The organism is Streptomyces sp. CNZ301 (assembly GCF_004217425.1).
In genome coordinates, this window is sequence record NZ_SHLG01000001.1 from 4,742,748 (window position 1) to 4,972,209 (window position 229,462).

The 229,462-nt window shown below is 70.3% G+C and carries 196 protein-coding genes, 5 tRNA genes, 3 rRNA genes, 5 pseudogenes and 2 riboswitches (2 of these 211 only partly in view); of the genes and pseudogenes, 106 read left to right on the forward strand and 103 right to left on the reverse strand.

From position 1 onward, the window contains the following. Together EV375_RS20425 and EV375_RS20430 are read left to right on the forward strand one after the other, a co-directional pair. Positions 1-1,251, forward strand: the 3' portion of a protein-coding gene (locus tag EV375_RS20425; protein WP_130300714.1) for a potassium transporter TrkG. Its footprint begins 90 nt before the window's first position; only the last 1,251 of its 1,341 coding nucleotides appear in the window; its start codon lies off the left edge, out of view; the stop codon is at positions 1,249-1,251. Further along, positions 1,244-1,933 carry a potassium channel family protein gene (locus EV375_RS20430; protein ID WP_130300715.1) on the forward strand — a complete coding sequence of 230 codons (690 nt, stop codon included), beginning with the start codon at positions 1,244-1,246 and terminating at the stop codon, positions 1,931-1,933. Before EV375_RS20425 ends, EV375_RS20430 begins: the two co-directional genes overlap by 8 nt. A 109-nt stretch (positions 1,934-2,042) precedes the next feature. Here EV375_RS20430 and EV375_RS20435 read toward each other — a convergent pair. The 4 genes from EV375_RS20435 to EV375_RS20450 form a co-directional block, all read right to left on the reverse strand. Then, positions 2,043-2,116: transfer RNA gene (locus tag EV375_RS20435), tRNA-Phe, on the reverse strand. Positions 2,117-2,177: 61 nt separating this feature from the next. Then, a tRNA-Asp gene (locus tag EV375_RS20440) sits at positions 2,178-2,252 on the reverse strand. A gap of 39 nt (positions 2,253-2,291) precedes the next feature. Beyond that, positions 2,292-2,364, reverse strand: a tRNA-Glu gene (locus EV375_RS20445). 84 nt (positions 2,365-2,448) lie between these two features. After that, the gene (locus tag EV375_RS20450) at positions 2,449-4,227 is read right to left on the reverse strand and encodes a metallophosphoesterase (protein WP_130300716.1); all 1,779 of its coding nucleotides are present in this window, start codon (positions 4,225-4,227) and stop codon (positions 2,449-2,451) included. Between the two features lie 91 nt (positions 4,228-4,318). Between EV375_RS20450 and EV375_RS20455 the strand changes: the two genes are divergently transcribed. The 6 genes from EV375_RS20455 to EV375_RS20480 all read left to right on the forward strand — a co-directional run bounded on the left by EV375_RS20455 (position 4,319) and on the right by EV375_RS20480 (position 8,616). Next, a complete protein-coding gene (locus EV375_RS20455) occupies positions 4,319-4,681 on the forward strand; it encodes a metallopeptidase family protein (protein WP_207228390.1) in 363 nt (120 codons plus the stop codon). Further along, on the forward strand, positions 4,678-5,328 hold the full coding sequence (locus EV375_RS20460; RefSeq protein ID WP_486588603.1) for a FluC/FEX family fluoride channel: 651 nt from the start codon (positions 4,678-4,680) through the stop codon (positions 5,326-5,328). Before EV375_RS20455 ends, EV375_RS20460 begins: the two co-directional genes overlap by 4 nt. A 28-nt stretch (positions 5,329-5,356) precedes the next feature. Then, the gene (crcB, locus tag EV375_RS20465) at positions 5,357-5,731 is read left to right on the forward strand and encodes a fluoride efflux transporter CrcB (RefSeq protein ID WP_130300718.1); all 375 of its coding nucleotides are present in this window, start codon (positions 5,357-5,359) and stop codon (positions 5,729-5,731) included. A 214-nt stretch (positions 5,732-5,945) separates the two neighbouring features. Then, complete coding sequence (locus tag EV375_RS20470; RefSeq protein ID WP_130300719.1) at positions 5,946-6,386, forward strand: hypothetical protein; 441 nt, start codon at positions 5,946-5,948, stop codon at positions 6,384-6,386. A 232-nt stretch (positions 6,387-6,618) separates the two neighbouring features. After that, positions 6,619-8,466, forward strand: a complete 1,848-nt coding sequence (locus EV375_RS20475) for a DEAD/DEAH box helicase (protein WP_130300720.1) — start codon at positions 6,619-6,621, stop codon at positions 8,464-8,466. A gap of 77 nt (positions 8,467-8,543) precedes the next feature. After that, positions 8,544-8,616 (forward strand) — tRNA-Lys (locus tag EV375_RS20480). A 265-nt stretch (positions 8,617-8,881) separates the two neighbouring features. Here the strand turns inward: EV375_RS20480 and EV375_RS29400 are convergent. The 3 genes from EV375_RS29400 to EV375_RS20500 all read right to left on the reverse strand — a co-directional run bounded on the left by EV375_RS29400 (position 8,882) and on the right by EV375_RS20500 (position 13,334). Then, positions 8,882-9,052 (reverse strand): hypothetical protein, encoded by a 171-nt coding sequence (locus tag EV375_RS29400; protein WP_207228199.1) that lies wholly within the window; start codon positions 9,050-9,052, stop codon positions 8,882-8,884. Positions 9,053-9,071: 19 nt separating this feature from the next. Beyond that, the gene (locus tag EV375_RS20490; protein ID WP_207228201.1) at positions 9,072-9,254 is read right to left on the reverse strand and encodes a helix-turn-helix domain-containing protein; all 183 of its coding nucleotides are present in this window, start codon (positions 9,252-9,254) and stop codon (positions 9,072-9,074) included. A 459-nt stretch (positions 9,255-9,713) separates the two neighbouring features. Continuing rightward, positions 9,714-13,334: an amino acid adenylation domain-containing protein gene (locus tag EV375_RS20500; RefSeq protein WP_486588604.1), complete on the reverse strand. Its 3,621-nt coding sequence runs from the start codon at positions 13,332-13,334 to the stop codon at positions 9,714-9,716. A gap of 77 nt (positions 13,335-13,411) precedes the next feature. Between EV375_RS20500 and EV375_RS29820 the strand changes: the two are divergent. Together EV375_RS29820 and EV375_RS20510 are read left to right on the forward strand one after the other, a co-directional pair. Further along, positions 13,412-13,510 (forward strand): annotated as a pseudogene (locus EV375_RS29820) (IS982 family transposase); the annotation flags it as partial. Between the two features lie 547 nt (positions 13,511-14,057). Then, positions 14,058-14,372: a DUF4333 domain-containing protein gene (locus tag EV375_RS20510; protein WP_130300724.1), complete on the forward strand. Its 315-nt coding sequence runs from the start codon at positions 14,058-14,060 to the stop codon at positions 14,370-14,372. Positions 14,373-14,437: 65 nt separating this feature from the next. Here EV375_RS20510 and EV375_RS20515 read toward each other — a convergent pair whose 3' ends face one another. Next, positions 14,438-15,229: a hypothetical protein gene (locus EV375_RS20515; protein ID WP_130300725.1), complete on the reverse strand. Its 792-nt coding sequence runs from the start codon at positions 15,227-15,229 to the stop codon at positions 14,438-14,440. 224 nt (positions 15,230-15,453) lie between these two features. Here EV375_RS20515 and EV375_RS20520 point away from each other — a divergent pair, with 224 nt between their 5' ends. From EV375_RS20520 to EV375_RS20535, 4 genes are all read left to right on the forward strand, one after another. Then, positions 15,454-16,140 (forward strand): hypothetical protein, encoded by a 687-nt coding sequence (locus EV375_RS20520; protein ID WP_130300726.1) that lies wholly within the window; start codon positions 15,454-15,456, stop codon positions 16,138-16,140. Positions 16,141-16,384: 244 nt separating this feature from the next. After that, the gene (locus EV375_RS20525) at positions 16,385-16,699 is read left to right on the forward strand and encodes a WXG100 family type VII secretion target (RefSeq protein ID WP_130300727.1); all 315 of its coding nucleotides are present in this window, start codon (positions 16,385-16,387) and stop codon (positions 16,697-16,699) included. Positions 16,700-16,709: 10 nt separating this feature from the next. After that, positions 16,710-17,966 carry a putative T7SS-secreted protein gene (locus EV375_RS20530; RefSeq protein WP_130300728.1) on the forward strand — a complete coding sequence of 419 codons (1,257 nt, stop codon included), beginning with the start codon at positions 16,710-16,712 and terminating at the stop codon, positions 17,964-17,966. 98 nt (positions 17,967-18,064) lie between these two features. After that, positions 18,065-18,586 (forward strand): hypothetical protein, encoded by a 522-nt coding sequence (locus EV375_RS20535; RefSeq protein WP_130300729.1) that lies wholly within the window; start codon positions 18,065-18,067, stop codon positions 18,584-18,586. Positions 18,587-18,681: 95 nt separating this feature from the next. Here EV375_RS20535 and EV375_RS20540 read toward each other — a convergent pair whose 3' ends face one another. From EV375_RS20540 to EV375_RS20550, 3 genes are all read right to left on the reverse strand, one after another. Further along, positions 18,682-20,373: a glycosyltransferase family A protein gene (locus tag EV375_RS20540; RefSeq protein WP_130300730.1), complete on the reverse strand. Its 1,692-nt coding sequence runs from the start codon at positions 20,371-20,373 to the stop codon at positions 18,682-18,684. Positions 20,374-20,638: 265 nt separating this feature from the next. Beyond that, entirely contained in the window at positions 20,639-21,523 is an 885-nt protein-coding gene (locus EV375_RS20545) for an FkbM family methyltransferase (protein ID WP_130300731.1), read from the reverse strand. Positions 21,524-21,659: 136 nt separating this feature from the next. Continuing rightward, positions 21,660-22,826 carry a citrate synthase/methylcitrate synthase gene (locus tag EV375_RS20550; RefSeq protein ID WP_130300733.1) on the reverse strand — a complete coding sequence of 389 codons (1,167 nt, stop codon included), beginning with the start codon at positions 22,824-22,826 and terminating at the stop codon, positions 21,660-21,662. 113 nt (positions 22,827-22,939) lie between these two features. Between EV375_RS20550 and EV375_RS20555 the strand changes: the two genes are divergently transcribed. The 6 genes from EV375_RS20555 to EV375_RS20585 all read left to right on the forward strand — a co-directional run bounded on the left by EV375_RS20555 (position 22,940) and on the right by EV375_RS20585 (position 31,553). Further along, complete coding sequence (locus EV375_RS20555; protein WP_130300735.1) at positions 22,940-24,235, forward strand: citrate/2-methylcitrate synthase; 1,296 nt, start codon at positions 22,940-22,942, stop codon at positions 24,233-24,235. A 164-nt stretch (positions 24,236-24,399) separates the two neighbouring features. After that, positions 24,400-25,158, forward strand: a complete 759-nt coding sequence (locus tag EV375_RS20560; protein ID WP_130300737.1) for a MerR family transcriptional regulator — start codon at positions 24,400-24,402, stop codon at positions 25,156-25,158. A gap of 416 nt (positions 25,159-25,574) precedes the next feature. Further along, the gene (locus EV375_RS20570; RefSeq protein WP_130300739.1) at positions 25,575-27,041 is read left to right on the forward strand and encodes an aldehyde dehydrogenase family protein; all 1,467 of its coding nucleotides are present in this window, start codon (positions 25,575-25,577) and stop codon (positions 27,039-27,041) included. A 43-nt stretch (positions 27,042-27,084) separates the two neighbouring features. Beyond that, a complete protein-coding gene (locus EV375_RS20575) occupies positions 27,085-28,698 on the forward strand; it encodes a GMC oxidoreductase (RefSeq protein WP_130300741.1) in 1,614 nt (537 codons plus the stop codon). Further along, positions 28,695-30,188, forward strand: a complete 1,494-nt coding sequence (locus EV375_RS20580; RefSeq protein WP_130300743.1) for an amino acid permease — start codon at positions 28,695-28,697, stop codon at positions 30,186-30,188. The genes EV375_RS20575 and EV375_RS20580 overlap by 4 nt, the downstream gene beginning before the upstream one ends. A 453-nt stretch (positions 30,189-30,641) precedes the next feature. Then, positions 30,642-31,553, forward strand: a complete 912-nt coding sequence (locus EV375_RS20585) for a serine hydrolase (protein ID WP_130300745.1) — start codon at positions 30,642-30,644, stop codon at positions 31,551-31,553. A gap of 219 nt (positions 31,554-31,772) precedes the next feature. Here the strand turns inward: EV375_RS20585 and EV375_RS20590 are convergent, their stop codons facing one another. Together EV375_RS20590 and EV375_RS20595 are read right to left on the reverse strand one after the other, a co-directional pair. After that, the gene (locus EV375_RS20590) at positions 31,773-33,074 is read right to left on the reverse strand and encodes a PP2C family protein-serine/threonine phosphatase (RefSeq protein WP_486588605.1); all 1,302 of its coding nucleotides are present in this window, start codon (positions 33,072-33,074) and stop codon (positions 31,773-31,775) included. 164 nt (positions 33,075-33,238) lie between these two features. Beyond that, positions 33,239-34,165, reverse strand: coding sequence for a Rieske (2Fe-2S) protein (locus tag EV375_RS20595; protein WP_130300747.1), 927 nt, complete (start codon positions 34,163-34,165; stop codon positions 33,239-33,241). Between the two features lie 494 nt (positions 34,166-34,659). Then, positions 34,660-34,819: riboswitch (cyclic di-AMP (ydaO/yuaA leader) on the forward strand. Positions 34,820-34,831: 12 nt separating this feature from the next. Between EV375_RS20595 and EV375_RS20600 the strand changes: the two genes are divergently transcribed. Together EV375_RS20600 and EV375_RS20605 are read left to right on the forward strand one after the other, a co-directional pair. Then, positions 34,832-35,572, forward strand: a complete 741-nt coding sequence (locus tag EV375_RS20600; protein WP_130300749.1) for an ATP-binding protein — start codon at positions 34,832-34,834, stop codon at positions 35,570-35,572. 37 nt (positions 35,573-35,609) lie between these two features. Continuing rightward, positions 35,610-36,026: a (deoxy)nucleoside triphosphate pyrophosphohydrolase gene (locus EV375_RS20605; protein WP_165434782.1), complete on the forward strand. Its 417-nt coding sequence runs from the start codon at positions 35,610-35,612 to the stop codon at positions 36,024-36,026. Between the two features lie 46 nt (positions 36,027-36,072). Here EV375_RS20605 and EV375_RS20610 read toward each other — a convergent pair whose 3' ends face one another. Beyond that, positions 36,073-36,792, reverse strand: coding sequence for a DinB family protein (locus EV375_RS20610; RefSeq protein WP_130300751.1), 720 nt, complete (start codon positions 36,790-36,792; stop codon positions 36,073-36,075). A gap of 327 nt (positions 36,793-37,119) precedes the next feature. Here EV375_RS20610 and EV375_RS20615 point away from each other — a divergent pair, with 327 nt between their 5' ends. Further along, positions 37,120-38,052, forward strand: a complete 933-nt coding sequence (locus tag EV375_RS20615) for a YDG/SRA domain-containing protein (RefSeq protein ID WP_130300753.1) — start codon at positions 37,120-37,122, stop codon at positions 38,050-38,052. A 413-nt stretch (positions 38,053-38,465) separates the two neighbouring features. On the opposite strand, the gene EV375_RS20625 is transcribed toward EV375_RS20615, so the two are convergent. Together EV375_RS20625 and EV375_RS20630 are read right to left on the reverse strand one after the other, a co-directional pair. Beyond that, the gene (locus tag EV375_RS20625; protein ID WP_130300757.1) at positions 38,466-38,936 is read right to left on the reverse strand and encodes an SseB family protein; all 471 of its coding nucleotides are present in this window, start codon (positions 38,934-38,936) and stop codon (positions 38,466-38,468) included. Positions 38,937-39,227: 291 nt separating this feature from the next. Further along, positions 39,228-41,129, reverse strand: a complete 1,902-nt coding sequence (locus EV375_RS20630; RefSeq protein WP_486588606.1) for a PrsW family intramembrane metalloprotease — start codon at positions 41,127-41,129, stop codon at positions 39,228-39,230. Positions 41,130-41,345: 216 nt separating this feature from the next. Here EV375_RS20630 and EV375_RS20635 point away from each other — a divergent pair, with 216 nt between their 5' ends. After that, positions 41,346-42,290, forward strand: a complete 945-nt coding sequence (locus EV375_RS20635) for a PRC and DUF2382 domain-containing protein (protein WP_130300759.1) — start codon at positions 41,346-41,348, stop codon at positions 42,288-42,290. Between the two features lie 176 nt (positions 42,291-42,466). On the opposite strand, the gene trmB is transcribed toward EV375_RS20635, so the two are convergent. From trmB to EV375_RS20650, 3 genes are all read right to left on the reverse strand, one after another. Next, the gene (gene trmB / locus EV375_RS20640) at positions 42,467-43,276 is read right to left on the reverse strand and encodes a tRNA (guanosine(46)-N7)-methyltransferase TrmB (RefSeq protein ID WP_130301996.1); all 810 of its coding nucleotides are present in this window, start codon (positions 43,274-43,276) and stop codon (positions 42,467-42,469) included. Between the two features lie 279 nt (positions 43,277-43,555). Next, positions 43,556-44,953, reverse strand: a complete 1,398-nt coding sequence (gene lhgO / locus EV375_RS20645) for an L-2-hydroxyglutarate oxidase (protein ID WP_486588607.1) — start codon at positions 44,951-44,953, stop codon at positions 43,556-43,558. Between the two features lie 135 nt (positions 44,954-45,088). Further along, positions 45,089-46,582 (reverse strand): NsdA family TPR-like regulatory protein, encoded by a 1,494-nt coding sequence (locus EV375_RS20650; protein ID WP_130300761.1) that lies wholly within the window; start codon positions 46,580-46,582, stop codon positions 45,089-45,091. A 1,485-nt stretch (positions 46,583-48,067) separates the two neighbouring features. On the opposite strand from EV375_RS20650, the gene EV375_RS29825 reads away from it, so the two are divergent. Beyond that, a complete protein-coding gene (locus EV375_RS29825; RefSeq protein WP_486588608.1) occupies positions 48,068-50,770 on the forward strand; it encodes an asparagine synthase-related protein in 2,703 nt (900 codons plus the stop codon). Between the two features lie 130 nt (positions 50,771-50,900). Here EV375_RS29825 and EV375_RS20665 read toward each other — a convergent pair whose 3' ends face one another. After that, complete coding sequence (locus tag EV375_RS20665; protein WP_486588609.1) at positions 50,901-51,782, reverse strand: EamA family transporter; 882 nt, start codon at positions 51,780-51,782, stop codon at positions 50,901-50,903. A 246-nt stretch (positions 51,783-52,028) separates the two neighbouring features. Between EV375_RS20665 and EV375_RS20670 the strand changes: the two genes are divergently transcribed. Further along, positions 52,029-52,463 carry an Lrp/AsnC family transcriptional regulator gene (locus EV375_RS20670; RefSeq protein ID WP_130301999.1) on the forward strand — a complete coding sequence of 145 codons (435 nt, stop codon included), beginning with the start codon at positions 52,029-52,031 and terminating at the stop codon, positions 52,461-52,463. A gap of 287 nt (positions 52,464-52,750) precedes the next feature. Here the strand turns inward: EV375_RS20670 and EV375_RS20675 are convergent, their stop codons facing one another. Continuing rightward, entirely contained in the window at positions 52,751-53,644 is an 894-nt protein-coding gene (locus tag EV375_RS20675; RefSeq protein WP_130300763.1) for a helix-turn-helix domain-containing protein, read from the reverse strand. Between the two features lie 355 nt (positions 53,645-53,999). Here EV375_RS20675 and EV375_RS20680 point away from each other — a divergent pair, with 355 nt between their 5' ends. Then, on the forward strand, positions 54,000-55,433 hold the full coding sequence (locus tag EV375_RS20680; protein WP_130300765.1) for an NAD(P)/FAD-dependent oxidoreductase: 1,434 nt from the start codon (positions 54,000-54,002) through the stop codon (positions 55,431-55,433). 215 nt (positions 55,434-55,648) lie between these two features. Next, positions 55,649-57,523 (forward strand): SpoIIE family protein phosphatase, encoded by a 1,875-nt coding sequence (locus EV375_RS20685; protein ID WP_130300767.1) that lies wholly within the window; start codon positions 55,649-55,651, stop codon positions 57,521-57,523. A gap of 113 nt (positions 57,524-57,636) precedes the next feature. Here EV375_RS20685 and EV375_RS20690 read toward each other — a convergent pair whose 3' ends face one another. Beyond that, the gene (locus EV375_RS20690; protein WP_207228392.1) at positions 57,637-58,983 is read right to left on the reverse strand and encodes an MFS transporter; all 1,347 of its coding nucleotides are present in this window, start codon (positions 58,981-58,983) and stop codon (positions 57,637-57,639) included. Positions 58,984-59,117: 134 nt separating this feature from the next. Here EV375_RS20690 and EV375_RS20695 point away from each other — a divergent pair, with 134 nt between their 5' ends. From EV375_RS20695 to EV375_RS20715, 5 genes are all read left to right on the forward strand, one after another. Continuing rightward, positions 59,118-59,663, forward strand: coding sequence for a MarR family transcriptional regulator (locus EV375_RS20695; protein ID WP_165434783.1), 546 nt, complete (start codon positions 59,118-59,120; stop codon positions 59,661-59,663). Between the two features lie 562 nt (positions 59,664-60,225). Next, positions 60,226-61,755, forward strand: a 16S ribosomal RNA gene (locus tag EV375_RS20700). A gap of 383 nt (positions 61,756-62,138) precedes the next feature. Then, positions 62,139-65,266, forward strand: a 23S ribosomal RNA gene (locus EV375_RS20705). Between the two features lie 122 nt (positions 65,267-65,388). Continuing rightward, positions 65,389-65,505 (forward strand): 5S ribosomal RNA (gene rrf, locus EV375_RS20710). Together the 16S, 23S and 5S rRNA genes form the textbook arrangement of a ribosomal RNA operon. Positions 65,506-65,740: 235 nt before the next feature. Beyond that, positions 65,741-66,295, forward strand: coding sequence for a GNAT family N-acetyltransferase (locus tag EV375_RS20715; protein ID WP_130300769.1), 555 nt, complete (start codon positions 65,741-65,743; stop codon positions 66,293-66,295). A gap of 507 nt (positions 66,296-66,802) precedes the next feature. On the opposite strand, the gene EV375_RS20720 is transcribed toward EV375_RS20715, so the two are convergent. From EV375_RS20720 to EV375_RS20740, 5 genes are all read right to left on the reverse strand, one after another. Next, a complete protein-coding gene (locus EV375_RS20720; protein ID WP_486588610.1) occupies positions 66,803-68,224 on the reverse strand; it encodes a site-specific integrase in 1,422 nt (473 codons plus the stop codon). Positions 68,225-68,226: 2 nt separating this feature from the next. Further along, a complete protein-coding gene (locus tag EV375_RS20725; RefSeq protein WP_130300771.1) occupies positions 68,227-69,645 on the reverse strand; it encodes an ATP-binding protein in 1,419 nt (472 codons plus the stop codon). 174 nt (positions 69,646-69,819) lie between these two features. Then, entirely contained in the window at positions 69,820-71,385 is a 1,566-nt protein-coding gene (locus tag EV375_RS20730) for an SCO6880 family protein (RefSeq protein ID WP_130300772.1), read from the reverse strand. Further along, on the reverse strand, positions 71,382-72,701 hold the full coding sequence (locus EV375_RS20735; RefSeq protein WP_130300774.1) for a hypothetical protein: 1,320 nt from the start codon (positions 72,699-72,701) through the stop codon (positions 71,382-71,384). Before EV375_RS20735 ends, EV375_RS20730 begins: the two co-directional genes overlap by 4 nt. Continuing rightward, positions 72,691-73,548, reverse strand: coding sequence for a DUF8175 domain-containg protein (locus tag EV375_RS20740; protein ID WP_130300776.1), 858 nt, complete (start codon positions 73,546-73,548; stop codon positions 72,691-72,693). The genes EV375_RS20735 and EV375_RS20740 overlap by 11 nt, the downstream gene beginning before the upstream one ends. A 304-nt stretch (positions 73,549-73,852) precedes the next feature. On the opposite strand from EV375_RS20740, the gene EV375_RS20745 reads away from it, so the two are divergent. Further along, positions 73,853-74,146, forward strand: coding sequence for a YiaA/YiaB family inner membrane protein (locus tag EV375_RS20745; RefSeq protein WP_055483897.1), 294 nt, complete (start codon positions 73,853-73,855; stop codon positions 74,144-74,146). An 80-nt stretch (positions 74,147-74,226) separates the two neighbouring features. Here EV375_RS20745 and EV375_RS20750 read toward each other — a convergent pair whose 3' ends face one another. The 3 genes from EV375_RS20750 to EV375_RS20760 form a co-directional block, all read right to left on the reverse strand. Next, positions 74,227-74,667 (reverse strand): VOC family protein, encoded by a 441-nt coding sequence (locus EV375_RS20750; protein WP_130300778.1) that lies wholly within the window; start codon positions 74,665-74,667, stop codon positions 74,227-74,229. Positions 74,668-74,887: 220 nt separating this feature from the next. Further along, positions 74,888-75,532, reverse strand: a complete 645-nt coding sequence (locus tag EV375_RS20755; RefSeq protein ID WP_130300780.1) for a class I SAM-dependent methyltransferase — start codon at positions 75,530-75,532, stop codon at positions 74,888-74,890. 389 nt (positions 75,533-75,921) lie between these two features. Then, positions 75,922-76,230: a hypothetical protein gene (locus tag EV375_RS20760; RefSeq protein ID WP_016910415.1), complete on the reverse strand. Its 309-nt coding sequence runs from the start codon at positions 76,228-76,230 to the stop codon at positions 75,922-75,924. A 238-nt stretch (positions 76,231-76,468) separates the two neighbouring features. Between EV375_RS20760 and EV375_RS20765 the strand changes: the two genes are divergently transcribed. Together EV375_RS20765 and EV375_RS20770 are read left to right on the forward strand one after the other, a co-directional pair. After that, positions 76,469-77,386, forward strand: coding sequence for a bifunctional lytic transglycosylase/C40 family peptidase (locus tag EV375_RS20765; RefSeq protein ID WP_130302003.1), 918 nt, complete (start codon positions 76,469-76,471; stop codon positions 77,384-77,386). A gap of 317 nt (positions 77,387-77,703) precedes the next feature. Next, positions 77,704-78,477, forward strand: a complete 774-nt coding sequence (locus EV375_RS20770) for a phosphatase PAP2 family protein (RefSeq protein ID WP_130300782.1) — start codon at positions 77,704-77,706, stop codon at positions 78,475-78,477. Positions 78,478-78,580: 103 nt separating this feature from the next. Here the strand turns inward: EV375_RS20770 and EV375_RS20775 are convergent, their stop codons facing one another. After that, a complete protein-coding gene (locus EV375_RS20775) occupies positions 78,581-78,823 on the reverse strand; it encodes a hypothetical protein (protein ID WP_130300784.1) in 243 nt (80 codons plus the stop codon). Between the two features lie 96 nt (positions 78,824-78,919). Between EV375_RS20775 and EV375_RS20780 the strand changes: the two genes are divergently transcribed. Continuing rightward, the gene (locus tag EV375_RS20780; protein WP_130300786.1) at positions 78,920-79,927 is read left to right on the forward strand and encodes a hypothetical protein; all 1,008 of its coding nucleotides are present in this window, start codon (positions 78,920-78,922) and stop codon (positions 79,925-79,927) included. Positions 79,928-80,098: 171 nt separating this feature from the next. Then, positions 80,099-80,350 (forward strand): hypothetical protein, encoded by a 252-nt coding sequence (locus EV375_RS20785; protein WP_107097533.1) that lies wholly within the window; start codon positions 80,099-80,101, stop codon positions 80,348-80,350. Between the two features lie 310 nt (positions 80,351-80,660). On the opposite strand, the gene EV375_RS20790 is transcribed toward EV375_RS20785, so the two are convergent. Further along, positions 80,661-81,038: a metal-sensitive transcriptional regulator gene (locus tag EV375_RS20790; RefSeq protein ID WP_130300790.1), complete on the reverse strand. Its 378-nt coding sequence runs from the start codon at positions 81,036-81,038 to the stop codon at positions 80,661-80,663. Between the two features lie 274 nt (positions 81,039-81,312). Between EV375_RS20790 and EV375_RS20795 the strand changes: the two genes are divergently transcribed. Together EV375_RS20795 and EV375_RS20800 are read left to right on the forward strand one after the other, a co-directional pair. After that, on the forward strand, positions 81,313-81,933 hold the full coding sequence (locus EV375_RS20795; protein WP_055483904.1) for a DUF47 domain-containing protein: 621 nt from the start codon (positions 81,313-81,315) through the stop codon (positions 81,931-81,933). Positions 81,934-81,939: 6 nt separating this feature from the next. Continuing rightward, positions 81,940-82,935 (forward strand): inorganic phosphate transporter, encoded by a 996-nt coding sequence (locus EV375_RS20800; RefSeq protein WP_130300792.1) that lies wholly within the window; start codon positions 81,940-81,942, stop codon positions 82,933-82,935. 274 nt (positions 82,936-83,209) lie between these two features. Here the strand turns inward: EV375_RS20800 and pstB are convergent, their stop codons facing one another. The 4 genes from pstB to pstS all read right to left on the reverse strand — a co-directional run bounded on the left by pstB (position 83,210) and on the right by pstS (position 87,630). Beyond that, positions 83,210-83,986: a phosphate ABC transporter ATP-binding protein PstB gene (gene pstB, locus EV375_RS20805; protein WP_130302004.1), complete on the reverse strand. Its 777-nt coding sequence runs from the start codon at positions 83,984-83,986 to the stop codon at positions 83,210-83,212. Between the two features lie 105 nt (positions 83,987-84,091). After that, positions 84,092-85,174, reverse strand: coding sequence for a phosphate ABC transporter permease PstA (gene pstA / locus EV375_RS20810; protein ID WP_130300794.1), 1,083 nt, complete (start codon positions 85,172-85,174; stop codon positions 84,092-84,094). A gap of 109 nt (positions 85,175-85,283) precedes the next feature. Beyond that, positions 85,284-86,312 (reverse strand): phosphate ABC transporter permease subunit PstC, encoded by a 1,029-nt coding sequence (gene pstC, locus EV375_RS20815; RefSeq protein WP_130300796.1) that lies wholly within the window; start codon positions 86,310-86,312, stop codon positions 85,284-85,286. A gap of 202 nt (positions 86,313-86,514) precedes the next feature. Beyond that, complete coding sequence (pstS, locus tag EV375_RS20820) at positions 86,515-87,630, reverse strand: phosphate ABC transporter substrate-binding protein PstS (protein WP_130300798.1); 1,116 nt, start codon at positions 87,628-87,630, stop codon at positions 86,515-86,517. A 557-nt stretch (positions 87,631-88,187) separates the two neighbouring features. Here pstS and EV375_RS20825 point away from each other — a divergent pair. After that, positions 88,188-89,237, forward strand: coding sequence for a C40 family peptidase (locus EV375_RS20825; RefSeq protein WP_486588611.1), 1,050 nt, complete (start codon positions 88,188-88,190; stop codon positions 89,235-89,237). A 202-nt stretch (positions 89,238-89,439) separates the two neighbouring features. Continuing rightward, complete coding sequence (locus EV375_RS20830) at positions 89,440-90,930, forward strand: response regulator (protein ID WP_130300800.1); 1,491 nt, start codon at positions 89,440-89,442, stop codon at positions 90,928-90,930. 151 nt (positions 90,931-91,081) lie between these two features. On the opposite strand, the gene EV375_RS20835 is transcribed toward EV375_RS20830, so the two are convergent. The 3 genes from EV375_RS20835 to EV375_RS20845 form a co-directional block, all read right to left on the reverse strand. Then, positions 91,082-91,408 (reverse strand): DUF2516 family protein, encoded by a 327-nt coding sequence (locus EV375_RS20835; protein WP_055484406.1) that lies wholly within the window; start codon positions 91,406-91,408, stop codon positions 91,082-91,084. A 146-nt stretch (positions 91,409-91,554) separates the two neighbouring features. After that, positions 91,555-92,238 (reverse strand): hypothetical protein, encoded by a 684-nt coding sequence (locus EV375_RS20840; protein WP_486588612.1) that lies wholly within the window; start codon positions 92,236-92,238, stop codon positions 91,555-91,557. Between the two features lie 27 nt (positions 92,239-92,265). Then, on the reverse strand, positions 92,266-92,799 hold the full coding sequence (locus EV375_RS20845; RefSeq protein ID WP_130300802.1) for a helix-turn-helix domain-containing protein: 534 nt from the start codon (positions 92,797-92,799) through the stop codon (positions 92,266-92,268). 252 nt (positions 92,800-93,051) lie between these two features. Between EV375_RS20845 and EV375_RS20850 the strand changes: the two genes are divergently transcribed. The 4 genes from EV375_RS20850 to EV375_RS20865 all read left to right on the forward strand — a co-directional run bounded on the left by EV375_RS20850 (position 93,052) and on the right by EV375_RS20865 (position 97,925). Further along, a complete protein-coding gene (locus tag EV375_RS20850) occupies positions 93,052-93,828 on the forward strand; it encodes a TnsA-like heteromeric transposase endonuclease subunit (protein ID WP_130300804.1) in 777 nt (258 codons plus the stop codon). Beyond that, positions 93,794-95,908: a Mu transposase C-terminal domain-containing protein gene (locus EV375_RS20855; protein WP_130300806.1), complete on the forward strand. Its 2,115-nt coding sequence runs from the start codon at positions 93,794-93,796 to the stop codon at positions 95,906-95,908. Before EV375_RS20850 ends, EV375_RS20855 begins: the two co-directional genes overlap by 35 nt. Then, on the forward strand, positions 95,899-96,918 hold the full coding sequence (locus EV375_RS20860; RefSeq protein WP_130300808.1) for an ATP-binding protein: 1,020 nt from the start codon (positions 95,899-95,901) through the stop codon (positions 96,916-96,918). The genes EV375_RS20855 and EV375_RS20860 overlap by 10 nt, the downstream gene beginning before the upstream one ends. A gap of 173 nt (positions 96,919-97,091) precedes the next feature. Next, complete coding sequence (locus tag EV375_RS20865; protein ID WP_130300810.1) at positions 97,092-97,925, forward strand: hypothetical protein; 834 nt, start codon at positions 97,092-97,094, stop codon at positions 97,923-97,925. Between the two features lie 153 nt (positions 97,926-98,078). Here the strand turns inward: EV375_RS20865 and EV375_RS20870 are convergent, their stop codons facing one another. After that, entirely contained in the window at positions 98,079-98,942 is an 864-nt protein-coding gene (locus EV375_RS20870; protein ID WP_130300812.1) for a hypothetical protein, read from the reverse strand. Between the two features lie 137 nt (positions 98,943-99,079). Between EV375_RS20870 and EV375_RS29225 the strand changes: the two genes are divergently transcribed. Further along, entirely contained in the window at positions 99,080-99,253 is a 174-nt protein-coding gene (locus EV375_RS29225) for a hypothetical protein (protein WP_165434784.1), read from the forward strand. Positions 99,254-99,623: 370 nt separating this feature from the next. Here the strand turns inward: EV375_RS29225 and EV375_RS20875 are convergent, their stop codons facing one another. Beyond that, positions 99,624-100,277 carry a hypothetical protein gene (locus EV375_RS20875; RefSeq protein ID WP_130300814.1) on the reverse strand — a complete coding sequence of 218 codons (654 nt, stop codon included), beginning with the start codon at positions 100,275-100,277 and terminating at the stop codon, positions 99,624-99,626. A gap of 780 nt (positions 100,278-101,057) precedes the next feature. Between EV375_RS20875 and EV375_RS20880 the strand changes: the two genes are divergently transcribed. Next, on the forward strand, positions 101,058-101,813 hold the full coding sequence (locus EV375_RS20880) for a class I SAM-dependent methyltransferase (protein ID WP_130300816.1): 756 nt from the start codon (positions 101,058-101,060) through the stop codon (positions 101,811-101,813). 78 nt (positions 101,814-101,891) lie between these two features. Here the strand turns inward: EV375_RS20880 and EV375_RS20885 are convergent, their stop codons facing one another. Further along, a complete protein-coding gene (locus EV375_RS20885) occupies positions 101,892-102,812 on the reverse strand; it encodes a protein kinase family protein (RefSeq protein WP_130300818.1) in 921 nt (306 codons plus the stop codon). A 552-nt stretch (positions 102,813-103,364) separates the two neighbouring features. On the opposite strand from EV375_RS20885, the gene EV375_RS20890 reads away from it, so the two are divergent. After that, positions 103,365-103,787, forward strand: coding sequence for a hypothetical protein (locus EV375_RS20890; RefSeq protein ID WP_130300820.1), 423 nt, complete (start codon positions 103,365-103,367; stop codon positions 103,785-103,787). Positions 103,788-104,234: 447 nt separating this feature from the next. Here EV375_RS20890 and EV375_RS20895 read toward each other — a convergent pair whose 3' ends face one another. Beyond that, positions 104,235-105,149: a hypothetical protein gene (locus EV375_RS20895; RefSeq protein WP_130300822.1), complete on the reverse strand. Its 915-nt coding sequence runs from the start codon at positions 105,147-105,149 to the stop codon at positions 104,235-104,237. 343 nt (positions 105,150-105,492) lie between these two features. Here EV375_RS20895 and EV375_RS29830 point away from each other — a divergent pair, with 343 nt between their 5' ends. Then, entirely contained in the window at positions 105,493-105,858 is a 366-nt protein-coding gene (locus EV375_RS29830) for a hypothetical protein (protein ID WP_486588613.1), read from the forward strand. A gap of 514 nt (positions 105,859-106,372) precedes the next feature. Here the strand turns inward: EV375_RS29830 and EV375_RS20905 are convergent. From EV375_RS20905 to EV375_RS20920, 4 genes are read right to left on the reverse strand one after another with little or no spacing between them, the layout of a single operon-like run. Then, positions 106,373-107,287 carry a cytochrome c biogenesis CcdA family protein gene (locus EV375_RS20905; protein ID WP_130300826.1) on the reverse strand — a complete coding sequence of 305 codons (915 nt, stop codon included), beginning with the start codon at positions 107,285-107,287 and terminating at the stop codon, positions 106,373-106,375. Then, positions 107,284-108,048 carry a thioredoxin domain-containing protein gene (locus EV375_RS20910; RefSeq protein ID WP_130300828.1) on the reverse strand — a complete coding sequence of 255 codons (765 nt, stop codon included), beginning with the start codon at positions 108,046-108,048 and terminating at the stop codon, positions 107,284-107,286. Before EV375_RS20910 ends, EV375_RS20905 begins: the two co-directional genes overlap by 4 nt. Before the next feature lie 41 nt (positions 108,049-108,089). Continuing rightward, positions 108,090-108,602 carry a hypothetical protein gene (locus tag EV375_RS20915; RefSeq protein WP_130300830.1) on the reverse strand — a complete coding sequence of 171 codons (513 nt, stop codon included), beginning with the start codon at positions 108,600-108,602 and terminating at the stop codon, positions 108,090-108,092. A 55-nt stretch (positions 108,603-108,657) separates the two neighbouring features. Continuing rightward, entirely contained in the window at positions 108,658-109,107 is a 450-nt protein-coding gene (locus EV375_RS20920) for a hypothetical protein (protein WP_130300831.1), read from the reverse strand. A 438-nt stretch (positions 109,108-109,545) separates the two neighbouring features. On the opposite strand from EV375_RS20920, the gene EV375_RS20925 reads away from it, so the two are divergent. From EV375_RS20925 to cobM, 3 genes are all read left to right on the forward strand, one after another. Continuing rightward, positions 109,546-110,070 (forward strand): GTPase domain-containing protein, encoded by a 525-nt coding sequence (locus EV375_RS20925; RefSeq protein ID WP_130300833.1) that lies wholly within the window; start codon positions 109,546-109,548, stop codon positions 110,068-110,070. A gap of 180 nt (positions 110,071-110,250) precedes the next feature. Further along, positions 110,251-111,507: a precorrin-6y C5,15-methyltransferase (decarboxylating) subunit CbiE gene (cbiE, locus tag EV375_RS20930; protein WP_130300835.1), complete on the forward strand. Its 1,257-nt coding sequence runs from the start codon at positions 110,251-110,253 to the stop codon at positions 111,505-111,507. Positions 111,508-111,588: 81 nt separating this feature from the next. Further along, a complete protein-coding gene (gene cobM / locus EV375_RS20935; protein WP_130300837.1) occupies positions 111,589-112,338 on the forward strand; it encodes a precorrin-4 C(11)-methyltransferase in 750 nt (249 codons plus the stop codon). 23 nt (positions 112,339-112,361) lie between these two features. Here cobM and EV375_RS20940 read toward each other — a convergent pair whose 3' ends face one another. After that, a complete protein-coding gene (locus EV375_RS20940) occupies positions 112,362-113,477 on the reverse strand; it encodes a cobalt-precorrin-5B (C(1))-methyltransferase (protein ID WP_130300839.1) in 1,116 nt (371 codons plus the stop codon). 17 nt (positions 113,478-113,494) lie between these two features. Here EV375_RS20940 and EV375_RS20945 point away from each other — a divergent pair, with 17 nt between their 5' ends. After that, on the forward strand, positions 113,495-114,259 hold the full coding sequence (locus tag EV375_RS20945) for a cobalt-precorrin-6A reductase (protein ID WP_130300841.1): 765 nt from the start codon (positions 113,495-113,497) through the stop codon (positions 114,257-114,259). A gap of 68 nt (positions 114,260-114,327) precedes the next feature. Beyond that, entirely contained in the window at positions 114,328-114,885 is a 558-nt protein-coding gene (locus EV375_RS20950; RefSeq protein WP_130300843.1) for a GNAT family N-acetyltransferase, read from the forward strand. 100 nt (positions 114,886-114,985) lie between these two features. Here the strand turns inward: EV375_RS20950 and cobJ are convergent, their stop codons facing one another. The 3 genes from cobJ to cobG form a co-directional block, all read right to left on the reverse strand. After that, entirely contained in the window at positions 114,986-116,530 is a 1,545-nt protein-coding gene (gene cobJ / locus EV375_RS20955; protein ID WP_486588763.1) for a precorrin-3B C(17)-methyltransferase, read from the reverse strand. A gap of 65 nt (positions 116,531-116,595) precedes the next feature. Further along, positions 116,596-117,222 carry a precorrin-8X methylmutase gene (locus EV375_RS20960; protein WP_207228396.1) on the reverse strand — a complete coding sequence of 209 codons (627 nt, stop codon included), beginning with the start codon at positions 117,220-117,222 and terminating at the stop codon, positions 116,596-116,598. A 40-nt stretch (positions 117,223-117,262) separates the two neighbouring features. Beyond that, the gene (gene cobG / locus EV375_RS20965) at positions 117,263-118,585 is read right to left on the reverse strand and encodes a precorrin-3B synthase (protein ID WP_486588614.1); all 1,323 of its coding nucleotides are present in this window, start codon (positions 118,583-118,585) and stop codon (positions 117,263-117,265) included. A gap of 115 nt (positions 118,586-118,700) precedes the next feature. Next, positions 118,701-118,776, forward strand: a riboswitch (cobalamin riboswitch). A gap of 54 nt (positions 118,777-118,830) precedes the next feature. Here cobG and cobN point away from each other — a divergent pair. Next, positions 118,831-122,439, forward strand: coding sequence for a cobaltochelatase subunit CobN (cobN, locus tag EV375_RS20970; protein WP_130302007.1), 3,609 nt, complete (start codon positions 118,831-118,833; stop codon positions 122,437-122,439). Between the two features lie 58 nt (positions 122,440-122,497). Here cobN and EV375_RS20975 read toward each other — a convergent pair whose 3' ends face one another. Both EV375_RS20975 and hpnR read right to left on the reverse strand, forming a co-directional pair. Further along, the gene (locus tag EV375_RS20975; protein WP_165434786.1) at positions 122,498-123,271 is read right to left on the reverse strand and encodes an enoyl-CoA hydratase-related protein; all 774 of its coding nucleotides are present in this window, start codon (positions 123,269-123,271) and stop codon (positions 122,498-122,500) included. A gap of 104 nt (positions 123,272-123,375) precedes the next feature. Further along, positions 123,376-124,908 (reverse strand): hopanoid C-3 methylase HpnR, encoded by a 1,533-nt coding sequence (gene hpnR / locus EV375_RS20980; protein ID WP_130300849.1) that lies wholly within the window; start codon positions 124,906-124,908, stop codon positions 123,376-123,378. Between the two features lie 237 nt (positions 124,909-125,145). On the opposite strand from hpnR, the gene EV375_RS20985 reads away from it, so the two are divergent. From EV375_RS20985 to EV375_RS29840, 3 genes and pseudogenes are all read left to right on the forward strand, one after another. Beyond that, the gene (locus EV375_RS20985; RefSeq protein WP_130300851.1) at positions 125,146-126,330 is read left to right on the forward strand and encodes an MFS transporter; all 1,185 of its coding nucleotides are present in this window, start codon (positions 125,146-125,148) and stop codon (positions 126,328-126,330) included. Positions 126,331-126,434: 104 nt separating this feature from the next. Further along, positions 126,435-126,629 (forward strand): annotated as a pseudogene (locus tag EV375_RS29835) (GNAT family N-acetyltransferase); the annotation flags it as partial. A gap of 237 nt (positions 126,630-126,866) precedes the next feature. After that, positions 126,867-127,196: pseudogene (locus EV375_RS29840) on the forward strand (GNAT family N-acetyltransferase); the annotation flags it as partial. Between the two features lie 40 nt (positions 127,197-127,236). Here EV375_RS29840 and EV375_RS20995 read toward each other — a convergent pair. Together EV375_RS20995 and shiA are read right to left on the reverse strand one after the other, a co-directional pair. Further along, complete coding sequence (locus tag EV375_RS20995) at positions 127,237-128,499, reverse strand: saccharopine dehydrogenase NADP-binding domain-containing protein (protein ID WP_130300855.1); 1,263 nt, start codon at positions 128,497-128,499, stop codon at positions 127,237-127,239. Between the two features lie 321 nt (positions 128,500-128,820). Next, a complete protein-coding gene (gene shiA / locus EV375_RS21000; protein WP_130300857.1) occupies positions 128,821-130,179 on the reverse strand; it encodes a shikimate transporter in 1,359 nt (452 codons plus the stop codon). Positions 130,180-130,457: 278 nt separating this feature from the next. On the opposite strand from shiA, the gene EV375_RS21005 reads away from it, so the two are divergent. Beyond that, positions 130,458-131,465, forward strand: a complete 1,008-nt coding sequence (locus EV375_RS21005; RefSeq protein ID WP_130300859.1) for an alcohol dehydrogenase catalytic domain-containing protein — start codon at positions 130,458-130,460, stop codon at positions 131,463-131,465. A gap of 123 nt (positions 131,466-131,588) precedes the next feature. Here EV375_RS21005 and EV375_RS21010 read toward each other — a convergent pair whose 3' ends face one another. Both EV375_RS21010 and EV375_RS21015 read right to left on the reverse strand, forming a co-directional pair. Beyond that, on the reverse strand, positions 131,589-132,389 hold the full coding sequence (locus tag EV375_RS21010) for an IclR family transcriptional regulator (protein WP_486588615.1): 801 nt from the start codon (positions 132,387-132,389) through the stop codon (positions 131,589-131,591). Between the two features lie 294 nt (positions 132,390-132,683). Beyond that, positions 132,684-132,959 (reverse strand): annotated as a pseudogene (locus EV375_RS21015) (transposase); the annotation flags it as partial. A 202-nt stretch (positions 132,960-133,161) separates the two neighbouring features. On the opposite strand from EV375_RS21015, the gene EV375_RS21025 reads away from it, so the two are divergent. Beyond that, positions 133,162-135,165, forward strand: a complete 2,004-nt coding sequence (locus EV375_RS21025; RefSeq protein ID WP_486588616.1) for a TIM barrel protein — start codon at positions 133,162-133,164, stop codon at positions 135,163-135,165. A gap of 77 nt (positions 135,166-135,242) precedes the next feature. After that, positions 135,243-136,349, forward strand: a complete 1,107-nt coding sequence (locus EV375_RS21030) for an aminotransferase class V-fold PLP-dependent enzyme (protein WP_130300863.1) — start codon at positions 135,243-135,245, stop codon at positions 136,347-136,349. A gap of 1 nt (position 136,350) precedes the next feature. Here the strand turns inward: EV375_RS21030 and EV375_RS21035 are convergent, their stop codons facing one another. Further along, positions 136,351-137,085 carry a DUF4097 family beta strand repeat-containing protein gene (locus EV375_RS21035; RefSeq protein WP_130300865.1) on the reverse strand — a complete coding sequence of 245 codons (735 nt, stop codon included), beginning with the start codon at positions 137,083-137,085 and terminating at the stop codon, positions 136,351-136,353. Between the two features lie 219 nt (positions 137,086-137,304). Here EV375_RS21035 and EV375_RS21040 point away from each other — a divergent pair, with 219 nt between their 5' ends. Both EV375_RS21040 and EV375_RS21045 read left to right on the forward strand, forming a co-directional pair. Next, positions 137,305-138,159, forward strand: coding sequence for a methyltransferase domain-containing protein (locus EV375_RS21040; RefSeq protein ID WP_130300867.1), 855 nt, complete (start codon positions 137,305-137,307; stop codon positions 138,157-138,159). 115 nt (positions 138,160-138,274) lie between these two features. Next, positions 138,275-139,468, forward strand: coding sequence for a MerR family transcriptional regulator (locus EV375_RS21045; protein WP_130302010.1), 1,194 nt, complete (start codon positions 138,275-138,277; stop codon positions 139,466-139,468). A 69-nt stretch (positions 139,469-139,537) separates the two neighbouring features. Here the strand turns inward: EV375_RS21045 and EV375_RS21050 are convergent, their stop codons facing one another. The 4 genes from EV375_RS21050 to EV375_RS21065 form a co-directional block, all read right to left on the reverse strand. Beyond that, entirely contained in the window at positions 139,538-139,960 is a 423-nt protein-coding gene (locus EV375_RS21050; protein ID WP_130300869.1) for an ankyrin repeat domain-containing protein, read from the reverse strand. Between the two features lie 169 nt (positions 139,961-140,129). Then, the gene (locus tag EV375_RS21055) at positions 140,130-140,828 is read right to left on the reverse strand and encodes an HAD-IA family hydrolase (RefSeq protein WP_130300871.1); all 699 of its coding nucleotides are present in this window, start codon (positions 140,826-140,828) and stop codon (positions 140,130-140,132) included. 164 nt (positions 140,829-140,992) lie between these two features. Then, on the reverse strand, positions 140,993-142,060 hold the full coding sequence (locus tag EV375_RS21060; RefSeq protein ID WP_130300873.1) for an aminoglycoside phosphotransferase family protein: 1,068 nt from the start codon (positions 142,058-142,060) through the stop codon (positions 140,993-140,995). A gap of 160 nt (positions 142,061-142,220) precedes the next feature. Further along, positions 142,221-143,096 carry a winged helix-turn-helix domain-containing protein gene (locus EV375_RS21065; protein WP_130300875.1) on the reverse strand — a complete coding sequence of 292 codons (876 nt, stop codon included), beginning with the start codon at positions 143,094-143,096 and terminating at the stop codon, positions 142,221-142,223. A gap of 228 nt (positions 143,097-143,324) precedes the next feature. Here EV375_RS21065 and EV375_RS29230 point away from each other — a divergent pair, with 228 nt between their 5' ends. Beyond that, on the forward strand, positions 143,325-143,501 hold the full coding sequence (locus tag EV375_RS29230; RefSeq protein ID WP_165434787.1) for a hypothetical protein: 177 nt from the start codon (positions 143,325-143,327) through the stop codon (positions 143,499-143,501). Positions 143,502-143,622: 121 nt separating this feature from the next. Here the strand turns inward: EV375_RS29230 and EV375_RS21070 are convergent, their stop codons facing one another. The 3 genes from EV375_RS21070 to EV375_RS21080 all read right to left on the reverse strand — a co-directional run bounded on the left by EV375_RS21070 (position 143,623) and on the right by EV375_RS21080 (position 146,866). Beyond that, positions 143,623-144,873 carry a GNAT family N-acetyltransferase gene (locus EV375_RS21070; RefSeq protein WP_130300877.1) on the reverse strand — a complete coding sequence of 417 codons (1,251 nt, stop codon included), beginning with the start codon at positions 144,871-144,873 and terminating at the stop codon, positions 143,623-143,625. Between the two features lie 223 nt (positions 144,874-145,096). Then, positions 145,097-146,059: an asparaginase gene (locus EV375_RS21075; protein WP_130300879.1), complete on the reverse strand. Its 963-nt coding sequence runs from the start codon at positions 146,057-146,059 to the stop codon at positions 145,097-145,099. A gap of 261 nt (positions 146,060-146,320) precedes the next feature. Continuing rightward, entirely contained in the window at positions 146,321-146,866 is a 546-nt protein-coding gene (locus EV375_RS21080) for an RsiG family protein (RefSeq protein WP_130300881.1), read from the reverse strand. Positions 146,867-147,026: 160 nt separating this feature from the next. Between EV375_RS21080 and dtd the strand changes: the two genes are divergently transcribed. Continuing rightward, positions 147,027-147,452 (forward strand): D-aminoacyl-tRNA deacylase, encoded by a 426-nt coding sequence (gene dtd, locus EV375_RS21085; RefSeq protein ID WP_130300883.1) that lies wholly within the window; start codon positions 147,027-147,029, stop codon positions 147,450-147,452. A gap of 62 nt (positions 147,453-147,514) precedes the next feature. Here dtd and ygfZ read toward each other — a convergent pair whose 3' ends face one another. From ygfZ to EV375_RS21145, 11 genes are all read right to left on the reverse strand, one after another. Further along, complete coding sequence (ygfZ, locus tag EV375_RS21090; protein ID WP_130300885.1) at positions 147,515-148,486, reverse strand: CAF17-like 4Fe-4S cluster assembly/insertion protein YgfZ; 972 nt, start codon at positions 148,484-148,486, stop codon at positions 147,515-147,517. 92 nt (positions 148,487-148,578) lie between these two features. Next, positions 148,579-149,115, reverse strand: coding sequence for a Fur family transcriptional regulator (locus tag EV375_RS21095; RefSeq protein WP_130300887.1), 537 nt, complete (start codon positions 149,113-149,115; stop codon positions 148,579-148,581). A 22-nt stretch (positions 149,116-149,137) separates the two neighbouring features. Further along, entirely contained in the window at positions 149,138-149,755 is a 618-nt protein-coding gene (locus EV375_RS21100; protein ID WP_130300889.1) for a heme-binding beta-barrel domain-containing protein, read from the reverse strand. A gap of 566 nt (positions 149,756-150,321) precedes the next feature. Further along, a complete protein-coding gene (locus EV375_RS21110; protein WP_055483943.1) occupies positions 150,322-150,699 on the reverse strand; it encodes a DsrE family protein in 378 nt (125 codons plus the stop codon). Between the two features lie 121 nt (positions 150,700-150,820). Then, the gene (locus EV375_RS21115; RefSeq protein WP_028437798.1) at positions 150,821-151,108 is read right to left on the reverse strand and encodes a DUF1416 domain-containing protein; all 288 of its coding nucleotides are present in this window, start codon (positions 151,106-151,108) and stop codon (positions 150,821-150,823) included. Between the two features lie 78 nt (positions 151,109-151,186). After that, the gene (locus tag EV375_RS21120; RefSeq protein WP_130300891.1) at positions 151,187-152,026 is read right to left on the reverse strand and encodes a sulfurtransferase; all 840 of its coding nucleotides are present in this window, start codon (positions 152,024-152,026) and stop codon (positions 151,187-151,189) included. A 344-nt stretch (positions 152,027-152,370) separates the two neighbouring features. Continuing rightward, positions 152,371-152,454: an Ms5788A family Cys-rich leader peptide gene (locus tag EV375_RS29845; protein WP_486588764.1), complete on the reverse strand. Its 84-nt coding sequence runs from the start codon at positions 152,452-152,454 to the stop codon at positions 152,371-152,373. Between the two features lie 322 nt (positions 152,455-152,776). Continuing rightward, complete coding sequence (locus tag EV375_RS21130) at positions 152,777-153,487, reverse strand: LmeA family phospholipid-binding protein (protein WP_130300893.1); 711 nt, start codon at positions 153,485-153,487, stop codon at positions 152,777-152,779. 162 nt (positions 153,488-153,649) lie between these two features. Continuing rightward, the gene (locus EV375_RS21135) at positions 153,650-154,633 is read right to left on the reverse strand and encodes a hypothetical protein (RefSeq protein WP_130300895.1); all 984 of its coding nucleotides are present in this window, start codon (positions 154,631-154,633) and stop codon (positions 153,650-153,652) included. Continuing rightward, a complete protein-coding gene (locus tag EV375_RS21140) occupies positions 154,630-154,896 on the reverse strand; it encodes a MoaD/ThiS family protein (protein ID WP_130300897.1) in 267 nt (88 codons plus the stop codon). The genes EV375_RS21135 and EV375_RS21140 overlap by 4 nt, the downstream gene beginning before the upstream one ends. A 151-nt stretch (positions 154,897-155,047) precedes the next feature. Continuing rightward, positions 155,048-156,001 (reverse strand): alpha/beta hydrolase, encoded by a 954-nt coding sequence (locus tag EV375_RS21145; RefSeq protein ID WP_486588617.1) that lies wholly within the window; start codon positions 155,999-156,001, stop codon positions 155,048-155,050. A 150-nt stretch (positions 156,002-156,151) separates the two neighbouring features. On the opposite strand from EV375_RS21145, the gene EV375_RS21150 reads away from it, so the two are divergent. From EV375_RS21150 to EV375_RS21195, 10 genes are all read left to right on the forward strand, one after another. Next, positions 156,152-156,928 (forward strand): response regulator transcription factor, encoded by a 777-nt coding sequence (locus EV375_RS21150; RefSeq protein WP_130300901.1) that lies wholly within the window; start codon positions 156,152-156,154, stop codon positions 156,926-156,928. A 300-nt stretch (positions 156,929-157,228) separates the two neighbouring features. Further along, the gene (locus EV375_RS21155; RefSeq protein WP_130300903.1) at positions 157,229-158,266 is read left to right on the forward strand and encodes a LacI family DNA-binding transcriptional regulator; all 1,038 of its coding nucleotides are present in this window, start codon (positions 157,229-157,231) and stop codon (positions 158,264-158,266) included. A 165-nt stretch (positions 158,267-158,431) separates the two neighbouring features. Next, complete coding sequence (locus tag EV375_RS21160) at positions 158,432-159,187, forward strand: response regulator transcription factor (RefSeq protein WP_130300905.1); 756 nt, start codon at positions 158,432-158,434, stop codon at positions 159,185-159,187. A gap of 71 nt (positions 159,188-159,258) precedes the next feature. Further along, a complete protein-coding gene (locus EV375_RS21165) occupies positions 159,259-160,743 on the forward strand; it encodes a sensor histidine kinase (protein WP_130302011.1) in 1,485 nt (494 codons plus the stop codon). Between the two features lie 110 nt (positions 160,744-160,853). After that, positions 160,854-161,585, forward strand: coding sequence for an NAD(P)H-dependent oxidoreductase (locus tag EV375_RS21170; RefSeq protein WP_130300907.1), 732 nt, complete (start codon positions 160,854-160,856; stop codon positions 161,583-161,585). A 119-nt stretch (positions 161,586-161,704) separates the two neighbouring features. Continuing rightward, positions 161,705-162,622: a mycothiol synthase gene (gene mshD, locus EV375_RS21175; protein WP_130300909.1), complete on the forward strand. Its 918-nt coding sequence runs from the start codon at positions 161,705-161,707 to the stop codon at positions 162,620-162,622. A gap of 325 nt (positions 162,623-162,947) precedes the next feature. Then, a complete protein-coding gene (locus EV375_RS21180) occupies positions 162,948-165,260 on the forward strand; it encodes an RNA degradosome polyphosphate kinase (RefSeq protein ID WP_130300911.1) in 2,313 nt (770 codons plus the stop codon). A gap of 45 nt (positions 165,261-165,305) precedes the next feature. After that, positions 165,306-166,514 carry a CHAD domain-containing protein gene (locus EV375_RS21185; protein WP_130300913.1) on the forward strand — a complete coding sequence of 403 codons (1,209 nt, stop codon included), beginning with the start codon at positions 165,306-165,308 and terminating at the stop codon, positions 166,512-166,514. Positions 166,515-166,627: 113 nt separating this feature from the next. Further along, the gene (locus EV375_RS21190; RefSeq protein WP_130302012.1) at positions 166,628-167,053 is read left to right on the forward strand and encodes an Hsp20/alpha crystallin family protein; all 426 of its coding nucleotides are present in this window, start codon (positions 166,628-166,630) and stop codon (positions 167,051-167,053) included. 116 nt (positions 167,054-167,169) lie between these two features. Beyond that, entirely contained in the window at positions 167,170-167,568 is a 399-nt protein-coding gene (locus EV375_RS21195) for a DUF2267 domain-containing protein (protein ID WP_486588618.1), read from the forward strand. Positions 167,569-167,610: 42 nt separating this feature from the next. Here the strand turns inward: EV375_RS21195 and EV375_RS21200 are convergent, their stop codons facing one another. Then, the gene (locus EV375_RS21200) at positions 167,611-168,444 is read right to left on the reverse strand and encodes a class I SAM-dependent methyltransferase (RefSeq protein WP_130300917.1); all 834 of its coding nucleotides are present in this window, start codon (positions 168,442-168,444) and stop codon (positions 167,611-167,613) included. A 390-nt stretch (positions 168,445-168,834) separates the two neighbouring features. On the opposite strand from EV375_RS21200, the gene mshA reads away from it, so the two are divergent. Together mshA and EV375_RS21210 are read left to right on the forward strand one after the other, a co-directional pair. Further along, entirely contained in the window at positions 168,835-170,217 is a 1,383-nt protein-coding gene (gene mshA / locus EV375_RS21205; protein ID WP_130300919.1) for a D-inositol-3-phosphate glycosyltransferase, read from the forward strand. After that, on the forward strand, positions 170,210-170,815 hold the full coding sequence (locus tag EV375_RS21210) for a type III secretion system chaperone family protein (RefSeq protein WP_130300921.1): 606 nt from the start codon (positions 170,210-170,212) through the stop codon (positions 170,813-170,815). Before mshA ends, EV375_RS21210 begins: the two co-directional genes overlap by 8 nt. Before the next feature lie 260 nt (positions 170,816-171,075). Here EV375_RS21210 and EV375_RS21215 read toward each other — a convergent pair whose 3' ends face one another. Continuing rightward, a complete protein-coding gene (locus EV375_RS21215; protein ID WP_130300923.1) occupies positions 171,076-171,351 on the reverse strand; it encodes a hypothetical protein in 276 nt (91 codons plus the stop codon). 281 nt (positions 171,352-171,632) lie between these two features. Next, positions 171,633-172,670: an extracellular catalytic domain type 1 short-chain-length polyhydroxyalkanoate depolymerase gene (locus EV375_RS21220; protein WP_130300925.1), complete on the reverse strand. Its 1,038-nt coding sequence runs from the start codon at positions 172,668-172,670 to the stop codon at positions 171,633-171,635. Between the two features lie 154 nt (positions 172,671-172,824). Between EV375_RS21220 and EV375_RS21225 the strand changes: the two genes are divergently transcribed. Further along, the gene (locus EV375_RS21225) at positions 172,825-173,625 is read left to right on the forward strand and encodes a 3-hydroxybutyrate dehydrogenase (protein WP_130300927.1); all 801 of its coding nucleotides are present in this window, start codon (positions 172,825-172,827) and stop codon (positions 173,623-173,625) included. A gap of 292 nt (positions 173,626-173,917) precedes the next feature. Then, complete coding sequence (locus EV375_RS21230) at positions 173,918-175,825, forward strand: GAF domain-containing protein (RefSeq protein WP_130302013.1); 1,908 nt, start codon at positions 173,918-173,920, stop codon at positions 175,823-175,825. Here the strand turns inward: EV375_RS21230 and EV375_RS21235 are convergent. Beyond that, positions 175,787-177,295 carry an MFS transporter gene (locus EV375_RS21235; protein ID WP_130300929.1) on the reverse strand — a complete coding sequence of 503 codons (1,509 nt, stop codon included), beginning with the start codon at positions 177,293-177,295 and terminating at the stop codon, positions 175,787-175,789. The genes EV375_RS21230 and EV375_RS21235 overlap by 39 nt on opposite strands. A gap of 113 nt (positions 177,296-177,408) precedes the next feature. Here EV375_RS21235 and EV375_RS21240 point away from each other — a divergent pair, with 113 nt between their 5' ends. The 3 genes from EV375_RS21240 to EV375_RS21250 all read left to right on the forward strand — a co-directional run bounded on the left by EV375_RS21240 (position 177,409) and on the right by EV375_RS21250 (position 179,744). Next, positions 177,409-178,167, forward strand: a complete 759-nt coding sequence (locus EV375_RS21240) for a phosphoglyceromutase (RefSeq protein WP_130300931.1) — start codon at positions 177,409-177,411, stop codon at positions 178,165-178,167. Between the two features lie 270 nt (positions 178,168-178,437). Then, positions 178,438-178,932 (forward strand): ATP-binding protein, encoded by a 495-nt coding sequence (locus EV375_RS21245; protein WP_130300933.1) that lies wholly within the window; start codon positions 178,438-178,440, stop codon positions 178,930-178,932. Between the two features lie 197 nt (positions 178,933-179,129). After that, positions 179,130-179,744, forward strand: coding sequence for a dihydrofolate reductase family protein (locus EV375_RS21250; RefSeq protein ID WP_130300935.1), 615 nt, complete (start codon positions 179,130-179,132; stop codon positions 179,742-179,744). A gap of 189 nt (positions 179,745-179,933) precedes the next feature. Here EV375_RS21250 and EV375_RS21255 read toward each other — a convergent pair whose 3' ends face one another. Continuing rightward, the gene (locus EV375_RS21255) at positions 179,934-180,500 is read right to left on the reverse strand and encodes an ABATE domain-containing protein (protein ID WP_130300937.1); all 567 of its coding nucleotides are present in this window, start codon (positions 180,498-180,500) and stop codon (positions 179,934-179,936) included. Between the two features lie 81 nt (positions 180,501-180,581). On the opposite strand from EV375_RS21255, the gene EV375_RS21260 reads away from it, so the two are divergent. Continuing rightward, positions 180,582-181,355: a haloacid dehalogenase type II gene (locus EV375_RS21260; RefSeq protein ID WP_130300939.1), complete on the forward strand. Its 774-nt coding sequence runs from the start codon at positions 180,582-180,584 to the stop codon at positions 181,353-181,355. Positions 181,356-182,187: 832 nt separating this feature from the next. On the opposite strand, the gene phoU is transcribed toward EV375_RS21260, so the two are convergent. Continuing rightward, entirely contained in the window at positions 182,188-182,889 is a 702-nt protein-coding gene (gene phoU, locus EV375_RS21265; RefSeq protein WP_130300941.1) for a phosphate signaling complex protein PhoU, read from the reverse strand. 200 nt (positions 182,890-183,089) lie between these two features. Here phoU and EV375_RS21270 point away from each other — a divergent pair, with 200 nt between their 5' ends. Continuing rightward, positions 183,090-184,838, forward strand: coding sequence for a sensor histidine kinase (locus EV375_RS21270; RefSeq protein WP_486588619.1), 1,749 nt, complete (start codon positions 183,090-183,092; stop codon positions 184,836-184,838). A 30-nt stretch (positions 184,839-184,868) separates the two neighbouring features. Continuing rightward, positions 184,869-185,540, forward strand: a complete 672-nt coding sequence (gene phoP / locus EV375_RS21275; RefSeq protein WP_486588765.1) for a two-component system response regulator PhoP — start codon at positions 184,869-184,871, stop codon at positions 185,538-185,540. Positions 185,541-185,637: 97 nt separating this feature from the next. Here the strand turns inward: phoP and EV375_RS21280 are convergent, their stop codons facing one another. After that, positions 185,638-186,306 (reverse strand): copper chaperone PCu(A)C domain-containing protein, encoded by a 669-nt coding sequence (locus EV375_RS21280; protein ID WP_130300945.1) that lies wholly within the window; start codon positions 186,304-186,306, stop codon positions 185,638-185,640. Positions 186,307-186,841: 535 nt separating this feature from the next. On the opposite strand from EV375_RS21280, the gene EV375_RS21290 reads away from it, so the two are divergent. From EV375_RS21290 to EV375_RS21320, 7 genes are all read left to right on the forward strand, one after another. Beyond that, a complete protein-coding gene (locus EV375_RS21290) occupies positions 186,842-187,324 on the forward strand; it encodes a CarD family transcriptional regulator (protein WP_016472332.1) in 483 nt (160 codons plus the stop codon). A gap of 468 nt (positions 187,325-187,792) precedes the next feature. Next, entirely contained in the window at positions 187,793-188,692 is a 900-nt protein-coding gene (gene ispD, locus EV375_RS21295) for a 2-C-methyl-D-erythritol 4-phosphate cytidylyltransferase (protein ID WP_130300949.1), read from the forward strand. Further along, on the forward strand, positions 188,682-189,206 hold the full coding sequence (gene ispF, locus EV375_RS21300) for a 2-C-methyl-D-erythritol 2,4-cyclodiphosphate synthase (protein WP_130300951.1): 525 nt from the start codon (positions 188,682-188,684) through the stop codon (positions 189,204-189,206). Before ispD ends, ispF begins: the two co-directional genes overlap by 11 nt. Positions 189,207-189,285: 79 nt before the next feature. Continuing rightward, positions 189,286-189,735: a PPOX class F420-dependent oxidoreductase gene (locus EV375_RS21305; protein WP_130302014.1), complete on the forward strand. Its 450-nt coding sequence runs from the start codon at positions 189,286-189,288 to the stop codon at positions 189,733-189,735. A gap of 103 nt (positions 189,736-189,838) precedes the next feature. Further along, positions 189,839-191,254 carry a cysteine--tRNA ligase gene (cysS, locus tag EV375_RS21310; RefSeq protein WP_130300953.1) on the forward strand — a complete coding sequence of 472 codons (1,416 nt, stop codon included), beginning with the start codon at positions 189,839-189,841 and terminating at the stop codon, positions 191,252-191,254. A gap of 224 nt (positions 191,255-191,478) precedes the next feature. Next, positions 191,479-192,426, forward strand: coding sequence for a 23S rRNA (guanosine(2251)-2'-O)-methyltransferase RlmB (gene rlmB, locus EV375_RS21315; protein WP_130300955.1), 948 nt, complete (start codon positions 191,479-191,481; stop codon positions 192,424-192,426). A 150-nt stretch (positions 192,427-192,576) separates the two neighbouring features. After that, entirely contained in the window at positions 192,577-194,424 is a 1,848-nt protein-coding gene (locus tag EV375_RS21320) for a DoxX family membrane protein (RefSeq protein ID WP_130300957.1), read from the forward strand. 103 nt (positions 194,425-194,527) lie between these two features. Here EV375_RS21320 and EV375_RS21325 read toward each other — a convergent pair whose 3' ends face one another. The 3 genes from EV375_RS21325 to EV375_RS21335 form a co-directional block, all read right to left on the reverse strand. Beyond that, positions 194,528-195,280: a nucleotidyltransferase family protein gene (locus EV375_RS21325; protein ID WP_130300959.1), complete on the reverse strand. Its 753-nt coding sequence runs from the start codon at positions 195,278-195,280 to the stop codon at positions 194,528-194,530. Between the two features lie 92 nt (positions 195,281-195,372). Continuing rightward, the gene (locus EV375_RS21330; protein WP_130300961.1) at positions 195,373-195,786 is read right to left on the reverse strand and encodes a hypothetical protein; all 414 of its coding nucleotides are present in this window, start codon (positions 195,784-195,786) and stop codon (positions 195,373-195,375) included. A gap of 191 nt (positions 195,787-195,977) precedes the next feature. Next, a complete protein-coding gene (locus tag EV375_RS21335; RefSeq protein WP_130300963.1) occupies positions 195,978-197,102 on the reverse strand; it encodes a sn-glycerol-3-phosphate ABC transporter ATP-binding protein UgpC in 1,125 nt (374 codons plus the stop codon). Positions 197,103-197,287: 185 nt separating this feature from the next. On the opposite strand from EV375_RS21335, the gene EV375_RS21340 reads away from it, so the two are divergent. Then, a tRNA-Thr gene (locus EV375_RS21340) sits at positions 197,288-197,364 on the forward strand. Between the two features lie 409 nt (positions 197,365-197,773). On the opposite strand, the gene EV375_RS21345 is transcribed toward EV375_RS21340, so the two are convergent. The 5 genes and pseudogenes from EV375_RS21345 to EV375_RS21370 form a co-directional block, all read right to left on the reverse strand. Beyond that, entirely contained in the window at positions 197,774-198,868 is a 1,095-nt protein-coding gene (locus EV375_RS21345) for a hypothetical protein (RefSeq protein WP_130300965.1), read from the reverse strand. 163 nt (positions 198,869-199,031) lie between these two features. Then, on the reverse strand, positions 199,032-200,150 hold the full coding sequence (locus EV375_RS21350; protein WP_130300967.1) for a hypothetical protein: 1,119 nt from the start codon (positions 200,148-200,150) through the stop codon (positions 199,032-199,034). Positions 200,151-200,343: 193 nt separating this feature from the next. After that, the gene (locus EV375_RS21355; RefSeq protein ID WP_130300969.1) at positions 200,344-200,712 is read right to left on the reverse strand and encodes a tyrosine-type recombinase/integrase; all 369 of its coding nucleotides are present in this window, start codon (positions 200,710-200,712) and stop codon (positions 200,344-200,346) included. 109 nt (positions 200,713-200,821) lie between these two features. Then, a pseudogene (locus EV375_RS29850) lies at positions 200,822-201,424 on the reverse strand (tyrosine-type recombinase/integrase); the annotation flags it as partial. A gap of 60 nt (positions 201,425-201,484) precedes the next feature. Beyond that, entirely contained in the window at positions 201,485-202,522 is a 1,038-nt protein-coding gene (locus EV375_RS21370) for a LacI family DNA-binding transcriptional regulator (protein WP_130300973.1), read from the reverse strand. Between the two features lie 212 nt (positions 202,523-202,734). On the opposite strand from EV375_RS21370, the gene EV375_RS21375 reads away from it, so the two are divergent. The 5 genes from EV375_RS21375 to EV375_RS21395 all read left to right on the forward strand — a co-directional run bounded on the left by EV375_RS21375 (position 202,735) and on the right by EV375_RS21395 (position 208,142). Continuing rightward, the gene (locus tag EV375_RS21375; protein ID WP_130300975.1) at positions 202,735-204,099 is read left to right on the forward strand and encodes an extracellular solute-binding protein; all 1,365 of its coding nucleotides are present in this window, start codon (positions 202,735-202,737) and stop codon (positions 204,097-204,099) included. Positions 204,100-204,178: 79 nt separating this feature from the next. Then, positions 204,179-205,120, forward strand: coding sequence for a carbohydrate ABC transporter permease (locus EV375_RS21380; RefSeq protein ID WP_486588620.1), 942 nt, complete (start codon positions 204,179-204,181; stop codon positions 205,118-205,120). Then, the gene (locus EV375_RS21385; protein WP_486588621.1) at positions 205,117-205,941 is read left to right on the forward strand and encodes a carbohydrate ABC transporter permease; all 825 of its coding nucleotides are present in this window, start codon (positions 205,117-205,119) and stop codon (positions 205,939-205,941) included. Before EV375_RS21380 ends, EV375_RS21385 begins: the two co-directional genes overlap by 4 nt. Before the next feature lie 57 nt (positions 205,942-205,998). Continuing rightward, positions 205,999-206,973: a glycoside hydrolase family protein gene (locus EV375_RS21390; protein ID WP_130300977.1), complete on the forward strand. Its 975-nt coding sequence runs from the start codon at positions 205,999-206,001 to the stop codon at positions 206,971-206,973. Then, entirely contained in the window at positions 206,970-208,142 is a 1,173-nt protein-coding gene (locus EV375_RS21395) for a serine hydrolase domain-containing protein (RefSeq protein WP_130300979.1), read from the forward strand. Before EV375_RS21390 ends, EV375_RS21395 begins: the two co-directional genes overlap by 4 nt. A gap of 75 nt (positions 208,143-208,217) precedes the next feature. On the opposite strand, the gene EV375_RS21400 is transcribed toward EV375_RS21395, so the two are convergent. The 7 genes from EV375_RS21400 to EV375_RS21430 form a co-directional block, all read right to left on the reverse strand. Continuing rightward, the gene (locus EV375_RS21400; RefSeq protein ID WP_130300981.1) at positions 208,218-208,745 is read right to left on the reverse strand and encodes a hypothetical protein; all 528 of its coding nucleotides are present in this window, start codon (positions 208,743-208,745) and stop codon (positions 208,218-208,220) included. Next, positions 208,714-208,947, reverse strand: coding sequence for a hypothetical protein (locus tag EV375_RS21405; protein WP_165434788.1), 234 nt, complete (start codon positions 208,945-208,947; stop codon positions 208,714-208,716). Before EV375_RS21405 ends, EV375_RS21400 begins: the two co-directional genes overlap by 32 nt. Next, positions 208,928-210,451, reverse strand: a complete 1,524-nt coding sequence (locus EV375_RS21410; RefSeq protein ID WP_130300983.1) for a hypothetical protein — start codon at positions 210,449-210,451, stop codon at positions 208,928-208,930. Before EV375_RS21410 ends, EV375_RS21405 begins: the two co-directional genes overlap by 20 nt. 5 nt (positions 210,452-210,456) lie before the next feature. After that, entirely contained in the window at positions 210,457-211,173 is a 717-nt protein-coding gene (locus tag EV375_RS21415) for an ABC transporter ATP-binding protein (RefSeq protein ID WP_165434789.1), read from the reverse strand. Between the two features lie 102 nt (positions 211,174-211,275). Further along, positions 211,276-211,605 (reverse strand): hypothetical protein, encoded by a 330-nt coding sequence (locus tag EV375_RS29405; protein ID WP_207228203.1) that lies wholly within the window; start codon positions 211,603-211,605, stop codon positions 211,276-211,278. Positions 211,606-211,668: 63 nt separating this feature from the next. Further along, positions 211,669-211,977: a helix-turn-helix domain-containing protein gene (locus EV375_RS21425; RefSeq protein WP_486588622.1), complete on the reverse strand. Its 309-nt coding sequence runs from the start codon at positions 211,975-211,977 to the stop codon at positions 211,669-211,671. A gap of 493 nt (positions 211,978-212,470) precedes the next feature. Beyond that, entirely contained in the window at positions 212,471-213,421 is a 951-nt protein-coding gene (locus tag EV375_RS21430) for a helix-turn-helix transcriptional regulator (protein ID WP_486588623.1), read from the reverse strand. Positions 213,422-213,477: 56 nt separating this feature from the next. Here EV375_RS21430 and EV375_RS21435 point away from each other — a divergent pair, with 56 nt between their 5' ends. Beyond that, a complete protein-coding gene (locus EV375_RS21435) occupies positions 213,478-215,733 on the forward strand; it encodes an ATP-binding cassette domain-containing protein (RefSeq protein WP_130300987.1) in 2,256 nt (751 codons plus the stop codon). A gap of 216 nt (positions 215,734-215,949) precedes the next feature. On the opposite strand, the gene EV375_RS21440 is transcribed toward EV375_RS21435, so the two are convergent. Both EV375_RS21440 and EV375_RS21445 read right to left on the reverse strand, forming a co-directional pair. Beyond that, positions 215,950-216,285 (reverse strand): YnfA family protein, encoded by a 336-nt coding sequence (locus EV375_RS21440; RefSeq protein ID WP_130300989.1) that lies wholly within the window; start codon positions 216,283-216,285, stop codon positions 215,950-215,952. A 376-nt stretch (positions 216,286-216,661) separates the two neighbouring features. After that, complete coding sequence (locus tag EV375_RS21445; protein ID WP_130300991.1) at positions 216,662-216,973, reverse strand: hypothetical protein; 312 nt, start codon at positions 216,971-216,973, stop codon at positions 216,662-216,664. Positions 216,974-217,257: 284 nt separating this feature from the next. Between EV375_RS21445 and EV375_RS21450 the strand changes: the two genes are divergently transcribed. Together EV375_RS21450 and EV375_RS21455 are read left to right on the forward strand one after the other, a co-directional pair. Continuing rightward, positions 217,258-218,106: an ABC transporter ATP-binding protein gene (locus tag EV375_RS21450; RefSeq protein WP_130300993.1), complete on the forward strand. Its 849-nt coding sequence runs from the start codon at positions 217,258-217,260 to the stop codon at positions 218,104-218,106. After that, complete coding sequence (locus EV375_RS21455) at positions 218,103-219,632, forward strand: transporter (protein WP_130300995.1); 1,530 nt, start codon at positions 218,103-218,105, stop codon at positions 219,630-219,632. The genes EV375_RS21450 and EV375_RS21455 overlap by 4 nt, the downstream gene beginning before the upstream one ends. A 160-nt stretch (positions 219,633-219,792) precedes the next feature. Here EV375_RS21455 and EV375_RS21460 read toward each other — a convergent pair whose 3' ends face one another. After that, positions 219,793-221,313, reverse strand: coding sequence for an FG-GAP-like repeat-containing protein (locus tag EV375_RS21460; RefSeq protein WP_130300997.1), 1,521 nt, complete (start codon positions 221,311-221,313; stop codon positions 219,793-219,795). 230 nt (positions 221,314-221,543) lie between these two features. Here EV375_RS21460 and EV375_RS21465 point away from each other — a divergent pair, with 230 nt between their 5' ends. Continuing rightward, positions 221,544-222,602 (forward strand): LacI family DNA-binding transcriptional regulator, encoded by a 1,059-nt coding sequence (locus EV375_RS21465; protein ID WP_130300999.1) that lies wholly within the window; start codon positions 221,544-221,546, stop codon positions 222,600-222,602. A gap of 70 nt (positions 222,603-222,672) precedes the next feature. Here EV375_RS21465 and EV375_RS21470 read toward each other — a convergent pair whose 3' ends face one another. After that, positions 222,673-225,030 (reverse strand): beta-xylosidase/alpha-l-arabinosidase, encoded by a 2,358-nt coding sequence (locus EV375_RS21470; protein WP_130301001.1) that lies wholly within the window; start codon positions 225,028-225,030, stop codon positions 222,673-222,675. Positions 225,031-225,237: 207 nt separating this feature from the next. Here EV375_RS21470 and EV375_RS21475 point away from each other — a divergent pair, with 207 nt between their 5' ends. Genes EV375_RS21475 through EV375_RS21485 form a run of 3 tightly spaced genes read left to right on the forward strand, consistent with a single transcriptional unit; the run spans position 225,238 to position 228,454 of the window. Next, positions 225,238-226,575: an extracellular solute-binding protein gene (locus EV375_RS21475; protein WP_130301003.1), complete on the forward strand. Its 1,338-nt coding sequence runs from the start codon at positions 225,238-225,240 to the stop codon at positions 226,573-226,575. Next, complete coding sequence (locus EV375_RS21480) at positions 226,572-227,519, forward strand: carbohydrate ABC transporter permease (RefSeq protein WP_130301005.1); 948 nt, start codon at positions 226,572-226,574, stop codon at positions 227,517-227,519. The genes EV375_RS21475 and EV375_RS21480 overlap by 4 nt, the downstream gene beginning before the upstream one ends. Continuing rightward, positions 227,519-228,454 carry a carbohydrate ABC transporter permease gene (locus EV375_RS21485; protein WP_486588624.1) on the forward strand — a complete coding sequence of 312 codons (936 nt, stop codon included), beginning with the start codon at positions 227,519-227,521 and terminating at the stop codon, positions 228,452-228,454. The genes EV375_RS21480 and EV375_RS21485 overlap by 1 nt, the downstream gene beginning before the upstream one ends. A gap of 13 nt (positions 228,455-228,467) precedes the next feature. On the opposite strand, the gene EV375_RS21490 is transcribed toward EV375_RS21485, so the two are convergent. Next, on the reverse strand, positions 228,468-229,462 hold the final stretch of the coding sequence (locus EV375_RS21490) for an excinuclease ABC subunit UvrA (RefSeq protein ID WP_130301007.1). The gene runs 1,429 nt beyond the window's last position; 995 of the gene's 2,424 nt are visible here — the last part of the coding sequence; its start codon lies off the right edge, out of view; its stop codon occupies positions 228,468-228,470.

The window sequence follows — 229,462 nt, forward strand, 5'->3', positions numbered from 1 at the left end:
ATGCTGCCGGTGGCCAAGGCGGGTCCGGGTGGCGCAGGTGCACTGGAGGCGTTGTTCACCTCCACCTCAGCGGTGTGTGTGACCGGCCTGATCACAGTGGACACACCCGGCTACTGGAGCGGATTCGGGCAGGCGGTGATCCTGGCGCTGATCCAGGTGGGCGGTTTCGGCATCATGACCTTCGCCTCCGTGCTGGTTCTGCTGATCTCCAATCGCATCGGACTCAAGGCGCGCCTGACGGCCGCCGCGGAGACCAAAACACTGGGGCTGGGCGATGTCCGCGCGGTGGTGACCGGTGTGGTCAAGGTCAGCCTGCTGCTGGAGGCAGTCACAGCGCTGGTGCTGACGCTGCGGTTCGGGACCGCCTACGACGAGTCCTGGCCGCGGGCGGTGTGGCTGGGCGTCTTCCACGCCGTTTCTGCCTTCAACAACGCCGGCTTCGCCCTGTATTCGGACAGCCTGATCGGGTTCGCCACCGACCCCTGGATCTGCCTGCCCATAGCAGTGGCGGTCATCGCCGGCGGACTGGGTTTCCCCGTTCTGTTCGAGCTTCGCCGTCGGCTCCGCAAGCCGCGCGGCTGGTCCCTGCACACCAAGATCGTGCTGTGGGCCACGGGGGTGTTCCTGGTCGGCGGCAGCGCCTTCATCACCGCGATCGAATGGTCCAACCCCGCCACCCTGGGCAATCTGGACGTGCCCGGGAAACTGCTGGCCGGGTTCTTCCAGGGCGTCATGCCGCGTACCGCGGGATTCAACAGCATCGACACCTCCCAGATGAACCCTGCCAGCTGGCTGGGAACGGACGTGCTGATGTTCATCGGCGGCGCCAGCGCCGGCACCGCCGGCGGAATCAAGGTCACCACCTTCGCCGTGCTGTTCTTCGTCATTTACGCCGAGATCCGTGGTGAGAGCGCCGTCAACATCTTCCACCGCCGCCTGCACGGCGACCTTCAGCGCCAGGCCCTGACCGTGGTCCTGCTGTCGGTGGCCGCCGTCGCAGCATCCACCGTGATCTTCATGGTCTCCACCGACTACAGCCTGGACAAGTCATTGTTCGAAGTGACGTCCGCCTTCGGCACCGTCGGACTGTCCACCGGCATCACCGCAGACCTGCCTTCCGGCTTGCAACTCCTGCTGATCGTCTTGATGTTCATCGGCCGGCTCGGCCCCATCACCTTCGCCTCCGCGCTCGCCCTGCGCCAGCGCGTCCGCCTGTACGAACTCCCTGAGGAGCGACCCGTCATTGGCTAGGAAGACCGTCCCGAAGAAGCAGCGCACGGGCACGGGGGGCTCCGTCGTCGTCCTCGGCCTGGGCCGATTCGGCCGCGCCCTCGCCCTGGAGCTCGTCGACGAGGACACCGAAGTCCTCGGAATCGACGAAGACGCCGAAGTCGTCCAAGCCCTCTCAGGCTCCCTCACCCACACCGTGCGGGCCGACTCCACCAAAGAAGACGCCCTGCGCCAACTGGGTGTCCACGAGTTCGACCGGGCCGTCGTCGCCATCGGTACCGATCTGGAAGCCAGCATTCTCACCGCCTCGCTGCTGATCTCCTTCGGCGTCGAGAACGTCTGGGCCAAGGCCATCAGCGAAGCCCACGGCCGCATCCTCACTCAGCTCGGCGTCCACCACGTCGTCTACCCGGAGCACGACATGGGCCAGCGCGTCGCCCACCTCGTACGTGGCCGCATGCTCGACTACATCGAATTCGAGGACGACTTCGCCATGGTCAAAACCAAACCCCCCGCCGAAATCGTCGGCCTTCCCCTGTCGAACAGCGCCGTCCGCTCCCGCTACGGCATTACCGTCGTCGCCATCAAACGCCCCGGCGAAGGCTTCACCTACGCCACCCCGCAAACCGTCGTGGAAGTCGACGACACGATCATCGTCGCCGGACGCACCCGGGCAACTGAACGGTTCAGCGAACTCTCGTAAGGCTGCTGCTGCCGCCGCTGGCGCTGCCGCTGGCACCGTCGGCGTCATCCGGCACAGCGAAGCCCCCGCCAAGCGATCTTGACGGGGGCTTTTCGCTGTTCAGCGACTGTGGCTGGGGCCGGGGTCGAACCGGCGACCTTCCGCTTTTCAGGCGGACGCTCGTACCAACTGAGCTACCCAGCCCGGTGTCTGAGGCGAAGCCTCAGTCCGGTTGCCCTCAGGAGGTGCAGCATCCTGAGGTAAGCGGTCCTGACGGGATTTGAACCCGCGGCCTCCACCTTGACAGGGTGGCGAGCACTCCAAACTGCTCCACAGGACCAAGCATCGCGCGAGCACCAGTCTCGCACAGGGTGGTGCGTGCCCCCAACGGGATTCGAACCCGTGCTACCGCCTTGAAAGGGCGGCGTCCTGGGCCACTAGACGATGAGGGCTGATGGCCCACCTGCGCGCTTCACTCAGTCAGCGCGTCGGGGACGTGAGAAGCATATGGGATAGCGGAGCGTTCGCCAAAACGGTTACGGGGAGTCCGCCGGGGAGGCCGGGGGCGTGGGCCCGGGGGAGCTGAAGGCCGGCCCCGGGCCGGGCGAACCCGAGGAGGAACCGGAAGCCGGACTCGAACCGGTGCCGGGCGAGCCCGACCCCGGTGATGGCGAGTCCGACCCAGGTGAGGGCGAGGGCGAGCGGGGGGAGGGGGCCTTGTCGTCCGCCAGATGGCGGGTGACCTCGGCGGTGGTCAGGCCCAGCCCGCCCAGTGTGATCTCGTCCCACGCCTGGAGCCTGCCCTCGTCCCGGCCCAGGTAGAGGACCGACGCGGAGACCTTCTGGGGCTCCTCCTTCTCCACCGCGCGCAGACCGCCGCCGCCGGTGGAGCCTTCTATCATCAGCCGGGTCTTCCGCGGCAGCCGCTCGTGGGCGCGCTGGTGGGTGTGGCCGGCGAGGGCGAGCGGCACGAGCCCGTCGGCCTCCTTGACCAGCACGGGGTTGTGGGCGACGGCGATGTCGACCGGTGTGTCCGCGGCCTTCTGGGCGCGCAGCGCGAGGGCCAGGCGCCGGCCTTCCTTGCGTTCCCGCGGGTCGCCCTGGGGCTTGATGGAGCGGTCGGGTGTGAACTGAGGGTCGCCCCAGCCGGCGAGGCGCAGCCCGGCGACGTTGAGCGGGACACCGTCGTCGAGGACGTGGACGCTGCTGCCCTTCTTCTCCGCGAGCTTCTCGAACGCCTTCTGCGTCTCGTCGGAGTCGTGGTTGCCGCGCACCCAGACGTACGGGGCGCCCAGATCGGTCACGGGTTCGAGGAAGCCGTTCTCGGCGGAGGTGCCGTGGTCCATCGTGTCGCCCGTGTCGATGATCGCGTCGATCTCGTACTGCTCGACGAGCGACTTGATGATCTGCCAGGCGGCCGGGTTGAGATGGATGTCCGAGACGTGGAGGAGGCGGGTCGTGGACGGGTCCGGCTGGTACGCGGGGAGGGTGGAGGTCGCCTCGTAGAGCTTGGTCACGTTGGTGACGAGGCGGGCCAACTCCCGCTGGTAGATGTCGAAGTCGGCGACGATGCTGCGCGCGTTGCCGACGACGGAGGGCGCGCTGGCCAGCAGCCCGGAGAACTTCGGTTCGAACACGGATTTCGGGTTCCACGTCGCGTACGCCGCCGTCCCCGAGGCCCCCAGCACCGCGAGTGCGAGACCGCTCGCGACGAGGGCGCGTCCGGGGCGCCGGTACACGGCGAGCCCCAGCACCCCGGCGCCGACGACCACGGCGACGGCGGAGCGGAGCGCGAGGTCGCCCGTGCCCGCCTGCACGTCGGAAGTGATCTCGCTCTCGAGGCCTTCGAGGCGTTCCGGATGGTCGACGAGCGCGGAGGCCCGCTGCTGGTCGAGCTGGTCGACATCGACGTCGAGGCGGAGCGGAGCGGCGTGGCTGCGCAGTTCCAGGGCGCCGAGCGGCGAGACGTTGACCTCGGTGCCGCCCGTGAGGGACGGGCGCAGCGCCATCTTCGTGTCCATGGGGCCCACGGGCGCCTCGATCCCGCCGACGACGAGCAGGCCCAGCCAGGCGCCGACGAGGGTGGTCGCGGCGAGTCCCAGGGCACGTACGTACGGGCGCGGGGCCGGGCCGAGGCCGAGGCCGGGGGCTTCCGGGGTGGCGGCCCCGGGGCCTTGAGCGCTCCGGCCGCCCGGGGTGCCCCGACGGGGCGGAAGGCGGTTGCGCAGGGCGGATGCGAGGTCCGTGACGGACGCTTTGCGTAACCATTGCGGCAGAGCGAGCGGTTTACGGGGCTTCCTGGCATCACGGCCCATGAGGCCCCCTATGCCCGTCCGGCCGGGCACCTATGCGGGGCTCCCGGGACCGGCCGTGCACGGCGGAGCGGCGTTGGCCGACAATGGCGGGGTGCTGGAGATGACGCGTGAGGACTTCGAGGAGCTGGTGGCCGAGGCGCTCGACCGCATTCCGCCCGAGCTGACGCGGCTCATGGACAACGTCGCGGTCTTCGTCGAGGACGAGCCGCCGGCCGAGGACCCGGAGCTGCTCGGTCTCTACGAGGGCACGCCGCTGACCGAGCGGGGCGAGTGGTACGCGGGCGTGCTGCCGGACCGGATCACGGTCTACAGGGGACCGACGCTGCGCATGGTGGACGGCGAGGACGGCGGCCGCGCGGGCGTCGTCTCCGAGGTCGAGGTGACCGTCGTCCACGAGATCGCGCACCACTTCGGCATCGACGACGAGCGGCTGCACGAGCTGGGGTACGGGTGAACGCGGACAGCGGGTCGGGCGGGGAACCGGACGGGGAACCGGGCGGCGAATCGGACGGCGGACCGGACCGGAACCCGGGGGGAAGGCCGTTCGGCCCCGACGGGACCGGCCGGCACCTCGCCGGCGGACCGGGCAGCCCGGCCGGTCCCGGCGGCCGGCCGTCGTGGCAGGAGGCCGTCGACCCCGACGTCGACCTGCACGTTCCTGCTCAGCGGACCGAGACGGCCGGCCGGCACGGGCTGGTGGTGCTCGCCGTCATCGGCGCGGGCGGTGCGCTGGGCTCGCTCGCCCGTCATGCGCTGTCGCTGTGGCTCCCCGCCCGCGGCGCCGCGGGGTTCCCGTGGGGGATATTCGTCGTCAACGTCTCGGGCTGCGTGCTGATCGGTGTGCTGATGGCGCTGGTCGCCGAGAGCGGCCGCGACGCCCGTGCGCCCGCCCTGCTGAGGCCGTTCCTGGGGGTGGGCGTGCTGGGGGGCTTCACCACATTCTCGACGTACGCGGTCGACGCCGCGCATCTCTTCCGTGCGGGGCCGGAGGCGGCGCCGACCGCGGTCGCGTACGTCGCCGGGACGCTGCTGGGCGCGCTGGCCGCGGTGGGCGCCGGTGCGGCGGCCACGCGTGCGCTGCTGGAGGTGCGTCGACGGTGACGTGGGTGCTGCTGGAGGTGCTTGGACTGTGACGTGGGTGCTGGTGGCCGTGGGCGGCATGGTGGGTGCCCCGCTGCGGTATCTGACGGACCGCGCCGTGCAGGCACGGCACGAATCCGTCTTTCCCTGGGGGACGTTCACGGTCAACGTCGTCGGCTGTCTGCTGCTGGGCCTGCTGACGGGGGCGGCCACTTCGGGAGCGGCGGGTTCGCGGCTCGTGGCGCTGCTGGGCACGGGGCTGTGCGGGGCGCTGTCGACGTACTCGACGTTCTCGTACGAGACGCTCAGGCTGGCAGAACGGGGCCGTTGGGGGCCGGCGTCGGCGAACGCGGTGCTTTCCGTGCTGGTCGGACTGGGTGCCGCGTTCGCCGGACTCGCCCTGGCCCGCGGCGTGTTGGCCTGACATCGGCGTGACCTGTTGCGCGGGGCGGCAGTTGAGCAGAGGGCTTGCCGTTCCCGCTTCCGGTGCCTGGAGGTTCCCCGTGGGCTCGTCGCGTTCCTCGTTCCGCTCCCGGGCCGTCCCTCCCGGCCCGTCTCCCGTGCGTCCCCGGAGCGTTGGCAGGTGGGCCGTCCGTGCGGCCGCCGGTGCGGTGCTGCTCGCACTGCTCCAGGGATGCATGAGCGTTCAGGGTGATCCGAGCGGCGACGGTGCCGGGCGGGGAGACGGGTCGTCCTCCACCGGTGCGGCGGACGAGGTGCCGGACGGCGGCTTCAAGGGCGGCGTGCGGCGACACGGAGAGGACGCCCGCAACGGCGACGGAGCCGGGAGCGAGGGCGGCTCCCGCCGGGCGCGCCACGGCCGCGACGCCGGGGCGAAGGACGGCGCCCGGAAGCGCCGGACGGACGGCGGCGAGAAGCGGCAGCGCAAGCAGAGGACTGCCAACTCCTCCGCAGAACAGGACAGTTCGCGGAACGCCCCGAAGGTTCCGGACTCCTCCGTGCCGCCCCGGCCTCCGCGTCCCGAGCCGCCCGCACCGCCGAGGCCGAGTGTGCCGAAGCCCACTCCCAGCCGGCCGAAGCCCCCGTCGGAGGCCCCGACGTCGCCCACCAGGGGATAGTCCCCCGCGGGGCGTCCTCCGGGGCCTGTGCGCACCCTCCGGAGCTCATTTGCGCGGTGCCCCGCGGGGTGCGTATGCTGGGTGATCGTTTGATCCCATTTGCCCGGCGCCCTTGCAGAGCGCGCCGCGTGGCGCGTTTCTCTCAGCCGTGGCTGACCGCATTGAGGCGGTCTTTTGCGAATTCACGGAGTCTGAGCGCGTGCTGCTGAACTCCGGAAGGTTCGCATTTCGCATGTCTGTTGCCTCGATCGACGCTGTCCTCCCGCAGGACGAGGACACCGTCACCTTCGCCGATCTCGGGCTCCCCGAGCCCGTCGTGCGCAAGCTCGCGCAGAACGGCGTGACCATCCCCTTCCCCATCCAGGCCGCGACCATCCCGGACGCGCTGCGGGGGAAGGACATCCTCGGCCGTGGCCGCACCGGCTCCGGCAAGACGCTCTCCTTCGGGCTGCCGCTGCTGCACGGTCTGGCCGGCGGCCGCACGGAGCGCAAGCGCCCGCGCGCAGTGATCCTCACGCCCACGCGCGAGCTGGCGATGCAGGTCTCCGACGCGCTCCAGCCCTACGGTGACGTGCTCGGCCTGAAGCTCAAGGTCGTCTGCGGCGGCACGTCCATGGCGAACCAGATCACGGCTCTGGAGCGGGGCGTGGACATCCTCGTCGCCACTCCGGGCCGCCTGCGAGACCTGATCGGACGCGGCTCGTGCTCCCTCGAGGACGTCGAGGTGGCCGTCCTCGACGAGGCCGACCAGATGTCCGACCTGGGCTTCATGCCCGAGGTCACCGAGCTGATGGACCAACTGCCCCAGGGCGGCCAGCGGATGCTCTTCTCCGCCACCATGGAGAAGGAGATCGACACGCTCGTCAAGCGGTACCTGGACGCTCCCGTGGTGCACGAGGTCGACGCGGCACAGGGCGCGGTCACGACCATGAGCCACCACGTGCTCGTGGTGAAGCCGCGTGACAAGGCGCCCGTGACCAGCGCGATCGCCTCCCGCAAGGGCCGCACGATCATCTTCGTGCGGACGCAGCTCGGCGCCGACCGCGTCGCCGAGCAGCTGCGCGAGGTCGGCGTGGGCGCGGACGCGCTGCACGGCGGCATGACGCAGGGCGCGCGGACGCGCACCATGGCGGACTTCAAGGACGGCAAGGTCAACGTGCTGGTCGCCACGGACGTGGCAGCCCGCGGCATCCACGTCGACAACATCGACCTGGTGCTCAACGTCGACCCGGCCGGCGACCACAAGGACTATCTGCACCGGTCCGGACGGACCGCGAGGGCGGGGCTGTCCGGCACCGTCGTCTCGCTGGCGCTGCCGCACCAGCGGCGGCAGATCTTCCGGCTGATGGAGGACGCGGGCGTCGACGCCTCGCGGCACATCATCGGGCGGGGCGACGTCTTCGACGAGGAAGTGACGCGGATCACGGGCGCGCGTTCCCTCACCGAGGTCCAGGCCGACTCGACGGCGAACGCCGCCAAGCAGGCCGAGCGCGAGGTCGCCAAGCTCACCCGGCAGCTGGAGCGTGCGCAGCGGCGTGCGACCGAACTCCGCGAGGAGTCCGAGCGGTTGACGGCGCGCGCGGCGCGCGAGCGCGGGGACGACCCGGAGGCCGCCGTCGCGGAGGCCTCGGCCGCTCTGACCGCGGAGGTCGAGGCAGAGGTGCAGCGCGAGCTGCGCCGGGAGCAGCGCCGTGAGGAGCGCGAGCAGCGCGACCGCGACCGCGACCAGCGGGACCAGCGCGAGCAGCGTGACCAGCGCAAGGACGGGAAGCGCGACGAGCGCGGCGGCGACCGGCGTGACGGCGGGCGTCCGGCGTACAACCGCGACCGGGACCGCCCCCGTGACCGGGACCGCCGCGAGGGACGCCCCGCGTACAACCGTGAGGGCCGCGACGGCGACCGGGGCGGCTTCCGCCGCGACGACCGCCGCCCCTCGTCCTCGTACGGGTCCTCCTCGTACGGGCGGGACGCCCGCGGCCACGACGACAGGCGCCCGTACGGCCGCCGTGACGATCACCGCGGGGGCGGCCGCCAGTTCGACCGCCGTGCAGACAAGCCGCGCTGGAAGCGCAACGGATGACGGTCCTCTGACACCTCCCCAGCACGAAGGCCAATGCCTTCGAAGCCCGGCGGTCCGCCGGGCTATGCTGCGGGGGCGGGCCGTTAGCTCAATTGGCAGAGCAGTGGACTTTTAATCCATTGGTTGAGGGTTCGAGTCCCTCACGGCCTACCGAGACGGGAGGCCAGTACACCTGGCTGAACTGCGAGGGAGTGCCCGGACCAAGGTGATCGGTCCGGGCACTTCGTCGTTCGGAAACCCTCTGCGTGAGCGACGCGTAAGCGGACGGGCCCTGACCGGGTGGCAGGAGAGTGCATGCACGCGGCTTCAGCCAGCTGCTGCACCTTGAGGTCGAACTGGCGCAGCCATTCCGGGTCTTCGTCTCCAACGGTGGCAACCAAGCGTCCGCTCAACAGAAGCATGTACAGAACGAAGGTCATTCCGCCGTTCTCGTCGCCGCCGTAGTGTTCCACCCCTCGTTGAGGGTCACGCCGGGATCGGCGTCGGGGTGACCGATGAGACCTGCTGCATACACGAGATCTTCGTGGGCGATCCCGAGGGAGTCGGAGACCCAGCCGACGGCCTCACACGCCTGGGACTGATGCACGGTTGGTGACAGTCGGTTTTCATGCCGCGAGGGCTGCGGCGGGCTTCATGGTGATCTCGGTGTCCGTGACCGGTTGGCGCAGCCACTTCGACAGCGTCATCTCATGGACGCCGAAGTCCTTCGCGATCTGCGCAAGGGTCACGCCCTTCTCGCGGTTGCGGGCTACGCGGACGCCGTCGTCATGAAACTGCGGATAGGGCAACAGGCACAGCAACATCCTTCCAGGCCGCCCCACGGGCAAGCCAGGTCAAGACGTCACCAGACCCTGCATCAGTCCGCCGTCTCCCGCTCCTCCACCAGACCCATCACCGACGTCGCCGCTCAACTCCACATCGCCGAGAACGAATTCACCGTCCCGGCCTTCCCCCAGCGACGAAGAAACCATGCCTGAACAGCGGAAACCCCCGCGGCTCTCGGACTGCCCGTCGAACGGGTGCGGGCACTGTGCACCCGGGGCACGGCGACGGTCCTCAGCCGTGAGAGGGCACGCGGGTGGCCGCCGCCGGGATGCCGGACGAACTGAACCGTCGGCTCGGGCTCTCCGATGCCGTGGTGATCGGTCTGGGGTCGATGATCGGCGCGGGGATACAACGGCTTCTGAGCCCATTGGCGGCGTGTTTGCACAGCTCGGTCCGGGCTGGGGCAGCTCACACCTCTTTCCTCACGCGCCACTTGTTGAACTCTGCCAGTCACTAAGTCGTCCGATGAGCCAGACGAACGGCTGTGTATGGCCGGCGAGCACGCAGGTGCCCGCGATCACACTCTCCAGCAGGCTTCCCACGTTCCGTGAGCACAGTGCGGCTGTTGCCTCATCGTCGACCAGGCGAAGCGAACAGGCAGGCGTCGCGGCGGTGCTGTCGGGTTCTCGGGTGACCCCGTGTTCGTTGATCCGGACTACAAGATCCTCTTCCCCTCCTGGCAGCACGATCGTGACCACGAGATGTGGCGCCGGAGCGGGAAGCCCGGCCAAGATGGATTCCAGATAGGTGGTGAACGCGTCAGCCCAGTTCGTCACGTCGAATCGTGTGGACTCCTCGTCCCTTTCCTTTCGCAGGTCCATGGCATCGTGCGACGTGGGAAATGTCGCGGCTTCCGTATCTGCGTCGATCAGGGCCTGCAGCGTCTCGTCGACGTCCGCTCGGGTGTGGGACGCCGAGCAGATGAACCTCAGGCGGCCTCGCCCGCGCTCGACAATGGGGTAGGTCACGGCAGCGGCATGGACACCCCGCCGGAAAAGCCCTCGGGCTATCGCATGTAGCTTCTCGCCGTCGGAGAAGAAGGGGGTGATGATAAGCCCCTCCCCGGTGCCGAGTTCGTAGCCGGCGTCCGAGAAGCGCTTCCGCATGTACTGGGCGGTATCCCACAGCCTGGCCCGCAGCGCGTCGCCCGCAGCGACCCTGCGGAGGGCGGCAAGGGCCGCCGCCACGTCGGCAGGTGAGATGTTTGCCTGGAAGACATACGACCTCGCCGACGCCCTCAGCAAGGCGATGTGCTGCTCCCGGGCGGCGACCACTCCGCCGATGCTCCCGAGGGCCTTGCTCAGCGTCGTGAGGACGAAGTCGACGTCCTCGGTGACGCCTTCCGCGGCGCACAGGCCGGCACCTCGCACTCCGTAGAGCCCGAACGAGTGGGCCTCGTCCACGAGGACGAGCGCGCCGGACTCCTTCGCGGCGGACACGATCTCCCGCAGCGGCGCCGCCCCCTCACCCATGCTGTACACGCTCTCGAGTACCACCAGCGTCGTACGGTAGGGCGAGGTCTCCGCTTCAAGGATCGCCCGCAGGTCGGTGGCGTCGTTGTGCCGGAAGGTCCGCACCCTCGCGCCGCTCAGGCGGGCCCCGTCCACCAGGGAGGCGTGGCAGAGCTGGTCCATGACCACGACGTCCTGATCGCCCACGATTCCGGCGACGGCTCCCAGGCTCGCGGTGAACCCGGTGGGGAACAGGCAGGCGGCCGGCTTGCCCACCATGGCGGCGAATTCCTGCTCGAACTCAGTGTGGAGGCCGGTCTGCCCCGAGCCCGCCGCTGATATCCCCATCCCGGTACCGAACCGGCCCAGCGCACTGCGTGCCTCCTCGATGACCTCCTCGTCGCGGTTGAGTCCGAGGTAGAGGTTGGTGGTCCAGATGAGCGCCTCATGCTCCTCGCCCGTACTGGGGTCGGCGACGACGCCTCGCTCGGCGCTTCCGGTGCGGACGACCTTTCCGTACGGGTCCAGCCCCGAGCGCGCCAGGAGACGCCGGAAATGCTGTACGAGCGCGCCCCGGTCGGTCGCAGACCAGGCCGGCGCCTTGGCGGCGAAGGCCGGCGGGTGCCCGGACCGGACCTGCTCCTGGAACACATCGAGCCGATCCGCGGCCCCGACGCCCTGCGGTCGCCCGCGCACCTCGCCGCCGCCGGAAGCACGGCCCAGCACCGCCAGCAGCCCGTCGACGGCCTCCTTGGGAGTCATCTGCTCCACCAGGGTGGATGAAGGCAGGTCAGTGGCCAGCCCTCGCGACAGGCGCACCGTGAGCTCCGCGATGTCCAGCGAATCGAGCCCCAGCGCAGCCAGCGGCTCGTCCGGCCGGACCGCATCGGGGCCGGGAGCGCCGAGGAGCAGCGCCGCCTCTTCCAGCACCCTGGCGAGCAGTACCGAGCGCTGCTGCCCGTGCGGAGAGGGCAGCGCCCCGGGTCCGGTCCGGGAGGCGGCCGGGCCGTCGCCGCCTGCCTTCTCTTGGGGAGCCGCCTCGTCGCCCTGGTGCGCGGGGGTGGGGAGCCGAAGCCGGTCGACCTTGCCGTTGGGCAGTTTCGGTATCTCGGACGGCAGCATGACGTGGTGCGGGATCATGTATTTCGGCAGGCGGTCGGCCAGCCGGGAGCGCACGGTCGATGCAGTCACCGACTCCTGCCGGCTCACCGCGTACGCCGTCAGGAAGCTCTTGCCTTCGCCTGTGGTGGCAACGACTGCAGCCTCGTCCACTCCGGGCATCGAGGCCAGCACGGCCTCGATCTCGTCGAGTTCGATCCGGTGGCCCCGGATCTTGACCTGCCGGTCGGCGCGGCCGAGGAACTCGAGCTCCCCTGTTTCCGTCCACCGGCACAGGTCGCCGGTCCGATAGATCCGCTGCTCCGGGACCGGGCCGTCCGGGGCGGGGGCCGGGAAGCTCTGCCGGGTGCGCTCGTCGTCATGGAGGTACCCCCTGGCCAGCTGGTCACCGGCGAGAGCCAGCTCTCCCGCCTTGCCGGCCGGCACCGGCTGCAGGGACTCGTCCAGCACGTACGCTCGCGTGTTCAGGGCCGGGCTGCCGATGGTGATCGGCCCGCTTCCCACTTCGACGGCGGTGACGAACACGGTGGCCTCGGTCGGGCCGTAGACGTTCACGACCCGCGGCGCACAAGGATCAGCGTGCAACCGCTCCGCCTGAGAACGGGACAAGACCTCACCACCGAGCACCACACACCGCAAACCACCGGGCAGCGGCCCGGTCGCGAGCAGCGCCTTCATCGCGGACGGCACCATGATGGCCGTGCGTACGCGGTGCGCTGCGGGCAGCTCGCGCAGGGCGAGCACGTTCTCGGACAGGACGACCGTGCCGCCGAGGACGAGCGTCCCCAGAATCTCCATCACCGAGGGGTCGAAGCAGACCGAGGCCGCGGCCAGGACGCCCGCAAGGTCCTCGTCGCCCAGCAGCTCACGCATCGAGGCGGTCATCGCGACCACGCTGCGGTGCTCGACCGCCACGCCCTTCGGCTTCCCGGTAGACCCTGAGGTGTAGATGACGTACGCGAGATCACCGGCCGAGCAGGCCGCCGGCGATGCCGCCGGGCGGTCCGGCACAGCGTCGAGGCGCACGCGATCGGGGGCCGCCGAGCACAGCGCCGCTGTACCGGCGTCGACGACCACCGACGCCGCCCGGGAATGCTCGATCATGTAGCGCACCCGTTCGGCCGGGTAGGCGGGGTCCATGGGCACGTAGGCGCAGCCTGCCCGCAGTACGCCCAGCAGGGTTGCGACGAGCTCCCACGTCCGGCCGAGGCACACGCCGACGAGCGCCCCCGGCGCCACGCCCCGGGCTGCCAGCTCCCCGGCGATTGCCTCCGCCCGGGCCCGCAGCCGCTCGTAATCGATGTCGACCGCCCCGTCCACGACGGCGATCCGACTGCCCTGGCGCGACGCCCGGGCCTCGAACAGCCCCCAGACGGTCTCGTCCGGACCACCGCCTGCAGCGGGTGTGCGCGCGTCCCAGCGGTCCGGGGCGCCCGCTCTGCCGTGGGCGGCCTCGTGTTGTGCGTGATGCATCTCCTGCTCCCAAAGACTAGATGTCAATTCCAAGGGATGGGCTGCGCGCATGAGGTGAGGGAGCCCAAAGTCCGGTCGTGACGCCAGACTTGGGCTCCCTCGCGATCGCACTGTACGTGAAGACGGACAATCTGCTGAAGGACTCGCCGCGGCTGGCTCCGTGCCGGCTGGCAGTGGCATCGCCCCGCAGCGCAGTACGAGCCGAGCAGCCGTCCCGAGCACGATCTGTTCGTCCAGCAGAGCGAGTTGAAGAACATGCCCCGCCGCCTCATCGGGGAAGAGCAGCTCCGCCCCGGGAGTTGAGCGCGCCCGGAGCTGATTCGTCCCCGGGAGCCTCAAATGACTGTCACCTGCCGTGCTCACGACCGGGCAGCGGCTTGCTCCCACCTTCTTCGCAGCCCTGGTCGGTGGTCCTCCGCCGACCAGGGCCTTTTTGTGTCTGCTGTTCCTGCGTCGCTGCGTCGCTGCGTCGCTGCGTCGCTGCGGGACTGCGGGACTGCGGGACTGCGGGACTGCGGGGCCGGGGGCGCGTGGTCCGTGACGGTGGCGCAGGGGGCCGGTGCGGGCTGCCCGGGAGAGGGGGCAGGTGAAGATCGTTCGCGGGCGGGGGCGGGAGGCTGTGAAGACCCGGCCGGACGGTCAGCCCGGGCTGATAGATAATCATTCCGACGAGCGTCACCTTCCGACCCTCGTGATCCTCTCGCCCCGAACGGAGCCCGACTCATGCCCAAGCCCCGCTTTTCCGCCGTTACTTGGGGCGTCGCCGCCGCAGCCGCCGGAGCGCTGCTGGTCGGCTGTTCGTCGGAGGAGGCCAAGCTGCCCAAGGACAAGGTGGCGAACACGGTGGCCGAGAAGCTCGCCGCGCAGACGGGCCAGCCGAAGCCGGACGTGACCTGCCCCAAGGACCTCGTCGGAAAGGTCGGCACCACGATGCGCTGCAAGCTCACCGCGAGCGACGGCAGCAGCCTCGGCGTGACAGTCAAGGTCACCTCCGTCGACGGCGACGACATCAAGTACGACATCAAGGCCGACGGGTAATTCCTCCTGGGACAGGCCAGGGCCCCCGATCGCCGGACGTTCCGCCGGTGTTCGGGGGCCGTTGGCTACTGCCAGGCGCGTGCCGGTGCGTGGTCGACCACCCGGGACAGGTAATCGAGCTTGCGCAGCACGTCCTGCGGACGAAGCCGCTCCTCCTGCCAGGTGAGGACCTCGCCGTTCTCGAACCGCAGCGGCCGGTCCTTCAACGCGGGCTCCTGTGCGAGGTGGCGTATGAACCCGGGCGCCGCGAGCCGCTTCGCCGCCGCCGGCTCCTCGGCGATCACCTTGTTGTCGGCGTCGAACTCCGCGTCCCCGGTGGCGACGATCTCCCCGCCGCCGAACACCGAGTCCAGGAAGCCCTCTTCACGGATGACGGTCCGGGGCACCTCCCCGGGCGTCGAGACGGCGAACACCGCGAAGTACTCCGACTGCTCCCTGCCGTTGACCCGCGTGCCCGTTGATTCGTCCTCGTACTCGAAGTAGCGGAACTCCCGCCCCTTGTACCGGCCGTGCGTGTAGTCCGACACCTGCAGCCCGGTGCTCACATCGGGGAACGGCTCCACGCCCTCCAGCCGGTCCACGACCCCCGACCTGCTCGGCTCGTGCGACCAGCCGTGCTCGCGGGCCAGTTCCGCCAGCCCGGCCTCCTCGCCCGCACTGCGCGTGTCCTCCTGCTTCCCCCAGTAGATGAGCCCGAGCACGCCGGCGAAGAACCCGCCCATCACCAGCACCACTCCGCCCATGACGAGCGCCGCGACCCGCCGCGGGTACTCCTTGTTGCCGACGACGAGCGTGAACTTCTTCTTGCTCAGCCCGTGTTCGGCAATGCTCCGGCCGCTCGTCCACTTCCCGCTCACGACATCCCCCTCCGGTGGTGTGACGCCCCCTCGCCTGCCCGCAAGGCCTCGCGCGGGCCGGGGAGTCCGGCTCGGCACAGCGTAGGGAACCCGGAGTGGCTGCGCGATGTGGGAACGGGGCCCGGTGCACCGCGCGTGCAATTGACGTGTGAGGCTGAGGTACAGGTTGTATCGGAGTGCGCGGGGGCTGGGACAACCGGCCCGCAGGGAGGCATGCTGACGGCATGGAAGCCTTGTTGTACGTGTTGTTTTTCGTCGCGCTGGGGACCTTGCTCACTTGGTCCAAGAAGCGCTCTGCTCGGAATGTGCAGGCGGCGACGGCGGGCCGTGCCGAGTTGAGAGCGCTGGCGGAGGGCCGTGGCTGGACCCACCAGTCCAGTGCTCCCGGGCTCATCGACGAGTTCTCCGGCGCCGGGCCGCTGCCGGTCGCGAAGGGGGTGCCGGGCGGCAACGCCGTCACCGGAACGCACCGCGGATTCGCCTTCCGGGCCTTCGAGTACCAGAGCACCCTCGCCATCGGGTCCGGGGTGGACGACCACATGAAGCAGCAGATCCACTACTTTCCCGTGTGGGCCCTGAAGCTGACCGCGCCCGTTCCCGAAATCCGTATTCTGCACCGGCATTGGCACAGCAAGCTCACTTCGGGCACTCCGCTCGCCACGGGGATCCCTCAGGTCGACGAGCAGTTCCACATCGTCGCCGAGGACGAGGAGCATGCCCGGGCGTTGCTGCACGGCGGGCTGGCCCAGTTCCTGATCTCCGACCCGCGCGCCGGCGAGTGGCCGCTCGAGGTGCGCTACGGACACCTGCTCACCTGGCGTCGGGAGGAGAAGCTCTCGACCGAGAACCTCGACGTGATGCTGGACTTCCTCGCGGACGCCGTCGGGAGGCTTCCGGCCCAGACGTCGTAGCGGAGCCGTCCCGGCCACCGTCAGCCGGTGGCCGGGACGCCGTTCTCCCGTTCCTCTCTCGCTCCCGGATGCCGGTCCCGTGGCCGTCGGCGACACAACAGCCGTCGTGTGAATGTCTCTTGCAGAGGCTGTGGTCTTGCCCGCTGCCGGTGTCATCGGCACGGGAGGATGCTTGACTGGGCGTCAACCAACGGGGCAGTGATCGCAGTTCACCCCCGGGCACCGAGTTGAGACGGGGGTTCGCATGGCTGACGTGCGAGTGGAACCGAGCGAACTTCGCTCGGCATCGGGAAAGATCAAGAAGGCAGTGGGCAAGGGCGACGACGCCAAGCTCGGTGAGATCGCAAATGGTGCGGACTTCGGCCACGGCGACGCGGCCAAGGCATTCGCAGAGCTGATGGCCACCTGGGACGTGGCCGTCACCAAGACGCTCAAGGACGACGGGGAGTCCTCCGCGGACAAACTCAACGACAACGCCGCGTCGTACGAGCGCTCCGAGCATCAGTCACAGAACCACTTCACCGGGCCGGCGGCCGGCGTGCCGGGCCCGATCTACTAACGGGGAATCAATGGCGGCACAACTCGGTGAGACCCGCGATCCGCGCCAGCTGATACCGGGCAACTCCGAAGACCTCAACGACCGGGCCGACAAGCTCCGCGCGAGGTCCAAGACGCTCGAAGGCATCGGCGACGACCTGGGTGCCATCCGCATACCCAGCTGGGAGGGCAAGGCCAGCGATGCCTTCTGGAAGGACTTCTCACCCCAGAAGGCGCGCTGGCACCGCGGCTCCGACTCGATGACGGAAGCCGAGAAGGCTCTGCGCGACTACGCCAGAACCCTCAGCTGGGCCCAGTCCCAGGCGGAGCGGGCGATCCGGCAGCACGAGAGCGGGGACGAGGCCGGGGCCGAGACGACGCTCAACAACGCGCGCACCCAACTGGAGACGGCGGGCAACACCGCGGCGAAGAAGTTCGAGGCCCAGGGCGGCAAGGCCGACGGCGCCCCGGACTGGCTGTTCTTCTCGGCGGAGGCGGCCGACAGCGACGTCGGCAAGACGAGCAGGGACATCGGCAAACCCCGCGAGTTCACCGATCGGATGAACCCGCTGACGAACCCCAGGGCTTGGGGCGACTACAAGGACCTGTCGCCTGAGGACCGGGAGGCACTGCGCCAGGGGACCTCAGGGAAGGGTCCCGGCATCGTCGTGGCGGGCCCCTCCGTCTCCGGCGGCGCCAGTGTGTGGGGGGCGGAGGCCCAGGGCCGCAGCGACTTCGCGGGCGGCGAGGTCTCCGGCAAGGCGGGCGTGAACCTTCTCGGCGTCGAGGGCCAGGCAGGCGTCGGTCTGCAGGACGGCAACGCCACCGCCTCTGCCTCTGGAAAGGCATACCTGGCCCAGGCTTCGGCCGAAGGCAAGTACGAGGCCGGCCACTTCGAGACCTCCGGCAAGGCTTCGGCCTTCGCCGGCGCCCAGGCGGAGGCCAAGGGCTCTGTCGGCATGGACGGCGTCCACGGCGAAGCCGGAGCCTTCGCAGGGGCCAAGGCCGAAGCGGAGGGGCACGCCTCGGTGGCGGGTATCGGAGCCGGTGGTACTGCCGAGGGCTGGGCCGGAGTCGGGGCCGAGGCCAAGTTCGACGCCGGCTTCAAGGACGACGGAACGTTCGTCATCGGCGGCGAGGCCGGGGTCGGCCTCGGCCTCGGCGGCAAACTCGGTGCCCAGGTCGAGATCGACCCGGGCAAGGTCACCGACGCCGCCGGCGACGCGGTGGACGCGGTCGGGGACTGGGGCGCGAGTGCCAAGGACACGGTCGGCGGCTGGTTCGACTGATCCGACGCGGAGGAGCCCTTACCGGGGCTCCTCGCCATCGGCCCCTTCCCCTTGCTTCCCGTACCGTCGGAAGCCGTACTTCAAGGAGTTGATCCACCATGGCGGGCACACTTCCGGTGCCGCTCCACGTCGAGCTTCCGCAGGGCTGGGAGTCGGCACCCCCGGACAAGGTCGGCGCCCCGCACGCCGCCTTCGTCGGACTGCACAAGGCCTCCCAGGGCCAGGGCTTCACGCCCAACATCACGGTCACCGGCCGCACCCACGAGGGCTCGGCGAGCCTGCACGGCCTCGCCGAGGAGTCGGTGCAGCGGCTGCGTGAGAACGTCGGCTCCGTCGACATCGCCAAGCGCACCGAGGTGGGCACCTCGACGGCGCCGGGCCTCGTCGACGCCCCGGGAATCGTGCAGAACCTGCGCATCCAGGCCGACGTCAACGGGCAGCCGATGGAGCTCGCGCAGAGCCAGTTCATCCTGCTGATCCAGAACGAGCAGCAGCGCGGTGAACTCGTCGAGATCGAGGTCGCGTTGACGGCGAAGACGAGCCAACTCGACGCTGTGCTGGGGGACTTCCAGGACTTCCTCGCGGCTCTCCGCCCGGCTGATCCCACCCAGGAGGGCTGAAACCGGCCTGACGCCGCGGCACGATCCAACCGCTTGCGTCGTTGCTGTCCCTTGGCAGGGACCGACTGGCAGGGACCGACGGGGCGGCCCCGGCGTCACCCGCGGGCGCCGGACAGCACCGGCCGCCGCCCAGCCGGTCCCTCCCGCCTCGGGCGGGACGCCGGCTCTTCGGGCACCTCGATCGAGTAGCCGCGCAGGGGCCGCGCGAAGCGCCAGCCTCCGCAGCCCAGTTGGAGCTGGAGGTCCCAGGTGCCGGGAGCCAGTGGCTTGCCGTTGTCGGCCGTGGAGGGGTCGACGGTGAACTCGGTCTCGAAGCTCAAGGAGTGGGAGTCCGGGTTCTCCTGCATCCGTTTCTCCTGCGTACGTCCGGCGCCGGGCAGGCGGGAGGTGAGCCGGGCCGGCAGCCTCATCCGGTGCGCGGCCCTGGCCACCGTTTCCGCCGCGGTGCCGCCGTCCCGCGCGGGCACTTCGACGACGCGGTGGTCGAGGGGCACGCTCAGCACCGTCCCGCCTTCGCGGTGGCGGAGCAGTCCGCGCACGTTGCTGCGCTGCACCGCTTTGGTGAAGTCGGCCGCTTCCGAGGCCCCCGCCACGGCGGCGACGCGGGACGGCAGCCGCAGCAGACGGCGACCGCCCGCGCGGGAGAAGACCAGGGGGGCGGTGGAGGTGCCCTTGCCCTTTCTGCGGACCAGCCGCGTTTCGCACTTGACGGTGAGTCGCCCGTCCTTCCGTGCGGCCGAGCGGACGCGGGGCCGGTGGTCCACTCCGGCTTCGAACTCCGCGTATTCCACGAGCGGTTGGAGCTCTCGGTGCCTGGCCAGCGCCGCGACGATACGCAGCCGGGTCGTCAGTGCCGCGTCCGCCTTCGGAGGCATCTCGGCGGCCAGAGCGCCGACGGCGTCGAGCCATTCGGCCCTGCGCGGCCCGGGCTGGTCCAGGAAGCGCTGCCCGCTGAGCCGGGCGAGCGCCTTCTTGCCGTACCAGTTGGCCGCCAGCCGGTAGCGGTGCCTGCCCGGGGCTACGCGGGTGTCGGGGGCGTCCAGGATGGCGAGGACCCTTCGGACGCTGTCCACGTAGGGGCCCGGCTCGATCGTCCCGTAACTGATGTTGTGATCCTCGCCGGGATGGCGCACCCAGTGGTAGCAGGTGTAGTCGTGCACGGTGGCGACCTTGCTGGTGAGCAGGTAGGCGCGCAGGGTGAACATGTGGTCCTCGAGCCGCACTTGCCCTTCCGCGAAGCGCAACTCGTTCTCCCGCAGGAAGGACCTGCGGAAGAGCTTGTGCACGGTCATGGAGGCGAGCAGTTCGGTGCCGGAGCGCAAGTCCGCGGCTTCGACCGGCTTCTCGAACAGTGCGCGTGGCGCTCGCCGTCCGTGTCCGGCCATCCGTCCCACGACGATGTCGGCACCGGTCTCCTGGGCCCGCGCCCAGGTGCGTTCCAGGGCTTGGGGTGCGAGCCAGTCGTCGTCGTCGACGAAGTGGACGAACTCGCCCCGGGCGGCGTCCATGCCGACGTTGCGCGGCTTGCCGGGCCAGCCGGAGTTCGCGATGCGCATCACGCGGACGACCGATTCGGCTCCCTGGGCGGCGACTTCGGCCTCCAGCAGCGCGACCGTGTCGTCGGTGGAGCCGTCGTCGACGTAGAGGACCTCGAAGTCCGTGCGCGGCATGGTCTGGCCGAGGAAGGAGCGCAGCCCGGTCAGGACGGTCGGGCCGGTGTTGTGGGTCGGAACGACGACGCTCACCTTCACCGGTGACGGGCGGACCGTGGGCGAGGTGTTTCGCACTGCTGCCTTTCGAGTGGATTACGGCTTATCTGTATGCCTGCCCGCAACGAATGAAGCGAGGGTGAACGGCAATTCACAGGCAGGCAGGAATGCAGTGACCGCCGCGTCCAGGTCCCTCGGGCAGTGCCGGGTCCCACGGATGCCGTGAAAGATGCCGTGGGGGATCTCACCCGCTGCGCGTCGGCGGGAGCGCCGCCGGACGGGAACGGACCGACGTGCCGTGCGGTCGCCCGCCGCACGGCACGTCGTCCGATTCACCGCGGGTTCACGCCGGTTGGGCCGGAGCTGCCGCCGCTCGGGCCAGCACGCAGTCGAATTCGACGACCCGCCCTGTGGCTCCTTCGCGCGTGACGGGATACATGCCGGTGATCTCGAAGCCCGCGTCCTCGTACGCGGCGATGGCCTCGGACATGTGCGGGCTCCCCTCGTAGAGCTGAAGCGCCGCGACCTCCGACTGCATCCCGACGAACTCGCCTATGCGCTCCCCGGCGCCGGCGAACACCTCCATGTCGAAGCCCTGGGTGTCCATCTTCAGATAGGGCCTCGGGCAGTCGAGTCCGGCGACGGCCTCGTCCATGACCGCGTCGAGCCGCCGCACCGCCACCTCGGTGGTGGTGGCGGTGTCGGCGAACCGCTTGTAGCGCTGCTGTCCGTACGCGCTCGGCTCCAGCAGCGAGTTCATGGTCTTCCACCCCAGGTGCATGTGCTCGACCGACTCGCTGCGCCCCAGCGCGAAGGGGTGGACCTGCCAGTCCGGGTCGCGTTCGGCGGCCTTCCGCAGCTTGGCCAGGGCGTCCGGTACGGGCTCGAAGGAGACGATTCTGCCCCGGTAGCCGAACTCGCGAAGCTGCTTGCCGTACTGGCCCTTGTTGGCTCCGACGTCGAAGACGCAGTTGACGTCGTAGTTGGCCAGCAGGTCGGCGACGTGACGGGCGCACAGGCCGCTCGCGGCCGCCTTGTGCAGGCCCCAGCCGCCGGCGGGCGTGCGGGTGAGCGACCGCTTGCCGCCGACCATCCAGGCGTCGTCGCTCATCTTCGTGGCGGTGTAGCCGCCGCGCCGGGAGACGACTGCGGCGCCCGGCCCGAGGTCGAGCACCTGAACTCCCAGGCGCGGCAGCGCACCGAGCGCCTTTCTGAACACAGTTGTCATCTTGCGAGGCTAGGCGCGGGTCCTCCTGCCGTGTCAAACACGAGGTGAGGCCCTCGGGGAGATCTGCCGGCCCTGCTCGCGGACCGGGGGCACCACTCGGGAACCCTGTTCCGGGCGTGCTCGCGGACGGGCTTTTTCAGGCGGCGTCGGCCGACGGCAGCTTCGGTACCGGCGCCGGCGGCACGGGTCCGGTGTAGCGCGCGGAAGGCCGAATGATCTTCGAATCCCCGGCCTGCTCAAGGATGTTGGCGCCCCAGCCCACCACGCGTGCCGCGCAGAACGTCGGCGTGAACATCGAACGCGGCAGGCCGCACAGCTCCATGACGACACCCGCGTAGAACTCCACGTTGATGTGCAGCTCGCGGCCCGGCTTGAGTTCGGCCAGCACGGCCTCGACGCGTTCCTCGACCTGCGTCGCGAAGTCGACCAGCGGGCCGCCGAATTCCTGGGCGATCCCCTTCAGCATGCGCGAACGCGGATCCTCCGTCCGGTAGACGGGGTGCCCGAAGCCCATGATCCGCTCGCCCGCCCGTACGCGCTCCCGGACCCAGGCGTCGGCGCGGTCCGGAGTGCCGATGGCGTCCAGGGCGTCCAGCGCGCGGCTGGGCGAACCGCCGTGCAGCGGCCCGGACAGGGCGCCGATCGCACCGGTGAGGCAGGCGGCGACGTCGGCCCCGGTCGAGGCGATCACGCGTCCGGTGAAGGTCGAGGCGTTGAAGCCGTGGTCGACGGTGGAGATGAGGTAGCGCTCCACCGCCCGGGCCTCGCGCGGCGCGGGCTCCTCGCCGGTGAGCATGTACAGGTAGTTGGCCGCATGCGGCAGGTCGTCGCGCGGCTCGACGGGTTCCAGCCCATGGCCCAGCCGGTGCAGCGCCGTCAGCAGCGTCGGTACGAGCGCGCACGCGGCGAGGGCGTCGTCGCGGCGCTCGTCCGGTGTGAGGTCGTAGACCGGACGGAACCCCGCCGCCGCCCCGGCCAGCGAGAGCGCGGTGCGCAGCCCGGCCAGGGGCCCGGACGCGGCGGTGGCCCGGGATACGGCGGGCAGTGCCGCGCGTACGGGGGCGGGGAGGTGGCGCAGTGCGGCGGTGCGCTTCGTGAACTCCTCGCGGGTGGCGCGGTCGGGGAGTTCCCCGTGGAACAGCAGATGCCAGACGTCCTCGAACGTGCGGTGCTCGGCCAGCTCCACGGCCGAGTACTGCCGGTAGTGGTAGAAGCCCTCGCGTCCCCGTACGTCGCCGAGTGCGGTGTCCGTGACGACGACTCCGGACAGTCCGCGCGGGACCTCGATGCACTGTTGCTCCATGTCGGATCTCCGTTTCCGTCCCCGTCCCCCTTACTTGATCCGACTGTCCATGCTTTACTCATTTGCGTCAATATTGATTCAATCAATGCACAGGGTCTACGCAGGTCTGGTGGATGAGCGTGAGCGAGCGGAACGGCAGCGACGGCCCCGGGGAGCGGCCCCGGCTCACGACCCGGCAGGCCGCGGAGCGGCTCGGGGTGAAACCCGAGACCGTCTACGCGTACGTCAGCCGGGGCCTGCTGAGCAGCCGCCGCTCGGCGGGCGGCCGCGGCAGCACGTTCGACGCCGCCGAAGTCGACGCACTGGCCGACGCCGCCCGCAGGCCCGCCGCCGCGGCGCGGGAAGCAGCGCCCGGGGCCATGTCCGTACGGACCGGGATCACGCTGATCGAGCCGGACGGATGCTGGTTCCGCGGCGTCGACGCCCGTGAACTGGCCGCCGCGCACACCTTCGAGGAGGCGGCCGACTGGCTGTGGACGGGACGGCTCACACGGGGGGTGCGGTTCGCCGCTCCGCCCCCGCTGCTGGACGCCGCCCGTACGGCAGCCGGCGCGCTGCCCGGCCACTGCGCCGCCACCGACCGGCTCCGCGCCGCCGTCGTCGCGGCGGCCGTAGCCGATCCGCTGCGATTCGACCTCACGGAGGAGGCGGTGATCGCGCGGGCGCGCGGGCTGCTGCCCGTCATGGTGGGTGCGCTGCCGCCGTCGGGGAGCGCTTCGGACGAGGAGGACGCCGCGGACGCCGCGGGGGTTGCGGCAGGCGGGCTCGCCCGCGCGCTGTGGCCGCGGCTGACCGGCCGCCGTCCCACGGAGGCGTTCGTACGCACCCTGGAGCGGGCGATGATCCTGCTCCTCGACCACGACCTCGCGGCGTCGACTCTCGCCGCGCGGGTCGCCGCTTCCGCACGCGCCCACCCGTACGCCGTCGTCTCCGCCGCCCTCGGCGCACTCGACGCCCCGCTGCACGGGGCCGCGGGCGCGGGGGCGCACCGCATGCTGGCCGAGGCCGTGGAACGCGGCAGCGCCACGGCCGTGGTGGCCGGCACCCTCCGGGCCGGGCGTCCGGTTCCGGGCGTCGGGCACCGCATCTATCCCGGTGAGGACCCGCGCGCCCGCGCCCTGTTCACATGGCTGGAAGAGGTTCCGGCCTGCGCCCGTGCCCTCGCGGCGGCCCACGAGATCGCGGCGACGGCCGGGCGCCCGGCCAACATCGACCTCGCCCTGGCGGTGCTCACCCTCGGCGCCGGCATGAGCCCAGAGGCGAGCGAGGCGGTCTTCGCCCTCGCGCGCACGGCCGGCTGGATCGCCCACGCCCTCGAGGAGTACGGCGAACCCCCGCTGCGCCTGCGGCCCAGCGGCCACTACACCGGTCCGCGGCCGCCCCGCCCGCTGCCCCCGCCGGACGAGTAGGCAGCGGGGCCCGGTACGGGAGTGGACGCGGCCGGGGGCGGGGCCCCTCACCCGGCTGCCGTCCCTGACGGCTGCCCGATGCACAGGCGCGGCCGGAGAAATTCCGCTTGCACCTCACGCCGCGTGAGGGCTCATCGTGAGGTGCGTACGAGAGAGGAGCGGAGATGAGCTACTCCGTGGGGAAGGTCGCCGGACTCGCCGGGGTGACCGTGCGCACGTTGCACCACTACGACGAGATCGGCCTGCTGGTGCCGAGCGAACGCAGCCACGCCGGCCACCGCCTCTACGGCGACGCCGACCTGGACCGGCTCCAGCAGATCCTTTTCTACCGGGAGCTCGGCTTTCCGCTCGAAGAGGTGGCGGTCCTGCTCGACGACCCGGACGCCGACCCGCGGGAACACCTGCGGCGACAGCACGAGCTGCTGCGTTCGAGGATCCGGAGACTGCAGAAGATGGCCGCCGCCGTCGAACACGCGATGGAGGCACGGAAGATGGGCATCAACCTCACGCCCGAGGAGAAGTTCGAGGTCTTCGGCGACAACGACCCCGACCAGTACGCGGAGGAGACCGAGCAGCGCTGGGGCAACACGGAGGCCTACCGCGAGTCGCAGCGCAGAACGGCGTCCTACACCAAGGAGGACTGGCTGCGGATCAAGGAGGAGGGCGAGGAGTGGAGCCGGCGCTTCACCGCCCAGATGGACAGCGGTGAAGGCCCGGAGTCCGAGGCGGCGATGGACCTCGCCGAGGAGCACAGGCAGCAGATCGGCCGCAATTTCTACGAGTGTCCGTACGAGCTCCACACCTGCCTCGGCGAGATGTACGTCGCGGACGAGCGCTTCACCGCGTACTACGAGGCGATCAAGCCGGGGATGGCCGGGCACCTGCGGGACGCGATCGTCGCGAACGCCGCGCGCCACGCCTGAACCCCGGGGGAACCGTAACCCTGACCGGGGCCGGTTCCCCGGCCCCGGCCCCGGCCCCGGCCCCGACCCCGACCGCGACCGCGACCGGGATCGGCTCCGGGACCGCGACCCCGGCCCCGGTGCAGTCATCTGATCCGGGAGCCGGCCGTGCGGACGGCCCGCCCGGACCGCCCGGGCGGACGGCCCGCCCGGGCTGCCCGCGCTGAGGTGCGAGGTACGGCCGCGGCAACGCGGCCGTACCGCCGCCAACTCCTGTCCGCCGCTCGCCCGTTCTTAGTCCACGTGGGTCAACATCCCCTCCCCAGGTCCCCCCGTTCGGTGCGCCCCGTAGGAGGCGGCACCGCCCCGCACGATGTTGGAGCGGTCATGCCGAGAACGGGGGCGACGAGCACCACGGGCGAGTGAGGGGCTTCGCGATGGCCGAGCTGTACATCGACGGTGAATGGACCGGAGGAGTCTCGGGCCGATCGCGCGACGTGATCAATCCCTTCGACGCCTCCGTCATCACCACCGTCTCCGAGGGCGACGAGACGGACGTCGACATCGCAGTACGGGCCGCCAAGCGGGCCTTCGAACGCGCCGACTGGGCATGGGCGCCGGCCCGCCGGCGCGCGGACGTCCTCTACCGCGTGCACGAGCTGCTCCTGCGTGACCTGGAGCAACTGGCCCGTATGGAAACCCTGGACACCGGAAAGACGCTGGCCGAGTCGCGTCTCGACATCGAGGACATCGCGAGTGCCTTCCGCTACTACTCCGAGATCGTGGGGAAGGAGGCGGGACGCGTCGTCGACGTCGGGCCGGACGTGCTGAGCAGGGTCGTGTACCAGCCCGTCGGCGTGTGCGCGCTGATCGCGCCGTGGAACTACCCGCTGCTCCAGACCTCGTGGAAGGTCGCACCGGCGCTCGCCGCGGGCAACACGTTCGTTCTCAAGCCGAGCGAGGTCACGCCGCTCACGACGATCGCGCTGATGGGCCTCCTGGAGGAGGCGGGCACGCCGCCGGGCGTCGCCAACCTCGTGCTGGGCGCGGGCGGCACCGTGGGAGCGGCCATGACCTCGCACCCGGAGGTCGACATGGTCTCCTTCACAGGCGGCCTGGCGACCGGACGGAAGATCATGGAGAGCGCCGCGTCCGGCGTGAAGAACATCGCCCTGGAGCTGGGCGGCAAGAACCCCAACATCGTCTTCGACGACTGCGACTTCGAAGCCGCCCTCGACTACGCCCTGGACGCGGCCTTCCTGCACTCCGGCCAGGTCTGCTCGGCCGGCTCGCGCCTCATCGTCCAGTACGGCATCCATGATCGCTTCCTGTCCGAACTCGCCTCCAGGGCGGAGGCGATCCGCCTCGGCAACGGTCTGGAGCCGATGACGGAGAGCGGCCCCCTCGTCTCCGCCGAGCACCGCGCGAAGGTGGAGAGCTATCTGGAGATCGCGCGCATGGACGGCGCCCGGCTCGTCACCGGCGGGCGGCGGCCCGACGATCCCGAACTGGCCCGCGGATTCTTCCTGTTGCCCACCGTGTACGCGGACTGCAAGTCGACGATGCGCATCGTGCAGGAGGAAGTCTTCGGGCCCGTCGTGACGGTGGAGCGCTTCTACACCGAGGAGGAGGCGCTGGAGCTGGCCAACGACACGCGTTACGGGCTGGCCGGCGGCGTGTGGACCAACGACGCGGGACGCGCGCAACGGGTGGCCGACAGGCTTCGTCACGGCACCGTCTGGATCAACGACTTCCATCCGTACCTGCCGCAGGCCGAGTGGGGCGGCTTCGGCAGGTCCGGCATCGGACGGGAGCTCGGGCCGACCGGGCTGCGGGAGTACCAGGAGGCCAAGCACATCTACCACAACCTCTCGCCGGCGCCGTCGGGTTGGTTCAAGGGCTGAGTGCCGGGACGCGGTCGGCCGGAAGGCGGAGGAGAGAGCGCGGATGGCAGACACGCCGGCAGCGAGCGGGTCCGGCAGGGACGAGGCCGTCTACGACTACGTGATCGTCGGCGGCGGCACCGCCGGCTGTGTGCTGGCCTCGCGGCTGAGCGAGGACCCGCTGTCGCGGGTGTGTGTCATCGAGGGCGGCCCCAGCGACGTCGGCGACGAGAACGTGCTGAGGCTGCGGAACTGGATCAATCTCATCGACACCGACTACGACTACCGCTATCCCACCGTCGAACAGCCACGCGGAAACTCGCACATCCTGCACTCGCGGGCACGTGTGCTGGGCGGCTGCTCCTCCCACAACACCCTCATCAGCTTCCTGCCCTTCCCCCACGAACTGGAACAGTGGGTGCGCGACGGCGCGGCCGGCTGGGACGCCGCGACGCTGCTTCCGTACCGGCACCGGCTGCGCAACTCGATCCGCCCCGTGGCCGACAAGGACCGCAACCCCATCGCGCACGACTTCGTCACCGCTGCCGTCGACACCCTCGACGTCCCCGTCGTCGACGACTTCAACGCCCACCCCTTCACCGAGGGCGCCGGGTTCTTCTCCGTCGCCTACGACCCGGCCACCGGGTGCCGCTCGTCCGCGTCCGTCGCCTACCTCCACTCGGTGATGGGCCGCTCCAACCTCACGCTGAAGCTGGAGAGTTGGGCGTACCGCCTGCTGCGGGACGAGGAGGGCCGGCTGACCCGCGTACAGGTGCGGTACGCGGACGGGTCGGAGGGCACCGTGCGCGCCGAGCGTGAAGTGGTGGTGTGCGCGGGGGCGATCGACACCCCGAGGCTGCTGATGCTCTCCGGCATCGGTCCCGCGGACGAGCTGCGCGAGCTGGGCATCGACGTCCTGACGGACCTGCCCGGCGTGGGGGAGAACCTGCTCGACCACCCGGAGTCGGTCATCGTCTGGGAGACGGCGGGTCCGCTGCCCCCGAACTCCGCGATGGATTCCGACGCGGGTCTGTTCGTGCGGCGTGACGCCGGTGAGCCCGGCCCGGACCTGATGCTCCACTTCTACCAGGTGCCGTTCACCCTCAACACCGAACGCCTCGGCCTGCCCACACCCCCTCACGGGGTGAGCATGACGCCGAACGTGCCCAAGTCCCGCTCCCGGGGGAAGATCTGGCTGCGCAGCGCCGACCCCGCGGAGAAACCCGCCCTGGATTTCCGCTACTTCACCGATCCCGAGGGCTACGACGAGCGGACGATCGTCGACGGCCTGCGCGTCGCACGCGAGGTGGCCGCCACCGGGCCGCTGCGCGACTGGCTGGTGCGCGAGACCGCTCCCGGCCCCGGTGCGACCACCGACGCGGAGCTGTCGGAGTACGGGCGGCGGGCCGCGCACACCGTGTACCACCCGGCAGGCACGTGCCGCATGGGCGGAGACGGCGACGCCGGCGCGGTCCTCGATCCGCTGCTGCGGCTGCGCGGCGAAGAAGGTGTGCGGGTGGTCGACGCGTCCGTCTTCCCGAGCCTGCCGCTCGTCAACCCGATGGTCACCGTGCTGCTCGTCGCCGAACGCGCGGTGGACCTGATCACGGGCCGCGCCGGTCCGGCACACGGGCCGGTGCCGGCGAGCGGCAGCGACATGATGGGAGAGCGGCGATGACGGACGCCGGAGGTTCCGCAGCGGCAGGTGGAGCAGGGGGAGGCGGCGGCGCCGGCGAAAGCGCCGAGCACGGCTCCGAGTTCCGCAAGGAGATGGGGCCCTGGGCGAACTTCGCGCTCGGCTTCACCTACCTCTCTCCCGTGGTGAGCACCTACACCCTCTTCGCCACGGCCCTGGCCACCGGCGGCCCGCCGATGATCTGGGCGTTCGTGCTCGCCGGTGCCGGGCAGTTCCTCGTGGCGCTCGTCTTCGGCGAGACCGTCGCGCAGTACCCCATCGCGGGCGGCGTCTACCCGTGGGCGCGCCGCCTGTGGGGCATCCGCTGGGCGTGGATGACCGGTTGGGTCTACATGTGGGCGCTGCTGGTCACCATCACCGCCGTCGCCTACGGGGCCGGCCCGTACATCGCGATCCTCTTCGGCTTCGAACCGTCCGTGCACACCACCGTGTTGTGCACCGTCGCTCTCATCGTCGTCGCCGCGCTCATCAACTACGCGGGAACGAAGGCCCTTTCGAAGGCCGCGGTCATCGGCTTCACCGCGGAGCTGGTCGGCGCCGTCGTCGTCGGGGTCTGGCTGCTGAGCACGCACCGGTTCCACGGGCTCGGCGTCATCTTCGACAACTTCGGTGCGACGGAGGGCGGTTCGTATCTGCCGGCGTTCCTCGCCGCCGCCATCATCGGCTTCTACCAGTACTACGGCTTCGAGGCGTGCGGCGACCTCGCCGAGGAGGTCGCACGCCCGGGCGTGGTCATCCCCAAGGCGATGCGCCGGACGGTCTACGTCGGCGGGGCGGCGGCGACGTTCACGTGCCTGACGCTGCTGCTCGCCGTCTCCGACTACAAGGCGGTGATCGCCGGCGAGGACACCAACCCCGTCGTGCGGGTGCTCTTCGACGCGCTGGGCGAGGTGGGCGCCCGCATGGTCATGGGTGTCGTGCTCATCTCGTTCCTGTCCTGCACGGTCAGCCTCCAGGCCGCCGCGGGGCGTCTCATCTACTCGTACGCGCGGGACAAGATGGTCGTCGGGCACAGGGTCCTGCGCTCCTTCTCCTACGCGCGCGCCGTGCCGCACAACGCGTTGCTGGTGGCCGCCGTCGTCCCGACGGTCATCGCCTTCGGTTCGCTGATCTCGGAGGACGCCCTCACCAAGATCGTCTCGTTCGCGATCCTCGGGATCTACGGCTCGTTCCAGATGGTCGTACTCGCCGCCCTGCGCGCACGGTTGAAGGGGTGGCGGCCCTCGGGGGAGTTCCAGCTCGGGCGCTGGGGTCTGCTCATCAACGCCGGCGCGCTCGCGTACGGCATCTTCGCGATCATCAACATCTCCTGGGCGCGCACTCCCGACCAGCCCTGGTACGAGAACTGGATCGTGCTGCTGTGCGGCGGCGTGGTCGTGGGCGTGGGCCTGCTGTACATGTTCACCACGCACCACTACGGGCGCAGCGACACCCCTGCGGGCGACGCGATTCCGCCGCGCTCCAAGGTGTGAACGGGGCAGCCCGCGCGGGGTCCGCGGGGTCCGCACCCCGGTCCACAGCGGCGACGTCCGTGCCGAGACCGCGCGCGTTCGCCGCGGGCGGCGGTCCCGCGCAGGTCTGCTGCTGCGTGCCCGACTCGTGTACGGTCCCGTTCGTGCAGCAGCAACGTGCCGCCGCCCGCTGAGAGTTCACGGGCGGGGCGGTGGCCCGTGCCCCTTGTGCTGCCGGTGACAGGAACCGTTCTGCCTTGCGGCAGGCGCTGCTTCATCGGCTCCCCTTCCTCCTGGTCGCCGGGCCCCTGGGCCGGTGCACGCACATGAACTGATGTGCGGGGACGGTTCGGTGCAACCAAACCGGGCGCAGCACTGTCCTTGGGACAACGGACCTTTGTTCACGGGCCGCCACCCGCACGCACGCATGTGTGCCGGTGCCGGCCCCGCCACTGACGATGGAGCTTCGAGTTGATGCGTGTATCCAAGAGGGCCCGCCGGGCCGGCGCTGTGGCGGTGGCGGCCGGAGCCCTGCTGGCCGCGGGACCCTTCGTCTTCCCGGCGCAGGCGGCCGGGCCCTCCGGCGTCAAGGCCAAGGGCGCCTTCCTGCTGGACAACTCGTCCGGTGAGGAGCTGTGGGGCAAGGGCTCCGACACCAAGCGCCAGATGGCCAGCACCACGAAGGTCATGACGGCCGCGGTGGTCGTCAGCTCGGGCGTCGACCTGGACCGCCGGGTCACGGTCAAGAAGGCCTACCGCGACTACGTCGCCAAGTGGGGCGGCAGCACCGCGGACCTGAGGACCGGCGACAAGCTGAAGCTGCGGCAGCTCCTGTACGGCCTGCTGCTCCCCTCCGGCTGCGACGCCGCGTACGCGCTGGCCGACGCCGTCGGCAAGGGCGGCTCCACGAGCGCCCGCGTCAGCTCCTTCATCGGGAAGATGAACGCGAAGGCACGCCAACTCGGCATGAAGAACACCGAGTTCGACTCCTTCGACGGCATCTCGAAGAAGGGGCGCAACCACTCCACGGCACGCGACATGGCCAAGCTCGGCAAGTACGCCCTCGGCAGCACGAACATCCGCAAGGTCGCGAAGTCCACGTCGACGAAGCAGAAGGCGACCAACGGCCGCACCTACACCTGGTACAACACCAACCGGCTGCTCGGCTCGTACCAGGGCGTCATCGGCATCAAGACCGGCACCGGCACCAAGGCCGGGCCGTGCCTCGTCTTCGCCGCCGAGCGCAACGGCCGCTCGATCACGGGCGTGCTCCTCAACAGCAGCGCCCGCTACACGGACGCGAAGAAGATGCTCGACTGGTCGCTCCAGCAGAAGACCCCGAAGCTCGACCTGCGCTCGCTCCCGGTGGGCGCGGAGCGCGACTGACACGACCGGAGCGCAGGCCGCTCCCCGCGCGGACGAGAGACCGTGCGGGGAGCGGCCCCGCTCCCGCGCCGGCCCTGCATCCCGTGCGCACCCGCGTCCCGCTCCCGCCGCTCCCGCGCCCGCCGTTCCGCGCGGCCCGCAGTGCCGCAGCGGTCCGCACCGCCCGGGGGTCGTCACCGTACGGCCGCCCCCGGCCCGCGTTCCGGGTTGCCCGCCGGCTCACCGCGCCGAGGCCGCGTGCGTGGTCGTGTGCGTGGCCGCGTCCTGCTGGAGGACGACGATCACCAGATCGTCGTTGATCGACTCGGCCCACCGCGTGACGTCCTTGTGGACGAAGGAGACCACCTCCGACGGGTCGACCCTTTCGGGCCGGCCCCCGCCCCGGTGATGCCCGCCGACTGCGACCCTCCCCGTCCTCGAAAGGCCCGAATAGCGTTCCTCGAGTCGCCGCTCCAGCGGGTAGAACCTGCCGCCGCGGCTCCGCGCCTCAGTGACCCCGTCCGAGCAGGCGATCAGTGCCTCGCCCTCGGCCAGCCGGTACGTCGTCTCCCTCACCGGCCCGCCCGGCGAGAGATCGCCGAATCCCAGCGGCAGCGCGGGCTCGGGAGTCAGCGGTACGACGCCCTCCGGGCCGCCGAGCCGGAACACCGGCGGATGGCCACGGCTGAGAATCCGCACGCACCCCCCTTCCTCGGGGAACTCCAGCAGCACCGCCGTTGCGAACATCTCCTGCGCCCAGCCGCGCGGCGTGCCCATGACGGGGACGGCCAGCGAGCCGCCCACCTCCATGTCCTCCCGGTCCATGGCCATCGCCCCCTCGATGCGCTGGGCCACCTCGGACAACGTCGGGCAGGACATGGCCGCCTCACGGAACGACGACGTGATCGTCGCGACCCCCTCCGTCGCCCCGATGCCCTTGCCGCGTACGTCGCCGATCACCGCTCGCACCCCGTACGGCGTCGGCCGGACGCTGTAGAGGTCGCCGCCGATGAGAGCGGCCTCGTCGGCGGCGCGGTAGACGCCCGCGATGCGGACGTGACGCAGCCGTTCCGGCAGCGGCCGCAGCAGCGCCCGCTGAGTCGCCTCGGCGACCGCCTGCACCTGTACGAGCTGAAGCGTGGTGCGTTCCAGGATCATGGACAGCAGTGTGGAGAAGCCGGTGACCAGGACGAGAGTGATGACCGGACCGGTGACGTTCTCCGGGTACACGTCCGTCAGGGCAACGTGCAGCCCGATCAGCAGTCCGACCGAGAGCAGTCCGATCAGAAGCGTCACCGCGGGCTGCGACAGCAGCGCCGCCAGGACGACGGCGGCGGTGAGGAACGAGGCGAACGAGTAGCGGCTCGGCGTCAGCAGCTCCAGGACGAGCGCCAGCAGCACCAGCGTCGGCGGGAGGGCCTTCACCCATGGCGGCAGCAGGTCCGTGCGCCGTCCCGCCGACGCGTGCCTGGCCAGCACACCGGCCGGAAGCCTCAGGCGTTCCAGCAGGTGCCTGGTGGTGCCCGTGCCTCCCGCGTCCACGTCTGTCGTTCCCTTCTGCGGGTGCGCCGCTGTCGCTGCCGTCCAGCCCCTCGCTCGGTCTTCGCCCGTCTCTGCCACAGGTGCCGATGCGGCTTGGGGCTGTCCGTCGGACAGGCCCAGGCGTCCCGTGCGGGTGATCGACGGGACGGTGACGCACCAGCGGTTCAGGCGAGGCGCGCCTCAACCAGTCCGTCCACGTGCCGCGTCTCGAAGACGGGCTGGGGGGACGTCGCGGGTCCGCTCACGTTCCAGCCGTCCGAGAGCCGGAAGACGCTGCCGTGCCAGGGGCAGCGGACACACCCGTCGACGAGTTCTCCCTGCGAGAGCGGTCCCGCCATGTGGCTGCACCGGTCGGCCAGGACGTGCACCGTGTTGCCGGTCGCCCGCACCACCAGAACCGGCGTCTCTCCGACGATCCGCCGCACCGCCTTCCCGACGGGGAAGTCCGCGACCGCGCCCAGCGCGTGCCAGCCGGGCTCCGTACGCACCGGGATGTCCTCGGCGTGGTTGACGGCCGCCGCCTGCCGGTAGGCCAGGTGACCGCCGAGCGCGCCGCCGACCGCCACGGCCGTGAGCCCGGCGTAACCGAAGGCCCGCCCGCGCACGGTGTGGCCCCGCACGCGCGCACCCAGCGAGTAGGCGTAGAGGATCACCCCGGCGGAATTGGCGACCGCGTGCAGCAGACCGACGCGCATCTGCGGTTTGCGCAGCTCAGCCCAGTCGACCCACCCGGTTACGGCGGCGGGCACGGCGGCGACGAGCCCCGTGGCGATCAGCACCGCCGGCGCGTAATGCCGGCGCTTGCCCGGAATCAGGTCCAGGACGGCGGCCGAGAACCAGGTGCCGAGCGGGACCTGGACGAGCGCCGGATGAAGGGGGTGGCCGAGCCAGTGGCCGTGCAGTACGTCGCGGTCCTCGTCACTGAGGGGGAGTGCGTGCACGGCCCGCTGGAGTCCCTGGACCGGGGGGTCCAGCCGGGTGTCCTGCTCGGTTCTCTCGATGGCGGCGAGTACGCGTCCCTGCCGCTCGGAGTCGGGCAGCACGGCGCGCAGGGCGCTGGCGCAGGCAAGCAGCTTCTGTGAATAGGACATACAGCCCGGTTCCCGTCAGCAAGCCGAACAAACCGTGACATCCAGGGCGTGGCTGGTGGCCGGTCCGTCCGATGGGCCGGTCGGGCGGGCCCCCTCCGCCGGGTCGGCACGCCGCGCTCGCAGAGCGATGCCGTCGGTGCCTCCGTGGCCGTGCGGCGCCTCGCTCTGTCGCTGCCGCTCCTGCTGAGGCGTTCCGTCGGTCGTTCCGCTCGATGCTCTCCCCCCTTGAGGGGGCGGGGGCACTGCCCCGTCACGATTGGTTCACCGGTCACGCACAGCGACCACACGCGCGGTGCAGAGTGAGCAAGTGCCCCAATTAGCCCTTACTGTCCAGGAATCCGCATGTCATGGAGCTACAAATCTCACTGGAACCGCTTGGAATCTCAGCGGCGGCTCTATTAACGTTCCATAACGCAGCGCGGTCGTCACTGCCGTCACGAGAGACGGCTCCGTGCGCCGTCGCCGAATCCTGAAAGTGCACCACCCCGAGCCACAACTCGATATCGCTGCACCAAGGGAACCGGGGAACCACCCCCTGCCACACGGCAGGGACTGGGGTGAATCGGCAAGTTCCGCCCACGGGCGGGCAGTTCGTAGGAGACCTTCCTGCTCCGAACCCGTCAGCTAACCCGGTAGGCGAGAAGGAAGGAAAGGAGAACGGCCCCCGTGGCGTCCAACAGGCATGCCCCCGAGGGCACGTACGACCCGTACCTGGACGACGAAGAGTCCGACAGACACGGCGAATACGGCCCCTACGGCAACGATGGCCCGCACCAACAGCCCGGTAGCTTCGACTTCTTCGAGCAGACCGGCAGCTACGGCCAGTACGACTCGTACGCATCACAGCCGGCTGACACCTACGGCGCGTACGACAGCTACGGCACGTACGGTTACGGGACCGACGGGGCATACGCCACACAGGAGTTCGCGGCGCCCGAGAGCGCACCGAAAGGCTGTGGACCGATGACCGGCGGCGAAGAACGCCCCGCCCTCGCGGAGCTCGAACGGCAGCACCTGACCCGCAGGTGCTGCGTCACCCTGACGATCCCGCTCCTCGCGGAGCCTGAAGCTCTCTCGCCCGTACGCCACCGCATCGGCGCCTACTTCGAGCTGTGGGGCCTTCCCGAACTCGCCGACACAGCCCGACTGTGCGTCAGCGAACTCCTCACCAACGCCATCGTCCACGTCGGCCCGGGCACCCCGGTCACCCTTCACGCCTCCATGGCCGGCCCACGCCCGCGTCTCAGCCTTACGGATCCGGCACCGGGTGCGCCTCCGGTCCTCCAACGGGCTCCGGACGAAGCCGAGTCGGGCCGGGGGCTCGCTCTCCTCGACGCGCTGACGCACGGGTGGGGCGTGGAGCGAAGGGCGGACAGCAAGACGGTGTGGTGTGAGCTGGGCACATGAACTGAAGCTGCTCACCATGAAGCAGTAGGTTCCGAGCATGGACAAGGCAGAAGCACCGCGAGTGGTGGTCGGGGGCGCCGTGTGCGACCAGGGGAAGTTGCTCGGCGCCAGACGAACTGCTCCGCCGTCCCTCGCAGGACGCTGGGAACTGCCAGGTGGCAAGGTCGAGCACGGCGAGACACCGGCTCAGGCACTGGTCCGGGAACTACGCGAGGAATTGGGGATTGAGGTCGAACCTCTGGAGCGCCTGCCCGGAGAATGGCCTCTTCAGCCGGGACTTGTCCTGCACGTCTGGCGTGTGCGCTTGTTGAAGGGCGAACCCCGGCCGCTCCAGGACCATGACGAAGTGCGGTGGCTAACGGCCGCGGCGGCCTTCGAAGTTGACTGGCTGGACCAGGACCGACCGGCAGTTACGGCTGTCGTGCAGTCACTCACTCGCTCCACAAGCCAGTGAGAGCGGCGCCCTGGTCGGAATCATTTACGCGCAGCGTGCCTGGAGCCTAGCCGCCTGTGCTGAACCGGGCCTGCCACAGGTCGCGGAGCAACGCGATCTCGGCCATATGGTGAATGAACTCAAGGTTGGCGCCCGACAGAACACTGATGTATGGCTCGTCGGAGTCGGAGCCGTATGGGTATTGCGAGAAGCCGACCGTGTTGAGCTGTTCGTCGGAGACGGCTGCGACGCTCTCACGCCAGCGGTCGATCAGTGCCCAGAACCGCTCGAGTGCCAAGGACGCGGAGGGGGCGAAGTCGACCAGCAGCTTTGGCTCCTGCTGCCGCTCGCCGAATGTCCACTCCCAACTGCCTGCGAAACAGAAGTGCAAGTGCCCCAGCCGCCACGCGATGGTCGTGACCGGCGCTTCGTCAGGCTCCGGTGTGCCGGTGTGGGCGAGGACCTGCTCGACTCGCTCGACACTCACACTCCAGTCCTCTGCGATCTTGGCGACCGACATGCCGCTGGCGGCCTGTCGGCCCACCTCGGCGTACTCACTTGCCGGGATGTCCGGGGCGCCCAAGTCGAGCACCCACTCTCCAGGCCCGAACGCCCTGGGCGTCGTCGCCTCGCCCCGGGGCCGGATGGACCAGCACTCGGGTACCGGCTCCCACAGGTACTCCTCGTCGCTGAGCCCCCTCAGCCGCACCTGGGCCATTTCCCTGGCGTGGTCGAACTGGTCGAGCAGCAATGCCAAACGATCGGCCTGCACTGACTCAGTCTCCACGTCTGCCCCCTTCGCGGCCGTGCCCCACCTCGCCGTCCTCAGATGGAAGTTAACGCTCACCTCGCGGGCGTGCGACTGATTTCTTCACCCCACCAACCACCCCCAGCCCCCAGTACCTTTCGCCTCACCGCAGTCGTCCAGGCCGTCGACCTCTCCCTTGATGTGGCCTGCGCGAGCTGCGGTTGAGAAGAGGCTCAGTGGCACATGGCGCCTCTGCCTACTCGGCGATAGGTCAACTTGCCTGCACGGCCCATGAGTTGATGTGGCGTTAGCCAAGCGTGATTGTCCTGTGTGCTGCAGTCAATGTGGCATTGACAGCGTTGGTGGATGGTCAACTCTTCCAAGCCTGTTTCGTTCGGTGAGCCCGAAGGTGTTACTGAGGGTGACTGGTTTCCGAGTCATGCAGCGTTGTACGAGCACGGACTGCACAGGAGGCCGGGGCGCGGAATATCCGGTTCGGCAGAAAAAGGAACCGACTCCATAGTGCTTTCGGGTGGCTACGTCGATGACGTCGACGAGGGTGAGGTCATCCTGTACACCGGCGAGGGAAAGCAGGAGGACAATGAACTTGTAGAAGATCAATCCTGGGACTCGCCCGGGAATGCAGGCCTGGTGCTTACAGCTGCCCTGGGGAAGCCGGTGCGAGTGATCGAAGGGCTTGAGATTCGCGGAGGTCGCCGTAAGAGAGTGACTGGCGGCTACGAATACCGTGGTCTCTACCGAGTCGCTGATTTCTGGACCGACATAGGTAGGGCCGGGCTTCAGATTTGCCGGTTTGAGCTTCGTAAGGTCACCCCCGGTGAGCAGATTCCTCGAATCCCGGCATCGCCGAAGGTTGAGGGCGATACTGACCTTGAAGCACAAGCCCGTCGTTACATTACAAGGCAAGGACTTGCCCGGGACTCCGCAGTCGTCCGACAGGTCAAAGACATGTATGAGGGCACGTGTCAGATCTGCTCGGCCCAAATCGTTGTGTCGCCTTCAGGTAAAACGTATAGCGAGGCGGCGCATATCCAGGCCTTGGGTAAGCCGCACGAGGGACCGGATGAACTGGGTAACGTACTTTGCCTATGCCCGACTTGTCACGTTCGCTTTGACCGGGGTGTTTTGCAGATTCAGGACGACTGGTCGGTCCTCGACACGATTCAGGGTGAGGTCGTGGCGGTTCTTCGCCGCGAGGAGGGGCACGCGATTCGGCTGACCTATGTTCGACAGCACCGCTCTCGATGGTCAGATCGCCGCTCGACCGAGCGGGCTTGAAAAGGCCCATGAGCAGTTGGGCGTGGAGGCGGCGTGCTTCAGGGTGACTCCATGCCCACCCTCGTCGCCTTCCATGCCCACTGCGCTACGGCCCCGAGTTGGCGAGCGGGATCTACTGTTCCCCTCGGAAATCACTCACGCGATCGACGTACGGCGGTGTGCCCGCCGGAAACAAGCGGCGCCTGCCCGGCGGCAGGTGCGCACCGCGCGCGGCAGTCAGGTGGAGGGCACGGGCAGGATCGCGCCGGTGATGCGGGCCCTCGTGCGGCTGCCGGCGCCGGGGTTCGAGTTGCTGCTCGGACGCGAGTGGTTCGTCGAGGCGGGTCAGGCGGGGTCAGGGCAGCGAGGTGGCCGTCGCCCCCGTACGGGCCGTAGGCCGAGGCTCTGCGCACCAAGCCCCTGGAAGAAGCCCCTCAACGACGCCTGCCGCGGCCTCCGTTGGCGGCGTACGCCTCCGTCGTCGCGCTGTCCGGGACGACGCCCGCCACTGGCGGCAGCACCTTGCCGTCGCCGGTGCCGGCGTCGAGTGCGACGCCGCATGGCCGGCCGGCCGCGGGTACTACGAAGTCCAGGAGCTTCCAGCCCATGACCTTGCGGTGGTCCCAGGTCTGCTTGCCGTCCGTCTCGGAGGTGCCGGGCTGCCGCATGCCGATGTCGGCGTCGCTTCCGTTCTTCGCGAAGGCGGCCAGGACCTTCTCGTCGGAGAAGGCGAGAAGCCAGCGGATTCCTTCGACGTCGGCGGACCAGATGCCGCCTTGGTCGTCCATCGGTACGAGCAGAGTGCGCAGGCGGATGCCCCGGAGGAAGGCGGCGAACTCGGGCCCTCCGGCGGCGGCTTCCTCACGGACCTGCTTCTGGGCGGCCACCAAGTCGGTCAGTTGCACGACCGCCCCCAACCCTCTGCTGCCACTCCCGTACCAATGGGGGCATGCTGGCAGCGATACGAGGTCCCCGCAAGTATGTGCTAGTCGATGCAACGGGTGTATGAATGGGCGAACTTGGACAACTTGAGCCGGGTTTGTCCGCCGTCCCTTTGCCGGTCCCATGCCGAACTACGCTGTCGGCGCCGTCCGTTCACACGGCCCTCGTTACGGGACCTGCCCTCGGCCCCTCCGTGCAGTTGAAGCCCGAAGGCAGTCGCCGGCCCGGCAAACGAGCCCCGGCACCGACCCCCGTCAACGGGCCGGGAACTGGAGCGGCCCGTGCGGCGCCGTACCGCCGCCCCCGGGCGGGCGGCCAGGCGCACCCGCGGGCGGTCCTCCCCAACCCGGGGGCCGGGGCGGACGGTAGCGGTTGAGGTTGATCGCGGCCGAGGCCGTCGCAGGCCCGGCGACGCCGTGCCGGTGCCAGAGGTGGTGCAGGAGTTCCTGCTCGCGTGCGTGGAAGTCGGGTGCGGGCGTCCCGTGGTGGGCGCGGGCCCGCAGCAGCGCCAGCGACGTCGCGAAGTGCTGGTATTCGGCGACGGTGCGGGCGCCCGTCGGCCCGTGCCTTCGCCGGGCGAGCGTACGGGCCATCGTGCGCGCCCGCATGGAGGCCAGGCCCCACGGTTCCGGTGCCTCGAACCAGCCGGCCGCGGCGTACGCGGGAAGGGTGTCGCGCACGGTGCGCAGCTCCAGCCGCCGCGACCAGATGGCCAGCCATGTGAGCGCCGTGAAGACCGGAATCATGAAGAGGGCGTAGACGAACAGGAACGTGAAGTCGGGCAGGGACGCGGAGCCGTTCCAGATCGCGTGCAGCAGCGACGCGGTCAGCAGCCCGAGGACCGGGATGAGGATGCGCAGTGTCCGTCGGAGGCTCGGCAGCGCTGCGACGATGCCGAAGGCGATGCCGGTCAGAGTGGTGAAGAGCGGGTGCGCGAACGGGGCGACGATGATGCGGATGAAGAACGTCATGGCGGTCACAGACTCGTGCAGCGCGTCGGGGCCCAGGAGTTGGTCCTCGCCGAAGGCGGTGCCCAGGTAGAGCACGTTCTCGGTGAAGGCGAAGCCGGTTGCGGTGATGCCGGCGAGGGCGATGCCGGATATGACGCCGTTGAAGTGCCGTCTGCGGAAGAGGAAGAGCAGCAGGATGGCCGCACCCTTGGCGGTCTCCTCGACGACCGGGGCGATGACGGCGGAACCCAGTACATCCGCACGGGACTGCGCGTCGGCGTCGGCGAAGGACGTGATGAGCCAGTTGGCGGCGAGGCTGTTGGCGAGGAGCGCGACCAGGGTCGCGGCGAACGCTCCCCATGCGAAGGCGAAGAGATGGTTGCGCCAGGGCGTCGGCTCGACGCCGTCGATCCAGCGGAAAGCGGAGACGAGCAGAGGCACCGGCAGGACGGCCAGACCGAGGCCGACGAGGAGCCCGAGCGTGCCTGTCTGCTGCCGAACGATGCCGAGGATGATCAGGCCGCAGAGCGCGAGCAGCGCGACGAGCGCGAGAGCGCGCAGCGTGCGGCGGTGACGGCTCCACCACGAGGGCGTCGCCGGCACGCGGTAGCGCCACTCGGCGGGGGAGGCGGGCATCGCCGGGAACTGGGGCTGCCGGTCCCAGGCCGGGACGGGGTGCGTGTGGGGCTGTGGCTGGAGCTGCGGTTGCGGCTGCTGCGTGGGCGGTTGGGACGGCGGATGCGGCTGGGGCGGGCCGTACGGGTGCGCGTACGGCTGGTGCTGCGGGGCCGCATGCGGGGGCGGGCCGCCGTACGGCTGTGCTTGCGTCTGTGGCTGCGGCGTCGAGGGCGGGGCGGGCTGCGAGGCGGGAGGTTGTGCCTGTGCCGGTGCCTGTGCCTGTGCCTGTGCCTGTGCCTGTGCCTGTGCCGGGGGTTGCTGTGGTGGGACGGGGCCCGGGGTGTACGGGCTGCCTGCCGGGCGGGAGTCCGCCGCGTCCGTCCCCTGTGCCGCTGCCGTTCCGGCTGAGGGTTCCGGCGTCTGCGCGGAGCCCTGCGCCTCTCTCGCGTCGGCCGACCGCGCCGCGTCCTGGCCCGTGGCGCCGCGGTCCTGCGTGGGCGGGTCCGTGCCTGCCGCGTCGTGCCGCTCTGCGGAGGGGGCCTGCGCATGCGGGGGCGCGTCGCGCGCGCCGGAGGGTTCGTCGTCCACCACTCGACAGTAACGAGGCAGGCGACGGCCTGTAGCTGAGTGCCCCGGATTGACGGACAGGGCCTGTGAACAGGGCTGTCGGCAACGGAAGGGAGGCCGCTCGTTCACCCGTTTGGCCTGATTTGCCCCTGGATGTTCTGGTACGGGTGTGCACGCGACTGCGGGCCGAGTTTGGCTGGAAGTGGAGCCATACGCCATTGGGAGTAGGAGGCCTTCATGATCTCCCAGGAGCAGATCCCGGCAGTGGTGGATCACATGATCTACGACCCCGACGGAAAGAAGATCGGCGAAGCACGTCACGTGTTCCTGGACGAACGCACGGGCGAGCCGGAGTGGGCCACGGTCCGTACGGGTCTCTTCGGCACTCAGGAGACGTTCGTACCGATCCATGAGGGCCGCGTCGTCGGGGACAACATCGAGGTGCCCTTCCGCAGGACGAAGGTGAAGGAAGCGCCCCACATGGACGTCTCCAGGGGCCGTCTCACGGAGCAGCAGGAGCGCGAGCTCTACAGCTTCTACGGCCTGGCATGGGACGGGTCGCAGGCGGCACCCGAAGCAGGAGGAGAGGCCCAGGGCACGGCCGCAGGCGCCGGTACCCGGACGGCCGAGGCTCCTGAGGCCGGTGCGGCCGCCGGCGCGGCGGGCGCAGCCGGAGTCGCGGGAGCCACCGGGGCGGCAGGAGAGGCTTCCACCGGTGCGACGCCCTACGCGGGCGAAGCGGCAGGTGCCGGTGCGGCGCCGACGTCCGCCTATGCGACCGAGCAGGATGCCATGACGCGCTCCGAGGAGCATCTGCACGTCGGCACCCAGCGGTACGAGACGGGCCGTGCGCGCCTGCTGAAGTACGTCGTCACGGAGGAGGTGGAGCAGGCCGTTCCGGTGCGCCACGAAGAGGTGCGTCTCGAGCGTGAGCCCATCACGGACGCCAACCGGGAAGCCGCGATGAGCGGGCCCGAGATCTCGGAGGACAGCTACGAGGTCATCCTCCACGACGAGCGTCCCGTCACGGAGGTCGAGGCGGTGCCCGTCGAGCGGATCCGCCTGGTCACCGAGGAGCACGTCCGCCAGGAGACCGTCCGCGGGACGGTCCGCAAGGAGCGCATCGAGGTCGAGGGAATCGACGATTCGACGGCCTACGGCTCCGGCGGGGCGGCCGCCTGACGAGCGACCCCAACGACCTGGCAAGGACCTGATCCGGGCCCGGCAAGGGACCGGCATGGACCCGGCAAGGACCGGAATGGAGCCGGCAAGTCCCGTGCAGGGAACGGCGACAACAGGAACGGAAGGTGCAGGGCAGGGCAGCACGTGCCCTGCCCTGCACCGTGTCCCGGGCTGGTTCAGACGCGCCGGAAGAGCAGGTCGCGCACCTTGTGACCCTTCTCCAGGCCCTGGCCCTCGAAGCGCGTACGGGGGCGGATCGCCGGACGTGGCGCGAAACCGCCGTCGAGCTGGGTGTTCTCGTACGAGGGGTGACCGGAGAAGACGTCGAGCATCTGCTCGGCGTACGGCTCCCAGTCCGTCGCGCAGTGCACGAGCGCGCCCGAACGCAGGGGACCCGCCGCGAGATCGAGGAACTCGTGCTGGATCAGGCGCCGTTTGTGGTGGCGCTTCTTGGGCCACGGGTCGGGGAAGTAGACGCGGAGGCCGGAGAGGCACTCGGGCGCGAGCATCTCGCGGAGCAGGATGATCGCATCGCCGTTCCCGACGCGGATGTTGGTCAGCCCGCGCTCCTCGGCGAGGCGCAGCAGGTTGCCCTGGCCGGGGGTGTGCACGTCCACGGCGAGGAGGTCGGTGTCCGGTTCCGCGGCGGCCATCTCGGCCGTCGCCTCACCCATGCCGAAGCCGATCTCCAGGACGACGGGACGCTCTTCACGCCGCTGCTGACCGGGCAGCTCCGCGGAGGTCTCCGGTGTTCCCGGCCTCGCCGGTGTCTCCGGTGTCTCCGAGCCGGCGGCGTCGGAGAACAGCTCGGCCAGGTCGATGCGGTGCCGACCGTCGATGTCGAAGCCCCACTTCGGCCAGAGCCGGCGCAGCGCCGCTCGCTGCCCCGCCGTGACGCGGCTGCGGCGGGGCTGGAAACTCCGGATGCGGCGCTCGTGATGCGACCCGGCCGGGTCGGCCGAAGGGCCGCTGCCGTCCGGGAACATGGCAGGTTTCTCAGGCTTCTCAGGCACAGTACGTCCACTGTAAGGGCGTGGCGCACGGCCCTGAGCTGGGCTCCCGTTCTTCCCGTCCCGGGCCGCCGTCCCGCAACCCCCGGGCTGCCGCCCTCTGGCCCCGGGCCGTCCCCCGGGCTGCCGTCCTCTGGCCCCCGCCCCCGGCCACCGGGAGCGCGGCACTTCCGCGTCACCCGCTCCCCGCCACAGGGCTCGGGGCTCCGGCTGCTCGCGTCCGCGCGTCCCGCCGTGCCGACCCGGTCGGGGGGCTCAGCGGGCCGCCGCCTCCAGTGCCTTCAGGGCGCTGAGCGCGCGTGCGGCCACCTCGCGGCCGATGGGCAGCGATGCCGTCGCCGCCGGGGAGGGGGCGTTGAGGACGTGCACCGCGTGCGGGCCCTCGGTGATCAGGAAGTCGTCGACGAGGGTCCCGTCGTGCAGCACCGCCTGCGCCCGCACTCCGGCGGGTGCCCGGACCAGGTCGCTCTCGGAAACCTCGGGGAGCAGCCGCTGCACCGCTCTCGTGAATGCGCGCTTGGAGAGGGAGCGGCGCAACTCCCCGGCGCCGTAACGCCAGTGGCGACGCGCCATGTGCCACGTGCCGGGGTGGGTGAGGACGCCGGCGAGCTCGCGTGGGCGGACCGTGCCCCAGTCGTAGCCCTCCAGCGCCAGGGCGGGCACGGCGTTCGGGCCGAGATGGACGCCACCGTGGACGCCGCGCGTGAGGTGGACGCCCAGGAAGGGGAAGGCCGGGTCGGGCACGGGGTACACCAGGCCGCGCACCAAGTCCTCGCGTGCACGCTCCAGTTCGAAGTACTCGCCGCGGAAGGGCACGATGCGCGCCGCCGGTTCGTCACCGGTCAGCTGCGCGACCGCCGCGCAGTGCAGGCCCGCGCAGTTGACCATGGCGCGGGCCCGTACGACGGAGGAGGCCGGTGGGCGCCCCGCGGAGCCGGCGGCGGCGCCTTGGGCTTCCACCCGGAGGGCCACGCCGGCGCCGGGGCGCCGCTGTACGGCCGTGACCTGCGAGCCGTAGCGGATCTCGGCGCCGCCGTCGCGCGCGAGGCGTGCCAGCTGCGCGGCCACCGCGCCGAAGTCGCACACGCCGGTCGTGCCGACGTGGATCGCGGCCAGGCCGCGCACGTGCGGCTCCCGCTCGGTGATCTGCGCGGGGCCCAACTCTCGTACGGGGATGCCGTGTTGTCTGCCGCGCTGGATCAGCGCGTGCAGCCGGGGCAGCTCCTCGCGCTCCGTGGCGACGATGAGCTTGCCCGTCACCTCGTGCGGAATGCCGTACTCGGCGCAGAAGGCGACCATCTCCGCCGCGCCCTCCACGGCGAACCGGGCCTTGAGCGAACCGGGTCTGTAGTAGATCCCGCTGTGGATGACGCCGCTGTTCCGCCCCGTCTGATGCCGGGCCGGTCCGGGCTCCTTCTCCAGGACGACGACGCGCGTGCCCGGCGAGGCGCGGGTGATCGCGTAGGCGGTGGAGAGGCCGACGATGCCGCCGCCGACGATCACGACGTCGCAGTCGTAGCCGGGGCGGGAGCCGCCCCGGCGTGAACGGGCACGGCGGGAGCCGCCGGGCGTCGCGGGCGCCGGCTTCTGCATGGCTCTCCCCGGGGTGGTGCTGGAGACGCTGGACGTGTCGTGCGGGTGCGGTTTGCTCATCGGGGACGTGTGGGCGGGCACGTCATCCATCATGAACCGCACCACTGACAACGTGCTGCGACGCAGGTCACGATGTCATCGCGCCCCGCCGGGCGCCACCCCCGCTCAGGCAGTACCCGCACCCGGGGCCCGTTCTCACGCCGGTGCGGCCAGCAGCGGACGCGCCTGCTCCCTCAGCTCCGCCACGCGTGGCTCGTCCCCGTACGGTTCGAGCCGGTTCAGCAAGTCGCGTACGTACTCGGTGGTGCGCGCCGACGAGATGCGGCCCGCCACCTCGACCGCGCGGGCTCCGGCCGCGCACGCCGCGTCCAGATTGCCCGACTCCAGCTCGGCGACCGCCGATACGACCAGGCGCAGGCCGTGCGACCGTACGAACTCCTCCGTCGGCTTCGAGAGGGCCTTCTCCGTGAAGCGGCGCACCTGACGCGGTGCCTTCAGGTCGCGGTAGCACTCGGCGGCGTCGGCGGCGAGGCGGTCGTAGGAGTAGAAGTCCAGCCAGGAGGGGTCGGCGTCGCCTTCGCGCGCCCGTTCCAGCCAGCTCTCCGCCGCGGACAGGGCGGCACCGCAGGCGTGCGAGTCGTCGGCCTTGGCGTGGGCGCGGGCCTCGACGAGGCGGAAGAAGCTCATGGTGCGTGCGGTGGCAAGGCCGCGGTTGCGTTCCACGGCTGCCTGCGCGAGGTCGACGCCCTCGTCGGCGAAGCCTCGGTAGGTCGCCTGGAGGGACATGGAGGCCAGTACGTAACCGCCGAGGGGGACGTCGGCGGCGGCCCGGGCGAGCCGCAGGGCCTGGATGTAGTACCGCTGTGCCGCCTCCTGCTGCCCGGTGTCGAAGGCCATCCAGCCTGCGAGGCGCGTGAGTTCGGACGTCGCGCCGAAGAGGGAACGGCCGACCTCGTCGGTGTACGCGCCGAGGAGTAATGGTGCCGCGTCCACGCGCAGGCACTCCGGCACCATCGACGAACGCCAGTCGCCGCCGCCGTATTTGGAGTCCCAGCGGCGGGCCTCGTCGGCGGCCTCGCGCAGCTTCGCGACATCGGTGTGCCCGACGCGCAGCGGCGACGCGGGTTCCGAATCACCGGCACTGTCAGGGCCGTTGGCGGCGCCGTCGGCTCCGGCGCCGCCTCCCGTTCCCGACGCGGCGGCGGTCTCCGGGTCGCGGGCGACCGAGCTGTCGGCCGGGGTTATCAGCCAGCGGGACGCGGGCGTCGCGTACGCGCTGACCGCGAAGGACCCCGCGAGCGACTGCCAGATGCCGCCTCCGCCGCGGCGGCCGCCGTGCAGATCCAGACGGTAGAGGTCGGTGGCGGCCTTCACGGCCGCCCGTACGTCGCGCGGGAAGGCGAGACCGACCTCAGGCGCGGGGTCGGCGTCGGCGAGACCGATCTCGTGCAGCGGCACCGGGCGGCCGAGCTTGCTCCCGATCGCCGCGGCGATCAGGTGCGGCGCGGCACCCTGCGGGACCATCCCCTTGGAGACCCAGCGGGCGACGGACGTCTTGTCGTAGCGGAGCGTCAGACCGCGCTGGGCACCCAAGTCGTTGACCCTGCGGGCGAGTCCGGCGTTGCTGATTCCTGCGAGGGCGAGAACGGTGCCGAGTTTCTCATTCGGCCCGCGTGGCTCCCTGGACATGCGCGCACACCCCTGACACACACCGACGGCCGCCCCGCCGGCCGGTGCGAACCGGCGGCAAGACACCTGCTACCCGCGCGAGAGGCGCGGGATGCGTCCCTCGACCGCCGGACCTGACCTGTGCGGCAGGCACGACGCTGGAACGCACTGAAGACTTAGCGTAGTTCGCCGGATCCCTACCGTTAAGAGGCGCCCGGTGGGATGGCGGGATTCGTGTCCGTGCGCAGGGCGGCACGGGGCGGCGTGGACCGGCGCGCGGTTGTGTACTGCCTGTCGCCGGATACGGCGGCGGCAACTGCCGGCGGGCGGGCGGATGTCCGGTCGGCGGCGTTCGGCCCGACGGGGCGTGCAGGGGCCCGTGGACGGCGGACGGGCGGAGCGCGTGCGGCCGCCGAATCCGTGGGAGTGTCTTCGTGCGGCCGGGTGTGTCACCGCTTGTCCCGATGTGCATGCGTGCGCCTGCCGTTGGGCGCGTACGTGCGTGCGGCACGTGCCAGCGTTCTTGCGGCGCGCAGGAGCCGTCCGAAATCCATGTGGAGAAGTCGTCGGACAACGGTGGTTCCGGGGGTTTGCCCGTGCTCCGGGTGTGTGGTCGTGCGCCCGCTCATGCGCCTGTGAGGACGGGCGGGCGGGAGGTTCCATGAGAAATGCGTGGGTCGGCCCGCTGAACTGGACCAGCGGGCTGGGGGAAACCGTCGCCCCATTCCCCGCGGGCGGCGGTCCGGCCCGGGAAGTTGGAGAAGCCTTCCCGGGCCGGCGGACCCCGCCGGAGGCTCTCACCGCGTGCACGGCGCGCGCCCGCAGGCCTGTTGCCCGTGCCTTCCGGGCTTCTCCCGCCGTCCTGCTGCGCTGCCCGTGCCTGCCGTGACCTTCGAGATGTGGCGACTCCGTGTGCGCGTCATCGACGATCTCGGTCGCCTCGCAGGGAAGTCGGCGCGGCCCTCCGGAACGCCGTCGCTCGCGCCGGCGCCTCACTTCCTCTCGACTTGCTCATGGAGACGCTGTGACCGCGTCTGAGAGGGTCTCCCCATCGTCCGCGCCGGTACCGGTTCCGCACGTTCGTACGAGCGCGGTGAACACGGGGCGTAGGAATCCAGGGGCACCCGAACCCGCTCCGGGGCCCCGTCAACGGGCAACCCCGCTCTCATACTTGGCCGAATAACATCGGTCAGCCGTGCGGTGCCGCAAGCCGACGCCAGCGGTATATGCCTGCCCTCCGCCCGTGCCGGGATGCCCGGCCGCCTTCCACCGGAACCGCCCCGCGACCCGGCGCACGAACCTTGCAACCCACTTTCACAGGCGGCGCGTTGAGGGCAGATATGCGCCCCTTTCGCGCCTCTCGTGCACCCTTCTCGTGGCAACATGGCCGCAGGGCAGCAATGGGGCATCCCTGTCGGAGGCAGGGGAAGGGCCCTCCCCGCCGGAGGAGGCAGGGAGGGCGCGCACACCCCGACGGCGTCACTCAGGCAGCGGAGGCGGGCGGCGATGCGGTGGTTGGTGGGATGGAGCAGCGCCGCTCCTGGACGCGGACGGTACGCGCCCGGCTCGCTGGAGCCGGTGGGCGCACAGTTGCTGTGGAGTGACCCCGACCCCCTCTGGGCCGTGGGGGACTGGCGTCCGGACGAGGTCCGCGTCATCGAGGCCGACGCCGCCAACCGCATTGCCGTCTTCGGGTGTTGCGGCGCCAGCGACGAAGAACTGCGCCTGGGCCTGTCCGCCGCACGCGGCGGTGCGTACCGCCATCTGACTGCCTGGCCCGGCAGTTACACAGCCGTCGCCTACGTCGGCCGCCGGCTCACCATCGCCGCCGATCTCGCGGGAGCCCGGCCCGTCTTCCACACTCCGTGGGACGGCGGCACCGCCTACGCCACCGCGGCCCTGCCGCTCGCCGACCTCACCGAGGCACAGCTCGACGTCGGGCACCTCGGCGCGCTGCTCGCCTGCCCCGACGCTCCCGAGGCGCTCGGGGACGGCACCCCCTACGAAGGGGTGCGGCGCGTACCACCGGGACATGCGCTGATCCTGCGCGAGGGCAGCCGCGAGATCACGAGCTACGAACCCGCGTCGTCGCTCGTCGTCTCCGCCCCTCCGCCCGTCGACCCGGAGACCGCCGTGGCGCGGGTGCGCGACGCGCTGGTCGAAGCGGTACGTGCCCGGCTGGCGGCCCCGCGGCACGCGTCGGAGAGCGACATGGGCTACGGCTACGGAGCCGGCGGCGGCGGCACGTACGGGAGTTACGGCACGTACGGCAGCGATGTGATGCCCGGCAGCCGCGGCGCGTACGGCGACGGCGCCGTGTTCGGCGGCGGCGACAGCTACGGGAACAGCGACACGTACGGCAACGGGTACGGGAACGGCGGTGCGTACCCCGGCGGTTCCTACCCGGGGGCTGCCTACGCGGACGAGGGGTACGGCGAACGGGCTTACGCCGAGGGGGCGTTGAGCGACAACGCCCGCCCCGGCGGCGTCCACGGGCACGACGACGAGTACCTGCACGATGCCTACGGAAGCGACACGCATCCCCACCCGCGCCCCCATCCCCATGAACGCGCCGCTTACGGCAACTCCGGTGCCGGGCACGGCGGTTCGTCGCGAGGCGCCTCCGGTACCCGCAACGGCCGGACCGCGAACGGCACGGACGGCCGCGACCCCGGCCCGGTTCCCGGCATGGGCCCGGCCGACAGGCGCGCGGCACGCGGTGGCCCCGCCCCCGGCGTGGGTGCCGACCTGTCCGGCGGACCGGCCTCCGGCACCCTCGCGCTCCTGGCCGCGGGGCTGCCCGGCGTGCCGGGCACCGTCCACGGCACGCTGGACGGCTCGGAAGGAGGCGCGCGGCTGCTCGCGGTGACCTTCAACGACCTTGCCACCAGCACCGGTTCGGACGGCTCGGCCGCCGCCGAGCTCGAGCGTGCGCGCAGCATCGCGGAGAATCCGCGGCTGCACCATGTCGTCGTCGCGGCAGGTGAAGAGGCCCTGCCGTACGCCGACCTGGACGGGCCCCTCACGGACGAGCCCGGACCGTCTCTGGTGGTCGCGGGACGGCACCGTCAGCGGCTGGCCGTCGGCAGTTCTGACCACTTCGTCGGATACGGCGCCCGCCAGGTCATCGACGCCCACCCCGCGCGCCTCGCCGACCTGCTGATGGACCGCCGCCGACGTCATCTCCTGCGGCCCGTCGCGGCGTTGGCACGGGCGGAGGACGTACCGCCGGGGCGGTCGGTGCTGGTGCCGTGGACGGTCTACAGAGCGGCCCGCAAGCTTGCGCGTACCCAGTACCGGGACGGCGTCATCAGCACCGCCGAGCGGCTGCGTGCCGGCGGCTCGTCCCGGAACGGAACCGGGCGCAACAGCGCCGGACGGAACGGCACCGGTCAGGGGCGTGGCGCCGGAAGCGGCTCAGGAGCGGGCTCCGGAAATGACGCGGCCGCGGACACGGGGAAAGGTTTTGCCGATCTCGGCGTCTTCGGCGGCGCCGGCGGCTACGGCAGCGAGGGCGCCGTCGGATCCTCCGTCGCCGCTCTCACGTGGTGCCGTCCAGGTCCGGCCGCCCGATGGCTGACGGGGGAGGCGCTCGCCGAGGTCTCCGCGCGGCTCGAGGCCGCGGCCCGGCTCCGGCCGACCGTCGAGCGCCCCGGCGAGCGCCGCGCCCGCGCCGCCCTCGCGCGCCAGGCCTCGGACCACCGCGTCCTCGAACAGGCCGCCGAGATCCGCAACCAGCGGCTCCACGCGCCCTTCTACGACAACCAGGTCGTCAGGGCCTGCCGGGACCTCCCCGAGGCGCTGCGCGTCAAACCGGGCGCCCGGGCGTCGGTGCTGCGTGCGGTGCTCGCGGGAGCCGGCGTGCACGACGTGCCACCGGGCTGGGGCACCCCGTCCCACGCTTACCAGGCAGCCTCTGTGCGCGCGGGCCTGCGTACCGCCGCTGGCGAACTCATCGACCTCTTCGACTCCCCGCTGCTTGCCGACGCCGGGCTCATCGAGGCCAGAGTCGTACGGAAGGCCATCCGCGCCGCTTCCCAGGGCGAACCCCTGCCGCTCGACGGACTTGCCGACCTCGTCTCGACGGAGCTGTGGCTGCGTCGGCTCATCTCGCGCCGCGGTACATGCTGGACGGGTTCCGCCGCGCCCCGGCAACGTGCCGTGGCCTCGGGCGTGCTCCCCGCCGCCCAGAAGCGGCCCGCGCTGTGACGCCGCCGGCGGCTCGTCCAGCTGAACTGCCGACCTGCTGAGCCCCAGGTGAGGCACCTGTCCCGTTGAGCCGTCCATCGTGTTGAGCCGTCCATGGTGTTGTTCCGCCCACCCGCTGAGGCGCACGGCGTCATGCCTGCGGAGAGGTCTGTGATGCCTCCGGCGCGGAGGGCGTCCGGGGCGGAGGCCGAACGGCGGACGCGCCTGCCGCACGTTCCTGATGCACCGCTACTCCGGCTACGACCAGTGCGACACCGGTCAGTTCGAGCCACGTCGGCACCTGCGTCAGCACGACGAAGCCGATCAGGCACGCCGTCGCCGGCAGCAGCGAGAGCATGAGCGCGAACGTCGCACGGGGCAGACGTGACATGGCGAGCTGATCGCAGACGTAGGGGATTACCGAGGAGCACACGCCCACCCCGAACGCGCTCGCCAGCAGCACCGGCGACGTGATCGCGACCGCCGCCTCACTCACGCCGACGGGAGCTACGACGGCCATCGCCACGAGCATCGCCGCACCGAGACGGTCGATGCCCGAAGCGCCTCCGTCAGCGGCCAGCCGGTGACCGAGCACCACGTAGAGCACGAACAGCGCACAGTTGCCGAACGCGAAGGCCAGGCCGAGTGGTTCGGCCGCGAGATGCACGTCCGTGAGCAGCCAGACACCGCCGACGGCCATCAGCAGCGCACACGCGTTGCGTGCCGAGCGAAGCCCGGACACGGCGAGCACCACCGGCCCGAGGAACTCGATCGCTCCCACCGTCCCCAACGGCAGCCGCTCCAGGGCCAGATAGAACGAGCTGTTCATCAGCCCCAGCACGGTCCCCAGCGCCAGCAGCAGCCGCCGTTGCCGCCACGAGGATGCGACCCACACCCGCCACGGCCTACGCCAGAGGGCGAAGACGACCGCGGCGGAGGCGCAGCGGAGCCAGGCGACTCCCAGCACCTCGATGCGGGCGAACAGCAGCACCGCGAAAGCCGGCCCGAGGTAGTGGAAGACGGCGCTGGTCACGAAGTACGCGGATGGCGGCAGACGGTCGGCCGCCCTTACCGCCGCGGAACGGTTCCCGGACCGAGGCGCACCCTTTCCGGCGGCGGCCCCGGCACTCACCGCAGCTCGACGAAAGCGCGAGACATTGACCATGCCTGACACGATCGCAAGCATGAATGCGCGAATCCATGCCGAAAATGCAAGCCTGGGCCTGAAGCGGTTTCTGATCCGCGCTGAAAATCACCCCTCACTTTGGCGATGATGAAGATGGACGCTGTGGACAGGGCAATCCTGACCGAGCTCGACGCCGACCCACGCCTGCCGACCGCCGAGCTGGCCCGCCGGATCGAGGTCTCGGTGCCGACCGCCCGCGACCGCCTGCGAAGGCTGCAGGAGGACGGCGTGATCCGCGGCTACCGCCTGGACGTGGACCCGGCGGCGCTCGGATACCCGGTCGCAGCCTTCGTGCGCGTACGGCCCGGGCCCGGACAGCTGCCTAAGATCGCCGAACTCGCACAGAGCCTGCCGCAGGTCAGCGAGTGCCACCGCATCACCGGCGAGGACTGCTTTCTGATCAAGGTCCATGCGGCGGACGTCGGCTCTTTCGAGGAAGTCCTCGACCGGTTCCTTCTGCACGGGCAGACCACGACCTCGATCGTCCAGTCCACCCCCGTCCGGCCCCGGACACCCGGACTCGGTTGAGCCGGTGCTGATGCACGGCACCGGACGAAGGAGGCCGGGCCGCCGATTGGGAGATCCGACCGCCCACCGGCAGGCGCGCCTGCCGACCGGTGACTGCGGAGCACACTGGAGCCCGGCGCGCACACACCCGACCAAGCCGCCCTCGAGAACCATGAGGCCCTCGAGACCCGGGCCGCTCGTCGAGAGTCAGCCGGCCGTTAGACCTCTGAACGGACCCTGAACGGACGAAGCCTTCGGCGTGCGCGGCCGGCCTTCCGTCCCCGCGATCGTGCCTACGGCCGTGCGTGTTACGGCCGCGGGCGCAGCCCTTCCAGCAGTATGTCGAGCAACCGCCTCGAGGCCGCCGCCTGCTGCGCCGCATCCGGCAGCGAGGGGGCCGCGGTGGCTATCACCAGCAGCACATCGCCGACCGTCACATCGCCGCGCAACTCCCCGGCATCCCGGGTGCGTTGAACCATCTGGCCGACCACGCTGAGCAACTCCGCACAGCCGGAGTCGTCCTCGAAGCCGTCGAGGCCGTCACCGCCCTGCCCCGCCTGCCCCTGAGGTGCGGGGCCCGCGGATGTGCCGTCCCCGACCAGCCTCAGTCCGGACTGCCCCTCCTGCCCGTACGCCGGCTGCCGCTGCTGCGGCAACCGCGCCGAAGTGCCTTCTGTGACAGCCCCGTCGCCGCCCCAGCCATCCGCGCGCAGTATCTGCGGCGGCAGCAGACGGCCGGCCCCGGAGGCGACCGACGTGCGCAGGAAGCGCGAAAGGGCCGACCACGGTTCGTGCTCCTGGCCCAGAGCCGTGCGCGCCTGCTCGGTGAGCCGGGAGGTCTCCTCCGCTGCGATCCGCCGGACCAGTACCTCCTTGCTCGGGAAGCGTCGATAGACGGTTCCCACGCCGACCCGGGCCCGCCGGGCGACGTCCTCCATGGGTGCGCCGTAGCCCAGCTCACCGAAGACCTCACGGGCTGCCCGCAGCACGTGTTCCAGATTTCTCTGTGCGTCCACCCTCAGCGGAGTGGGGCGCGGGGCGGCCACAGACTGCGGCGCCCCGCCGGCCGTGCTCGCGCTGGTCGTCCCTTCGACCCGGCCGAACCCCTCGCTGCCCTTGCCTGCCCCCTGGCTCCCGTTCTCCGGAGCCGCCGCCATGGCAGCAGCAACGGAAGCAGAGCCGTGAATACCCTGAATACGCATCAATGTTCCCCCGGTCATCAAGTCTCCCCCCGGAGACCCTCACGCTGTCGCGGTCGGTGACGCCGACACCGTGGTCCTCAAGTACCGCGCCTCCGACGACCACGAACATAGTTGAGCTGTGGTCAAGAGAGAAGAGGGCGTTGTCGCGGACGGCCTGGGGTGGCCGGAAGTGCTCCAGCACCCACCCTCTCGCACCCCTCGGCGCCGCCCCTCCTTCCACGTCTGACCTGCTATGACGGCATCGCGAGGAGACCTCCGAGTGAAGCGGACGCGCACTCTCCGTCAGTCACACAATTCTTTGAGCCTGTGGACAAACCCCCGGTCGCGGGTGCGTCATGGACTGGTGACGAAGGCGATGAACGGACCCGCGCGCATTCTCGTGATCGGCGGCGGATATGTGGGCATGTACACGGCCCTGCGACTTCAGCAGAAGCTGAAACACCACCTCGGGCGAACGGCGAACGGCTCCAACGGCTCCTCCGCCCCCGCCACGAGCTCCAAGACCCCCGGATCCGCCGGCGCCGACGGCGTCGAGATCGTCGTGGTCGACCCCGAGCCCTACATGACCTACCAGCCCTTCCTTCCGGAAGCCGCCGCCGGCTCGATCTCGCCCCGTCATGTGGTCGTGCCTCTGCGCAGAGTCCTGCGTGACTGCCGGCTCGTCGTCGGCGAGGCCGTCTCCATCGACCACGAACGGCGCGTCGCCCACGTCAAGACCCTCGCCACCGAGGAAGAGGGCACCGGTGCCGTCGAGATCCCCTACACCGAACTCGTACTGGCGCCCGGCTCCGTCTCGCGCACCCTTCCCGTCCCCGGCCTCGCGGAGCACGGCATCGGTTTCAAGACCGTCGAGGAAGCCATCGGCCTCCGCAACCACGTGCTCGAACAGCTCGACATCGCCTCGTCCACCCGCAACCCCGAAGTCCGCGACGCCGCCCTCACCTTCGTCTTCGTCGGCGGCGGCTACGCCGGCGTCGAGGCCCTGGGCGAACTGGAGGACATGGCCCGCTATGCGTGCCGCTACTACCACAACGTTCGCGCCGAGGAGATGAAGTTCCTGCTCGTCGAGGCCTCCGGAAAGATCCTCCCCGAGGTCGGCGAGGAGATGGGCACATACGCACTGCGCGAACTGCGCTCCCGGAACATCGACGTACGCCTCGACACCCGCCTGGACTCCTGCGAGAACCGGGTCGTCGTACTCAGCGACGGCTCCCGCCACCCCACACGCACCCTCGTGTGGACCGCGGGCGTCAAGCCGAATCCCGTGATCGCCGCTGCCGGCATGCCGCTCAACGGGCGCGGCAGGCTCAAGTGCACCGCTCAGCTGCGCATCGACGGCGTCGACAACGCATGGGCCGCCGGCGACGCGGCCGCCGTCCCCGACCTCCTCGCCGAAGAGAAGGGCGAGAAGGGCGCCCTGTGCGCCCCCAACGCCCAGCACGCCGTACGTCAGGCCAGACGGCTCGCGGACAACATCGCGGCGACCCTGCGCGGCGCGCCCGCCACCGACTACCGTCACGCCTACGCGGGCTCCGTCGCTTCACTCGGGCTGCACAAGGGCGTCGCGCACGTCTACGGACGCAAGCTGAAGGGCTACCCGGCGTGGTTCATGCACCGCGCCTACCACCTCAGCCGCGTTCCAACGATCAACAGAAAGGCACGGGTTCTCGCCGAATGGACCTTGGCGGGACTCTTCAAGCGCGAGATCGTCTCACTCGGTTCACTCGAACATCCCCGCGCCGAGTTCGAACTCGCGGCGGGCGGCACACGTCGCCACGAGGACGACTGAGGGCACGAAAGCGTGCTCTTTCCGGGACGGCTCGGGGTAGCCGACTCCCGGGGGACGCCGGGTGAACCGACGGGCCGCCGGTGCGTGATCCAATGTCTGCGCCGCGCACCCTGCGGAGCGTGTGACCATGAGTGGGCTCGCATCCGCACACAGTGACCAGCACGACGGCCGAGCGGGGAGCCGTCTTTCCGAACGACACGAGGAATCGGACGACCGTGATTTTCACGCGCTGGAGCGCCCGACTGCCCGGCACACAGCGACGCAACTCGGCAGCGCAGGCAGCGAGGGCAACAGCAGCGCAGGCGCCTGAGACGTCGGAGAGCGCCGCGGGAGGTGCCGGGGGTGACAGCGACGATTCCGCCCCAGCCGCCGACGACGCCGTATCGGGGAGCTCCGGCGGCGTCCCGGCGGCGCGGGCCGAACGCCGCGACGCCGCGACCGTCGACGGAGCGGATCCCGCCCGCCCGGCCACCCGGGCGGCCCCGTCCGCTGCGTCCACTTCCTCCACCGGCGCCCGTACGAGCAGCGAAACACCCGGAGCCGGAGCCACAGGGGCCTCCAGCGCACACGTCACCCGCAGCATCGACGCCCTGTCCGTGCACGACCTGCTCGGCCAGGTCCCCGCTCTGGCTGCCGTCGTACACGGCGCCGATCACCGCATCGCATACGTCAACGACGCCTACATCGCCGTCTTCGGCCCCCGGACGCAGGGCGACACAGCCCGCGACGCCCTTCCCGAACTCGTCGAACTCGGTCTCCTCCCTCTGATGGACCAGGTGCTGCGCAGCGGCAAGCCCCGCACCGTCAAGTCGCGCCGCGTTCCCCGCTCGGCCGACGCACGTGACAGCCGGGACGCCTTCTACACCTTCACCTGCACGCCGATCACGGCCGACGGCGAGAACGGTGTGCTGATCTTCGCCGCGGAAGTCACCGACCAGGTCGAGGCCGCCGAGCGGCTGCGCGCCAGCGAACGCCGTCAGCGTGAGGCCGCGGTCACGCTTCAGCGGAGCCTGCTGCCCCAGGAACTGGAACAGCCGGACGATCTGCGGGTCGCCGCCACATACCAGCCGGGCGGTACGGAAGCAGCAGTCGGCGGCGACTGGTACGACGTCATCACCCTCGGTGCCGGCCGCACGGCCCTCGTCATCGGCGATGTCATGGGCCGCGGCGTACGCGCCGCCGCCGTCATGGGCCAACTCCGCACCGCCGTACGCGCATACGCCCGCCTCGATCTGCCACCGCACGAGGTCCTGCAGCTGCTGGACGGGCTGGCCGCCGAGATCGACCCCAGCCAGATCGCCACCTGCGTCTACGCCGTGCACGATCCCAACGAGGGGCTACTGCACTATGCCTCGGCGGGTCATCCACCGATCATCGTGCGCGACGCGGACGGTACGGTTGAGCGCGCTCCCGAGCCGACCGGGCCCCCGCTGGGCACGGGCGGCTGGGTGCACGCCTCCAGCTCACTGCCGCTCCCGCCCGGAGGCTCGGCCGTCCTCTACACCGACGGCCTCGTAGAACGGCGCGACGCCGACATCGACGCCGGAGTCTCCAAGCTGGAACGAGCCTTCGCGGGCGCCACCGGCTCGCCCGACATCGTCTGCGACCGCCTGTTGCGCTCACTCGGCATCACGGCCGAACACGATGACGACGTCGCAGTCCTCGTACTCCATCACCCCGCCCGCACGGGCCACGACGCCGAGCTCTTCCACAACGCTGCCCTCGACCTGCTCGGCGGCACCGAAGCAGCCCCCCGCGCCCGGGCTTTCGCCTCCGGTGTGCTCACCTCGTGGCGCTTCCCCACCGAACTGCACGACCTCGGCGTACTGGCCGCCAGCGAACTCGTCGCCAACTCGCTCCAGCACGGCATTCCGCCGATGCGTCTGCGTCTGCGACGCACGGACCGGCGTCTCATCGTCGAGGTCACCGACGGCGACGAGCACCTGCCCCAAAGGCGTTCTGCCGATGCCGTGGACGAGGCGGGACGCGGCATCTCCATCGTCGCCACCATCGCCTCGGCATGGGGTTCGAGAAGGACCCCCGGAGGAGGCAAGTCGGTGTGGTGCGAGTTCACCCTCCCCACGGCGTGACGCAGCCGTGAAAGCGGGGTGCTGAGAGGCCGGCCTCCCGATCACCTCCTCAGGAGTTGTTCGCGTTCACCTGCTTCGCATGTACTTGCGGAGTGTGCTGCCGGGCATGCCCTTCAGCCCACGCCGATCGAAACCGATGCCGCCCGCTCCACGGTTGTGGACTCTGCGGCAACGTCCTTCCCTGCATCGGACGTGTGCGGCTGGGGGCTGCTGCCCGCCACCACGACGGACCGGTACGGCCGGTCCTCCGCGGCGGACAAGTGCCGGCCCAGCCACAGCGCCAGCACGCTCACCAACAGCGAGCACCCCACCAGCATCACGATGTAGACCCCGTACGCACCCGTGGCGGCCAGCAGCCCGCCAACCGCGGGGCCCACAGCGAGTGCCAGCTGCTTCACCAGCGCGAACGCCGAGTTGTACTGGCCCACGAGCCGCCTCGGCGCCAAGTCGGCCACCAGAGGTGCAACCGTCGGCGAAAGCATCGTCTCGCCGACCCCGAAGAGCGCATACGTCGTGATGAGCAGCGCGGTCGCGGTCGCCTGCGTCGCGTGAACAAGGCCGGAGGCACCGGCGGCCACCCAGGCCACGGCCCATATGAACCCCACCAGAGCGATGACCCGGCTGCGCCGGCGCCGCTCGACCAGCCGCAGCACCACGAACTGTGTCAGGACGATCACCGCGGTGTTCGCCGCGAGGGCGACACCCAGCGTCGCCGTCGATATTCGCGTGACCTCCACCGCGTATGCCGACAACCCCGACTCGAACTGGCCGTAGCAGGCGAAGAACAGCACGAAGCCGAGCACGCACAGAAGCACCATCGACCGGTCGCGCAGCAGTACCGACCATCCGCCACCCGCCGACTCGCTTGCCGCTGCACCGTGGACGCGCGTCTCACCCGTCCGTGGACGCGGGAGCCGGACAGTCGCCAGCACCGTCGCAAGTACGACGAACATGGCGGCCTCTATGACGAACAGCAACGTGAACGTTGCAGGCCGCTGCTCGTCGACCAGCAGCCCTCCGAGAAGTCCGCCGACACCCAGGCCCAGGTTGTTCAGGAAGAACTGAGTGGCGAAGGCACGCGACCGAGTCACGGTCGTCGAACACGAGACGATCATGGTCGCGAGTGCGGGCTGCAGGACGGCCACTCCCGCGCCCATGAGTGCCGACGAGGCCAGTGCGGACGCAGCGCTCTCCGATATGCCGAACCCCAGTGCGCCGACCATGCCGAAGCCGGAGCCAATGAGGGCCACAGGCATCGGGCCCCGTCGGTCGATCACCCGCCCGGTGAACGGCAGCACGACGAGCGCGACGACCGCGAAGACCGCCAGAACAGCACCGGCAGCCCCGTCGCCCAGGCCTCGCACCCGTGACGCGTACACAAACAGGAACGGCGCGGTGAAGCCGTTGCCGAACGCCGCGAGGGCGTTCCCGAACTGGATCCGGCGCAGCACAGCGCCCATCGCCCTGGTCACACTCACCTACCTCTGATCAAGTCCTCTACCAGCGAGGAGACTTCAATGCTAAAGTTCGAAGTTAAAGACTACACAGGGCAAGGCTTCATGTCGAACGACTTCACATGGAATACTCCCGGCCCATGCCCCCAGTGCCGGAGCGACAGCCCACCCTCGACGAACAGATCGCCATCTACCAGCGCGAGTACCGTGACTTGGACCCGCAGGTGGAGAAGGTGGTCAACGCGCTCAGCCGCCTGGACCGGCGGATGAACGTCGCGTACGGGCGCCAACTCGGCACACTCGGCCTCGGCCACGCCGAGTGGGAAGTCCTCAAGGAACTTGTGATGGCGGGCACGCCGTACCAGTTGTCACCCGGCACCATCGCCAAACGCCTGGGCCTGACGCCCGCTGCCATGACGCACCGGATCGACCGCATGCTCGCTCAGGGACTCGTGACCAGGGAGCGGGACCCGGAGAACCGCGTGCGGGTCATCATCGGGATCACCGACGAGGGTCGTGAGAAGTGGATCCAAGTGATGCGCAAGGCCTCGGTGTTCGAGGAGGAGCTGCTCCAGGACCTGACCAAGGTCGAACGGACCCTCCTGGGCGAGTTGCTCACGCGCCTCCTGCGCCGCGTGGAGGACGCGCAGCCGGATGCCGGCGGCCGGCTCACCGACCTGGACTGATGGCCGGTGAGCCGGCAGCGGCAGCAAGTTGACAGAGGTCGCGCCGGTCCGTAGTGTTCTCCGGGTTGCCACGGAGCCCTTCGGCTTCTGAGGCGACGCTCTTGCCTTCCGAAGGCAGTCTCTACTGAAGTGTTCTCCCCGCCCTGCGGGGCTGTTTTTCGTGCGTCTGTGTGCGGAAATCAGTTCGGTGCGGGTTGTATGGCGTCTCGATTTTGAGGTGCTGGGGGAGTTCCTCTAATGTGGCGGCCGCGTCGGAAGACGGCCCCTCCCGGCAGGGGATTCAGGGATGGAAATCCGGTCCGTTCGGATCGGGAATTCGGATCTGATAGTGTCGGGTTTACCGAGAGGGAAGCGCCCGGAGCGGCCTGTGAGGGTCGTGATGGAAGCGTCCGTTCTTTGAGAACTCAACAGCGTGCCAAAAGTCAACGCCAGATATGTTGATACCCTCGTGTCTTCACATTTGTTTGTGGAGGCGTGGGATTTCTTTGATTGACAGCGAGGATGCTGTGCACGCCGGGATTATTCCTCCTGGTTGTGCCGCTCTTTCGTGGTGTCTAGTGCATTCACGGAGAGTTTGATCCTGGCTCAGGACGAACGCTGGCGGCGTGCTTAACACATGCAAGTCGAACGATGAAGCCCTTTCGGGGGTGGATTAGTGGCGAACGGGTGAGTAACACGTGGGCAATCTGCCCTGCACTTCGGGACAAGCCCTGGAAACGGGGTCTAATACCGGATACGACTCGGGGAGGCATCTCTACCGGGTGGAAAGCTTCGGCGGTGCAGGATGAGCCCGCGGCCTATCAGCTTGTTGGTGGGGTGATGGCCTACCAAGGCGACGACGGGTAGCCGGCCTGAGAGGGCGACCGGCCACACTGGGACTGAGACACGGCCCAGACTCCTACGGGAGGCAGCAGTGGGGAATATTGCACAATGGGCGGAAGCCTGATGCAGCGACGCCGCGTGAGGGATGACGGCCTTCGGGTTGTAAACCTCTTTCAGCAGGGAAGAAGCTTTTGTGACGGTACCTGCAGAAGAAGCACCGGCTAACTACGTGCCAGCAGCCGCGGTAATACGTAGGGTGCGAGCGTTGTCCGGAATTATTGGGCGTAAAGAGCTCGTAGGCGGCCTGTCACGTCGGATGTGAAAGCCCGGGGCTTAACCCTGGGTCTGCATTCGATACGGGCAGGCTAGAGTTCGGTAGGGGAGATCGGAATTCCTGGTGTAGCGGTGAAATGCGCAGATATCAGGAGGAACACCGGTGGCGAAGGCGGATCTCTGGGCCGATACTGACGCTGAGGAGCGAAAGCATGGGGAGCGAACAGGATTAGATACCCTGGTAGTCCATGCCGTAAACGTTGGGCACTAGGTGTGGGCGACATTCCACGTTGTCCGTGCCGCAGCTAACGCATTAAGTGCCCCGCCTGGGGAGTACGGCCGCAAGGCTAAAACTCAAAGGAATTGACGGGGGCCCGCACAAGCGGCGGAGCATGTGGCTTAATTCGACGCAACGCGAAGAACCTTACCAAGGCTTGACATACACCAGAAAGCTGTGGAGACACAGCCTCCCTTGTGGCTGGTGTACAGGTGGTGCATGGCTGTCGTCAGCTCGTGTCGTGAGATGTTGGGTTAAGTCCCGCAACGAGCGCAACCCTTGTCTCGTGTTGCCAGCAGGCCCTTGTGGTGCTGGGGACTCACGGGAGACTGCCGGGGTCAACTCGGAGGAAGGTGGGGACGACGTCAAGTCATCATGCCCCTTATGTCTTGGGCTGCACACGTGCTACAATGGCCGGTACAATGAGTTGCGATGCCGTGAGGTGGAGCGAATCTCAAAAAGCCGGTCTCAGTTCGGATTGGGGTCTGCAACTCGACCCCATGAAGTCGGAGTCGCTAGTAATCGCAGATCAGCATTGCTGCGGTGAATACGTTCCCGGGCCTTGTACACACCGCCCGTCACGTCACGAAAGTCGGTAACACCCGAAGCCGGTGGCCCAACCCCCTTGCGGGGAGGGAGCCGTCGAAGGTGGGACTGGCGATTGGGACGAAGTCGTAACAAGGTAGCCGTACCGGAAGGTGCGGCTGGATCACCTCCTTTCTAAGGAGCATCTTCAGTTGTCACTCTCCACCGTTGGTGGTGCGGGAGGGCGGCTGCAGAGGCCAGTACACCGGCGGATGTCCGGTGCTGGTTGCTCATGGGTGGAACGTTGACTATTCAGCCTGCTGTTGTGGGTCTGCTTTCTAGTACTGCCTTGTCTCTCCTCCTTTTTGGAGGTGGGGGCGAGGTGTGGAACGGGCAGGCGAGCAGTGGGGGTTGGGCGCGCTGTTGGGTGTCTGAGAGTGCGGGCGGCTGCTGCTGTTGTGGTGGTGGTTGTGTGTCTCTTGGTTGCCGGCCCTGGTGAACTCTGTCCCGTTGGTGGGGTGGGGGTGGTGGGTGGCTGGTTGTTGTTTGAGAACTGCACAGTGGACGCGAGCATCTGTGGCCAAGTTTTTAAGGGCGCACGGTGGATGCCTTGGCACCAGGAACCGATGAAGGACGTGGGAGGCCGCGATAGGCCCCGGGGAGTTGTCAACCGAGCTGTGATCCGGGGGTGTCCGAATGGGGAAACCCGGCAGTCGTCATGGGCTGTCACCCGCATCTGAATGTATAGGGTGTGTGGAGGGAACGCGGGGAAGTGAAACATCTCAGTACCCGCAGGAAGAGAAAACAACCGTGATTCCGGGAGTAGTGGCGAGCGAAACTGGATGAGGCTAAACCGTATGTGTGTGAGACCCGGCAGGGGTTGCATGTACGGGGTTGTGGGATGGGACTTCAGTCGTCTGCCGGCGGCTGGGTGAGTTAGAAACCATTGCGGTAGGCGAAGGGTATGCGAAAGGCCCGGCGTAGAGGGTAAGACCCCCGTAGCTGAAATTGTGATGGCTCACTTGTCTTTTTCCCGAGTAGCATGGGGCCCGAGAAATCCTGTGTGAATCTGGCGGGACCACCCGTCAAGCCTAAATATTCCCTGGTGACCGATAGCGGATAGTACCGTGAGGGAATGGTGAAAAGTACCGCGGGAGCGGAGTGAAAGAGTACCTGAAACCGTGTGCCTACAAGCCGTGGGAGCGTCGCACGTCAAGCTTGCTTGGCGTGTCGTGACTGCGTGCCTTTTGAAGAATGAGCCTGCGAGTTTGCGGCATGTTGCGAGGTTAACCCGTGTGGGGGAGCCGTAGCGAAAGCGAGTCCGAAGAGGGCGTTTGAGTAGCGTGTTCAAGACCCGAAGCGGAGTGATCTAGCCATGGGCAGGGTGAAGCGGAGGTAAGACTTCGTGGAGGCCCGAACCCACCAGGGTTGAAAACCTGGGGGATGACCTGTGGTTAGGGGTGAAAGGCCAATCAAACTCCGTGATAGCTGGTTCTCCCCGAAATGCATTTAGGTGCAGCGTCGTGTGTTTCTTGCCGGAGGTAGAGCACTGGATAGGCGATGGGCCCTACCGGGTTACTGACCTTAGCCAAACTCCGAATGCCGGTAAGTGAGAGCGCGGCAGTGAGACTGTGGGGGATAAGCTCCATGGTCGAGAGGGAAACAGCCCAGAGCATCGACTAAGGCCCCTAAGCGTGTGCTAAGTGGGAAAGGATGTGGAGTCGCAGAGACAACCAGGAGGTTGGCTTAGAAGCAGCCATCCTTGAAAGAGTGCGTAATAGCTCACTGGTCAAGTGATTCCGCGCCGACAATGTAGCGGGGCTCAAGCACACCGCCGACGTCGTGTCACTCACATATGTGCCTTAACGGGTGTGTGGGTGGGTAGGGGAGCGTCGTGTGCCGGGTGAAGCAGCCGTGGAAACGAGTTGTGGACGGTATGCGAGTGAGAATGCAGGCATGAGTAGCGATACATACGTGAGAAACGTGTGCGCCGATTGACTAAGGGTTCCTGGGTCAAGCTGATCTGCCCAGGGTAAGTCGGGTCCTAAGGCGAGGCCGACAGGCGTAGTCGATGGATAACCGGTTGATATTCCGGTACCCGTGGCAGTGCGCCAGCGCTGAATCAGGTGATGCTAAGCCCGTGAAGCCCCCCGTGGTGTGTCTTCGGATGCCCGTGGGTGTGGTGGAGCCGGCGGTCCGATCCTGTAGTAGGTGAGTGATGGGGTGACGCAGGAAGGTAGTCCAGCCCGGGCGGTGGTTGTCCCGGGGTAAGGGTGTAGCCCGGGGAGTAGGTAAATCCGCTCCCTGTTGAGGGTGAGACCTGATGCCGAGCCGATTGTGGTGAAGTGGATGATCCTATGCTGTCGAGAAAAGCCTCTAGCGAGTGCTGTTGCGGCCCGTACCCTAAACCGACTCAGGTGGTCTGGTAGAGAATACCGAGGCGTTCGGGTGAACTATGGTTAAGGAACTCGGCAAAATGCCCCCGTAACTTCGGGAGAAGGGGGGCCACGGCTGGTGATCCCACGTGCTGGGGGAGCTGGTGGTGGCCGCAGAGACCAGCGAGAAGCGACTGTTTACTAAAAACACAGGTCCGTGCGAAGCCGTAAGGCGATGTATACGGACTGACGCCTGCCCGGTGCTGGAACGTTAAGGGGACCGGTTAGTCACATTTCGGTGTGGCGAAGCTGAGAACTTAAGCGCCAGTAAACGGCGGTGGTAACTATAACCATCCTAAGGTAGCGAAATTCCTTGTCGGGTAAGTTCCGACCTGCACGAATGGCGTAACGACTTCTTGACTGTCTCAACCATAGGCCCGGTGAAATTGCACTACGAGTAAAGATGCTCGTTTCGCGCAGCAGGACGGAAAGACCCCGGGACCTTTACTACAGCTTGATATTGGTGTTCGGTTCGGTTTGTGTAGGATAGGTGGGAGACTGTGATACTCGCACGCCAGTGTGGGTGGAGTCGTTGTTGAAATACCACTCTGATCGTGCTGGATGTCTAACCTGGGTCCGTGATCCGGATCAGGGACAGTGTCTGGTGGGTAGTTTAACTGGGGCGGTTGCCTCCTAAAATGTAACGGAGGCGCCCAAAGGTTCCCTCAGCCTGGTTGGTCATCAGGTGGTGAGTGTAAGTGCACAAGGGAGCTTGACTGTGAGACTGACGGGTCGAGCAGGGACGAAAGTCGGGACTAGTGATCCGGCGGTGGCTTGTGGAAGCGCCGTCGCTCAACGGATAAAAGGTACCCCGGGGATAACAGGCTGATCTTCCCCAAGAGTCCATATCGACGGGATGGTTTGGCACCTCGATGTCGGCTCGTCGCATCCTGGGGCTGGAGTCGGTCCCAAGGGTTGGGCTGTTCGCCCATTAAAGCGGTACGCGAGCTGGGTTTAGAACGTCGTGAGACAGTTCGGTCCCTATCCGCTGCGCGCGTAGGAGTCTTGAGAAGGGCTGTCCCTAGTACGAGAGGACCGGGACGGACGGACCTCTGGTGTGCCAGTTGTCCTGCCAAGGGCATGGCTGGTTGGCTACGTTCGGGAGGGATAACCGCTGAAAGCATCTAAGCGGGAAGCCTGCTTCGAGATGAGGACTCCCACCCCCTGTGTGGGGTTAAGGCTCCCGGGAGATGACCGGGTTGATAGGCCGGATATGGAAGACCCGTGAGGGTTGGAGTTGACCGGTACTAATAAGCCGAGGGCTTGACCACAGATTCTTTTTGCTCGCGTCCACTGTGCGGTATCTGAAACAACAACCATAGTTGTTTGAGAATCCTGAATTGAACAGTGTGTACTGGTACACAGGTTTCCCCCACTGTGGTGGGGGGTGTGTTTCGGTGGTCATAGCGTGAGGGAAACGCCCGGTTACTTTCCGAACCCGGAAGCTAAGCCTTACTGCGCCGATGGTACTGCATGCGGGAGCGTGTGGGAGAGTAGGACACCGCCGAACTCTTTGTAGGGGAAGCCCCGTTGGAGGGTGGCACAGCCACCACACCAACGGGGCTTCTTCATGCCCACATGACGGACGATCAGCGGGGGCGTGCATGTGAGGCCCACGTAGGGGAATGCGAAGAGTCTGGGAGTGCAAAGGCGGGGTCGGCGTGGGGCGCCGGCCCCGCCGCTTCGTACTCCGGGAGCAGCGGTAATCAGTACTGGTGCATGAGTTGCTGCGGCAGTATCGGGGGATGGCGTACAAGATCCGGGCGGTGCTGGCGGAAGACTGGGCGTTGCTGCGTGAGTTGCGGCTCGCCGCACTCGCCGACCCTGTGGCGTCAGTGGCCTTCAACGAAACGTACGAGCTGAGTTCCCTGCGGGGCGACGACTTCTGGCGTCGTCGCGCAGCGCAGGGGACTCAGGGTGCGCTGGCGGAGACCTTCGTCGGAGAGGACGAGGAGGAGGACGGGCGTTGGGTCGGGAGTGCAACTGTGCTGGACGAGGGCGAGAGTGCGCACGTTGTGGGTGTCTACGTGCGACCGGCGCACAGGGGGTCGGGACTGGCGGCGCAGTTGTTCCAGGCGGTGGAGAACTGGGCGTGTGAACGGCCCTGTGTGAAGCGGATGTTGCTGCACGTCCATGAACACAATCCGAGGGCCGAGGGTTTCTACCGGAGGATCTGGTATGTGCGCACGGGCGGGTTCGTGAGTGATCCGAAGGCGCCCGGGCTGAAGGAATTCGAGATGGTGCGGGAGTTGCCGCCTCGCTCCTCCCGGAGAAGTCGCGTGCGGCCGTCTGATGAGTGATCTTCGAATGCTGGGCACAACAACTCAGTGCTGAAAGGCCCATGCCATCGTCCAGGAAGCTTATGGACCATGGCCGGATGGCGAGACTCCATGACATCGCCTTCGGCTGTGCTCACCCTCGGAGGGCAAGAGCGTGAAGAATCGGGCGCAACTGGGCCTGCTCGCTGAAGAGCCGGAGGGGGAGATACAGCGCCCGACCGACCTCGGTGCGATCGTTCAGGTCCGGTACTTCCGGACAAGATTGTGCTCGTGACCCCGAGGGCAACGAGTTCTGCCTGGTGCTGACGGAATGACGGCCACTGGGACCACGGGATCGGCAATGATCCATGGCTGGTGTGATCACGGCGTCAGCTGTCCTGCCCGGCGCAGTTCACCTGGCTGAGTTCGCGGCAGTTGGGCAGGTGGTCACCGCCGGCGCCGCGTGAGTAAGCGAATCGGGTGCGCAAGGGCCAACCGTTGGCCGGCCGCGGGCAACTGCGACGTTGGCGGGCCTTGGGAGTCACAGCACTAGACGGGGAGTTGGAGGACCGTCGTGAGTGGTGGGCCGAGCCGACCGGAGGATGACCGTGCGGCCATGCGCCGGCCGTGCTCGGCCACGCTCTGGGCGAGTGCGTTGAGGATGGGCATCAACTCGGGGTCGTCGCCCACCACATAGAGCGTTCCCGTCTCGTCGATGAACGATTCCAGCGCGATCCGGTCAGCTCTTGAGGCCGTGCACGCGTTGCGGATGTGGAGCTGGGAGAGCGGGGAGAGGGCCCGGCGCACCAGCTCCGTGGCGTGTTTGCGACGTTCGGGGTGGCCGGTGAGGGTGGCTTCGAGTTCGCCGGCGGCCCCGGGCGACGCCTTGGGGTGGGTGCGGAGTGTCCGAACGGGATCGGTCGGCGCAGTCTTGGCGTGGGCCCAGCGGTGTACTTCGCGGAACGGCCGGTCGTCTAGGGCGGCGGCATGGAGCCATGAGCGCAGGAGGGTCTCGGCCGCGGAGTGCATCTCGGCGTCGATGGGACGCGAGGAGCGCAGCGGTGCGAGGAGCGCTGTGGCGCGTGCCGCCGCGGTGGCCCGGTCGGAGCAGCCGTGATGCGGGGACCAGCGCAGGCGGTCAGGGGTGTCGCAGAGCTGGCCCGGGTCGAAGAGGTGGACGGGGCCGAGCTTTGCTCGGGAGTCCTTGGTCGCCCGCCACAGAGCGGTGTCTGCTGTGGCGACGAGGACGGCTCCCGGAGCGTCCTGTACCCGGGTGTGGGTCGCTGTCAGGCCGTCGCGGTCGTCGGAATCGGTGTCACCGGCGTGGTCCTGCATCGACTTGCTGAGCCTTGGGGCGAGCGGTGCGGGAGTGGGGGTGGGCTGCGTGGCCGCTGCCTCCACGGGCGCTGTGAACTCCCCCGGAGGGACCGGTTCCTGGGACGTTCGGGTCCGTACGTCCGTGTCGGGCTCGGCGGTTTCCGGGGGCCGTGCGAAGCGGGGCCGGGCTCGACGGGCGGCGCGTACCGCGCGGGCGCGGGTGACAGTGCCGACGGCGAAGACGGTGAGGACGGCCAGTATCAGCAGCTGCCCGATGAGCAGCCCCCAGAAGAGCCCGTAGCCGGACAGCTGCGACGGGTTCACGTGCGGCCAGGCGCCGGCCAGGTTTTTCGGATCTGCCGCCAGGTCGCGCACGGCCATGGGGGTACGGGTGAAGGAGACGCCCTCGGGCCAGGAGCCGTGGGCGAGGAGGCCCGCGATGCCGGTCGTGGTCCAGGTGAGAACAGTGGTGCCGAGGAGCAGCGCGAGCACACTGAGCAGAAGGCCGTCCGGGATGCCGCCTCCGCTCGCCCCGCCGCGGGACGGGCCGCGGCGAGGGGAGGGCGTGGGGCCGGGCGGATGGCGTGGACCGTCCTCGAACCGTTCGCCGTGCGGGTCCCCGTTGCCGTATCCGCGGTCGTCGTTGTACGGCATGGCTAGGCGACGGTCGAGTTGGAGGACGGCGACTGCTCGATGGCGAGGGCGCGGGCCTCCGCCTCTGCCTCCAGGTCGGCCTCCAGCGACGTGTCGAAGTTCTCAGGGGCGGACGACGCCTCCGTCATGGCACGGTCGGTGAACACCAGCGGCCGTTCCGCTTCCGTCACCAGGTGCTTTACGACCTGCACGTTGCCGTTGACGTCCCACACGGCGATGCCGGGCGAGAGGGTGGGGATGATCTCGACGGCCCATCTCGGCAGGCCGAGGACCTTGCCAGTGGCCCGCGCCTCGTCGGCCTTCTGAGCGTAAATGGTCCGTGTAGAGGCCATCTTGAGGATCGCGGCGGCCTCTCGTGCCGCGGCACCGTCGACCACGTCGGAGAGATGGTGCACCACCGCCACGAAGGACAGCCCCAGTCGGCGGCCGAACTTCAGGAGCCGCTGGAAGAGCTGTGCCACGAACGGGCTGTTGATGATGTGCCAGGCCTCTTCCACCAAGAAGATGCGCTTCTTCCGGTCCGGCCTGATCCAGGTGTGCTCCAGCCAGACGCCGACGATGGCCATCAGGATCGGCATGGCGATCGAGTTGCGGTCGATGTGGGAGAGGTCGAAGACGATCAGCGGAGCGTCGAGGTCGATGCCGACCGTCGTCGGGCCGTCGAACATGCCGCGCAGGTCGCCGTCGACCAGCCGGTCCAGGACGAGGGCGACGTCCAGGCCCCAGGCCCGTACGTCGTCGAGGGCGACGTTCATCGCTTCCGCCGACTCCGGTTTGGGGTGGCGGAGCCGCTCGACGATGTCGGTGAGGACGGGCTGGCGGCCGGCCGTTGTCTCGTTGACGTAACTGTGAGCCACCTTCAACGCGAAGCCCGAGCGCTCGTCCAGGCCGTGGCCCAGGGCGACTTCGATGATCGTACGGAGAAGGGCCAGCTGCCCGGTGGTGGTGATGGACGGGTCGAGCGGGTTGAGACGGATGCCCTGGTTGAGGGCTGCCGTGGGGTCGAGGCGGATGGGGGTGATGCCCATTTCCTCGGCGATGAGGTTCCATTCGCCGACGCCGTCCTCACCCTGCGCGTCGAGCACCACCACCTGGCGGTCGCGGAAGCGGAGCTGACGCAGCACGTACGTCTTCTCCAGCGCCGACTTGCCGTTTCCCGACTCGCCCAGCACCAGCCAGTGCGGGGCGGGGAGTTGCTGGCCGTAGAGCTGGAAGGGGTCGTATATGTATCCCTTCCCGCTGTAGACCTCGCGGCCGATGATGACGCCGGAGTCGCCCAGGCCGGGAGCGGCCGTGGGCAGGTACACGGCCTGGGCCTGGCCCGTGGAGGTGCGCACGGGCAGCCTCGTCGTCTCCGTCTTGCCGAAGAGGAAACTGGTGAAGGCGTCGGTGATTGCTGTGAGCGGATCGAGCGCGGCCATGGGAGATCGTTCAGCCCCTTCCGCGGCGCATGCCGGTCGGAGACGTCGCGGATGCCGCGGTCCGGACGAAGTGCGGTGCACCGGCGGGCCTGCGGCGGTCCGGGACCCACCGTCGCGGCCGTGCCGGACAACTGCCGTGCGGGCAGCGGCCGTTGATCATGTTGCGCGTCCTCCTCAGCGGCGGATACCGGTCGCGAACGGCAGTGTGTTGACGAATGCCCGGTGATGCTCCCTGTCGCACCACTCGAGCTTCAAGTAGCTCTTTCCGGCCGAGGCGCGGATCGTGCGCTTGTCACGGGCCAGCGAATCCGCCGAGCGCGAGGAGACGGTGATGTAACCGACGAGGTTGACGCCCGCAGCGCCCGACGCCAGGTCCTCGCCCCGCTGGTCGACGCGGCCGTGCGCGGCGACGTCGCGAGGGTCGATGGTGCGGTTCATCTTCGCCTGGCGGCTGGCCTCGGCGTCGTCGTTGGTCTTCTCGGTGAGCATCCGCTCGATGGCCAGCTCCGTCGGCTCGAGATCCATCGCCACCGAAACCGTGCGGATCACGTCCGGGGTGTGAACGAGCAGCGGGGCAAGGAAGTTGACGCCGACGGGTGTCATCGGCCACTCCTTCACCCAAGCCGTCGAATGGCACCACGGTGCGCGGGTCGTGGACTCGCGTGTCTTGGCCTGGAGGTACGTCGGCTCCATCGCGTCCAGCTCGGCCGGCCAGGCATTGCGCTTCGACATGGCCTGGAGGTGGTCGATGGGGTGGTCCGGGTCGTACATGGAGTGGATCAGCGACGCCAGACGTGCCTGCCCCAGCGGCTGACGCACGCGGATGTCGGCCTCCGTCAACCGGGCGCAGATGTCGGTCAGTTCGCGGGCCATGATGATCGCCAGGCCCTCGTCCTTCGTCAGCTTCCTGCCGGAACGGCCCACGGAGCGCTGTGCCGCCTTGGCGATCGTGGCTCCCTCCGCAGCGAGTTCACGCCCGTAGTGCATGCACGCCACGAGATAGGCGCGGTGCTGTTCGCTGGAGGTGGAGACCATCGACTGGAGCTGGTCGTAGGAGTCGCGCAGCCAGGGGGCGGAGCGGTCGTCTCCGCGCTGCTCGACGTCCTTGGCGTGTGCGTCCGGATCGGCGGGCAGCGTACGGGCCAGCATCTGCAGGCGCGTGACGAAGCCGTCGCCGTTGGCCACGTGCTTCAGGAGGGTGCCGAAGCGGTCGACGAGGGCCTCCTGGTCCTCGCTGTCGCGGAGCCCCACGCCCGGCCCCTCGATCTCGATGCACGCCGTGACCGTACGGCGGTCGGCGTGCAGCAGCACCGCCAGCTCGTCCGGACCGAAGGGCGCCGTCAGCCAGTTGATGCGCCCGACGCCGGGCGGCGGGCCGACCTCCACTTCGCGCCCGTCCAGGCGCGTGCCCGCCTCGGCCACGTCCGAGCGGTACACGGCGCCGCCGCTGCGCAGCAGCCTGCGGTACGAGCGGTTGATCTCGAACCACTTGTAGAAGGTGCGGCCCTTGAACGGCACGTAGATCGCAGCCAGGGCCAGCATCGGGAAGCCGACGAGCGCGGGGATGCGGAAGGCGAGCACGGGAATGAGCAGGCCGCTCATCATGCCCAGGAACGCGCCCGTGATGATCAGGCCGATCTCGCCGGTCTCCCGGTTCTTGCCGATCACCGCGTTGGGCCGGGCCCGGCCGATCATGTACGTGCGGCGGGGAGCGGCGGCAGTGTGGGATGCCGTCGTCACCTGCGGTCACCTCCGGTGCGGTTGCCGCCGCCGTTTCGGGCCGGGCGGTTCGGTGCGGAACGGTCGTACGTGCGGGGGGCGGGCGGTGCCTGCGGTCGGGGGGCCTCGCCGCTGCTGCCGCCTCCCCCGCCGCGTGTGCTGTGCGCGGCCACCCCGCCGGAGACCTGGCCCGCGGTCTGCTGGTTCGGGCCGCCCGGCCCACCGCCGGACTGGCCGCCTCCACCGCGGGCGCTGTGCGTGTTGATGCCCTGCCGTACGAGCGCGGCCGGCGAGGAGACGACAGCTGCGGCGGAGCGGGACGCCGGATCGCGGGAGGAGTTGCGGTGGTTGACGATCTCGTCGCCGAAGCCGGGGACGAAGCGGTAGATCATGGCGCTGGCGAAGATCGCCAGGACGATGATGGCGAGTCCGGAGACGATCGCCGAGAACGCGTCCGGACCGTCCGACGACGACAGAGCCCCGGCCAGCCCGAGGACGATCACGATCACCGGTTTGACGAGGATGACCGCGATCATGATTCCCGCCCAGCGGCGGACGTGGCCCCACATGTTCTTGTCGACCAGGCCCGCGTAGACGGCCGTACCGAGCAGCGCGCCCACGTACAACAGGGCCGCCCTGACGACCAGTTCGAGATAGAGGACGCCCGCAGCGAGCACGGAGATGAGTGAGACGACGATCAGCATGATCGGACCGCCGCCGATGTCGTCGCCGTTCTTGAGCGCTTCGGAGAACGTTCCGAAGAACTTGTCCGTCTGATCGGACGTGCCGGCCGCGACGACGTCCGTGACCGCGTCCGTCGCCGACACGACCGTGTAGAGGATGAGCGGCGTGAACGCCGACGCGATGACGGTCAGCCAGAGGAAACCGATGGCTTCGGTCATGGCCTCCACGAACGGAACGCCACGGATGGCGCGCTTGGCGACGGCGAGCAGCCAGATCGTGAGCGTGAGGATCGTCGACGCGGCGAAGACGACTGCGTACTGGCGCAGGAACTCGGGATTGGTGAAGTCGACGTTCGTTGTCTTGTTGACGAGTTCGGAGAGCTTGTCGACGGTCCAGGCGGCGGCTTTGGCGCAGCCCTTGGCGAGCGACGACAGCGGGTCGAGCGTGCTGGCGGGGTCGGGGGCGCCGCCCCCGCCTCCCCCTCCGTCGTCGCCTTTTTCGCAGTACTCCTTGGCGGGGCCGACGATGAGGTCACAGTCCTCGTCGGGCTTCGGCTCGGCGGAAACACGGGTCGCCAGCAGCAGAGCGAGCGTCTGTGTCCCGGCCAGCAGCGTGGCGACGCTCGCGGCACGACGGCGGATCTCAGCGACCATAGGTGAAGCCTCCGTACTGGCCGACCGCATCTGCGATCTCCTCCGCACCGGATGCCCTGTTGTCACCCTCCACCGGTGCGGGACCGTCCTTCTGCTTGAACGTCTTGACCTTCCAGTCGCCGTTCACCCACTCCAGTCCCAGTCGCATGGTGAACCAGTCGCTGGTCACCGGATTCTTCGACCCTTGCCCAGCCATGCCGTAGAGACCTGTGCACCAGACGTCCATCTGGGCACTGTTCTCATCAAAGCTCACAGACTTGGTGCCGACCGGAGTGGTGCGCGAAATGTAGGTCATGTCTTCCTCGGGATTGCCCTCCGCGTCGAGCCCAAGCTTTTTCAGGAAGCTCTCCGAGTAGGCCTTGTCCATTTTGGACCGCATCGTTTCCGTCTCGTCCGGCACGAAGATCTGCTCGACGAGCCCGTCGCGCTTGCCCGGCTTGATGATGTCCGAAGAGACAAGCGCCACCGCGTAGTTCGCCGCGGCGCTTTCCGCGCCCTGCTGCGACTGCGGGAAGCCGGACGCGATGCCGCCCTTTCCGCCCTTGACCGGTTTCTGTCCCGTGGGGGCCGTCGCTTGCGCCTCGCCGGGCTTCTTGCCGTCCGAGTCGCCGCCTCCCTCGTCGCCGCCCTGGTTGGCGAAGGCGATCGCCGCGATCAGCAGGACGACGACTCCGACGATCGTGACGATGCTGCGCCCCGGCCGCGTGGGGGGTCTCCCGCCGCCCTCGCCGCCCGGAAGCCGTGTCCGGGTCGTGGTGAGGCCGGCCGGGCCGCGGCCGTATCCTCCGGCCGTGCCCTCGTCGCCCGTACGGTCGCGCTCGCCGTACCCCTCGCCGCCGATGCTCATCCCGGACGTGCCCCCTCGAACCTCATACTCAGTCAACTGTCGTCAGTGCATTGTCTCCTCAAACGAAGGTAGCTGTGTCACTGGCCGTACGGGGCGCCTGTGGACAACCGGTGACGCAGCGTCTTGCCATGCGGTACGCCTGCTGCCCCCGCGTCTCACTGGGCACTTCCCGCCTCGCAGGCGTCACGGCTGCCACAGGGGCGCGCACAGGGGCGTACGGGGGCTCCGGGGTCCCCAAAGACACGCACGGGAACCGAGTAGCTGTACTCAGGTGCGCCGACGCGCCGCCCGGCATGCTTCTGCCATGACTACGCCATCGGTTCAACGGCCCACGACTGCGGTCTTCTTCGCCCAGTCGGCCATTGCCTTCGGTCTGTCCTTGACGGCTGTTCTCGCAGGAATCGCGAAGCTTCCCGTCGGGGCCTGGGAGCGAGCCTTCCTCGGGCTCGGTCTCGTCTTCGTCGTCTCGTCGGCCTTCACGCTCGCCAAGTGCGTCCGCGACAGGCAGGAGGCGGAGGAGATGACGAGCAAGGTCGACAGGGCCCGTGTCGACAGACTGCTCACCGAGCAGGACCCGTTCGACCCGAATCGTGTCTGACGGGCCCGGACCGTGTCCGACCGCCTGACGCCTGACTCCTGACGCCTGACCGTCTGGACGTCCGACCGCCTGAACGTCCGTTACTCCGCGGCGCCGAGGCGGACGCGGCCCGAATCGTCCACGGACCAGCCGGGGTTGTAGCAGATCTCCCAGATCACGCCGTTGGGGTCGGCGACATGGCCGTGGTAGCCGTTGAAGACCGGGACTGGCCGCGGGGACTTGACCAGGCGTGCGCCGGCAGCGACGGCAGCGTTCACCACGCTGTCCACCGCTTCCGGACTGTCGACGTTGTGGGCCAGCGTCACGCCCGAAGTGCTGGTGTCGGGCACCGCGTCGGCGATGTCCTCGCGGAACTTCTCCGCGTCGAAGAACCCGAGCACGAGCCCGGGGCCGGTCTGGAAGAAGATGATCTCCTCCGGCACGTCGGCGAGTGGTTCCCAGCCGAGTCCGTCGCGGTAGAAGCGGCGAGCTGCTTCCAGATCCCGCGTCGCGAGCGTGATGAAGTGGGTGCGCTGGTCCATGCGGTGAGTTTGGCATGGTTGTGCATGTGACCCGACGATATCGTCCCGTCCGTCCTGCGGTGAGGCGTGAACGCGCTGAGCGGTGGGGCTCGAACCGGCCGTGTTTTCCCGCGAGTTCATCGCCTCGGAAAGGACGGGCAAGGGCCGGCAGGGGCGAGCTTCATCCACAGGCTGTGGATACCGCGGCACGGTCACTCACGCGCTTCCGGCCCCGCCCTCGTCACCGCTTCCGCACAAGCGTGACTCCGTCGCGCAGGGGGAGCATCACCGACTGGACGCGGCTGTCGGCCGTGATCGCGTCGTTGACCTGGCGGATGGCCCGGTCGGCGGCGTCCTGCGCCGAGGGGTCGACGACGCGACCGCCGCGCAGCACGTTGTCCAGGACGATCAGACCGCCCCGCCGCATCCGCGGGACCAACTCCTCGTAGTACGCCGGGTATCCGGTCTTGTCGGCGTCGATGAAGGCGAAGTCGACGGCCTGGTCCGTGGGCAGCGTCCGCAGCGTCTGGTCGGCGGGCGCCAGGCGCAGGTCGATGCGGTCCGTCAGCCCGGCGCGCTCCCAGTACCGGCGGGCCACGGATGTCCACTCCTCGGAGACGTCGCACGCCAGCAGGCGCCCGCCCTCGCTGAGGCCGCGGGCGATGCAGATGGATGAGTAGCCGGTGAAGACGCCCACCTCCACCGCGAAGGAAACCCCGGTCAGTTGGGCCAGCATCGTGAGGAACTCGCCCTCGTCGTGCGAGATCTGCATCGTCGTGCCCGGAACCAGCTGGTGCGTCTCCTCGACGAGGTCACGGAGTACGTCGTCGGCGGGGGAGGCGTGGGCGAGCAGGTAGTCCTCGAGGGCGGGATTGACGATGTCCATGCGTCTCCGGAGTGTTCGTGACGTGGTGTGGCGTGCCGTCGGCCCCAGCGAGGCGCTGAAGCGGCACGGAGGATGGGCTGGAACCGGCGGCGGCTGAGGGGATTGACTGAGGTTCGGGCGGGCCAGGACCCCACCAGTACGGACGCCAAGTGGTGCTGCGCCAAGGGGCGCTGCCAGGTGATCGGGTTCTGCTGAATCAAGGCGCGGGAAAGGAAACGGTAGTTGCGGCGGCGCGGAGCTTCCGGGGTGACCGAAATCACCGTCAGTGCGGTCGGCGTGGAGAGGCGGGGCCCGCCGCCCGGCGCCCGCACGGGCGCAGCAGCGGAAGGCATGAACTCAGCGTGCCCCGGCGCCCGTTCGCCGTCAGGAGCCGGCGCAGACCAGTGAGGTCAAACGGCCATTCCGTAGACGATCGTGAAGAGTGTGCCGAGCGACCCGATGATGAAGACGCCCGTCAGGCCCGCGACGATGAGGCCCTTGCCCTGCTCGGCGCTGAAGGTGTCGCGGAGGGCGGTGGCTCCGATGCGCTGCTTCGCCGCGCCCCAGATGGCGATGCCGAGGCACAGCAGGATGGCTATGGCCATCACCACCTCGATCATCACCCGGGCCTCGTTGCCGAGCGATCCGAACGGGCCCCAGTCGGGAGCGATTCCGCCGATGATGGTGGTGATGTCGCCCTTGTCGGCCGCCAGAAACATGGTGAACTCACCGCCCCATGTCGGAGATTGAACCTGCAGTAAGGGAATGAAGGTTGAGTGAGGATACGGCGCGCGTGTTCGCTACGCCCAATCGGATTCTGTCATGAGTCGGACGGGATGGGCAGTGAACCACGCTGGCATGAGGGATGGTTGAGTAGTGCGGGTGCGTGGTGGTGCGGGTCGCAGGAAGGTCTGGCTGCTGGGAGTCGGCGGCGGGTTAGGGCTGTTCGCCGCCTTCATGGCGCTCCTCGTCGTCGGTACGTATGTGGCGGCGGCCCATCTGGGCGGCGCCGGACGGGCAGTGGGGCTGGCCAAGGGCGCTGTTCCGTCGGCGTATCAGGGACTGGTGCAGAAGTGGGGCGGGCTGTGCCCGGCGCTGAACCCGGCGCTGCTGGCCGCGCAGCTCTACCAGGAGAGCGGCTGGCGGGCGAACGCGCAGAGCGGGGCGCAGGCACAGGGCATCGCCCAGTTCATTCCCGGGACTTGGGCCACGCACGGGATCGACGGGGACGGCGACGGCGACCGTGACGTGTGGGACCCGGCGGACGCGATCCCCTCCGCCGCCAGTTACGACTGCAAGCTGGCCTCGTACGTGAAGGACGCGCCCGGCGACCCGACGGAGAACATGCTGGCCGCCTACAACGCCGGCGCGTACGCGGTGATCAAGTACGGGGGTGTGCCGCCGTACCGTGAGACGAAGAACTACGTGTCGACCATCCGGAAGATGGAGCAGAGCTTCGCCTCCACCAAGGGCCGCGTCGATCCGTCCCGGCGCGCGGCGGGAGCCATCTACTACGCGCAGAAGAAGCTGGGCACGCCCTACCTGTGGGGCGGCAACGGGACTCCGGAGCAGGACGGCCGGTTCGACTGCTCGGGCCTGACGCTGGCCGCGTACCGAAGCGTGGGTGTGCAGCTGCCGCGCGTGGCCAACGACCAGTGGAACAGCGGGCCGCACCCGAAGCGCAACGAACTCCTCCCCGGCGACCTGGTCTTCTTCGGCACCGACTTGAACAACTCGCGCTCCATCGACCACGTCGGGATCTACGTCGGCGGGGGCCACATGATCAATGCGCCCTACACCGGGGCGACGATCCGCTTCGATCCGATCGACACCCCGAACTACTTCGGAGCCACGAGGCCGAGCGGCGACGGGTGAACCGACCGGGCTGATGTCACGTCACATCACCGCACAAGTGTGCTGCGGGTGGCTGCCGTTGGAGCCGTGAGGGTGGTGTGCGGAATCGTGTAATCATGACAGGACGCTGCGTGAGGGGTGCTTCCTGAGCAGGGAAGACCGATCACCCTTCGGTAACGTCCGGGTGATCGTTCGGTAGACCCGGAACGAGCAGCGCGCCAACTGGCGTTCCCTTGGCAGCGGAAGACACTTCCAAATCAGGGCCACGGGGGTACGGGGCAACGGGGGTCGACGGCGGCACGAGACCACGAGCACAGCAGAGTGAGGTCAGCATCACGATGGCAGTTTGGGACGACCCGGATGTCGATCTGCTCTACGAGATCAACGGCGTGGCCGAGTCCGCCCCCGCTTGGGCGGACCGTGCGATGGGATTCGTCGGTGAATACGGCGTCATCGCCGGGCTCGTGCTGCTGGGGCTCCTCGCGTGGTGGCGCGTGGCGCGCCGCAGGGAAACGCGCGAGGAGGCAGTGTCCGCATTCGCGGGCCTGATGTGGACGCCGCTCGCCGCCGGAATCGCGCTGTTGGTGAACGTCCCGATCAGGGAGTTCGTGGAGCGGCCCCGTCCGTTCATCGAACACAAGGGCCTCGAAGTGCTCGTGCAGGGCAAGGACGACTACTCGTTCGTCAGCGACCACTCCACGCTGGCCATGGCTCTGGCCGTGGGAATCTTCATGGTCCACCGCCGCTACGGGCTGCTGGGGATCGTGCTGGCCGTGCTGGCCGGCTTCACCCGCGTCTACATGGGGGTTCACTATCCGACCGACGTGGTCGGCGGGCTCGCTCTCGGCGCGGCGGTGACGCTGCTGCTGGCCCCGGCCGCGAACTGGGCGCTGACGCCGCTCGCGCGCTCGCTCGCCGGTTCGCCGCGTACGGGCGCGATCGTGTGGGTGGGGCCGAGGCGTCGCGCCGAGGACGTGACCTCGGTACTGCGGGAGGAGCCGGTGGAGAAGCCGGCTGAAGCCTCCTCAGCGGAGAGGCCGGCCGGCGGTTCCGGTGCCGAGGCGGCGAAGCGCTGCCACGGCGGCCCCGATGACAGCGACTTGGCCGCCTAGCCTTCGAAAACAGCCGCAACCTGCCCCTGCCCCTGCCCCTGCCCCTGGGCCTGCCCCTGGGCCTGCTCCTGGGCCCGTCCGGACCGGGCGGGAGCGCCCCGCGTCAGCGGGGGCCGAGCGTGCCTGCTGCTCCGGCGCCCCCGCTCCCCGTGACGCCCTGGCCCGGGTCGCCTCCGGGTGACCCGCTGTGCGCTTCCGCATCGGCGCGGGAGGTGTCTCTCGCGCGGCGGGCCGGACCGAGCCAGCCGCACGAACAGCGGGCGTGGCAGAAGGCGCCCCGCTCGGCCGTCGAGGTGCGGTGTCCCTCCTGTCCACGGCCCTCGTCCGGCTCGGTTCGCTCTCGCACGTGCCAACCGTATCCGTCCCCCGTGACGGTCGGCCCCGGCCTGTCGTTAACGGATCGAATCCCGCGGACAGGATGCTTGTTGGGGGCCGGCAGACGATGGTTGCGCAGTGGCTGGGGGGCCGCAGGCACGCGTGGGTCACTCTCGTCGCGGCGGTCGCCGCGGGGTCTTCGCTGCTCCTGGCCACCGGGTGCACGGACGACGGCACGGCCGTCGCCAGTGACAGGAACCCGCGGGGTTCGTCCGGTGAACGGGTTCCGTCCGGCCACCCCTCCGGGGCGCGCTCGGTGCACGGGAAGGCCGGGTTGCCCCGCCGTCCCGTCCCGTCCGACCCCCGCGAGGCCGTGCGGGAGGCCGCCGAGGCGCTGTCCGAGCACGGCACCTCACGGACCCGCACATCCATGTCGATGGCGAGCGGCGGCACCCGTATCGCCGTCGAGGGAGAGGGCGGATTCGACTACGGAAAGGGTGCGGGCAGGCTCACGGTGCGGCTGCCGGAGGGCACTTCCGGGGCGCGGCCCGGTGAGCGCCGTACCGTCACGGAAATCGTCGTTCCCGGAGCGCTCTACATGAAGAACCGGGGTGCGGGCGTGCCTGCGGGGAAGTGGGTGCGTGTGGACACGGACTCGCTCGCCGACGGGAACCTGATCACGGCCGGTGCGACCGACCCTGTGAGCGCGGCCGAACTGCTGCGCGGCGCACGGCAGGTGACGTATGACGGAAAGACGCGCACGGCCGGCGGCACGGTGGTGCGGCGCTACCGCGGCACGCTCGACCTGGCAGCCGCCGCGCGGGCGGCGTCCGGTCACAGGCGGGGCCAACTGGAAGCGGCGGCGCACGGATTCCCGGAGAGAGTCGTCCCGTTTGACGCGCAGATCGATGGGCAGGGGCGCCTCCGGAAGGTTCGGCACCTGTTCACCTTCGCGGGCGGTGCGCCGGGCGGCCGGGACGGGACGAAGCCCGGCTCCGGGGCGGATGCCGCAAGCGGCGCCGGCGGTGGAGTCGCGGTCTCGTCGACCACGTGGTTCTACGGCTACGGCGTTCCCGTGAAGGTCGTGATGCCGGAGCCGGACGATATCTATGCGGGAAAGATCGCGCCGTTCTAGGTGTCCTGGACCGGTTCGCACGGCACGCTCAGGCTGCGGTGACGGGTGCGAAATGGTTCGGAATTGCCATGTGCGGAGGGTGCGTCCGTCCCTACTGTGGGGATGCATGAGGAGGTGGTGCGTGTGCCTGGAGGCGTTCCCGGTGTGCCCGGTCGTGGTTCGCGGGGTTCTGTGGTCCAGGATCACGTGGCCCTCGCCGAGATCGAGCTGTGCGGCGAGCTGATGATCGCTGCCTCCGCGGCGGAGGCCGCCGGCGAGGAGCGGCTGAGCCTCGCGCGCATCGACGAGGTGCTCGGCACAGTGCCGGGCGAGGCGGACGACGGTGTGTGGAAGGCGGCATCGCGTCCGGCGCCGCGCTGCTCGGCGCCCTCCAGGTCCGCGCAGCCGGGACGGTCCGCCCAGTCGTCGGGTCAGCGAGGCTGACAGCCGCGTCGGCCGTGCCTGAGCGCGAATTGAGCTCCGCCGCGATTGTTCCCTGTGTGATCCGTCACTGAGAGCCGTGAGCGCGCGTGCCCTTATCGGCCCCGCGACTCGGAATCAGCTTTGTCGCCTTTGCCCCGCCCCGGTGGCCCGGCTGCCTCTCGTCCGGTTCCGTCCTGTGCCCGTGCCTGTGCCTGTGCCTGTGCCTGTGCCCGTACCTGCGCCTGCCCGTACCTGCGCCTGCCCGTACCTGCGCCTGCCCGTACCTGCGCCTGCCCGTGCCTGCGCCCATGCCCGGTGACCGGCGCCGTGCTCAGGTGCGCAGCAGGCGCGCTATGGCGGCAGTGGCTTCTTCCACCTTGGCGTCCATCTCCGTGCCGCCCTCCTTCGCCGCGTGCGCGACGCAGTGGCGCAGGTGCTCCTCGAGCAGCTGAAGGGCGAAGGACTGCAGCGCCTTGGTCGACGCGGAGACCTGGGTGAGGACGTCGATGCAGTAGACGTCCTCGTCGACCATGCGCTGCAGGCCGCGTACTTGGCCCTCGATGCGGCGGAGCCGCTTGAGGTGGGCGTCCTTGTCCTTGCTGTAGCCGTGTTCGCCGGTGGCGGCGTGCGCGGAGCACTGGGTGTCCGGGCCGGTGCCGCCGAGTGCGTCGGCGGCGCCCGGCAGTCCGGAGGCGCCTGATGTGGTCATGGGTCCTCCGATGGTCGTCGGGCGGCCCCGGAAGGGGGTCCGTGAAGGGTGCCGATGGCCGGAAATGTGTGGCCCCTGGGAGTCGGAGCGGGGTGGGGCAACTGCCTCGGTACCCGGGGAAAACATACCCCTCATGGGTATATCGTAGCGGATTCGGGGAGGGCGCTTCAGGGCACAGGCAGCTATGGGCGACACTGTCTGAGGCCGCCTCGCGGTGGCCGGATGATGTGCTTAGCATCAGCCACACCGTTTCCGATGCACCCGAGGACCTCCAGTGCGCTTTCGTCTGACCCCCAGGGAGACGAGCTTCTACGACATGTTCGCGGCGTCCGCGGACAACATCGTCACGGGCTCGAAGCTCCTCATGGAACTGCTCGGGGCGGAGTCCTCCGCTCGCGCAGAGATCGCCGAACGTATGCGGGCGGCGGAACACGCGGGCGACGATGCGACGCACGCGATCTTCCACCAGCTCAACTCATCCTTCATCACGCCGTTCGACCGGGAGGACATCTACAAGCTGGCCTCCTCGCTCGACGACATCATGGATTACATGGAGGAGGCAGTCGATCTTGTCGTGCTCTACGAGATCGAGGATCTGCCCAAGGGCATCGAGCAGCAGATCGAGGTGCTCGCGCGGGCCGCGGAGCTGACCGCCGAAGCGATGCCGCACCTGCGCACGATGGACCACCTGACCGAGTACTGGATCGAGGTCAACCGGCTGGAGAACCAGGCCGACCAGATCCACCGCAAGCTGCTCGCGTACCTCTTCAACGGCAAGTACGACGCGATGGAAGTCATGAAGCTCAAGCAGGTCGTGGACGTGCTCGAGGAGGCGGCGGACGCGTTCGAGCACGTCGCGAACACGGTCGAGACCATCGCGGTCAAGGAGTCCTGACCCCCTGTGGACACGTTCGCTCTGGTCGTGACCATCGGGGTCGCGCTCTTCTTCACGTACACCAACGGTTTCCACGACTCGGCGAACGCCATCGCCACGTCCGTCTCCACCCGTGCTCTGACGCCGCGCGCCGCGCTGGCCATGGCGGCGGTGATGAACCTGGCGGGAGCCTTCCTGGGCAGCGGCGTCGCGGAGACCGTGAGCAAGGGGCTGATCGAGACCCCGCACGGCTCGAACGGGATGGCCATTCTCTTCGCCGGGCTCGCCGGCGCGATCGTATGGAACCTGATCACCTGGTACTTCGGGCTGCCGTCCTCGTCCTCGCACGCCCTGTTCGGCGGGCTGGTCGGTGCGGCTCTGGCGGGTGGTACGGCCGTCATCTGGACGGGCGTGGTCGAGAAGATCGTGCTCCCGATGTTCATCTCGCCGATCGTCGGGATGCTCCTCGGCTACCTGGTGATGGTCGCCATCCTGTGGTTCTTCCGGCGGGCCAACCCGCACCGCGCGAAGCAGGGATTCCGCATAGCGCAGACGGTCTCCGCCGCGGGCATGGCGCTCGGGCACGGTCTGCAGGACGCGCAGAAGACGATGGGTGTCGTGGTTATGGCGCTGACCATCGCCGATGTGCAGGAGGGCAAGGGCATTCCGCTGTGGGTCAAGTTCGCCTGCGCGGGGATGCTTTCGCTCGGTACGTACGCCGGTGGCTGGCGCATCATGCGGACGCTGGGGCGCCGGATCATCGAACTCGACCCGCCGCAGGGCTTCGCCGGTGAGACGACGGCGGCGTCCGTGATGTACACGGCGTCCTTCATCTTCGACGCGCCGATCTCCACGACGCACGTCATCACCTCCGCGATCATGGGCGTCGGGGCGACGAAACGTGTCTCCGCGGTCCGTTGGGGCGTGGCGAAGAACATCGTCATGGGCTGGTTCATCACGATGCCCGCGGCGGCACTCGCCGCGGGCCTCTGTTACGGGCTCATCCTGCTGTTCTTCGGCTGAGGCGGCGCGGCCCGGGAGGCGCCGCCGCGGAGCTGCCGGTTCCGTCCGGGAGCTCCGCCCGGTGCCCGGTCGCTGTCGCCGAACGTGTGCGGGCTCGCCCCCGGTGGTGTCGGGGACGAGCCCGCCGCCTTGCGGTGGCACCGCCATGCAGCACCGCGAGGCCGTATACGCGCCGGACGCGCCGGACGTGCCGGACGCGCCGGACGCACCGGACGGCGCCGGACGGACCGGGCGGGTCCGGCGCGGACCCGCCCGGCCGGTGCCTCCCGGCGGTTCAGCCGAAGCGGCCGGAGATGTAGTCCTCCGTGGCCTGGACCGAGGGGTTGGAGAAGATCCGCTCGGTGTCGTCGATCTCGACGAGCTTGCCCGGTTCACCGACGGCGGCGAGGTTGAAGAAGGCCGTGCGGTCCGAGACGCGCGCCGCCTGCTGCATGTTGTGCGTGACGATGACGATCGTGAACTCGGCCTTCAGATCCGCGATGAGGTCCTCGATCGCCAGCGTCGAGATGGGGTCGAGCGCCGAGCAGGGCTCGTCCATCAGCAGCACCTGCGGCTGCACGGCGATGGCGCGGGCGATGCACAGGCGCTGCTGCTGACCGCCCGAGAGGCCCGAACCGGGCTTGTTGAGGCGGTCCTTGACCTCGTTCCAGAGGTTGGCTCCCTTGAGGGAGCGCTCGACGGTCTCGTCCAGGTCCCGCTTCCTCTTCTGGCCGTTCAGCCGAAGGCCCGCCGCCACGTTGTCGTAGATGGACATCGTCGGGAACGGGTTGGGGCGCTGGAAGACCATGCCGATGGTGCGGCGGACCGCGACGGGGTCGACCTGCGAGCCGTACAGGTCCTCGTCGTCCAGCATCACCTTGCCGTCGACGCGGCCGCCGGGCGTGACCTCGTGCATGCGGTTGAGCGTGCGCAGGAAGGTGGACTTGCCGCAGCCGGAGGGCCCGATGAAGGCGGTGACGGAGCGGGGTTCCACGCTCATGGATATGTCGTCGATGGCCCGGTGCGAGCCGTAGAAGGCTGTCAGGCCGCTGACGTCGATGCGCTTGGCCATGGTGTCAGTCACTTTCTGAGTGCGGGGAGTACGAGAGTCCGGGGCGCTCCGCGCGTACGGGCGCGGGCGCGGGTACGGGCGCGGAGGCGGAAGCGGGAGCGGGCATCAGCGGCCCCCCGCCTTCGGCGCCTTCCAGCGGGCGACGCCGCGGGCCACCAGGTTGAGCAGCATCACGAAGGCGATGAGCGCGAGCGCTCCGGCCCACGCACGGTCGATGCTCGCCGCGTTGCCGAGCTTGTACTGGTTCCAGACGTAGAGCGGCAGGGACTCCTGCGCGCCCGAGAACGGGTTGGGGTTGATCAGCGTGTTGCCGAAGACCAGCAGCATCACGGGCGCCGTTTCGCCGGTGATGCGGGCGACCGCGAGCATCACGCCCGTGGCGATGCCGCCGATCGACGTGGGCAGCACGACCTTGAGGATCGTGCGCCACTTCGGCACGCCCAACGCAAGGGAAGCCTCACGCAGTTCGTTCGGTACGAGCTTGAGCATCTCCTCGGTGGAGCGGACCACGACCGGCATCATCAGGATTGCCAGCGCCATCGAGCCGGCGAACCCGGACGGGCCGAAGCCGAGCCCCAGGTTCCAGAACGCGAGGACGAACAGGCCCGCGACGATGGACGGGATGCCCGTCATGACGTCCACGAAGAAGGTGACCGCGCGGGCGAGCCGGCCGCGCCCGTACTCGACGAGGTAGATCGCGGTGAGAAGGCCCACGGGAGCGGCGATCAGGGTGGCCAGACCGACCTGTTCGAGGGTTCCCAGCAGTGCGTGGTAGACACCGCCGCCCTCCTCGAGGTTGGTCATGCCGCCCATGGAGTGGGAGAGGAAGTAGCCGTCCAGGAGCTTCGCGCCGCGGCTGATCGTCGTCCACGAGAGGGAGACGAGCGGGACGAGGGCGAGGACGAAGCAGACCCAGATAACGCTGGTGGCGACCCGGTCGCGTGCCTGACGGCGGTCCTCGACCACGGTGGTCAGCACGTAGGTGATCAAGACGAACAACAGGGCTGCGATCAGGCCCCACTGGGTGCGGCTCTGCCACCCGGCCAGGTTGCCGAGGCCGACGGCGAGCCCCACCGAGACGAGGGCGACCACGATCGGGGACCACCGCGGCAGACGCCGGCGTGCCAGCGGCGCGGAGGACGGTGGCGGGTCGGTGACCTGCGGCTTCTCGAGAACGGCGTTACTCATGCCCGTCCCCTTTCTCCGCTCGCACAAGTCAGCGGTGCGGGTGTGGTGTTGGCGTGCGGCTGGGTGGTTGTGCGCGCGTCGCTCACGCGGTGCCGGGTGCGTACGTCGCTCATGCGTTGGCCCCCGAGTACTCCTTGCGGCGCGCGATGATCCAGCGGGCCGCGCCGTTGACCAGCAGGGTGATGACGAAGAGGACGAGGCCGGAGGCGATCAGCGCGTCCCGGCCGAAGTCGTCCGCCTCGTTGAACTTCGCGGCGATGTTCTGCGCGAAGGTGCCGCTGCCCGGGTCGAGGACGTGCCAGCTGAAGAGGAAGCCGGGCGAGAGGACCGTGGCAACCGCCATGGTCTCGCCGAGCGCACGCCCCAGGCCGAGCATCGAGGCGGAGATGATGCCCGAGCGGCCGAAGGGGAGGACGGAGGTGCGGATCGTCTCCCAGCGGGTCGCGCCGAGCGCGAGCGCCGCTTCCTCGTACATCTTCGGTGCCTGGAGGAAGACTTCGCGGGAGACGTTGGTGATGATCGGCAGGATCATGATGGCCAGCAGGATGCCGACCGTGAAGATCGAGCGGGCCGGACTGCCGGGGTTCGACATCTCGAACACCGTTGTCCAGCCGAAGAATTGATCGAGCCAGCGGGTCAGCCCGTCGAGGTACGGGACGAGGAAGAGCGCGCCCCAGAGGCCGTAGATGATCGAGGGCACCGCGGCGAGCAGGTCGATCACGTACGCGAGCGGGGCGGCGAGCCGCCGAGGCGCGTAGTGCGAGACGAACAGGGCGATGCCGACGGCGACGGGTACGGCCACGATCATCGCGATGAGCGAGCTGACCAGGGTGCCGAAGGCGAGGATGCCGATGCCGAACGCCGGCGGGTCACCCTGCGGGTTCCACTCGAAGGCGGTCAGGAAGTTGACCGAGTTCTTGGACACGGCGATGGAGGCGCGGTAGGCGAGGAACCCGGCTATCGCGGCCATGATCACGAGCAGTGTGATGCCTGAGCCGCGGGAGAGGCCGAGGAATACCTTGTCGCCCCGGCGTACGGAGGCGCCCTTGATGTGGGCGGCCGAACCGGGGGCGGCGGGGCCGTCGGCCCCGGGGTCGACGGGCGGCGGTGCTTTCTCGGAAGTGCTGGTGGTGTCCATGGTGTCTCCGGTCTGGTCGGGGAGGTGTCCCCTGGCGGCGGTGCACCGGATGGGTTGCTGGTGTCGGTCGGTGGATTCGGAGGGCGGCTCGGAGGCGAGCCGGTGGGGACGTGGCGTGGGGCCGGCCCGGAGGCCGGGCCGGCCGTTCACGCGTCGTGCGGTGCGGCCTTCGGTTCGTCCGAGGCCCCGGCCGGAGCGGCGGTCAGGAGAGCTCCGGGACTGTGCTGCGGACCTTCTCCGCGATCTCGTCCGGCAGAGGCGCGTAGCCGAGCTCGGCCAGTTCGCCCTGCCCGTCCTTGCTGGCCGTGTAGGTCAGGAAGGACTTGGTGGCCTCGAGGGAGCTCTTCTTGTTGCCCTTGTCGCAGGCGATCTCGTACGTGACGAGCATCAGCGGGTAGGCACCCTCGGCCTTGGTGGCGTAGTTCAGGTCGAGCGCGAGGTCCTTGCCCTTGCCGACGACCTCGGCGTCGGCGATGGCCTTGGAGGCGTTCGACGTGGTGGCCTCGACGGGCTTGCTGGCGCCGGTGTCGAGCTTGACGGTGTCGAGGTTGTTCGCGGAGGCGTAGGACAGTTCGAAGTAGCCGATGGCGCCGTCCGTCTGCTTCACCTGCTGTGCGACGCCGGCCGAGCCGGAGGCGGACTGTCCGCCCTTGGCGGGCCAGGACTTCTCGTCCGGGTACTTCCAGTCGTCCTCGGCGGCGGCGCCCAGGTACTTGCCGAGGTTCTGGGTGGTGCCCGACTCGTCGGAGCGGTGGAACGGCTGGATGTCGGTGCTCGGCAGCTTCGCCTTGGGGTTGAGCTTCTTGATCGCCGGGTCGTTCCACTTCTTGATCTTCGAGTCGAAGATCTTGGCGATGGTGGGTGCGTCCAGGACCAGGTCGTCGACACCGGGCACGTTGTACGAGACCGCGACCGGGCCGCCGACCATGGGCAGGTTGATGCCCTGGCCGCCCTTGCAGATCTTCTTGGACTTGGCGACCTCCTCCGGCTTCAGCGCGGAGTCGGAACCGGCGAAGGCGGTGGTGCCCTGCAGCCACTCCTGGATGCCGCCACCGGAGCCGATGTCCTTGTAGTTGATCTGGGTTTCCTTGCAGGCCGTCTGGTAGTTCTTCACCCATGCGTCCACGGCGTTCTTCTGCGCGGTGGAGCCGGACGCGAGCAGCTTGCCCTTGCCGTCGCACTTGATCTTCGCGGCGGCCTTCTGGGCGTCCTTGCTGGTGTTGGTGTCCGAGCCGCAGGCGGTGAGTACCAGGGCGCCGGAGACCGCGACGGCGCCGAGAGCGAGGGCGCGCAGTCGGTTCGTGCGCTGAAGCATCACTTCGTTCGGTTCCTTCCAGGAGCCCGCCGGTGGGGGCGGCGCGCGAGCCGTTTCGGTTCTTGTGGGTTCGGGGAGTGCGTGCGTTCGCGCTCCGTAAGGCTGAAATTAGACAGATCAGGTGAAGCGGCCCACGAAGCTGAATGAACGCACGGTGAACCTCGGCGGTCGGCCCAGTGGCCCGGTGGACGGCCGCGCCGCCGGCTTGCGGAGGCGCTTATCCGCCGGTACGGGCGGGTGTGCGGTCCGCGCGTGACGTGCGGAGACACCGCCCGGAACCACTGGTTCCGGCCCAGGGTGCGGGCGCTGCGGAGCGGCGGCCGCCCTGTCGGATTCCGTGCGTGCGTGGCAACATCCGGCGAGTCGGGGGTGGTTGACCGGAGCCGGCGGTGGAAGAGGTAGGCCAGGGGCCGGTCCTGCCGGGCCGCCGTGGCGCCCCGCCCGAGAGGCGACGGCGCGACGGATGCGACGGCGCGAACGGGACCACGGCCACGAGCACGAGCACGAGCACGACCGGAACGAGGAAGACGCGCAGCGACGTACTACGGCGAGGGGGCCAGGTGGGCGGGACGGGGAAGCGCCGGATGCTGGTGGCGGTCTGCACGCTGGGGCTGCTGGCGGGGCCCGCGGCCGGAAGCGCGTATGCGGCCGCGCCCGGCCCGGACGACGGCGGTGCACGGAGCCTTGAGGAGATCAGCAAGAAGATCGACCGCCTCCACGCGGCGGCCGAGTCGGCCACGGACGCATACAACGGCGCCCAGGAGCGCGTCGAGAAGCAGCAGAAGGCCGTCGACAAGCTCACCGAGAAGATCGACTCGCTCCGTGAGACGCGCGGGAAGTACAAGAAGACGGCCGGAGCGCTGGCCCGTGCCCAGTACCGAAGCGGCGGAATGCCCGACGAGGCTCATCTGATCCTGCGCAGGAGCCCCGAGGAGTTCATGCACGACGCGATGATCCTGCGCAAGGGGCAGCAGGCCGCGAAGGGCGTCCTCAGCACGCTCGCGGACACCGAGTCCCGGCTGGACGAGTACGCCGGGGAGGCCTCGGAGAAGCTTCGGAAGCTGGAGGCCGAGAAGAAGCGCAAGGCGGCCGCGAAGAAGAAGATCGAGAAGGATCTGAAGGCGGCCGAGCAGATCGAATCCCAGCTGGCGGCCGAGGAGTTGGAGCGCCTCATCAAGCTGGAGGACGAGGCGGCGCGGGCGCGTCAGTCGAAATGGCTGGAGTCCGGTGTCCTCGACGAGATATCCGGCAAGGCTTCGAAGGCCGGCAAGAAGGCGATCGCCTACGCCACGAACCAGATCGGCAAGGACTACGAGTGGGGCGCGGAGGGCCCCCGGACCTTCGACTGCTCGGGGCTGACGCTCCGGGCCTGGCAGGCGGCGGGCGAGGAGATCCCGCGGACCTCGCAGGAGCAGTGGAAGCAGCTGAAGCGCGTGCCGATCAGGAAGATGCGCCCCGGCGACTTGATCATCTACAAGCGTGACGCCAGCCACGTCGGCATGTACGTGGGCGGCGGCGAGATGGTCCACGCGCCGCGGACCGGCCGGCAGATCACCGTCGCCGGAGCGGGCTCCCTCGTGATCAAGGGCGTCGTCCGTCCGGACAAATGAGCACGGAGCCACCGAAGGCCGTGGGCATATGACAGTGGTGGATTGCCTCCAGCCATTCCGTACGTGCGCGGGGGAGCGTTAAGGTCCCCTGGACAGTCCGGTCGTGGCAGGCGCGCAGAAGTCGGCGCTGCCGCCGCACCGGGCCTGGTGGTGTGCCGGCTGGCTCACGACCGCGCCCTCGGGGGGAGGGAAGGAACCACGTATGCCCGTAGGCGTGCCACGTGAGGACGCTGTCTCCGCACCCCCTCGCGCGTCGGTACCACAGCAGAGCGACGGATCCCACGAGAGAGCCGGGGGGAGCGCGAAGGCGGCCCTGACGCTCCTCGTCATCGAGGACAGCCGCGCCGGCGGCCGGAGCGTGCTCGAGATCCTCGACGCCGGAGGCGGCTATCTGCCCGGCGACGTGCACTCCGAGGCCTCCGGCCGGCGCATGAGGGTGCGTACGGCCCGCAATCTCACCGAGGCCGAGCGGCTGCTGACCGACGACGTGCAGTGCATCCTGCTCGACCTGGCCCTGACCGGCACCGGCGGTACGCAGGCCGCGGGAGGAACCGGCACGGCCGGTTCCCCGTCGGCTCCTGTCGCAGCCGCGCAGGAACCCGGCGGGCCGGGCGGCACGGCCTCCGGTGCGGGGTCCTCCGGTGCGGGGCCCCAGGGGGCCGGGAGCTCCGGGCACGCGGCGGGCGGCGCGGACCCTTCCGACGGCAGCGGCGCCGCCACCGGCGAGCTGGAGATCCTGCGCCATGTGCTGCGGCTCGCGCCCCGGCACGCGGTGCTCGCGCTCACGGACGGTACGGACGCGGAGCGTGCAGCCGAGGCCGTGCGCGTCGGGGCGCAGGACTACCTCTTCCGCGACGAACTCGACGGACGCCTGCTCAACCGGGCGATCCGGTACGCCGTCGAACGCAAGCGCTCCGACCTCGCCCAGCGGCAGCTCACCGAGTCACGGCTGCGGGCCCAGGAGAACTCCCGTCTGGAGCGCGGGCTGCTCCCGACGCCCCTGCTGTCCGGCAGCGAACTCCGCTTCGCCGCCCGGTACCGCCCGGGCCGCTCCCGAGCCCTGCTCGGCGGCGACTTCTACGACACGGTCCGCACCGCCGACGGCACCGTCCACGCGATGATCGGCGACGTGTGCGGGCACGGCCCGGACGAGGCGGCGCTGGGCGTCGAGCTGCGCATCGCGTGGCGTGCGCTGACCTTCGCGGGCCTCTGCGGCGACGAACTCCTCGGGACGCTGCAGAAGGTCCTCGACAACGAGCGGGCGAACGATGAGATCTTCGCCACACTCTGCACCGTCGACATCGCCCCCGACGGGCGCCGGGCCGGGGTCTGCCTGGCCGGACACCCCTCGCCACTCGTCGCCGGAGCGGGCGGTTCGGCGCCGCGGCTGCTCCCGTACGACTACAGCGGTCCGGCGCTCGGTGTGGTCCCGAATGCGCGCTGGCCCCGCCGTCAGGTCGAACTCGGCCGCTCCTGGAGCCTGTTGATGTACACCGACGGCCTCATCGAGGGCCATGTCGGGGAGGGCCGTCAGCGTCTCGGCCAGGACGGGATGATCGAGATCGTGACCGAGCGCATGGCGCAGGGAGCCCACGGCGAGCGGCTGCTGGACGCCACGATGGAGGACGTGCGGCGGCTCAACGGCGGCGAACTCACCGACGATGTCGCGGTGTTGCTGCTCGACCGCAGATGACCGGGCGCGCCCGGCGGGAGGCGTGCGGACTCGCCCGCTGGGCGCAGCGCGCGTGCTGTTCAGTACGTCTCAAGGGCGCGGTCGGAGTCTCAAGGGCCCGGTCGGACGGGTGCCGTCGCGGGGCCACCGCGGGCCCTGGACGGCCCCGCGTTCAGCGGCCGTTGAACGGCCCGTAGGGACCGTCGCTGCTGCTGCCGCCCCATCGAGGACCGTTGCCCATGACCTGCTTGAGCGCGGGACGGACGTCGACGATGTAGACGATCGTGGCGATCAGACCGGCGATCTGCAGAAAGACGATCGGGTAGATGTTCACGGCGATCGTGAGGCCGAGAATGATCAGCCAGAACGGCTTGGTCTGCTTGCCGGCGGCGGGGTAGGCGTCGGTCCTGCGCATTGCGCCGTCGATGAACGCGAACACCGCCATCGCCAGCAGGACCAGGGAAATCACCCACAGCAGTCCTTGGAACCCCTGCATCATGTCGTCCACATCCCTGCGAGTCCGTAATCCGTGAGCGACCTGGCCGGCGGCCTGCTGTGGCGCCGCTCGTCATGCCACCGTACCCGTTCGCCGGACCGGGAGTCCGGCCCGGCGAACGGCTCGGTCACGAAGGGGCGGGCGCGGGCTCAGGAACCGGACTGCGGGGGCGTCTTCTTGCTCCCGTTGGCGCTCCCGTTGGCCTTCGGCGTCCCCGGCTTCGACGTGGTGCTCTTGCCGGTGGTGGTCTTACCGGCAGCGCCGCTCTTCCCGGCGGCGGAGGCCGCTCCGGTGGAAGCCTTGCCGTTCTTCGTGCCGCCGGTGGTGCCGGCCGTACCGGGCTTGGCGGCGGTGCCGGTCGTGCCGGTCGTGCGCGCCGTGCCGCTCGCCCCGGACTTCGTACCGCCCCGCGGCGTGGCCGGCGGCTCGGCGACCTTGACCGGCTCGCGCTCGACGGTCACCTCGGCCGTGCCGGTCTCCTCGTTCCGCCAGTTCTTCACGGCGCCGCGGCCCCGGTCGGCCAGCTCGTCGTAAGCCTCGCGGGCCTTGACCGCGTACTCCGCGGCGATGCCCACGCTCTGCAGGGCAAAGTGCTGTGCCTGTTCGCGCAGCTTCTTGATGTCCGTGTCGATGCTGCCCAGGGTCTGGCTGACCTTCGCCTGCGTCTCCTTGGCCTGCTTCGAGAAGCGCGCCTGCACTTCCTTGGGGTCGGTCGCACGCACGGCCGCGATGCGCTCCGGAGCCTCCTCGCGGATCTTGTCGATGACTCCGGCGGCGAAGTAGAGGGGCTTGGGGTCGGTGAGGGTGTTGCGGATGTCGTTCGTGCTGGGCATGAGAGGTCTCTCCCTGTGGACTGACTTCTATCGGGCGTCGGCCCCTGTGGCCTCGGCTTCGTCTTCCCCGGCGTTCCCTGCCTTCTCGGCCTGTTCGCCCTCCTCGGCCGTTCCGGTCGTTCCGGCCGTCTCGGCATCCCCGGTGCCCTTGCCGCGGCCGCGGCCGGCGCGCTCGCCGTTATGGGCGTCCCGGCCGGCGCCGTTCTGCTGCGCGGAGAGGTTCTCCTTGCGGAAGGACTCGTAGATCTGCAGCAGCGCCTGCTTCTGGCCCTCGTTGATCGACGGATCCGCGAGGATCGCTGCCGGGACCTGCAGCAGATCGTCCCGTTCCCGCTCGTCGAGGATTCCGGCCTGCACGTACAGCGTCTCGGCCGAGATCCGCAGGGCCTTGGCCAGCTGCTGGAGGATGTCGGCGCTCGGCTTGCGCAGGCCGCGCTCGATCTGGCTCAGGTACGGGTTGGACACCCCGGCGGCGTCGGCGAGCTGCCGCAGCGAGAGCTTGGCGTTGCGCCGCTGCTCGCGCAGGAACTCGCCCACATTGCCGACGTTCAGGGAAGCCATGGCTCCCACCATGCCCGGAGTTGCTAACTTTTGCAAGCACCCTGCTTGCAAGTGTGTCTGTTGCAACATCCGCCGGCCAGCTGGTGTCCCGTCTCTGCGAAGTTGAGGCAGTCCCGGTCTTCGTGAGGCATCCGGTCGCTCGTCTCGCTCAACTTCGGGCATCTGCTGCTGTGTCTCGATCAATCTGAGGTGCGGGCTTCCTCCTGCTTCTACGTTCGTTCCGCCAGGTCAGCACTGAGTTGGGGGTAGCTGGTGGAGGCGGAGGACTTCTGGCTGGAGTACGCGGACGCCCGGGGAGAACTTCGCGGCGGGCCGCTTGAGGTGATGTGGCCAGTTCGTTTCGAGGTGGCCGGACAGGTGCGCTCGTTCACTTCGTACCGGGGACAGCGCAACTTCCCGGGCTGGTACTGGGCTGCGACCTGCGCCGACCTGGTGGGTTACGAGTCGTGGGTCGAGCTCGCCCACTTGATGCGGCTGGATGCCGAGCCGGAGGTGTGCGGGTTGGCCTCGCAGCCGTTCCGGCTCTCGTGGCGGTACACCGGCCGGAGCCGGTGGATCAGGCACTCGCCGGACTTCTTCGTGCGCCGCCGGGACGGCACTGGCGTGGTGTTGGACGTGCGGCCGGATGAGCGGATCGAGCCCGAGGATGCCGCGAAGTTCGCGGTCACGGCCGCAGCCTGCGCCCGGGTGGGCTGGGGCTACGCGCGGGTCGGGGTGCTCGATCCGGTATTCGCTGCGAATCTGCGCTGGCTGTCGGGCTACCGGCACCCGCGAGTGCGGCATGAGGCGGCGGCCGAAGCTCTGCGGGCGGTGTTCACCGAGCCGCACGGCCTGGTGGCCGGGGCTCGATCGGTCGGCGATCCGGTCGCCATCCTGCCGGTGCTCTATCACCTCATCTGGCGCGGCGAGTTGGCCGTGGAACTTGAGGGCGAGCGGTTGTCGGCGGCGACGATGGTGCGGCTGGCGTCCGTGGCCGTGAAGGAGGTGGTCCGCGATGCCGGCGCGTCCGCAGCTGCTGTCGCTGGGTGATCGGGTCCGCTATGACGGGCGTGAGCACACCGTCGCTGCCCTGCACGGCACGTCTGTCCGCCTGGTCGACGACGCCCAGGCCGCAGGCGTCGTGCTCTTGGGGCACCTGCTGGCCTCCGACGGATTTGCAGTGCTCAGCACCGGCCCGGCCCGTCCGCCGCTGCCCGCGGAAGGGGTGCTGGACGGTCTGCCCGAGGAAGCCGCCGAGCGGGCACGGTGGTGGCAGCGGCATCTGACAGAGCTGACGACGGGCCGCCCGGACGCTGATCCGGGCACGCCAGTGAGGCCCGAGTACGACCCCAACGTGCACTCGGTGCGCCAGCGGGAGCTGAACAAGCTCGCCGAACTGCGCTCGGTAGGCGAGGAAGTGGCCTTGAGTACCCTGCAGCGGCTGCGCACCCGGTTCGAGCGGGAAGGGGTTGTGGGGCTGGTGGACCGGCGGCTGATCAAGCCCTCGACCGGCACCAGCCGGGCCGATCCGCGGGTAGTGGCCGCGATCGAGCAGGTCGTCAGCAGTCGGACGGACGAGCCGACGGTGTCCGCCCAGGTATTGCGCCGCCAGGTCGCACGGCTCTTGGCCGCGGAGCACGGCACCGGAGCGGTCCCGATGCCCTCCAGGGCGACGTTCTACCGGCTGCTGGACGCAGTTTCGCGGGGGCAACACCTTCTGGGGTCCGCCCGCACCCGCCGTTCGCTGGGCAAGCAGCCGAAGCGGATGTTCGGACAACTGACGGCGGCCCGTCCGGGCGAGGTGATGGAGATCGATTCCACACCTCTCGACGTGATGGTTGTCCACGACGACGGAACGGTGGACCGCTGCGAGATGACGGGGCTGGTGGACGTGGCCACCAGGACGCTGGCGGCGGTCGTGCTGCGGCCGTCGACGAAGGCGGTGGACGCCGCACTGCTGCTCGCGCGGGCGATGACGCCGGAGCCAATGCGGCCGGGTTGGCCGGACGCGCTGCGCATGTCGCGGTCGGTGCTGCCCTACGTCTCACTGCTGCCTCTCGACGAGCGGGTGGACAAGGCCGCCGCGAAGCCGGTGATCGTCCCGGAGACAGTGGTCAGCGACCACGGCAAGGCATACATCTCGGACAACTTCCGCAACGCTTGTCGCCACTTGGGGATCTCGTTCCAGCCCGCGCACCCGGACACCCCAACCGACAAACCGCACGTCGAGCGGACGTTGAGTTCAGTGGCGACGATGTTCGCCCAGTACGTAGCCGGCTATACCGGCCGCAGCGCGGAGATGCGCGGGAAGGACCCTGCCGCGCAGGCGGCCTGGTCCATCCACGAACTCCAGGAACTACTCCAGGAATGGTGCGTCGCCGTCTGGCAGACCAGGCCGCACGACGGGCTGCGGGACCCGCTGATGCCGAACCGGCCGCTGAGCCCGAACGAGAAGTACGCCGCGCTGGTGGCGGCAGCAGGATACGTGCCCATCGCGCTCAGTCCGGAGGAGTACATCCAGCTCATGCCCCGCGAGCGACGAGTCATCGGCACCAGCGGAGTGCAGATCAACAACCGCACCTACGACACCCGCGAACTGAGCCCCTACCGGCGCCAACCCTCAGGAGCCGGACCGGACGGCAAGCTCTGGGAGGTCCACTACGACCCCTACGACATCTCCTGCATCTGGGTACGCAACCACCGCGGACAGGGATGGATCACCGCGACCTGGCGCCACCTGCGCACCTCGCCCGTTCCGATGGGCGAGCTGGTCTTCGACCGTGCCCACCAAGTGCTGACCGAACGCGCTCAGCGCAAGCCACAGGAGGCCGAAGTCGCCCAGGCTGCCGCCGAACTGCTCGACCGGGCCACGGACGGCCCCGAAGAGCGCCCCACCCGCCGGAACCGAAAACGAGGCCGGACGGACGAGCGCCGCGACCGCAAGGTGGCCGCCCGCACCAAGGCCACCAGCGCACCAGCCTGGCCCCGTCCCGAACCACCGGCAGGAGAAGAAAGACCACCGATCGCACCGGGACCGGAGCCCGAAGCCGCAGACGAGGACGAGGAGGTGGCTGAGGTGGTGCCACTGGGCATCTTCGACGCCCGTGAGGAGGCGAAACGATGGGTGTGAACACCGCCGATGAACCTGTGCCGGACGACGAGCGGGTCGACCCGGCCTCGTCCCTGGGCGGGTGGCGTCGCTTCGTCGAGACGGACCACGTGCCCTTCGATCTCGTCCCGCTTGAGCAACTGGAGGCCATGGGCGACGACGAGCGCGACGTCTACAACGAGGCCCGTATGGACTATCACTCCGAATTCCAGGTCGTGCGCACTTCCACCGTCAAGGAGGTGGCTCACCAGGGCAGGCTGCTGACTTTGCTGAACCGGCGCGAACAGGGTGCTCGACGCGGCTTGATCATCTCCGGCGAGCGCACCACAGGGAAGACCACCGCTCTCAAGCAGCTCGGGCGCCTGCACGAACTGCGCATCCGGCAGCGCTATCCCAACAGCCGACGCATCCCGGTCGTCTACGTCACCGCCCCGCCCAAGGGATCGCCCCGAAAACTCGCCATGGAGTTCGCCCGCTTCCTCGGCCTGCCCTCGATCACTCCGCGCACCAATACCGCGGACGTCACCAACGCCGTCTGCGAAGTCCTCATCGAGGCCCGAACCGACCTTGTCCTCGTCGACGAGATCCACCTGTTGAACCTGGCCACCACCGCCGGGGAGGAGCTGTCAGACCATCTGAAGTACTTCACCGAGCACTTGCCGGCCACGTTCATCTATGCAGGGATCGCAGTCGAGAACTCCGGGTTGTTCACCGGTATCCGGGGTGACCAGATCGCGGGGCGGTGCACGCTCCTGCACACCGGCCCCTTCCCCAAGGGCCCCGAGTGGCAGGGCCTGGTGGCGCAGATGGAGGCCACCTTGCAGCTATACCGCCATAAAGACGGCACTCTGGCTGCGTTGGCAGACTACCTCCACCAGCGCACCAGCGGCATGATCGGCAGCCTCTCCCACCTGATCCGCCTCGCTGCGATCACCGCGATCCTCGACGGCAGCGAACGCATCACCCGCCGCCAGCTGCATGCGATCCACGTTGACCACGCGAGTGAGCGTGTCTACCGGAAGTCGGCATGAACGCCCCCACAGACCTCTTCGGGCAAGCGCGACGGCTTCCACTCACGACGCCGCCGTTCCCGAACGAGACCGTGAAGTCCTACACATCCCGTCTTGCCCTGCTCAACAAGATGGCTCACACATTTCGACCCGGCAGGTACGTACTTCGCCGCTTCTACCGAGCAGAAGCCCCTATGGATGAGCTGAACCTGCTGGCGGCCCGGAGCGGACAAGACACGAGGGCATTGCAGCGAGCGCTGCCCGAACTGGCGACCCCGGGCCTGCAACTCGAGGACGGCTTCACGCGCCTTGTTCGATCCTGGGCCTGCCAGCTCTGCGTTGCCGCCCGAACAGGCCGCATGAACTGGAGGGTGGAAGTCTGGGGCGTTCGCGACCATCAGCACTTGTGCGTCAAGCATCGTCACTGGACCGGCAACAACACCGCCCTCTTCGAGAACAGCTTCGACAGCCCTGCCGGCGGGCAGTACAGCCTCCTCAGAACTCCCGAGGTCGTCCACGCACAACGCGTTCTCAACCGTCTCTGCCGTAAGGGGCGGTATCGCAGGACTCTCCCTGTCTACGCAGAGTGCGCGGAGTTCCATCGCGAATTAGCCAAGCACGGATACTCGGCCGATCGAGTGCAACGTCGCGCCCACCTCATCACCGCCCACAAATCCGAGTGGCATCGCCGATACATGGGCCGGGAGGCTGCCGTCTTCCCGGATGTCGTCGAGGTCACCAGGCTCTTCGCATCCCGCTACTGGCGTTGCCAGGCCCTCGGTGACAAGCGCCAAGCACAACTCTTCCGCGAAGAGTTCGAACGGCGCCTTCCCCCTGAGCGGCCCCTGAGAACCACTGCAATCCCATGGTTCGAAGCTGAGCTTGTCCAATTGGCGCAAAGGATCAACGAGCGCGTCGAGCAACAGATCGTCGCCTTGGCGCGGTACACGGAGGCCCACCCCGAGGAACCTTCCCCCTTGCACGTCGCACGCGAGATCCTTCGGCGCACACCGTCCCACGGGCGATAACAACGACATCCAGTCTGAATCGTCAGGCGGGGTCGGCGCGTGAACTAAGAGCCTGTTCTTGAACCCACGGGGCCATTCAGTGGGGCAGCACTCGTGGGCTTCCTGAACTGCTGCAACCACGAGCGCCCGCATCTACGCTCGGGCCGCGACCGATCAACTGGACCTCTGGCTCGGAGGCTCGTGTGACGGCGCCAAGAGGTCGAAGAGGAGCTGTGCGGCTGCTCGGATCTGGTCGTCTGGATAGTCCTCGGTCATCCGTGTCAGAGTCTCAACAAAGATTTCTGTCCGCATCCCTTGGGCCTCCTCCGACGGTCCGAAAATGGATCGGTGGAGGATTGCGCCGACCGCAGTTGGAACGGCTGATGAGCCATGAGCCCCCGTGAGTCCTTCTCGAAGTACCTTTTCGACGATCCTTTCCTCGATCATGCGGGTCGCTTCCGTTGGATCACGTTTGTTGAAGCGGTCGGTTGAGGGCGAGATGGGGTAGCCGGGTAGGTAGCCGAGATCTCGCGCGCGTACGAGCCAACGGCTGGCTGTAACCTCGCTGACTCCCCACTGATCTGCGATGACCTGCCGTGGTGCTTGATCGCTCAACTCCGCGTCGATGCAGAACCAGGCGACCTGCATGAAGTGCTCGGCCGGCCAAGATCGGCCGTTCTTGATCGACTGGATGCGGGCCTGACGGTTGAGATCGGTGACCTTGTTGCTCCACTTCTCCCTCAAGGCGCTCTTGACTCGTCCGAGGATGGTTCCCGTCGGTGCACGGCGAACGGTGTCGCGCGTGATCGCCTCAGGATTGTCGGCGTCTCGCGGCGCGATGGTCAGGCTGGTGATTGCCGGCCTTCCGTGCACCATCCGCCCCGTGACGTGGTAGGTCCAGGGCCCCGGGACGTCTGAGTAGGTGACGTCAACCAGTTCCTCGCCACTGGCGAAGCCGTATACCCATCCCGAAGTGCCATCTCCGACGAACGATCGGGCAGCAATGGGTTGCTCTTCCGTGGGTTGCTCTTCCGCCAAAGTGATAACCCCCCTCCCATGTTGTCGGCTTCAAAGCCTAGAGTTCGGCGCCTCGAAGCGGAAGGCTGAACAGCAAAGGACGCCTCCCGGGCCAGCTTCGGGAGGCGTCGAGGTCGCCTTTGAGAGTGGGCAACAGCGTGAGCGCAGGTGAGGACGGACCCGAGGGCGAAGGCCTGTCACTTCGTTGGGTCGTCATCCTTCTGGTCAGCGGGAGTGCCGGCGTGTTGGTCGGACAGAAGGAGGGGTTGGGCGCCGGGATAACCGTGGCGATCGCCTTCGCCGGTTTCCTGCACGTCGTCGTCCGTCGGTGACTCTCTTCGGCTTCGGCAGAACCGAGCTGATCAGCCAAGCGATCTCCCCGGTCCGGTACGCGATGGACTTCGCTGAGTAAATGGGATGACGCTCGCGGACTCCCTCTCAAGTCCTGGCTGCTGAAGCCGTAACCCTCAGAGTCGCCGCCTGGTCTGAACCTCGACGACCGTGTTTCTCTCGTGGCGAGGAGGCATATAGCAGTCCTTCGTCCACGTTGCAGTTCCTGCCAACCCGCTCCATCAGCTCGTCTGGCATCTCGGACTCAGCGAGGTTTCTCCAACGAGTTGATGTCCAGGCGTTGTTGTGGATGGGCGCTGCGCGGGTGATGTCGCCAATGCAGCGGGCGCCCGTCGGCGTCGGTGTCCAGCTCTACGGCGCGCAGGTTCTTGAAGGACTCGGAGCAGCGGGAGTGTCGGCGGGCGGCTCGACGAACTTTGGGCCGTGGCCCCTAATCTCCCATCGGAGGCGGAGGGTGTAGGTCTCGAAGATCTGCAGGGCCTGGCCAAGAGTCTCGAGCTCTGCTTCCCAGGCGCCGGGGGAGACGCTCGGCGCTAGGGACTCCATGAGGTTGCTGCACTGCACCTCGGCGTCGATGCAGGCGTCTATCTGCTCTTTGCCGTGCGCAGTCGGCTCGGCGGACATGCGGACCTCGGCGGCTTGAGCGATGGTCTCGTCACGGCGCTTGCGCAGCTCGACAGCGTCGACCCCCGAGATGTTCGGCGCCATCTTGTGCTGCGTGACTGCGGACCGGAATGCGTGGACAGCGGCGACGTACGCGGTGGCTGCCTTGCCGACTTCCTGTTGCCGGTCGTGCGCCCGCTCCTTCTCTTTCTCCGTCCGGTCGAACTTCTCCCGGCGGCGGGCGAGCAGAACGGTAACGAGCGCTGCAACGAGGGCGCCGACGAGGGACGCAACAGCGACCGAAGTGATCCATTCGGAAGACAGGAAACCCGAGGCTTTGGGTGCGGCGGGCCTGGGCGCTTTGGCGAGGGCCGCAACGGCGGTTGCCCAATCGGACGTCATGACACCAGGGTCGACGGAGACCGGGCCAGGCACGGGTGTTTTGAGGAAAGCCAGAGCTGCGGCAGTCGCACCCATCGCGCCTTGCCCGTGGACCGCGACCCCGCGCGCCCTCACGAAAGCCTGGCTACGCCAAGGACTTGGCGTCTTGGTGGAAGCTGTCGCCGAGTGCCTCACCTCGACTGAGACGGCCGAACCTGAGCCGTCTCGCTCAACCTGAGGCACTCCAGGTCAGGGCCTCAGCATGCCTCATCTTTAGCGAGACTGGTCAGCTGGCAGTGGCATCTGTTCCGTCTCGCTGAAGGTGGACCAGTCTCGGTCTACCTGAACCATCTGGCCGTCCGTCTCAGTCAACTTTGGCCATCTGCTGATCGGTCTCGCTCTTTCTGACCCGCCGCTGTGCTCGGCTTCCTACGGTCGTTCCACTCTCTACCCAGAGACCGTTGAGATCACCAAGCTCTTCGCGTCATCGTTCTGGCGTAAGCGTGCCCTTGGCGGCGAGCGCGAGTCCCGGCTCTTTCGCGAGGAGTTCGAAAGACGGCTCCCGGCCGAACGATCCCTGAGAACAACCGCGATCCCATGGTTCAAGGACGAGATCACGCGGCTCGCCCATAGGGTCAGTGAGGCCATTGACCAGGAAATCGTGATGCTGGGGAACCTGGCGGACATTCATCCGCGTGATCGGTTCCCGCCAAAACTGATGCGAGGGATGCTCCGCCGTGCTCCATCCCACGCACGGTAAGTGCTGGGACGTTTGACTTCCCTGCCCGCTACCGTCGGCCCATGGCTGACGAAGGCTTCCGACATCCGCGGCTGGCGGCGCTCTACGATCCGCTCGATCCCGATCGCAGGGATCTGGATGCTTACCTCGACCTCGCGGAAGAATTCGAGGCGGGGCACGTCCTGGACATCGGCTGCGGCACAGGCGTCTTCGCCCTCCTCCTAGCTGATCGCGGGATCAAGGTCGTTGGTGTCGACCCCGCCCAGGCGTCCATCAACGTTGCCCTGTCCAAGCCGGGCAGCGATCGGGTCCAGTGGGTCTGCGGTGACGCCGCCTCACTTCCCCCTCTCCAAGTCGACCTCGCGACGATGACTGCCAACGTCGCCCAAGCGATCGTCGACCCCGAGTCGTGGCAGGCGACCCTGCGCGGCGCTTACGAAGCGCTACGGCCAGGTGGGCGTCTGGTCTTCGAGACACGGGACCCGGCCCAGCGCGCCTGGGAGGGATGGAACCGTGAGGCCACCCACAGGGTGATGAACGTTCCCGGAGCCGGCGCCGTGGAAAGCTGGCTGGACGTGACGGAGGTCGACGGACCTCTCGTGACCTTCCGCGGGACCTATGTCTTCTCCACGGACGGGCAGGTGCTGACGTCGGATTCGACACTGCGGTTCCGTGACCGGCAGGAAGTCGAACGGGACCTGGTCGCGCAAGGGTATGTAGTGGAGGACGTGCGCGACGCCCCCGATCGGCCCGGCAAGGAGTTCGTCTTCCTCGCCTCCCGTCCAGCAGTAGCTCAACCTTCGATTGACGTTGGCTAGATGTTCTATGTCAGGACATTAGCTACGAAGCCCTCATGTCAAAGTTGATGAGGGAAAGCGTCGAATGGTTCAACACAGCTAGGCGTTCGCTCGGCGGAGACGTTCGGCTGCCTGTGCGCGGACGGCGTCACCGGAGACGAAGGGTGCGTCGTGCAGGGCCTCCCAGCGGGCGTTGTGCGCCGCCGGCCACAGGCTGGCCGCCCACGCGATCTCCTGCTCCTCCACGGTGAACCGGCGTCCCCGGAGATTCTGATAAGCCGCCAGGAACGCGGAAGAGCTCTCAATGGAGGCCAGGGTCGGCGGCGAGGCGCTGGCGAACGCTCCGCTTGCCGCACCTACCAGCGCCGCCTCCGGCTGCCACGCCAGGCTGTCCCAGTCGTGTACGGCCCACACGGTCCCGTCGTGCCAGCGAAGGTTCTGTGCTTCGAAGTCTGCGTGGCCCAGCACGCACGGCAGGTCAGCGGTCAACATCCGCTTGCGGGCCCTGGCGGCTGTGTCGACCACGTACGCGGGCACGGCGCTCTGGTCTCGCCCATCGAGGAACTCAATCGTCGGCCACAGCCCGGAATCCCCGTGGTCCCAACGCACCCAGCGCGGGTTTGGCAGCGGCGGGTCAACCGTCACGTCAGCCAATTCGACCATCAGTTGGGCGAACACCTCCGCGTAGCGCACGGCGACGTCCGGCGTATCGCCACCCAGCAGCTCACCGCCGGACCGAGACTCCTCGGCGTGCACAGCCAGCGCACCGACGCCGACCGCGGGCGTGAGCGGTCGGGCACACGGAAATCCTCGCTCCGCCAAACGGGCCTGCGCGGCAACACACGACGCAACACGCCCGTCGTCCTCCCGCGCCTTCACCACGACGTCCCGTCCACCGGCCAGACGCAGCCCGAACACCGCCGAGATCGACCGCAACTCAAACAGCAGGCTGACGGGCTCACTCCCCAACTGGTCCACGCACCAGGCCGGTAGCCAGTCCGGCACATCAGACAACGACATGGAGAGGACTGTGCCATACACAGAGAAATCGATCTGGACAGCCGCAACGAATGCACAAGCCACCGCGAAGGACACAGATCGAATCCGCAGACGACACCGCGCGTCACGGCCATCGGACGCCCGGGAGCAAGACCGCGAGCGCCGCCAGAGCAGCTGCGTGTGCTCGCAGACCGCGCTCATATTGCCCGTGGTGCCGTCAGCTCAGATTGAGTGAGACGCACATGTCTGGTGCGTCTCACTCAATCTGAGCCACCCCAGGTCAGCGCATCGTGGTGTCCCAGCTCTATCGAGACGGGACAGCATCTCACGGAGCTGATGACGGGCCGCCCGGTTGCTGATCCGCCGCCGGAAGCAGGACGGCCGCCCGGATCGGTCCGAAAGATCCTCCGCCGGATGGTGCCCAGGGTGACCGGCCGGTCACCGGGACATCCAGCCTCCGGCGGGGCGCCGGACCGCCCCGGCCTGCGGCGACGCCGCCCGGCTGCGGGGTGCACCCGGGCGGCCTAGCGTCGGGAGGGACGAACCATCCGAGCAGTGAGGGGAGTGGTCCCGATGACTGTCACCTCTACCAAGCACACGGCGTACCTGGCAGTACACAACGACCTCAAGGTGAAAATAGCCAACGTAATACTCGTGCATGTGCGCGGCATCAAGGACGATCCCCCTCCCACAAGGGAGGAGAAGAGCTGGTCGGCGATCGCGGCAGGCACGCACACCGCGGATAGCCTCGAGGCCCACTACATGGAGCCCACCGTGGGTGACCAGTGGGTGATCACGTTCGATGTGCCGGGAGTCGGGAGCTTCCATTCCGACCCCGCACACTGGGACCTGCTCAAGAAGGACGACGGCAGCAAGTCGGACTACGTGCGGATCTACGAGGACAAGGCCGGTGCCAGGGTGATGGCCGTCCACCGGAGTGATCCCGGCGCCCACAACGAGTACGACTCGCCCTCCGTCCCCATCCACAAGAAGTGACCCCCCGGGCGGGCCCCGGCCCGGGGCCCGCCCGGGCCCTGTCCACCGGGGCGGGCGGGCGCCCGGAACCGGTCACGCGGCCCGCAGCGCCTTCAGGTCCGACATCGCGGCCGCGGCCGGCACCGGGCCCGGCGCGCGCCCCGGGCACAAACGCCAGTGCCACCAGCCCAGGTCAGGGCCTCAACATGCCTCATCTCCAGCGAGACTGGTCAGCCTGCCCAGCCGCTTCTGATCCGTGGCCCGCCGCCGAGCCCGGTTCGGTCCTGCCGAACTGTGCGCTGGGCGACCCGAGTCGGGATGAGGGGCGAGTCCGCTGGCTTCCAGGCCGGACAACCGGGGAGGTGAAGTCCGAGGCCGACGAGTGGCCCGGACGGGACTCTGCGGACACGCCCCGGCCGTGACCGGCTCGTGATCGCGGACTGCCCGTGATGTGCGGCAACGGCCTCTTCAGCGCACGGTGATGATGCGGTGCTGGCCGTGGGCGGACAGGGGCCGGGCGTCGCGGATGCTGGTGACCCAGGTGATTGCCGCGTACCGCCCGGTGGTGAGGGGCGGGGTGAGGGCTCTCCCCCGGCCGGGGGAGAGGGGTGGAGTGCCCAGTTGCCGGCCGATGTCGAACGGTGGGGTGCCTCCGGGGTCGTCGAAGAACGCCTGGATGTCCTCTTCGGTGACGGAGTCGTCGGGCACGGGGTAGAGGACCAGTTCGTCGACCTGGTCGCGCATGCGGTTGACGTAGCGCAGCGGCCGACCGGGACGGACCTGGCCGTGCAGGGCGAACCGGGGTCCGCGGCCGGGGATGTCCACGGCGGTGAGCGTGGCGCAGGGCGGAGCGGGCGAGGTGTCGGTGCGCGGTGGGTGGACGGTGAGGGGGCGGAGGTATTCCTGGCCCGGTGCGGGGTTGCGGCCCCGGTCGCCCTCGAAGTCCAGGAACTCCAGCAGCAGATACCGTCCGGCATCGAGCTGTGCGGTGAAGCCGGTGTCCGTGCCGACGTGGGTGAAGCCGCCGCCGTGCAGTTCGGCGGCGGCCATGAGGGCCCTGGCCGCCTCGATGTTCTCCTGCCCCTCGGTGGCGAAGACGCGTCGCAGCCGGGTGCGGAAGTCCGCCTCGCTCACGCCTTCCCGCAGCCGGGCGAGGCCCACGGCGCCGGTCAGCGGGCTGGTGGTGCGTAACCGGAAGGCCACCGCTCCCTCGGGGGCCCTCTCCGGGGCGGAGAAGCCGTCCTCCCCGGTGACCACGCACAGGGGCGGGTCCTGCGGGTGCGGGCTGAGCGGAGATCGCGCGTACGCCGTACCGCCTGCGATCACCGATGCGCCCAGTGCCGCAAGGCCCACGACGGTGCTGCGTCTGTTCGGCCGGTTCATGGGAGTGCCTTCTCTGGCGGAGCCGTTGTCACCGCGGCGACTCATGACCGAGTCGCGCGCCTGGCCGGGGCGGCAGCGGTACGGACCGGAGCCCAGGCGATGCGCGGCGTACGGCCCCGCGCATCAGCGGGGTCGCAGTACGGGCGGTGGTGGCAGTCGCCGCCGCGGCATCGCGCGCATTGCCGTCGGATTCATCAGCCCGGCCGGATCGAAGACGGCCCCGACGACAGTGATGACGCCGCGTGGAGCGAGGGGGTTGACGCCGCAGCCGGGGGCGTCGAGCGTCGAAAGGTGAGTGTGCGCCGGGCGGTGTGGCGGATATCTGCCGTAAGCCATTACGGAGATGGCCGAAAAAGCCGAACGAGATGTGAGCTATTGCGGCCGCCTGGAAACGAAAGTCGCCAGGGTCGCCAATGTGACCAGAGCCCCCATCCCAATGAATGTGACGGGCATGAGCAAGCTCGTCTCCACGATTCGCGCGGACCGTGGGTCGGACTTGAGATACGAGACCTGGACACTGGCGCCCACATCCGGTCGCGCGCTGCGATATTCGGATTCAGCGACCGACACCTTCCGGCCGTTCGGAGTGGTGAAAGTGAAAATCCGCCCGTACGTCACCCCGTCCGAGCTGACATCCCGTTTCACCCCGGTCACCGTGCCGGTCGCGGAAATTCCGTTCTCATACGGCCGGTGCTGCCGGTGTGCGTAAATACCTACTACGATGGACGCGACTCCCACTGTGAATACCAGTAAGAGGCGGAACGCTCCGACCCGCCTGCGGTTCCTCATCGGTTCCATGCTGAATCACCCAGAGATTTTCGCGTGACTGTTCCTGCCGGACAGCGAGCTGTTTTCCCCCGCGCCACCTCGTGCTGCGGTTGTGGGCCTTTCTCGTGTGCGCCCCTCCTTGCGGGTGTGGTATTGCGATGTCCAATTCATGGTGCTGAGGATTTGTTCAGATCTCTTCGTCGAATTGCATCAGCCGTGTCACGGCAGCGCGCTGTCAGTCATTCAGCACTCGGCCGCTCCGCGTCGGAGGTGCGCGGGCTGCGAGCACTCAGCCTGCGAGCGCTGAGAAGGGACCGGCGCGATGTGGACCTCCCCGCGTCCTTGGTACGGCGGAGCGCTGCACGGTCACACCCGGAAGGGACCGGCCCGGCGGGAACGCGTGGCCTCCCGCCGGGACTTCGCTCCGACGTGCACGCCAGACGCAGTGCGCATCCTCATTGCCGGAACGGCTTGGTATGCGTCTGAGGCGTCGCGTCCTCATCCTGTGGTCCCCGCTCCGTCGGAACCTTCTCGGTGTGGCGGGGGCCCCGGCGCCTGGTGCCGCGTACGAGCACGGATGCGGCTGCAACCGAGGCCACGCCGGCTGCGGCCAGGAGCAGTGCGCGGTCGGAGACGGCGGTGCCGAGGCGGGAGAGGCGTTCCTCGATGACGAACTCGGTGTCGGTGCCCAAGGGGGAGGGGAGGGCGGAGGTGCCGTCGAAGAGGAGGAACAGTGCGCCGAGCACGATGAACATGGCTCCTCCGGCGAGTGAGGTGCTGTGAAGTCTCAGCGGCCCGGCGTTGATCGCACGTCCGCGGAGCCAGCCACGGTGGCCCAGGTCGAAGCGGTCCCACAGCAGCGCGAGGACGAACAGGGGCAGGGCCATGCCCATCGCGTAGGTGGCGAGGAGCGTGCTTCCGTACCAGGGACTGCCGCCGAGAGCGGCCACGGTGAGGATGCCGCCGAGGACGGGACCTGCACAGAACCCGGCCAGCCCGTATACGGCACCCAGGGCGAAGACCGAGGCGAGCGAGACCGGCCGCAGCGCGGTGGCGGCCTGCTGCAGGCGGCGGGAGCCGAAGCCCAGGCCGAGGATCTGTGCGGCGCCGAAGGCGATGACGGTCCAGCCGCCGGCGGCGACGAGGATGTCGCGGTGTCCGTAGAAGGCGCGGCTGGCATACGAACCGGCCGCTCCGAGCGGGACGAGAGTCGCGCAGAGACCGGCGTAGAACAGCGCTGTTCGTACGGCGAGGCGCGTGGGCGTGGTGAAGGAGTAGGCGAAGAAGGCCGGCAGGAGGAGGGCGCTGCAGGGGCTGAGCAGGGTGAGCAGACCGCCGAGCAGAGCCGCCAGGTAGCCGATGTCGTTCACCGTGCGGTCTCCTTTCCCGCTTGCCGGGCGGCCTTCTCGACGGCGTCCTCGAAGGTCCGGGTCGACTGGGCTCCGAGGATGGGGGTGTTGTTCACCAGGAAGGCCGGGGTGCTGGTGACGCCCAGGCCGTAGCCTTCCTCCCTGTCCCGGGCCAGTGCCTTGCGGGCGGAGGAACTGTCCATGTCGAGGCGGAACTTCTTCAGGTCCGGGACTCCGGCGCGCCGGGCGAAGCCGACGAGGGCGTCACTGGTGTAGGTGCCGGAGTTCCGCTCACGTGGTTGCGAGTACAGGAGCTTGTGGAAGTCCCAGAACTTCTTCTGCCGGCCGGCAGCCCAGGCCGCGAGGGCGGCCTGTTCCGACTCCTGGCCGAAGACCGGGAAGTTGCGCCACTCGATGCGCAGCGTGCCTTTGCGGACGTATTCGCGGACGAGTTCCGGTTCGGTCTCGCGTGCGAAGCGTCCGCAGAAGGGGCACTGGAAGTCGGCGTACTCGATGAGGACGACCGGCGCGTCACGCCTGCCTTTCGCCATGGAGTCGTGGGCTTCCCGGCGGGCCAGACGACGCAGATCGGGGTCTTGGCCGGCGGGGGCGTCGGGGCCGGTGCTCGGAGTGCTGTGGGCGCGTGGGGGCTGCTTCGCCCCGCTGGTCCGGCTGTCTTGGTCAGTGGTCAGGAGCACGGCGGAGGCGGTGAGTGCGGAGGCGAGTACGGCGGTGGCCAGGATGATGCGCCGACGGCGCACCGGCTCAAGGGTGATGGGCATGAGAGAGCTCCGGAGAAGTGTGGAGTGGTGGGGGCGCAGGCTCAGGCCGGGGACGTCGTGCTGGGGCACGCGTCCATCGCGGCAAGGCGGCGCAGAGCCGCTTCGGCCAGCAGGACGACCGATGCCACCGCGATCAGCGGCTGCAGCGGTGCCCAGTAGGTGAGCGCGCCGGAGGTGCCGAGCAGGAGCAGCACGAGCTTGTTGCAGACCGGGCAGCCCACCGCGAAAAAGGACAGAACGCCCCCGGCCGTCAAGCGGCCGCCGCCGGTGGGCACGCCCCCGGAGGCCGGTTCACGGACGTAGGTGGCCAGCACCACGCCGGCGAGCACAGCGGTCACTGCGAGCGTGGGGTAGTTCCACCACTGCACCGGTACGGACCGGGAGAACAGCGGGTTGGGCAGGACGTCCGTCGGCAGGCCGACCAGCAGCGTGGTGCAGAAGCCGCCGCCGGCGGCGGCTCCCCATCGGGTCGGTGACCAGCCGGCCAGAGCTCTGACAGCCCGGCGAGGGGACCTGGGAGCAGCCCGGCGAGGGGACCTGGGAGAGAAAGGCATGCGGAATGACTCCGTTCGCGAGATGTGTCAGTGCGCGCGGGATGGAGTCCGCGGCCTACACCCGCAGAACGGAAAGGGCCTCAAGTGACGGGACTGACGGCGGTGCGGGGCCGCCCCGCCCGGGGACGGAATCTGCGCCCGGACGGCCCGAGGGGGAGGGAGCGTCCGCAGCGACGGTGACGAGGACGTGGGGTGGTGCTTCCTGCTGAGCCTGCCTGGGCGCCGGGGCCTCGGCGTCGACGGCGTGCTTCTTGCTGCAGCCGCGCTTCCCGGCGGTGGCTCCGTCGGTTGTCCCCGAACCGTCGTCGATCCGCACGGTGGGAACAGATTCACGCCCGGGACCGGCCGCCGAGTCGTTGCCGGCCGCCTCCGCCACGGCGCGTGGGCCGGCATCCGGTGACACGGGGATCCCGGCGCAGCTCAGGCCGACGGTGAGCAGGAGGAGAGCGAGGACGGCACGCAGCACGGGATGTGCGGTGTTCACGCGACGTCCGGAAGCACTCACGGCTGCTCCTCTCCTCTCGTGCGGCAGCCTAGCCGACCGGACGACGCCGCCAGGGAGCCCCGTCCGCCGACCGGCCGTGGCGGGATTCGTACCGGTTCGAATGGTCGGAGCAGAGGGAACGGGGGTTGCGGTGGTGGCCACCCCGCAGCGACGGCCGGGACGGTGTACGCGAACCGCCGACGGACGGTTGCGGCGGGAGGACGGGGCGAGACGGGCCGCTCCCCTCCTGCCGGTCCCCTCCCGTCGGTCTACTCCGGCCGGTCCCCTCCGGCCGCGGACTGTGCACCGGCCCCGGTCCGAGTCCTCGCCGGACTGTGCGTTGGACGTCCCGAGCCGGGGTGCGGGGCCGCCGGAACAGCGCGCTCGAGGGCAGGTGGTCCGCGGCCCGGACCGGCAAGCCCGCCCTCGCGCAGCCGCGCCGCGCTAGCGTGGCCTCTCATGATCGTATGGCTGAACGGCACCCACGGTGCGGGCAAGACGACGACCAGCGCACTCGTGCAGCAACTGATTCCGGATTCGCGGGTGTTCGACGCCGAGAAGGTCGGCCAGACGCTCATGGACATCACGCCTGCGCTGCCCGAGACGGGGAACTTCCAGCACTGGCCGCCGTGGCGGCAGCTCGTGGTGGAGACCGCCCGCCGCGTACTGGACTACACCGGCGGCGCTCTGGTGATGCCCATGACCGTCCTGGTCGAGGAGTACTGGCGAGAGATCAGCACGGGCCTCGCCCGACATGACATCCCGGTACGGCACTTCGTCCTCCACGCCGACCAGGAGATTCTCCTCGGGCGCATCGCGGGCGACACTGTCGTCGGCCCCAACTCCCCGTTCCGTCTCGAGTACCTCGAGCCATACGCCGAGGCGGCCCGCACATGGCTGCACGGCGAGGCCGAGGTCGTCGACACCACGCACATCACACCGGCCCAGGCCGCCAAGCAGATCGCCGAGGCCGTCAAGAGCTGAGGTCGGCCCGCCGCGCGAGAACAGGTTCAGGTGGCGACCACCCCCGGTGCAGGCGGGCAGGGCCGCCGCGTGGCGGAGCCCCGGCGGGGGTGTGGAGCGCGCGCTCAGTAGAGTGCGGCTCGGTCCCCCGCTCAGCGCGCCTCCAGTTCGGAGGCCCCCGTCAGCCCTAGGAATCAGGCAGTGACCAGTGCATCCCCGGCAGCGCCGGCCGTGACCGTCGTCGGGATCGGGGCGGACGGCTGGGACGGGCTTCCCGGCACCTCGCGGGCGGCGCTCGGCGAGGCCGGCGTACTGATCGGCGGCCGGCGCCAGTTGGCGTTGCTGCCGCCCGAGTGCGAGGGGGAGCGGGTGACTTGGCCCTCGCCGCTGCGCCCCGCCGTGCCCGGCCTGATCGCGGCGCACGCCGGCCGCCGAGTCGCCGTCCTGGCCAGCGGCGACCCCTTCTTCTACGGGATCGGGAGGCTGCTGGCCGAGGAGCTCGGCCCCGGGCGGCTGAGAGTGCTGCCGCACCCTTCGTCCGTCTCGTACGCGTGCGCCCGGCTGGGCTGGCCGCTGGAGGACACGGAGGTCGTCACCCTCGTGGGGCGTCCCGCCGCCCGGCTCGCCGCCGTCCTGCACGAGGGACGGCGGCTCCTGGTGCTCAGCGCGGGCACGGAGACTCCCGGCGAGGTGGCCGAGCTGCTGCGGGAGCGCGGGTTCGGGCCGAGCCGCATGCGCGTGCTGGAACAGCTCGGAGGCGGGGGAGAACGCGTCACGCCGTCCGCGGCGGCGGACGAGTGGCCCGGCACGCCCGTCGACGCCCTGAACATCGTCGCCGTCGAGTGCCGCCGCACACCCGGCAAGCCGCGGCTCGGCGCCGCTCCCGGACTCCCGGACGAGGCGTACGAGCACGACGGGCAGCTCACCAAGCGGCACGTGCGCGCCGCCACGCTCTGCGCGCTGGCTCCCGCTCCCGGTGAGCTGCTGTGGGACGTCGGGTCCGGCTCCGGCTCGGTGGCCGTCGAGTGGATGCGCACGCACCCCTCGTGCGAGGCCGTGGCGGTGGAGCGTGACCCCGTACGCGCGGAACGCATCGTGCGCAACGCGGACCGCCTCGGCGTGCCCGGGCTGCGGGTGGTGACGGGCGCCGCACCGGAAGGCCTGGCTGGACTGCCCACCCCCGACGCGGTGTTCATCGGCGGCGGACTGACCGCGCCCGGCCTGCTGGAAGCCTGCTGGGACGGGCTCCGCTCCGGCGGGCGGCTCGTCGCCAACACCGTGACGCTGGAGTCGGAGGCCCTGCTCGTCCAGTGGCACAAGCGGCACGGCGGGGACCTCGTGCGGCTGTCCGTCGCACACGCCGCGCCAGTGGGCGGCTTCACCGGGTGGCGGCAGGCGATGCCGGTCACCCAGTGGGCTGTCGAGAAGCCCCCTGGCATCGCCGCTGACCCGACCTGACCTGATGCGACCCGCCATGACCTGCCCTGACCCGCTCGAAGAGACCACGCACACGCACACGACAGCACCGGGAGCAGACAAGTGACCGTGTACTTCATCGGCGCCGGACCCGGCGCCGCGGACCTGATCACGGTGCGCGGCGCCCGTACGCTCGCTGCCTGCCAGGTCTGCCTGTACGCCGGCAGCCTTGTGCCGCCCGAACTGCTCGCCGAATGCCCGCCGGACGCACACCTGGTGGACACCGCGCAGCTCAACCTGGACGAGATCACCAGCAACCTGGTCGGCGCCCACGAGGACGGACACGACGTGGCGAGGCTGCACTCCGGGGACCCGTCCGTCTTCAGCGCCGTCGCCGAACAGATGCGACGGCTCGACGCGGCGGACGTGCCCTACGAAATCGTTCCGGGAGTGCCGGCCTTCGCCGCGGCCGCCGCCTCCCTGAAGCGGGAGCTCACGGTCCCCACGGTGGGCCAGACCGTCATCCTGACCCGGGTCGCGAACCGTGCCACGGCGATGCCCGAGAAGGAGGACCTGGCAACCCTCGGCCGCAGCGGGGCGCTGATCGTCCTGCACCTGGCGGCCAGGTACGTCGACCGCGTCGTGGACGAGCTGCTGCCGCACTACGGCTCCGGCTGCCCGGCCGCCGTCGTCGCCTACGCCAGCCGCCCCGACGAGGTGGTGCTGCGCGGAACCCTCGGTGACATCGCGGAGAAGGTGCACGCGGAGGAAGTCGTACGCACCGCGGTCATCATGGTCGGACGGACGCTCGGCGCGGAGGAGTTCGGCGACAGCCACCTGTACTCCGCGGAGCGCGAGCGGCACGTCTGCTGAGCGGCCCCGCAGGCCGGCAGACCTCAGACCGGCCTGCTGCGGCCGACGACGGTTCCGGCGCGGTCGACGCAGATCACGTCCACCTCGACGGGCGCTCCGCGCAGCACGGACAGGGCCTGATCGCGGGCGGCACCCGCCACCAGATCCCCGAGCGGCACTCCTGCCGCCGCGCACGACTCCAGCGCCGCCAGTCCGGTGTTGGCGTGCGCGACCTCGCCGCACAGTGCCTCGTCGGCGCCGCCCTCCCGCGCGAGGCGGGCCAGGAAGGCCTTGTCGACCTGGGAGCGTCCCGAGTGCAGGTCCAGATGCCCCGCCGCGAGCTTCGAGAGCTTGGCGAAACCGCCGCAGAGCGTCAGCCGGTCCACCGGGTGGCGCCGCAGGTACTTCAGTACGGCCCCGGCGAAGTCGCCCATGTCGAGCAGGGCGTCCTCCGGCAGCCGGTACTCGGAGACGACGGTCTTCTCCGACGTGGAGCCGGTGCATCCGGCAACGTGGGTGCGCCCGGCAGCGCGTGCCACGTCCACTCCCCGCCGGATCGAGTCGATCCACGCGGAGCAGGAGTACGGCACCACGACGCCGGTCGTGCCGAGTATCGACAGCCCGCCCAGGATGCCCAGCCGCGGGTTCCAGGTGGAGCGGGCGATCTCCTCGCCGTGGTCCACGGACAGGGTCACTTCCACATCGCAGGCGGCTCCGTGCCTGTCCGAGACGAGCGCCAGGTGGTCGCGGATGAGCTGCCGCGGTACGGGGTTGATCGCGGGTTCCCCCACGGGCAGGGGCAGCCCGGGACGGGTGACCGTGCCGACGCCCGGGCCGGCCTTGAAGGTCACGCCCCGGCCGGGCGGCAGCCGCCGCACCGTGGCCCGCACCAGCGCCCCGTGCGTGACATCGGGGTCGTCCCCGGCGTCCTTCACGATCCCCGCCATGGCGTGCGCCCCGGTCAGCTCCTCCGCCGCCAGCGCGAACGACGGTGTGTGCCCCTTGGGCAGCGTGATCGTCACCGGGTCGGGGAAGTCGCCCGTCAGCAGGGCGGTCCAGGCTGCGGTGGCGGCGGCGGTCGCGCAGGCACCGGTCGTCCATCCCGGCCGCAGGCCCGTGTGCTTGAGTTGTGCACCGCGTCCACCCTTCGCCTCACTCATGATTGGACCCGGACTCCGTGCACGTGCTCCTCCTCGGGGGAACGACCGAGGCCCGACGCCTGGCCGAGTTGCTGGACGCCGGGTCGCCGGACCTGCGGGTGACGTCCTCGCTGGCCGGCAGGGTCGCCTCCCCCCGCAGTCTGCCGGGGCAGGTGCGCGTCGGCGGTTTCGGCGGCGTGGACGGGCTCGCACGGTGGCTGCGCCAGCACGACGTGGACGCACTCATCGACGCCACCCATCCCTTCGCCGAGACGATCAGTTTCAACGCGGCGCATGCCGCGGCCCTCACCCATACTCCGCTGCTGGCTCTGCGCCGACCGGGCTGGGTCCCCGTCGAGGGTGACGACTGGCGTCCTGCCGGTTCTCTGGAGGAAGCCGCGGCGCTGCTGCCGACGCTCGGCAGGCGGGTCTTTCTCACCACCGGACGCACCGGACTGGCCGCCTTCGCCGGCCTGGACGAGCTGTGGTTCCTCGTCCGCACGGTCGACCCGCCCGGGGCGCCTCACCCACGCAGCATGGAAGTGCTGCTGGAGCGCGGACCTTTCGAGCTCGCCCGTGAGCGCGAACTGCTGCGCCGCTTCCGCGTCGACGTCGTCGTCACCAAGGACAGCGGCGGAGCGGGCACCGAGCCGAAACTCGTCGCGGCCCGTGAGGCGGGTGTGCCGGTGGTGGTGGTGCGCAGGCCGCCGGTGCCCGAGGGAGTCCCCGTCGCGGCCGAACCCGCGCAGGCCCTCGCCTGGCTGGCCGGACATATCGACGTGCGTGTGCCGGAGGGCAGTTGAAACCCCGCGGTAGCCGCTGACGACCCGGTTCCGTCCGTGGTCCGCCCGGCGCTGCCTAAGCTTCCGCCGTGAACGACATCTCGCACCGCATACGCATCAGACCGGGCGGCCCCGCCGACGTGCCGGCCATCGTGGACATGCTCGACTCCGCGGTGGTCTGGATGAACTCGCGCGGAAACACCGAACAGTGGGGCACCGAACCGTGGTCGCGGAGGCCCGGCGGCGTGGACCGGATCGAGCGGTACACGACCGAGATGGCCCCGTACATCGCGGAGTCGGACGGCGCACCCGCCGGCGTGCTGGTGCTGCACTCCGGGCCCAGCCCGCAGATGCCGATCGCGCAGGCCGAGGAACCCGAGCGGTATGTGCGGCTGCTGGTCTCCCACCGGCGGTACGCCGGGCTGGGGATCGGAGCGGCGCTGCTGGACCGTGCCGCGGAGGAGGCCGGGCGGAGCGGCGTCGGACTGCTGCGGGTCGACTGCTGGGCGGGCGGCGGGGGCGAGTTGGTGGCGTTCTACGAGCGCAACGGCTTCACCCGCACCGACCCTTTCCGGTACGGGAGTTGGCCCGGGCAGGTGCTGGCCAGGCGGGTCACCGCCCGCGCGGAGCCGCCCGCCACTCCGTAGCGGTCACCGTTCGCGTCCGTAGCCGGTCACCGTTCGCGCTGAGCCCTGCCCGGCACTCACCGACCGGATCGCGGCGCGGCCCACACGGTCCGCCCCGCGCTCACCGGCCGGCTTCTCCCGGCGAATACCGGCGCGGGGTCCACACGACTTCCTGACCGTTGCCGCGCCGGACAGTCCGGCTCTGCGACGAGCCGACGAGGAGGATCGTCCGCATGCCGATCTCATCCGGCTCCAGATCGGCGAGCCGCACGGTCCGTACGGTCTCGCCGGGGCCGCCGACGTCCGTGGCCACGACGACGGGGGTGTCCGGCGCCCGGTGTTGCAGCAGCAGCTCCCGGGCCTTGCCCACCTGCCAAGTGCGGCTCTGTGAACCGGGGTTGTAGAGGGCGAGCACCAGGTCGGCGGCAGCGGCGGCGTGCAGGCGCTGGGCGATGACGTCCCACGGCTTGAGCCGGTCGGAGAGCGAGATGGTCGCGTAGTCGTGCCCGAGGGGCGCGCCCGCGCGGGCCGCCGCGGCGTTGGCGGCGGTGACGCCCGGCAGGACGCGCACCGGAATGTGCGTGTACCGGTCCTGCGACGCCGCTTCCAGCACCGCGGTGGCCATCGCGAACACCCCCGGGTCGCCTCCGGAGACGACGGCCACGCGTCGGCCGCGTGCCGCCAACTCCAGTGCGAACTCGGCGCGTTCGGACTCCACGCGGTTGCCCGAGCTGTGGCGGTTCTGACCGGGACGCAGGGGGACGCGGTCGAGGTAGGTCGTGTAGCCGATGAGGTCGTCGGCCGTGGCCAGAGCACCTCGCGTCTCCGGGGTCAGCCACAGTGGGCCTGCCGGGCCGGTGCCCACGACGACGACCTCGCCCGGCTGCCGCTCCGGCGCCCCTTCCCGCTCCCGCTCCCGTTCCTGTTCCCGTTCCTGTGCCCGCTCCCGTTCCTGTGCCCGCTCCCGTTCCTGTGCCCGCTCTCCGTCCGGCGTCTTCGCGCCCGCCCGGCTCGGCAGCACCGCCACCGAGAAGTACGGCACCGAGCCGGCTTCGACGTCGGCCAGCCTCCCGGTGCGCTCCCCGGGCATGGTCGCCCGCTCCACGTACCGTGCCTCGGCCAGACGTCCCGAACTCTCCAGCGCCTGACGGGTCTTGGTGAAGGTACGGCCGAGCTTCATCACGACCGCCGGGTCGGCCGAGGCCATGCGTGCCGTGAGTTCCTCCTCCGGCAGGGTGCCGGGCAGGATCGTCAGCACCTCCTCGCCCTCGGCCAGCGGGGTACCCAGCCGGGCCGACGCGGCGCTGACGGAGGTCACGCCCGGGACGACCTCGGTGGGGTAGCGATCGGCGAGCCGCTTGTGCATGTGCATGTACGAGCCGTAGAAGAGCGGGTCGCCTTCCGCGAGCACCGCGACCGTCCGTCCCGCGTCGAGGTGTGCGGCCAGACGGCCCGACGCCTCGGCGTAGAACTCCTCCAACGCCCCCCGGTAGCCCCCGGGGTGATCGGTTCCCTCGGTGGTCACCGGGTAGACGAGGGCCTCTTCGACGTGGTCGTCCCGGATGTGGCGGGCGGCGATCGACCGGGCGATGGACCTTCCGTGCCGGGCGCTGTGGTAGGCGATCACGTCGGCCTCGGCGATGACTTCGACGGCCCGTACGGTCATCAGCGACGGATCGCCCGGGCCGAGCCCGACACCGTAGAGCCTGCCGGCGGTCTGCGTGGTCTCGGTCACTCTTCTTCGCTCGCAATCGCGTTGAGCGCCGCGGCGGCGATGGCGCTGCCTCCGCGCCGCCCGCGCACGACCAGGTGTTCAAGACGGGACGGGTGGCAGACGAGTGCGTCCTTCGACTCGGCGGCGCCGACGAAGCCGACGGGGACGCCGATGACGGCGGCCGGCCGGGGGGCGCCCTCCTCGATCATCTCCAGGAGCCGGAAGAGTGCCGTGGGCGCGTTGCCGAAGGCCACGACCGCTCCTCCCATGCGGTCGCGCCACAGTTCGAGGGCGGCTGCGGTGCGGGTGGTGCCCGTCTTCGCGGCGAGTCCCGGCACGGACGGGTCGGAGAGGGTGCACACCACCTCGTTGTCCGCGGGGAGCCGTTTGCGGGTGACGCCGCTGGCGACCATGGCGGTGTCGCAGAGGACGGGCGCTCCCGCCCTCAGGGCTTCGCGGCCCCGGGCCACGACCTCGGGGGTGTGGACGATGTCACGTACGAGATCGACCATGCCGCAGGCGTGGATCATTCGGACGGCGACCTGGCTGACGTCCGGCGGCAGTCCTGCGAGGTCCGCCTCGGCCCGGATGGTGGCGAAGGACTGCCGGTAGATGGCGGCGCCGTCCTTCTCGTAGTCGAACACTGTGCTCTCACTCATCACTTGACGGGGTCGGGGCTTCACTTCACGGGGTCCGGTCTTCGGGACTGCTCGTACGCGCTGCCGCGACGTCGGCGGCGACTGCGGCCCGGCTGGTCGTGGTCGCGGAACGGGTGCGGCCGTCGAGGACGACCGACACCCGGTAGCCCTCCGGGACCGCCACCGCCTCCACGCGGTCGCCGCGCGGGTGGCCGCACCGGCGCTCGCAGCCGGACCAGTACACGGGCAGAGGCCCGGGGCCCGTGAGCGTCGCGGCGTCGGAGCGCACGTCGGTCAGCGACTTCGCGCATCCGGGCCGGCCGATGCAGGAGCCCACCCCGGCGCGGGGCGAGGCGGGGTCGGTGATCAGACCGGCGGAGGCGAGGGAGCGCATGTGCTCCCCGGCCTCACCCGCGGGGACGCCGGGCAGGACGAGGCCACGCCAAGGTGTCAGCCGCAGCTCCCGGTACGCGGTGCCCGCGGCGAGGCTGACGAGCGTCCGCCACTGGGCGGCTTCGATGCGGCCCATCGGGGCGAGCACCGACAGCGCCACGTCGCCGTGCGGCCCGTGGACCGCACCGGGCGGTGGGGGGCCGGACGTGCGCGGTCCGGGCGGTTCCGGCGACGTGGTGGCGGCGATGCCGCTCCCGTCGAGACGGCGGAGGACCGCGTCCGTCAACTCGCGGCCGCCGTCAGGTAGTTCGCCGATCCGCCAGGCCCGCCCGGCCCTCGCGGCCGGGGTCTGAAGAAACGCTTCGGCTGCGAGGAGCGCCGCCAGCGGCGCAGCAGACGACGGGACTTGGACGGCGGGCGAGTGCCCGGGACCGGCCCGCAGCCATGCCGCGCCGTTCTCACCGGCGGTCAGCGTGACGTCCGCTTTGAGGTCCGTCATGTCCCCGCGGCCGTCGTCGAGAGCGAAGAGGAACCGTCCGGACAGAGCGTGAGCGGATTCACTCGCGCACAGCATTCCGTCCAAGGCGCGCAGCCACGCCCGTACATCGCCGTGCCCGTGGCCGTCGAGACCGGCCAGCGGCGACGCGACGACGTTGCGCACCCGCTCGTGGAGGTGCGAGGGAAGCAGACCGGCCGCACCGAGGAGCCGGGCCAACTCCCCTCCGCAGCCCGCCTCCAGCGCCCGCAGCTGGACATTGCCGCGGGAGGTGAGATGCAGGTCCCCGTCACCGAACCGCCGCGCGGCGGCCGCAAGCGCCTCGGCCTGCGGGACGGAGAGAATCCCGCCGGGCACGCGCACCCGGGCGAGTGCCCCGTCGTCCGCCTCGTGCAGGCGCAAAGCACCTGGGCAGGCGTCGCCGCGGTCCCGAATCGGCTTCGTGTCCTGGGCAAATGACCGGACCGGGGCGCTGCACATGGCGGCGAGCATACCCACCGCCGTACCGGGCCGTATGTCCCGCATTCCGAGTGTGACCCTTACTATGCCTTGAGGTGGGCCCGCAGGTCCGCCGCCGCCAAAGACGGCGACATGGGAGGAAGCCCGGTGCGAATCCGGCGCGGTCCCGCCACTGTGAGCCCGGCCACCACGGCCGGGTGAGCCAGGAACTCCCGCCGTCCGACACCACCCGGGGCGCGGACACCCCGAGGAAGGCCAGACGCCGCGTGATTCTTCTGCTGTCGACCTCCGACACCGATCTGCTCAGTGCCCGCGCCTCGGACGGGCCCGTGTCCTACCGGTTCGCCAATCCGTCCCGGCTGCCGCTCGACGAACTGCCCGCTCTGCTCGACGGCGTGGACCTCGTCGTCGTACGGCTCCTGGGCGGCATCCGGGCCTGGGAGGACGGACTCGGCCAACTCCTCGGCGACGGGCGCCCGGTTGTCGTTCTCACCGGTGAACAGGCGCCCGACGCACAGCTGATGGCCTCCTCCACCGTCCCCGTGGGCATCGCCGCCGAGGCCCACGCATATCTGGCTCACGGCGGGCCCGCCAACCTCGAACAGCTCGCCCGCTTCCTCTCCGACACCGTGCTCCTGACCGGTCACGGCTTCGAGTCCCCTTCTCCCGCCCCCAGTTGGGGACCGCTCGTCAAGGAGGCGAAGACCGCCGAGGGCACGGACGGCGCGGACGGCCCCACCGTCGCCGTGCTCTACTACCGCGCCCACCACATGAGCGGCAACACCGGCTTCGTGCAGGCCTTCTGCGACGCCGTCGAAGAGGCCGGCGGCCGTCCGCTGCCGCTGTACGTGGCCTCGCTCCGCGCGCCCGAGCCGGAACTGATCGACGAACTCCGCGCCGCGGACGTCATCGTCACCACCGTGCTGGCGGCGGGCGGCACCCGGCCCGCGGAGGCCTCCGCCGGTGAGGACGACGAGTCGTGGGACGCGGGAGCCCTCACCGGCCTGGACGTGCCGATCCTCCAGGCCCTGTGCCTGACGGGCTCACGGGCGGCCTGGGAGGACAACGACGAGGGCGTCTCCCCGATGGACGCCGCGAGCCAGATAGCGGTGCCCGAGTTCGACGGGCGGCTCATCACCGTGCCGTTCTCCTTCAAGGAGGTCGACGAGGACGGGCTGCCCTCCTACGTCGCCGATCCCGAACGCGCCGCCAGGGCCGCGGGAATCGCCGTACGTCACGCGCGCCTGCGCCGAACACCCGCCGCCCGCAAGCGACTTGCGTTGGTGCTGTCCGCCTACCCCACCAAGCACTCCAGGATCGGCAACGCCGTCGGACTGGACACGCCCGCGAGCGCGGTGGCCCTGCTTCGCCGCCTCCGCGACGAGGGCTACGACCTCGGCCCGGACGAGGACATCCCCGGCCTCGTCTCCGGCGACGGCGACGAACTGATCCGGGCCCTCATCGAAGCCGGCGGGCACGACCAGGAGTGGCTCACCGAGGAGCAACTGGCCCGCAACCCCGTGCGCATCCCGGCCGCCGACTACCGGCGCTGGTACGCCACTCTCCCCGAGGAGCTGCGCACGTCCGTCGAGGAGCACTGGGGCCCGCCGCCCGGCGAGATGTTCGTCGACCGCAGCCGCAACCCCGAGGGCGACATCGTCCTCGCCGCGCTGCGACGGGGGAATCTCCTCATCCTCATCCAGCCGCCCCGCGGCTTCGGGGAGAACCCGATCGCGATCTACCACGACCCCGACCTGCCGCCCTCGCACCACTACCTGGCGGCCTACCGCTGGATCGCCGCGTCCGAGGAGGACGGGGGCTTCGGCGCAGACGCGATGATCCACCTCGGCAAGCACGGCAACCTGGAGTGGCTGCCCGGCAAGAACGCCGGGCTGTCCGCGGCCTGCGCACCGGACGCCGCGCTCGGCGACCTGCCCCTGATCTACCCGTTCCTCGTCAACGACCCCGGCGAGGGGACCCAGGCCAAGCGCCGCGTCCACGCCACGCTCGTCGACCATCTCGTACCGCCCATGGCGCGCGCCGACTCCTACGGCGACATCGCACGCCTGGAGCAACTCCTCGACGAATACGCGCAGATCGCTTCGATGGACCCCCCGAAGCTCCCCGCCATCCGCGCACAGATCTGGACCCTCATCCAGGCCGCCCGGCTCGACCACGACCTCGGCCTCGAAGAGCGCCCCGACGACGACGGCTTCGACGACTTCCTCCTCCACGTCGACGGATGGCTGTGCGAGGTCAAGGACGCCCAGATCCGCGACGGCCTGCACGTGCTGGGCCAGGCACCCACCGGAAGCGTCCGCGTCGACCTGGTTCTCGCCATCCTTCGCGCACGCCAGATCTGGGGCGGCTCGGCGACACTGCCCGGTCTGCGGGAGGCGCTCGGCCTCGACGAGTCGGCCGCGACCCGCACCACCGCCGACGAGGCGGAGGAGACCGCGCGGGCGCTGGTCCAGGCGTTGGAGGACGCCGGCTGGGACCCGGCCGCCATACCCTCCGGCCACGGCGAACAGGTCTCGCAGATCCTCTCGTTCGCGGCCCGGGAGGTCGTGCCGCGCCTGGCCGCCACCACCGCCGAACTCGACAACGCCGTCCACGCCCTCGCCGGCGGCTTCGTCCCCGCGGGCCCGTCCGGTTCGCCGCTGCGGGGTCTCGTCAACGTCCTGCCGACAGGCCGCAACTTCTACTCCGTGGACCCCAAGGCGGTTCCGTCGCGTCTGGCATGGGAGACCGGCCAGGCCCTCGCCGACTCGCTGCTGACGCGCTACCGCGACGACAACGGCCGCTGGCCCGCCTCCGTGGGACTCTCCCTGTGGGGCACGAGCGCGATGCGCACCGCCGGTGACGACATCGCCGAGGCGCTGGCCCTGCTGGGCGTCCGTCCCGTCTGGGACGACGCCTCCCGCCGCGTCACCGGCCTGGAACCGGTACCTCTCGACGAGCTGAACCGTCCCCGCATCGACGTCACCCTCCGCATCTCTGGCTTCTTCCGGGACGCCTTCCCGCACGCCGTCGGCCTGCTCGACGACGCGGTGCGCCTGGCCGCCTCGCTCGACGAACCGCACGAGCACAACCACGTACGTGCCCACGCCCAGGAGGAGTTGGCCGTCCACGGCGACGAACGGCGCGCCACCACCCGCATCTTCGGCTCCCGCCCAGGTACGTACGGAGCCGGACTGCTCCAGCTGATCGACTCCCGCGACTGGCGCACCGACGCCGACCTCGCGGAGGTCTACACGGTGTGGGGCGGCTACGCCTACGGGCGGGACCTCGACGGACGTCCCGCCCGCGCGGAGATGGAGACCGCCTACCGGCGCATCGCCGTGGCCGCCAAGAACACCGACACCCGCGAACACGACATCGCCGACTCCGACGACTACTTCCAGTACCACGGCGGAATGGTCGCCACGGTACGGGCGTTGCGCGGCACCGCACCCGAGGCCTACATCGGCGACTCGACCCGTCCCGAGACGGTGCGCACCCGAAGCCTCCTCGAAGAGACCTCGCGCGTCTTCCGCTCCCGCGTGGTCAACCCCAAGTGGATCGAGGCGATGCGACGCCACGGCTACAAGGGGGCCTTCGAACTCGCCGCCACCGTCGACTATCTCTTCGGCTACGACGCCACCACCGACGTCGTAGCCGACTGGATGTACGACAAGCTCACCGAGACCTATGTGCTGGACCCGGTAAACCGCGAATTCCTCGAACAGGCCAACCCCTGGGCGCTGCACGGCATCGCGGAACGCCTGCTGGAAGCCCAGTCACGCGGCATGTGGGCCAAGCCCGACCCCAAGATGCTCCAAGCGCTGCGCGAGGTCTACCTGGAGGCGGAAGGGAACCTGGAGAGCGACGAGTGAGCCTGCCGTGCGGACGGCCGGAGGGCACGCCGCGAGGGCGGTTCAGTGAACGGAGCCGTCAGTCGGGCCACTCCGGGCGGCGCTTCTCCAGGAAGGCCGCCATGCCCTCACGGGCACCGGGGAGCTGCGACGCCGCGGCCATCACCTCGAGTGCCACCTGGTAGGCGTCGGCCTCCGGCCGGTCGAGCTGGGCGTACAGGGTCTGCTTGCCGAGCGCCTTGCCCGCCCGGCTGCCGCGGGTCGCCCGCGCCAGCAACTCCGCGACGGCGTCGTCGAGTTCGGCGTCGGGCACGACCCGGTTCACCAGGCCCCACCGCTCGGCGGTGGCCGCGTCGACGGCGTCGCCCGTCAGGGCCATCTCCATCAGGCGCTTCCTGCCGATGGAGCGCGCCACCGGCACGGCCGGCGTGTGGCAGAACCAGCCGCCCTTCCCTCCGGGCAGCGCGAAACCGGCGGACTCCGCGGCCACCGCCAAGTCGCAGGAGGCGACGAGCTGGCAGCCGGCGGCGGTGGCCAGCCCGTGCACGCGGGCGACGACCACCTGCGGCACCGACTGGATCGTCCTCATCAACTCGGTGCACAGCTGGAGCAGTTCGCGCACGCCCGGCAGGTCCCTGGACGCGACGTCGCCGAAGTCGTGGCCCGCGGAGAAGACCGGGCCGTCCGCGGCCAGCACGATTCCGGTCGCGTCGCTCTCGCCGGTCCCGGCGAACGCGTCCCGCAGCTCGGCGAGGTGTTCCGCCGTCAGTGAGTTCCGGCGCGCCGCGCGGTTCATCGTGATGGTCACGGTGTCGCCGTCGCGCTTGACCAGGATGTGTTCGTAGTCCGCCACGGGCCCACCGTAACCCGCGGTTCCCCCGCAGCGGCCGGTCCGCGACCGGGTTCCGGCGGCCGTGAGCGGCGTTCCTCCCGCGGCGCCCGCCGGAACGCGACGGGTCACTCGGCGGGCGCGGCGTCCCGGCCGGGGGCGGTCCTGCGGCCGGGGGCGGTCTTGCGGTCGTTGCCGGTCTTGCGGTCGTGGATGTAGAGCTGCCGCCGGTCGCCGACGTCGAGGCGCTGCGGCATGGGCAGTTCGTAGTGGACGGGCCTGTAGTGGTCGGTGAGCTGCCGCTCGGGGTTGTAGACGGTGTTGAAGCGCCACAGCATGCGGGCGAAGTTGGTCTGTCCGCGCAGCAGGTTGGCGCCGAGCACCCGCAGCGCGCCGAACGCGGTGCGCAGGCCGAGGTGTTTGCGGTTGATGACGGCCTGTGTGCGGACGAGTTCGCGGTAGAAGACGTCGAGCGGCAGGGTCGTCGGCACGACGGCGTGCTGGATGTCGAACAGCCGGTAGTCGCGCGTGGTCAGCCGCCGCGACTCGGTGTGCCACACCTCGGTGCCGGGGTACGGGGTCATGACCGTGAGGTGCACGATCTCGGGCACCGACATCGCGAACTCCCGGACGACACGGAAGCGTTCCTCGTCCCATGCGGGGTCGACGATCAGATTGATGGCGACGTTGATGCCCATCTTCCTGGCCAGTTCGAGGGCCTTGAAGTTGTCGTCGGGGGTGACGCGCTTGCGGTACAGGTCGAGCCCTTCGGCGTCGATCGCCTCCATCCCGAGGAACATGTACTGCAGCCCCAGCCGCGTCCACCGCTCGAAGATCTCCGGGTGGCGCAGCAGGACGTCGGCGCGGGTCTCCAGGTAGTAGCGCTTGCGGATGCGGCGGCGCTCGATCTCGGCGGCGATGGCGTCACCGTGCTCGGGGCGGATGAAGGCCACGTCGTCGACGATGAAGACGCTGCTCTCACGGATGCTCGCCATCTCCTCGCCGGCCGCCTCGGGGGAGGCCTTGCGGTAGCTGCGTCCGTAGAAGGTCCATGCCGAGCAGAACGAGCAGTCCCAGGGGCATCCCCGCGTGAACTCGATCGACGCGCACGGGTCGAGTTCGCCGATGAAGTAGCGGCGGCGGTGTGCGAGCAGGTCGCGGGCCGGGCGGGGGGTGTCGATGCTGTGCAGCATCTTCGGTCCGGGGCCGCGGCCCTCGGATGTGACGATGCCGGGGACGCCGTCGACGCCGCCCTGTGCCAGCCCTTCAAGGAGCGGAGCGACGGCGGGTTCGCCCTCGCCGCGGATGACCGAGTCGACGGCGCCCTCCGCCTGCTCGAGCACTTCCTCGGCGACGAAGGACACGCTGTGCCCGCCGAAGAAGACGTGGGCGGCGGGCACGATCTGCTTGGCGCGGTGTGCGAGATCGATCGCCTCGGGGACGTTCGCGAGGTAGTTGAGCGAGAAGCCGATCGCCTGGGGTTCGAACTCGGCCATCGCCCGCTCCAGGTCGGAATGCCTGGAGACCTGGAGGTCGATCACGCGTACGTCGTGCCCGGCTTCCCGGGCCGCGCCCGCGACGCGCTCCAGGCCGAGGGGTTCGAGCCGAAGGAAGATCTCCGAGTACATGAGGGCACTGGGATGGACGAGGAGCAGACGCACCGTTGCCTCCGGGAGTCGCGGGCCGCTTCCGTCCACCCGTTGTCCGGGAGGGGCGGCGTCAAACGGTGCACGAACCGGCGTCCCCCGTTCGGCGGGCCGGGCCGGGGGTTCACCATCCGGGCCGCGGGGCCCAGGGGGAGCGGGCCGCCCGGGCCGTACGTACTCGAACCGTCCCCTGTGCAGGTGCGGGCGGGTCCGTCATCATGGGCGGCTGGCCACGATCACCGGGAACCTTTGATGACAACGTGCCAGGAACGCCAGGATCCGCCCGAGACGCACCACCTCACCGGGCCCCCGCGGGCCTTGTCGGTCGCGACGTTCGTGAGCAGCTTCGACCGGTTTGTGATCAGTCCCATGCTGGTGCTGATCGCCCACGGACTGGGGGTGCCGCTCGCGACGGCGGTCGTCACGGCCAGCGGCTACTTCCTGGCGTACGGCCTGTCGCAGCCCGTGTGGGGGCTGCTCTCCGACCGCTTCGGGCGCGTGCGGATCATGCGCGCGACGCTGCTGGCCGCGGCGCTGGCCGGGGTGGTCTCCGCCGTGGCGCCGGGCATGGGCGTACTCGCGGCGGCGCGCATCGCGGCCGGGGCGTTCTTCGGCGCGGTCGTGCCGACGTCCCTCACGTACGTGGGTGACACCGTGAGCACGGCGTGGCGCCAGCGCGCGTTGTCGGACCTGATGGCGGCGATGGCCCTCGGCACCGCGCTGGCCACGGCCTTCGGCGGTGTGCTGGGCCATCTGCTGCACTGGCGCGCGGTGTTCGCGACCTCCGCCGCGTGCGCGCTGCTGTGCTCCCTCGCCCTGCGGAAGCTGCGGGAGCCGTCGCGCGCACCGGTCACCGGGGTGGGCGAGCCGCTGCGTGCGGTGCTGCGCAACGGCTGGGCCCTGCTGGTGTTCGGGCTGGCGTTCGTCGAGGGCGCAGTGCTGCTCGGCACGATGACCCTGCTCGCCGCGGCGCTGCAGGCGAACGGCGTGAGCGCGGCAGTCGCAGGGCCGGCCACGGCGGCGTTCGGCATCGGCGTGCTGGTGTTCTCGCGCCTGGTGAAGGCCCTGTCCGGACGGACACCGGTGTGGGCGCTGATGGCCGTGGGCGGTGCGCAGATATGCCTCGGCTACGGCCTGGTCGCCGCCCGCATCGATCTGCCCTCCGTCGTGATCACGGCCCTGCTGCTCGGTGGCGGATGGTCGTTCATGCACTCGTCGCTGCAGACCTGGGCCACTTCGGTCGTGCCGGAGGCGCGGGGCACGGCCGTCGCCTTCTTCGCGGCGTCGTTGTTCATCGGCAGCTCGGTCGCGGTGACCGCCGCCGGGCCCCTGGCACAGAACGGCCGGTACGCGCTGCTGTTCGGCATCGCCTGCGTGACGGCGGTGCCGTTGACCGTGACGGCAGTGCTGTGCCGCCGCCGGCGGTCGGGGGCCTGACGGCGTTCCGGCGGCGGGTCCTGCCGCCGGTCCTGGCGGAAGGGGGCCGGAGCCGGCTTCGGGTATCGGGCCCGGCCCCGTGGGCGGATGCCCGGCCTGCTTCGATGGGTGACGTGAACACTCAGCACGCGGGCACCACGTTCGTCGTCGAGCCGCTGACGGAGGCACACGCCGAGGAGGTCCTGGCGATCTACCAGGCGGGCATCGACGAGGGGAACGCGACCTTCGAGACGGCCGCGCCCACCTGGAAGGCCTTCGACGCCGCAAAGCTTCCCGGGCACCGGTTCGTGGCCGTGGAGCGGGGCGCCGGTGTCGCACGGACCGGGACCGGCAGCACAGTCGTCGGTGACGACGGGACCGGCACTGGCGGCAGCGCTGCCGGCGACAGTCGCGGCAGCACCGACGTCAGCTCTGCTGACACCGGCCCCCGCACAGGCGCTGACGCCGGCCCCCGCACCAGCGCTGACGCCGGCCCTGACACAGGCGCTGACGCCGGCCCCCGCACCAGCGCTGACGCCGGCCCTGACACTCGCAACGACCGTGGCAGGGTGCTGGGCTGGATCGCGGTCGCTCCCGTCTCGGCCCGTGCCGTCTACGCGGGCGTGGTCGAGCACTCGGTCTACGTGCACCCGCGGGCGCGCGGCCGGGGAGTGGCCCGGGTCCTGCTCGACTCGCTGATCGCCTCGACCGAGGCCGCAGGGATCTGGACCGTCCAGGCGGGGATCTTCCCGGAGAACACGGCGAGCATCGCGCTGCACCTGCGCGCCGGGTTCCGCGTCGTCGGCACCAGCGAACGCCTGGCCCGCCACCACGGCGTCTGGCGCGACGTCCGGCTTCTCGAACGGCGCAGCCCCGTCGTCGACTGATCCCGCTCGGGCGTCCGCGCCCGGGCAGCCGCGGCCGGGGTCAGAGAGCCCGTGCCTCGATGGTCATGCCCGTCGCGCGGAGGCGGCCGACGAGAGCGTCGCCGAGGGCTGTCGCCGGTGTGAGCACCCCGCCGTCGACTTCCGGCAGGGCGTCACGGTCCAGGACGAGCGCGAGCGCGGACTCGCCGAGCATGACTGCGGTGGCCTGGTAGCCGGGGTCGCCCTGTGCCTTGAACCGGGCGGCGTAGCGGGCCCCCGTCGTGGTGACGGCGAAGGTGTCCAGGGTGAAGTGGCCCTTCTCGCGGGTGCTCGCACTCGGCCCCTCGCCCGGGTCGGGCAGGACCTTGTCCAGCAGGCGACGCGTGGGCGGCAGCGTCAGCCCGGCGACGAGGCCGCCCACGACTCCGGTCACCGCCGCCGCGACGAGCGGGGAGAGCAGTGGCGGGCCGAGGCGCATCGCCTCGCGGTAGCGGAAGCGCGAGCCGTAGGCATGACCGCGCAGCGCCGCGCTGCGGCGGACGATCCGGGTGTTGAAGGGCGCCATGAAGAAGGGCGCGAGGACTCCGCGCAGCGGAGTTCCGGCCTTGGACGCGCGGGCCGTGAACAGATCGCTCTGGCGGCCCAGTTCGGGCTCTGAGGCGCGGTCGGGACTGAGGGTGTACGGATCGGCGGCGAGCCGGCGGGCCTTGCGGTCCTTCTTCATGAGGTCGATCTGCCGGCGCACCGAATCGATGGTCCCGCCGCTGACGCCGCCGCTGACCGCGGTGAGGACGGCGGTGGTGTCGGTGAGTTCGCCGCCGCCGTCGGCACCGGCCTTCTGGTGGAGGAGGTGCACGTTGATGTCGGACGGGATCGAGTCGAAGCCGCATGCATGGACGATGCGGGCGCCGGTCGAGGTGGCCGTCCCGTGGTGGGCGTCGATGCTTTCCCGTACGAAGAGCGCCTCACCGCACAGGTCGACGTAGTCGGTGCCGGCCTGTGCGCATACGCCGACCAGGTCGCGGCCGTACTTCGCGTACGGGCCGACGGTGGTGACGACCACATGTGACGCACCGGCCATCTTCTCCAGTGCCGGGCGGTCGGCGGCGTCGGCGACGAACAGGGGCCAGTCGCGGGCGCGTTCGCCCAGCTCCTTCCGTACGGCGGTGAGTTTCTCCTCGCTGCGTCCTGCCAGGGCGATCCGGGTCCCCTCGGGGGCGGCCTCGGCCAGGTGGCGTGCGACGAGCGCGCCGACGAAGCCGGTCGCACCGTAGACGGTGATGTCGACGTCGCGTGCGCCGCGCTGGGGGCTGGTGCCGGTCATGGTCGTGTCCTTCCGTGCCGGGCGGTGGTCGAGCGCCGGTACAGGCTCGAGCGTGCCGTTGCGCAGGTCCGGTGCGCAGTCCGGTGAGCGGCCGGTACCGCCGCTTCCGGGCCGGCCGGTGCGGACGGTGCGCCTGCCGCCAGTCCATCTTCCGCGCGTGCGGAACCGTGGGTACCTCGTCCGTATCCGGGCCCCGCGGTGCGGACTTGCTCGCTTGCCAACGTATCCGGCCCGCGGTCCGGCCGCGTCACCGGCATTGCCCGCCCCGGCGGCCGGAAGGGCCCACGCCGGGACGGGTCATGCGCCCGCGCCCGCCCCGGCTCAGTGCCTGCCGACCGGCCTCTGTGCTGTCGCGCCGTCCGCCGCGGGCGCCGCAACGGCAGGGGAGGAGCTTGTTCCGCGGAGCGTGAGCGCGACGAGGGCGGAGGCGCCGCACCCGGCAGCGAGATAGGCCGCGACCCAGTACCAGTTGCCGCCGCCGAACGCGACGAGCGCCGTCGCGATGAACGGCGTGAAGCCTCCACCCACCGCACTGGCCACCTGATAGCCCACCCCGGCGCCGCTGTAGCGGTACTCGGCGCCGAACAGCTCGGTGAACAGCGGCTGTTGGACGCTGACGATCATGTCGTGGGAGACGTTGACGAGCAGGACGGAGGTGACTGCCAGGAGTACCGCGGACCCGGACTCCATCGACAGGAAGTACGGAACGGCACCCAGCACCCCGATGACGGCGCCGGTCATGAAGACCGGTTTGCGTCCGTACCGGTCGGAGAGCCACGCGAACGCGGGGATCGTCACGATGCCGACGGCGCCGACGAGCAGCCCGATGTTCAGCATCAGGCCCGAGTCGAAGCCGTGCTCGTCGGTGGCGTACGAGAGCGCGAAGGTCGTGACGACGTACATCGTCACCAGTTCACCGAGACGCATGCCGATGATCTGGAAGAAGGCACCCGGGTGCCTGCGCAGCGCCGTCACCACGGGGAGCTTCGTGCGCTTGTGTCCCTGCCGCGCCTCGACCTCCTCCTGGAAGACCTCGCTCTCGGGGACACCTGCCCGTATCCACAGGGCGAGCACGACGAGCAGCGCGCTGATGAGGAACGGGACACGCCAGCCCCATTCCTGGAAGTCCCGCTCCCCGAGGGCGTTCTCCATCAGTGCCACCGCGCCGGTCGCAAGGATCAGGCCCACCGAGTACCCGACCTGCACGCCGGAGCTGTAGAGGGCCTTGAGCCTGGACGGGGCGGACTCGACCGCCATGAGTGCGGCTCCGCCCCACTCGCCCCCGACGGCAAAGCCCTGGAGCGCGCGCAGGATCACCAGGAGCAGCGGCGCCCACCAGCCGATGCTGCCGTAGGTCGGCAGCACTCCGATGAGCGCGGTGGAGACCCCCATCAGCAGGACCGTCCACACCAGCATCCGCTTGCGTCCGAGCTTGTCCCCGAAGTGCCCGAAGACGAGCCCGCCCAGCGGGCGGCACACGAATCCGATGCCGAACGTGGCGAAGGCGGCGAGCGTGCCGGCGAGTGGGCTGACGCCGGGGAAGAAGGCCTTGTTGAAGACGATCGCGGCGACGATGCCGTAGAGGAGGAAGTCGTACCACTCCACGACGGCCCCGATGGAGCTGCCGACCGCGGCACGCGTCTGCTTGCGGGGCGTTGAGTGCTCTGATGTGAATGACATTGCCAACCTCTGTGCGCTCTGTGCACAAGTGTGCGTGACTTGCACGGCATCGTGTACTCGCCGACTTGCCCGGGTCAAGGGTCTGTTCCGGGTGGATGTGCGGCAGGCGAGGTTCCGTGCGGCTTTCCTCTGAGTGAATCCCCTGTCCTCTGCAGTGCTTCCGGCTTCCGGGCCCCGGCTGCACGCCTTCGTGTCGCTGTCACTGTCGATTCCGCTACGCTGTCGCCATGCGTACGTTAGTGCGTATAGCGCACAGACTTTGAGAGGTGTCGACCCACATGAAGGCAGCAGCACTGACCGCGCCCGGCCGCGTCGAGACGGTCGACCTCCCCACTCCCGGCCACGGGCCGTACGACGTACTCGTTCGCATGACGGCCGTCGGCCTGTGCGGCACCGACCTCGCCGTGGTCCGGGGCGCACGCCCGGCGCCGCGACTGCCATGGGTGCTGGGGCACGAGGGCATCGGGGAGATCGCGGCGGTGGGCAGTGCCGTCCGGCACCTCTCCGAGGGCGAGACGGTGGCCATCGAGCCGAACTACTGCTGCGGGCGGTGCGCGCAGTGCGCCGGCGGATTCACCTCGGGGTGCGCGAAGCGGGTGGCCGTCGGGCTGGACACGCCGGGAGTTCTCGCCGAATACGTGAGCGTGCCGGCCGAGTTCGTGCACGCGGCGGGGAACGCCGGCACGCGAGACCTCGTCTGCGCCGAACCGCTCGCCGTGGCACGCACGGCCGTACGCCGTTCGGGAGTGCGCGAGGGTGAGGCATGCCTGGTCGTCGGGGCGGGATCCCAGGGGCTCCTGGTGTGCCTGTGTCTCGCTGCCTCCGGGATCACCCCGTACGTGCACGAGCCGCACCAGGGACGCCGTGCTCTGGCTGCCTCGCTCGGTGCCGTGCCGGTGGAGTCCGCGGGGGACGGAACGGGCGCGGAGGCCGAGCCCGCCGACCACGTCTTCGAGACCGCCGGAGTGCCGGAGGCGGCGGCCTGGGCGCTGCGGCACGCAGCTCCCGGCGGAACGGTGACCTTCATAGGGATGAGCGGCGCACCGCTGGAGTTGACTTCGCACGAACTGGTCCGGCGGCAACTCTCACTGAGGGGATCGCTGATCTACGACCATCCACGGGACTTCGCGGAGACCGTAGCCCTGATCGAGAAGGGCACGCTCGCTCCCCACCGCGTACTGCGGGCCGGGTTCGGCCTGACGGACGCCGCCGCGGCGTTCGACGCCGTGAGTTCGACGCCGGGCAAGTGCTGGATCAGCCTCGACGGCAGGGACCGTGCGGAATGACGGTCGATGCGCCCGGCGAACTGCGTGAGCGCCCCTGAACCGTCCGGCATGCGCGACCGCTCCGGGGGCCCTGGCTCCGACGGTCCTCGGCGGGCGCGTCCGGTGCGTCGGGGCGTTGCGCGGTCAGCGCGTGATCCCGCTGACCAGGTCGGCTTCGATGAGCCGGACGGTGCGCAGGATCGCCGGGACGTAGTCGCGTTCGACCAGTTCCGGCGTCGTACGCCCCGCGTGCACCGAGACGTTCGCGGCGGCGACCACCTGCCCCGCGCGGTCGCGCACGGGTGCGGCCGCGCCCCGCAGTCCTTCCTCCAGCTCCGAGTCGACGAGCGCCCAGCCCTGCTTGCGCACTTTGTCGATCTCCTCGCGCAGGGTCCGCGGACTTCGGATCGTGTGGTCGGTCTTCTTCTCCAGCTTCAGCCGCCCGAAGCGCTCGTCCAGTTCGGCGTCCGGGAGCCCTGCCAGCAGCACCCGGCCCATCGACGTCGTGTAGATGTCGAAGCGCGTGCCGATGCCGATCTTCACCGCCATCAGGCGGGTGCTCTGCACGAGCGCGATGTAGACGATCTCCTCGCCGTCCAGGACCGCGAGGGCCGCCGTCTCGTTGAGCTCGCGGGCCAGCGACTGAAGATGCGGCTGGGCGATCTCGGGCAGCGACATGCTGGAGAGGTAGGCGTAGCCCAACTCAAGGGTGCGCGGGGTGAGTTCGAAGGAGCGTCCGTCGCTGGTGACGTAGCCGAGGTCGGCGAGGGTGAGAAGGAGCCGGCGGGCCGTCGCCCGGTCGAGTCCGGTCTCGCGCGCGACTTCCGTGAGTGTCTGCGAGCGGCGCTCCGCGGTGAACGAGCGCATCACCGACAGGGCCCGTGCGACGGACTGCACGAAGTGGGGACCGTACTCCTCGCGTCCCTTCGTCACCGTTTCCGACAAGCCTCACTACCTCCCGTACGGGGCCGACCTGCTGTGCCGCGCCGCTGTGCGCATTACGCACAGGCTACCGCGCCGGGCCCGCCGGAGGCCAAGCGGACCGGATCCGGCCGGGAGGGGTCCGAAGTCCTGCGCCGCGCCCGCCTTGCTGCCCACCGATTGACGTCCCCGGGGACGCACTCCTACTGTGCGCCATGTGCATTTCAGTGCGGCATACGAACATCCCTGCTCGACCCGGGAGCCGAGCCACACACCGGCACCGCACGCAGCCGGCACCGAGGAGTCTCAATGATTGAGTCAAGCCGCGTGCGTGACCGGCGGGGTGGGGGTGAAGACTCGGTTGTCGCGCAGGAGTGCCCACAGGACGCTGGCGCGTCGGCGGGCCAGGGCGATGACGGCCTGGACGTGTTTGCAGCCCTCGCTGCGTTTCTTGAGGTAGAAGTCCCGGTTCGGCCCTTCGCGCATCATGCTCGACTGCGCGGAGAGGTAGAAGATCCGTCGCAGGCGGCGGTTGTAGCGCTTGGGGCGGTGGAGGTTGCCGGTGCGGCGGCCGGAATCGCGGGGGACGGCCACTCCTTGGCAGCCACTGAAGGCAAGCACACATCAGCCACATCCGGCCCTCCCGGGCCGCCCAACAACTCACGGAGCACGCATGAAGCCGTCCAGGTCCTCTTCGCCCGCCACATCGCCCGTCGCAACCTCCGTCACATCGCCCGTCGCACCGGAGTGGCCGTCACCGTCGCCACGACCTCACGCCCGCAAGGGGATCGCGACCGTGTGCCTCTCCGGCATGCTGGAGGACAAGCTGCGGGCGGCGGCCGCGGCGGGCTTCGAGGGCGTCGAGATCTTCGAGAACGACCTCGTCGTCTCGGCGATGTCACCGGAGAGCGTCGGCGCCCTCTGCGCGGACCTCGGGCTGACCGTCGATCTCTACCAGCCCTTCCGCGACTTCGAGGCCGTGCCGGACGCCCTGCACTCCGCCAACCTCCGCCGCGCTGAACGGAAGTTCGACCTGATGGAGCGGCTGGGCGCGGACACGGTGCTCGTGTGCTCCACGCTCTCGCCGCACGCCACGGACGACGACGGCCTCGCCGCCGCACAACTGCGCGCGCTGGCCGACCGCGCCGCGGCGCGCGGGATGCGCGTCGCCTACGAGGCCCTGGCCTGGGGCCGCTTCGTCAACAGCTGGGAACACTCCTGGCAGATCGTTCGCCGGGCGGACCACCCGAACCTCGGGCTGTGCCTGGACAGCTTCCACGTGCTCTCCCGCGATCCCGCACCGGTGGGCATCGACACCGTCGACGCGGACAAGCTCTTCTTCCTCCAGCTCGCCGACGCCCCGCGTCTCGACATGGATGTACTGCAGTGGAGCAGGCACCACCGCCTCTTCCCCGGCCAGGGCTCCTTCGACCTGCCGGGCTTCGTCGCCCAGGTGCTCGCCGCCGGGTACGAGGGGCCGTTGTCGCTGGAGGTGTTCAACGACGTCTTCCGGCAGACCGACCCCGGGCCCGCCGCCGTCGACGGGATGCGGTCGCTGGTCGCGCTCGAAGAGGCCGTCGCCGGGAGCCGGTACGAGCCCTCGGACGGCCGGACTCGGCGACGGACCGGCCTCGCCGCGCCGCCCTCCGCGCCCGGACTCCTCGGGCACGCCTTCGTCGAACTGGCCGTGGACGACCGGTCCGCTCCGCAGGTCTCCGGCGCGCTGGCCGCGCTGGGCTTCGTCCACACCGGGCGCCACCGCTCCAAGCCCGTCGACCTGTGGCAGCAGGGCGGCAGCAACGTCGTACTCAACAGGCAGGAAAGCGCCGGGGGTCCGGACGGAACGGGAGCGGCCGGGGCCGGGCCCGTTGCCGGTACCGGAGCGGCCGGTACCGGAGCGGCCGGTACCGGAGCGGCCGGGGCAGCCGGAGACCCGCCCGGCAGGGCAGAGCTCGTGGCCCTCGCGGTCGAGAGCCGCGACCCGGAGCAGTCCGCACGCCGGGCCGAGGCCCTCCTCGCCACACCCCTGCCCCGCAGGCGCGGCCCCGAGGAGGCCGAACTCACCGCGGTCGCCGCCCCGGACGGCACCCAGCTGTTCTTCTGCCCCGGCGGGGAGGCGGCCGGCCCGGACTGGCGGGCGGACTTCGCCCCCACCGGCCTCGCCCCGACCGGCCTCGCCCCCACCGACCCGGAGCAGGACCGTCCCGCCGCAGAGGACTTCGCCGGACCCGGAACCCTCGGACGCATCGACCACGTCGCGCTGGCACAGCCGAACGACCAGTTCACCGGTTCGATGACCTTCTACCAGTCCGTACTCGACCTGCGGGAGCGGGACTCCGCCGAGTACGGGGCACCCTTCGGCCTGGTCCGCAGCCGCACCGTCGGCAACGCGTCCGGCGAGGTGCGGATAGCCATGCACGGCGCACTGCTGCGCCGCGGAGGCTGGGCGCCTTCGGTGCCGGACCCGGAACACGTCGCGTTCACGACCGACGACGTCTTCGCCGCCGCACGGAACGCCCGCGACCGGGGCCTGGAGATCCTGCCCGTCACCGGCAACTACTACGACGACCTGGACGCCCGCTACGCGCCGGACCCCGTGCTGCTGCGCGACATGCGGGAGCTGAACATCCTCTACGACCGGGACGAGCACGGGGAGTTCTTCCACTTCTGCACCGGCATCCTCGGCTCGCGCGTCTTCTTCGAAGTGGTGCAGCGGGTGGGTGGCTACCGCGGTGACGGCGCCGCCAACGCGCCCGTACGGATGGCGGCGCACCGGCAGGCACGCAACCCGGCGGAGTGACCGCGCCCCAGGTCCTCCGGTCCGCTTGCAGCAAGGTGGCACTTCCGCACAGGCCGAAGCGGGCGCAGTCTTGAGCAATGCAGAACATCCGGAGCGCCGGCGACCCGGCGGACAGGTCCGAGGGGCGATCCCGTCTCGCACTCGCACAGGCGGAGTTCGACCCCGATGTCGTCTACCTCAACACCGCTTCCATAGGTCTGCCGCCACGGAGCTCCCTGCACGCCTTGCGGGAGGCGGAAGAGGACTGGCGCAAGGGGACCGCCGACCCGGTGGCCTACGACATCCCGGTCGAGGCCGCCCGCGCGGGCTACGCCTCGCTCGTCGGCGTCGAACCCTCATGGGTGTCGGTGGGCAGCCAGGTCAGCGCCTTCGTCGGGCTGATCGCCGCGTCCCTGCCTGAGGGCAGCGAAGTCCTCACCGCCGCCGGGGAGTTCACCAGCGTCGTCTTCCCCTTCCACGCGCAGGCCCCTCGCGGCGTCGACGTACGCGAAGTGCCCCTGGAGTCCATCCCCGGGGAGGTGACGTCCCGCACATCGCTGGTGGCCGTCGCGGCCGTGCAGTCCGCGGACGGCCGTCTCGCGGATCTCGACGCCCTCACCGCGGCCTGCGACGCGGTGGGCGCGCGCGTGCTGCTGGACACGACGCAGGCCGCCGGCTGGCTGCCCGTCGACGCGAGCCGGTTCGCCTACACCGTGGGCGGCGGCTACAAGTGGCTGCTGGCCCCGAGGGGCACCTGCTTCCTCACCGTCCGGCCCGAACACGTCGACGATCTCGTTCCGCACTCCGCCGGATGGTTCGCCGGCGAGGAGCGCTGGGAGAGCCTCTACGGCGCACCCCTGCGGCTCGCGAAGGACGCACGGCGCTTCGACGTCTCCCCGGTGTGGCAGGCCTGGATCGGCCAGGAGAAGAGCCTGGATCTGCTCAACGGCATCGGTACGGACGCACTCCACGAGCACGCCCTCGCGCTCGCGAACCGCTTCCGCGCCGCCGTCGGCCTCCCGCCGGGCGACTCCGCGATCGTCAGCGCGGCCGTCGACTCCGGCACACCCGCCGAGCTGCGGCGTGCGGGAGTCGTCGCCAGTACCCGGGCCGGACGGATGCGGCTCGCCTTCCACCTCTACAACACCGACGCCGACGCCGACCGGGCCGCCGAGGTCGTCGCGGGCCGCCTGGCCGAGGCCTGAGTCAGCCGGCCTTCTTGACGCGGATGGAGCCGTTCGTCGTCGTCAGGTCGAGGGTGTTGCGGCCGGACGGGTCGTCGCGCAGACCGAGCTTCTTGCTGCCGTTGCTCGTCTTCGCCGAAACCTTGTAGCGGTTCTCCGGCGCGGTCACGGAGATCGCGCCGTTGGACGTCTTCGCCCGCACGTCCTGCGGCGTGCTCAGCCTGAGGTCGATCGCGCCGTTGGACGTCTCGGCCCGCACCCCGTCGCCCTTCAGGCCGCGGCCGTTGATGCGTCCGTTGGTGGTGCTCACCGCGACGCGGCCGTCGACGTCGTCGAGGTCGACCGCGCCGGAACGGGTGGTCACATCCACCTTGCCCACGCCGGTGAGGCTGATCCCGCCGGACGAGGTGCTGCCGCTCACCCGGACCCTCGGCGGCAGGTCGACCGTGTAGCTCACCTGGCAGTCGTCGCCACAGCCGCGCAGCACGAGGACGCCGTCCTCGACGTGGAACGTGCGCTTCTTCGGCTCGTCCCCGTCGAACTCGATCGTCCGCTTCACGGTGACCTTCGTGACGGTCTGCTTGCTGCGGAGCCGGATGGCGCCCGAGTCGGTGTCCAGACGTACGGCACCGACTTTCTGCGACAACGTCGCGCTGTCCTCCGACGTCTCCCCGGGGATCAGCCCGCATGCCCCGAGCGTGCTCGCTCCGACTCCGGCCGCCGCGACCGCCCCGAGGAGGCGGATGTGCCTGCGCATGATGTTCTCCCCGTTTCCGTCGAAGGCGGAGGCTGCTGCTGTCAGCCTTTCCCGCTCCCGTCGCCCGCCGACGCTATGGCACCCGCCCGGGCGCGGCGATGAGGCAAACCCCCGCATCGCCCGCAGGGTTGCCCCGAGAGCGCTGACGGAAGAGGCGCCGGGAGTTCAGCCCGCAGCGATTCCCCCGTCGCCGGACGCCCGCCCGGGCAGGGTGTGCGCATGGGACTCGGATTCGGTGGTGACGTGGCGAGGTACTACGCCCAATTCCGGCGCGGTTATCCGCCCGAGGTGTTCGAAGCGCTGGACGAGACCTTCGCGTTGACCCCGCAGGACACCGTCCTCGACCTGGGATGCGGCACGGGGCAGCTCACCCTTCCGCTCTCCCGCCGCGTCCGTGCCGTGATCGGCATGGATCCGGAACCCGACATGCTCCGCATGGCCAGGGAGGCCGCACTGGCCGCCGGCGCCACCGACGTCACCTGGGTACTGGGTGCCGACGCCGACGTCCCCGCACTCGGTGCGCTGCTCGGCGAACGCCGCCTCGCCGCAACGGTGATCGGCCAGGCCCTGCACTGGATGCGGCACGAAGACCTGTTCGCCGCGCTCCTCCCGCTCATCCGTCCGGGCGGAGGAGTCGCCGTCCTGGCCAACGGGACACCGGCATGGCTGCAGGACAGCGACTGGTCGCGCGCCATGCGCGGGTTCCTCGAGGAGTACTTCGGTACGAAACTGAAGGACTCCTGCGGCACCGCGCGCAAGGACCGCGAGCGCTATGCTCCGGCCCTCGAGGCCGCCGGGTTCACCGACGTCCGGCACCGCGTCGTCTCCTACACGGAGGAGGTGACATGCGAAGAACTCGTCGGCGGGATCTACTCCGCCGTCCCCGAACGGCAGCTGCCCGCGCCTGCGGACCGGCCCGCCTTCGCGCAGCGCGTCCGGCAGGCGCTGCCACGCAGGGATACCTTCGCGGAGCGGGTCGATGTCTCCGTGCTGACCGGCAGGAAGACCGGCGAGACGACCGGCAGGAAGACCGGCGGGTTGCCGGGCGGGGCTGCCCCGACCGGCCGTCCTTGACCTTGTCCTTGGGGGAGGCCGCAGCATCGGCGTGCCGGGCGACGGGCCCGGCGTGGGGAGGAGCGGCATGGGTGAGAGCAGGGGCACTCCGTCGGATGCGGGCGCTCAGCGAGGCATGGGTATCGCAGGGCGCACAGGGGAGGGCGCGGGGTGCCTGCTGACGATCGGGGCGTTCGCGAAGGCGTCCCGGCTGTCGCCGAAGGCACTGCGCCTCTACGACGAGCTGGGTCTTCTGCTCCCTGCCCGGGTCGATCCGGTCACGGGCTACCGCCTCTACGCGCCCGGCCAGCTGGAGCAGGCCCGGCTCGTCGCCTGGTTGCGCCGCCTCGGGATGCCCCTGGCCCGTATCCGTGAGCTGGACGGGCTGGACGGGCCCGCCGCCGCGCGCGAGGTGCGGGCCTACTGGGCCCAGGTCGAGGACGACCTGGCCGCCCGGCGCGACCTGGCCGCCTTCCTCATCGACCAACTGTCACGGAAGGACACCGCCATGCCGCACACCGAGAGACCACTCGCCATCCGGTACGCCGCACTGACCGACGCCGGCCTCGAAAGGGAGAGCAACCAGGACGCGGCGTACGCCGGTTCCCGGCTGCTCGCCGTCGCCGACGGATTCGGCGGCAGCGGCGGCCCCGCGGGCGCGGCCGCCATAGACGCGCTCAAGCAGCTCGAACAGGGCAACCCTCCGGCGGCTGACCTGCTCAACGCCCTCGACGAGACGCTCGCGTCCGTCGACCGCGCGGTCGGCGAGGCCGTGGCTCCGCAGAGGGGCGGGGACACGAACACCGGCACGGACGGGGACGCGGAGGCCGGCACCACCCTCACCGCGATGCTGTGGACGGGTTCGCAGCTCGCGCTCGTGCACATCGGGGACAGCCGGGCCTATCTGCTGCGCGACGGTGACTTCTTCCAGATCACCCACGACCACACCCTCGTACGGTCCATGGTCGACGAGGGCCGCATCAGTGAGGAGGAAGCGGCGTCGCACCCGCAGCGTGCGCTGCTGATGAGGGCGTTGACGGGACGGCCCGGAGACCGTCCGGACGTACGGCTCCAGGACGTACGGGCCGGCGACCGCTACCTGCTCTGCTCGGACGGGCTGACGTCGGTCGTCCCGGAGGAGCAGGTGCGGCGGACCGTCGCGGGGACGGCGGACCCGGAGACGACCGTCCGCGAGCTGGTCGCTCTGGCGAACCGGTCGGGCGGGCCCGACAACGTCAGCTGCGTCGTGGCGGATGTGGCGGATATGACGGACACGGCGAACGCTGCCGACGTGGCGGACGCAGCCGACGGGGCGGAGCGGGCGCGGTAGACCCGGGTCCGCGAACGGGAGCCGGACCGGTACGGATTCTCTGTGCCGGCCCGGCTCCGACGGCCTCCGCTACGCGCTCTCGCCGAAGAGCTCCAGCAGCTCCTTCTTCTCGAACATCCGCGCAGTCTCGACCGCGGACGGCTCGCCCGCGCGCGGGTCCGCGCCGCCCTCCAGGAGCATGCGCACGACCTCGTCCTCGCCCTTGAAGACCGCCCCTGCGATCGGCATCTGGCCCCTGTCGTTGGGCTTGTCGGGGTCGGCGCCCCGGTCCAGGAGAGCGCGCACGGCGGCGGCGTGACCGTGGTAGGCGGCGAGCATGAGCAGGGAATCGCCCTTGTCGTTGGTGAGGTTCACCGGGACACCCGCGTCGACGTAGGCGGCGACGGTGTCCGTGTCGCCGTGCCGCGCCAGCCCGAAGATCTTCTGGGCGAGCTCCAGCACCTCGGGGTCGTGCGCCGGCTCGTTGCTCTGGGGCATGGGGGCGTCGCTCATCGCGTCCAGTCCTCCTCGTGCGCTGCGCCGGTGCCGGCCGCGTCGCCGGACCCGGCAGGCCGGGTACCCGGAAAGCGGAGGCCGTGCGCCCGGCACTGCCTCTGCCTCCCACCTTACGTACGCCTCACCGCGTGCCCACTTCCGCGCAGCGCACCCTCCCGGCGGACAGTCACACGTGCGCGCGGGGGTCCACGGTCAGCAGGACCTCCCGCAGCGAGCCGACCACGTGCTCGGCGCCGGCCGCCCGCAGCTCCTGCTCCTTGTGTTCGTTGCGCGCGTAACCGAGGAAGGCGACTCCGGCGGCACGCGCCGCTTCCAGGTCCCGGGGCGCGTCCCCGATCATCAGCGCTTCCTGCGCCGGCGTCTTGGTGGATTCCAGGGCACGCAGCAGACAGTCCGGGTCCGGCTTGAGGCGCAGCGCGCCCTCGGCGCTCCGGCCGTGGATGCGGCCCGCGAACAGCTCGTGCGTCGTACGGGTCTCCAGGTAACGCTCCACCGCCTGCTGCGAGTTGTTCGTCGTGACGGCCAGCTCCCGGCCGGTGGCGACGAGCGTGCGGATGAGCGCGTCGGCGTACGCGGTGGGGAAGGCACCCGGCGCCGCCTGCACCTCCTCCTCGGTCAGCGCCCGCTCGATGTCCCGCGCGACGCCGCTCTCGACGAGGCCGGGCTGCTCGAAGACGGCGCGCAGTATCTCCAGCGGATCACCGGTCTCCGGCAGCCAGGCGGCGCTGCCGTTCTTGTCTCCGTCGGCAGCCGCCTGCCGCAGCCGATCAGCGATGGCCGAGGACGGCCGCTGACGGAAGAGGTGGCAAACGGGCCCGTCGAAGTCGAAGAGAACAGCTTTCGCGGCTTCGATGAGATCGCGCATTTCGCTCCTCGTGCCAGGTCGGCGGCGTTGGTCGGCCCCAACTATCTCCCGTGCGGGCCGAGGCGTACAGCGCGCACACCACGCGGCGGCACCGACTGCTCCCGGTGCCAAGAGCGCAGAGCGTGCTTCACCGCCGATTGCTCGGGGAGGCGGGCCTTCTGGGGCTAGCCGACAGCACAGAAGGCCGCGAAGGCGGATTCGATCGCGGACGGATCGGGTGCATTCGGCAGCCCTGCGCTCTGTGCGGCACGGCTGAGTACACCGTCGATGGTCTTGGCCGTGCGATGCAGCTGCTCCTCCCGTTCATGAGGAGTGCGGCAGTTCCGGACGGCGATGGCCTGACGCACGACGTCGGTGTACACCGACTGAACGCGCTTGTACGCCTGGTAGCGAGGCAGATCGGCCTGGAGCCCGGCCACAGCGGCGGGGAGCACTTCGGACATGGTCTGCCGCCACTGCTCCGTCACCCTCCTTTCCTGGTCGGCCGGGTAGCGCATGAGGTAGAGATGCGTGGCGAGTTCGTAGACGGGGTCGCCGACCGTGGCCAGTTCCCAGTCGATCGTCCACAGGTTGTTCATGGGGTCCACGATGAAGTTGGCGCGGTGCAGGTCTCCGTGGAGCAAACAGAAAGGACGAGGCGTCAATTGCCTCGCCTCGGAAACGAGCGGCGACTCGGGGGCGAGTGCGTCGGCGGAGATGCCGAGTGCCTCGAAGAGAGCTCCGAACTCCGGGAGCCTCGCCGCATAGACCTCATCACGGGTGAAGTTGATCAGGCTCTGGAGGAACTGCGCGCTGTTTTCCGGGACTTCCTCGTCGCCGATGTCGATTCCCCACGTTGCGACGGTTTCCGGCCGTACACGTGCCAGCGCGCCGAAGACGGACATGACCTGGTCGACGAAGACCGTTGCGACGGACGTTCCGGCGGGTGCCAGTCGGTTGAGCGGTTCACCTTCGATGAAGCCGTGGATCACCGGTCCGGGGGAGTCGAGACGGCGCACGGGGGGAACACGCGGTACGCCGAGCCGGGGAAGCCGAAGCAGCAGCTCTTCCTCGGAGGCGAAGGAACGCCTGTCGAACCAGGGAATGCCTTCACGGGGCTCCCCGACCTTCACTCTTCCCATGTAGGCGAGTTCGCCGGCCGGTTGCACCACGTACCACTCACGGTGGTACCCCTGCAGGGGGCCGTCGACGACTCCGGTACGTGCGGCCTGCGCGAACGCATGGGACGTCATCGGCTGGGCTTTCCTGTGCGCACACTCGGATCTGATGAGAGCGAACCTTACAACCCGCTGCCCGGCCCTTCTCCCCGGGCGACGGCTGGTCACCCGTTCGCCTGCGAAAGCTCTCGCGCGGGCGGTCGATCACCCCAGGGTCATCACCCGGGCCGTTCGATCAGTCCGGCATCTGAGGTGTGGACAGGTTCTGCCACAGCGAGTCGAACCAGGCCTGTGAGTGGGCCAGGAATGCGTCGTCCTGCTTGTCGTGACCGTCCGGGCCGCTGGAGAAGCGGAAGAGGGGGCTTTCGAGTCCGAGGACGTCGAAGATCTCCAGTTCCTCGTCCCGATAGGGCACCCGGTCGCGAACGACTGTGTAATAGCCCATCAGCGCCTCGGTCCCGTTGAGGATGTAGAGCTTGTGCAGCGGCGTCGCGGCCACGGTCCGTATTTCGCACGAGACCTCGGGCACCTCGTACCTGCCTCGGAACGTACCGAAGGTGTTGCGCAGCGCCGTGGCCCACGTCCGCTGGATCTCGTGGAGGCGGTCCAAGGGGCGCCGGTCGTCCGGGTCGTCGACCAGACGGGGCAGGGCGAGGTCGGCCTGAGGGCTCGGAACGATGGCGCGGACCTTGATCGAGCGAGGGGAGATCGTCCCGTCCACGATCGAACGGTGGGGCCGCGCAAGTGCGTTGTTCAGTGTCTCCGTCGTCAGCGAGTACGTGTCGATCGTGACGTGTTCCGCGCGGAAGGCCTCGTAGAGGCGTTCGGCCAGTTCCGTGCCGGCCGGCTTGGGTTCCTCCTGCGAGGGGCCCGGCCTGGCGACGGTCGGCGGGGCTCCGCGGCCGGGGTCCGTGAGGAGCCCCTGGCGTTGGAGGTCCTGGACGGCCTGGCGGACGGCGGCGCGGTTGACGCCGAACTCCTCGGCCAGGTCCTTCTGCGTGGGGATGCGGGCTTCCGGCGGCAGCTCGCCGGAGTCGATTCGCTCACGTAGCGCGGCGGCGACCGCTTCGTGCGGGGACCGTGCGCCTTTCGCGGGGCTCGTCCTGTTCACACCCTGACCGTACAACTTCGCACCAACACACGGGAGTTGTCGGTCAACTGTTTTCAATCTCCGGTCAAGTGGGCAGACTTCGAATAAGTTGGCGGACAACTTCGCAAGGATGGTAACCAAGTCAAATCAAGTGTCGCCAAGTAGGCGCAGATGCTCGCCAACACAGAGCGCTCCGGTTCCCGCCTGTCCAACGACGTACGGGCCCGTTGTCGAACGAAGGGGGATGCCATGCCTGTGTTCGCTCTCGCTCTCGCGGCGGCCGCTATCGGATTCGAGCAACTTGTGGAGTGGCAGTTCGGCGCCGTCGGGGTCATCGGCTTCGTGCTGCTGAGCGTCGGTGTCAAGGCGAAGAACGTCACGTGCAGCTGCATCGGCGCCGTCGTACTGACGATGCTGATCGTCTGACCACGCGGCGCGCGGTACCGACCCACGCCTTCCGCGCGCCGCGTGCCGGTCCGGGGTGGCGCCGCCCCGCGCAGAGGGTGGCGCCACCCCGCGAACGAGGCCGCGCAAGCGGCAAGCCGAGTCAGAAGATGTCCGGGCACCAGGCGCGGCGCGGCGTACGGAAGAGGGTGTCCGCCGACAGGGCGGCACCCTCACGGCGTTCCTCGACGCGGCCCAGCGAGGCGAGCCGCACGGCGGACTCGTCGCCGAGGTACAGGGTGCCCAACTCGGCGACGTCCAGGGTGAGATCGGGGTCCTCGTCCGTGGCCTTGCAGGTCGCGCCGTCCGGGCCGGCCTCCAGCAGGTAGCAGCCGCCGGCCAGCCCTGCCTCGTCGTGGAGATCCAGGACGAGCCTGCCCTGGACGGGGTAGCTGCGGGCCTCCAGCATGCGCGGCACGTCGAGGGGGCGCAGCCACAGGAAGTCGGCGTGGGTGTCCAGCCGGGCCGCCCGCGGGTCGGGCAGCAGCAGCGGCAGCACGTCGTCGGGGGCGCGGTATCCGGAACGTACGCGCGTGATCCAGTCGACGGAGAGCACGAAGAGCCACAGCGCGCGCTCCGCGGCCGGAGTGAGGGCGGTGAGGCACTGCACCTCGGCGGTGTTGTGCGGGAGCTTGTTGTCCCAGCGTTCGCGCACGGTCCACGAGACGAAGCCCTGCGGCTCGCCCTGCGCGTTGCGGTGCACGGCGTGGAAGGGAGCGGTGAACTCGTCGGCGGGAAAGCGCAGTTGACCGGTGTGCCGCGCCCACCAGCGGTCGGGCCGGTCGATCACGCCCTGGCGGTGCTCCTGGGTGCGGAAACGCTCGTGCATGGCGGGCCCGACACGGCGGATCTCCTCGCCGTCGGCGAGGTCCAGCCTGCTGCCGTCGTCCGGGCCGGAGTGCCGCGGGTCGACCCCCGAGCGGGAGACGTCGACCTCCCACTTGGAGGTCCAGGAGGCCGGGCCGAAGCCGTACCGGCCGTAGATCGGGTATTCCGCCGAGATGAGCGAGGCGAACGCGTCGCCGCGCTCCTTCGCGGCGCCCAGTGCGCTGCCCATCATGCGCGTGAGCAGACCGCGGCGCCGGTGGGTGGGGGAGACGGTGACGTTGGTGACGGCACAGGACGGCAGGGCGGTGCCGCCGGGGACCGTCAGCTCCTGGGAGAACGTACGGAAGGTGCCCACGCACCGGCCTCTGTCGAAGGCGCCCTGCGTGCGGTCCGGATCCACGTGGCGGCCGAGTGCCGCCGCCTCCTCCTCGGGCGCCGAGCCGCCGCGGAGAAAGCCGACGGCGAGTGCGCGGTACCACTCGGGCAGTTCGTCACGGGAGGCGAGGGTGCGGATCTCCAAGCTCATGGGCGTCACGGTATGGCGGTGCGGCGGCTGCCGCACCTGGATTACGGGCCGGCCCGGCCACAGCCGGACCACGGCCGCATCCCGGCTCACGAGCTCCCCCGCGAACGCGCCGCGGCCCGTCCCGCCGCCACGCGCAGAAGCGCCACCCGCGGAAGCGCCACCCGCGGAAGCGCCACCCGCGGAAGCGTCATCCGCGGAAGCGCCACCCGCGGAACCGCCCCCGTCAGAACGCGGCGCGCACCTCGCCGACCCGCCGGCCGCCGCCCAGCAGCGGTGAGTCCGCGATGCGCTCCAGTACGGGGGAGTCCACGCCGAGCAGGGCGAGCGTGCGGGCCAGCACGGGGCCCACCGCGCGGTTGCCGCCGTCGTAGATCTTGAAGGCGAGGGCGCGTCCGTCGGGCAAAGCCGCCGCCTGCACGGACTCCGCCCCCACCTTCGCGACGGCCCCGGGCACCTCGCTCATCAGCCAGGTGTCGATCCGCTGCGTGCCCGCCACGTACTCGGGGTGTGCACGCATCGCTTCGGCGACCCGGCCCTCGGGGCTCTCGGCGGGCGCGAGCGCGAGGTTGCGGAAGACTCGCGCCAGCCCGGCCGGTGTGATCGCCATGAGGGGGGCGCCGCAGCCGTCCGTGCCGACGTGCGAGACGCGGTCGCCGGAGAGGGATTCGAGCGTTTCCGCGATCAACTCCTGGAGCGGATGGGCCGGTTCGAGGTAGGTCTCCAGGGGCCAGCCGTTCGCCGAGCAAGTGGCGAGCATCGCGGCGTGTTTGCCGGAGCAGTTCATCGCGAGGCGGCTGCGCGCCGCCTCCTCCGAACCCGCGGAGACGATGGCCCGCGTCATCTCACCCTGATCGAGGGCGAGTTCGGGCGGGCACTGCAAAAGGTCCTCGGTCAGGCCGTGTTCGGCGAGCATCTTGCCCACGAGCTCCAGATGGAACGGTTCTCCCGAGTGGCTCGCGGTGGCCAGCGCCAGCCGCGGCCCGCGGAGTTCGAGCCCTGCCCGCAGCATCGCGGCGGCCTGCACGGGCTTGTTGGACGACCGCGGGAAGAAGGGGGCGCCGGGGTCGCCCATGGACAGCTCGACGCTGCCGTCGGCCGCGAGGACGATCAGCGAGCCGCGGTGGTGTCCCTCGACGAAACCGGAGCGTACGACCTCGGCGAGTACGGGGGGCATCTCGGACGGCATGGGCGGGAGCCTTTCAGTTCACCGACCCGCTCCCCGGCTTCGTCCTCCGGCAGCTCCGGGCACCCCCGGGCAGCTCCGGGTTTCTCCGGGCCTCTCCGGTCTCCTCCCGGGCACTTCGCCCCGGCCCGCCCGGGATCGGGCCGGCACGCGGGCGCCCGGGCGCCCGGGCGGGCGGGGGCGCGGTGCGTGCGGGGACGCGCGGGCCGTCGGCCGGGGATCCGGGTGGGTCAGGAGGCGGGGACTGCTGGGAGTGCAGGGGACTCAGGGGAGCAGGTCGTCCACTTGCGCTTCGCCCTCACGGTACCTGCGTGCGATCTCCTTGCTGCATCCGTCCGCCGTGCGCTGCATCACCTGCCGCCGCTGCGAGACGTGCTGCTCGTAGCCGGCGAGGCGGGCCATCGCGTCGTGCAGCTCCTGGTCGGTACGGGCGGAGAGGTCGCTCAGCTCGACCTGCGCCAGCATCTCCTCGGCCAGGGAGCGGTATTCGTCGCTCTGCGGTGTGCTCAGCGTCACGTGCCGTGCGGAGCTGCGGTGGCTGGACGGGCCGTCCGCCAGGATCTGCGGCAGCAGGTCCAGCAGCGGCGAGCCGGGGGCGCTGCGCCGGGTGAGCTCGGCCCGGAGGATGTCGATGCGCCCCTGGAGGAGCCGTCGTACGTAACTGAGCTCGCCTTCCTCCTGTTTGGCGTCCCGCAGGAGGGCGCGCAGCTGGGGCAGTTGCATCCCGGGCAGATCGGGCACCTCGGCGGGGCCGGCCGGGCCGGGGGTGGTGGCCGGGCCGGGGGTGCGGGCGGCGCCGGTTGCGCTCATGGAAGGTGTCCCCTTCGTCCTTATTGCCCCAATAGCGATGAGAGCAGCGGTACGTACCGCGTGTACGCATCGTGCCACTGCGGGGTGCTTCGGTGCAGCGATCTCACACCCATCCGGACCATACGAACGGATCACCGAGCCGCAGTGCATGATGGCTGCCATGCGAGCTGTGGTGCAGAGAGTGGACGGCGCAAGTGTCGTCGTGGACGGACGGACGACCGGGGAGATCGCCGGCGAGGGACTGTGCGTTCTGGTCGGCGTGACCCACGACGACACGACGGCCAAGGCGGCTCAACTGGCCCGGAAGCTCTGGTCGTTGAGGATCCTGGAGGGCGAGAAGTCCTGCTCGGACGTGGGTGCGCCGCTCCTCGTCGTCAGTCAGTTCACGCTCTACGGCGACGCGCGCAAGGGCCGCCGGCCCACGTGGAACGCGGCGGCCCCCGGTCCCGTCGCGGAGCCCCTGGTGGACGAAGTGGTGGAGCGGCTGCGGGAACTGGGAGCCGAGGTGGCCACGGGCAGCTTCGGCGCCAAGATGAGGGTGTCGCTGACGAACGACGGCCCCTTCACGGTGCTGCTCGAGGTCTGAACCGCCCCGGTGCCGCTCGAGAGCCGATCCCTCGGCTCCGCCGGCCCTGCGCCCGCCCTCCGTCAGGGTGCGACCACGACCTCCTGCGCCGCTGCCGTCGCGTCCTCGCCGACCTCCAGCGTCGCGTCCACGGGCACGTTGCGCTTGACCAACGCCAGTGCGATGGGCCCGAGTTCGTGGTGCCGGGCGGAGGTGGTGACGAAGCCGAGCTTGCGCCCGTCCGGTCCGTCGCCGGCGAGCCGCACGGCGTCACCGTGCACGGGGAGGCGCACCTCGCTGCCGTCGAGGTGGAGGAAGACGAGCCGGCGGGGAGGCTTGCCGAGGTTGTTCACGCGGGCGACGGTCTCCTGGCCGCGGTAGCAGCCCTTCTCGAGATGCACGGCCGTGCCCAGCCATCCCAGCTCGTGCGGGATCGTGCGGTGATCGGTCTCCATGCCCAGCCGCGGGCGGCGGGCCTCGACGCGGAGCGCCTCGTACGCGAGAAGGCCGATCGCCGAAGGGCCGGACTCCGCGAAGGACTTCAGGGAGGAGCGGGGCAGGAACAGGTCACGGCCGTGCGCCGTCTCCCGCACGACGGTCCCCTCCGGCGTCTCCGTGATGGAGCCGGCCGGCAGGTGCACGACGGCGAACTCTTCGGTCCGGTCGGCGATTTCGACGCGGTAGAAGAAGCGCATGCTCTCCAGGTACGCGATCAGCGCGCCCTGTGTGCCGGGCTCGGTGTGCATCCACACCGTCTCCCCGTCGTCGACGAGGTAGAGCGCGTGCTCGATGTGCCCGTGCGCCGAGAGGATCAGGGCCTCCGTGGCGTGCCCCGCCGGGAGTTCGCTGACGTGCTGCGTCAGCAGCAGATGCAGCCAGGAGAGCCGGTCCGCGCCGGAGACGGTGACGACTCCGCGGTGGGAGAGGTCGACGAAGCCCTCGCCCTCGGCCAGGGACCGCTGTTCCCGGAAGAGGTCGCCGTAGTGCGCGGCGACACCTTCGTCCTGGCCTTCGGCGGCGACGGCGCCGGGCAACGACAGCAGGGGGGAGTTCATGCGGCATCACCGGACAGCACGAGGAAGCAGCGGATGGGGGTACCCCCAGGGCCGCAAGGCCCAAGGGGGAGGTTGAAGGACATACGACCAGACTACGACGGCCCGCGGCCGCCCTTGCAGGAGCGTTCCCCGGCCTCCGCGTCCCGGGGCCCGGGCGCCGGTTTCCCTCCCGGCCCGGAGCCCGAGTCCGACGGTTCCGCGGTCCCGGAGGTCTGCGCGGAGCACTTCGCGCAGCGGCCGAAGATGGCGAAGTGCTTCATGTCGGTGTCGAAGCCGAAGGTGGCGAGCAGGCGTTCCGCGAACGGCTCGGCCACCGACAGATCAGCCTCGATGACCTCCGTGCAGTCCCGGCAGACCAGGTGCATGTGGTGGTGCCGGTCGGCGAGGTGGTACGTCGGGGCGCCGTGGCCGAGGTGCGCGTGCGAGACGAGACCGAGTTCCTCGAGGAGCTCGAGGGTCCGGTAGACGGTGGAGATGTTCACGCCGCCCGCGGTGCGGCGCACCTCGGCGAGGATGTCGTCGGGCGTGGAGTGCTCCAGCTTGTCGACGGCTTCCAGCACGAGCTGGCGCTGCGGAGTGAGGCGGTATCCGCGCGCCCTCAGGTCGCTCTGCCAGTCGGTCGTCACCACATCGACAGTGTAGAACCGCCGCTCACTTGAAGAAGGCGATGCCGTCGTCGGGCAGATCGCCCTCCTTCTCACTCAGGTCCTTGGCGATCTCACGCAGGTCGACGGCCTTCTTCAGCTGGGCGGACATGTACGGCTGGAGCGGCACTCCGGGGGCGGCGCGCTCCCCGACCCACATCAGGTCGCCGTTCACGTAGCCGTAGAGGCGCTTGCCTCCGCTGTACTCGGCGGATGACGGCGTGCGGGCGATCGCGTCGGTGGCGAGGTCGATCTGGGGCTTCTGGTCGGCCAGTTCCCCGTACCAGACCTCGGCGATCCCCTGGTCGCGGATCATCACGACCTCGACCTTGTGCTCGGAGTCGATGCGCCAGTAGCCGCTCTCGGTCTCCAGGGGGCGGACCTTCTCGCCCTCCTCGTCGAGCTGCCAGCTGTGCGAGACGTACTCGAGGAAGTCACGGCCGTCGTGGCTGAAGGTGACTTCCTGCCCGAAGTTGCACTTGTCGGTGCCGGGGCCGTCCTCTCCCCCAGCTACCGCTGGGAGGTGCCCCCAGCCGAGGGCGGCGACGCCCGCGCCCTGCCAGTTGCCGAGCAGGAAGGCGAGGGGGACGAGGTCCGGGTGCAGGTCGGACGGGATCTCGATCATGGGAACTCAGACGGTCGGTGCGGACGGTGGCCGGTGGGGGTGCAACCCGGGCCGATGGGCCCGGGGGGCTTCTGCGCTGGGGTACCTCTCGGGCCGCCAGGCCCAGGGGTGGGGGTACCTCCCGGGCCGCCAGGCCCAGGGGTGGGGGTACCTCCCGGGCCGCCAGGCCCAGGGGGAGGGCGCCTAGCGCTGGCCCTGGTAGAGCTTCTTGAACGCGAGACCGGCGAAGGCCACGGTGCCGACGCAGACCAGGACCATCAGCGCGGTGAAGAATGCCTCAAGCACGGGGTGTGCTCCTCGGATCGTTCGTCGTGGGTGTTCCTCTGCGTACGGGCCGCCCCGCGGGGGACGTGGGACGCCGTACGGGCCCGAGTCTAATCGGCGTCGCGGAAGGCCCCGTACACGGCCTGTCCGGGAGACGGCAGGCCCACGGGACGTACCGGACGTACCCGATGTACCGGAATGAACGGACGCAGTGGATGCGCCGGACGCGGCGGACGCCCGGGCGGGAAAAGAGCGACGGGACGGGAAAAGAGCGACGGGACGGGAAAAGAGCGAAGGGCGCGTCAGTAGACGAGCGCCTGCACGCCCTCACCCATGATCTCGCTGACGAAGACCTGGGCGCCCGCGATGCGGACACCCTCCAGCACGTCCTTCTCCTCGATGCCGCGGCGGGCGGCGCACTGCGTGCACAGCGTGATCCGGCCCCCGGCCTGCACCCCGGAGATCAGCTCCGGCAGCGGCGCCGCGTGCGGCAGTTCGAACTCCTCGGCCCGTCCGGGCAGTGCGAACCACGCCGACTCCCCGGTCAGCCAGAGCGACACCTCGACTCCGCTGGCCGCCGCGACCGCGGCGACGGTGAAGGCCTGTGAGCAGCGTTCCGGCGCGTCCGCGCCCGCCGTCACCTTGATCACGAGCTTCTTGCCTGCTGATGCTGCTGCCATGCGGCAAGCCTATGCCGCGGACGGGCCCGGCCGTGCGCGCACGAAGGGCCGCGCACCGGGCGTACCCGGGCGCGGCCCTTCCTCCCTGGGCCTTGCGGTCCTGGGGGGAGGTACCCGCTGGTCACACGGCGATGGCGACCTCCGACAGACCGCCGTCCTGCGCGACGACCGTACGGTCCGCGGTGCCGCCCGGCACCAGTGCGCGGACCGTCCAGGTGCCCTCGGCCGCGTAGAAGCGGAACTGGCCGGTGGCGGACGTGGGAACCTCCGCCGTGAACTCGCCGCCGGCGTCCAGCAGCCGCACGTACCCGGTGACGGGCTCGCCGTCGCGTGTCACGCTGCCCTGGATCGTGGTCTCACCGGGCTTGATGGTGGAGGCGTCGGGACCGCCTGCCTTGGCTCCGCACATGGAAGTTCCCTTCGGTTCTGATCGGATCGGGTCCGGCTGGGGGTGCCCCCAGGGCCGCAAGGGCCGGGGGGAGGCCGGTCAGTCTTCGGTGCCGACGGCGACGGGGACGCCGACCAGCGAGCCGTACTCGGTCCAGGAGCCGTCGTAGTTCTTGACGTTCTGCTGGCCCAGCAGCTCGTGCAGGACGAACCAGCTGTGAGCGGAACGCTCACCGATGCGGCAGTAGGCGATGGTGTCCTTGCCCAGGTCGACGCCCTCGCCCTCATACAGCTCCTTCAGTTCCTCGTCGGACTTGAAGGTGCCGTCGTCGTTGGCCGACTTCGACCACGGGATGTTGCGGGCGCTCGGCACGTGGCCCGGGCGCTGGGACTGCTCCTGCGGCAGGTGGGCCGGGGCGAGCAGCTTGCCGCTGAACTCGTCGGGGGAGCGCACGTCGACCAGGTTCTTGGTGCCGATCGCGTCGACGACCTCGTCGCGGAAGGCGCGGATGGAGGTGTCCTGCGGCTTGGCCTTGTAGTCGGTCTTCGCGCGGGTGGGCACCTCGGCGACCAGGTCGCGGGAGTCCAGCTCCCACTTCTTGCGGCCGCCGTCGAGCAGCTTCACGTCCTGGTGGCCGTAGAGCTTGAAGTACCAGTAGGCGTATGCGGCGAACCAGTTGTTGTTGCCGCCGTAGAGGACGACCGTGTCGTCGTTGGAGATGCCCTTCTCGGACAGGAGCTTCTCGAAGCCCGCCTGGTCGACGAAGTCGCGGCGGACCGGGTCCTGGAGGTCCTGCTTCCAGTCGATGCGCACTGCGTTCTTGATGTGGTTCTTGTCGTAGGCCGAGGTGTCCTCGTCGACCTCGACGATGACCGTCTTCGGGTCGTCGACGCGGTCCTGGACCCAGTCGGCGTCGACGAGGACGTCACTGCGGCTCATGGTTTCTCCTCCGAGGCAGATAGCGGATGACGGGTACCTCCCACGCGGAGCTGTGGGAGGGGGTACCTCCCACGCGGAGCTGTGGGGGAGTACGGGTGCGGAATCGGATGCGGTATCGGGACGGCGATGCGGACGCGCACGTACGTCGGGGGCGTGGGCCGCGCGGCACCGAAGACCGTGCGGTGGCCGGGGAACCGGCGGGGCGGGACGAACGGCTGGAGGTGCCTTCCGGGCCTCCACCTGGGCCTTCGGCCTGGGTGGTACCCCCAGGCCCAGGGCGAGGACAGCGCACTCGCGCTCGGCATTCGACCGGGTTCGGGCGAACTCCGGCGGGCCGGCAGCCGTCAGGAGGAAATGCGACAGAGCATGGCGGCGACGCGGCAGAGGTCGACTGCACGCCGCTTCGTGAGGTCCGCCTGTCGCTTCATGGGGACGATCGTAAGGACGGCGGAGGGTCCGTGTCACCGCGAATCCACATCGTGAGACGTGATCGACCGCTTTTTGGGACGCTTGTTCGCCCCGCCGCCTCCGCGGAGGGGCCCGCGTGCTCGCGCGGCAGTCCGGGAGCCGCTGCCGCGGACGCTGCTGTCTCGTGAAGTGGGACGGCTCCAGGGACGCGGCCAGGGGGCCGCGGCCGCGGCGGCAACCGCCCCGCCCGTGCCCGCCGGACCGCCCGTGAACGGGGCCGCGGTCAGCCGTGATCAGTCAGCGGCCGTGGCCGGTCTGCGGCCGGTCCCGGCCGGGACCACGTCAGCGGCCGAGCTTCACGTCCTTGCCGCCGACGGTCAGCTCGATGCCCTCGACCGTGGGTTCGACCTTCTTCAGTTCGAGCCCGTCGGGGAGCCCCGCGATCTTCCGTTCGAAGTCGATCCTGCCGCGGATCGCGTTCTCGACACCGGGGATGTCCGCACCCGGCACCTTGTCGGCCCGCAGCCTCAGCGTGTCACCGCCCGCGACGCTGACCGTGCTCGTCACGCTGCGCTGGAAGCTCTGGCCGAGCACCGTGACACCGGCACTCACCTTGACCCTGCCCTGGCCGCTGCCGTCCTTGCCGCCCCAGCCCACCTTCACGCCGTCGAGGGCGGCCTTGGTCAGTTCTCCGTACGAGACGAACGCCGTGCCGTCCGCCCGGCCGGCGACCGCCGAGGAGAAGTCGCCGCTGAAGCGGATGTCCTGAAGCTTCGCGTCGATGCGGTTGACCTTCAGCCGGCCGCCGGAGGCCTCGGCCTTCAGGCCGCTCATCTCGGCGTCGACCTCGCCGAGTTCCTGCGCCGCGACCTGGGTGAGGAAGGGGAAGCCCTTGATGTCGACCGAGGTCTTCCCGGCGGACGCGATGCCGGGGGAGGTCTTGATCTTCTCGGCGGCCTTGTCCTCGGCGAAATTGACCGCCAGCCGGTCGGCGGCCACGAACAGCACCGCGAGGACGAAGAGGACGATGAGCCCTCTGCGTAGTGCGCGCATCTGCGTTCTCTCCCTGCTCCCGGGCGGCTTTCCGTGCTTGATGAGGGTCCCGCCCGGGCCCCGAGGGGCCGAGGGGAAGGGCTGTCGGCCCCGGAGAAAGCCGGGACGGCCTCACGCGGCCTCACAGCCTCCGGGACAGCAGCGAGCCTAACCCGGCAGCACTCAGACGAACGCTCTGCCGAACAGATAGACGACCGGCGCTGCCAGGGTCAGTGGCAGTGCCACACCTGCCGTCATGTGCACGAAGCGCGACGGGTAGTCGTAGCTCGCCACCCGCAGGCCCAGCAGCGCGCATCCGCCCGTCACCAGCCCCAGCACGCCGCCCGCCGCCGCCGGAGCGGTCGCCGCGCCGTCACCGCCGAGCACGGTCAGCTGCCCGGCTGCGACTCCCGCTCCCGCGGCCGCCAACAGGGCGACGGCGGGTGAGACGAACGGCGGCAGCGGCAGTGCGCGGGCCAGCGCGGCGACTGCCACGGCGGCCGCACCGGCCGTCACGGCGTCGGCCGTCGCCGCGTCGAGGGAGGCGAGGAAACCGGCCGCGATCACCGTGAGGGCGGTCGCCGTGAACGCCGCGGTCAGCGCGTAGAGCCGCTCGTCCGGCCCGGACAGGTTGCGCAGATGCAGCACGAGCGTCAGCACACACCACAGGCCGAGCGTCCCGATGATCACGGCGGGCGCGTGGCCGCTGTCGGCGAGCAGCAGGGAGACGTCCGTCGCCACTCCCGCCAGGAAGGCGAGCGCGATGCCCTGGCGGGCCGGCCACATCCCGTTCAGGCGGAACCAGCCGGCCGCCGTCACGGCCTGGAGCAGCGCGACGGCGACGGCGAGCGCGGCCCCGCCGATCTGCGCGGCACCGGCGACGAGGAGGGCGAGCGCCGTGGTCACGGCTGCGGGCAGCAGCCCGGGAGCGATGAGCGGCGATCCGGTGGAGCGGGCCGGCGGAGCGTCCGCCCGCGCACTGCCGCCACTGCCAGTGCCGGCAGTGCTGGCACCGGTGCCAGTGCCCCCGCCGGTGCCGGTGGCGGTGATGGCGGACGGCAGCGGCTGGGACTGCCCGTACACGCCGGAACGCGACTGCGACGGCGACTGCGGCTGGTGCTGGTGCTGGTGCTGCCTGCCAGGACGGGAGCGGGAGTTCTCGGTCATGCGGCACCCCCGGCGAACGGCGGGAGGACTTCGACCGTGCCGCCCTCGCTGAGCCGCACCGCGTCGTGCTCGCGCTTGCCGACGGGGTCGCCGTCCACGAGGAAGGAGCAGCGCAGCAGCACACGCGCGAAGTCCGGACGTTCGGTGTGACGCTCGCGGGCGCCGTCCAGCGCGTCGGCGAGCGTCGCTGCCTCGTAGTGCTCCTCGGCCGTACCGGCGGCGGCTTTCGCCGCCGCCCAGTAACGGATCGTGCCACTCGCCATCGTGGGTCCTGCCCTCTCAGCCTGTCCGTCCCGCGGGACCGCGCCGTCCTGCCGTGCCGCCGCTCCGCCGGCTGCGGTCCGCCTCACGGTCCTGCTGCCGGCAGCACGGGACGGGTCCGTACGTACGGATCGCGCGTCGTTGCGCGACCCATCATGCCGGGCCCGTGGCGGGGTCCGGCCACTGACGGCCGACCCAACTGCCGATCCGGTGCAGGAGTTCCAGCTCCGCCGCGTTCTCGGCATGACCGAAGCCCTCGATCAGCCACAGCTCGGTGCAGTCCGGATCGGCCGCCGCCGCAAGGGAGTCGGGGTGGTCGACGGGGAAGTACGGGTCCTGGTCGCCGTGGACGACGAGCAAGGGGGTCGGCGCCAGCAGCGGTGCGGCGGCCACCGGTGACAGCGGTACAGGGTCCCAGTCGTGGGGGTGGATGCGGGTGCGCAGGCCGTAGCGGCAGACCAGCCGTCCCACCGGTCGCTGGATCGCCCAGTGCAGCCGCCGCATGGGAGCGGTCCCGCGGTAGTACCAGCGGGCGGGTGCGCTCACGGCCACCACGGCGTCCGAGTGCTCGGCGGCCCCCGGGAGGCCGGGCGCGGAGTGCTTCGTGCCGGGTCGTGCGACCGTGCGCCCCTCGTGCGCCTCGGGACGGTGCAGCGCGCCGTGCCGGACGACGACGGAGCCGCCCATCGAGAAGCCCACCGTCGCGACCCGGGCATGGCCCAGGGAGCGGGCCCAGCCCACCGCCGCGGCCAGATCGAGGACTTCGAGATCGCCGACCGTCGAGTGACCGCCGGAGCCGCCGTGTCCACGGAACGAGAAGGTGATCACGGCTCCGTACTGCGCGAACACCCGCACGGCCCGGCGCAGCGCCGGCCGGTCCACGGAACCGCTGAAGCCGTGTGCGAGCACGATCGCACCCGGGGCCTCCGCGCTCCCGCCGGGGCCCTCGTACGGGTCGTGGGCGGCCTCGATCCGCACCCCGTCGGAGGTCCGTAGGACCGCTCTTTCCTTGGGCCTGGTGGTACCCCCGGCCGACCCGTCTCGGCCGCCTGCCTCCCGGGCGCCGGCACGGGAGCGAGCGAACTCACACTCCGCATCGTCACCCATGTCCGCTATTCTGCTCTGAGTGAAGGATCCGGGCAGCGCCGCCCCCGGGTCCTTTTGTGCTTTCAGGAGCCTGTGCCTTCAGGAGCGCATACGTACGAAGCAGTGCCGAGCCGTACCGAGGTCCCGCGCGGGACCGAGGAAGGATCTGACGTGAGTTCGCTACTCCTGCTGACGAACGCCCTCCAGCCCTCCACCGAAGTGCTCCCAGCCCTCGGTCTGCTGCTGCACAACGTGCGCGTGGCACCGGCCGAAGGGGCGGCTCTCGTGAACACCCCCGGAGCCGACGCCATCCTCGTCGACGGGCGCCGAGACCTGCCCCAGGTGCGCTCGCTGTGCCAGCTGCTGCACCAGACGGGCCCCGGATGCCCGCTGATCCTCATCGTCACGGAGGGCGGTCTCGCCGCCGTCACCGCGGAGTGGGGCGTCGACGACGTGCTGCTGGAGAGCGCGGGTCCCGCCGAGGTCGAGGCGCGGCTGCGTCTCGCCCTGGGCCGGATGCAGGGCGGCGCGGAGGACGAGCCGACCGAGATCCGCAACGGCGACCTGTCCGTCGACGAGGCCACCTACAGCGCGAAGCTGAAGGGACGGGTCCTGGACCTGACCTTCAAGGAGTTCGAGCTGCTGAAGTACCTGGCGCAGCACCCGGGCCGCGTCTTCACCCGCGCCCAGCTGCTTCAGGAGGTGTGGGGCTACGACTACTTCGGCGGCACCCGCACCGTGGACGTGCACGTACGGCGCCTGCGCGCGAAGCTCGGCCCCGAGCACGAGTCGCTGATCGGCACCGTACGCAACGTCGGATACCGCTTCGTCTCCCCGGAGAAGGAGGGGAAGACGCCGCAGGAGAAGCAGGCGAAGGCCGACGCGCGTGCCGTGACCGACGAGGCCACCCGCCTGGTGCGGGAGGCCGCGGGCGAGGGTGCCGGGTGACCTGAGCGGTTGCTGTGACAGGTGGCCCTGTCAGGTTGCTGGGTCAGGTGCCCTGACAGGTTCATCTGCGACTGACACGGCCTGCTCGGCGCGGGCGGAGAGGTGCCGAGGGCGCGGGGCCAGGATGTGCGCGGGGCCGGGATGTGCGCGGGGCCGGCGTCCGCGCAGTCAGCCCGCGCAGTCCGCCGCGGAGCCCGCGAGTCCGCTCGCGGAGCGGCCGGTGGGCGGGCGCCCGGAGCGCCCCGGGCCGGAACGCAGAGGCCCCTGAACGGCCGGATGCTCCACGCGTAGACTGCCCGGGTGGCCAGGGTGACGCGGGACGATGTGGCAAGACTTGCGGGTACGTCGACCGCGGTCGTCAGCTATGTGATCAACAACGGGCCGAGGCCCGTCGCTCCGGCCACGCGTGAGCGCGTGCTGGCGGCCATCAAGGAGCTGGGCTACCGGCCGGACAGGGTCGCGCAGGCGATGGCCTCGCGCCGCACGGACCTCATAGGTCTCATCGTCCCCGACGCCCGGCAGCCCTTCTTCGCGGAGCTCGCCCACGCCGTCGAGCAGGCCGCCGCCGAGCGCGGGAAGATGGTCCTCGTCGGCAATTCCGATTACCTCGACGAGCGCGAGGTGCACTACCTGCGGGCCTTCCTGGGGATGCGCGTCTCGGGTCTGATCCTCATCAGCCAGGGCCCCAGCGAGCACGCCGCGGTGGAGATAGACGCCTGGGACGCCCGCGTCGTGCTGCTGCACCGCCGCCCCGAGGCCATCGACGACGTGGCGGTCGTGCTCGACGACGTCGGCGGTGCGCAACTGGCCACCCGCCACCTGCTGGAGCACGGCCACGAGTACGTCGCCTGCCTCGGCGGCATCGACTCCACTCCCGAGTCGGGGGACCCGGTCACCGACCACGTCGAAGGCTGGTCCCGTGCGATGGCGGAGGCCGGGTGCTCCGTGGACGGCCGCCTCTACCAGGCCCCGTACAACCGGTACGGCACCTATCAACTGGCGCTCGACCTGCTGAGCCGCCCGGACCGTCCCACCGCCGTCTTCTGCGCCACCGACGACCAGGCGTTCGGCGTGCTGCGCGCGGCGCGCGAACTCGGCCTGGACGTCCCGCAGGACCTGGCTGTCGCCGGCTTCGACGACGTGAAGGAGGCGGGACTGACGGACCCGCCGCTCACCACGGTCGGCTCCGACCGCGAGGGCATGGCGAAGGCGGCCGTCGATCTGGTCCTGGACGACGGGCTGCGGGTCGCCGGTTCCCAGCGGCAACGGGTGCGGCAGTTCCCGGCCGGGCTCGTCGTGCGGCGCTCGTGCGGGTGCGGGGAACCTCCGCGCCGCTGACGTCTCGGCCCACCTCCGCGCCGCTGAAGCCTCGGCCCACCCCCGCGCCACCTGCTGTTTCCGGCTCCCTGCCGCCTCTCCGGACCGCCCGCGCCCCGGCCGCACGCCTGCCCTGTGACACGACTGACACGCGGCCCACGCGTGCACGGTGCGAGGCTTGGGTTCATGGTGGCCATGAAGGTGCTGATCGTCGACGACGAGCCCGCCGTGCGGGACGCGCTGCGCCGCAGCCTCGCCTTCGAGGGCTACGGCACCGAACTCGCCGGGGACGGCCTGGAGGCTCTGGAGAAGGCGGCGTCGTACGGACCGGACCTGATCCTGCTCGACGTGCTGATGCCGCGCATGGACGGGCTGTCCGTCGCGCGCCGCCTGCGCGGCACGGGCAGGCGCACGCCCATCCTGATGCTGACGGCGCGCGACACGGTCGGCGACCGCGTCACGGGCCTCGACGCCGGGGCGGACGACTATCTCGTCAAGCCGTTCGAGCTGGACGAGCTGCTGGCGCGCATACGGGCACTGCTGCGGCGCACCTCGTACGCACGGGAGCAGGCGGGCGCCGACGGGGACGGAGGAGCACGCGTGGGCGGCGCTCCCGCAGGCCGCGGTGCCGGCACCGAATCCCTCGCCTTCGGCGATCTGCGGATGGACCTCGGAACGATGGAGGTGACCAGGGGCCCGCGCACGGTGGAGCTGAGCCGCACCGAGTACATGCTGCTGGAGATGTTCCTCTCGCACCCGCGCCAGGTGCTCACGCGGGAGCAGATCCTCAAGTCTGTCTGGGGATTCGACTTCGAGCCGTCGTCCAACTCCCTGGACGTGTACGTGATGTATCTGCGCCGCAAGACCGAGGCCGGGGGTGAGCCGCGCCTGGTGCACACCGTGCGGGGCGTCGGCTACGTGCTCAGGGACGACGGAGCGTGAGGCTGCCGCGTGCGGCGGGCGCGAGACGCCGGTTCCGGCTGCCGGCTCCGGCGCTGCGTTCCCGGCTGGCGATGCTCGCGGCGGTGACGGTCGCGCTCGCGGTGGCGGCGTGCGCGACGGCCTGCTGGTTCCTCGTACGGGCACAGCTGATCGGTTCGCTGGACGAGTCGCTGCGCAGCAACAGCCGTGTCGACCCCAGCTTCGTCGTCGGTCAGCTCAGCTCCGGGCAGTGCTCGCCGGCCGACGAGCGGGCCCCCAACCCCTTCGACGCGACCGTCCAGGTCGTCGACCGGCACGGCAGGAGCTGCGTGATCGTCGGCAGCAGGGTCGAGGTCTCGCAGGGCGACGAGCGCGTGGCGGAACACCGGCAGGACGAGTCGGTTCACACCGCCCGCAGCGAGGGCGGCTCCGGGCCCGACTACCGGGTGCTGACCACGCCCGTCGAGGGCACCGACGTGGCGGTGTCGGTGGCGCGGCCGCTGACGGAGACCGACAGGTCCCTGCGGAACCTCGCGCTGATCCTCGCGCTCGTCGGAGGCACCGGTGTGTTCGCCGCCGCCGGGGCGGGAGTCGTGCTGGCGCGGGCGGGGCTGCGGCCCGTGGACCGGCTCACCGGCGCCGTCGAGCACATCGCCCGTACGGAGGACCTCGGCGTGAGCATTCCCGCCAAGGGCGACGACGAGATCGCCCGCCTCTCCCGCTCGTTCAACTCGATGACGGAGGCGCTGGCCTCCTCGCGCGAGTTGCAGCAGCAGCTCATCGCCGACGCGGGGCACGAGCTGCGCACTCCGCTGACCTCGCTCCGTACCAACATCGAACTCCTCGTGCGGAGCGAGGAGACGGGTCGTTCGCTGCCCGCGGAGGACCGCCGGGCGCTGCTGGAGTCGGTCAGGGCGCAGATGAGTGAACTCGGGGCGCTCGTCGGGGACTTGCAGGAACTCTCCCGCGAGATGCCGCCGTTCGGCGGCCCGGTCGCGGGCATCGCGCTGCACGACATCACCGAACGGGCCGCGGAACGCGTGCGGTTGCGCAGCGCCGGCATCGCGGTCACGGTGCGGACGGAGCCGTGGTTCGTGCACGGGGAGCCGGCGGCGCTGGAGCGTTCCGTCGTCAACCTTCTCGACAACGCGGTGAAGTTCAGCCCGGAGGGCGGCACCGTCGAGGCCGTGCTGAGCGGGGGCACGCTGTGGGTGCGCGACCGCGGTCCGGGCGTCGCGGACGACGAACTCCCTTATGTCTTCGACCGGTTCTGGCGCTCGCCGTCGGCGCGGAGTCTGCCGGGCTCGGGGCTCGGGCTGTCCATCGTGGCCCGTACGGCGCGGCAGTCGGGTGGTGAGGTCTCCCTGGAGCCGGCGGAGGGCGGCGGCACGGTGGCCGTGCTGGACCTGCCGGGATCGCCGGAGCCGGAACCGGAGGCGGAGCCGGAGCCGGAGGCCGGGGGCGGTGCGGTGCCCGGCGGCGGGCTGGTGCCCGGCCCCGGGACGGTGCCCGGGGCGGGCCCGGAGCCGGAGACCGACGGCGGCGCGCGGCGCGGCGGCCGGAGCGGCAAAGCTTGACTTCAACTGAACTTCATGTCTGAGCCTGGCTCGGTCACTCGCGGCAGCCGCACGTCACGGCGTGCGCACCGGAAGCCGCATCCCGGAGACCGAATAGAGGGAGCAGACCCATGACAGGCACATCGGACACGGCAGGTACGGCGGGCACCGCAGGAACGGCGGCCTCCGCCGCGGCGGGCACCGCAGGCGCGGCGGAGACCGGGGAAGGGACGGCGACAACCACCGGAGGGCCGGAGGGGCCCGGCGGGCGGCTGCGGCTGGCCGTCATCGTCGGCAGCGTCAGGGCGGGCCGGTTCGGCCCGGTCGTCTCGGCCTGGTTCGCCGACGAGGCGCGCAAGTACGGCTCATACGACGTCGACGTGATCGACCTTGCGGAGGCGGAACACGAACTGCCCGTCGCCTTCCCGGAGTTCGGCAAGCCGCTGCCGCCCCGGGTGGAGGCCGTGCACAGCGGGCTGTCCCGGCGGCTCGGCGCCGCGGACGCCTTCGTGATCGTCACTCCCGAGTACAACCACAGCTTCCCGGCGCCGCTGAAGAACACCGTCGACTGGTTCCGTGACGAGTGGCAGGCCAAGCCCGCCGGGTTCGTTTCGTACGGCGGGATGGCCGGCGGCCAGCGCGCGGTGGAGCATCTGCGGCAGGTCTTCGCCGAACTGCACGCTGTCACCGTCCGCGAGACGCTCAGCTTCCACATGGCGTGGGAACGCTTCGACGAGGACGGCCGCCCCCGCGACGAGGAGGGCAGCGCGGCCGCCGCGAAGGGGATGCTGCGCCAACTGGAGTGGTGGGGGAACGCGCTGCGTGATGCGCGCGCCAAGTCCCCGTACGGTTCCGCTGCTTGACCTCGGCCGTGGCCGTCCGTCACGGACCGGGGCGGGACCTCGGCGTTGCCGCCGCGTTCGTGACGGACGGGAGGCGGGCGGGCGATGGAGTGTCGTCCGCGTCTCGTAAGGTCGTGTTCATGAGCGACGTGGTGGTAGTGGACGAGGCGTCGGCCGACGTCGTGCGGGATGCGCAGTCGCTGATCGACGAGTCGGCCCGTACGGACGGTCAGTCCCCCCTCTCCGAGCAGGGCCGGCTCCAGCTGCGCGGCGGACCGCGCGCCGGGGTGCGGCATCTCCTGCTGCGGCAGGACGGCGAACTCGTCGGCTACGCACAGCTAGAGGACACCGACCCCGTCGAACCGCCGACCGGCGAGTTCGCGGTTCACCCCGCGCACCGCGGACGCGGCTACGGGCGTCAGCTCGGGCAGGCACTGCTGAAGGAGTCCGGCAAGCGGCTGCGGGTCTGGGCGCACGGCGGCCACCCCGCCGCACGGCATCTGGCGCAGGTGCTCGGGCTCAGCCTGTTCCGCGAACTGCGCCAGATGCGGCGCCCGTTGACCGCGTCCGCGGGCGGAGCTCCCGTTCCCGAACTGCCGGAGCCGGTGTTCCCACAGGGGGTTACGCTCCGCACCTTCCGTCCCGGTGAGGACGACGCGGCATGGCTGGCCCTGAACGCCTCGTCGTTCGCGCACCACCCCGAGCAGGGCAGCCTCACCCAGCGCGACCTGGACGACAGGAAGGCGCAGCCCTGGTTCGACCCGTCGGGTTTCTTCCTCGCGGAGCGGGAGGGCACGCTGGTCGGCTTCCACTGGACGAAGGTGCACAGCGCGGAGCAGCTCGGCGAGGTCTACGTGCTGGGCGTGGCTCCCGGGGAGCAGGGCAGCGGCCTCGGCAAGGCGCTCACGGCGGTCGGGCTGCGCCACCTGGAGCGTGACAGGGGGCTGCCCACCGCGATGCTCTACGTGGACGCGGACAATTTCGCGGCCGTCAGCGTCTACGAACGGCTGGGTTTCACGACGTACGAGACGGACCTGATGTACCGCACGGAGAGCTGAGCGCACCCACGGTCGCTGCGCGGACGCCCCCGCGGCTGCACCCACGGGGGATGCTCGCGAGGCGGCCGGAATGCCGTACCGTCCCCTGCGGCGCGGCTCCGTGCCCGGCTCCCTCCGGCGTGCGGCTGCGTGCTGACCCCGGTCCGGGGCCGCGGGCCGCTCGCGAGGATTTCCCGCGGCGTGTGCCGGTGGTGTGGCGCTCGCCCGGTGGCCATGTGCGCGTAACCGCTGATTAAGACGGGCTTGTGAGCATCACGGAATGCAGCTCCCCGCCCGTCGCCTCCGTGCCCCTGCCGCAGCCGCCGGCGCGCGGAACAATGGAGTGATGAGCGAGCCCACCTCGCGAGCCGCATCCGAGTCCCCCTCCTCCGTCGAATCTCGTCCCGGAAGCCTTCAGGGCCCCGACGACGACAACCGTGACGGCGTCGCGTACGCCGTCCCGCCCGCCCTGCCCACCGGCCGCAACGGCGGCGGCACCGTCCCCGACCTCGCCCCGGATCTCGACTCCGACCCGGACATCTACCCGGCGGACGCCCCGGCCGGGCAGGCGGACGGCGGCGCGGACGACCTGCCCCACGACCGGTTCCTCGACCGTGAACGCAGCTGGCTGGCGTTCAACGAAAGAGTGCTGGAGCTCGCCGAGGACGAGGAGGTGCCGCTCCTGGAGCGCGCCAACTTCCTCGCGATCTTCGCCAGCAACCTGGACGAGTTCTTCATGGTCCGCGTGGCCGGTCTCAAGCGCCGCATCGCGACAGGCGTCGCCACCCGCTCCGCGTCCGGACTCCAGCCACGCGAGGTCCTGGACCAGATCTGGACGCGCTCGCGCGAGCTGATGGCACGGCACGCCGGCTGCTACCAGCGGGTCATCGCACCGGCCCTCGCCGAGGAGGGCCTGCACCTGATCCGCTGGGACGGGCTGACGGAGAAGGAACAGGCCCGCCTCTTCACCCTCTTCCGGCAGCGGATCTACCCGGTGCTCACACCGCTCGCCGTCGACCCCGTGCATCCCTTCCCGTACATCTCCGGGCTCTCGCTCAACCTCGCCGTCGTCGTGCGCAATCCGGTCAGCGGGCACCAGCACTTCGCGCGCGTGAAGGTTCCGCCGCTGCTCTCGCGCTTCCTGGAGGCCTCGCCGCACCGGTACGTGCCCGTCGAGGACGTCATCGCCGCGCACCTGGAGGAGCTGTTCCCCGGCATGGAGGTGCTGGGGCACCACATGTTCCGGGTGACGCGCAACGAGGACCTGGAGGTGGAGGAGGACGACGTCGAGAACCTCCTCCATGCGCTGGAGAAGGAGCTGCTGCGCCGCCGCTTCGGCCCTCCGGTGCGTCTGGAGGTCGAGGAGTCGATCGACCCGTACGTGCTGGAGCTGCTCGTGCGGGAGCTCAACGTCTCCGAGGCGGAGGTCTGTCCGCTGCCGGGGCCGTTGGATCTGACGGGGCTGTCCGGGATAGTCCACGACCTGGACCGGCCGGACCTGAAGTACCCGAAGTTCGTGGCGGGCACGCAGCGCGATCTGGCGCAGGTGGAGTCCGCGCAGCCGCCGGACGTCTTCGCCGCGCTGCGCGAGCGTGACGTGCTGCTGCACCACCCATACGACTCCTTCTCCACCTCCGTCCAGGCCTTCCTGGAGCAGGCGGCGGCGGACCCGGACGTACTGGCGATCAAGCAGACCCTCTACCGCACCTCCGGCGACTCGCCGATCGTCGACGCCCTGATAGACGCCGCCGAGTCCGGGAAGCAGGTGCTGGTGCTCGTCGAGATCAAGGCACGCTTCGACGAGCAGGCCAACATCAAGTGGGCGCGGAAGCTGGAGGAGTCCGGGTGCCACGTCGTGCACGGCCTGGTCGGGCTCAAGACGCACGGCAAGCTGTCGCTGGTGGTGCGGCAGGAGGGGGAGACCCTGCGCCGCTACGCCCACGTCGGCACCGGCAACTACCACCCCAAGACGGCACGCCTCTACGAGGACCTTGGGCTGCTCACCGCGGACCAGGAGGTCGGCGCGGACCTGTCCGACCTGTTCAACCGGCTGTCCGGCTACTCGCGGCGCGAGTCCTACCGGAGGCTGCTCGTCGCGCCCACCTCGCTGCGGGACGGACTGATCGCGCGCATCCAGCGGGAGATCCACCAGCACCGCGCGGGAGAGCCGGCGTACGTGCGCCTCAAGGTCAACTCGATCGTCGACGAGGCGGTCATCGACGCGCTCTACCGCGCCTCCCGCGCGGGCGTGCCCGTGGACCTGTGGGTGCGCGGCATCTGCGCGCTGCGCCCCGGCGTCCCGGGCCTGAGCGAGACGGTGCGGGTGCGCAGCGTCCTCGGCCGGTTCCTGGAGCACTCGCGGATATTCGCCTTCGGGAACGGCGGCGACCCGGAAGTGTGGCTCGGCAGCGCCGACATGATGCACCGCAACCTCGACCGCCGTATCGAGGCGCTCGTGCGCGTACCCGATCCCGCGCACCGGGTGGCGCTGACGAAGCTGCTGGAGACCGGGATGTCCGACGACACCAGTTCGTGGCACCTCGGTCCCGACGGGGAGTGGACGCGGCACGCGCACGACGCGGAGGGCCGCCCGCTGCGCAACATCCAGGAATCGATGATCGAGCGCCGCAGGCGCCGGCGCGGACCGGCGCCCGGCTGAGGGACACGGAGTTCGCAACGACGGGGGTGAGGGGGTGACGCAGCCGTGACGGGACAAGCGGGCGGTCTCGCCGTGCCCGCGGCGCTGGAGAGCGCTGATCCGGCCGGAGTGCTCAGCGAGAGTCTGCACGCGTGGGCGGCCGGCTTCATGCGCAGCCTGCGCATGCACCGGGAGAACGCGGGCAGCGCGCAGACGGCCGCCGCGGCGGAGGAAGCGGTGCGTCAGCTGCGGCGTGCGTCCAGGCGCATAGGCTCCGCGCTCCTCACGTACCGTCCGCTCGTCGACGCCGCCTGGGCGGACGAACTGAGCGGTGAGCTGCGCCATGTCTCGGGCACGCTCGCCCGCGAGCACCGCTGTGCCGCACGTCAGACACGGCTGCTCACCGCGCTGCACCGGCTGGCGGTCGAGGGAGCCGGCGGGGACCGGGCGGCGGCGCTGCTGGAGCGGCAGCACACCCTGGCCCGCAACCGCGCCCACTCGGCCGCGCTGGAGACCCTGGTCTCCTCCCGCTTCCACGCGGTCGCGGACGCGGTGGCCGTGCTGGCGTACGAGGTGCCGCTGGCGGCGGGCGCGGAGGAGGGCAGTGCGGGTGCCGTGCTCGTGCCGATGGCGGAACGCGCGAGGACGCGTCTCGTCCGCGCGGTCGAGGCTCTGCCGCCGTCGGCGCGGGCGTCGGCGCGGCCGCCGGACGGGCAGGAGGCGCGCGACGGGCGGAAAGGCCCCGGGGTCCCGCAGGCGCGGGGCGGCTCCGACCTGCAGAGCAGGCAGGACGCCGCTTTGCTCGACGTGCGGACCCTGCTGCGGCACCACCGTTACGCGCAGGAGGTGCTGCACGCGGCCGGTGCCCCTTCCGATGCCACCGCCGGTGTCCCCGCCGATGTCACGTCCGGTGCCACGTCCGGTGCCACGTCCGGTGCCACGTCCGGTGCCACTGCCGGTGCCACTGCCGGTGCCACCCGCCGCGGCGGCGAGGGACGCGGGGCGGCGGGCTCGGACGGTCCGGACCCGCTGCTCAGGCAGGCGAGCGCCGCGCTCGACCGGTACCGCGACTCGGTGGAGGCGGCCGAGGCGGCGGCCGCCGCCGCCCGCACGCCCCGCATCGCACCCGCCACCGCGTACGCGCTCGGCGTGCTCCACGCGGGCCAGCGTCAGGAGGCCGAGGCGGCTCGGCGCGAGTTCGGCGTGCTGTGGCACCGGGCGATGAAGGGCGAGCGGTCGGCGTCGCAGCGGGAAGCCGCACAGCAGGCCGTCTGACCTGGTCAAGGGCACTGGTTGAGTCTCCAGTTGTCAACTTTCCTTGGGTTGGTGTATATAACAAGACACATGGCATCGCACGACGTGCAATCCACGGAAGGAGATGACCAGTGATGCTCATGCGTACCGACCCGTTCCGGGAGTTCGACCGCCTCACCCAGCAGGTTTTCGGAACCCAGTCGCGCCCCGCGGGGATGCCGATGGAGGCCTACCGTTCCGGCGACGAGTTCGTGATCCACTTCGACCTCCCCGGCGTCGCCCCCGAGACCATCGATCTCGACGTCGAGCGGAACGTCCTCACCGTCCACGCCGAACGCCGCTCGCCCGCCCCCGAGGACGCGGAGCTGATCGCCGCGGAGCGCCCCTCCGGCCGCTTCAGCCGCCAGCTCTTCCTGGGCGACACCCTCGACTCCGAGCGCATCGACGCCTCCTACGACTCCGGTGTGCTGACTCTCCGGATCCCGGTCGCCGAGCAGGCGAAACCCCGCAAGATCGAGATCAGCGGAGGCACTTCGGGCGCCAAGCAGCTCTCCGGGTGAGACCTGGCTCTCATGTGATCTCCGACTCTGCTGCACATTGGAGGCCGCTCTCCTGGGCACGACGGAGAGCGGCCTCCAAGGTCGAACGAATGAGAAAGGGAAAGGGACAAACAGGTATGCAGTGGAGCGAACTAGTGGCCCGGGTCCGTGAGCACGGCCGGTACACGTCGGACGAGCAGACCAAGCAGGTCGTCCGGTTAATACTGTCGGCGCTCGGCGGTCACCTGAGCGACGAGGTCCGTGAGCTGGTCGCAGCGCAGCTGCCCGCCACGGCCGCAGAGTCGCTGAGGTACCAGCTGCCGGCGACGAAGCCGCTCACCGGCCCGGAGTTCGTCGAGTCGGTCCAGGGGCGCTTGCAGGGCGCGACGTCCGCGACGGCCCGCTGGGACGCCGGCTCGGTGCTGTCGGTGCTGGCGGAAGTGTGCGGCGACGCCCTCACCGGCCAGGTGCTCGACGACCTGCCTCCGGGATACGCCCTGCTCTTCGGGCGTGCCGAACTGGCGAGCGCCGCCTGAAGTGCGGCATCCGCGGTCTCTCCGCGCAGAGTTCTGAAGTTGTCAGCCGCCGCGCGGGGCGAGGGCCCACCACTCGACGGTGACCTCGCCCTGCCGCCACCGGCGCGGCCCGTCCGTCACGGGCCACTCCCCGGCCACCGCCCCGACCGCCCGTATCCAGCGCTGCCGGGCGCTCAGCGCGCCGTAGGGGGCGGCAGCCGCCCAGGCACGGTCGAAGTCGCGCAGGAACGCGTGCACCGGTTCCCCCGGAACGTTGCGGTGGATCAGCGCTTTGGGCAGCCGCTCCGCCAGGTCGGACGGCGTCGTCAGCGACGCGAGCCGCGCCGCGAAGGTGACCGTGCGCGGCCCCTCGGGCCCCAGCGCCACCCATACGTGCCGGCGTCCGATCTCGTCGCAGGTGCCGTCCACCAGCAGCCCGCCGGGTCTCGCCAGGCGCCCGCACAGCCGGTCCCACACCGGCGCGACCTCGGCTTCCTCGTACTGGCGCAGCACGTTCGCGGCGCGGATCAGCACGGGGCGCGCCCCGTCCGGGAGCGGCACCTCGAAGCCGCCGCGCACGAAGGTGAGCCCGTCACGTTCGTACGGCCGCGCCGTGGCGACCCGCTCGGGGTCGATCTCGACCCCGACGACGTGCACTCCCGGGCGCACCTTGCGCAGCCGGTGCAGCAGTTCGACGGCGGTCCACGGGGCGGCCCCGAATCCCAGGTCGACCGCGACCGGCTGCCGGGCGCCGGGCAGCGTGCCGTCCGGGAGCGGGCGGCGAAGCTGCGGGGCGTGGACGGCGGCGATCCACCGGTCCATGCGGCGCAGCCGGTTGGGGCCGGTGGTTCCCCGCGTCACGTTCCCGATGGAACGGGTCGTGGGGCGGGCTGTCATGCCAATGAGCGTACGGGGACGGCACGCATGCGGCGGACCGGCGGCCACGGCCCGGCCCCCTCGCCCGGAGCAGAACGCTCCGGGCGGACCGAGGCCGGACGACGCCGGGCCGTGCCGCCTCGCGACGGCCGTCGCGAGGCGATGCGGTCACCACGCGGCGGGGCCCGGCGTCACGATCCGGCGGAACCGCGTTGCCGTGATCCGGAAAGCCGTGGTGTCACGATTCGGCACAGCCGGAATGGGAAGCAGCAACTCCGGTGTTCTCGCGTGGAGGGCCGGAAGCTCCGCGTACGCACGCCTGCCGCATGCCGGCCCGGCCTGGCGTGCCGCAGAGTCCGCGGCTCCGCCGGTGTCCGCAGCGCAGGCACTCCACACGAGGAGGCATCGCCCGTGAGCCAGTACATGGCGCGGCTCGGTCAGCTCCGCACCCTCCCCCGGGCCCGTCGGCCCGCCCAGCCGCAGCAGCAGCGCCCGCGGCTGCGGCTCGGGTCCGGCAGGCGGCCCCGCAGGGTCGCCATGCTGAGCGTGCACACCTCCCCTCTGCACCAGCCGGGGACGGGAGACGCGGGCGGCATGAACGTCTACATCGTCGAACTCGCCAAGCAGCTCGCGGCCCACGGCACCCAGGTGGAGATATTCACGCGTTCGACGGCGGCCGCCCTGCCGCCCAGCGTCGAACTGGCCCCCGGAGTCCTCGTCCGGCACATCGACGCGGGCCCGTACGAGGGCCTGGCCAAGGAGGAACTGCCCGCGCAGCTCTGCGCGTTCACGCACGGCGTGATGCAGGCGTGGGCGGGCCACCGGCCAGGGCACTACGACCTGGTGCACTCCCACTACTGGCTCTCGGGCCACGTCGGCTGGCTCGCCGCGCAGCGCTGGGGCGTTCCGCTCGTCAACGCCATGCACACCATGGCCAAGGTGAAGAACGCGGCACTGGCCGAGGGCGACGCCCCGGAGCCGGCCGCCCGCGTCATCGGCGAGACGCAGATCGTGCGTGCCGCCGACAGGCTCATCGCCAACACGGCCGAGGAGGCCGGCGAACTGGTCCGGCACTACGAGGCCGATCCCGCGCGCACCGCCGTCGTACACCCGGGCGTCAACCTGGAACGCTTCAGCCCCGCCGACGGACGCGCCGCCGCCCGTGCCCGCCTGGGGCTGCCGCAGGACGCGGTGATCCCGCTCTTCGCCGGACGGATACAGCCGCTGAAGGCCCCCGAGATCCTGCTGCGTGCCGCCGCGCTGCTCGTCCAGGACGAGCCCTCACTGCGCCGGCGGCTGCTCGTCCCGGTCGTCGGCGGGCCGAGCGGCAGCGGACTGGCCAAGCCGGAGTGGCTGCACAAGCTCGCCGCGAAGCTCGGCATCTCGGACATCGTGCGGTTCCGTCCGCCGGTTGGCCAGGAGGAGCTCGCGGACTGGTACCGGGCCGCCAGCGTCCTGGTGATGCCGTCCTACAGCGAGTCCTTCGGGCTGGTGGCGGTCGAGGCACAGGCCTGCGGGACGCCCGTGATCGCGGCGGCGGTGGGCGGGCTGCCGGTCGCCGTGCGGGACGAGGTGAGCGGCTTCCTCGTCGACGGCCACGACCCGCGGGACTACGCGCGGGCCTTGCGGCGCTTCGTCACGGGCGGGCCGGACAGCCCCGTCGAGCGCATGGGCGAGGCCGCGGCCCGGCACGCCGCCGGGTTCGGCTGGGACGCGGCAGCGGCAGGCACCCTCGAGGTCTATGCCGACGCGATGCACGACCGTCGCCGTCACCTACGATCGGCCCATGGCTGACGCGGCTGATGCGAAGGGCGCCCGTGGCACCGAGAGTGCCGGGCCCGCCGGGGAAACGAACGGCGCCGGCGCCGCGAGGGCCCGCGGCGACGCGCCGAGCCGGGCCCGCGGCGCCGTCGAACAGGCATTGCGCGAGGCCGGGTTGGAGTGGGAAAGCCCCGCCGACGGCACCTACGTCGTCACGCTTCCGGGCACGCGCAAGCTCTCCACGACCTGCTCGCTCGCCGTCGGACGGCATTCGCTCTCCGTCAACGCCTTCGTCGTGCGCTGCCCCGACGAGAACCACGCGGCCGTGCACCGCTGGCTGCTGGAACGCAACACCCGCTTGTACGGGGTGAGTTACGCACTGGACAAGCTCGGCGACATCTATCTGGCGGGCCGGCTGCCGCTGAGCGCCGTCACCCCGGAAGAGGTGGACCGGCTGCTGGGGGCGGTGCTGGAGAACGCCGACGGTTCCTTCAACACCCTGCTGGAGATGGGCTTCGCGTCGGCGATCCGCCGCGAGTACGAGTGGCGCACCTCGCGCGGCGAGTCGACGCGCAACCTGGACGCCTTCACGCATCTGACGGGAGGCACACCGGACGGCAGGAGCGGCTGACGACGGCAGGGGCCGGGCGAGGTCCCGGCCCGGTCCGTGGTCCGCCGCCCGGAGTGCGACCCGGGGTTCGAGGCGCGGCCGGTGAGGGTCCGCACGCGCGGTCGATCTCGGACGGTGCGCGACAGGTGCGCAGTGATCGAGGGTCCGGTGAACCGGTGAGCCGGAGAACCAGGGAGACCGGTGAACCGGTGAACCGGTGAACCAGGGAGACCGGAGAACCGGTGACCAGGGAGACCGGAGGAAGAGAGGCCGGGGGACGTTCAGGACACCACGGCGGTCTCCGGCTTCGAATCCTCCATCTCGCAGGTGAGGGGACTGCCGGTCGGCTCCCCGCCGGCCTGTGCCAGGAGGCGGCCCGCGTCGGCGGGCTCGTTGTGGGCTTGGGCCTGGGCTTGGGCCTGGGCTTGGGCCTGGGCCGCGGCACGGGCCACGGTCCTTCCCGCTTCCCTCACGACGGCCGAGGCCGAGGGTACGGCGACGAGTGAGACAGCGAGTGCGACACCGGCAGTGGTTATCGCGCGTGCGAGGTTGATCATCTGCTTCCCTTCCGCGGTTGCCTGCACGTGGATGGCGCCCGCACGGCGCGGGCGCCGGGTCCATCGTGCGAGGTGCGCAACCGCCGTGCCCGCTCGGGAAGCTCCGCGACCCCTGTGCGCACCTGCCGCCGAAGGCGCGGACAAGCCACAACAGGGGTGTACGGACTCGGAGATGCGTGCTCCCCCAGAGGTGTGAGCGGGCCGGCGCGCACGGGTGCCGGGAGCCGGAGCGCGCCTTGGCACCTCCGGGGGAGCAGCCGGGAACGGGGAGGGACCTGGCGTCAGCCTCCCAGCCCCCAGTCCGCGGTGATGTGCTTGGTCGAGCAGATCTTGTCGAGGAAGTGCTGGCCTGCCTTGCCGCAGTCCTCGTCCGGTTTCACGGGCGTGCCGTGCGGCATCCCGTCCACCAGGTAGCTGCGGACGACGACGTCGCCGTCCGCGTTCTCGTAGTCGGAGCGGGCGGTGCCGCCCTGCAACTCCTCGGTCGCGTCGGCCTCCTGGTCGGCGCCGAGCACGTCCGTCCACTGCTTGACGGACTCCTCGGCGTTCTTCGGTGCCACGGTCGTGTCACCCGTGCCGTGCCAGACCGACACCTTCGGCCGGGCCCCCGAGTGGTCCGGGGCGGCGTTCCTGACCAGGTCGCCCCATGCCGAGGCCGACTTGGAGACACCCGGATTCATGCAGGTGAAGGCCTCGACGACGCTGTTCGCGCACCCGTGCGGCAGGCCCGCGACGACCGCGCCGCCCTTGAAGACGTCCGGGTAGGCGGCCAGCATCGAGGCGGTCATGGCGCCGCCCGCCGAGAGGCCTGTGACGAAGACGCGTGAGGGGTCGGCGTCCAGATCCGCGACCGTCCGGTCCACCATCTGCTTGATCGACAGCGCTTCCCCCTTGCCGCGGCCGGTGTCGGCAGACTGGAACCAGTTGAAGCACTTGTTGGCGTTGTTGGCCTGTTCCTGCTGCGGTGCGACGACGGAGAAGCCTCCGTCGTCCGCGGCCTTCTGCCAGCCGGCCCCCTCGAAGTACGTCGCCGCGTCCTGCGTGCAGCCGTGCAGCGCGAGGACGACGGGAGCCTTCGCGGGCAGTCCGTCCGGGGTGTAGCGGTACATGCCGAGCGCTCCTGGATTGGAGCCGAAGCCGTCGACCTTCTCCAGGCCGGCCGCCGCGGCCTTCCCGGCCGCCGGGCCCGCGGAGCGCGAGGCTCCGGCGGGGTCCGCCGCGAACGAGGTGCCTCCGCCGACCGCGGCGGCGAGGCCCGTGGTGGCGAGTGCGGTCAGTGCGGTCAGCAGCAGAGCGGCTCTCGAGCGGATTGCTTTCATGGCGCTCCTTCCGTGGGGGGCGTCCCCTGGGGACCAGTCGACGGTAGGGGCGCGGCAACCGGCACCCGAACGTGTCGTGCGTCCAGTGGTGACGGGGCGTGAGTGTGGCGCCACCACATTGGGCGGCCGCTGCACACGCACCTAGCGTTGCCGCATGACCGAGCAGCTGACTCCCGGCCCCCACTCCGTCGCCCTCGACCTGACCGGCCGCACCGCGCTGGTCACAGGTGCCGCGAGCGGCATCGGACGGGCGTGCGCCCTCAGACTGGCTGCGGCGGGCGCGAAGGTCCGGGTCGTGGACCGTGACGCCGACGGGCTGCGGGCCCTTCAGGACGAGGACGGCGGCGGCTCGCTCCAGCCCCATCCCCTCGACCTGACCGACGCGGAAGGGCTCGACGCCGCCGAGCGCCTCGCTGCCGGCACGGACATCCTCGTCAACAACGCGGGCGCCCAACTGGTGCGCCCCATTGAGGAGTTCCCGCCCGAGGACTTCCGCAGGCTGCTCACGCTGATGCTGGAGGCCCCCTTCCGCTTCGTGCGCGGAGCGCTCCCGCAGATGTACGAGCAGGGCTGGGGCCGGATAGTGAACATCTCCTCCGTGCACGGGCTGCGCGCCTCTGCGTACAAGTCGGCCTACGTCTCCGCCAAGCACGGCCTGGAGGGCCTGTCGAAGGTCACCGCGCTGGAGGGCGCCGAGCACGGCGTCACGTCCAACTGCGTCTGCCCCGCCTACGTCCGTACGCCGCTGGTGGAGCGGCAGATCGCCGACCAGGCGGCGGCGCACGGCATCTCGGAGGACCGGGTCGTCTCGGAGATCCTGCTCGCCGACTCCGCGCTGAAGCGGCTGCTCGAACCGGAGGAGGTCGCCGAGTCCGTCGCCTATCTGTGCACCCGGGAGGCGTCCTTCGTCACCGGCACCTCGCTGCCCCTCGACGGCGCGTGGACCGCTCACTGACGCGCGCACCGACGCGCGCGCTGACGGCGGTCTCGACGTGCGGCCTGGGGCCCGGCCCGGGCCTCCCCCTGGGCCTTCGGCCGGGTCGTACCCCCAGGCCCCGGGGGAGGGTGGGCAGTCCGCCTGTCAGCCCGCCTGTCAGTCCGCCCGGCAGTCCCGCTTCCGGGCGTGCCGGCGGTCGGACAGGCCGCCCCGGCAGCGCCCGCACCTCGCCGGCTCACCGGCCTCCGGCGTCCCGGGCGGGACCGGCGGCCACTGGCGTCCCGCCACGCGCCACGGTAAGCCTGTGACCATGCCCGAAGCCCGGCCTTCCGACGCCGCCTACCTGGAACTCCTCTCCCGCCATGCGCCCGTCGAGGCGTACGACGAACCTCTCGCGCGCGCCCGTGAGGCCGGCGCGCCGGCCGCCGAGCTGGCCGCCCTGGAGAACGGCAAGCTGCTGGCGTTGCGCATCCGCGCGGAACTGGAGGGACGGCGGCGCCGCGAGGCCGAGCTGACCGCGCTCATCGAGACCGTGCACGACCTGGCGGGACTGCGCGACCTGGACGACGTGCTCCGCGCGATCGTGCAGCGTGCCCGCTCGCTGCTGGGCACAGAGGTCGCGTACATGTCCCTCACCGACCACGAGCGCGGCGACACGTACATGCGCGTCACCGAGGGGTCCGTCTCGGCCCGCTTCCAGCAGGTGCGCCTCGGCATGGGGGAGGGGCTCGGCGGGCTCGTCGCGCAGACGGCGCGCCCGTACGTCACCGACAACTATCCGACGGATACGCGCTTCCGGCACACCGGTCCCATCGACGCGGCCGTCGGCGAGGAGGGCCTGATCGCCATCCTCGGTGTGCCGCTGCTGCTCGGCGGACGCGACGTCATCGGCGTCCTCTACGCGGCCGACCGCCGCGCGCGTGTCTTCGAACGTGAACAGATCGCTCTGCTCGGCTCGTTCGCCGCCCACGCCGCCGTCGCGATCGACAACGCACGGCTGCTCTCCGAGACCCGCGACGCGATGGCCGAACTGGAGAGCGCCAACGAGACGATCGAGCGCGCCAGCGACGTGCACGACAGGCTCACCGAACTCGTGCTGCGCGGCGGCGACGTGACGGACGTGGCCGCCGCGGTCTCCGAAGTCCTGGAGGGACGCGTCGAGTTCGTCGAGCCGTCCGCCGCCTCCGCCCACCCCTCGGTGGAACGGTCCCGAAGCGCCGGACACGCCATGCGGGACGGAGACACCTGGGTCACCGCCGTCACCGCCGGCGGCGAACTCCTGGGCGCGCTGGTCCTGCACGGCCATCCCCTGCTCGACCCCGTCGACCAGCGCACCTTCGAACGCGCCGCCATGGTCACGTCCCTGCTGCTGCTGGCACGCCGATCGGCGGGCGAGGCCGAGCAGCGCGTACGCGGCGAACTCCTCGACGACCTCCTCGACTCCACGCGCCACGACCCGCGTCTGCTGCGCGACCGCGCGGCACGGCTGCACGCGGACCTCGACACGCCGCACGTACTCCTCAGCGCCCGCCTCGAAGGTCATTCCGGAGGCCCCTCCGGACGGGCGGCCCCGGCGGAGCAGGAGGAGAGCCTCGGCAGGCAGCGTCTGTGGGCCGCCGCCTCCCACCTGGCCGCCACCCGGCACGGGCTGGCCGCCGCAAGGGACGGCGGGATCGTGCTGCTGCTGCCGCTGCGCGCCGACGGCACGCCGTCCCGCACCGCCGGCGAGATCGCCGCCGAACTCGGGCACTCCGCGGGCGCACCCGTCACCGTCGGCGCCTCGGCGCCCGTGGCCGCGCCCGCCGCCGAGTCCGGAGCCGTCGCCGCGGCCTACCCGGAGGCGCGGCGCTGCGTGGACGCGCTGCGGCTGCTCGGGCGCACCGGAGAGGGCGCGGCCGCCGAGGACTTCGGCTTCATCGGCATGCTGCTCACCGACAGCCGCGACGTGGGCAGCTTCGTACGCCGCACACTCGGGCCCGTACTGGACTACGACGCACGCCGCGGCACCGACCTGGTGGCCACCATGGACGCCTACTTCGCGTGCGGGATGAGCCCGGCACGCGCGAAGGACGAACTCCACGTCCACGTGAACACCGTCGCCCAGCGCCTGGAGCGTGTGGCCAGGCTGCTGGGCGACGACTGGCAGTCCCCGGAGCGCGCCCTCGAGACGCAGCTCGCGCTACGGCTGCACAGGCTCGCGGGAGCGGTCGGAGGATGACCCGTCCGCGGACGCGGGGCTGGAGGCGCCGCCGTCGCCGACGGCGTCGTCCTGACCGATCTTCGTCAGGTCCAGTCGGCTGGTCTCCTTCGCACACGCGATCGCGATGACGGTGAGCACCGCGGCACCGATCACGTACAGTGCGATCGGCGTCGAGCTGCCGTAGTCCGCCAGCAGCGCGGTGGCGATCAGCGGCGCCGGCGCACCCGCCGCCAGCGACGAGAACTGCGCGCCGATCGACGCACCGGAGTAGCGCACCCTCGTGGCGAACAGCTCCGAGAAGAAGGCCGCCTGCGGCGCGTACATCGCACCGTGCAGGACCAGCCCGACCATCACCGCGAGCACCATCGAACCGAAGCTCTTGGTGTTGAGCAGCTCGAAGAACGGGAAGACCCACAGGCCGATGCCGACCGCTCCGATCAGATAGACCGGTCGGCGTCCGAGCTTGTCGGAGAGCGCACCCCAGGCGGGGATCACGGCGAAGTGCACCGCGGAGGCGATCAGCACGGCGTTCAGCGCCGTCTGCTGGGAGAGCCCGAGCTCCTTGGTTGCGTAGACGAGGATGAACGCGGTGATGACGTAGAAGGAGATGTTCTCCGCCATCCGCGCGCCCATGGCGATGAGCACGTCCTTCCAGTGGTAGCGCAGCACCGCGACCAGCGGCATCTTCTCTGCCTGCTCGTCCCCGCCGGTCATCGCGGACTCGGCCTTGCGCGCCTCGGCGCGGGCCCGGGCCTCCTTGAAGACCGGCGTCTCGTCGACGGCGAGCCGGATCCACATGCCGACGCCGACCAGCACGGCCGAGAGCAGGAACGGCACCCGCCAGCCCCAGCTCAGGAACGCCTCTTCCGACAGCAGCGCCGTCAGCACCGCCAGCACGGCCACGCCCAGCAACTGGCCCGCGGGCGCGCCCGTCTGCGGCCAGGAGGCCCAGAAGCCGCGGCGCTTGGCGTCCCCGTGCTCGGAGACCAGCAGCACCGCGCCGCCCCATTCGCCGCCCAGGGCGAAGCCCTGGATGAGGCGCAGCACCGTCAGCAGTACGGGTGCGAGCGATCCGATCGCGGCATGCGTGGGCAGCAGCCCGATCGCGAACGTCGCCCCGCCCATCATCATCAGGCTGAGCACGAGCAGCTTCTTGCGGCCGATCCGGTCGCCGTAGTGCCCGAAGACGAGCGCTCCGATGGGCCGGGCCGCGAAGCCGACGGCGAGAGTGAGGAAGGCCAGCAGCGTGCCGACCAGCGGGTCGGAGCTGGGGAAGAAGAGCTTGTCGAAGACCAGGGCTGCGGCCGAACCGTAGAGAAAGAAGTCGTACCACTCGATCGTCGTGCCGACGAGGCTGGCGGCGACGACGCGCCGCAGCGACGACGAGGGCGGCGTGGACGATGAGGACGACGGTGCCGGCGACGCCGGCGACGGGGACGCCTGGGGTGGCGTCGGACTCTTGTCAGCTGCGGGGTTCTCGGGGTTCATGGCGTGACCGTAGGGACGAACCGGCCGCTGCCACATGTGCGCGGGAGCCACACCGCAGCCAGCGGATATCTCCTCCGAACACACCACCGGACACACCCAGTAGGGTGCTCCGCATGGCCGACGCACCGTACAAGCTGATCCTCCTCCGGCACGGAGAGAGCGAGTGGAACGCGAAGAACCTGTTCACCGGCTGGGTGGACGTGAACCTTACCGAGAAGGGCGAGAAGGAGGCGGTCCGCGGCGGCGAGTTGATCAAGGACGCCGGGCTGCTCCCCGACGTGCTGCACACCTCCGTGCAGAAGCGGGCCATCCGCACCGCACAGCTCGCACTGGAGTCCGCCGACCGGCTCTGGATCCCGGTCCGCCGCTCCTGGCGGCTCAACGAGCGGCACTACGGCGCCCTCCAGGGCAAGGACAAGGCGCAGGTTCGTGAGGAGTTCGGCGAGGAGCAGTTCATGCTCTGGCGCCGCTCGTACGACACCCCGCCGCCCGAACTGCCCGACGGCGCCGAGTACTCGCAGAGCGACGACCCGCGCTACGCCGGCGTCCCGAGCGAACTGCGGCCGCGCACCGAATGCCTCAAGGACGTCGTCGGACGGATGCTGCCGTACTGGTTCGACGGCATCATCCCGGACCTCCTCGCGGGCCACACCGTCCTGGTCGCCGCGCACGGCAACTCCCTGCGCGCCCTCGTGAAGCACCTCGACGGCATCTCCGACGAGGAGATCGCGGGCCTGAACATCCCCACGGGCATCCCGCTCAGCTACGAGCTGGACGCCGACTTCCACCCGGTGAAGCGTGGAGGCACGTATCTCGACCCGGACGCGGCGAAGGCCGCGATCGAGGCCGTGAAGAACCAGGGCAAGAAGTAGCCGCACAGCGCGAGAAAGCCCCCTGCCCGCGGCTTTGCTGCGGGCAGGGGCTTTTTCACCTGTGTCCTGTCAGGCTGCCGTCCGCCCGGGAAGCCGCGCGAGCCGATTCGGGCGGGAGCACTGCCCGAACCTCGCCCCTGCCTTCGGCCGCCGCGTCGCCGGGCCTCTTGACGGCAAGTCCGGGAGGCCTTGCCCGAAGCATCGGACGGGGCACCTGGACGCCTCACAACCCGGTCGTCACAGGGCATCACGACCGCTACGGTCTGCCGGATGTGCGACCTCCAGCCTGTTGTATGGCTACTCACCGGACTGCCGGGATCGGGTAAGACCACGTTCGCCAAGGCATTGGCACGAGGAGGCATCGTCCGCCTGTCCGTGGATGACGAAATGACGGCCCGCCACGGACGGATCGGAAAGGACTACGCAGAACACGAACACCTCGCGCTTCAGATGCCTGTGATCGAAGATGTCCGGCGGCAGCTTGTCGAGGTCCTTCGGGAAGGTCGTTCGGTCGTCTTGGATCACGGCCTGGGTACGCGTTCTGCGAGGGAGGACTTCAAGCAGTTGGTGACGGGCCACGGTGCCAAGTGGCGGCTGGTCCATTTCCAGGCACGACCCGACGAGTTGCTACGGCGACTGGCCAAGCGCAACGACGACCCGCAACAGGGCGTGATTTCGTCCGAGACCCTGGCCTGGATCGCTGAGCACTCCGAGCCCCCGGAGGGCGAGGACGAAGAGCCCCCGGTACTTCCAACTCCAGGTTGAGGCAGGTCCGTCGAGACTGCTGCCACCATCTCGAGTCCGGGCAGGCTGGTACAAGAACGGGCAAGCAAGCACAAGAAGCAGCACTGCGGCGCAACGAAGGCCCTGCTCGCGCTTCTTGCGCGGGCTGGTGCCCTTTCGACTCCGGGCCGCGATGCGCCGAGCGATGAGTCCGGACGGCGGATCGGGTCTGCCTTGGCATGACTCGAATCGTTGCCGACATCTCCGTCTCCCTCGACGGCTTCGTCACCGGGCCCGGCCCCGGCCCGGACAACGGTCTGGGCGACGGCGGCGAGGCCCTGCACACCTGGGCGTTCTCCGACGACCCCGAGGACCGCCGGATCCTGCGCGAGGCGACCGCCCGCTCGGGCGCCGTCGTCCTCGGCCGCCGGCTCTTCGACGTGGTCGACGGGCCGCACGGGTGGGACGACACGTCCGGCTACGGCGCCGGCGAGGTCGGCAGGCCCGCGTTCGTGGTCGTGACGAGTTCGCCGCCGGAGTCGGTGCGGCTCACCGACCTCGACTGGACGTTCGTCACCACCGGACTGCCCGACGCCGTGAGTGCCGCCCGCGAGCGCGCCGAGGCGGCGTCGTCGGAGACCGGCAAGGACCTCGACGTCTTTCTCATGGGCGGCGGCGCCACGGTCGGATCGGCCCTCGACGCCGGACTGGTGGACGTGTTGTCGCTGCACCTCGCGCCCGTCGTGCTGGGTGCCGGGACGCCGCTGTTCACCGGCGGAGCGCAGCGCACGCTGGTGCAGCGGAGCGTGACCCCGACATCGACCGCGACCCACCTGACCTACGACGTCGTCTGACCACGCGGTTGCGGAACCTCATGTCGCGGTGCACGTACGGAACTTCACATCAGGCGGTCAATGGCGCCCCGGCCGGGCGCCGTTCGTCCCGCGCTCCCGTTTCCGGGCGGCCGTCCGGAAACGCTGAGTACCCGGACCGCAACGGCCGCCGTACGAGCGGCATCGGCCCGTTGCGCGCGCTGCGCCCGGTCAGGCCGCGCCGCCCGGTCCGCCACCCGCGGCCAAAGCGCGTCGCCGGGCCCGGTAGGCGGCGGCCTTGACGCGGTTGCCGCATGCCTCCATCCCGCACCAGGTGCGACGGGCGCCGCGCGAGCGGTCGAGGTAGAGACGTGTGCAGCCGGCGCGGCCGCACTCCTTGAGGCAGGCGTCGGGGTCGGCGAGCAGAGCGATGCCGCTCCTGGCCAGGTAGGAGAGCACGGCAGGAAGGTCCCCCGAGATGCGCAGCCCGGCGTCGCCGAGTTCGACGGTGGGCACCGGCCCGGCGGCCGCGCGGTTGACGAGCTCCAGGCTGCCCGGGTCGAAGCGCCGGCCGTGGATGCGGTCGAGAGCGAGGCGGTAGAGCGCCTCCCGCAAGGACAGCGCGGATTCGAAGCCCGCACGGCCGGCTCGCACGCCGTCGGGCAGTTCGTCGCACTCCCCGATCCACTGTTCGAGGTCCGGGGGTCCTGAGAGGGCGTCGACGGGTTCGTCGCGCCGGTAGCCCACGGTGCCGGCCAGGTCGAGTGCCGGGTTGCCGCTCACGAACGCGAATTTCACGTCACCATCTTGACCGGTGACGAAGGCGGTGACAAGGTCGTCACCTGTCTGACTGGTGACGCAACGCGAACGGGAGTGCCCATGGCCGGAATTCGCGACATCGAGGTCGTCGTCTTCGACGTCCTCGGCACACTGATCGACGAGGAAAGCGGGCTCAGGGCGGAGATCCGCGCCGCGACGGGCAGTTCCGGCGACGTACCGGGCGGGGAATCCGGCCGCACCTCCGGCGAGACGCCCGGCGGCACGTCTCTCGATACCTCCGTCGCTGCATCCGGTACATCCGTCGACGAGCTGCTCGCCCTCTGGCTGCGCCACCGTGACGCCGAGCAGCAGCGCATCGTGCAGGGGCTACGGCCGTACGCGGACAGCGAGTCGATCGACGCGGAGGCCGCACGACGGGTGGCCGGAAAGGCCGGAATCGATGATCCGGCGGCCGTGGCGCGGCTGGCCACCGCAAGCCGGCGCCTGCCTCCCTGGAGCGACTCCGTCGACGGACTCGGGCGGATAGCGCGCAGCTTCCCCGTGCTCGCGCTCTCCAACGCCGCCCGTACCGCCCTGCTCCGGCTCGACGCGCACGCCGGGCTGCGCTGGCACCAGGCCGTCTCCGGCGAAGCCGTCCCGGCCTACAAGCCGGCGCCGGAGGTCTACCGGCTCGCCCTCGACACCGCCGGGTGCCCGCCGGAGCGCGTCCTCATGGTGGCCGCCCACGCCTGGGACCTCCGCGGCGCACAAGCCGGCGGCATGCGTACCGCCTACGTCCGACGGCCGTACGGAGAACCGCCGGCGAGCTCGGACGTCTTCGACTGGAGGTTCAGCGGCCTGGACGAACTGGCCACGGCGCTGACGACGGGTTAGGGCCTGTCCGGCGGATCTTCGCGGGCTCGCGACTCCCCCTGGACTTCGTCCGGGGGTGCCCCCAGGCACCGCACCTCGCCACGTTGTCGGGATGGCCCGAATACTCCCCAGCCCTTCGGCATGGGGAACCCCAGCCCTTCGGCATGGGGACCCCGGTATGAGGACGACCCTCCGCCTTGCAATGCGTCCTCTCGCTTTCGCGGGGGAGGCCCCATGCGCCGGACGCCGCTCGCTGACCCACGAAGATCCGCCGGACAGCCCATAGCCGCGACGACCCTCCCGTCCGCGATCCCCGGTCGCCGGCCCCCGGCCCCCGACGCCCGGCCCGTTCCCCGAAACTTTCGCGCCCGGTGACGGCAAGCACCGCCCCGGAGCGCAAGCTGAGGGCCCTGCCCCGTCGAACCGGGCAGGGCCCTCAGCGGCTCGGACCGCGCCGGCTGCGGTGCAGCCGCCTGCGGCAGACCCCTGTCAGCCGCAGCAACCGCCGCACTGACACGGACCGCCGGACTGACATCCGCACCCGCATCCCGGACCGCAACCGCACGCCCCCAGTACGTGCAGGGACGGCCTCTCCTCCGCCCGCGCGGTTGGCTGGGCCGGATCGCTGTGATCAGCCACGACTTCCCTCCTTCTCCTCCCCGGTCTACTCCCCACCCTCCGGCCCGGCCCACGGGCGCACAAAGGGCGCGTAGTTGCACGAGAAGGGTGACGGCGGCCCGTCGGCGGCGTCCCTGTCCTGGCGCCGGTGGCGGCACCGCCGTCGTGCGGGACGTTCGGGCGGAGGACGCGCGAACCTCGCGCGGCCGTCGCCGGTCCCGCTGCGGTCCCGCGCTCAGGCGCCCTCGACCGGGGCGGTGCCGTCACCGGCGGCAGCGGCCGCCGGGTCGAGCTCGTGCGCGTAGTCGCCGGTGACCAGATAGACCACGCGACGGGCCACGGATACCGCGTGGTCCGCGAACCGCTCGTAGTAGCGGCCGAGCAGTGTCACGTCGACGGCCGTCTCGATCCCGTGCTGCCAGCGGTCGTCCATCAGGTGCTGGAAGAGCGTGCGGTGCAGGTCGTCCATCGCGTCGTCGTCGTGCTCCAGCTGCAGAGCCAGGTCGACGTCCTTCGTGATGATCACCTCCGCGGCCTTCGCCATCAGCCGCTGCGCCAGCTGCCCCATCTCCAGCAGCGTCGCCTGCAGATCGCTCGGCACGGGGGAGTCGGGGAACCGCAGGCGGGTCACCTTCGCCACGTGCTGCGCCAGGTCGCCGGCGCGTTCCAGGTCGGCGCTCATCCGCAGCGAGGTGACGACTATCCGCAGGTCCGTCGCGACGGGCTGCTGCCGCGCCAGCAGCTGGATGGCTCGGTTCTCCAGGTCGTGCTGGATGGCGTCGACCTTCTCGTCCCCGGCGATGACGCTCTCGGCCAGCTTCAGATCGGCGTCCAGCATCGCCGTCGTGGCGCGGCCGATCGCAGAGCCGACGAACCGGGCCATGTCGACCAGGCTGTCGCTGATCGAGTCCAGCTCCTCGTGGTACGCGTCACGCATGGCTGTCCTTCCCTCGCATGTTCTCTCGACAGAGGGGCCCGCAGGGCCGGCCTCAGGTTCCCACGCTCCGTCCGGAATGCGTCCGTCGCCGACCTCCGCGGTGAACCGGTCACGACCCCAAGGTGAACTCTGGGAGACGAGTGTTCGAGGTCTCCCGCTTCCCCTGGGGCGGTGCCGACGAGCGCGCATAGCCTTGAGGCATGAACGTGAACGCGGCGGTCGCCGCAGCGGCGGCGATCGCCGGAGTAATGACCGGCGTGATCGCGATGCTGGCGTTCCGCTGGAGCGAGCGCGACCAGGCCCGTCCCACGCGCTCCTCGCTGCACACCGAGGCCGTTCTGCCGCCCGGTGTGGACACCGTGCTCTCCGTGCTGCGCTCCTCCGCCGTCGTGCTGGACGAGTCGGACGAGGTGGTCAAGGCGAGCTCCGCGGCGTATGCCCTGGGGCTCGTGCGGGGCGGCCGGCTGGCCGTCGAGCCGATGCTGAAGATGGCGCACGAGACAAGGCGGGACGGCGAGATACGGCAGGTCGACCTGGACCTCCCCCGTCGCGGTACGGGCCGGGGCGAGGCCCTCGCCGTGTCCGCCCGCGTGGCTCCGCTCGGCTCCCGGCTCGTCATGCTGCTGGTCGAGGACATGACGGAGGCCCGCCGCATAGAGGCCGTGCGCCGCGACTTCGTGGCGAACGTCAGCCATGAGCTGAAGACCCCGGTCGGCGCTCTGTCCCTGCTCTCCGAGGCGGTACTGGACGCGGCGGACGACCCCGAGGCGGTCGAGCGCTTCGCCGGGCGCATGCAGTACGAGGCGACGCGGCTGACGAGCCTCGTCCAGGAACTCATCGACCTCTCCCGCGTGCAGAACGACGACCCGCTGGGCGATTCCGAGCAGGTCGGCGTCGACGAACTGGTGGACGAGGCGATCGACCGCTGCCGCCAGTCGGCGAGCAGCAAGCAGATCGCCCTCGTCGCGGGCCGGTCGGGCGGCGGCGGAGCGGGCACCGCCGCGAGCGGCAACGCCGGGGACGGGCTCCACGTGTGGGGCAACCGCAGCCAGCTCGCGGCCGCCCTCGGCAACCTCGTCGAGAACGCGGTGAACTACTCGCCCGCCCGCACCCGCGTCGGCATCGCGGGCCGCCGGGTGGCGGCGCCCGGCGGGGACTTCGTCGAGATATCGGTCAGCGACCAGGGCATCGGCATCTCCGAGCGGGACAAGGAGCGGGTCTTCGAGCGGTTCTACCGGGTGGACCCGGCCCGCTCACGCGCCACCGGCGGCACCGGCCTGGGGCTGGCCATCGTCAAGCATGTGGCCGCGTCGCACGGCGGCGAGGTCACCGTGTGGAGCGCCGAAGGCCAGGGCTCCACGTTCACGCTCCGGCTTCCGGAGGGCGGCCCCGGACGGAGCCGCGCGGAGTCGCAGAAGAGCGGCAGCGCCCGTCCGCCGGAGGACATCGACGAGGAGCCGGACGACTTCGGCGACGCGGAGGACCCCCTGGACGAGGGCGGTCAGCCCGGCCAGGCCGGCCAGGCCGGTCGGGCGGGGCAGCCGGGCCCGAGCGCCCCGAGCGCCCCGAGCGCCCCGAACGCCCCGAGCGCCCCGAGCGCCCCGAACGGCCGAGCCGCCCCGTACGGGTCCGCGGACGGAGCGGATCCCGCCGCTCCCGCCGACCCGACGCCCCCGATGAGCCTGCCGAGCCCGACGAGCCTGCCGAGCCCTCCGAGTCCGCGGCCCGGAGGGGCCCCGGCACCTCCGCGGCTCCTCCGGTCCCGCCGGCGCCGGTCCCGCGGGTCTTCGGAGCGAGTCACCGCCGACTCCCTCCGCGGCCCGCGCGGCTGCTTCCGCTTCCTCCTCTTCCCCCACTTCCTCCCCGTCCCCGTCCCGTTCCCCTTCTTCTTCCTCCCGTCCCTCCCCATCTCCGTTCACAACGCCGCGCGGGCTGCCGCGCGCCCCTGAAACCGCCCCGGAGGTCCTCCCGTGACCCGAGTGCTCGTCGTCGAGGACGAGGAATCGTTCAGCGACGCACTGTCGTACATGCTGCGCAAGGAAGGTTTCGAAGTCGCCGTCGCCTCCACCGGCCCCGACGGGCTGGACGAGTTCGAACGCAACGGAGCCGACCTGGTTCTGCTCGACCTGATGCTGCCGGGCCTGCCCGGCACCGAGGTGTGCCGCCAGCTCCGCGGCCGCTCGAACGTCCCGGTGATCATGGTCACCGCGAAGGACAGCGAGATCGACAAGGTCGTCGGCCTGGAGATAGGAGCCGACGACTACGTCACCAAACCCTTCTCGTCCCGCGAACTCGTCGCGCGCGTACGGGCCGTGCTGCGCCGTCAGGGCGAACCTGAGGAGGTCACGCCCGCGGCCCTGGAGGCCGGCCCGGTGCGCATGGACGTGGACAGGCACGTCGTCACCGTCGACGGCAGCAAGATCGATCTGCCGCTGAAGGAGTTCGACCTCCTCGAGATGCTGCTGCGCAACGCCGGCAGGGTGCTCACGCGGATGCAGCTGATCGACCGGGTCTGGGGCGCCGACTACGTGGGGGACACCAAGACCCTCGACGTCCACGTCAAGCGCCTCCGCGCCAAGATCGAGCCCGATCCCGGCGCCCCCCGCTTCCTGGTGACCGTGCGGGGCCTGGGCTACAAGTTCGAGCCGTAGACACCCGGGAGACCGCCATGCGCGAGGCCCCGCCCGTACGATCACCGGTACGGGCGGGGCCTCGCGCATGGTGTGCGGCGGCGTGCGGCGCGGGCGCTCAGTGCCCCTCGGGCTCGGCTCCGGCCGCGTCGTCGCCGGCGGCCGGGGACTCGGACTGCCCGGCCTCCTCCGAGGCGCCCGCGGACGGCGAGGACTCCGACCCGGGCGCCGAAGGCGAACCGGAAGGCGTGCCCGAGGAGGTGCTGGGCGACGGTGCGACCGTCGGGCCGAACTTCGCGTAGTCGCCGTGAGCCGGCACGACCGTCGCACGCAGCGAGATCTTGCCCGTACGGCTCAGGTCGAACGACACCGGCTGTGCGTTGCCGTCCCGCACGGCACTCGAACCGGAGGCGGGCAGCACGGCCGAGGCGTTGTCCTTGCCGCCGAGTGCGAGCGAACCGCCTGCCGGCACCGTGAGCTTCCTCTCGCCCTTCGCCGGCTCCAGCTTCACGCGGACACCCGCGCCCTGGACGGTGATGGCCGCGAGGGTCTCGTCCTTGGAGCCCTGGTTGAAGATGCGGCCCGTCACGGCAGAGGGGCCCTCTCCCTTGTCGGGCGTGATGATGTTGACGTTCTGGATCTTGATGGAGCCCTGGGAGGTCGCGGCGTTGTCCGGCTTGACCTCCAGCGTCTGAGCGTCGTTCCCCGCGGCGCATGCGGACAGTGTCACGACGGCGAGCGCGAGGGCTGTGGCGGCAAGGGTGCCGCGTCGAATGCTGCTGCTCACGGCGGCGGCAACTCCTGGGCGAGCTCTGGCGGCCGAACTACGGGACGGTCGCGGGCGGATACGTTGATCTGTGGCGCGGCTCAGATTACCGAGGCCTTCCCGCGGCCCCGCACCCGGCCCTCGTGCCGCGCGCCGTTCGGGCCCCTGCGTACGCGGGAGCGCGCGGCGTCCGCACGCCCGGTGAGGACCTTTCCGGGGAAAGAATGCGAACGCCCTGTGAATTGATCAGCGGAACTGCTGATCAATTCTTGGGAAAGTCCGGGAAGAGGTGAAGAGAGCCGAACGGGCGACGACTTACAGTCGGACAAAACGGACGGCTGACACTTTCTGAAGCACCCTCTTCAGAGGTGTCCGTTGTGTTTCGGTGTGCGTTCAGAAGTGCCCCGACCTGCGAATACCTGTTCCAGATGGCTGGCCGCAGCACGTAACAGGGCCGCTTGTCAAGCCCCGAGATGCGTCCTGACCTGCGAAAACGCCATTCAGAAGAGCCCGATTCCGTGTTACTCTGGATAGCCACGGAAGGGGTACCTGACACATGACGTTCAAGGTTGGCGACACCGTGGTCTATCCCCATCACGGGGCCGCGCTGATCGAGGCTATCGAAACTCGGCAGATCAAAGGCGTGGACAAGACCTACTTGGTTCTGAAGGTTGCGCAGGGCGACTTGACGGTTCGTGTGCCAGCGGACAATGCGGAGTTCGTGGGCGTACGAGATGTGGTCGGTTCGGACGGGCTGGACAGGGTCTTCGAGGTGCTCCGCGCACCGTATGCCGAGGAGCCGACCAACTGGTCCCGGCGCTACAAGGCGAATCTCGAGAAGCTTGCGTCCGGCGACGTGATCAAGGTGGCGGAGGTCGTCCGCGACCTGTGGCGCCGCGAGCGTGAGCGTGGACTCTCCGCCGGTGAGAAGAGGATGCTCGCCAAGGCCCGCCAGATCCTGGTGAGCGAGCTCGCCCTCGCGGAGAACACGAACGAGGACAAGGCAGAGGCGCTGCTCGACGAGGTTCTCGCTTCCTGACCGCGCGAGCGACGGCGGAGCGGGCGGGGCGACCGACCGACCTGCCGGCCGGTGAGCAAGGCGAAGGTCAGTGGCGAGAGCCCAGCGTGAGCGAGCAGCAATGAGCAAGTCTGAGCAGTAGTAGAGCAAGGCTGTGCCGCAGTGCCCGAGTGACGACGTCAGTCGCCGGGCGCTGCGGCATGTCCACGCTGCGGCATGTCCACGCTGCGGCATGTCCACGCTGCGGCATGTTCAGGCACTGCAAGCGACCACCGGCAGCGTTCAGTAACCTCACTACTGCTCGCCGTGCCGGAGTCCGGCGCGGACTCGACGTCTGCCAAAGGCGTGCCGGGCCCGGGCAGTCGCCTCGACCGGAGTTCACGGAAGGGCCGGTCAAGGCTTCGCGCCCGGCACGCCCCCGACCTGCGTCGGGGGTACGCCCAGGCCATACCCACACCGGCTGAGGACACAAACCTGAACGTGGAACCGATGTCAATCCAATCCGCGGGCGAGTCGCATTCCGGCCGCCCGGACGGAGCAGGCAGCAACGCCGGGCGGGCCGGGCAGGCCCGGCAGGCCGGAAAGTCTCCGGCCGCCCGGCCCGCGTCCGGCTCCGCCACCGCCCCGGCCACCGATCCCGGGACCGACCGTTCCGGACACCGCACCGCCGCCGTCATTCCGGCCGCCGGGCGCGGCGTCCGCCTCGGCCCCGGCGCCCCCAAGGCGCTGCGTGCGCTGAGCGGTACGCCGATGCTGGTGCACGCTGTGCGAGCGATGGCCCGCTCCCGTGCCGTCTCCCTCGTCGTGGTTGTGGCACCCCCCGACGGTGCCGACGAGGTACGTCGTCTCCTGGACGAGCACCTCGCAGCCGCGGAGACCCTGACCGACGTCGTGGTCGTCCCCGGAGGCGAGACGCGTCAGGACTCGGTACGGCTCGGCCTCGAGGCGCTCCCCGCCGATGTCGACTCCGTGCTGGTGCACGACGCGGCCCGTCCCCTGGTGCCGGTCGAGACCGTGGACGCCGTGGCGGCGGCCGTACGGGAGGGGGCGCCCGCCGTCGTGCCGGCGCTGCCAGTCCCCGACACCGTCAAGGAGGTCCGGGTCCGCCCGGCCGGCGAGCCCGAGCCGGTGACGGGCACTCCGGAGCGTTCACGGCTGAGGGCGGTGCAGACGCCGCAGGGCTTCGAGTTGAAGGTGCTGGCCGCGGCGCACGCCCAGGTGGCCCGCGAGGGCGACGGGGCGACGGACGACGCCGGCATGGTGGAGCGCCTCGGCGTCGAGGTCGTGGTCGTCCCGGGCCACGACGAGGCGTTCAAGGTGACGAGACCGCTGGACCTGGTGCTCGCCGAGGCCGTCCTGGCGAGGAGGCGGGCGACCGATGGCTTCTGACCGGCAGGCCCGGGAGCTGCCCCTGGTGGGCATCGGCACGGACGTGCACGCCTTCGAGGAGGGGCGCGAGTTGTGGTGCGCCGGCTTGCTCTGGGAGGGGGAGCGCTGCGGCCTGGCCGGGCACTCCGACGGCGACGTCGCGGCGCACGCCGCATGCGATGCCCTCTTCTCCGCGGCCGGCCTCGGCGACCTCGGCGCGCATTTCGGCACGGACCGCCCGGAGTGGGCCGGTGCGTCCGGGGTGGCTCTGCTCACGGAGGCCGCGCGCATCCTGCGGGCGGAAGGCTTCACCGTCGGCAACGTCGCGGTCCAGGTCATCGGCGTCCGGCCCAAGATCGGCAAGCGGCGGGACGAGGCCCGGCGGGTCCTGTCCGACGCCGTCGGCGCCCCGGTCTCCGTCTCCGGTACGACGACCGACGGCCTGGGCCTGACCGGCCGCGGCGAGGGCCTCGCGGCCGTGGCGACGGCACTGGTGCTGCCACCTTCGGAAGCTGCCGCTGGGCCGCGGGTGTGACAACTCGGCGGGGCCCGGAACACCGTGCCCCGCAAGCCGGTTGACGGAATGACACGGCATGGCACGGCCTGACACGCGCATGCCGCGGACACCGACGACGCTCCGAGAGAAGGCGATCCCAGTGGCAGCAGCACAGCTCTCCGACGACCTCAAGCAGGTTCTGGACTCCCCCGTCTTCGTCCACCTGGCGACGATCCAGCCCGACGGAAGTCCCCAGGTGTCACCGGTGTGGGTGAAGCGCGACGGGGACGAACTGCTCATCTCCACCACGACCGACCGCCGCAAGACCCTGAACCTCCGGCGCGATCCGCGCGTCAGTGTCGTGGTGCAGCCCGCTGACAGCCCGTACACCTACGCGGAGATCCGCGGCACCGCGACGCTCACCACCGAGGGCGGCCCGGAACTGATCGACGAACTGGCGCAGAAGTACGTGGGCAAGAACTACGCGGAGTTCAACCCGAGTTCGGCCCAGGATGCCGAGAGGGTCGTCGTGCGCATCACACCCCGGAAGGTCGCCGGGCGCCTCTGACAGACCTGACACCCGCCCCCTGGACTGCGTGGCGCATGCCGGGAAGCCGACGCACGCCCGGTGTGCGGGACACCCGGCCTCACGGGCCCACTACCCTGGTCGCGTGAGCATTCGCCTGTACGACACCAGCAGCCGGCAGATCCGCGACTTCGTCCCCCGGACGCCGGGCCATGTCTCGATCTACCTGTGTGGTGCCACGGTGCAGGCAGCCCCGCACATCGGGCACATCAGGTCCGGCCTGAACTTCGACATCATGCGCCGCTGGTTCACCCACCGCGGCCACGAGGTCACGTTCGTGCGGAACGTGACGGACATCGAGGACAAGATCATCGTTAAGGCGGCGGAACAGGGCCGCCCCTGGTGGGCCATCGGCTACGACAACGAGCGCGCGTTCAACGCCGCCTACGAGGGCCTCGGCTGCCTCCCGCCCACCTACGAGCCGCGGGCCACGGGCCACGTCCCCGAGATGATCGAGATGATGCGCGTCCTCATCGACAGCGGCCACGCCTACGCGGCGGACGGGAACGTCTACTTCGACGTGCACTCCTACGACGGCTACCTCCAGCTGTCCAACCAGGAACTGGACAACCTGCTCCAGCCCGAGGGCGAGGGCGAGACCGGCAAGCGCGACCCGCGCGACTTCGCCATGTGGAAGGCGGCCAAGCCCGGCGAGCCGAGCTGGGAGACACCGTGGGGCCGCGGCCGTCCCGGCTGGCACCTGGAGTGCTCGGCCATGGCGCACAAGTACCTCGGACCGACCTTCGACCTGCACGGCGGGGGAGTCGACCTCGTCTTCCCGCACCACGAGAACGAGATCGCGCAGTCGAAGGCGTTCGGCGACGGGTTCGCGCGCTACTGGGCGCACAACGCCTGGGTCACCATGAGCGGCGAGAAGATGAGCAAGTCGCTCGGCAACTCGGTGCTCGTGAGCGAGATGGTCAAGCACTGGCGCCCCATCGTGCTGCGCTACTACCTGGCTTCGCCGCACTACCGATCCACCATCGAGTACAGCGAAGAGTCGCTGCGCGAGGCGGAGGCCGCCTTCGGCCGCATCGAGGGCTTCCTGCAGCGGGCGGGCGAGGCCGTCGGCGAGGTGGCTCCGGCGGGCGACGTCCCGTCGGCCTTCGCGGAGGCGATGGACGACGACTTCGGCGTTCCGCAGGCGCTGGCCGTCCTCCATACGACCGTCCGGCACGGGAACGCCGCCATGAGCGGGGACGACAAGGAAGCAACGGTGAAGGCCCTCGCGGACGTACGGGCGATGCTCGGCGTCCTCGGCCTCGATCCGCTCGACCCGCACTGGCAGTCGACGGCGACGGACGCCGGGCGGGGCGGCGAGCTGCGCGAGGCCGTGGACTCACTGGTCCGTCTCGTGCTCGACCAGCGGCAGGCGGCGCGACAGCGCAAGGACTACGCCACGGCGGACGCCATCCGCGACGAGCTGAAGCAGGCGGGCCTGGTCATCGAGGACACTCCGTCGGGGCCGCGCTGGGAGCTCGGCGGCAGCGGCAGCCACTGAGCCGTGCCCGCGGCCGCCCGCGGGGAGGGCCGGCACTGATCCACTTCTTCGGTGGGCCCTGTCCTCCGGAATAATGGCGGCAGCCGGCGATTACCCGCGCGCCGCGAGCGTGCGAACGCCCGCCGGCACGGCAGCCCGTCGGCAGCCGGGCACCAGGGCCCAACGCCCCGCCCGGTGACCCGGCAGACGAATCAGCAAGTGACCAGCAGAGAAGCAGGTGCCCGATGGCCGGGAACAGCCAGCGCCCCAACCGGCGTACGTCCAACAAGAAGGGCGCGCAGGTCGGCAGCGGCGGCAAGCGGCGCCGCGGGCTCGAGGGCAAGGGCCCCACGCCGCCCGCCGAGATGCGCAAGGGACATGCCAAGCAGCGCGCCGCGCAGGCCAAGGCCCGGCGCTCGCAGGGGCGTGCGCGCAAGGTCAGCGGCAAGAGCGCCTCGGAACTGGTCGTCGGCCGCAACTCGGTCGTCGAGGCGCTGCGCGAGCGCGTACCGGCGTCGACGCTGTACGTGCAGCAGTTCATCGAGAACGACGACCGGGTGCGCGAGGCGGTGCGTCTCGCCGGCGAGGCCGGCAGCATCAACCTGATGGAGGCGCCCAGGCCCGAGCTGGACCGCATGACGAAGGGCCTGCACCACCAGGGTCTTGTGCTCCAGGTCCCGGAGTACGAGTACGCGCACCCGGACGATCTGGCGGCCGCCGCCTACGACGAGGGCGAGGACCCGCTGATCGTCGCGCTCGACGGGATCACCGATCCGCGCAATCTCGGCGCGGTCGTCCGCTCCGTCTCGGCCTTCGGCGGGCACGGTGTCGTCGTCCCGGAGCGGCGGGCCGCGGGAATGACGGCGGGGGCGTGGAAGACCTCCGCGGGTACGGCGGCGCACACTCCGGTCGCCCGTGCCGCCAACCTCACGCGTGCGCTGGAGAGTTACCAGAAGGCCGGGATCATGGTCGTCGGTCTCGCTGCCGACGGCGACGTCGAACTCCCGGAGCTGGACGCCCTGGACGGGCCGGTGGTGGTGGTCGTCGGGAGTGAGGGCAAGGGCCTGTCCCGGCTGGTGGGCGAGACCTGCGACGTACGCGCACGGATCCCGATGCCGGGCGGCGCGGAGTCGCTGAACGCGGGTGTGGCCGCAGGCGTGGTGCTCTACGAGGCGGCGCGGCGCAGGAGTTGACGGCCGCGAGGCGGAACTTGGGACCGGGTCCGGGGCCCGCCTCGCGCCGCGGGCCCGGCATCGCCGTCGGCTCGACCGCCTTGACGGGCCTCGGACAGATCGGGGCGGTCGAGGCAGTGTCTTAAGCGTCCGTCACTCGGTTAGTGGAGTGTGGACACCAGAACACCCCGCACGCCCGACCCCTCGGGCCGGCGTCCTGGGGACACCCAACAGGGCGGCCCGAGCGGTTTCTTCGACGACGAGCCCGGGCTGAGCACGGTCAAGGTCCCCTCCGACCCGGCAGAGGTCGTCGTCACTCACGCGAGCTTCCGTGTGCAACTCGCGCCGCCCGCCGCCGAGTCCGTCACCACCGGTCCCGTTCCTGCCATGTCCGGCATCAGCACCTCGGGAACGTTCCCGGGTGCGGCGCCCGGACCGTTCCCCGCCAACGGTCCCGAAACAGCGGGGTCTTCGCCCGGCACGACGACCGGCACCTCCGTCGCATGGGGCGCGGGTGCCGACGCCGACGACACCGGGGCGACTGGGCTGTACCAGGCGGCGCGCCCCGGTCACCGGGGGACCACGGAGTCCGCCGCCTCCACGACCCAGGTGCTGCCGCGGATCGACGAGGACACTCTCGCCCCGCCGACGGTCGTCGGCCAGCGCGGTGCGCGCTCCGTCGAGGCGACGCAGCCGCAGTCCCTGCTGCACGGGGTGCGTCCCACGCACGGAGCCTTCGACGGCCCGGAGCCCGGCGCCTACGACCCGTACGGCGAGTACGGCGAGATCGGCGACGTCCGCGAGCGCCGCGACTTCGGCGACACCGGCGACTTCGGCGAGTACGCCGACTTCGCCGAGTACGGGGAAAGCGGCGCGTACCGCCGCCGTGGGCGGCAGCCCCTCGCGCCCGGGGACCCCGAGGAGGCCGAGGGCCGCTCCGGCTCCCCGGTCCCGGCAGCCGCAGGAACGCGCCGTCAGGCGTACTACCCGGGCCGCCGGATGAACCTCGGCGTCGTGCTGCTGCCCATGCGGATCTTCCTCGGCTTCATCTCGGTCTACGCCGGGATGGGCAAGCTGTGCGACCCGGTCTACTTCGACGGCGACGCACGCGGCTCCATGGTGACGTGGCTGCGTTCGCTCGAACCGTGGCCCATCGCGTCCCCGCTGCGGGACTTCGCCCTGGCGCACCCCGTCGGCTCCGGGCTGACGGTGGCCTTCCTCCAGATCATCATCGGCGTGCTGACGGTGTGCGGCCTCTGGCAGCGGGTCGCCGCCGCCGTCGGCGCGCTGCTGTCGGCGGCGCTGCTGATGACGGTGAGCTGGAGTTCGGGCCCGGCCTACGAGGCGCCGGACATCATCCTGCTCGCCGCGTGGAGCCCGCTGCTCATCGCGGGTGCGCCCGTCTACTCCGTCGACGGCAGGCTCGCCGCCGACGCGTGGCGCAAGCTCGGCCCGCGAGCCGAACTGCGGGACCTGCGCCTCCGGGTGCTGCGCCGCGGCGCCGTGATCGCGTCCGTCGTCACCGGGATCGCGATGCTGACAGGTTCGGTGCTGGGCGGTGCCGTACGGTCCGCGCACACGGCCAAGGTGCCCGAGCCCGGTGGCCCGCCCGTCAACCAGCTGCCCGGCTCGCCCCTCCCCAAGGACCCGGACGACCGCACCGACAGCGGGAATCCGGCCGGCGGGCATACACGCGGCGCGGACGCGGACGAGGGCCGCTCCGGCGGCCCGTCCTCGTCGGCCACGCCCGGCGACCGGCACGGGGGCACGTCAAGTCCCAGCCAGCGCGAGACCGTGCAGGTGCCGCGGGAGGCCGCCCCCGGTGCGCAGCCACCGCGGCAGTCGGCGCCCGGCGCCCAGGCCACGCAGGGCGGCGGCGCCAGTTCGGGCAGCAGCGCCGGCGGTTCGGACGGCGGCTCCAACTCCGGTGGCGGCGGCGGGGGTTCGTCGTCCGACGATGGCGGCGGCAGCTCGTACTCGGGTGGCAGCGGTGGAGGCCTGGGCGGCCTCCTGGGCTGACTTGCGCAACCACCGGCCCTGTGCCGGAGGACGCGGGAGAAGTGCCGGAGAAAACGCGGGAGAACCGGCGCCGCGTGACGACGGCGGGCATCGCAGGGAGCCCTCACGGCCTCTGGGGGACTCCCTGCGCCTCCCTCAACTCCTTTGCCGCCTCCTCCAGATCCTTGGCGGTGTCGATGGCCCGCCAGTAGGCCCCCTGCGGCAGCTGGAAGCCCGCGAGCAGGCGCTCGCGGGCGAGCCGCGGGAACGTCGTGCGCTCGTGGTCGCCACGCTCCGGCAGCATCCCGGCGAAGGACGAAGAGAACACGTACACACCGGCGTTGACGAGGTACGGGGACGGCGGAGCCTCGATGAAGTCGAGGACGTGACCGAAGGGATCGGTCTCCACCGCCCCCCACGGGATGCGCGGACGGGCCAGCGCGAGCGTCGCGACGGCGTCCCGTTCCCCGTGGAACGCGGCCATCTCCCGCAGCGCGAAACGCGTCCAGATGTCCCCGTTGGTCGCGTACCAGGTCTCGTCGGGCCGGGGCAGCGAGGCGGCCGCGTACTTGAGCCCGCCGCCGCGGCCCAGGGGCTTGTCCTCCACAACGACCTGGGTCCGAGGCGGAGTTCGCCCCGCGGGCACCGGAATCTCGGCCTTGGCAAGCCAGTCGCTCAGCACATCGGCCAAGTGGCCGCAGGAGACGACGACATCGGTGACACCCTCGGCGGCCAGCCAGGCCAACTGGTGCCCGATGATGGGGAGTCCGGTGCCCGGGATCTCGACCATCGGCTTGGGGCGGTCGTCGGTGTACGGACGCAGCCGCGTCCCCTGGCCACCGGCCAGGATCACGGCTTGCGTGGGGAGCTGCATCATGCAGCGCACCCTATGCGGGACGCCCGCCCTGCCTCCGTCGGCAGGGCGGGCCGTCAGCACATCAGAGGTTCGGTGCCGGTGGCATGCCCGTCTCAGTGGATCCGGGACACGCCGGTGGCGAAGGACGTGTCGCAGACGGGACGCGAGTAGCGGTTGGCGCGCTGCACACTGCCGTACTTCTGCACGGCCGCACGGCCCAGCGCCCGCGCGATCGACGCGCAGTGCCTGGCCAGGGAGGGGCGTTCCGCCATCTCCGCCTGGAGGCCGGTCAGCGCCACTCCCGGGTCCTTCTCCTGCAGTTCGGCGACGAGGCGGTCGCGCAGCACGTCCTGAGGAGCACGCGAGGTCGCCTTCGTGGACGCCTTGTGCTCGGAGGCCGTGAGCATCTGCGTGCCGGAGGACGAACTCCACGGGACGCGGGCCACGGCAAGCGTCCCGGACAGGACGAGGACGACAGGGAGGACGAGAGCTAGAGATCGGCCGATTCGGCGTGCTGCGTGGTTCACGGCAGCGATCGTAGCGAAGAGTGGTGATTTGGCGACATTCGGTCACCCTGCCGAGCGACGGCGCACGGGCGCGTTCCGCGCGGGTGTTGACGTGTGGAGCGAAAATGCCCGGAAAAACGCCAAAAGGAGCCGTACGCCCGCCTGTTGCGGAGATGTACGGCCCCTTCGGCTGCGTCAGGTACGTGTGTGCGTCAGTCGCTGAGACGCTCACCGCTGGAGCTCGAGAAGACGTGCGTCTCGCCACCGCGCGGCACCACGTTCACGACGGCACCCTTCTCGGGCACCTGCCGGCCGGAGACACGGACGACCAGGTCGCAGTCCTCGCCGCCGACGCTGGCCGTGCCGTAGATGTAGCCGTCCGCGCCGAGTTCCTCGACGACGTTGACCGTGACCGCGACACCGGCGGGCTCGTCCTTGGAGACGGCCGTCGCGGAGCCGTCGCCGTTGACGAGGTCGAAGTGCTCGGGACGGACGCCGACCGTGACGGTCTTGTCGCCCTTGTCGACGGCGGCCGTCAGCGCCTCACGCTCGACGGGCACCACGCTGTTGCCGAACTTCACGCCGCCGTCGGTGATCGGCACCTCGACGAGGTTCATGGCGGGGGAGCCGATGAAGCCGGCGACGAAGAGGTTCGCGGGACGGTCGTACATGTGCCGCGGAGTGTCGACCTGCTGCAGCAGCCCGTCCTTCAGGACGGCCACCCGGTCGCCCATGGTCATGGCCTCGACCTGGTCGTGGGTGACGTACACGGTCGTGATGCCCAGGCGGCGCTGGAGGCCGGCGATCTGCGTACGGGTCTGCACGCGGAGCTTCGCGTCGAGGTTCGACAGCGGCTCGTCCATGAGGAACACCTGCGGCTCACGCACGATCGCGCGGCCCATCGCCACACGCTGACGTTGACCGCCGGAGAGCGCCTTGGGCTTGCGGTGCAGGTAGTCGGTGAGGTCGAGTATCTTCGCCGCGTCCTCGACCTTCTTGCGGATCTCGGACTTGTTCACGCCCGCGATCTTGAGCGCGAAGCCCATGTTGTCCGCGACGGACATGTGCGGGTAGAGCGCGTAGTTCTGGAACACCATGGCGATGTCCCGGTCCTTGGGCGGCAGGTGCGTGACGTCGCGGTCGCCGATGCGTATGGAACCCTCGTTGACGTCCTCGAGACCCGCGAGCATGCGCAGAGAGGTGGACTTGCCGCAGCCGGAGGGGCCGACCAGCACGAGGAACTCGCCGTCCTCGATGTCGATGTTGAGCTTGTCGACCGCGGGCTTGTCGCCGCCGGGGTAGATCCGGGTAGCCGAGTCGTACGTGACCGTAGCCATGATGCTGTCTCCTTCACCGGCAGGTACGTGCCGGACGATCCGTCGTAAAGGGAGTACGTTTCACTCATGTGAACGTGCGGTGACGCTAACCCGCCGGTGTGCGTCTTGTCAGCACTCCAGCAGCAACGAAACCGCATCGCGGCCGCCCGTCACGGGGTGGGTACACTGCTCGGTGCGCGCAGCCCGCCGCCTTAGCTCAGCTGGTTAGAGCATCTGTCTTGTAAACAGAAGGTCGTCGGTTCGAATCCGACAGGCGGCTCCAGAGAAGTACAGCTCAGGGGCCGGTTCCGATCACGGAACCGGCCTCTTTGATGTTGGTTGCTAATTGTCTTGCTAATTCGGGGGTCCGGGGCACGTGATGCGGAGGCCCGGGTTGGGACCCACCGGGGGCACGGTCAGATACAGAGCGTGACGACTTGTGGTGCCTGCTAAGCACTGCCCCCGGAGCCGAGCCTGGCTCCGGGGGCAGTTTCGGAACAGCAGGTGACTGAGACCTCGCAGGCGGAGCGGTGGGAGGTCCCGTTCTGCCCCTCGTGATCACTGGAGTGGAACGGGAAGACGACACAGGTGCCTTTATGCCGCCTGCTCCGCCGTGCGTCGCTCCTGACGACGGGTGGCTGGGCGCCATTTCGCCTCTCGCAGGCGCATGCCCACGATGGTGCAGAGGACGATCACGACGCCCGCACGAGCTCCTTACCTCCTCCGCCCACGGGGAAGGCAGCTGTGGCAGCCGTGGCCAGTCCCGCGAGGCCCAGCCAGACCATGGCGCCAAGACGGGCACGTGGTGGGCGCATCGCGCCCGAGTCCAATGGCCGTACCGGCGGGCAGGACTCGGGGCTGATCGCTCCCAGGCGCCGTCCCTGGGCGACAGGCCAGTCCGGTTCCCGCGGCATCCAGCCGCGTACGTACCGTGCCTCGTCGCCGCTGCCGACCACCAGGACGGCGGGCAGCATCTCGCCCTTCCGCCCGGGGCGTCCGCGTGGGGGCTCGCCGTCGGGTCGAGCCCAGTACAGCCATGCGCTGCGGCCGTAGAGGAGATCGGCGAGATGTTCGGTGTCGACGAACCGGCCGACGTACAGCTGGCGTTCCCCGTCCTCGGCATGCAGGCGCAGGCCCACTCCCACCTCGCGTTTGCCTTCCTCCGCCGTGCCTCTCAGCGTCACGCCGAGGGCCTGCACTCCACTTGTGCGAAGCGTCTCTGCTACGGATTCCTCGTCCTGAGACGGCTTCACCCTGCGCCGCAGCAACAGGAGCAGGCCACCTGTGGCAGCGGCCGCACAGATACCGAGCAGCATGCCGGACGGGCGGGTGCCGCCGTCCCGCAGCGCTTCCAGCTCGCCCCGTGTCTCCGTCAGTTGGGCTGCCTCATTGCCGGCACCGGGGGTGTAGAGGGCCCACAGCTTGGCGGTGGGCCGGACCGAGTCGGACGTCTTGATGCTGCCGTGCAGCAGTCTGTCGCTGGTGCTGCTCCTGGTGGCTTTGACCGAGAGCTCGGAGGTGTAGGTCGTACCGCCACCGCGGACAGGTGTGGAACGCTGCGCGGTCACCTCCACGACGGTCACCGGGATGATGCGCGCGGATCCGCTACGGGCGTCGGCCAGTTGGGGCGTGACGTGCTGGGCCGAGCCGAACAGCAGCAGGGCGACGGACAGCAGAATGAGCAGGACGCCGAGTTGCTGCCGCTGGGTGCGAGCCGGCCGCCAGCCGCCGACGAGGCGGAACCCCGCGGGTTCTGCCGGAGCGGGTGACGGTGGGACGTCCTTCACCGGCGCAGCCCCGCGCCGTGCTCCTGCCCAGGCCAGCATCAGACCGAGCAGGGATATCCCGAGACAGACCAGGACGTCCCACCGGGGAGCCGGTTCGACATACCGGAGCAGCAGGCACGCCGCGACACACGCGAGACCGCCCCAGCCTAGGGTTTTGCCAACGTCAGACAGCCTGATGGTCATAGCCTCCGCCCGGTTTCGGGAACGACTTCACTGCGTTCAGGTTTCCGTCCAGCACCGCGCCCCCTGCGCCGAAGGTGGCATTGACGGTCGCGTAGAGCGCTGACAGGGCATCGATGAGCTTCGACCATTCACTGATCATCTTCGCTGCCTGACGAGCGATCATCGCAGCTGCCCCACCTGTCACGATCAAACCGACCCCGGTAGTCGCAGCGCCCGTGCCCACGGCGATCTCGACACTGATCGCGATGGCCATGTCGCTGATGAGGATCAGTCCCGCCTTGAGGCCGTCGGCGAACTGCTGGATCTGGCCGGCGACGTCTTCGTATGCGGCTTTGAGATTGTCGAAGGCGTCGTCCGTGTCGTTCATTTTCGAGGTGAGCCTGTCGAAGTAATCCCAGCCTGTGTCTGCTGCGTTGCCGCGCCAGGTTTCGCTCAGGAGGTTGTTCCCCCTGTCGACGTTGGTGGCCATACTGCTGAAGAAGTTGCCCAGAGAGCCCCACGCGTTGGCGCAATCCCCGTAGCTTTCCCAGTCACCGGACAGCATCTTCGCCGCTTCGCCGAAGATGTCGAAGTTGAAGACGAACTTGATGGCCTCGTTGACGAGAGTCGACGGGCTCAGCAGGTCGAGACCGATACCGAGGAGTCCCAACGCAGGGTTCTTTCCTTCACCGGTGACGGAGTCCACTCGGGACCAGACAAGCCCGTCCATCCGTTCCGAGGCACCTTGCTGGATCTGCTCCCAGACACTGAGCTTGGGCTCGGAGAAGACGCTGGTCGCATCTGTGGTGTCTGAGAACCCTCCGGAGACGTGCGGCGTACCGGCGGGCAGGCCGCCACCCTTCGGGTAGGTAGCGTCGACCTTGGCGGCCTGGTCCCGGTCCGTCTTGCCGTAATAGCCCGCAGTACGGGACAGCTCCCGCTGGCACGCGTCAAGAGTGGATTCGAACGATGCAATGGCGGACTTCGCCTTCCCCAGGACGTCCTTGTGATGACCGACGATCAGTTGCCACAGTTGGCTCTCCCCTTCTTCGTCCACCGTGGCCTTGCGATCCAGGAAGCTTCGCGCCTCCGCCATATCCTTGTGCGCACGCTCGATCAAGGGCCCTGCTTGGCCACCAACGAACCCTGACGGGGGGAGAGTTATACGTGACTGAGTACTGCTACTCAGTCACATGTCCTCCGCTACTCGCACAGCGGCTACCGGGTGGAAGGTTGCGAACCTCACTGTCCGGGGGGCTCCCTGTGGCGCAAAAAAGGCACCGAGGGGATTTGCCTTCGTCGTGTCTGGTGTTCTACAAGACGTCATCCCGAGCGGGCTGGCCTGGGCCCGAGGCCGTAGCCTCCCCGACTGCGAGGGTCCGCGCGAAGGTCTCGGCGACATTGGTGTTGGGGCCACTGATGACGTGCGCGTAAACCCGGAGGGTGACCGAGGGGTCGCGATGTCCGAGACGTGCGGCCACCACGTGAACCGGGACGCCTGCAAGTAGGAGCATTGTGGCGTGCAGATGCCGGAGATCGTGGAGTCTCGCTCTCGGCAGCGGCGCGTTCGGCGGCGTTCCATCCCCCGGCTTGCTGTGGCTGGCGATTAGTTTGGTCATGAGCGAGGACACGGTGTCGGGGTGGATCTGCTCGCCGACTTCGTTCGCGAAGACGTTGGTCATCGGTGCCGACGGGAGCCATGCCGAACTTGGCGCGCTCGGCGTCCTGCATGGCGCGGTGCCGCTTCAGGACTTCGGCCGTCGTCTGGTCGATGCTGATGATGCGGCTGTGCCCCGTCTTTGTGGTTCCTTCGATGCGCTCACCGCTGACGTAACCGGTGGAGCCGCGGACGGTGATCTCATGGCCGTCCAGGTTGACCGCCTTCCAGCGGAGGAACAGCAGCTCGCCGCGGCGGGCCCCGGTGTATGCCGCAAGGTGAAAAAAGGCTCCGAGTCTGTGATGCGAGGCGTGCCGTAGGAACGCCCGGAGCTGAGCTTTCGTCCAGACCTCACCGGGCTCCAGGTCGTCGCGTCGCGGTCGCTTGGCACGTTCGACGGGATTTCGCGACAGCAGTTCTTCGACATCGACGGCGTCCCGGAAGGCCTTGCGGAGCACTGTGTGGACGTGGTTGATGGTGCCAGGCGAGAGCGGCCCGCCGTTCCTGCCTCCGTGCTCCCGCAGCTTCGTGTAGAGGCGCGTGATCGTCGCAGGGCGTACGTCCTGAATCGGCACGCCCCCTATATTCGGTACGACGTACTGCTTGATGATCCAGCGATAGCCGCTAAGCGTTCGCGGCTTGACCTCCACTGCGTGCAGATCAATCCACGTACCAGTGCGGCCCCTCCGCGCACGGGAGTTCGCGCAACGGCCAGAGGGTTCAGGGGGTTCGAGCACCGGCCAGGCAGGTTCGCGTACCGGCCGGGGCCGCGCAACGCCCGTCGGCCGGCGGCGGGTTCAGCGCCCCGCGTTCTCGCGGGGCGGCGCGATCGACTCGCGGGCGACGACGGGCATCGGCAGCAGCACCTCGGCCGACGGCGCCCTGCTCAGTAGGAGTTCGACCGCGCGGCGGCCCATGGCCTCGTGCGGCAGGGCGACGGTGGTGAGGCCCGGACGCAGGTAGGTGGCGATCTCGTCGTTGTCGAAGGAGACGACCGAGACGTCCCCGGGAACGCTCAGTCCCAGCTCGGCGAGGGCCTGGTACGCACCGAAGGCGAGGCGGTCGTTCAGGCAGAGCAGTGCCCGGACGTCGGGGCGCCGGCCGAGCAGTGCCAGGGTGGTCTCGTAACCGTGCTGCGGCTCCCATTCCCAGATGGACTCCTCGGCCACGAACTTCAGGTCGTGGTCCGCCATGGCGCCCCGGATGCCTGCGATCCGCCGGGCGACGGTGCTGGAGCGGAACAGGCCGCGCTCCGCCTCGTCGCTCTGGCCGATCAGCGCGATGCCCTTCGTGTGTCCCGCCTCGGCCAGGAGCTCCACAGCGGCCCGGCCGCCCGCCGCCTCGTCGGGGAGTACCGCCGTCGGGTACCGGGAGTTGGTGGCGTTGAGCATGACCGCGTCGGTTCCGTCGGGCAGTTCGGGCACGAACAGCTCACGTGCGCGCATGGTGGCGAAGATGATCCCGTCGACCTGGCGGTCGAGGAGCGCGCCGATCGCCTCGGTCTCGCGCCGGGTGTCGCCGCCGGTCTCCGTCACCAGCAGGACGTGCCTGGCCTGCTGTGCGGCGTCCAGCGCGCCCTGGATGAGCCCGCCGGCGAAGCGGGTGGTGGTGACCAGGTCGGAGACGAAGCCGATGTTGAGCGTCTTGTCGGTGCGCAGGCCCCGGGCCGCGACGTTCGGCCGGTAGCCCAGCTCGGCCGCCGCCGCGTGGACCCGCTGGTGGGCGTCTTCTGAGAGGCGGGTGTCCGGCCGTCCGTTGAGGATCATCGAGGCCGCTGTGGTGGACAGGCCTGCCCGGCGCGCAACGTCGGCGAGAGTGACTCGTTTCCGTGGCATCGCGCTCCTCCCCGCTCCTCTTCCCGTCCCCCGGAACGAGTGCGTCACGACTCTTGACAGGACGCCGTTCGCGCCGTGAGCCTAACACGCAGGCTAAAACCTTTTAGCAGTGGAGCGACGCGGACCGTCGCAGTCGGTCGCCGTGGTGTGGACGCCGCAGGACGGCCGTCTCCCACCCCGCGACAGCCCACCGCTCCGCGGAAGGAGTCGACATGGCAGACAGAGGCGGGCGACGCCGCCGCGCACGGTGCGCCCCGGCCGCGATCGCGGCGGCCGTCACCACGGGACTGGTCCTCGCGGCCTGCGCCCCCGGCGGAGGCGATGGTTCGTCGGACACGCCCGACGCCTCCGATGTCAGCACCGAGTTGACCAAGAAGAAGGTCAAGCTCACCATCGCCGACGAGACCGGGTTCCCGCTCACGGACAAGCTGACGAAGGAGTTCACGCGTCAGCACCCGAACATCACGTTCGACATCAACCGGGACACCTTCCAGAACCTCACGGCCAACGCCCCCCGGCTGCTGGCCAGTGACGACCCGCCGGACCTGATACGCCTGCCGACCATGGGCGAGACCGTGAAGGACGGCCTGCTCGCCAACCTCGACCCCTACTACAAGGCCTACGGCTGGGACTCCTGGCCCGAGGCCCAGCTCGAACCGCTCCGGATGAACAAGGACGGCGTCCGCGGTTCCGGCCCGCTCTACCAGCTCGGCCTGGGCTACAGCGTCACCGGCGTCCTGATGAACCTGAAGCTCGCGAAGAAGCTCGGCATCGACGAACCGCCCGCGACCCTCGCCGAACTGGAGAAGGACATGGCGACCGCCAAGGCGAAGGGCGTGCCCCCGCTCGTCGCCGGCGACAAGGACGGAGTGGTCAACTTCGTCGTCCAGGCGGCGATGAACCAGTACGCCGACAAGGACGAGTTCCTCTCCTGGATGTACAACAAGCCCGGCGCGAGCTACGACACCCCCGGCAACCGGAAGGGCGCGGAGCTGATCCGCAAGTGGGCGGACGCCGGGTACTTCCCGAAGGACGTCAACTCCGTCGACTACTTCACCTTCGTCAGCCGATTCTCCGACGGCAAGGGCCTGTTCACCTTCAACGGCAACTGGGAGGCCGCCAAGTACCAGAAGGCGCTCGGCGACGACGTGGCGTTCTTCCTGGTGCCGCCCGTGAAGAAGGGGGACAAGCACGTGGCCATGGGCGCCGCCAACTCCTTCTCCGTGGCCGCGAAGTCCCCGCACAAGGACGAGATGGTCCACTTCCTCAACTGGGTGCACACCGACAAGAGGGCCCGTCAGACAGTCCTCGACGTCTCGGGTGCCTCGGCCGGCGGCGACCCCTCCCTGCCCGAGCCCAAGGCCGAGGCGGGTTCGCTCGCCGAGTCGGCGCTGGAGATGTCGGGGCGGATCGTCGAGGAGAACGGGCAGGTGGACTTCATGGCGAACACCACCGCCGGGATCTACTCCGGCTCGATCATCCCGGAGTCCCAGCTCCTGGTGACGGGCAAGATCAGCGGCAACGAGTTCGTACGCCGCGTGCAGACCTTCTACGAGAAGGAGGTCGGCAAGCGATGACAACGGGCACCGCCCGCCGCCCCGTTCCGCGGCCGGCCGCGCCGGGGCCGACGAGGCCCTCCGCGCGGGGAGGGCCGGAGTGACCGGCGGGCCGGGCCCCGTGCGGGACGCCGGCCGGGCACGGCCCCGCCGGGCAGTGCCCCGCACGGGCCCCCGGTCCGGGGCGGCGCGCGGGTGGCTGCTGCTCCTTCCCGCCCTCGGCGCCTATATCGGCTTCGTCGTCTGGCCGCTGGTGATGGGCGTGCAGTACTCGTTCTACGACTGGAACGGCGTCGGCCGCGCCACCTGGGTGGGCCTCGGCAACTACGCCACGGTGTTCACCGACCCGGAGTTGCTGGGCGCGATCGGCAACGCGTTCGTGCTGCTCGTCTTCTTCACGGTGATCCCCGTCGGGGCCGGTCTGGCCCTGGCGACCCTCATCCGGTCACAGCGTTCGGGCGCGTTCGCGCGGGCGTCCCAGACGATCCTCTTCCTCCCGCAGGTCATCCCGCTGGCCGCGGCCGGTATCGCCTGGTCCTGGATGTACGCGCAGACCGGTGCGGTCAACGTGATCCTCCGGGCCTTCGGCCTGGACTGGATCGCCCGCCCCTGGCTGTCCGGCTACAGCACCGCGCTGCCCGCGGTGGGGCTGATCGGGTCCTGGGTGCTGACCGGTCTGTGCACCGTTCTCCTGCTGACCGGGATCGGGAAGATCGACCGCTCGCTCTACGAGGCCGCCCGCATCGACGGAGCCGGCTGGTGGCGGGAGTTCTTCACCATCACGCTGCCCGGGCTGCGCCAGGAGATCGCCGTCCTCGTCACCCTCAGCGTGATCGCCGCGCTGAGCACATTCGACATCATCTACACCTCGACCCAGGGCGGCCCCGGACGCTCGACGCTCGTCCCCGGCATCTCGATCTACCGGATCGGGTTCACCCAGAGCGACGTGGGACTCGCTTCGGCCTTCGGCATCGTGCTCATGATCCTCGTGGTGGCCTGTGTGCTGCCGGTCCAGCGCCTCGCCCGGGCGGACGACCGGTGAACACCAGCCGCACCGAGGCCCTGACCGGCCGCGTACTCCTCGTCCTCGCCCTGGTGCTGACGCTGCTGCCGCTGCTCAACATGGCCTCGGCGGCGCTCCAGCCGGCGGACGTCAACCCGACCGGGCTCGCCTGGCCCACCGACCCGCAGTGGGGCAACTTCGCCGTCGCCTTCGAGACCGGCCACGTCGGCAGGCTCATGAGGTCGAGCCTGCTGATCGTGGCCGGAGTGGTGCCCGTGAGCCTGCTCGCCGCCACCCTCGCCGGTTACGCCCTCGGCTCGCTGCGGGTCCGGGGCGGCGGAGCCGTGCTGATCTTCCTCGTCCTCGGGCTCACCATCCCGTTCGAGTCCCTGATCATCCCGCTCTACTACCAGTCGCAGGCCCTGGGGACGCTCAACACCCGGTGGGCGGTCATCCTGCCGCTGATCGGCCTGTTCATGCCGTTCGGCGTCTTCTGGATGCGCGCGCACTTCGTCAACGTCCCGAGGGAGCTGTCGGAGGCCGCCCGCGTCGACGGCGCGGGAATCTGGCAGGAGTTCCGCCGGATACAGCTGCCGCTCGCGGCGCCCGCCCTGTCCGCGCTGGCGATCCTCTACTTCCTGTGGACGTGGAACCAGTTCCTGCTGCCGGTGGTGCTCGTCGACAACCCGCTCGACCGGACGGCGGCGGGAGCGCTGACGTTCTTCCAGGGCCAGTACTCGCTGAGCATTCCGCTGCTGAACGCGGGTGCGCTGATCGTCATCACACCCGTGATCATCGTGTTCCTGATCTTCCAGCGCCAGTTCGTCAAAGCGCTGCTCTCCGGCGCCGTCAAGAGCTGACCGCTCAAGACCCCCGCGCTACCGCGACCACCCCCGCGACCACCGAAACGAGCACACGTGACCTTCGCCCTCGACGACCACTGGGTCTGGGACTTCTGGCTCGCCGACAGCGGCGGCCTCCACCACCTCTACTATCTCCACGCTCCGCGTTCCCTCGGCGACCAGCACCTCCGGCACCGCAACGCCACCATCGGCCACGCGGTCTCCACCGATCTGCGTCACTGGGACGATCTCGGGCCGGTGCTCGGGCCGGGCGGCCCCGGCGACCACGACGAGACGGCCACCTGGACCGGCAGCGTCGTCCGGGGCCCGGACGGGCTGTGGCGGATGTTCTACACGGGCGCCCGCTTCCCGGAGGCCGGTTCCGACGCGAACATCGAGTCCATCGGCGTCGCCACCTCCGCCGACCTGCACACCTGGACCAAGGACCCCGCGGCCCTCCTCACCGCCGACCCGCACCGGTACGAGACCCTGCCGGACGGGGCCTGGCGCGAGGAAGCCTGGCGCGACCCCTGGGTCTTCGCCGACCCCGGCGGTGACGGCTGGCACATGCTGATCACCGCCCGCGCCGGGCACGGCGACCCGCTCGACCGCGGCGTCCTCGGGCACGCCGTCTCCCCGGACCTGGAGAAATGGACCGTCCGGGAGCCGCTCAGCTCCCCGGGAGCGGGCTTCGCCCACCTGGAGGTCCCGCAGACCGTCACCGTCGACGGCCGGCACGCGGTGCTCTTCTCCTGCGACACCCGGCACGTCGTGGGCGAACGCCGCGCCCGCGGGGAACGCGGGGGGATCTGGGCGGTTCAGGTCGACGATCCGGCGGGTCCCGTGCCCGTCCGGCGCGCGGTCCTCCTCACCGGCGAGGACCTCTACAGCGGGCGCGCCGTGCGCACCCACGACGGGCGGTGGGTCCTGCTCGCGTTCGAGAACACCGGCCCGGACACCGACTTCGCCGGCCGGATAGCGGACCCCCTTCCCCTCGGCTGGTCGCCCGACGGGCAACTGACCGTCGCACGCCCCCAGGAGCCCCGATGACCTCTGTGATCCGCGGCCGGACGGCCCCCGGCTACGAGCCCCTACGCCGCGCCTTCGAGCGGGCATTCGACGGCAACCCGAGCATGGGGGCGGCGCTGGCGGTCCGTCACCACGGGGAGTTGGTGGCCGACCTGTGGGGAGGCGTCGCGGACCCCCGCACCGGACGCCCCTGGGAGCGGGACACGGCGAGCGTGATCTTCTCCATCACGAAGGGGCTGACGTCCCTCGTCGCCGCGCAGCTCGTGGAGCAGGGCCGGCTCGACTACCAAGCCCCCGTCGCCGCTTACTGGCCGGAGTTCGCCAAGGCCGGCAAGGGGGACATCCGGGTGCGGGACATACTCGCCCACCGCTCCGGGCTCTCCGCGCCCCGCCGCGACTTCTCACCGTCCGACGTGCTCGACTGGCACACCGTCACCGCGGCCCTGGCGGAGCAGAAGCCGCTCTGGGAGCCGGGCACCGGGTACGCCTACCACGCGCTGACCCACGGCTGGCTGATCGGCGAGGTCGTACGGCGGATCACCGGCCTGTCGGTCGGGGAGGCGTTCGCCCGGTCCGTCGCCGGACCGCTCGGCGCCGACGCCTGGATCGGACTGCCGGAACGGCTGAACGGGCGCGTGGCCCACCTCTGGGCGGGAGCCGGCCTGATCGAGCATCTTGCCGGGCAGGCGGACGCCCGCACCCCGGACGATCCGGACTGGCCGGGCCGGGCGATGACACTCGGCGGCGCTTTCCCCGCCGAACTGGTCACGCCGGACGGGGGTTTCAACGACCCCTCCGTCCGCGCCGCCGAGATACCCGGCGCCGGAGGGGTGGCGACCGCACGGGCGTTGGCCACCATCTGGTCGGCGACGGTCACCGAGACGGAGGGCGTCCGCCTTCTGGACGGGACGACCCTGGAGAGCGCGCTGGAAGTGCAGACCGAGGGAGCCCCCGTCTTCGATGTGCCGGGGCCGTGGCCGCGCTGGGCCATGGGCTTCCAACTCGACTCGGAGGCCAGGCGCTACCTCACCCCCGGCGGCTTCGGCCACGACGGGGCCGGCGGTCAGGTCGCCTTCGCCGAGCCCGGTGCCGGTGTCGGCTTCGCCTTCCTCACCAACCAGATGGAGGCGGTGGACGACCACCGGGCCACCGGTGTCGTGGACGCGCTGCGCGAGACCCTGGGGTGCTGAGGCCCGTGGTGCGGGAGCCCGTGGTGCCGAGGCCAGTGGTGCCGAGGCCCGTGATGCGGGGGCCCGCCCCGGCCGTCACCGTCCGTCCGCCGCCCGGTCGTCCGCGCGCAGACTGTGCCAGAGGGCTCGGCCGTCGCCGAAGAACGGCAGCAGGAACACGATGTGCGCGAGGTACCACCAGGACAGGGAGCGGTCGAGGCCGGAGAGCCACAGCACTGCGCCCACCGCGAAGCAGGCGCACGGCCCGGACAGGGCCACCGCCGCCGCCTGCCGCGCGGTCATGGTCCCTTCCGGGACCACCGACGTGCGCAACGCCGTGCGCTCGATCGCGATGTGAGTGACCGTGCGGATCCGCTTGAGGACGACGACGTGCGCCGACTCGTGCAGAGCGAACGCGGCCGCCAAGCCCAGGGCGGCCGGTTTCACCAGCAGCACCCACGCCATCGTCGCCGGCACGGAGTCGCCGGAGCGCGCCATCCAGACCAGGGCCGCGGCCAGGAGGACGCCGACGAACGCCAGCAGGGGCCACACCTGCGCGGCCACTGCCCAGGCGACGGTGCGGACCTTCAGGTCATCTGCCGGACGCGTTGAGGAGCTGCTCACGGCGCTGCTTCAACCCCCGGTAAACAGCGTGGGTCACCGTCAGAAAGGCGGTCAGCACCAGGAACAGGACGATGAGCGGGACAGGGTTGTCGACGCCCGTGGTGATGCCCAGCGCCCCGTTGTCCTTCTTCGCCGTCTCGAAGACCATCGACCCGAAGAACGCCTTCCGTTCGACGATCTGGTCAGGGCCCGTTGAGAACATAAGGCTGAGCAGGGTCACCACTGCGGTGACCAGCGTCAGCAGCGCGGCCCCTATGGCGGACTTCACTACCGACATGGCCTTGATCATTCCTTCTCCTCGACTCGCTTGTGTGGATTCCTTGGATCGCGTACCAGACGAACGCGACGGCGCCCCCCGCAAGGCAGACGATCACCGCCCAGGGCGGGAGACTGAGCAGCCCCAGCCCGATGACTGACAGGCCGAGAACGACGATGAAGACGGACAGCCCCAGGAACACCGAGAACGGGTTGTCCTTCTCCGCCGGGAACACGATGCTGATGCACGTGGTCACCCCCGCTCCGCCCACGCAGGACGCCAGCGCCACCGCGCCGGAGAGGAACCGGTGCGGGAAGACCGCGACTGTGAGCGCGAGAGCGGGCACCGCGAACACGGTGAGCAGGACCAGTTGCGCCCTGATGAGCCGCACATAGACCCGCCAGGCCGGTTCCTGCGCGCCGGGCAGCGCCCTCAACTGCCGTGTGGCCGTGAACTGGTAGAGGCCGCCGAAGGACAGGGCGGCGAGACCCCACAGGGGGTGCACCGAGGATCCGGTCGTCAGCAGGTAGGCGAACACGGCCAGCGCCATCGCGGCGGCGGCCACTGTCTGGGCGCTGCGCAGCAGGCACCAGTCGTAGGGCCCGAGAACTCCTCGCAGCCGCACGCTTCCGGGGAGCTTCAAGTAACGGGCCTGACGTACATGCTGGTTCGGGGCGAGCGCGAAGACCAGCGCCACGAGCACGGACGACAGCGCCGCCGCGGCGGCCAGCGTCAGCCAGGGCCCGTGTTCGTTCCACGCCCAGGACACCGAGGTGACCCACGTGTATTCGGTCCGCTTGCGGAGGTACGCGCCGGAGACGTCCCGGATCATCGGCGTCATCTGCGCGAAGTAGTAAGCGAGCACCGCGAACAGGGCCAGCACGTTGAGGATGCCCGCCATCCTGCTGAGCCCCAGCAGCATCCACAGCCGGGTCAGCAGCTGGTAGAGGACGGACAGGCCCAGGTAGGCCAGGACGACGGGCAGAACGACCGACGCGGTGATGTATCCGCTCGCGGACGGCCCGAGGATGATCAGGGCGCTCACGGAGAGGGAGACCAGGCCGGCGGCGGCCACCACGGCCGTCATCACCGCCTCGTAGAGGAGGAACGCCGCTGAGCGTTCCCGGTTGGTGACCGGCAGCTGGTAGCTGAGCTGGAGCATTCCTTCGGCGTTGATGAACAGCACCTTCACCAGGAGGAAGGCGATCTGCACCCACAGAAGGATGGACACCGTCGCGGTGTCGAACAGCAGCCGCCACACGGCCGCTTCGCCGGCCATGGGCCGCAGGAAGTAGTAGGAGGCGGTGCACATGGCGCCCAGGAGCAGAACCGCCGCCACCACGACGAACACTCTGACCGGGGTGGACTTGAGGAATCCGGCTCGCAGCACCCGGCGGAGGAAGAACACGAGCAGCATCCGGGCCAGGACAGCCGAGTGCTTCAGCCGCACGCCGGTCACCGTTCCGACGTCTCGAGGTAGTCGAACACCATGGCGGCGACCGATCCGTGTTCTTCGACCAGGTCCTTCGTCTGCTCGTCACGCACCACGAAGCCCAGGTCGAGGAAGAGGGTCTTGTCGGCGAGGCGCTCCAGCACGGCGAAGTCGTGCGTGCACAGCAGGATCGAGCCGCCCTCGTCGCGGACCCTCCTGAACTCCTTCTCGGCGAGGTGCAGCGCCTCGATGTCGATGCCGTTGAGGGTCTCGTCGACGACGATCAGCGGCGGGCGGACGACGAGCGCGGACACCAGCTGCGTCTTCTTGCGCATGCCGTGCGAGTAGTCCTCGATGAGGTCGTCGTAGCGGCCTTCCATGGCGAACTTGCGGAACAGGCCGAGGGCTTCACCGTGGTCGACGTCGAGGCCGAACAGTTTGCCCATCATGGAGATGTACTCGCGTGCGGTGAGGAACTCGGGAAGGTAGTCGTTGCTGGAAAGGTAGATGGCCAGCTTCTTCGCCTCGGGCCGTGCGTGCTCGTGGCCGCCGATCCGGATGGACCCCGACTGAAGACGTACGAGGTCGAAGATGTTCTTGATCAGCGTGGACTTGCCGGAACCGTTGGGCCCGACGAGGCCGACGATCGTGCCTTCCTCGACCGTGAGGGAAACGTCCAGGAGGACGTTGACAATGCCGTCGTAGGAGTAACTGACGTCGTTGACATTCAGGAGAGACACTGTCGCGGGGATCCTTTACCGAGTCCGTCAACCGGGGTGGTGTCCAGGAAGCCCGGGTGCTGCCTGGGCTTCCTGGACACCTTGCAATCAGCCGTCAGGCGGCTACACGCATTCGGCGCTGACCTTCAGGCCGAAGTCCTTGAAGGACCAGCTGCCGGTGAAGCTCTTGTCCTGGTACACCACGCACCAGATGACCAGCCCGGCGTAGATGGTGGCGCCCAGTCCGAGGATGACGGCGGTGAAGATCAGGAACCAGGCGTCGTAGCGGAGAAGCCCCTTGTCGACCTTGGCTCTGATCGACGCGAGGGCGCGCTCGGGCGCGGTGGTCGCAGCCACGTACGCAGCGATCGATGCGGACGTGCGCGCGCTTCCGGACTTCGACTTCACCGGCTCGGTGGTACCGGGTTCCCGTACGAGAGTTGACGCAGACACAGTTCTTCTCCTCTGGGGTTGATGTTGACCCGGTGAAAAATGTCATGCTCATGACCGATGGGGCTAGTGTCCTGAAGGGCACCGCTCGATGCATTTCCGGTAGTTCGCGATGACGGCCGCCTGCGCGCGAGAGGAGATCTCCAACTTGGTGAAGACGCCGGCGACATGCTTCTTGACCGTTCGCTCGGCCACGTGCCAGCGGCCCGCTATGACGGAGTTCGAGAGGCAGTCGCCCAACGCGACGAGGACTTCGCGCTCACGGGCGGTCAGAAGGGACAGGTCCGCGTCGCGCACCCATGGCGGAAAGCTGATCCCTCCGCAGCAGACGTGGTGCCCCGCGTGATCATCGCGTCTGTCCGATGGCAGTTCCAATTCCCGATCCCCCGTGGCTGCGGTCACGCGCCTGTGCGTCCGGCCGCGTATGACCTGGTCGGCATGGTCAGAACCCCTTGCGCAGCGCTTACCGTAAGTGCGGCCTGAACGGCGGGCAATGGAGCCAAGTGAGCTGGCGCTTATTCGACTACGAGGGATCAGTCGCCGGAATCATGACTGGACTGTGAATCTGCAAGGACATCGTGTGAAGATCCATGAAAGCGGAATGACCGGGTGCGGATGTGCCCGTTCCGGAAGTGGCTGATACCTGTCGGGTGGCGTGACTGCTTTTCGGCTCAGGTGGCCACTTTCAGCCGTCTTCTTGGTCCGTTGACCGGGCCTGGCTCCTCGACCGGCCTGGCGCCTTGGCCGGGGGCGAACGAGCCACGGTCGATGCGGGGGCCGCCGGGCGGCAGCGGGCGCTGAACCCGCTTGCCTTTCTTCGTGGTTGAGGCTTGCAACCGGGCGGCCGGAGTCCCGTCTCCGGGACCGTTCAGGCGCCCGCGAGGCGGGCGGCGAAGTGGTGGAAGACTGTGTGGAATTCCTCGGGTTCCTCGATGGTGACGTCGGCGTCGAGGAAGGCGAGGGCCGGCAGCAGCCACTGCCAGGAGTCCAGCATGAGAACGGCGCGGGTGCGGCCGCCCTCCGCCGTGGTGAGGTCGACGTCCTGGCGGTTGAACGCGTCGGCCACCGCTGTCATGGGGGCGTCGAGGGTCAGGACCACGCGCCGGCGGTAGCGGTTCATGCCCTCCCGCAGGTAGTCGAGGCCGGTGCCGGCCGGCAGCGGGCGCGGCGTGAACGTGCGGCTGTGCACCCGCAGTTCGGTGACGCGGTCGAGACGGAAGACCCGCCAGTCCTGCCTGTCCGTGTCCCAGCCCAGCAGGTACCAGCGCTGGTGCAGGTGGATGTGGCGGTGCGGCTCGACCCAACGGGTGGTGGCCTTCCCGTGGGCCCCCACGTAGTGGAACGTCACGGCCTGCTTGTGCGCGATCGCCTCGGCGAGTCTGCTGAGGGTCTCCGCGCTGGTGCTGGGCGCGGGCGTCGGCATCGTCTCCAGGCTGGCGCGCAGGGCGGCCGCCCGGGGGCGCAGCCGTTTGGGCAGGTACTGGTCCAACTTGCCGTAGGCGCGGACCGCGGCCTCGTCGATGCTGCCCTCGCTCGCGCTGCCGGTCGCGCCGAGCGCGGCCAGCCCCAGGAGGGTGGCGATGGCCTCTTCGTCGTCGAGCACCAGCGGAGGCATGGTCTGCCCGGCCGCGAGCCGGTAGTGGCCGCCCGGCCCCGGCTGGGTCTCGACCGGATATCCGTAGCCGCGCAGCCGGCCGATGTCGCGGCGCAGGGTGCGCGGGGGAATGTCCAGCCGGGTCGCCAGCTCCTCGCCCGTGAACCGCCTTCCCGACTGCAGCAGCACGAGCAGCGCGAGGGTCCTTTGCGTCACGTCAGCCACGAGGGCATCGTAATTGCGGCCATTTTCCGGCCGCATCGTGTCCTAGGGTCCTGGTCATGGCGCAGCAGAGCATCCGGATTCGCGGGGCGTGCACTCACAACCTGCGGCACCTGGACGTCGACGTGCCCCGCGGCCGGATCGTGGTCTTCGTCGGTGTCTCCGGTTCGGGGAAGTCGTCGCTGGTCTTCGACACGATCGCCGCCGAGGCCGGCAGCCAGCTCAACGAGACCTATCCGCCCTGGGTCCGCAACCGCCTGCCGAAGTGGGCCCGTCCCGAGACCGCCCACATCGAAGGGCTCTCCCCGGTGGTGGTGATCGACCAGCGGCGGCTGGGCGGCAGTGCCCGGTCCACGGTCGGCACCGTCACCGACATCTGGACGTATCTGCGGCTTCTGTTCTCCCGGGTGGGCACTCCGCACGTCGGCGAGGCCACCTGCTTCTCCTTCAACGACCCGGCCGGCATGTGCCCCACCTGCTCGGGCCTCGGCGAGGTCGTGGCCGGCGCCGTCGACCGCTTCCTCGACCCGGGAAGGTCGCTCCGCGAGGGCGCCGTGCGGCTGCCCGGGTTCGGCGTCGGCGGGTACTGGTACTCCAACTTCGCCGACATCGGGGTCTTCCCGCTCGACAAGCCGCTGCGCGAGTGGAGCCGGGAGGAGCGGGACGCGCTGCTGTACGGAGCCCGGGCCGCCGGAGCGGTGGCGAAGAGGCTCCCCGGGGACCACGAGGGCCTGGTCGGGCGGTTCGAGCGCATCTACCTGCGCGGCTCCGGCGACATGTCGCAGCGCAAGAAGGAGACGCTCACCGAGTTCACCCGCTCCGAGGTGTGCCCGGACTGCCGCGGGGACCGTCTGCGCAAGGAGAGCCGGAGCGCCACGGTGCTCGGCCACACCATCGGTGAGATGGCGCGGATGGAGGCCGGCGAACTCGCGGAGCGGATCAAGGGGGTGACCGGGGCGAGCGTCGCGCCGGTCGTGGAGGCGCTGGCAGACCGGCTTCGTGCGATGGTCGCCATCGGGCTCGGATACCTCCACCTCGGCCGTCCCACCGCGACGCTCTCCGGGGGCGAGTCGCAGCGGATCAAGACCCTCCGGCACCTGGGCAGCAGCCTCACCGAGATGATCTACGTGTTCGACGAGCCCACCGTGGGGCTCCACCCCCACGACGTCTCCGCCATGGCCGAGCTGCTGGTGCAGCTGCGTGACAAGGGCAACTGCGTCCTGGTCGTCGAGCACGACCCGGCGGTCATGGCCGTCGCGGACCAGGTCATCGAGGTCGGGCCGGGCGCTGGCGAAGACGGGGGCACGCTGGTCTACCAGGGCACCTTCGACGGGCTGCGCCGGGGCGGGAGCACCACGGCGGCCGCGCTGAGACGGCAGCGGAGCATCAAGGACGATCCGCGCACGCCGCGGGGGCACATCACCGTTTCCGGCGCGACGCGCAACAACCTCAAGAACGTGACGGCGGACATCCCCACCGGCGTGATGACCGTCCTCACCGGCGTGGCCGGTTCCGGGAAGAGCAGTCTGGCGGGCGAACTGACCGACCGGCACGATGCCTTCGTCATCGACCAGAGGCCGGTCAGCACCAACCGCCGCTCGACGCCCGTCACTTACACCGGGATCGCCGGCCCCGTCCGCAGGCTCTTCGCCCGCCGCAACCACGTCGCCGCGGGCCTGTTCAGCGCCAACTCGCAGGGCGCCTGCCCGGACTGCAAGGGGCTCGGGGTCATCCGTACCGACCTCGCCTTCATGGAGGAGCAGGAAACGGTCTGCGAGACCTGCCGGGGACGCCGCTTCTCGCCCGAGGTTCTGCGGTACACGGTGGACGGGTTGTCCATCGCCGACATCGACGACCTCACCGTCAGCGAGGCCGTCCACCGGCTCCCGGACCCCGCGATCGTCATCGCGCTGCGCCACCTCGACGAGGTCGGACTGGGGTATCTCCGCCTCGGGCAGCCGCTGACGGCTCTCTCCGGAGGCGAGTGCCAGCGCGTGAAGATCGCGAAGGAGCTGCGCGACTCGACCGCCCCGGCCCTCTACGTCCTCGACGAGCCCACCACCGGCCTGCACCTGCGGGACATCGACACCCTGCTCGGTCTCCTCGACGGGCTTGTCGACCAGGGGCACACCGTCGTGGTGATCGAGCACAACCTCGACGTCGTCCGGCGGGCCGACTGGATGCTCGACCTGGGCCCAGGCCCCGGCAGGCACGGCGGGCGGATCCTCTACCAGGGGCCCGTCGCCGGCATCACCGGGACGGCCACCGCCCGGGCGCTGCGCGAGCACGGCCCCGCGGCCCCGGCCGGCGGCTGACACCTTGACCGGGGCCGCTTTCCCGGAGGACGGAGCGCTTCAGCGGGACAGGCGGTACGCGCGGCGCGGGAGGGTGCCGAAGAGGCGCTGGGGGAGCGGAGTCCTCAGGCACGGAACCCGGGCGGCCGCGCCGGCGCCGTAGCGTGCCCTCAGCGCGGGAGCGTGGGCGGTCTTCAGGATCGGCGACGTGGCCTCTGCGGTGGGCAGGGCCGGCGGTCAGTGGGCCCGGGGCGCGTACATGATCACGGCCACGCCGGCGAGGCAGACGAGTGCGCCGGTCACGTCCCAGCGGTCCGGGCGGAAGCCGTCCGCGACCATGCCCCAGGCGAGCGAGCCGGCGACGAAGACACCGCCGTAGGCGGCCAGGATGCGGCCGAAGTCGGCGTCGGGCTGAAGTGTGGCGACGAAGCCGTAGAGGCCGAGGGCGATCACTCCGGCGCCGATCCAGACCCATCCCCTGTGCTCACGGACGCCCTGCCAGACCAGCCAGGCCCCTCCGATCTCGAAGAGTGCGGCGAGGGCGAAGAGGGCTACGGAACGGGCGACGAGCACAGCGGTCCTCCTGTGGCAGGGAAGAGAGCGGACGGTGAGGTCGGGCGTGAGGGGCCGGACAGTTCGGTGAGCAGGCGGGGGTCCTCAGCAGCGGCCCGGGCCTCCGAGTGGAGTCGCGGCCCGCCGAGATGAAGGCGGAGTTCGACGAACGGGCAGCACTGCTGCCCGGACGCGGCGAGCGGGGCGATGTCCCCGACCGCAGGGTGGCCGCCGGGACGACGGAGCGTTCGGCGAGCTGGGAGATCCGCCTCGTGCTCACAGTGAGGACGCTAGACCGTCGCCCCGGACCTAAGGCCGGGCCGGGTCGTTGCGGCCGCCCGTCCGCAGGCCCTCACGGTCGGCCGGTTCGGGCGCGCGGATGTCAACGGCCCCTTTGTCAGGGCAACTTCGGGTGGCAGGCGTCGCAGGGTTCCACGCGCCGGCCCTGTTTTCGCCGCTGGGCCTGGACGGTCCGGGCGTCGAGGGGTTCGCCGGTGGCGAGCATGCAGTCCGCGCGGTGCAGGATGCCGACACGGATCTCACCGACGCGGGCGCGGCGCCACTGGATGGACCAGCCGGCGCGGGGAGGGGAGGGTTCGGGCGTGCCGTTCTCCGCTCGTTCGATGGCGCGCTGCACGGCGGCGAGCTGGGTGAGCAGGTACCGCTCGATGATGCGGAGGCGTGGCACATCGCGCGGGTACTCGGACATGCGTTCGATCGTAGCGGGGTCGATCTGCCGGGCCCACCAGCGCCCGCCCGGACCGCTGCTCCGACCACCCCGGCCAGGAGGCCGGCTCTTCCCCCCGGGGTCTGCCCGCGCTTCGGTGTTGCTGATTGGATCGACGGCAGCGGCAGGCGGCGTTGCGGCGTCGGCGGCCGCGGAGGAGAGGGCGCTGTTTCTGCGGAGTCGACGGGGAGTCCGCAGGGGTGCCGCACCTGGAGCGGTGCCCGGGTGCCGTCCCGGAAGCGCGCCCGCCGAGAACCGAAAGAGGCATGCCCGTGACACTGCACGACCCACAGCAGCAATCCGACGCCCCCGACAGCCGAGGGTCCGCCGCAGCGGTGCGGGTGAGGGGGCTGTGGAAGCGCTTCGGCGGGCAGGTCGCCGTCGAGGGGATCGACCTCGACCTTCCGGCGGGGAGATTCGTGGGTCTGGTCGGTCCCAACGGCGCAGGCAAGACCACCACGCTCTCCATGATCACGGGCCTGCTGCGTCCCGACTCCGGCACCGTCGAGGTGAGCGGGCGCGACGTGTGGCGTGATCCCGTCGACGTCAAGTCCCGGATCGGGGTGTTGCCCGAAGGGCTGCGCCTGTTCGAGAGGCTGTCCGGGCGCGAGATCCTGACCCATCTCGGCGCCCTGCGCGGCTTCCCCCGCGAGGAGGTGGACCGGCGCACGACGCAGCTGCTCGAGACGCTCGACCTCGTGGGCGCACAGCACAAGCTGATCATCGACTACTCCACCGGCATGCGGAAGAAGATCGGGCTGGCCGCCGCTCTGCTGCACAACCCCGAAGTGCTCTTCCTGGACGAGCCGTTCGAGGGCGTCGACCCGGTTTCCGCCGAAACCATCCGGGGTGTGCTCGAGCGCTACACCGGCTCCGGTGCGACGGTCGTCTTCTCCAGCCACGTCATGGAACTGGTGGAGTCGCTGTGCGACTGGGTCGCCGTGATGGCCGTGGGCAGCATCCGGGCGCACGGGCCGCTCGCGGAGGTACGGGGCCCGGCGGGCTCGCTGCACGAGGCGTTCCTGCACCTCGTCGGGGCACACGAGCGTGCCGCCGCCGGGGACGGCCTCGACTGGCTGGGTGGCGGAAGCGGCCGCAGGGACGGTGCCGAGTGAGCGCCCAGCAGCCCGCCGCCCGGCAGTTCGCCGCCCCGCCGCCCGCCCCGCCCTCCGCCGCGTCGCAGTCCGCCGCTCCGCCGTCCGTCACATGGACGTTCACGCGCCTGAAGCTGTCCCTGCTGCGGAACGGGCTGCGCGGGTCATCGGGCCGCACGGTCGCCTTCGTTCTCTCCCTCGTGCTCGTACTGCTGCTCGGCACGGGGCAGTTGCTGGGAATGGTCCTGCTGCGCGGCAGCGAGCACGCCGCGGCGGCTGTCGTGCCGCTGGCCGCCCTGATGGCGCTCGGCTGGGCGGTGATGCCGGTCTTCTTCCCCGGCGGCGACGAGACCCTCGACCCGACGCGGCTGGTGATGCTGCCGCTGCGGGCCCGCCGTCTCATGCCGGGCCTGCTCGTCGCCTCCCTGGTAGGGATCGGCCCGCTGTTCACGGTCCTTGTCGTGGCCGGCACGGTCGTCGCCCTCGCGCACGGTGTCGCGGGGACGGTGGCCGCGGTGCTCGCCCTTCCGCTGGCCGTCCTCGTGTGCCTGGCGCTGGCACGGGCCGTGGCAGGCGTGCTCGCCTGGGTTCCGCCCGCCTCGGCCGTGGCGGCCGTCCAGTCGGCGAGCGAGGGTGCGTACGGCTCCGCGTCGGCCCAAGTCGCCCTGTCCGCCGCCGCGTTGGCGGTGCTGCTGTGGTGGTGGTACCGCAGCCTGGAACGGCTGATGACCTCGCCGGACGCCTCGACCGTCCAGGCCGCCACGGCACCGGAGAAGACCCGCGGACGCGCCGGCGGCAAGGGGCTCGCGGGCCTCCTGCCCCCGGGCCGCACCGGCGCGGTGATGCTGCGCAGCCTGCGCTACGCCTGGCGGGACCCGAAGACGAAAGTGGGCTGGGCGTCGTCGCTCGGTGTGGGTGCACTGCTACCGGTGGTCTTCGCGGCCCAGGGCAACGGAAGCGCGTACAACGCCTGTTGGGTGGCGGGGCTGCTCGGCGTCCAGATGTACAACCAGTTCGGGCAGGACTACTCGGGCTTCTGGCTCGTGGCCTCGACGATCTCCTCCGCGCGCGAAGCGTACGTCGAGATGCGCGGCCGGATGCTGGCCATCGCGCTCATCGCGGTGCCCTACGTCGCGGCTGTCGCGGTGGTCTGCTCCGCGTTCCTGGGGGAGTGGCGGAAGATCCCCGAAGTGCTCGGTCTGGCGCTGGGGTTGCTCGGCGTCCTGCTCGCGACCGGTGTCTTCACCTCGTACCGCTTCCCGTACTCCATTCCGCAGGACAGCGGCTACAAGAACGTCGCGCCCGGTCAGGGGTCCCTCGCCTACCTCAGCATCTTCGGCGGGATGATCATCGGTGTCCTGCTGTGCTCGCCGCTGGTCGCGCTGACGATCTGGCTGCACCTGTCCGGGGGGCACGCGTGGCTGTGGACCGTGCTGCCCGCGGGACTTCTCTACGGGATCGCCGCGCCCGCCCTCGTCCTGCGGGCCGCGGCACCGCGGGTGGCATCCCGTCTCCCGGAGATCCTCACGGCCGTCAGCCGGGGCTGAGCCACCGGTCGACGTCCCGGGGCCGGGGCCCGGATCGGGTCCCGGCCCCGGGTACGTCCCGGCCGTTTCGGCTGCCTCGGCCGGGCAGGCAGGTCCGGCTGTCCCCGCCGGGCAGGCAGGTCCGGGGCCCGGACCTGCCCGCACCCGGCGGGGGACGCCCTCAGCGCAGGAAGCTGCCGAAGCGCGCCTTGGTCACGGGCCCTCCGACGTCGCCGGGGCCGAACGCCGCCGCGCCCTCGGTCGTCAGACCCTCGCCGGTGCCGTGCAGCGACCAGTCGGCTCCGGCCGAGGCGTTCTCCTTGGTCGAGGAGACGTTCAGGTCGCGGTGGCCGTCGCCGTCGACGTCCTTGAGGGTGCACGCCGCCCCGAACTCGTCGCCCGTCTCGGCGACCCCGGGCACGCCCGCGGTGTTCTGGTGCACGACCTGGCTGCCGGTGCCGGTGACACCGGAGGAACTGCCGTGCAGCAGCGCGACCGACCCGGCGCCGTTCAGCCCGCCGAAGTCCTCCCCGCTGATGCCGAGGGCGACCTCCGCACGGCCGTCACCCGTGACGTCGGCAACGGCGACGCAGGAGCCGACGCGGTCGCCGTCCTCCTGCGCGCCGTAGAAGCCGGGCAGGCTCTGGTCGAAGGACTGCGTGCGGTCGCCGGACGGGCCCGAGGGCGAGCCGAAGACGACGGTGACCTTCTGGTCCGTGCCGTTGCTGCCGAGCACGACGTCGTCGTGCCCGTCGCCGTCCACGTCTCCGACGTCTGCGTCGCTCTCGTCGCCGACGGACCCGATCCCGCCCACTGCGCCCGTCGTGAAGCCGGCCTCGCCGCCGAGCAGGATGTGGTTCCCCCACACACCGTCGCCCTCGTACTGCCAGATCACGATGTCCTGACGGTCGTCGCCGTTGACGTCGCCGACGGCCTTGGCCGTGACGGGGCCGCTGATGGAGGAGGGCCCGTCCACGCACGAGTCGTCCTCAGCGCAGCCCGGGCCGTCGTCGCCGTAGCCCCACCACTCGGACCTGTCCATGAAGTCGAGCCGTTCGGCCGGTGAACCGTCGCGGGATATCGGGCCCTTGAACAGCGCACCCGGCTGCGTCACCGGGTCGTCGCCCTCGACGTCGGCGTCGCCGAACAGCGCCAGGTCGGTCTTGCCGTCGCCGTCGAAGTCGCCGGTCTTCGGCGTCCATCCGTACCCGTCCAGCGCGGTGCCCCCGCTCGGGCCGGAGGGCGAGCCCCACAGGATCACGCCGCCGGAGGAGGCGTCGTCGGAGCCGATGACGAGGTCGCCGTAGCCGTCGCCGTCCAGGTCACCCGTGGCGAAGGTCTTGCCGAACTGCTGCCCGGCGGCGGCCGACCCGGGTACTCCGCTCGTGGAACGGCTCACCAGCTTCTTGCGGGACGGGTCGAGCCCGGCCGCCGAGCCGTACGTCACGGCCACGTAGCCCGCCTGGGCCTTGCCGGAGACCGTGCCTCCCGGGGCGCCGGTGACCAGGTCCGCGTGACCGTCGCCGTTGAGGTCGTCCGCGGGGGACGCGGCCTCGGCCGGTGCGGCGTGCGCTTCCCCCGGGGTGAGCGTCCAGGCCGTCAGGCCCCCCGCCGCCAGCAGCGCGGCGGCCAGCGGGGCGGCGGCGCGCGCCGCCCGTCTTCCACGGGTGCCGGTGACGTCGGGGCGTCTCAAGGGTGTCATTCGGAAGTCCTCCAATTGTCCAGTCCATTCGCATCAGGAGACACCCGGGGCTCCGGGACGGTTGCACGCGACGGCTACCGAGTGCGGACGGCCGGACTGCGGGCGTGCCGCGCGCCGCCGTCCCGTCGCATGCGGGGGCGGGCGTGCGAGAAAGCTCTACGAAAGGTTTCCTAGCGTCTCGGTTAGGGTGACGGCGAGCAGAAGCATCGGGGTCACAGGAGGTCCGTAACGTGGCCGCACCGCACACGGCAGGCGAGCGCGCGGAACGGGGACGCGGCCGCGGGGAACGCGTCACCATCAGCGACATCGCCCGCGAAGCAGGGGTCTCCGTGCCCACCGTCTCCAAGGTGCTCAACGGGCACGCGCACGTGGCCGCCGGGACGCGCAGCAAGGTCGAACGGCTGCTCGCCAAGCACCAGTACGCGCGCCGCACCAAGCGCCGCGAGGGTCAGGCGCGGCTCGTCGACCTCGTCTTCAACAACCTCGACAGCGAATGGTCGGTGGAGATCATCCGCGGTGTCGAGGGGGTGGCGCACGAGTCCGGACTCGGCACCGTCGTCTCCGCCATCCACGGGGAGACCACCGAGGAACGGCGGTGGCTGGACAACCTCACCGCGCGCTGGTCGGACGGGATCATCCTCGCCGTCACCGCACTCGGGCCCGCCCACGCCGAGCAGATCCGCGCGCTCGGCATCCCCATGGTCATCATCGACCCGGTCGGCCAGCCGGACCCCCACGTGGCCTCCGTCGGCGCGACCAACTGGAACGGCGCGCTCACCGCCACCGAGCATCTGATCTCGCTGGGCCACGAGCGCATCGGACTCATCGGCGGCAGGCCGGAGTTGCAGTGCAGCCGTGCCCGGCTGGACGGCTACCGCTCGGCCCTGCAGGCGGCGGGCCTCCCCGTGGACGACGCGCTCGTCGCGGAGGGCGACTTCTACGCGCCGCGCGGCGAGCAGGCGGCACGCGAACTGCTCTCCCTTCCGGATCCGCCCACCGCCATCTTCGCGGGCAACGACCAGCAGGCGCTGGGCGTGTACCGCACGGCCGGACGCCTCGGGCTGCGCGTTCCGGAGGACCTGAGCGTGGTCGGGTTCGACGACCTGCCCGCGGCCGGGCTGTCCTCACCGCCGCTGACGACCATCCGGCAGCCCGTGGCGCAGATGGCGGCGCAGGCGATGCGGATGCTGCTGCGCTACCTGGAGACGGGTTCCTTCGACACGCGCCGTCTGGAGCTGGCCACGGAGCTGGTCGTGCGCGACAGCACGGCTCCTCCCCGGCAGAACTGACGGACGGGCGACGACCGGCCGCCGGACGGGTCGGCCGGCCGACCGGCCGAGAGGGCCGCCCGGCTCCGGGTCAGCGGCACTTCGTCACACGTGCGGAGGTCCGCAGCACGCGGTCGCGACCGGTCGCGCGCGGTTCCGTGCCGGTGATGCGGAAGGCGCCCTCCAGCGGCGTGTCGGTGCTCGACCGGCCGATCCGCACTTCGACGACGCCCGGCTCCACCACCCGCCGCCCGTCCCGCCCGGTGAACGCGGTGCGGTCCGTGTGCAGGCCGAAGGTGACGCGGCGGCTCTCGCCCGGAGCGAGTTCCAGCCGCGCGAACCCGGCCAACTCCCGCCATGGCCGGACCACTTGGGCGACAGGGTCGGTGAGGTAGAGCTGCACGACCTCCGTGCCGGCCCGTTCGCCCGTGTTGGTCACGGTGCAGGAGATCTCCAACTCGCCGTCGGCCGGCACCTCTTCGCTGCTCAGCGTCAACTCCCCGTAGCCGAACCGCGTGTAGGACAGCCCGTGCCCGAAGGGGAACAGCGGCGTCGGGTCGTGCGCGCTCACCTCACTGGCGCGCCCCAACGGTGCCGTCAAATAGGTGGAGGGCTGCCCGCCGGGCGTGCGCGGCACACCGACCGGCAGTCGGCCCGAGGGGTCCGCAAGGCCGGTCAGCACGTCCGTCAGCGCTGCCGCGCCCTCCTCGCCGGGGAAGAAGGTCTGCACGATCGCCGCCGCGCGTCCGGCTGCCGCGCCCAGCGCGTACGGACGCCCGCTGACCACGATCAGCACCACCGGTGTGCCGGTGTCGAGCAGTTCCTCCAGCAGTTCGGACTGCACCCCGGGCAGCGACAGGTCGGGTACGTCACAGCCTTCACCTGAGGTGCCGCGTCCGAAGAGCCCCGCCCGGTCGCCCAGCACTGCCAGACAGATGTCGGCCTCCCGTGCGGCAGTCACCGCCGCGTAGAACCCGGACCGGTCCGACTCCTGGACGGGGCAGCCCTGTTCGTGGGTGAGCTGACGCGCGCCCAGCCCTTCCCGCAGGCCTTCGAGCACGCTCGGCACGGCGACGCCCATGTCCCACTCCGGATGACGCACGCCCACATGCGCGGGGAACGAGTAACAGCCCTGTAGTCCGAGGGCGTCGTCGGCGAGCGGCCCGACGACCGCGACCCGTCCGGGGGTCATCAGCGGCAGCTGCCCGGCGTCGTCGGCCAGCAGTACGACGGACTCCCGGGCCAACTGCCGGGCGATCCGCCGGTGTTCGGGCGGGTCGAGATCGGGTTCGCGCACCGGCGGACCCGCGCTCCAGTCCGGGTCGAGCAGGCCGAGTTCGCACTTCTGCCGCAGGACGCGCGTCAGCGCACGGTCCACCAGCGACTCGTCCGCCATGCCCTCGCGCACCTGCTCGGCCAGCGGCCGCCCGTAGCAGCGCGCGGTGGGGAGTTCGACGTCCACGCCGGCCGTCAGCGCCTGGACGGCGGCCTCACCGGGGCTGCCCGCGGTGCGGTGCAGCAGTTCGAGGAACGACACCCCGAAGTAGTCGGCGACGACGGTCCCTTCGAAGCCCCACTCCTCGCGCAGCACTTCCGTCAGCAGGCGTTCGTCGGCGGCCGCGGGCACGCCGTCGGTGTCCGTGTAGGCGTGCATCACCGAGCGGGCGCCCGCTTCGCGCAGCGCGGTCTCGAAGGGCGGCAGTATCACGTCGGCCAGTTCGCGCGGCCCCATGCTCACCGGCGCCAGGTTGCGCCCGGCCCGGCTTGCCGAGTAGCCCGCGAAGTGCTTGAGCGTGGCGATGATCCCTGTGGATTCGAGCCCGGAGACATATGCGGAGCCGATCTCGCCGACGAGATACGGGTCTTCACCGATGGTCTCCTCGACCCGGCCCCAGCGCGCGTCCCGTACGACGTCCAGCACCGGCGCCAGCCCCTGGTGCACGCCGACCGCGCGCATGCTCTGCCCGACGGCCTGTGCCATGCGCCGCACCAGCGCCGTGTCGAAGCTGGCTCCCCAGGCCAGCGGTACGGGAAAGACCGTCGCGCCCCACGTGGTGAAACCGGCGAGGCACTCCTCGTGGGCCACCGCGGGGATGCCGAACCGGTTGGCCGCCATGACCTCGCGCTGACTCGCGGCGAGTGCCTTCGCGCCGGCGGCCGGTGTCACGGGTCGCGTGCCGAAGACGCGGGTGAGCTGCCCGAGTCCGTCCCTGATCAGCTCCTCCCAGGACGGCGACTCCCCGGCGAGGTCGTCCTGGTGCGGGGCGACTCCCCGCCCGTCGTGCGTGGCGCCGACCCACACTCCGACCAGTTGGGCCAGCTTCTCGTCGAGGGTCATCCGGGAGATCAGGTCGGCGACGCGGACGTCGGCCGTCAGCCGCGTGTCGCGCCACGGCGCCGTGCCGCCGTGGTCGTCCGGGCTGCCCGAGTGGTGCGCTTTCTGTTCCATCGTCACCTCGTCGAGTGGAGCGGATGCAGCGGATGCTACTCGATGATTTCGGAAACTTTCTATGCCAGGAGCTTCCCGCTCTGCCGCAGGCCGAAGTCACGCCGTCCAACTCCTGCACGGCTATTGACGGCCCTGCGGTGCCCGCTCTAGGTTCCACGCCAACCTCTTGATTTCGGGATTCACCGAAAGTTTCTGAGCGGAGGCGTCATGGCAGACACGGCGACGCGACCGGCCCACAGCCGGCGTCGCTTCCTGACCGGCCTCGCCGGCATCGGAGCCGCCGGCATGGGCGCGGCCCCCCTCACCGGCTGCTCGGCCCTGGGCCTCGGCACCGGAAGAGAAGCCCGCGGTCTGGACGTGTGGACCCTCACCGACCCCGTGCAGAACAAGATCCAGCGCGCCGCCCTCGCCCGCCTCCGGCGCAGCCACCCCGTGCCCGCCAAGCTCACGCCGTTCCCCAACACCGGCTACACGCAGAAGCTCCGCATCGCCATGGGCACTTCGGACGGGCCGGACGTGTTCTGGAGCTGGGGCGGCGAGTCGCTGCGCCCCTACCATGACGCCGGACTCGTGGTCGACCTGGCGGACCGCTTCGGCAAGGACACCCGGTGGCGCGACGCGTTCCTCCCCGCGGCCCTCCAGGCCGCCCGAGTCGACGGACGCGAACCGCTCGGGCTGCCCGTGCGCGGCATGCAGCCGGTCATCCTCTTCTGCAACCAGACCCTCTTCGACGAGCACGACCTGCGCCCGCCCCGGACCTGGGACGAACTGCTCGACGTCGTGGACGCCTTCGTCGACGCGGACGTCCTGCCCGTCTCGCTCGCCGGGGCGGAAAGCTGGTGCGAGCTGATGTGGCTCGAATGCATCACCATGCGGCTCACCGGCTCCGGCCCGCTGCGGAAGATATTCGCGGGAGAGCGCGACAGTTGGCGGCACCCCGCCATCGAGGAAGCCCTCGACCGGATACAGAAGCTGGTCCGCCGCGGCGCCTTCGGCCAGGCATTCGGATCCGTCAGCTACGGCTCGGGCGGGGCCAGCGCACTCTTCGCGAAGGGCCGTGCCGCCATGCATCTGATGGGTTCATGGGAGTACTCCAACCTGCGCAACGACCACACTCGTTTCACCGAGGAGGGTCTGAGCTGGGTGTCCTTTCCGGAGATCCCCGGCGGCACGGGCGATCCCCGCGCCCTGGTCGGAAACAACACCAACTACCTGTCCGTCAACGCCAGAAGCTCCGACATCGACGCGGGTATCGACCTGGTCGGCACCCAACTCGCCGCGCGCCCCTTCATCGACGCCCTCATCAAGGCGGGTGACGTTCCCGCCGCCGTCGGCCTCGAGGACCGGCTGCGCGACCTCGCCCCCGACCCGGACTTCGCGCTGTACGTCTACCGCATCGTCTCCGACGCCCCCGACTTCACCCTCTCCTGGGACCAGGCGATGCTCCCCGCCGTGAAGGAGGCGATGCTCTCCAGCCTCCAGCAGATCTTCCTGGAGAAGCTCTCCCCGCGGCAGTTCGTCGACGCGATGGAGCTGATCCAGTGACCGCCCCGGCACCGGCGCCCGCCCGCCCCGCGCTCCGCGGCCGCACACGCGCCGCCTCGCACACCGACAACGCCGCACGGCCCGGCGCGCTCTACGCCGTTCCGGCCGTGCTCGTCTTCGGAGTCTTCGCGCTCGTACCGCTCGTCCTCGTCTGCTGGCTCTCCTTCACGACCTGGAACGGCCTCGGCGATCCCCGCTGGACGGGACTCGCCAACTGGCGTGAACTCATCACCGATCCCGGCCTCCTGCACTCCCTGCGGATCACCGTCGTGCTCACGCTCGCCGGCTGGGCGGTGCAGACGCCGCTCGCGATGCTCCTCGGCGTGTGGGCGGCCGGCGCACAGCGCGGGCGTGCGGTCGCCTCCGCGCTCGCCTTCCTGCCGCTGCTGCTCTCCGGCGCGGCGACCGCCCTGGTCTGGAAGGCGCTGCTCGACCCCAACTTCGGCCTCGCCCGCACCATCGGCCCGTGGATCGGCGTGCCCAGCGGCAACATGCTCGGCACTTCCGGCGGCGCCCTGCTGGCCATCGTCGCCGTGGGCGCCTGGCAGTTCGTGCCGTTCCACATGCTGATGTACCAGGCCGCCGCCCGTAACGTCCCCGCACACCTCTACGAGGCCGCCACCATCGACGGCGCCGGACGTCTGCGGCAGTTCTGGTCCGTGACGCTGCCGCAGCTGCGGAACACCGTCGTCACCTCGTCGACCCTGATGATCGTCGGCACGATGACGACCTTCGAGACCATCCTGATCCTCACCGACGGAGGTCCCGGCGCGGCCACCCAGTCGATGCCGTTCCGGATGTACCAACAGGCCTTCAAGAGCTTCGAGATGGGGCCCGCCTCCGCGCTGGCCACCGTCCTCGTCCTGTTCGGCACGGCGCTGTCCCTGCTGATCGTCCGGTTCAGCGGCTTCGGCAGGATGCGCTCCACCCTGGAGGGGATCTGATGGCCACCGCCCCGGCAGCCACGTCCGGCGAGACCCGCACCCCGTCCGGCCAGGGGCCCGGCCCCGGGACGGGAAGCAGCGGCGGGAGCGCCCAACGGGCCGGCGCCCTCCGCTCGTTGCTCCACCGCGCCAACATCCCCGGGGGCGCCGCGTCGCTGGTCTGGCTGGCGATCGTCCTGGTCCCGCTGTGGTGCATGCTGAGCTGGAGCGTGCAGAGCCGTGACGGGTTCCTCGACAACGGGCCGCTCGGCCTGCCCCGTCAGCTGACACCCGAGAACCTGACGACGGTCCTGGAAGGCGGTTTCACCAGGGCGTTCGTCAACACCGTGATCGTCACGGTCGTCAGTGTCGTGCTGACCCTCGTGTGCGCCGTGCCCGCCGCGTACGCGGTGGTCCGTTCCACCAGCCGCTTCGTCGCCGGAGCGTTCTCCGTCTTCCTGCTGGGGCTCGCCATCCCCGCCCAAGCGGTCATCATCCCCGTCTACTTGATGATCGTCCGGATGGGCCTGTACGACACCAAGCCCGCGATCATCCTGCCCACCGTCGCCTTCGGACTGCCCTTCGCCGTCCTCATCCTGGCCGGTTCGCTGCGCGACGTGCCCGCCGAGAACTACGAGGCCATGACGCTCGACGGCGCCGGCCCGATGCGCACGCTGTGGTCCCTCGTCATCCCGATGTCCCGCGGCAGCATCGTCGCCGTCGGCATCTACGCGGCGCTCCAGGCGTGGAACGGCTTCCTGTTCCCGCTGATCCTCACCCAGTCCGAGGAGCAGCAGATCCTCACCCTCAACCTCTGGAACTTCCAGACCGAGTACGGCGTGAACATCCCCGGGCTGATGACGGCCGTCCTGCTGTCCGCCGCCCCGGTCTTCATCGCGTACGTCCTCGCCCGGCGCTGGATCGTCGCCGGCCTTGCCGGGCTGGGCGGCAAGTAGCCGCCCGGCCCGGTCACTTGCTCACGTACGCCGCGAGGTGCTCGCCGGTGAGTGTGGAGCGGGCGGCGACGAGACCGGCGGGCGTGCCCTCGAAGACGACCCGGCCGCCGTCGTGGCCCGCGCCGGGACCGAGGTCGATGATCCAGTCGGCGTGCGCCATGACGGCCTGGTGGTGCTCGATGACGATGACCGACTTGCCGGAGTCGACGAGCCGGTCGAGCAGGCCCAGCAGCTGCTCGACGTCGGCGAGATGGAGGCCGGTGGTGGGCTCGTCGAGGATGTAGACGCCGCCCTCCTGTCCCATGTGCGTGGCCAGCTTGAGCCGCTGCCGCTCGCCGCCGGAGAGCGTGGTGAGCGGCTGCCCGAGGGTGAGGTAGCCGAGGCCGACGTCGGCGAGCCGGCCGAGGATCTTGTGCGCGGCCGGGAGCCTCGCCTCGCCCGCGCCGAAGAACTCCTCGGCGTCGGCCACCGACATCGTGAGCACCTCGCTGATGTCGCGGCCTCCGAACTTGTAGTCGAGCACCGCCGCCTGGAACCGCTTCCCGTCGCACACCTCGCAGGGGACGGCGACTCCGGCCATCATCGCCAGGTCCGTATAGACCACCCCCGCCCCCTTGCAGTTGGGGCAGGCGCCCTCCGAATTGGCGCTGAACAGCCCCGGCTTGACGCCGTTGGCCTTCGCGAAGGCCTTGCGGACCGGGTCGAGCAGGCCCGTGTACGTCGCCGGGTTGCTGCGCCGCGAGCCGCGGATCGCGGTCTGGTCGACGGCAACCACCCCCTCCAGCCCGGCAACCGAGCCGTGGATCAGCGAGCTCTTGCCCGAGCCCGCCACGCCGGTCAGCACGGTCAGCACGCCGAGCGGGATGTCGACGTCCACGTCCCGCAGGTTGTGGGTGGCGGCGCCGCGCACCTCCAGCGCCCCGGACGCCTTCCGCACCGACGGCTTGAGGGAGGCCCGGTCGTCCAGGTGCCGCCCGGTGAGGGTGTCGCTGCCCCGCAGCTCCTCCA

Coding starts and splice junctions, on each gene's coding strand:
- EV375_RS20450 (WP_130300716.1), bottom strand. CDS start 4,227: ATGGGCCGTGATGCCAGGAAGCCCCGTAAACCGCTCGCTCTGCCGCAA.
- EV375_RS20470 (WP_130300719.1), top strand. CDS start 5,946: ATGAGCGTTCAGGGTGATCCGAGCGGCGACGGTGCCGGGCGGGGAGAC.
- EV375_RS20475 (WP_130300720.1), top strand. CDS start 6,619: ATGTCTGTTGCCTCGATCGACGCTGTCCTCCCGCAGGACGAGGACACC.
- EV375_RS20500 (WP_486588604.1), bottom strand. CDS start 13,334: ATGCATCACGCACAACACGAGGCCGCCCACGGCAGAGCGGGCGCCCCG.
- EV375_RS20510 (WP_130300724.1), top strand. CDS start 14,058: ATGCCCAAGCCCCGCTTTTCCGCCGTTACTTGGGGCGTCGCCGCCGCA.
- EV375_RS20520 (WP_130300726.1), top strand. CDS start 15,454: ATGGAAGCCTTGTTGTACGTGTTGTTTTTCGTCGCGCTGGGGACCTTG.
- EV375_RS20525 (WP_130300727.1), top strand. CDS start 16,385: ATGGCTGACGTGCGAGTGGAACCGAGCGAACTTCGCTCGGCATCGGGA.
- EV375_RS20530 (WP_130300728.1), top strand. CDS start 16,710: ATGGCGGCACAACTCGGTGAGACCCGCGATCCGCGCCAGCTGATACCG.
- EV375_RS20535 (WP_130300729.1), top strand. CDS start 18,065: ATGGCGGGCACACTTCCGGTGCCGCTCCACGTCGAGCTTCCGCAGGGC.
- EV375_RS20545 (WP_130300731.1), bottom strand. CDS start 21,523: ATGACAACTGTGTTCAGAAAGGCGCTCGGTGCGCTGCCGCGCCTGGGA.
- EV375_RS20550 (WP_130300733.1), bottom strand. CDS start 22,826: ATGGAGCAACAGTGCATCGAGGTCCCGCGCGGACTGTCCGGAGTCGTC.
- EV375_RS20555 (WP_130300735.1), top strand. CDS start 22,940: ATGAGCGTGAGCGAGCGGAACGGCAGCGACGGCCCCGGGGAGCGGCCC.
- EV375_RS20560 (WP_130300737.1), top strand. CDS start 24,400: ATGAGCTACTCCGTGGGGAAGGTCGCCGGACTCGCCGGGGTGACCGTG.
- EV375_RS20570 (WP_130300739.1), top strand. CDS start 25,575: ATGGCCGAGCTGTACATCGACGGTGAATGGACCGGAGGAGTCTCGGGC.
- EV375_RS20575 (WP_130300741.1), top strand. CDS start 27,085: ATGGCAGACACGCCGGCAGCGAGCGGGTCCGGCAGGGACGAGGCCGTC.
- EV375_RS20580 (WP_130300743.1), top strand. CDS start 28,695: ATGACGGACGCCGGAGGTTCCGCAGCGGCAGGTGGAGCAGGGGGAGGC.
- EV375_RS20585 (WP_130300745.1), top strand. CDS start 30,642: ATGCGTGTATCCAAGAGGGCCCGCCGGGCCGGCGCTGTGGCGGTGGCG.
- EV375_RS20595 (WP_130300747.1), bottom strand. CDS start 34,165: ATGTCCTATTCACAGAAGCTGCTTGCCTGCGCCAGCGCCCTGCGCGCC.
- EV375_RS20605 (WP_165434782.1), top strand. CDS start 35,610: ATGGACAAGGCAGAAGCACCGCGAGTGGTGGTCGGGGGCGCCGTGTGC.
- EV375_RS20615 (WP_130300753.1), top strand. CDS start 37,120: ATGGTCAACTCTTCCAAGCCTGTTTCGTTCGGTGAGCCCGAAGGTGTT.
- EV375_RS20635 (WP_130300759.1), top strand. CDS start 41,346: ATGATCTCCCAGGAGCAGATCCCGGCAGTGGTGGATCACATGATCTAC.
- trmB (WP_130301996.1), bottom strand. CDS start 43,276: ATGTTCCCGGACGGCAGCGGCCCTTCGGCCGACCCGGCCGGGTCGCAT.
- lhgO (WP_486588607.1), bottom strand. CDS start 44,953: ATGAGCAAACCGCACCCGCACGACACGTCCAGCGTCTCCAGCACCACC.
- EV375_RS20650 (WP_130300761.1), bottom strand. CDS start 46,582: ATGTCCAGGGAGCCACGCGGGCCGAATGAGAAACTCGGCACCGTTCTC.
- EV375_RS29825 (WP_486588608.1), top strand. CDS start 48,068: ATGCGGTGGTTGGTGGGATGGAGCAGCGCCGCTCCTGGACGCGGACGG.
- EV375_RS20670 (WP_130301999.1), top strand. CDS start 52,029: ATGGACGCTGTGGACAGGGCAATCCTGACCGAGCTCGACGCCGACCCA.
- EV375_RS20675 (WP_130300763.1), bottom strand. CDS start 53,644: ATGCGTATTCAGGGTATTCACGGCTCTGCTTCCGTTGCTGCTGCCATG.
- EV375_RS20680 (WP_130300765.1), top strand. CDS start 54,000: ATGAACGGACCCGCGCGCATTCTCGTGATCGGCGGCGGATATGTGGGC.
- EV375_RS20690 (WP_207228392.1), bottom strand. CDS start 58,983: ATGGGCGCTGTGCTGCGCCGGATCCAGTTCGGGAACGCCCTCGCGGCG.
- EV375_RS20695 (WP_165434783.1), top strand. CDS start 59,118: ATGCCCCCAGTGCCGGAGCGACAGCCCACCCTCGACGAACAGATCGCC.
- EV375_RS20715 (WP_130300769.1), top strand. CDS start 65,741: ATGGCGTACAAGATCCGGGCGGTGCTGGCGGAAGACTGGGCGTTGCTG.
- EV375_RS20720 (WP_486588610.1), bottom strand. CDS start 68,224: ATGCCGTACAACGACGACCGCGGATACGGCAACGGGGACCCGCACGGC.
- EV375_RS20725 (WP_130300771.1), bottom strand. CDS start 69,645: ATGGCCGCGCTCGATCCGCTCACAGCAATCACCGACGCCTTCACCAGT.
- EV375_RS20735 (WP_130300774.1), bottom strand. CDS start 72,701: ATGGTCGCTGAGATCCGCCGTCGTGCCGCGAGCGTCGCCACGCTGCTG.
- EV375_RS20740 (WP_130300776.1), bottom strand. CDS start 73,548: ATGAGCATCGGCGGCGAGGGGTACGGCGAGCGCGACCGTACGGGCGAC.
- EV375_RS20745 (WP_055483897.1), top strand. CDS start 73,853: ATGACTACGCCATCGGTTCAACGGCCCACGACTGCGGTCTTCTTCGCC.
- EV375_RS20750 (WP_130300778.1), bottom strand. CDS start 74,667: ATGGACCAGCGCACCCACTTCATCACGCTCGCGACGCGGGATCTGGAA.
- EV375_RS20755 (WP_130300780.1), bottom strand. CDS start 75,532: ATGGACATCGTCAATCCCGCCCTCGAGGACTACCTGCTCGCCCACGCC.
- EV375_RS20760 (WP_016910415.1), bottom strand. CDS start 76,230: ATGTTTCTGGCGGCCGACAAGGGCGACATCACCACCATCATCGGCGGA.
- EV375_RS20765 (WP_130302003.1), top strand. CDS start 76,469: ATGGCGCTCCTCGTCGTCGGTACGTATGTGGCGGCGGCCCATCTGGGC.
- EV375_RS20770 (WP_130300782.1), top strand. CDS start 77,704: ATGGCAGTTTGGGACGACCCGGATGTCGATCTGCTCTACGAGATCAAC.
- EV375_RS20780 (WP_130300786.1), top strand. CDS start 78,920: ATGGTTGCGCAGTGGCTGGGGGGCCGCAGGCACGCGTGGGTCACTCTC.
- EV375_RS20790 (WP_130300790.1), bottom strand. CDS start 81,038: ATGACCACATCAGGCGCCTCCGGACTGCCGGGCGCCGCCGACGCACTC.
- pstB (WP_130302004.1), bottom strand. CDS start 83,986: ATGGCCAAGCGCATCGACGTCAGCGGCCTGACAGCCTTCTACGGCTCG.
- pstA (WP_130300794.1), bottom strand. CDS start 85,174: ATGAGTAACGCCGTTCTCGAGAAGCCGCAGGTCACCGACCCGCCACCG.
- pstC (WP_130300796.1), bottom strand. CDS start 86,312: ATGGACACCACCAGCACTTCCGAGAAAGCACCGCCGCCCGTCGACCCC.
- EV375_RS20830 (WP_130300800.1), top strand. CDS start 89,440: ATGCCCGTAGGCGTGCCACGTGAGGACGCTGTCTCCGCACCCCCTCGC.
- EV375_RS20835 (WP_055484406.1), bottom strand. CDS start 91,408: ATGATGCAGGGGTTCCAAGGACTGCTGTGGGTGATTTCCCTGGTCCTG.
- EV375_RS20840 (WP_486588612.1), bottom strand. CDS start 92,238: ATGCCCAGCACGAACGACATCCGCAACACCCTCACCGACCCCAAGCCC.
- EV375_RS20845 (WP_130300802.1), bottom strand. CDS start 92,799: ATGGCTTCCCTGAACGTCGGCAATGTGGGCGAGTTCCTGCGCGAGCAG.
- EV375_RS20855 (WP_130300806.1), top strand. CDS start 93,794: ATGCCGGCGCGTCCGCAGCTGCTGTCGCTGGGTGATCGGGTCCGCTAT.
- EV375_RS20860 (WP_130300808.1), top strand. CDS start 95,899: ATGGGTGTGAACACCGCCGATGAACCTGTGCCGGACGACGAGCGGGTC.
- EV375_RS20865 (WP_130300810.1), top strand. CDS start 97,092: ATGGATGAGCTGAACCTGCTGGCGGCCCGGAGCGGACAAGACACGAGG.
- EV375_RS20875 (WP_130300814.1), bottom strand. CDS start 100,277: ATGACGTCCGATTGGGCAACCGCCGTTGCGGCCCTCGCCAAAGCGCCC.
- EV375_RS20880 (WP_130300816.1), top strand. CDS start 101,058: ATGGCTGACGAAGGCTTCCGACATCCGCGGCTGGCGGCGCTCTACGAT.
- EV375_RS20885 (WP_130300818.1), bottom strand. CDS start 102,812: ATGTCGTTGTCTGATGTGCCGGACTGGCTACCGGCCTGGTGCGTGGAC.
- EV375_RS20890 (WP_130300820.1), top strand. CDS start 103,365: ATGACTGTCACCTCTACCAAGCACACGGCGTACCTGGCAGTACACAAC.
- EV375_RS20895 (WP_130300822.1), bottom strand. CDS start 105,149: ATGAACCGGCCGAACAGACGCAGCACCGTCGTGGGCCTTGCGGCACTG.
- EV375_RS29830 (WP_486588613.1), top strand. CDS start 105,493: ATGGCCGAAAAAGCCGAACGAGATGTGAGCTATTGCGGCCGCCTGGAA.
- EV375_RS20910 (WP_130300828.1), bottom strand. CDS start 108,048: ATGCCCATCACCCTTGAGCCGGTGCGCCGTCGGCGCATCATCCTGGCC.
- EV375_RS20915 (WP_130300830.1), bottom strand. CDS start 108,602: ATGCCTTTCTCTCCCAGGTCCCCTCGCCGGGCTGCTCCCAGGTCCCCT.
- EV375_RS20925 (WP_130300833.1), top strand. CDS start 109,546: ATGATCGTATGGCTGAACGGCACCCACGGTGCGGGCAAGACGACGACC.
- EV375_RS20940 (WP_130300839.1), bottom strand. CDS start 113,477: ATGAGTGAGGCGAAGGGTGGACGCGGTGCACAACTCAAGCACACGGGC.
- cobJ (WP_486588763.1), bottom strand. CDS start 116,530: ATGACCGTACGGGCCGTCGAAGTCATCGCCGAGGCCGACGTGATCGCC.
- cobG (WP_486588614.1), bottom strand. CDS start 118,585: ATGTGCAGCGCCCCGGTCCGGTCATTTGCCCAGGACACGAAGCCGATT.
- EV375_RS20985 (WP_130300851.1), top strand. CDS start 125,146: ATGACAACGTGCCAGGAACGCCAGGATCCGCCCGAGACGCACCACCTC.
- EV375_RS20995 (WP_130300855.1), bottom strand. CDS start 128,499: ATGACCGGCACCAGCCCCCAGCGCGGCGCACGCGACGTCGACATCACC.
- shiA (WP_130300857.1), bottom strand. CDS start 130,179: ATGTCATTCACATCAGAGCACTCAACGCCCCGCAAGCAGACGCGTGCC.
- EV375_RS21005 (WP_130300859.1), top strand. CDS start 130,458: ATGAAGGCAGCAGCACTGACCGCGCCCGGCCGCGTCGAGACGGTCGAC.
- EV375_RS21030 (WP_130300863.1), top strand. CDS start 135,243: ATGCAGAACATCCGGAGCGCCGGCGACCCGGCGGACAGGTCCGAGGGG.
- EV375_RS21035 (WP_130300865.1), bottom strand. CDS start 137,085: ATGCGCAGGCACATCCGCCTCCTCGGGGCGGTCGCGGCGGCCGGAGTC.
- EV375_RS21040 (WP_130300867.1), top strand. CDS start 137,305: ATGGGACTCGGATTCGGTGGTGACGTGGCGAGGTACTACGCCCAATTC.
- EV375_RS21045 (WP_130302010.1), top strand. CDS start 138,275: ATGGGTATCGCAGGGCGCACAGGGGAGGGCGCGGGGTGCCTGCTGACG.
- EV375_RS21050 (WP_130300869.1), bottom strand. CDS start 139,960: ATGAGCGACGCCCCCATGCCCCAGAGCAACGAGCCGGCGCACGACCCC.
- EV375_RS21055 (WP_130300871.1), bottom strand. CDS start 140,828: ATGCGCGATCTCATCGAAGCCGCGAAAGCTGTTCTCTTCGACTTCGAC.
- EV375_RS21060 (WP_130300873.1), bottom strand. CDS start 142,060: ATGACGTCCCATGCGTTCGCGCAGGCCGCACGTACCGGAGTCGTCGAC.
- EV375_RS29230 (WP_165434787.1), top strand. CDS start 143,325: ATGCCTGTGTTCGCTCTCGCTCTCGCGGCGGCCGCTATCGGATTCGAG.
- EV375_RS21070 (WP_130300877.1), bottom strand. CDS start 144,873: ATGAGCTTGGAGATCCGCACCCTCGCCTCCCGTGACGAACTGCCCGAG.
- EV375_RS21075 (WP_130300879.1), bottom strand. CDS start 146,059: ATGCCGTCCGAGATGCCCCCCGTACTCGCCGAGGTCGTACGCTCCGGT.
- EV375_RS21080 (WP_130300881.1), bottom strand. CDS start 146,866: ATGAGCGCAACCGGCGCCGCCCGCACCCCCGGCCCGGCCACCACCCCC.
- dtd (WP_130300883.1), top strand. CDS start 147,027: ATGCGAGCTGTGGTGCAGAGAGTGGACGGCGCAAGTGTCGTCGTGGAC.
- ygfZ (WP_130300885.1), bottom strand. CDS start 148,486: ATGAACTCCCCCCTGCTGTCGTTGCCCGGCGCCGTCGCCGCCGAAGGC.
- EV375_RS21100 (WP_130300889.1), bottom strand. CDS start 149,755: ATGATCGAGATCCCGTCCGACCTGCACCCGGACCTCGTCCCCCTCGCC.
- EV375_RS21110 (WP_055483943.1), bottom strand. CDS start 150,699: ATGGCAGCAGCATCAGCAGGCAAGAAGCTCGTGATCAAGGTGACGGCG.
- EV375_RS21115 (WP_028437798.1), bottom strand. CDS start 151,108: ATGTGCGGAGCCAAGGCAGGCGGTCCCGACGCCTCCACCATCAAGCCC.
- EV375_RS21120 (WP_130300891.1), bottom strand. CDS start 152,026: ATGAGCCGCAGTGACGTCCTCGTCGACGCCGACTGGGTCCAGGACCGC.
- EV375_RS29845 (WP_486588764.1), bottom strand. CDS start 152,454: ATGAAGCGACAGGCGGACCTCACGAAGCGGCGTGCAGTCGACCTCTGC.
- EV375_RS21130 (WP_130300893.1), bottom strand. CDS start 153,487: ATGCGCGCACTACGCAGAGGGCTCATCGTCCTCTTCGTCCTCGCGGTG.
- EV375_RS21135 (WP_130300895.1), bottom strand. CDS start 154,633: ATGACCGAGAACTCCCGCTCCCGTCCTGGCAGGCAGCACCAGCACCAG.
- EV375_RS21140 (WP_130300897.1), bottom strand. CDS start 154,896: ATGGCGAGTGGCACGATCCGTTACTGGGCGGCGGCGAAAGCCGCCGCC.
- EV375_RS21145 (WP_486588617.1), bottom strand. CDS start 156,001: ATGGGTGACGATGCGGAGTGTGAGTTCGCTCGCTCCCGTGCCGGCGCC.
- EV375_RS21160 (WP_130300905.1), top strand. CDS start 158,432: ATGGTGGCCATGAAGGTGCTGATCGTCGACGACGAGCCCGCCGTGCGG.
- EV375_RS21165 (WP_130302011.1), top strand. CDS start 159,259: ATGCTCGCGGCGGTGACGGTCGCGCTCGCGGTGGCGGCGTGCGCGACG.
- EV375_RS21170 (WP_130300907.1), top strand. CDS start 160,854: ATGACAGGCACATCGGACACGGCAGGTACGGCGGGCACCGCAGGAACG.
- mshD (WP_130300909.1), top strand. CDS start 161,705: ATGAGCGACGTGGTGGTAGTGGACGAGGCGTCGGCCGACGTCGTGCGG.
- EV375_RS21180 (WP_130300911.1), top strand. CDS start 162,948: ATGAGCGAGCCCACCTCGCGAGCCGCATCCGAGTCCCCCTCCTCCGTC.
- EV375_RS21190 (WP_130302012.1), top strand. CDS start 166,628: ATGCTCATGCGTACCGACCCGTTCCGGGAGTTCGACCGCCTCACCCAG.
- EV375_RS21195 (WP_486588618.1), top strand. CDS start 167,170: ATGCAGTGGAGCGAACTAGTGGCCCGGGTCCGTGAGCACGGCCGGTAC.
- EV375_RS21200 (WP_130300917.1), bottom strand. CDS start 168,444: ATGACAGCCCGCCCCACGACCCGTTCCATCGGGAACGTGACGCGGGGA.
- EV375_RS21210 (WP_130300921.1), top strand. CDS start 170,210: ATGGCTGACGCGGCTGATGCGAAGGGCGCCCGTGGCACCGAGAGTGCC.
- EV375_RS21215 (WP_130300923.1), bottom strand. CDS start 171,351: ATGATCAACCTCGCACGCGCGATAACCACTGCCGGTGTCGCACTCGCT.
- EV375_RS21220 (WP_130300925.1), bottom strand. CDS start 172,670: ATGAAAGCAATCCGCTCGAGAGCCGCTCTGCTGCTGACCGCACTGACC.
- EV375_RS21225 (WP_130300927.1), top strand. CDS start 172,825: ATGACCGAGCAGCTGACTCCCGGCCCCCACTCCGTCGCCCTCGACCTG.
- EV375_RS21230 (WP_130302013.1), top strand. CDS start 173,918: ATGCCCGAAGCCCGGCCTTCCGACGCCGCCTACCTGGAACTCCTCTCC.
- EV375_RS21235 (WP_130300929.1), bottom strand. CDS start 177,295: ATGAACCCCGAGAACCCCGCAGCTGACAAGAGTCCGACGCCACCCCAG.
- EV375_RS21240 (WP_130300931.1), top strand. CDS start 177,409: ATGGCCGACGCACCGTACAAGCTGATCCTCCTCCGGCACGGAGAGAGC.
- EV375_RS21245 (WP_130300933.1), top strand. CDS start 178,438: ATGTGCGACCTCCAGCCTGTTGTATGGCTACTCACCGGACTGCCGGGA.
- EV375_RS21250 (WP_130300935.1), top strand. CDS start 179,130: ATGACTCGAATCGTTGCCGACATCTCCGTCTCCCTCGACGGCTTCGTC.
- EV375_RS21260 (WP_130300939.1), top strand. CDS start 180,582: ATGGCCGGAATTCGCGACATCGAGGTCGTCGTCTTCGACGTCCTCGGC.
- phoU (WP_130300941.1), bottom strand. CDS start 182,889: ATGCGTGACGCGTACCACGAGGAGCTGGACTCGATCAGCGACAGCCTG.
- EV375_RS21270 (WP_486588619.1), top strand. CDS start 183,090: ATGAACGTGAACGCGGCGGTCGCCGCAGCGGCGGCGATCGCCGGAGTA.
- EV375_RS21290 (WP_016472332.1), top strand. CDS start 186,842: ATGACGTTCAAGGTTGGCGACACCGTGGTCTATCCCCATCACGGGGCC.
- ispD (WP_130300949.1), top strand. CDS start 187,793: ATGTCAATCCAATCCGCGGGCGAGTCGCATTCCGGCCGCCCGGACGGA.
- ispF (WP_130300951.1), top strand. CDS start 188,682: ATGGCTTCTGACCGGCAGGCCCGGGAGCTGCCCCTGGTGGGCATCGGC.
- EV375_RS21305 (WP_130302014.1), top strand. CDS start 189,286: ATGCCGCGGACACCGACGACGCTCCGAGAGAAGGCGATCCCAGTGGCA.
- rlmB (WP_130300955.1), top strand. CDS start 191,479: ATGGCCGGGAACAGCCAGCGCCCCAACCGGCGTACGTCCAACAAGAAG.
- EV375_RS21325 (WP_130300959.1), bottom strand. CDS start 195,280: ATGATGCAGCTCCCCACGCAAGCCGTGATCCTGGCCGGTGGCCAGGGG.
- EV375_RS21335 (WP_130300963.1), bottom strand. CDS start 197,102: ATGGCTACGGTCACGTACGACTCGGCTACCCGGATCTACCCCGGCGGC.
- EV375_RS21355 (WP_130300969.1), bottom strand. CDS start 200,712: ATGACCAACGTCTTCGCGAACGAAGTCGGCGAGCAGATCCACCCCGAC.
- EV375_RS21370 (WP_130300973.1), bottom strand. CDS start 202,522: ATGCCACGGAAACGAGTCACTCTCGCCGACGTTGCGCGCCGGGCAGGC.
- EV375_RS21375 (WP_130300975.1), top strand. CDS start 202,735: ATGGCAGACAGAGGCGGGCGACGCCGCCGCGCACGGTGCGCCCCGGCC.
- EV375_RS21395 (WP_130300979.1), top strand. CDS start 206,970: ATGACCTCTGTGATCCGCGGCCGGACGGCCCCCGGCTACGAGCCCCTA.
- EV375_RS21405 (WP_165434788.1), bottom strand. CDS start 208,947: ATGTTCTCAACGGGCCCTGACCAGATCGTCGAACGGAAGGCGTTCTTC.
- EV375_RS21435 (WP_130300987.1), top strand. CDS start 213,478: ATGGCGCAGCAGAGCATCCGGATTCGCGGGGCGTGCACTCACAACCTG.
- EV375_RS21445 (WP_130300991.1), bottom strand. CDS start 216,973: ATGTCCGAGTACCCGCGCGATGTGCCACGCCTCCGCATCATCGAGCGG.
- EV375_RS21450 (WP_130300993.1), top strand. CDS start 217,258: ATGCCCGTGACACTGCACGACCCACAGCAGCAATCCGACGCCCCCGAC.
- EV375_RS21460 (WP_130300997.1), bottom strand. CDS start 221,313: ATGACACCCTTGAGACGCCCCGACGTCACCGGCACCCGTGGAAGACGG.
- EV375_RS21470 (WP_130301001.1), bottom strand. CDS start 225,030: ATGGAACAGAAAGCGCACCACTCGGGCAGCCCGGACGACCACGGCGGC.
- EV375_RS21475 (WP_130301003.1), top strand. CDS start 225,238: ATGGCAGACACGGCGACGCGACCGGCCCACAGCCGGCGTCGCTTCCTG.
- EV375_RS21485 (WP_486588624.1), top strand. CDS start 227,519: ATGGCCACCGCCCCGGCAGCCACGTCCGGCGAGACCCGCACCCCGTCC.